Source organism: Sulfitobacter sp. PR48 (assembly GCF_028807335.1).
GTDB lineage: Bacteria > Pseudomonadota > Alphaproteobacteria > Rhodobacterales > Rhodobacteraceae > Sulfitobacter.
This window is the reverse complement of sequence record NZ_JARAMM010000006.1, coordinates 1-229,204: the sequence shown is the minus strand read 5'-3', so window position 1 is coordinate 229,204 and position 229,204 is coordinate 1. Positions and strand designations below refer to the sequence as shown.

Annotated in this window: 205 protein-coding genes (1 of these 205 cut by a window edge); 84 read left to right on the top strand and 121 right to left on the bottom strand. The window is 61.8% G+C overall.

What is annotated here, in order from left to right; all coding sequences use genetic code 11:
* The 5 genes from PVW51_RS10350 to PVW51_RS10330 all read left to right on the top strand — a co-directional run.
* Window positions 1-254 carry the end of an efflux RND transporter periplasmic adaptor subunit gene (locus tag PVW51_RS10350; protein WP_274575014.1) on the top strand. 883 nt of this gene lie to the left of the window's left edge, so only the last 254 of its 1,137 coding nucleotides appear in the window; the start codon falls outside the window, past its left edge; the stop codon is at window positions 252-254.
* A gap of 18 nt (window positions 255-272) precedes the next feature.
* The gene (locus tag PVW51_RS10345; protein ID WP_274574941.1) at window positions 273-3,374 is read left to right on the top strand and encodes an efflux RND transporter permease subunit; all 3,102 of its coding nucleotides are present in this window, start codon (window positions 273-275) and stop codon (window positions 3,372-3,374) included.
* Between the two features lie 226 nt (window positions 3,375-3,600).
* Entirely contained in the window at window positions 3,601-4,506 is a 906-nt protein-coding gene (locus tag PVW51_RS10340; protein ID WP_269367146.1) for a LysR family transcriptional regulator, read from the top strand.
* 160 nt (window positions 4,507-4,666) lie between these two features.
* Window positions 4,667-6,748, top strand: a complete 2,082-nt coding sequence (locus tag PVW51_RS10335) for a hydantoinase/oxoprolinase family protein (protein ID WP_274574939.1) — start codon at window positions 4,667-4,669, stop codon at window positions 6,746-6,748.
* Between the two features lie 3 nt (window positions 6,749-6,751).
* A complete protein-coding gene (locus tag PVW51_RS10330) occupies window positions 6,752-8,461 on the top strand; it encodes a hydantoinase B/oxoprolinase family protein (protein WP_274574938.1) in 1,710 nt (569 codons plus the stop codon).
* A gap of 30 nt (window positions 8,462-8,491) precedes the next feature.
* Here the strand turns inward: PVW51_RS10330 and PVW51_RS10325 are convergent, their stop codons facing one another.
* The 3 genes from PVW51_RS10325 to PVW51_RS10315 all read right to left on the bottom strand — a co-directional run bounded on the left by PVW51_RS10325 (window position 8,492) and on the right by PVW51_RS10315 (window position 12,706).
* A complete protein-coding gene (locus PVW51_RS10325) occupies window positions 8,492-9,061 on the bottom strand; it encodes a peroxidase-related enzyme (protein WP_274574937.1) in 570 nt (189 codons plus the stop codon).
* Window positions 9,062-9,125: 64 nt separating this feature from the next.
* Entirely contained in the window at window positions 9,126-11,441 is a 2,316-nt protein-coding gene (locus tag PVW51_RS10320) for a molybdopterin-dependent oxidoreductase (protein WP_274574936.1), read from the bottom strand.
* Between the two features lie 59 nt (window positions 11,442-11,500).
* Window positions 11,501-12,706, bottom strand: a complete 1,206-nt coding sequence (locus tag PVW51_RS10315; RefSeq protein ID WP_274574935.1) for a mandelate racemase/muconate lactonizing enzyme family protein — start codon at window positions 12,704-12,706, stop codon at window positions 11,501-11,503.
* Window positions 12,707-13,083: 377 nt separating this feature from the next.
* Here PVW51_RS10315 and PVW51_RS10310 point away from each other — a divergent pair, with 377 nt between their 5' ends.
* The 6 genes from PVW51_RS10310 to PVW51_RS10285 all read left to right on the top strand — a co-directional run bounded on the left by PVW51_RS10310 (window position 13,084) and on the right by PVW51_RS10285 (window position 19,644).
* Entirely contained in the window at window positions 13,084-13,851 is a 768-nt protein-coding gene (locus tag PVW51_RS10310; RefSeq protein ID WP_274574934.1) for an IclR family transcriptional regulator, read from the top strand.
* Window positions 13,848-14,645 (top strand): IclR family transcriptional regulator, encoded by a 798-nt coding sequence (locus PVW51_RS10305; protein ID WP_274574933.1) that lies wholly within the window; start codon window positions 13,848-13,850, stop codon window positions 14,643-14,645. Before PVW51_RS10310 ends, PVW51_RS10305 begins: the two co-directional genes overlap by 4 nt.
* Window positions 14,646-14,727: 82 nt before the next feature.
* Complete coding sequence (locus PVW51_RS10300; RefSeq protein ID WP_274574932.1) at window positions 14,728-15,642, top strand: LysR family transcriptional regulator; 915 nt, start codon at window positions 14,728-14,730, stop codon at window positions 15,640-15,642.
* Window positions 15,643-15,800: 158 nt separating this feature from the next.
* Window positions 15,801-16,985 (top strand): CaiB/BaiF CoA transferase family protein, encoded by a 1,185-nt coding sequence (locus PVW51_RS10295; protein ID WP_274574931.1) that lies wholly within the window; start codon window positions 15,801-15,803, stop codon window positions 16,983-16,985.
* 7 nt (window positions 16,986-16,992) lie between these two features.
* A complete protein-coding gene (gene acdA, locus PVW51_RS10290) occupies window positions 16,993-18,225 on the top strand; it encodes a 3-sulfinopropanoyl-CoA desulfinase (RefSeq protein ID WP_274574930.1) in 1,233 nt (410 codons plus the stop codon).
* A gap of 18 nt (window positions 18,226-18,243) precedes the next feature.
* Window positions 18,244-19,644: a tetratricopeptide repeat protein gene (locus PVW51_RS10285; protein WP_274574929.1), complete on the top strand. Its 1,401-nt coding sequence runs from the start codon at window positions 18,244-18,246 to the stop codon at window positions 19,642-19,644.
* Window positions 19,645-19,688: 44 nt separating this feature from the next.
* Here PVW51_RS10285 and PVW51_RS10280 read toward each other — a convergent pair whose 3' ends face one another.
* From PVW51_RS10280 to PVW51_RS10250, 7 genes are all read right to left on the bottom strand, one after another.
* Entirely contained in the window at window positions 19,689-21,044 is a 1,356-nt protein-coding gene (locus tag PVW51_RS10280) for an aminotransferase class III-fold pyridoxal phosphate-dependent enzyme (protein ID WP_274574928.1), read from the bottom strand.
* Window positions 21,045-21,251: 207 nt separating this feature from the next.
* Window positions 21,252-22,286: an extracellular solute-binding protein gene (locus tag PVW51_RS10275; protein ID WP_269367173.1), complete on the bottom strand. Its 1,035-nt coding sequence runs from the start codon at window positions 22,284-22,286 to the stop codon at window positions 21,252-21,254.
* A gap of 28 nt (window positions 22,287-22,314) precedes the next feature.
* Window positions 22,315-23,121, bottom strand: a complete 807-nt coding sequence (locus PVW51_RS10270) for an ABC transporter permease (RefSeq protein WP_274574926.1) — start codon at window positions 23,119-23,121, stop codon at window positions 22,315-22,317.
* Window positions 23,114-24,037 (bottom strand): ABC transporter permease, encoded by a 924-nt coding sequence (locus PVW51_RS10265; protein ID WP_274574925.1) that lies wholly within the window; start codon window positions 24,035-24,037, stop codon window positions 23,114-23,116. Before PVW51_RS10265 ends, PVW51_RS10270 begins: the two co-directional genes overlap by 8 nt.
* Window positions 24,038-24,043: 6 nt before the next feature.
* Window positions 24,044-25,147, bottom strand: coding sequence for an ABC transporter ATP-binding protein (locus tag PVW51_RS10260; RefSeq protein ID WP_274574924.1), 1,104 nt, complete (start codon window positions 25,145-25,147; stop codon window positions 24,044-24,046).
* 71 nt (window positions 25,148-25,218) lie between these two features.
* Window positions 25,219-26,886 carry a hydantoinase B/oxoprolinase family protein gene (locus PVW51_RS10255; protein ID WP_274574923.1) on the bottom strand — a complete coding sequence of 556 codons (1,668 nt, stop codon included), beginning with the start codon at window positions 26,884-26,886 and terminating at the stop codon, window positions 25,219-25,221.
* Window positions 26,887-26,890: 4 nt separating this feature from the next.
* The gene (locus PVW51_RS10250; RefSeq protein WP_274574922.1) at window positions 26,891-28,927 is read right to left on the bottom strand and encodes a hydantoinase/oxoprolinase family protein; all 2,037 of its coding nucleotides are present in this window, start codon (window positions 28,925-28,927) and stop codon (window positions 26,891-26,893) included.
* Window positions 28,928-29,436: 509 nt separating this feature from the next.
* On the opposite strand from PVW51_RS10250, the gene PVW51_RS10245 reads away from it, so the two are divergent.
* The 3 genes from PVW51_RS10245 to PVW51_RS10235 are packed head-to-tail and all read left to right on the top strand — an operon-like array spanning window position 29,437 to window position 32,705.
* Window positions 29,437-30,924, top strand: a complete 1,488-nt coding sequence (locus tag PVW51_RS10245) for an aldehyde dehydrogenase family protein (protein WP_274574921.1) — start codon at window positions 29,437-29,439, stop codon at window positions 30,922-30,924.
* Window positions 30,925-30,936: 12 nt separating this feature from the next.
* Window positions 30,937-32,328: an NAD(P)/FAD-dependent oxidoreductase gene (locus PVW51_RS10240; protein ID WP_274574920.1), complete on the top strand. Its 1,392-nt coding sequence runs from the start codon at window positions 30,937-30,939 to the stop codon at window positions 32,326-32,328.
* An 11-nt stretch (window positions 32,329-32,339) separates the two neighbouring features.
* Window positions 32,340-32,705 (top strand): cupin domain-containing protein, encoded by a 366-nt coding sequence (locus PVW51_RS10235; RefSeq protein ID WP_274574919.1) that lies wholly within the window; start codon window positions 32,340-32,342, stop codon window positions 32,703-32,705.
* A gap of 25 nt (window positions 32,706-32,730) precedes the next feature.
* On the opposite strand, the gene PVW51_RS10230 is transcribed toward PVW51_RS10235, so the two are convergent.
* From PVW51_RS10230 to PVW51_RS10220, 3 genes are read right to left on the bottom strand one after another with little or no spacing between them, the layout of a single operon-like run.
* Complete coding sequence (locus PVW51_RS10230) at window positions 32,731-34,038, bottom strand: TRAP transporter large permease (RefSeq protein WP_274574918.1); 1,308 nt, start codon at window positions 34,036-34,038, stop codon at window positions 32,731-32,733.
* Window positions 34,039-34,050: 12 nt separating this feature from the next.
* Window positions 34,051-34,572, bottom strand: a complete 522-nt coding sequence (locus tag PVW51_RS10225; RefSeq protein ID WP_269367188.1) for a TRAP transporter small permease subunit — start codon at window positions 34,570-34,572, stop codon at window positions 34,051-34,053.
* Window positions 34,573-34,609: 37 nt separating this feature from the next.
* Window positions 34,610-35,734 carry a C4-dicarboxylate TRAP transporter substrate-binding protein gene (locus PVW51_RS10220; protein WP_274574917.1) on the bottom strand — a complete coding sequence of 375 codons (1,125 nt, stop codon included), beginning with the start codon at window positions 35,732-35,734 and terminating at the stop codon, window positions 34,610-34,612.
* A 431-nt stretch (window positions 35,735-36,165) separates the two neighbouring features.
* Here PVW51_RS10220 and PVW51_RS10215 point away from each other — a divergent pair, with 431 nt between their 5' ends.
* Window positions 36,166-37,026, top strand: coding sequence for a LysR substrate-binding domain-containing protein (locus PVW51_RS10215; RefSeq protein ID WP_269367190.1), 861 nt, complete (start codon window positions 36,166-36,168; stop codon window positions 37,024-37,026).
* 111 nt (window positions 37,027-37,137) lie between these two features.
* On the opposite strand, the gene PVW51_RS10210 is transcribed toward PVW51_RS10215, so the two are convergent.
* The 4 genes from PVW51_RS10210 to PVW51_RS10195 form a co-directional block, all read right to left on the bottom strand.
* Window positions 37,138-38,328 carry a cytochrome P450 gene (locus tag PVW51_RS10210; RefSeq protein WP_274574916.1) on the bottom strand — a complete coding sequence of 397 codons (1,191 nt, stop codon included), beginning with the start codon at window positions 38,326-38,328 and terminating at the stop codon, window positions 37,138-37,140.
* A 102-nt stretch (window positions 38,329-38,430) separates the two neighbouring features.
* Window positions 38,431-38,751 (bottom strand): 2Fe-2S iron-sulfur cluster-binding protein, encoded by a 321-nt coding sequence (locus PVW51_RS10205; RefSeq protein WP_274574914.1) that lies wholly within the window; start codon window positions 38,749-38,751, stop codon window positions 38,431-38,433.
* Window positions 38,752-38,833: 82 nt separating this feature from the next.
* Window positions 38,834-39,688 (bottom strand): fumarylacetoacetate hydrolase family protein, encoded by an 855-nt coding sequence (locus PVW51_RS10200; protein WP_274574913.1) that lies wholly within the window; start codon window positions 39,686-39,688, stop codon window positions 38,834-38,836.
* A gap of 195 nt (window positions 39,689-39,883) precedes the next feature.
* A complete protein-coding gene (locus tag PVW51_RS10195; protein WP_274574912.1) occupies window positions 39,884-40,864 on the bottom strand; it encodes a VOC family protein in 981 nt (326 codons plus the stop codon).
* Between the two features lie 182 nt (window positions 40,865-41,046).
* Between PVW51_RS10195 and PVW51_RS10190 the strand changes: the two genes are divergently transcribed.
* Window positions 41,047-41,844, top strand: a complete 798-nt coding sequence (locus PVW51_RS10190) for a helix-turn-helix domain-containing protein (RefSeq protein WP_274575013.1) — start codon at window positions 41,047-41,049, stop codon at window positions 41,842-41,844.
* Here PVW51_RS10190 and PVW51_RS10185 read toward each other — a convergent pair.
* The 11 genes from PVW51_RS10185 to PVW51_RS10135 form a co-directional block, all read right to left on the bottom strand.
* Window positions 41,841-42,452 (bottom strand): nuclear transport factor 2 family protein, encoded by a 612-nt coding sequence (locus PVW51_RS10185; protein WP_274574911.1) that lies wholly within the window; start codon window positions 42,450-42,452, stop codon window positions 41,841-41,843. The genes PVW51_RS10190 and PVW51_RS10185 overlap by 4 nt on opposite strands.
* 65 nt (window positions 42,453-42,517) lie before the next feature.
* Window positions 42,518-43,525 carry a TRAP transporter substrate-binding protein gene (locus tag PVW51_RS10180; RefSeq protein WP_274574910.1) on the bottom strand — a complete coding sequence of 336 codons (1,008 nt, stop codon included), beginning with the start codon at window positions 43,523-43,525 and terminating at the stop codon, window positions 42,518-42,520.
* Between the two features lie 90 nt (window positions 43,526-43,615).
* The gene (locus PVW51_RS10175; RefSeq protein WP_274574909.1) at window positions 43,616-44,917 is read right to left on the bottom strand and encodes a TRAP transporter large permease; all 1,302 of its coding nucleotides are present in this window, start codon (window positions 44,915-44,917) and stop codon (window positions 43,616-43,618) included.
* Window positions 44,918-44,944: 27 nt separating this feature from the next.
* Entirely contained in the window at window positions 44,945-45,478 is a 534-nt protein-coding gene (locus PVW51_RS10170; RefSeq protein ID WP_274574908.1) for a TRAP transporter small permease, read from the bottom strand.
* Window positions 45,479-45,529: 51 nt separating this feature from the next.
* Entirely contained in the window at window positions 45,530-47,143 is a 1,614-nt protein-coding gene (locus tag PVW51_RS10165; RefSeq protein WP_274574907.1) for a bifunctional 3-(3-hydroxy-phenyl)propionate/3-hydroxycinnamic acid hydroxylase, read from the bottom strand.
* A 202-nt stretch (window positions 47,144-47,345) separates the two neighbouring features.
* Window positions 47,346-47,972: a glutathione S-transferase family protein gene (locus PVW51_RS10160; RefSeq protein ID WP_274574906.1), complete on the bottom strand. Its 627-nt coding sequence runs from the start codon at window positions 47,970-47,972 to the stop codon at window positions 47,346-47,348.
* A 9-nt stretch (window positions 47,973-47,981) separates the two neighbouring features.
* Complete coding sequence (locus PVW51_RS10155; protein ID WP_274574905.1) at window positions 47,982-48,860, bottom strand: 3-keto-5-aminohexanoate cleavage protein; 879 nt, start codon at window positions 48,858-48,860, stop codon at window positions 47,982-47,984.
* Window positions 48,861-49,140: 280 nt separating this feature from the next.
* Window positions 49,141-50,169 (bottom strand): TRAP transporter substrate-binding protein, encoded by a 1,029-nt coding sequence (locus tag PVW51_RS10150; protein WP_274574904.1) that lies wholly within the window; start codon window positions 50,167-50,169, stop codon window positions 49,141-49,143.
* A 218-nt stretch (window positions 50,170-50,387) separates the two neighbouring features.
* On the bottom strand, window positions 50,388-51,674 hold the full coding sequence (locus PVW51_RS10145; RefSeq protein WP_274574903.1) for a TRAP transporter large permease: 1,287 nt from the start codon (window positions 51,672-51,674) through the stop codon (window positions 50,388-50,390).
* 11 nt (window positions 51,675-51,685) lie between these two features.
* On the bottom strand, window positions 51,686-52,234 hold the full coding sequence (locus PVW51_RS10140; protein WP_274574902.1) for a TRAP transporter small permease: 549 nt from the start codon (window positions 52,232-52,234) through the stop codon (window positions 51,686-51,688).
* Window positions 52,235-52,343: 109 nt separating this feature from the next.
* A complete protein-coding gene (locus PVW51_RS10135; protein WP_274574900.1) occupies window positions 52,344-53,177 on the bottom strand; it encodes a helix-turn-helix domain-containing protein in 834 nt (277 codons plus the stop codon).
* Between the two features lie 306 nt (window positions 53,178-53,483).
* Here PVW51_RS10135 and PVW51_RS10130 point away from each other — a divergent pair, with 306 nt between their 5' ends.
* The 3 genes from PVW51_RS10130 (at window position 53,484) to PVW51_RS10120 (ending at window position 57,332) form a co-directional block, all read left to right on the top strand.
* Window positions 53,484-54,464: a VOC family protein gene (locus PVW51_RS10130; protein WP_269367206.1), complete on the top strand. Its 981-nt coding sequence runs from the start codon at window positions 53,484-53,486 to the stop codon at window positions 54,462-54,464.
* Window positions 54,465-54,615: 151 nt separating this feature from the next.
* A complete protein-coding gene (locus tag PVW51_RS10125; protein WP_274574899.1) occupies window positions 54,616-56,337 on the top strand; it encodes an FAD-dependent monooxygenase in 1,722 nt (573 codons plus the stop codon).
* Window positions 56,337-57,332, top strand: coding sequence for an NAD(P)H-quinone oxidoreductase (locus PVW51_RS10120; RefSeq protein ID WP_274574898.1), 996 nt, complete (start codon window positions 56,337-56,339; stop codon window positions 57,330-57,332). Before PVW51_RS10125 ends, PVW51_RS10120 begins: the two co-directional genes overlap by 1 nt.
* An 87-nt stretch (window positions 57,333-57,419) precedes the next feature.
* On the opposite strand, the gene PVW51_RS10115 is transcribed toward PVW51_RS10120, so the two are convergent.
* Together PVW51_RS10115 and PVW51_RS10110 are read right to left on the bottom strand one after the other, a co-directional pair.
* Window positions 57,420-58,034 (bottom strand): pyridoxamine 5'-phosphate oxidase family protein, encoded by a 615-nt coding sequence (locus tag PVW51_RS10115; protein ID WP_274574897.1) that lies wholly within the window; start codon window positions 58,032-58,034, stop codon window positions 57,420-57,422.
* Between the two features lie 81 nt (window positions 58,035-58,115).
* Window positions 58,116-59,306, bottom strand: a complete 1,191-nt coding sequence (locus PVW51_RS10110; protein WP_274574896.1) for an MFS transporter — start codon at window positions 59,304-59,306, stop codon at window positions 58,116-58,118.
* 83 nt (window positions 59,307-59,389) lie between these two features.
* Between PVW51_RS10110 and PVW51_RS10105 the strand changes: the two genes are divergently transcribed.
* Window positions 59,390-60,346, top strand: a complete 957-nt coding sequence (locus tag PVW51_RS10105) for a GlxA family transcriptional regulator (RefSeq protein WP_274574895.1) — start codon at window positions 59,390-59,392, stop codon at window positions 60,344-60,346.
* A 56-nt stretch (window positions 60,347-60,402) separates the two neighbouring features.
* On the opposite strand, the gene PVW51_RS10100 is transcribed toward PVW51_RS10105, so the two are convergent.
* The 9 genes from PVW51_RS10100 to PVW51_RS10060 all read right to left on the bottom strand — a co-directional run bounded on the left by PVW51_RS10100 (window position 60,403) and on the right by PVW51_RS10060 (window position 69,362).
* Entirely contained in the window at window positions 60,403-60,789 is a 387-nt protein-coding gene (locus PVW51_RS10100) for a hypothetical protein (protein ID WP_274574894.1), read from the bottom strand.
* A gap of 245 nt (window positions 60,790-61,034) precedes the next feature.
* Window positions 61,035-61,814, bottom strand: a complete 780-nt coding sequence (locus tag PVW51_RS10095) for an SDR family NAD(P)-dependent oxidoreductase (protein ID WP_274574893.1) — start codon at window positions 61,812-61,814, stop codon at window positions 61,035-61,037.
* Window positions 61,811-63,178 carry a TRAP transporter large permease gene (locus PVW51_RS10090; protein WP_274574892.1) on the bottom strand — a complete coding sequence of 456 codons (1,368 nt, stop codon included), beginning with the start codon at window positions 63,176-63,178 and terminating at the stop codon, window positions 61,811-61,813. The genes PVW51_RS10095 and PVW51_RS10090 overlap by 4 nt, the downstream gene beginning before the upstream one ends.
* Window positions 63,166-63,717, bottom strand: coding sequence for a TRAP transporter small permease subunit (locus tag PVW51_RS10085; protein WP_114272962.1), 552 nt, complete (start codon window positions 63,715-63,717; stop codon window positions 63,166-63,168). Before PVW51_RS10085 ends, PVW51_RS10090 begins: the two co-directional genes overlap by 13 nt.
* Before the next feature lie 72 nt (window positions 63,718-63,789).
* Complete coding sequence (locus PVW51_RS10080) at window positions 63,790-64,836, bottom strand: TRAP transporter substrate-binding protein (protein WP_274574891.1); 1,047 nt, start codon at window positions 64,834-64,836, stop codon at window positions 63,790-63,792.
* 41 nt (window positions 64,837-64,877) lie between these two features.
* Entirely contained in the window at window positions 64,878-66,614 is a 1,737-nt protein-coding gene (locus PVW51_RS10075; protein WP_274574890.1) for a thiamine pyrophosphate-binding protein, read from the bottom strand.
* Window positions 66,611-67,585, bottom strand: coding sequence for an alpha-ketoacid dehydrogenase subunit beta (locus tag PVW51_RS10070; protein ID WP_274574888.1), 975 nt, complete (start codon window positions 67,583-67,585; stop codon window positions 66,611-66,613). Before PVW51_RS10070 ends, PVW51_RS10075 begins: the two co-directional genes overlap by 4 nt.
* Window positions 67,585-68,580, bottom strand: coding sequence for a thiamine pyrophosphate-dependent dehydrogenase E1 component subunit alpha (locus PVW51_RS10065; RefSeq protein ID WP_274574886.1), 996 nt, complete (start codon window positions 68,578-68,580; stop codon window positions 67,585-67,587). The genes PVW51_RS10070 and PVW51_RS10065 overlap by 1 nt, the downstream gene beginning before the upstream one ends.
* Window positions 68,577-69,362, bottom strand: a complete 786-nt coding sequence (locus PVW51_RS10060; RefSeq protein WP_274574885.1) for an IclR family transcriptional regulator — start codon at window positions 69,360-69,362, stop codon at window positions 68,577-68,579. Before PVW51_RS10060 ends, PVW51_RS10065 begins: the two co-directional genes overlap by 4 nt.
* Window positions 69,363-69,451: 89 nt before the next feature.
* Here PVW51_RS10060 and PVW51_RS10055 point away from each other — a divergent pair, with 89 nt between their 5' ends.
* The 7 genes from PVW51_RS10055 (at window position 69,452) to PVW51_RS10025 (ending at window position 78,150) form a co-directional block, all read left to right on the top strand.
* A complete protein-coding gene (locus PVW51_RS10055; RefSeq protein WP_274574884.1) occupies window positions 69,452-70,258 on the top strand; it encodes a hypothetical protein in 807 nt (268 codons plus the stop codon).
* Window positions 70,259-70,396: 138 nt separating this feature from the next.
* Window positions 70,397-71,332 (top strand): LysR family transcriptional regulator, encoded by a 936-nt coding sequence (locus PVW51_RS10050; RefSeq protein WP_274574883.1) that lies wholly within the window; start codon window positions 70,397-70,399, stop codon window positions 71,330-71,332.
* 54 nt (window positions 71,333-71,386) lie between these two features.
* On the top strand, window positions 71,387-73,441 hold the full coding sequence (locus PVW51_RS10045) for a hydantoinase/oxoprolinase family protein (protein ID WP_274574881.1): 2,055 nt from the start codon (window positions 71,387-71,389) through the stop codon (window positions 73,439-73,441).
* Window positions 73,438-75,084 carry a hydantoinase B/oxoprolinase family protein gene (locus PVW51_RS10040; RefSeq protein ID WP_274574880.1) on the top strand — a complete coding sequence of 549 codons (1,647 nt, stop codon included), beginning with the start codon at window positions 73,438-73,440 and terminating at the stop codon, window positions 75,082-75,084. Before PVW51_RS10045 ends, PVW51_RS10040 begins: the two co-directional genes overlap by 4 nt.
* A gap of 124 nt (window positions 75,085-75,208) precedes the next feature.
* Complete coding sequence (locus tag PVW51_RS10035; protein WP_274574879.1) at window positions 75,209-75,784, top strand: TRAP transporter small permease subunit; 576 nt, start codon at window positions 75,209-75,211, stop codon at window positions 75,782-75,784.
* Window positions 75,781-77,088: a TRAP transporter large permease gene (locus tag PVW51_RS10030; RefSeq protein WP_274574878.1), complete on the top strand. Its 1,308-nt coding sequence runs from the start codon at window positions 75,781-75,783 to the stop codon at window positions 77,086-77,088. Before PVW51_RS10035 ends, PVW51_RS10030 begins: the two co-directional genes overlap by 4 nt.
* Window positions 77,089-77,115: 27 nt before the next feature.
* Window positions 77,116-78,150 carry a TRAP transporter substrate-binding protein gene (locus PVW51_RS10025; RefSeq protein ID WP_274574877.1) on the top strand — a complete coding sequence of 345 codons (1,035 nt, stop codon included), beginning with the start codon at window positions 77,116-77,118 and terminating at the stop codon, window positions 78,148-78,150.
* A 144-nt stretch (window positions 78,151-78,294) separates the two neighbouring features.
* Here PVW51_RS10025 and PVW51_RS10020 read toward each other — a convergent pair whose 3' ends face one another.
* The gene (locus tag PVW51_RS10020; protein WP_274574876.1) at window positions 78,295-78,636 is read right to left on the bottom strand and encodes a hypothetical protein; all 342 of its coding nucleotides are present in this window, start codon (window positions 78,634-78,636) and stop codon (window positions 78,295-78,297) included.
* Between the two features lie 211 nt (window positions 78,637-78,847).
* On the opposite strand from PVW51_RS10020, the gene PVW51_RS10015 reads away from it, so the two are divergent.
* Window positions 78,848-79,357 carry a hypothetical protein gene (locus PVW51_RS10015; RefSeq protein ID WP_274574875.1) on the top strand — a complete coding sequence of 170 codons (510 nt, stop codon included), beginning with the start codon at window positions 78,848-78,850 and terminating at the stop codon, window positions 79,355-79,357.
* Between the two features lie 13 nt (window positions 79,358-79,370).
* Entirely contained in the window at window positions 79,371-79,802 is a 432-nt protein-coding gene (locus tag PVW51_RS10010) for a hypothetical protein (protein WP_274574874.1), read from the top strand.
* Between the two features lie 15 nt (window positions 79,803-79,817).
* Here the strand turns inward: PVW51_RS10010 and PVW51_RS10005 are convergent, their stop codons facing one another.
* Complete coding sequence (locus tag PVW51_RS10005) at window positions 79,818-80,471, bottom strand: hypothetical protein (protein WP_274574873.1); 654 nt, start codon at window positions 80,469-80,471, stop codon at window positions 79,818-79,820.
* A 169-nt stretch (window positions 80,472-80,640) separates the two neighbouring features.
* Between PVW51_RS10005 and PVW51_RS10000 the strand changes: the two genes are divergently transcribed.
* Genes PVW51_RS10000 through hpaH form a run of 5 tightly spaced genes read left to right on the top strand, consistent with a single transcriptional unit; the run spans window position 80,641 to window position 85,274 of the window.
* Window positions 80,641-81,030 (top strand): 5-carboxymethyl-2-hydroxymuconate Delta-isomerase, encoded by a 390-nt coding sequence (locus PVW51_RS10000; protein WP_274574872.1) that lies wholly within the window; start codon window positions 80,641-80,643, stop codon window positions 81,028-81,030.
* 43 nt (window positions 81,031-81,073) lie between these two features.
* Window positions 81,074-82,582, top strand: coding sequence for a 5-carboxymethyl-2-hydroxymuconate semialdehyde dehydrogenase (gene hpaE / locus PVW51_RS09995; RefSeq protein WP_274574871.1), 1,509 nt, complete (start codon window positions 81,074-81,076; stop codon window positions 82,580-82,582).
* A gap of 48 nt (window positions 82,583-82,630) precedes the next feature.
* Window positions 82,631-83,614, top strand: a complete 984-nt coding sequence (hpaD, locus tag PVW51_RS09990) for a 3,4-dihydroxyphenylacetate 2,3-dioxygenase (RefSeq protein WP_274574870.1) — start codon at window positions 82,631-82,633, stop codon at window positions 83,612-83,614.
* A gap of 8 nt (window positions 83,615-83,622) precedes the next feature.
* Window positions 83,623-84,477, top strand: a complete 855-nt coding sequence (locus tag PVW51_RS09985; RefSeq protein WP_274574869.1) for a fumarylacetoacetate hydrolase family protein — start codon at window positions 83,623-83,625, stop codon at window positions 84,475-84,477.
* Window positions 84,474-85,274: a 2-oxo-hept-4-ene-1,7-dioate hydratase gene (hpaH, locus tag PVW51_RS09980; RefSeq protein WP_274574868.1), complete on the top strand. Its 801-nt coding sequence runs from the start codon at window positions 84,474-84,476 to the stop codon at window positions 85,272-85,274. The genes PVW51_RS09985 and hpaH overlap by 4 nt, the downstream gene beginning before the upstream one ends.
* 62 nt (window positions 85,275-85,336) lie before the next feature.
* On the opposite strand, the gene PVW51_RS09975 is transcribed toward hpaH, so the two are convergent.
* Together PVW51_RS09975 and puuE are read right to left on the bottom strand one after the other, a co-directional pair.
* Window positions 85,337-85,819 (bottom strand): ureidoglycolate lyase, encoded by a 483-nt coding sequence (locus PVW51_RS09975; RefSeq protein WP_274574867.1) that lies wholly within the window; start codon window positions 85,817-85,819, stop codon window positions 85,337-85,339.
* The gene (puuE, locus tag PVW51_RS09970) at window positions 85,816-87,228 is read right to left on the bottom strand and encodes an allantoinase PuuE (protein ID WP_274574866.1); all 1,413 of its coding nucleotides are present in this window, start codon (window positions 87,226-87,228) and stop codon (window positions 85,816-85,818) included. The genes PVW51_RS09975 and puuE overlap by 4 nt, the downstream gene beginning before the upstream one ends.
* A 141-nt stretch (window positions 87,229-87,369) precedes the next feature.
* Between puuE and uraH the strand changes: the two genes are divergently transcribed.
* On the top strand, window positions 87,370-87,723 hold the full coding sequence (uraH, locus tag PVW51_RS09965; RefSeq protein WP_274574865.1) for a hydroxyisourate hydrolase: 354 nt from the start codon (window positions 87,370-87,372) through the stop codon (window positions 87,721-87,723).
* On the opposite strand, the gene PVW51_RS09960 is transcribed toward uraH, so the two are convergent.
* Window positions 87,708-88,640 carry a LysR family transcriptional regulator gene (locus PVW51_RS09960; protein ID WP_274574864.1) on the bottom strand — a complete coding sequence of 311 codons (933 nt, stop codon included), beginning with the start codon at window positions 88,638-88,640 and terminating at the stop codon, window positions 87,708-87,710. The two genes, uraH and PVW51_RS09960, sit on opposite strands and share 16 nt — an antisense overlap.
* A 99-nt stretch (window positions 88,641-88,739) precedes the next feature.
* On the opposite strand from PVW51_RS09960, the gene PVW51_RS09955 reads away from it, so the two are divergent.
* Window positions 88,740-89,978 (top strand): urate hydroxylase PuuD, encoded by a 1,239-nt coding sequence (locus PVW51_RS09955; protein WP_274574862.1) that lies wholly within the window; start codon window positions 88,740-88,742, stop codon window positions 89,976-89,978.
* A 136-nt stretch (window positions 89,979-90,114) separates the two neighbouring features.
* Here PVW51_RS09955 and bhcD read toward each other — a convergent pair whose 3' ends face one another.
* From bhcD to bhcA, 4 genes are all read right to left on the bottom strand, one after another.
* Window positions 90,115-91,080: an iminosuccinate reductase BhcD gene (gene bhcD, locus PVW51_RS09950; protein WP_274574861.1), complete on the bottom strand. Its 966-nt coding sequence runs from the start codon at window positions 91,078-91,080 to the stop codon at window positions 90,115-90,117.
* A gap of 102 nt (window positions 91,081-91,182) precedes the next feature.
* Window positions 91,183-92,346 (bottom strand): 3-hydroxy-D-aspartate aldolase BhcC, encoded by a 1,164-nt coding sequence (gene bhcC / locus PVW51_RS09945; protein WP_274574860.1) that lies wholly within the window; start codon window positions 92,344-92,346, stop codon window positions 91,183-91,185.
* A gap of 13 nt (window positions 92,347-92,359) precedes the next feature.
* Complete coding sequence (gene bhcB, locus PVW51_RS09940; RefSeq protein WP_274574859.1) at window positions 92,360-93,325, bottom strand: beta-hydroxyaspartate dehydratase BhcB; 966 nt, start codon at window positions 93,323-93,325, stop codon at window positions 92,360-92,362.
* The gene (gene bhcA / locus PVW51_RS09935; protein ID WP_274574858.1) at window positions 93,322-94,512 is read right to left on the bottom strand and encodes an L-aspartate--glyoxylate aminotransferase BhcA; all 1,191 of its coding nucleotides are present in this window, start codon (window positions 94,510-94,512) and stop codon (window positions 93,322-93,324) included. Before bhcA ends, bhcB begins: the two co-directional genes overlap by 4 nt.
* A gap of 169 nt (window positions 94,513-94,681) precedes the next feature.
* Between bhcA and bhcR the strand changes: the two genes are divergently transcribed.
* Window positions 94,682-95,560, top strand: a complete 879-nt coding sequence (gene bhcR, locus PVW51_RS09930; protein WP_274575011.1) for an HTH-type transcriptional regulator BhcR — start codon at window positions 94,682-94,684, stop codon at window positions 95,558-95,560.
* A gap of 278 nt (window positions 95,561-95,838) precedes the next feature.
* Here the strand turns inward: bhcR and PVW51_RS09925 are convergent, their stop codons facing one another.
* Entirely contained in the window at window positions 95,839-96,687 is an 849-nt protein-coding gene (locus PVW51_RS09925) for a bifunctional allantoicase/(S)-ureidoglycine aminohydrolase (protein WP_274574857.1), read from the bottom strand.
* Between the two features lie 146 nt (window positions 96,688-96,833).
* Window positions 96,834-97,736, bottom strand: a complete 903-nt coding sequence (locus tag PVW51_RS09920; RefSeq protein ID WP_274574856.1) for a LysR family transcriptional regulator — start codon at window positions 97,734-97,736, stop codon at window positions 96,834-96,836.
* A 122-nt stretch (window positions 97,737-97,858) separates the two neighbouring features.
* Here PVW51_RS09920 and xdhA point away from each other — a divergent pair, with 122 nt between their 5' ends.
* The 5 genes from xdhA to guaD all read left to right on the top strand — a co-directional run bounded on the left by xdhA (window position 97,859) and on the right by guaD (window position 105,584).
* Window positions 97,859-99,316, top strand: a complete 1,458-nt coding sequence (gene xdhA / locus PVW51_RS09915; protein ID WP_274574855.1) for a xanthine dehydrogenase small subunit — start codon at window positions 97,859-97,861, stop codon at window positions 99,314-99,316.
* Between the two features lie 89 nt (window positions 99,317-99,405).
* The gene (gene xdhB / locus PVW51_RS09910; protein WP_274575010.1) at window positions 99,406-101,727 is read left to right on the top strand and encodes a xanthine dehydrogenase molybdopterin binding subunit; all 2,322 of its coding nucleotides are present in this window, start codon (window positions 99,406-99,408) and stop codon (window positions 101,725-101,727) included.
* A 4-nt stretch (window positions 101,728-101,731) separates the two neighbouring features.
* Window positions 101,732-102,547, top strand: coding sequence for a xanthine dehydrogenase accessory protein XdhC (xdhC, locus tag PVW51_RS09905; RefSeq protein WP_274574854.1), 816 nt, complete (start codon window positions 101,732-101,734; stop codon window positions 102,545-102,547).
* 66 nt (window positions 102,548-102,613) lie between these two features.
* The gene (locus PVW51_RS09900; RefSeq protein ID WP_274574853.1) at window positions 102,614-104,218 is read left to right on the top strand and encodes a xanthine/uracil/vitamin C permease; all 1,605 of its coding nucleotides are present in this window, start codon (window positions 102,614-102,616) and stop codon (window positions 104,216-104,218) included.
* 64 nt (window positions 104,219-104,282) lie between these two features.
* On the top strand, window positions 104,283-105,584 hold the full coding sequence (gene guaD / locus PVW51_RS09895) for a guanine deaminase (protein ID WP_274574852.1): 1,302 nt from the start codon (window positions 104,283-104,285) through the stop codon (window positions 105,582-105,584).
* A 104-nt stretch (window positions 105,585-105,688) separates the two neighbouring features.
* Here guaD and PVW51_RS09890 read toward each other — a convergent pair whose 3' ends face one another.
* Together PVW51_RS09890 and PVW51_RS09885 are read right to left on the bottom strand one after the other, a co-directional pair.
* Window positions 105,689-106,369, bottom strand: a complete 681-nt coding sequence (locus tag PVW51_RS09890) for a glutathione S-transferase family protein (protein ID WP_274574851.1) — start codon at window positions 106,367-106,369, stop codon at window positions 105,689-105,691.
* A 3-nt stretch (window positions 106,370-106,372) separates the two neighbouring features.
* Window positions 106,373-106,744, bottom strand: coding sequence for a VOC family protein (locus tag PVW51_RS09885; RefSeq protein ID WP_269364662.1), 372 nt, complete (start codon window positions 106,742-106,744; stop codon window positions 106,373-106,375).
* 109 nt (window positions 106,745-106,853) lie between these two features.
* Here PVW51_RS09885 and PVW51_RS09880 point away from each other — a divergent pair, with 109 nt between their 5' ends.
* A complete protein-coding gene (locus PVW51_RS09880; protein WP_274574850.1) occupies window positions 106,854-107,732 on the top strand; it encodes a LysR family transcriptional regulator in 879 nt (292 codons plus the stop codon).
* A 58-nt stretch (window positions 107,733-107,790) separates the two neighbouring features.
* On the opposite strand, the gene PVW51_RS09875 is transcribed toward PVW51_RS09880, so the two are convergent.
* From PVW51_RS09875 to dctP (PVW51_RS09860), 4 genes are all read right to left on the bottom strand, one after another.
* Window positions 107,791-108,531 carry a GntR family transcriptional regulator gene (locus tag PVW51_RS09875; RefSeq protein ID WP_274574849.1) on the bottom strand — a complete coding sequence of 247 codons (741 nt, stop codon included), beginning with the start codon at window positions 108,529-108,531 and terminating at the stop codon, window positions 107,791-107,793.
* A gap of 61 nt (window positions 108,532-108,592) precedes the next feature.
* A complete protein-coding gene (locus PVW51_RS09870; RefSeq protein ID WP_274574848.1) occupies window positions 108,593-109,768 on the bottom strand; it encodes an FAD-dependent oxidoreductase in 1,176 nt (391 codons plus the stop codon).
* 48 nt (window positions 109,769-109,816) lie between these two features.
* Entirely contained in the window at window positions 109,817-111,778 is a 1,962-nt protein-coding gene (locus PVW51_RS09865) for a TRAP transporter large permease (protein WP_274574847.1), read from the bottom strand.
* Window positions 111,779-111,789: 11 nt separating this feature from the next.
* Complete coding sequence (gene dctP / locus PVW51_RS09860; protein WP_269364654.1) at window positions 111,790-112,803, bottom strand: TRAP transporter substrate-binding protein DctP; 1,014 nt, start codon at window positions 112,801-112,803, stop codon at window positions 111,790-111,792.
* Between the two features lie 387 nt (window positions 112,804-113,190).
* On the opposite strand from dctP (PVW51_RS09860), the gene PVW51_RS09855 reads away from it, so the two are divergent.
* From PVW51_RS09855 to PVW51_RS09840, 4 genes are all read left to right on the top strand, one after another.
* Window positions 113,191-113,946 carry an IclR family transcriptional regulator gene (locus PVW51_RS09855; RefSeq protein ID WP_114277565.1) on the top strand — a complete coding sequence of 252 codons (756 nt, stop codon included), beginning with the start codon at window positions 113,191-113,193 and terminating at the stop codon, window positions 113,944-113,946.
* Between the two features lie 114 nt (window positions 113,947-114,060).
* Window positions 114,061-114,870 (top strand): CoA transferase subunit A, encoded by an 810-nt coding sequence (locus PVW51_RS09850; protein WP_274574844.1) that lies wholly within the window; start codon window positions 114,061-114,063, stop codon window positions 114,868-114,870.
* Window positions 114,867-115,649 (top strand): CoA-transferase, encoded by a 783-nt coding sequence (locus PVW51_RS09845; protein ID WP_274574843.1) that lies wholly within the window; start codon window positions 114,867-114,869, stop codon window positions 115,647-115,649. The genes PVW51_RS09850 and PVW51_RS09845 overlap by 4 nt, the downstream gene beginning before the upstream one ends.
* Window positions 115,646-116,842, top strand: a complete 1,197-nt coding sequence (locus PVW51_RS09840; RefSeq protein ID WP_274574842.1) for a CaiB/BaiF CoA transferase family protein — start codon at window positions 115,646-115,648, stop codon at window positions 116,840-116,842. The genes PVW51_RS09845 and PVW51_RS09840 overlap by 4 nt, the downstream gene beginning before the upstream one ends.
* Before the next feature lie 9 nt (window positions 116,843-116,851).
* On the opposite strand, the gene PVW51_RS09835 is transcribed toward PVW51_RS09840, so the two are convergent.
* The 12 genes from PVW51_RS09835 to PVW51_RS09780 are packed head-to-tail and all read right to left on the bottom strand — an operon-like array spanning window position 116,852 to window position 128,827.
* Window positions 116,852-117,934: an alpha/beta hydrolase gene (locus PVW51_RS09835; RefSeq protein WP_274574841.1), complete on the bottom strand. Its 1,083-nt coding sequence runs from the start codon at window positions 117,932-117,934 to the stop codon at window positions 116,852-116,854.
* Window positions 117,935-117,954: 20 nt separating this feature from the next.
* On the bottom strand, window positions 117,955-118,833 hold the full coding sequence (locus tag PVW51_RS09830; RefSeq protein WP_274574840.1) for an intradiol ring-cleavage dioxygenase: 879 nt from the start codon (window positions 118,831-118,833) through the stop codon (window positions 117,955-117,957).
* Window positions 118,834-118,847: 14 nt separating this feature from the next.
* Window positions 118,848-120,605: an FAD-dependent oxidoreductase gene (locus PVW51_RS09825; protein WP_274574839.1), complete on the bottom strand. Its 1,758-nt coding sequence runs from the start codon at window positions 120,603-120,605 to the stop codon at window positions 118,848-118,850.
* On the bottom strand, window positions 120,605-121,651 hold the full coding sequence (locus tag PVW51_RS09820) for a branched-chain amino acid ABC transporter permease (RefSeq protein WP_274574838.1): 1,047 nt from the start codon (window positions 121,649-121,651) through the stop codon (window positions 120,605-120,607). The genes PVW51_RS09825 and PVW51_RS09820 overlap by 1 nt, the downstream gene beginning before the upstream one ends.
* The gene (locus PVW51_RS09815) at window positions 121,652-122,515 is read right to left on the bottom strand and encodes a branched-chain amino acid ABC transporter permease (RefSeq protein WP_274574837.1); all 864 of its coding nucleotides are present in this window, start codon (window positions 122,513-122,515) and stop codon (window positions 121,652-121,654) included.
* Window positions 122,512-123,222, bottom strand: a complete 711-nt coding sequence (locus PVW51_RS09810) for an ABC transporter ATP-binding protein (protein WP_274574836.1) — start codon at window positions 123,220-123,222, stop codon at window positions 122,512-122,514. The genes PVW51_RS09815 and PVW51_RS09810 overlap by 4 nt, the downstream gene beginning before the upstream one ends.
* A complete protein-coding gene (locus PVW51_RS09805; RefSeq protein WP_274574835.1) occupies window positions 123,219-123,950 on the bottom strand; it encodes an ABC transporter ATP-binding protein in 732 nt (243 codons plus the stop codon). The genes PVW51_RS09810 and PVW51_RS09805 overlap by 4 nt, the downstream gene beginning before the upstream one ends.
* A 1-nt stretch (window position 123,951) precedes the next feature.
* A complete protein-coding gene (locus tag PVW51_RS09800; protein WP_274574834.1) occupies window positions 123,952-125,232 on the bottom strand; it encodes an ABC transporter substrate-binding protein in 1,281 nt (426 codons plus the stop codon).
* 48 nt (window positions 125,233-125,280) lie between these two features.
* Window positions 125,281-126,354, bottom strand: coding sequence for a maleylacetate reductase (locus PVW51_RS09795; RefSeq protein ID WP_274574833.1), 1,074 nt, complete (start codon window positions 126,352-126,354; stop codon window positions 125,281-125,283).
* On the bottom strand, window positions 126,351-126,989 hold the full coding sequence (locus tag PVW51_RS09790) for an alpha/beta hydrolase (protein ID WP_274574832.1): 639 nt from the start codon (window positions 126,987-126,989) through the stop codon (window positions 126,351-126,353). Before PVW51_RS09790 ends, PVW51_RS09795 begins: the two co-directional genes overlap by 4 nt.
* Complete coding sequence (locus PVW51_RS09785) at window positions 126,989-127,945, bottom strand: VOC family protein (protein ID WP_274574831.1); 957 nt, start codon at window positions 127,943-127,945, stop codon at window positions 126,989-126,991. The genes PVW51_RS09790 and PVW51_RS09785 overlap by 1 nt, the downstream gene beginning before the upstream one ends.
* An 18-nt stretch (window positions 127,946-127,963) precedes the next feature.
* Window positions 127,964-128,827: a dioxygenase family protein gene (locus tag PVW51_RS09780; protein WP_274574830.1), complete on the bottom strand. Its 864-nt coding sequence runs from the start codon at window positions 128,825-128,827 to the stop codon at window positions 127,964-127,966.
* A gap of 81 nt (window positions 128,828-128,908) precedes the next feature.
* Between PVW51_RS09780 and PVW51_RS09775 the strand changes: the two genes are divergently transcribed.
* Window positions 128,909-129,859: a LysR family transcriptional regulator gene (locus PVW51_RS09775; RefSeq protein WP_269364624.1), complete on the top strand. Its 951-nt coding sequence runs from the start codon at window positions 128,909-128,911 to the stop codon at window positions 129,857-129,859.
* A gap of 60 nt (window positions 129,860-129,919) precedes the next feature.
* Here PVW51_RS09775 and PVW51_RS09770 read toward each other — a convergent pair whose 3' ends face one another.
* From PVW51_RS09770 to PVW51_RS09755, 4 genes are read right to left on the bottom strand one after another with little or no spacing between them, the layout of a single operon-like run.
* Window positions 129,920-130,954 (bottom strand): extracellular solute-binding protein, encoded by a 1,035-nt coding sequence (locus tag PVW51_RS09770; RefSeq protein ID WP_274574829.1) that lies wholly within the window; start codon window positions 130,952-130,954, stop codon window positions 129,920-129,922.
* Window positions 130,955-130,999: 45 nt separating this feature from the next.
* Window positions 131,000-131,803: an ABC transporter permease gene (locus PVW51_RS09765; protein ID WP_269364621.1), complete on the bottom strand. Its 804-nt coding sequence runs from the start codon at window positions 131,801-131,803 to the stop codon at window positions 131,000-131,002.
* Window positions 131,796-132,719 carry an ABC transporter permease gene (locus PVW51_RS09760; RefSeq protein ID WP_274574828.1) on the bottom strand — a complete coding sequence of 308 codons (924 nt, stop codon included), beginning with the start codon at window positions 132,717-132,719 and terminating at the stop codon, window positions 131,796-131,798. The genes PVW51_RS09765 and PVW51_RS09760 overlap by 8 nt, the downstream gene beginning before the upstream one ends.
* Window positions 132,709-133,785: an ABC transporter ATP-binding protein gene (locus PVW51_RS09755; RefSeq protein WP_274574827.1), complete on the bottom strand. Its 1,077-nt coding sequence runs from the start codon at window positions 133,783-133,785 to the stop codon at window positions 132,709-132,711. Before PVW51_RS09755 ends, PVW51_RS09760 begins: the two co-directional genes overlap by 11 nt.
* A 100-nt stretch (window positions 133,786-133,885) precedes the next feature.
* On the opposite strand from PVW51_RS09755, the gene PVW51_RS09750 reads away from it, so the two are divergent.
* From PVW51_RS09750 to PVW51_RS09740, 3 genes are read left to right on the top strand one after another with little or no spacing between them, the layout of a single operon-like run.
* Window positions 133,886-134,563: a TetR/AcrR family transcriptional regulator gene (locus tag PVW51_RS09750; RefSeq protein ID WP_274574826.1), complete on the top strand. Its 678-nt coding sequence runs from the start codon at window positions 133,886-133,888 to the stop codon at window positions 134,561-134,563.
* A complete protein-coding gene (locus PVW51_RS09745; protein ID WP_274574825.1) occupies window positions 134,560-136,209 on the top strand; it encodes an amidohydrolase in 1,650 nt (549 codons plus the stop codon). Before PVW51_RS09750 ends, PVW51_RS09745 begins: the two co-directional genes overlap by 4 nt.
* Entirely contained in the window at window positions 136,199-136,678 is a 480-nt protein-coding gene (locus tag PVW51_RS09740; protein ID WP_274574824.1) for a DUF3237 family protein, read from the top strand. The genes PVW51_RS09745 and PVW51_RS09740 overlap by 11 nt, the downstream gene beginning before the upstream one ends.
* Before the next feature lie 61 nt (window positions 136,679-136,739).
* On the opposite strand, the gene PVW51_RS09735 is transcribed toward PVW51_RS09740, so the two are convergent.
* The 9 genes from PVW51_RS09735 to PVW51_RS09695 form a co-directional block, all read right to left on the bottom strand.
* Window positions 136,740-137,411, bottom strand: coding sequence for a GntR family transcriptional regulator (locus tag PVW51_RS09735; RefSeq protein WP_269364614.1), 672 nt, complete (start codon window positions 137,409-137,411; stop codon window positions 136,740-136,742).
* A gap of 153 nt (window positions 137,412-137,564) precedes the next feature.
* A complete protein-coding gene (locus PVW51_RS09730; protein ID WP_274574822.1) occupies window positions 137,565-138,326 on the bottom strand; it encodes an SDR family NAD(P)-dependent oxidoreductase in 762 nt (253 codons plus the stop codon).
* Between the two features lie 71 nt (window positions 138,327-138,397).
* Window positions 138,398-139,780: a glutamine synthetase family protein gene (locus PVW51_RS09725; RefSeq protein ID WP_274574821.1), complete on the bottom strand. Its 1,383-nt coding sequence runs from the start codon at window positions 139,778-139,780 to the stop codon at window positions 138,398-138,400.
* Complete coding sequence (locus PVW51_RS09720) at window positions 139,780-141,177, bottom strand: transaminase (RefSeq protein WP_274574820.1); 1,398 nt, start codon at window positions 141,175-141,177, stop codon at window positions 139,780-139,782. The genes PVW51_RS09725 and PVW51_RS09720 overlap by 1 nt, the downstream gene beginning before the upstream one ends.
* A gap of 247 nt (window positions 141,178-141,424) precedes the next feature.
* Entirely contained in the window at window positions 141,425-143,092 is a 1,668-nt protein-coding gene (locus PVW51_RS09715; protein ID WP_274574819.1) for a sulfatase-like hydrolase/transferase, read from the bottom strand.
* A gap of 61 nt (window positions 143,093-143,153) precedes the next feature.
* Window positions 143,154-144,512, bottom strand: a complete 1,359-nt coding sequence (locus tag PVW51_RS09710) for a TRAP transporter large permease (protein WP_274574818.1) — start codon at window positions 144,510-144,512, stop codon at window positions 143,154-143,156.
* Complete coding sequence (locus tag PVW51_RS09705; protein ID WP_274574817.1) at window positions 144,509-145,018, bottom strand: TRAP transporter small permease; 510 nt, start codon at window positions 145,016-145,018, stop codon at window positions 144,509-144,511. Before PVW51_RS09705 ends, PVW51_RS09710 begins: the two co-directional genes overlap by 4 nt.
* 13 nt (window positions 145,019-145,031) lie before the next feature.
* A complete protein-coding gene (locus PVW51_RS09700; protein ID WP_274574816.1) occupies window positions 145,032-146,054 on the bottom strand; it encodes a hypothetical protein in 1,023 nt (340 codons plus the stop codon).
* A gap of 71 nt (window positions 146,055-146,125) precedes the next feature.
* On the bottom strand, window positions 146,126-147,583 hold the full coding sequence (locus tag PVW51_RS09695; RefSeq protein WP_274574815.1) for an amidase family protein: 1,458 nt from the start codon (window positions 147,581-147,583) through the stop codon (window positions 146,126-146,128).
* A gap of 261 nt (window positions 147,584-147,844) precedes the next feature.
* Here PVW51_RS09695 and PVW51_RS09690 point away from each other — a divergent pair, with 261 nt between their 5' ends.
* Complete coding sequence (locus tag PVW51_RS09690) at window positions 147,845-148,558, top strand: TetR/AcrR family transcriptional regulator (protein WP_269364602.1); 714 nt, start codon at window positions 147,845-147,847, stop codon at window positions 148,556-148,558.
* 26 nt (window positions 148,559-148,584) lie between these two features.
* On the opposite strand, the gene PVW51_RS09685 is transcribed toward PVW51_RS09690, so the two are convergent.
* Window positions 148,585-150,252 (bottom strand): amidohydrolase, encoded by a 1,668-nt coding sequence (locus tag PVW51_RS09685; RefSeq protein ID WP_274574814.1) that lies wholly within the window; start codon window positions 150,250-150,252, stop codon window positions 148,585-148,587.
* 309 nt (window positions 150,253-150,561) lie between these two features.
* Here PVW51_RS09685 and PVW51_RS09680 point away from each other — a divergent pair, with 309 nt between their 5' ends.
* Together PVW51_RS09680 and PVW51_RS09675 are read left to right on the top strand one after the other, a co-directional pair.
* Window positions 150,562-151,725 carry an ATP-binding protein gene (locus PVW51_RS09680; RefSeq protein WP_274574813.1) on the top strand — a complete coding sequence of 388 codons (1,164 nt, stop codon included), beginning with the start codon at window positions 150,562-150,564 and terminating at the stop codon, window positions 151,723-151,725.
* 8 nt (window positions 151,726-151,733) lie between these two features.
* A complete protein-coding gene (locus tag PVW51_RS09675; protein ID WP_338019756.1) occupies window positions 151,734-153,209 on the top strand; it encodes a M24 family metallopeptidase in 1,476 nt (491 codons plus the stop codon).
* A gap of 27 nt (window positions 153,210-153,236) precedes the next feature.
* Here PVW51_RS09675 and PVW51_RS09670 read toward each other — a convergent pair whose 3' ends face one another.
* The 8 genes from PVW51_RS09670 to PVW51_RS09635 form a co-directional block, all read right to left on the bottom strand.
* Entirely contained in the window at window positions 153,237-154,997 is a 1,761-nt protein-coding gene (locus tag PVW51_RS09670) for an ABC transporter ATP-binding protein (protein WP_274574811.1), read from the bottom strand.
* On the bottom strand, window positions 154,994-155,836 hold the full coding sequence (locus PVW51_RS09665) for an ABC transporter permease (protein ID WP_274574810.1): 843 nt from the start codon (window positions 155,834-155,836) through the stop codon (window positions 154,994-154,996). The genes PVW51_RS09670 and PVW51_RS09665 overlap by 4 nt, the downstream gene beginning before the upstream one ends.
* The gene (locus PVW51_RS09660; RefSeq protein ID WP_274574809.1) at window positions 155,833-156,837 is read right to left on the bottom strand and encodes an ABC transporter permease; all 1,005 of its coding nucleotides are present in this window, start codon (window positions 156,835-156,837) and stop codon (window positions 155,833-155,835) included. The genes PVW51_RS09665 and PVW51_RS09660 overlap by 4 nt, the downstream gene beginning before the upstream one ends.
* On the bottom strand, window positions 156,834-158,369 hold the full coding sequence (locus PVW51_RS09655) for an ABC transporter substrate-binding protein (protein WP_274574808.1): 1,536 nt from the start codon (window positions 158,367-158,369) through the stop codon (window positions 156,834-156,836). Before PVW51_RS09655 ends, PVW51_RS09660 begins: the two co-directional genes overlap by 4 nt.
* A gap of 26 nt (window positions 158,370-158,395) precedes the next feature.
* Complete coding sequence (locus tag PVW51_RS09650; RefSeq protein ID WP_274574807.1) at window positions 158,396-159,349, bottom strand: arginase family protein; 954 nt, start codon at window positions 159,347-159,349, stop codon at window positions 158,396-158,398.
* A gap of 125 nt (window positions 159,350-159,474) precedes the next feature.
* A complete protein-coding gene (locus PVW51_RS09645) occupies window positions 159,475-161,283 on the bottom strand; it encodes an acyclic terpene utilization AtuA family protein (protein ID WP_274574806.1) in 1,809 nt (602 codons plus the stop codon).
* Window positions 161,284-161,529: 246 nt separating this feature from the next.
* Complete coding sequence (locus tag PVW51_RS09640) at window positions 161,530-162,450, bottom strand: helix-turn-helix domain-containing protein (RefSeq protein WP_274574805.1); 921 nt, start codon at window positions 162,448-162,450, stop codon at window positions 161,530-161,532.
* Between the two features lie 14 nt (window positions 162,451-162,464).
* Entirely contained in the window at window positions 162,465-162,644 is a 180-nt protein-coding gene (locus PVW51_RS09635; RefSeq protein ID WP_274574804.1) for a hypothetical protein, read from the bottom strand.
* A gap of 2 nt (window positions 162,645-162,646) precedes the next feature.
* Between PVW51_RS09635 and PVW51_RS09630 the strand changes: the two genes are divergently transcribed.
* From PVW51_RS09630 to PVW51_RS09570, 13 genes are all read left to right on the top strand, one after another.
* Window positions 162,647-163,660, top strand: a complete 1,014-nt coding sequence (locus tag PVW51_RS09630; RefSeq protein ID WP_274574803.1) for a carbon-nitrogen hydrolase family protein — start codon at window positions 162,647-162,649, stop codon at window positions 163,658-163,660.
* A 178-nt stretch (window positions 163,661-163,838) separates the two neighbouring features.
* Window positions 163,839-165,119 carry an ABC transporter substrate-binding protein gene (locus PVW51_RS09625; RefSeq protein ID WP_274574802.1) on the top strand — a complete coding sequence of 427 codons (1,281 nt, stop codon included), beginning with the start codon at window positions 163,839-163,841 and terminating at the stop codon, window positions 165,117-165,119.
* 8 nt (window positions 165,120-165,127) lie between these two features.
* Window positions 165,128-165,868 carry an ABC transporter ATP-binding protein gene (locus PVW51_RS09620; RefSeq protein ID WP_274574801.1) on the top strand — a complete coding sequence of 247 codons (741 nt, stop codon included), beginning with the start codon at window positions 165,128-165,130 and terminating at the stop codon, window positions 165,866-165,868.
* The gene (locus PVW51_RS09615; protein ID WP_274574800.1) at window positions 165,865-166,596 is read left to right on the top strand and encodes an ABC transporter ATP-binding protein; all 732 of its coding nucleotides are present in this window, start codon (window positions 165,865-165,867) and stop codon (window positions 166,594-166,596) included. The genes PVW51_RS09620 and PVW51_RS09615 overlap by 4 nt, the downstream gene beginning before the upstream one ends.
* Complete coding sequence (locus tag PVW51_RS09610; protein WP_274574799.1) at window positions 166,593-167,501, top strand: branched-chain amino acid ABC transporter permease; 909 nt, start codon at window positions 166,593-166,595, stop codon at window positions 167,499-167,501. Before PVW51_RS09615 ends, PVW51_RS09610 begins: the two co-directional genes overlap by 4 nt.
* On the top strand, window positions 167,498-168,487 hold the full coding sequence (locus PVW51_RS09605; RefSeq protein WP_274574797.1) for a branched-chain amino acid ABC transporter permease: 990 nt from the start codon (window positions 167,498-167,500) through the stop codon (window positions 168,485-168,487). The genes PVW51_RS09610 and PVW51_RS09605 overlap by 4 nt, the downstream gene beginning before the upstream one ends.
* 11 nt (window positions 168,488-168,498) lie before the next feature.
* Window positions 168,499-169,284, top strand: a complete 786-nt coding sequence (locus PVW51_RS09600) for a coniferyl-alcohol dehydrogenase (protein WP_274574795.1) — start codon at window positions 168,499-168,501, stop codon at window positions 169,282-169,284.
* A gap of 103 nt (window positions 169,285-169,387) precedes the next feature.
* Complete coding sequence (locus PVW51_RS09595; RefSeq protein WP_443287827.1) at window positions 169,388-170,797, top strand: FAD-binding oxidoreductase; 1,410 nt, start codon at window positions 169,388-169,390, stop codon at window positions 170,795-170,797.
* Window positions 170,794-171,624 (top strand): sulfurtransferase, encoded by an 831-nt coding sequence (locus tag PVW51_RS09590; protein ID WP_274574791.1) that lies wholly within the window; start codon window positions 170,794-170,796, stop codon window positions 171,622-171,624. Before PVW51_RS09595 ends, PVW51_RS09590 begins: the two co-directional genes overlap by 4 nt.
* A 117-nt stretch (window positions 171,625-171,741) precedes the next feature.
* Window positions 171,742-172,767 (top strand): TRAP transporter substrate-binding protein DctP, encoded by a 1,026-nt coding sequence (dctP, locus tag PVW51_RS09585; RefSeq protein WP_274574790.1) that lies wholly within the window; start codon window positions 171,742-171,744, stop codon window positions 172,765-172,767.
* Window positions 172,764-173,279 carry a TRAP transporter small permease gene (locus PVW51_RS09580; RefSeq protein WP_269364568.1) on the top strand — a complete coding sequence of 172 codons (516 nt, stop codon included), beginning with the start codon at window positions 172,764-172,766 and terminating at the stop codon, window positions 173,277-173,279. The genes dctP (PVW51_RS09585) and PVW51_RS09580 overlap by 4 nt, the downstream gene beginning before the upstream one ends.
* Window positions 173,279-174,577, top strand: a complete 1,299-nt coding sequence (locus tag PVW51_RS09575; protein WP_274574788.1) for a TRAP transporter large permease — start codon at window positions 173,279-173,281, stop codon at window positions 174,575-174,577. The genes PVW51_RS09580 and PVW51_RS09575 overlap by 1 nt, the downstream gene beginning before the upstream one ends.
* 80 nt (window positions 174,578-174,657) lie before the next feature.
* Window positions 174,658-176,121, top strand: coding sequence for an MFS transporter (locus PVW51_RS09570; RefSeq protein ID WP_274574787.1), 1,464 nt, complete (start codon window positions 174,658-174,660; stop codon window positions 176,119-176,121).
* A gap of 216 nt (window positions 176,122-176,337) precedes the next feature.
* Here PVW51_RS09570 and PVW51_RS09565 read toward each other — a convergent pair whose 3' ends face one another.
* The 4 genes from PVW51_RS09565 to PVW51_RS09550 form a co-directional block, all read right to left on the bottom strand.
* Complete coding sequence (locus PVW51_RS09565; RefSeq protein ID WP_274574786.1) at window positions 176,338-176,997, bottom strand: DsbA family protein; 660 nt, start codon at window positions 176,995-176,997, stop codon at window positions 176,338-176,340.
* Between the two features lie 152 nt (window positions 176,998-177,149).
* Window positions 177,150-178,049 carry a nitrilase-related carbon-nitrogen hydrolase gene (locus tag PVW51_RS09560; RefSeq protein ID WP_274574784.1) on the bottom strand — a complete coding sequence of 300 codons (900 nt, stop codon included), beginning with the start codon at window positions 178,047-178,049 and terminating at the stop codon, window positions 177,150-177,152.
* An 83-nt stretch (window positions 178,050-178,132) separates the two neighbouring features.
* Window positions 178,133-179,527, bottom strand: a complete 1,395-nt coding sequence (locus PVW51_RS09555; RefSeq protein ID WP_274574782.1) for an amidase — start codon at window positions 179,525-179,527, stop codon at window positions 178,133-178,135.
* A complete protein-coding gene (locus PVW51_RS09550) occupies window positions 179,520-179,720 on the bottom strand; it encodes a hypothetical protein (RefSeq protein WP_274574781.1) in 201 nt (66 codons plus the stop codon). Before PVW51_RS09550 ends, PVW51_RS09555 begins: the two co-directional genes overlap by 8 nt.
* Before the next feature lie 248 nt (window positions 179,721-179,968).
* Between PVW51_RS09550 and PVW51_RS09545 the strand changes: the two genes are divergently transcribed.
* The 5 genes from PVW51_RS09545 (at window position 179,969) to PVW51_RS09525 (ending at window position 185,289) form a co-directional block, all read left to right on the top strand.
* Window positions 179,969-181,360: a phenylacetate--CoA ligase family protein gene (locus tag PVW51_RS09545; RefSeq protein ID WP_274574780.1), complete on the top strand. Its 1,392-nt coding sequence runs from the start codon at window positions 179,969-179,971 to the stop codon at window positions 181,358-181,360.
* Window positions 181,361-181,365: 5 nt separating this feature from the next.
* Window positions 181,366-182,742, top strand: a complete 1,377-nt coding sequence (locus PVW51_RS09540) for an MmgE/PrpD family protein (protein ID WP_274574778.1) — start codon at window positions 181,366-181,368, stop codon at window positions 182,740-182,742.
* Window positions 182,739-183,557, top strand: a complete 819-nt coding sequence (locus PVW51_RS09535; protein ID WP_274574777.1) for a CoA transferase subunit A — start codon at window positions 182,739-182,741, stop codon at window positions 183,555-183,557. Before PVW51_RS09540 ends, PVW51_RS09535 begins: the two co-directional genes overlap by 4 nt.
* Window positions 183,557-184,291 (top strand): CoA-transferase, encoded by a 735-nt coding sequence (locus PVW51_RS09530; protein ID WP_274574776.1) that lies wholly within the window; start codon window positions 183,557-183,559, stop codon window positions 184,289-184,291. The genes PVW51_RS09535 and PVW51_RS09530 overlap by 1 nt, the downstream gene beginning before the upstream one ends.
* A 71-nt stretch (window positions 184,292-184,362) precedes the next feature.
* Complete coding sequence (locus tag PVW51_RS09525) at window positions 184,363-185,289, top strand: LysR family transcriptional regulator (protein WP_274574775.1); 927 nt, start codon at window positions 184,363-184,365, stop codon at window positions 185,287-185,289.
* Window positions 185,290-185,397: 108 nt separating this feature from the next.
* On the opposite strand, the gene PVW51_RS09520 is transcribed toward PVW51_RS09525, so the two are convergent.
* The 3 genes from PVW51_RS09520 to PVW51_RS09510 form a co-directional block, all read right to left on the bottom strand.
* On the bottom strand, window positions 185,398-187,104 hold the full coding sequence (locus PVW51_RS09520) for a thiamine pyrophosphate-requiring protein (protein WP_274574773.1): 1,707 nt from the start codon (window positions 187,102-187,104) through the stop codon (window positions 185,398-185,400).
* 86 nt (window positions 187,105-187,190) lie between these two features.
* Complete coding sequence (locus PVW51_RS09515) at window positions 187,191-187,943, bottom strand: IclR family transcriptional regulator (protein ID WP_269364546.1); 753 nt, start codon at window positions 187,941-187,943, stop codon at window positions 187,191-187,193.
* On the bottom strand, window positions 187,943-188,920 hold the full coding sequence (locus tag PVW51_RS09510; protein WP_274574768.1) for a LysR family transcriptional regulator: 978 nt from the start codon (window positions 188,918-188,920) through the stop codon (window positions 187,943-187,945). The genes PVW51_RS09515 and PVW51_RS09510 overlap by 1 nt, the downstream gene beginning before the upstream one ends.
* A gap of 129 nt (window positions 188,921-189,049) precedes the next feature.
* Here PVW51_RS09510 and PVW51_RS09505 point away from each other — a divergent pair, with 129 nt between their 5' ends.
* From PVW51_RS09505 to PVW51_RS09485, 5 genes are read left to right on the top strand one after another with little or no spacing between them, the layout of a single operon-like run.
* Window positions 189,050-190,090, top strand: a complete 1,041-nt coding sequence (locus PVW51_RS09505) for a TRAP transporter substrate-binding protein (RefSeq protein ID WP_274574765.1) — start codon at window positions 189,050-189,052, stop codon at window positions 190,088-190,090.
* A gap of 14 nt (window positions 190,091-190,104) precedes the next feature.
* A complete protein-coding gene (locus PVW51_RS09500) occupies window positions 190,105-190,617 on the top strand; it encodes a TRAP transporter small permease (RefSeq protein ID WP_274574763.1) in 513 nt (170 codons plus the stop codon).
* Window positions 190,610-191,968, top strand: coding sequence for a TRAP transporter large permease (locus PVW51_RS09495; protein WP_274574762.1), 1,359 nt, complete (start codon window positions 190,610-190,612; stop codon window positions 191,966-191,968). Before PVW51_RS09500 ends, PVW51_RS09495 begins: the two co-directional genes overlap by 8 nt.
* A 21-nt stretch (window positions 191,969-191,989) precedes the next feature.
* Entirely contained in the window at window positions 191,990-192,886 is an 897-nt protein-coding gene (locus tag PVW51_RS09490) for a ketopantoate reductase family protein (protein ID WP_274574761.1), read from the top strand.
* 48 nt (window positions 192,887-192,934) lie between these two features.
* Window positions 192,935-194,380, top strand: coding sequence for an aldehyde dehydrogenase (locus PVW51_RS09485; protein ID WP_274574760.1), 1,446 nt, complete (start codon window positions 192,935-192,937; stop codon window positions 194,378-194,380).
* 120 nt (window positions 194,381-194,500) lie between these two features.
* On the opposite strand, the gene PVW51_RS09480 is transcribed toward PVW51_RS09485, so the two are convergent.
* From PVW51_RS09480 to PVW51_RS09450, 7 genes are all read right to left on the bottom strand, one after another.
* A complete protein-coding gene (locus tag PVW51_RS09480) occupies window positions 194,501-195,370 on the bottom strand; it encodes a TauD/TfdA dioxygenase family protein (protein ID WP_274574758.1) in 870 nt (289 codons plus the stop codon).
* 99 nt (window positions 195,371-195,469) lie between these two features.
* A complete protein-coding gene (locus tag PVW51_RS09475; RefSeq protein WP_274574757.1) occupies window positions 195,470-196,381 on the bottom strand; it encodes a LysR family transcriptional regulator in 912 nt (303 codons plus the stop codon).
* A 114-nt stretch (window positions 196,382-196,495) separates the two neighbouring features.
* Complete coding sequence (locus tag PVW51_RS09470) at window positions 196,496-197,530, bottom strand: ABC transporter substrate-binding protein (RefSeq protein WP_274574756.1); 1,035 nt, start codon at window positions 197,528-197,530, stop codon at window positions 196,496-196,498.
* 35 nt (window positions 197,531-197,565) lie between these two features.
* Window positions 197,566-198,666 (bottom strand): ABC transporter ATP-binding protein, encoded by a 1,101-nt coding sequence (locus PVW51_RS09465; RefSeq protein WP_274574754.1) that lies wholly within the window; start codon window positions 198,664-198,666, stop codon window positions 197,566-197,568.
* Between the two features lies 1 nt (window position 198,667).
* A complete protein-coding gene (locus tag PVW51_RS09460; RefSeq protein ID WP_274574753.1) occupies window positions 198,668-200,449 on the bottom strand; it encodes an ABC transporter permease in 1,782 nt (593 codons plus the stop codon).
* A gap of 36 nt (window positions 200,450-200,485) precedes the next feature.
* On the bottom strand, window positions 200,486-201,811 hold the full coding sequence (locus tag PVW51_RS09455; protein ID WP_274574752.1) for an LLM class flavin-dependent oxidoreductase: 1,326 nt from the start codon (window positions 201,809-201,811) through the stop codon (window positions 200,486-200,488).
* 28 nt (window positions 201,812-201,839) lie between these two features.
* Window positions 201,840-202,316 carry a flavin reductase family protein gene (locus tag PVW51_RS09450; protein WP_274574751.1) on the bottom strand — a complete coding sequence of 159 codons (477 nt, stop codon included), beginning with the start codon at window positions 202,314-202,316 and terminating at the stop codon, window positions 201,840-201,842.
* Window positions 202,317-202,621: 305 nt separating this feature from the next.
* Between PVW51_RS09450 and nthA the strand changes: the two genes are divergently transcribed.
* From nthA to PVW51_RS09430, 4 genes are read left to right on the top strand one after another with little or no spacing between them, the layout of a single operon-like run.
* The gene (nthA, locus tag PVW51_RS09445) at window positions 202,622-203,233 is read left to right on the top strand and encodes a nitrile hydratase subunit alpha (protein ID WP_274574750.1); all 612 of its coding nucleotides are present in this window, start codon (window positions 202,622-202,624) and stop codon (window positions 203,231-203,233) included.
* Window positions 203,233-203,880, top strand: a complete 648-nt coding sequence (gene nthB, locus PVW51_RS09440; protein WP_274574749.1) for a nitrile hydratase subunit beta — start codon at window positions 203,233-203,235, stop codon at window positions 203,878-203,880. Before nthA ends, nthB begins: the two co-directional genes overlap by 1 nt.
* Window positions 203,870-204,328, top strand: a complete 459-nt coding sequence (locus PVW51_RS09435; protein WP_274574748.1) for a nitrile hydratase accessory protein — start codon at window positions 203,870-203,872, stop codon at window positions 204,326-204,328. The genes nthB and PVW51_RS09435 overlap by 11 nt, the downstream gene beginning before the upstream one ends.
* Before the next feature lie 45 nt (window positions 204,329-204,373).
* The gene (locus tag PVW51_RS09430; protein WP_274574747.1) at window positions 204,374-205,288 is read left to right on the top strand and encodes a LysR family transcriptional regulator; all 915 of its coding nucleotides are present in this window, start codon (window positions 204,374-204,376) and stop codon (window positions 205,286-205,288) included.
* Window positions 205,289-205,308: 20 nt separating this feature from the next.
* On the opposite strand, the gene PVW51_RS09425 is transcribed toward PVW51_RS09430, so the two are convergent.
* From PVW51_RS09425 to PVW51_RS09350, 16 genes are all read right to left on the bottom strand, one after another.
* Window positions 205,309-206,046, bottom strand: coding sequence for a helix-turn-helix transcriptional regulator (locus tag PVW51_RS09425; RefSeq protein ID WP_269364511.1), 738 nt, complete (start codon window positions 206,044-206,046; stop codon window positions 205,309-205,311).
* Window positions 206,047-206,146: 100 nt separating this feature from the next.
* The gene (locus PVW51_RS09420) at window positions 206,147-207,520 is read right to left on the bottom strand and encodes an amidase family protein (RefSeq protein WP_274574746.1); all 1,374 of its coding nucleotides are present in this window, start codon (window positions 207,518-207,520) and stop codon (window positions 206,147-206,149) included.
* A 2-nt stretch (window positions 207,521-207,522) separates the two neighbouring features.
* Complete coding sequence (locus PVW51_RS09415; RefSeq protein ID WP_274574745.1) at window positions 207,523-208,218, bottom strand: ATP-binding cassette domain-containing protein; 696 nt, start codon at window positions 208,216-208,218, stop codon at window positions 207,523-207,525.
* Entirely contained in the window at window positions 208,215-209,951 is a 1,737-nt protein-coding gene (locus PVW51_RS09410) for a branched-chain amino acid ABC transporter ATP-binding protein/permease (RefSeq protein WP_274574744.1), read from the bottom strand. Before PVW51_RS09410 ends, PVW51_RS09415 begins: the two co-directional genes overlap by 4 nt.
* On the bottom strand, window positions 209,938-210,789 hold the full coding sequence (locus tag PVW51_RS09405; RefSeq protein WP_274574743.1) for a branched-chain amino acid ABC transporter permease: 852 nt from the start codon (window positions 210,787-210,789) through the stop codon (window positions 209,938-209,940). Before PVW51_RS09405 ends, PVW51_RS09410 begins: the two co-directional genes overlap by 14 nt.
* 5 nt (window positions 210,790-210,794) lie before the next feature.
* Window positions 210,795-211,955 (bottom strand): substrate-binding domain-containing protein, encoded by a 1,161-nt coding sequence (locus PVW51_RS09400; RefSeq protein ID WP_274574742.1) that lies wholly within the window; start codon window positions 211,953-211,955, stop codon window positions 210,795-210,797.
* Window positions 211,956-212,225: 270 nt separating this feature from the next.
* A complete protein-coding gene (gene gcvA, locus PVW51_RS09395) occupies window positions 212,226-213,128 on the bottom strand; it encodes a transcriptional regulator GcvA (RefSeq protein WP_269364502.1) in 903 nt (300 codons plus the stop codon).
* Window positions 213,129-213,286: 158 nt separating this feature from the next.
* The gene (gene pcaF, locus PVW51_RS09390) at window positions 213,287-214,489 is read right to left on the bottom strand and encodes a 3-oxoadipyl-CoA thiolase (RefSeq protein ID WP_274574741.1); all 1,203 of its coding nucleotides are present in this window, start codon (window positions 214,487-214,489) and stop codon (window positions 213,287-213,289) included.
* Window positions 214,490-214,565: 76 nt separating this feature from the next.
* Window positions 214,566-216,632 (bottom strand): acetate--CoA ligase family protein, encoded by a 2,067-nt coding sequence (locus PVW51_RS09385; RefSeq protein WP_274574740.1) that lies wholly within the window; start codon window positions 216,630-216,632, stop codon window positions 214,566-214,568.
* A 10-nt stretch (window positions 216,633-216,642) separates the two neighbouring features.
* Window positions 216,643-217,443: an enoyl-CoA hydratase/isomerase family protein gene (locus tag PVW51_RS09380; RefSeq protein ID WP_274574739.1), complete on the bottom strand. Its 801-nt coding sequence runs from the start codon at window positions 217,441-217,443 to the stop codon at window positions 216,643-216,645.
* A gap of 33 nt (window positions 217,444-217,476) precedes the next feature.
* Window positions 217,477-218,826 (bottom strand): MmgE/PrpD family protein, encoded by a 1,350-nt coding sequence (locus PVW51_RS09375; RefSeq protein ID WP_274574738.1) that lies wholly within the window; start codon window positions 218,824-218,826, stop codon window positions 217,477-217,479.
* Window positions 218,823-220,055 (bottom strand): CaiB/BaiF CoA transferase family protein, encoded by a 1,233-nt coding sequence (locus PVW51_RS09370; protein WP_269364493.1) that lies wholly within the window; start codon window positions 220,053-220,055, stop codon window positions 218,823-218,825. The genes PVW51_RS09375 and PVW51_RS09370 overlap by 4 nt, the downstream gene beginning before the upstream one ends.
* 72 nt (window positions 220,056-220,127) lie before the next feature.
* Complete coding sequence (locus PVW51_RS09365) at window positions 220,128-221,123, bottom strand: Bug family tripartite tricarboxylate transporter substrate binding protein (protein ID WP_274574737.1); 996 nt, start codon at window positions 221,121-221,123, stop codon at window positions 220,128-220,130.
* A 139-nt stretch (window positions 221,124-221,262) separates the two neighbouring features.
* Window positions 221,263-222,759: a tripartite tricarboxylate transporter permease gene (locus tag PVW51_RS09360; RefSeq protein ID WP_269364488.1), complete on the bottom strand. Its 1,497-nt coding sequence runs from the start codon at window positions 222,757-222,759 to the stop codon at window positions 221,263-221,265.
* 12 nt (window positions 222,760-222,771) lie between these two features.
* Window positions 222,772-223,275 (bottom strand): tripartite tricarboxylate transporter TctB family protein, encoded by a 504-nt coding sequence (locus PVW51_RS09355; protein WP_274574736.1) that lies wholly within the window; start codon window positions 223,273-223,275, stop codon window positions 222,772-222,774.
* A 165-nt stretch (window positions 223,276-223,440) separates the two neighbouring features.
* Window positions 223,441-224,337, bottom strand: a complete 897-nt coding sequence (locus tag PVW51_RS09350; RefSeq protein WP_274574735.1) for a LysR substrate-binding domain-containing protein — start codon at window positions 224,335-224,337, stop codon at window positions 223,441-223,443.
* A gap of 115 nt (window positions 224,338-224,452) precedes the next feature.
* Between PVW51_RS09350 and PVW51_RS09345 the strand changes: the two genes are divergently transcribed.
* Complete coding sequence (locus PVW51_RS09345; RefSeq protein ID WP_274574734.1) at window positions 224,453-225,610, top strand: acyl-CoA dehydrogenase family protein; 1,158 nt, start codon at window positions 224,453-224,455, stop codon at window positions 225,608-225,610.
* Between the two features lie 3 nt (window positions 225,611-225,613).
* On the opposite strand, the gene PVW51_RS09340 is transcribed toward PVW51_RS09345, so the two are convergent.
* Window positions 225,614-227,563, bottom strand: a complete 1,950-nt coding sequence (locus PVW51_RS09340) for a 3-hydroxyacyl-CoA dehydrogenase NAD-binding domain-containing protein (protein ID WP_274574732.1) — start codon at window positions 227,561-227,563, stop codon at window positions 225,614-225,616.
* Between the two features lie 239 nt (window positions 227,564-227,802).
* Here PVW51_RS09340 and PVW51_RS09335 point away from each other — a divergent pair, with 239 nt between their 5' ends.
* Together PVW51_RS09335 and PVW51_RS09330 are read left to right on the top strand one after the other, a co-directional pair.
* Window positions 227,803-228,198: an acyl-CoA thioesterase gene (locus PVW51_RS09335; protein ID WP_274574730.1), complete on the top strand. Its 396-nt coding sequence runs from the start codon at window positions 227,803-227,805 to the stop codon at window positions 228,196-228,198.
* Between the two features lie 3 nt (window positions 228,199-228,201).
* Window positions 228,202-228,978 (top strand): alpha/beta fold hydrolase, encoded by a 777-nt coding sequence (locus tag PVW51_RS09330; RefSeq protein WP_274574729.1) that lies wholly within the window; start codon window positions 228,202-228,204, stop codon window positions 228,976-228,978.
* Window positions 228,979-229,204: the final 226 nt, after the last annotated feature.

Genomic DNA, 229,204 nt, shown 5'->3' with positions numbered 1-229,204 from the left:
ACCGGCGCGGGCAGCCCGTTGCCATGGTCGTGGGGGCAGAAAACGTGGTGGAGGCGCGGCAGCTGACCGTTGTGCAGGACATGGGCGGTGACTGGGTGGTCTCGGACGGGCTGAATGCCGGTGACAGGATCGTGACGGTCGGCCTGCAGATGGCCAGCCCGGGTGCCACCGTCACACCGGAGGAGCCTGCCGCCGCTGCGCCAGCCGCATCCGGGGATGCGCCCGCCGCACCCGCGGCAACACAAACCGAATAATCAAGAGCCGGGAAACCCATGGCACGTTTTTTCATCGACCGACCGATTTTTGCCTGGGTCATCGCGATTTTCATCATGGGCGTGGGCATCCTGTCCATCCTGACCTTGCCGGTTGCGCAATATCCGCAGATCGCGCCGCCAACAGTGTCGGTCAATGCGGCCTATCCGGGCGCCTCTGCCGATACGGTGGCCAATACCGTCACCCAGGTGGTTGAACAGCAGATGACCGGGCTGGACGGGCTGCGATACATCTCGTCCAATTCGACATCTTCCGGCAGCTCCAGCGTGACTCTGACCTTCGAGACCGGGACCGATCCGGATATCGCGCAGGTTCAGGTCCAGAACAAGCTGGCCCAGGCCACCGCACTGCTGCCGGAGGTCGTGCAACGGCAAGGCGTGACGGTGCAGAAGTCCTCCTCCGGCTTCCTGATGGTGATCGGGTTGATTTCCGAAGATGGAAAGCTCGACGCCACCGATCTTGGCGATTATCTGACCACCAACCTGGTCAATGAACTCAGCCGGGTCGAGGGGGTGGGCAGTGTCCAGGTATTTGGTGCCCAATATGCCATGCGCATCTGGCTGGATCCCGCCAAACTGGCGGCATTCGAACTGACCCCCGGCGATGTTGTTGCCGCCGTCTCTGCCGAGAACGCACAAATTTCCGCAGGGGCCTTCGGTTCTCCGCCGTCGGTTGAGGGACAGCAGCTGAACGCGACAATCACGGCGCAATCGCTGTTGCGCACACCCGAGGATTTCCGCCAGATCGTGCTGCGCGCAGAAACCGACGGCGGGCTGGTGCTGGTCAATGACGTGGCACGGGTCGAAATCGGCGCGGAAAGCTATGCCACCATCTCGCGCTACAACCGCAACCCCTCTACCGGCATGGCGCTGAGCCTGGCACCCGGGGCCAATGCGCTTGAAACCGCGAATGCGGTGGAAGCCCGCATGGAGGAACTGGCAGCGTTCTTTCCCGAAGGGGTCACCTATGTCGTACCCTTCGACACCACGCCCTTTGTCACCATCTCCATCGAAGAGGTGATCAAGACGCTGGTGGAAGCCATCGTGCTGGTTTTCCTGGTCATGTACCTGTTCCTTCAGAACTTCCGCGCAACACTGATCCCGACACTGGCCGTCCCGGTGGTGCTGCTGGGCACTTTCGGCGTGATGGCGGTGCTGGGTTTCTCGATCAACACATTGACCATGCTCGCCATGGTGCTGGCCATCGGTTTGCTGGTGGATGACGCGATTGTCGTGGTCGAGAACGTCGAGCGGATCATGGAGCAGGAGGGTCTGAGCCCGGTCGAGGCGACCCGCAAGTCGATGGATCAGATTACCGGCGCGCTGGTGGGCATCGCGGTGGTATTGTCAGCGGTTTTTGTCCCCGTGGCCTTCTTTCCCGGCTCAACCGGTGTGATCTACAAACAGTTTGCGGTGACGATCATTTCGGCCATGTCGCTCTCTGTCGTTGTGGCACTCACGCTGACGCCTGCGCTCTGCGCGACGCTGCTCAAATCCAATGGCCACGGTAAAAAGCGGGGTCCGTTCAAATGGTTCAACAGCGGCTTTGACCGTTTGCGCGGCGGATATACCGGGCTTGTCGGGGGCATCGTCCGGCATCCGTTCCTCAGCGGGATATTCTATCTGGCGATCATTGCGGCGATGGGCGCTCTGTTCCTGCGGACGCCACAGGGCTTTTTGCCGGATGAGGATCAGGGCATTCTCTTTACGCTTGTACAGGCGCCCACCGGGGCAACGGCAGACCGCACGCTCGACGTGATCAAACAGGTCGAGGATTACTATCTCACGCAGGAAACCGAGATGGTTGAATCGGTCTTTGGCGTTGTTGGCTTCAGCTTTGGCGGGCAGGGGCAGAACATGGGCCTTGTTTTTGTCCGGCTCAAGGACTGGGACGAACGCACCACGCCGAACCTCAGCGCGCAGGCCCTTGCAGGGCGCGCATTTGGCGCGTTCAGCCAGATCAGGGATGCGATGGTATTTCCCGTCGTGCCGCCTTCGGTGATCGAATTGGGGAACGTGTCTGGTTTCGATTTCTACCTGCAGGCGCGGGGCGGACAGACCCATGAGCAGCTTCTGGATGCGCGCAACCAATTGCTGGGCATGGCCGCTCAAAGCCCGCTGATCGCCTCGCTGCGCCCAAGCGGGCTGGAAGATGCGGCACAGTTCAATCTGGACATCGACTGGCGGCGTGCCGGGGCAATGGGTGTGACGGCAAGTGACGTCGGGAACCTGCTGACCATCGCCTGGGCGGGACGCTATGTGAACGATTTCATCGACGAAGGCCGCATCAAACGGGTCTATGTGCAGGGCGAAGCCGACGCGCGGGCGCTGCCATCGGACCTGAAGAAATGGCGCGTGCGCAATTCCAGCGGTGGTCTGGTTCCTTTCGCGAATTTCACCGATGCAAGCTGGAGCTTCGGCCCGCAGGGTGTAAGCCGCTACAACGGGGTCCCGGCGATGCAGATGCAGGGATCGCCCGCAGCTGGCGCCAGCACCGGGGAAGGGCTGGCAGAGCTGGAGCGGCTGGCAAGCCAGCTTCCTCCCGGCTTTGCCATCGCGCCCACGGGCCTGTCGCTTGAAGAACAGGAATCCGGAAATCAGGCACCGTTGCTCTATGCGCTTTCGCTGGCGGCGATCTTCCTTGCGCTGGCGGCACTTTACGAAAGTTGGTCTATTCCGTTTGCCGTGATGCTGGCCATGCCAATCGGGGTTCTGGGGGCGCTGACTGGTGCCTGGCTGGGCGGTTTCGAAAACGGCGTGTTCTTTCAGGTCGGCCTGCTGACAGTGATCGGCCTGACCGGCAAGAATGCCATTCTGATCGTGGAATTCGCCCGCGACCTGCGCCAGGAAGGCGAGAGCATCATCGAAGCCGCGCTGGATGCGGCAAGGCAGCGGTTCAGACCGATCATCATGACATCGATGGCCTTCTCACTGGGGGTCTTGCCGCTGGTGCTGAGCAGCGGCGCCGGATCTGGCGGGCGCACGGCGATCGGCAGCGGGGTTCTGGCGGGGACCATCGCGGCAACGATATTCGGTGTGCTTTTCGTGCCGTTCTTCTTTGTGATCATCGCGCGCCTGACCCGCGGCAGGAAAGCCGCGTAGCGCCGGCGGGATCAAGATTTTTCAGCCCGGTGGCATGAAAAACCGCCGGGCTGAAAAATGCGGCAGGCTCACATCGAAACAAGATGTGATCTATTCCCGATAAGCATAGTTATGTAATATATTCCGTTGCCTGCTGCGCGCGCCTTTGGCCTCTCGGCGTTTGCCACCAAAAGCGCATCTGTTCGACCTTGACGAATGATCCAGAAAGGTGATCGAATCTGGGCAAATGATAAAAAGCCGCATCACCCTGAAGCAATTGGAAGCCTTTGTCGGCGTCGTTGACATGGGGTCCTTTCGCAAGGCTGCAGCCATTCTCGGCACGACACAGCCGAATATCTCCAGCCGGATTTCCTCACTGGAGGAAAATCTTGGTGTCATCCTCATGCATCGCGACGCGGGTTCCGTCAGGCTGACCGAAAAAGGCAAGGCACTGCTGGTTTCTGCACGACAGGTGCTATGGAATGCCGAAGCCTTTCTCGAAGCGGCCGAGCGGCGGGATCTTGTGGAGGACCGGCTGCGGCTTGGGGTTACGGAGCTGATCGCCTGTACCTGGCTGCATGCCTTTCTGCGCCGGTTCAGAGAGGTCTATCCCTCGGTCGGGGTCGAACTGGAGGTCGGCCTCTCCTCCGAGATCGAAAAGCAGCTTGCAACGGGTCAGATCGACCTGGCTTTGCAGATCGGGCCCTTCGACTACGATATCGGCAGCGCGCTGCCGCTGCGGACCTACCGCTACGCCTGGATTGCAGCGCCGGAACTGGCCGGAGACAACGCCGGGCACAGGCCGATGACGGCTTTGCTGAAATCTCCTGTTCTTACCCACGGCAGGCACACGCTGGCCACGCGGGAACTGGCAAAATTTGCCGAGGCTGGAAACCTGGCGACGGATCAGATCGTCTATTCCAGCAGCCTCGCCTCTTGCGTCCAGATGGCGATTGACGGCGTGGGCTTTGCCCTCTTGCCCGCCGCATTGGTCCGCGACCAGCTGAAGGCGGGAAACCTGGTCGAAGTCGCGACGGACTGGCTGCCAACCGCGCTTGAGTTTCACGCACGCTTCGATGACAGCCGCGTGCCGAGGTTTGTTTCGGTGGCCGCCGGATATGCGATTGAGACTGCAGATGCCTGGGATGAATAGATCAAGAAAATTTATCACCCTTAGAAGATATAACAATTTGTCTTGATCTGAGGTCTGTGCAACCTCGGGGCAAGTTCACCCCCGCCGCAGCGCCCGAAATGACACGCAGCTGCGCCGGATCAGAGATCATCTTTTTGCCCGATCGTGAAAGAGAGATAGAATGAAGTCAGCAACAAATCGTCTTGGCGTCGACATTGGCGGAACCTTTACCGATGTCGTGTTGGAAATAGGCGGCGTGCCCTACTCTACCAAGGTGCTGACCACATATGCGGCCCCTGAGAATGCGATCATCGACGGCATGCACCAGGTCTGCGCCAAGGCGGGGATTGCACCGGGCGATATCGGGCAGATCATCCATGGCACGACCCTGGCGACCAATGCGCTGATTGAACGGCGCGGTGCAAAGACGGCGCTGATCACGACGGAAGGGTTCCGCGATGTGATCGAAATGCGGACGGAAAGCAGATTTGAGCAATATGACCTGAACCTGACACTTCCCGAACCATTGCTGCCGCGTCAGATGCGTTTCACGGTGTCTGAGCGAGTCAATGCGCGCGGCGAGGTCATGATCCCGCTTGACCGTGCGGCGGTTGAGGCCGTTGCCGACCAGATTGCGGAAGCAAACGTCGAAAGCGTCGCGGTCGGTTTGATCCATTCCTATCTCAACCCCGATCACGAACGCCTGATCCGCGATGTGCTGGCAGAGCGTCTTCCCGATGTGGCGGTGTCGATTTCTTCCGAAGTTTCGCCCCAGATGCGCGAATACGAACGCTTCAACACGGTGGTCGCTAACGCCTTCATCAAACCGTTGATGGCCTCCTATCTCGGTCGGCTCGAAAACCGTCTGCGCGACGAGGGTGTCGATTGCCGCATTTTCCTGATGCATTCGGGGGGTGGCATCATTTCCATTCAGAACGCGGCCGAGTTCCCTGTGCGTTTGGTTGAAAGCGGCCCCGCCGGGGGTGCTGTCTTTGCCGCGCATATCGCGGCGCGCTACGGGCTGGACAAGGTGCTGAGTTTTGACATGGGGGGCACCACCGCCAAAATCTGTCTCATCAAGCACCAGACACCCAAGACCAGCCGGGTGTTCGAGGTTGCGCGGACTTACCGGTTCAAGAAGGGCTCGGGCATGCCGATTTCGATCCCGGTGATCGACATGGTCGAGATCGGCGCGGGCGGCGGATCGCTGGCGCATGTGGATACGATGCGCCAGATCCGCGTCGGGCCGGAAAGCGCCGGGTCCGAACCCGGCCCTGCCTGCTATGGGCGCGGCGGTGAACGCCCCGCGGTGACCGATGCCGATCTGGTTCTGGGCAAGCTCGACCCCGACAATTTCGCGGGCGGGACGATCAGGCTGGATACCGCGAATTCGCATGATGCCCTGAATGCCCACATCGGCAGCAAGCTGGATATGGAAGCGGTGGAGGCTGCCTTTGGCGTCGCCGAAATGGTGGATGAGAACATGGCCAATGCCGCAAGGGTCCATGCGGTGGAGAATGGCGAAGACCTGTCCGAATACACGATGATCGCCTTCGGCGGCGCCGCCCCCCTGCACGCCGGGCGGCTCTGTGAGAAACTGGGTGTGAACCGTCTGATCGTGCCGCCCGGTGCCGGTGTCGGTTCGGCCATCGGCTTTCTGCGCGCGCCTTTCAGCTTTGAGGCCAACCGCTCCGTCTACATGCGGCTGAGCGACTTTGACGAGAGCCTGATCCGTGATCTGCTGACCGAGCTGCGGGACGAGGCCACCGGTTTCGTGCGGACCTGCGATGAGGTCAGCCCGATCCTGGCGGAGTTCAAGGTCTACATGCGGTACGCCGGACAGGGCTGGGAGATTCCCATCGGCCTGACCGAAGCCCAGGCGATGAACCCCGACGCCGCCACATTCCTCGCGCGGTTCGAAGAGGAATATGCCAAACTCTTCGGGCGCACGGTGTCCGGCATGGATATCGAGATCACGGTCTGGTCGGTCAACGCCACGACGCCGCCGGAAAAGGTGGCACCCGTGGAGGCTACCGAAAGCCGCGCTGTTGCGGAAGCCAGCGGCACAAGGCAGCTTTTTGACGCGGGCCTTGGGGCATTTGCCTCGGCGCAGGTGGTGGAGCGGAGCAATCTGAAATCCGGCCATACCGTGCAGGGCCCCGCCGCGCTGACCGAAGACGAAACCACGATCATCATTCCCGACAGCCGCGCTGCCATTCAACGGCCCGACGGCTGTATCGACATTGTCCTGAAAGGAGCCTGAACGATGGCAACCAAACATTCCAATGTCTCGTTCCAGGTGATGTGGAACCGTCTGATCTCGGTGGTCGAGGAACAGGCACAGGCGCTTGTCCGCACGGCCTTTTCCACCAGCGTCCGCGAGGCGGGCGATTTGTCGGCGGGCGTCTATGACACCCATGGCCGGATGCTGGCGCAGGCGGTGACGGGGACGCCGGGGCACGTCAATGCCATGGCAGACGCGGTTGCGCATTTCATCCGGCGGATCGGCCGCCAGAACATGTTTGAGGGCGACGTCTACCTCACCAACGATCCCTGGGAAGGCACCGGCCACCTGCACGACATCACCATGGTCACGCCCTCCTTTCACAAGGGTGTCCTCGTCGGCTTCTTTGCCTGTACCGCCCATATCGTCGACATCGGCGGTCGCGGTTTTGGTGCAGATGCGGCCAGTGTCTATGAGGAGGGTCTCTATCTGCCGATCATGAAGTTCGCCGAACGCGGTGAGGTGGACGAAACCCTGATCCGGATTGTGCGTGGCAACGTGCGCGAACCCGACCAGCTGATCGGCGACATGTACGCGCTGGCGACCTGCAACGGGATCGGCCATCGCCGGCTGATCGAGATGATGACGGAATTCGATCTGGCCGATCTGGAGGGGATCGCGACCTTCATCCTCGACAACTCCCGCCGCGCGACGCTGGAGCGCATTGCCGCCCTGCCCCGCACCTCGGCGGAGGGTGAGATGACCGTTGACGGATTCGATGTGCCGATCACGCTGAAGGTAAAGGTCACGGTGCATGAAGACCGGATCGTGTCTGATTTCACCGGGACAAGCGGGCTGGACAAGAAGGGCATCAACTGCCCGCTGGTCTATACCAAGGCCTATGCCTGCTATGCGCTGAAGGTGGCGATTGCGCCGGAGATTCCGAACAACCACGCCTCCCTGGCCCCCTTCGAGATCGAAGCGCCAGAGAACACCATCGTCAACGCGGTGCATCCCGCGCCTGTCGCGCTGCGGCATATCGTGGGCCACTTCGTACCGGACACGGTGTTCAACGCCTTTGACAAGATCGTGCCCGGCCTTGTCCCGGCGGAGGGCGCGGGCTGTCTGTGCAACTTTCAGGTCTCGCTCCGGCCCCGGTCCGATGGGCCCGCGCCCGCCGATGCGCGGCGGTCCGAGGTGCTGACCTTCAACTCCGGCGGTTCAGGGGCGCGGCCCGAGTTCGACGGGCTGAACGCAACCGCCTTCCCCTCCGGTGTGATGACCATGCCGATCGAGGCGACAGAGCACGCAGGCCCGGTCATCATCTGGCGCAAGGAGTTGCGCCCCGACAGCGGCGGCGCGGGCCGGACGCGCGGCGGGCTGGGTCAGTTCATGGAAGTGGGCGCGATGGAAGGGCATGAATTCGACATTCAGGCCATGTTCGACCGGGGCCAGCATCCGGCACGGGGCAGTCGCGGCGGCCTTGATGGCGCGCCCACCACCATCGCGCTGGACGATGGCACGGAAATGCGCGTGAAGGGCAAGCAGTTTGTTCCCCATGGACGGAAGGTCGTCATGGCCTTCCCCGGTGGGGCCGGCTACGGCGACCCCAAGAGCCGCGACAAGGCTCTGGTCCGGCGCGATCTTGCGCGTGGCTATATCTCTGCCGAGACCGCTGCCCGCGACTACGGGCTGGGCGCAGAAGAGATCAGGGAAATCGAAGCTGCGATACGAAAAGGCGAGGACCTGTGAAAACACACAGGCGCCCCGCCGCCGGGGCGTCTATCTTCCCATGGTGTAGAATTCCGCGTTCGGCCGCATCGACGTGAAATTCGCCATCCGGTTCGACAGGCCGAAGAAGGAGGTCACACCGGCGATGTCCCAGATATCCTCATCGGTGAAACCATGCGCGCGCAGATCTTCGAAATCCTGCGTGCAGATCGCCTGGGCATTGTTCGAGACCTTCATGGCAAAATCCAGCATCGCCATCTGGCGCGGCGTGATGTCGGCCTTGCGGTAGTTGATGGCCACCTGATCGGCAATCAGCGGATCCTTTGCCCGGATGCGCAGGATCGCGCCATGGGCAACCACGCAATACTGACAGCCATTGTCGTTGGAGGTGGCGACGATGATCATCTCGCGGTCCGCCTTGGTCAACCCGCTGTCCTTTTCCATCAACGTGTCATGGTAGGCCATGAAGGCGCGAAACTCTTCCGGGCGGTGTGCGAGGGTCAGGAACACGTTGGGGATGAAGCCTGCTTTCTCCTGCACGCCAAGGATCGTTTCGCGTATGTCCTCGGGCATGTCCTCAAGCGCCGGTGTCGGATAGCGGCTGATGGGTTTGTCTGTCATGTATTGTCCTTTGGGAGAGTGATTTCGGTCATTGCGCGTTCAACCTTCCGGGCCTGCGGGGAAATCATCCGCTGCCCTGGCGGACCAGCGCGTCGATCTCTTGCTGGTAGACCTCGGAGCTGTCGCGGGTGTTCGCCGCCACGACCTCCACATTGACCATGCAGGTTTGCGCCGATGGCCCCTGCCCGAAGGCCGAGGTCGGAATGTCGAGGGTCAGGACATTGGGATTGCCCGACAGGTCGAGCCCGCTCTCCGGATCCCGCGTCAGCCAGGCCCCGACCGGCAGCACCAGAACGCCCTGACGCAGGGTCTCGGTCAGATGGGCCGTTGCGATGCATTGGCCGCGCGCGTTCCACAGCCGCACGGTATCCCCCTCCCCGATCTGACGCGCCCGGGCGTCTGCCGGATGCATGCGCACCTGTTCGCGGCCCTTGCGCTTCTGCTCAAGGCTGGATGGGCCGGTTTCAAGCTGGCTGTGCAGGCGGCCCGGCGGTTGGCTGGAGATGAGGTGAAGCATATCATCTGCCTGTGCCATTCCCAGCCATTCCGCAGGCTCCTGCCAGGCGGGATGGCTGGGAAATCCGGGCAGGTCCAGCTCGGCCAGCTTTTTGCTGCCAAGCACGATCTTCCCGCTTTCCGTTCGCAGGGGGTTCGCCGCCGGGTCGTCCCTGAACGCGGACAGATAGGTGTTGTCCCTTGTCATCGGCACCTGCACCCAGCCCTGTTCCCAGAAGTCATCGAAATCTGGCAGCCGGGTATCGGTGGCGGTGCGGATGTAATCCGCGCTTTGCTGGTAGAGATGGCGGATCCAGCCCATTTCGTCCCGCCCTTCGGTAAAACCCGCCTCGACCCCCAGATGGCGCGCGAGGGCGCTGAATATCTCGTAGTCGGAACGGGCCTCGCCCATCGGCTCGATCACCTTGTGCATTGCGACATAATGTTCAGAGCGCCGTGACCCGGCGATATCGTTGCGCTCAAGCGACGTGGTGGCTGGCAATATGATATCGGCACGGCGCGCCGTCGCCGTCATCATTGGATCCTGCACGATGATGGTTTCGGGGCGCTGCCAGGCCTCTTGCAGGCGGTTGAGGTCCTGATGATGGTGATAGGGGTTGCCCCCCGCCCAATAGACCAGCCGGATGTCCGGATAGCTGTGGGTCTCACCCTGATAGGTGAAGGGCGCCCCCGGTGACAACAGCAGGTCGCTGATGCGGGCCACCGGAATGAAACTGTCGATGGGCTTCGGCCCCTGTGACATACCGGGTGAGACTCCTTCCCCGAACGGGCCGCCAACCCCGTTGAGCGACCCGAAGCCATAGGCGACGCCGCCGCCCTTCAGCCCGATCTGCCCGATCAGCGCGGCAAGCCCCAGCGCCGACCAATAGACATGCTCGCCATGATGCGCCCGCTGCAAGGCCCAGCTCAGCGTCAGGAAACTGCGGGTGGCGGTCAGGCTCCTGGACAGGTCCCGAATGTGCGCGGCGGGAATGCCGGTGATCGCTTCGGCCCATTCCGCGTTCTTCTCGACACCATCCGTCTTTCCCGAAAGGTAATCGAGAAACTGCCCGGCCCCGCTGGTATGGCGATCCAGAAAGTCCTGATCGTGGCGGCCATCGCGCAGGATTTCACCCGCCAGCCCCAGCATCAGGGCCGCATCGGTGTTTGGTCTAATCGGCCACCAATCGGCCTCCATCCAGTCCGGCAGATCGTCCTTGCAAGGCGAGACGTGGACGATCCTGACCCCGGCATCGCGCAGCTTTCTCAGCATCTCGGGCAGCAGATGCGTGGCCAGACCCCCGGCTTCGGATTGGGCTGTGCGGGGGGTGAGAGCGCCGAACACCACCAGAGTCTCTGTGTTGCCGGGCAGCGTATCCATGGTTGTCGCCCGGCCAGAGCAGGCGTCGGCGCTGCCCAGAACATGCCGCAGGATCACCGGACCTGCGGCAATCGAATAGGTATCGACATGGCCGGTATAGCCGCCCACGAGGTTCAGCATCCGCTTGAGCAGGGTCGCCGCATGGTGGAACCGCCCGCAGCTTGTCCAGCCGTAGGAGCCGGCAAAGATCGAGGCGTTTCCGTGATCCTGGCTGACGCGCCCTATTTCCCCGGCCACCAGCGAAAGCGCCTCCTCCCAGCTTACTGGTATGAACCTGTCATTCCCGTTGCGGGCGCGATTGCCCGCAGCCCCGCCGGGTTGCCAGCCCTCGCGCACCATCGGTTGCAGGATGCGACGGTCCGTCTTGGTCCATTCCGTCACCGAAGGAATGATCGGGGACGGGTCCGGATCGCCCTTGAACGGCTCCGTGCCGACAAGGCGGCCGTTTTCGACCAGGCAGGTGAATGCACCCCAGTGAGTGCAATGCGGGATCCGTTGTGCCATCGGGATTTCCTTTGTCGGGGTTCGCGGGCCGGGACCGCGGCGTGGCCCGCGGGTTCTTTTCAGGACAGAGTAATAACGTTTGAATGCTTGCGCATGAAGTCTTCGTTCAGTTCCACGCCGAGCCCCGGCCCGTCCGGTACGGCAAAGTGTCCCTTTACCGGCTGAAGATCCTGCAGACAGATGTTCCGGTTGCCATCCAGCGTCGAATAGATGTGATGCTCGTGGATCTCGAAATTCGGGATAGAGGCCTCCACATGCAGGGCAGCGGCGGTGGAGATCGGCGTGCCGCAAACATGCCCCTGCACCGTCACCTCATAGATATGCGCCATGTCGCAGACTTTCTTGCCTTCGGTGATGCCCCCGACAAGGCAGAAATCCGGCTGCACCATGTCGAAGGCACCATCCTCCAGATATTCCCGGAACTGCCAGCGGGTGAAAATGCGTTCGCCCCCGGTCATGCGGGTCGAGGGCATGCGTTGTTTGAGTACCCGTGCCGGGAGGGCGCTGTTATAGTTCACGGCCTCTTCGACCATGAAGAGATCAAGATGCTCCAGCGCCTCCACCAGCCGCTGGCCGCCGGTGATGGAGGTCAGCGAATGCAGTTCAAGGATAATGTCGATATCCGGGCCGATGGCTTCGCGGATGGCAGTCATCCGGTCGACCGTGCGGTCCACGATCTCTCGTGTCAGCGCGCCTTTCAGGGTAAGCGGCGGCTGGATTTTCTTTTCCGTGTCGATCATCACCGGATCGACCTTGATGGCATCATAGCCTTCATCGACCGCGCGCATTGCCGCTGCGGCATATTCCTCGACCGAGCCGCAGGGGTCCATCCCGTCATTCCAGCCGAACTGGGTCTGGCTGGCATAGGTGCGCAGGTTGTCGTTGACCTTGCCGCCCAGCAGTTTCCAGACCGGCATGTCCAGCGCCTTGCCGATGATGTCCCAGCAGGCGATGTCGATGGCGCTCATTGCGCCATTGACGATCGGGCCGCAGGCACCGCCCCAGAAGGTCTGCCGGGTCAGGGTGTCAAAGATCTTTTCGCGTTCAAACGGGTCCATCCCGATGACGAAGCCTTCGACGAAATCGCGCAGGGCACCGACCCCGCCATGATGCGCGGCCCCATAGGCAAGACCTACCTCGCCGATGCCGGTCAGCCCCACGTCGGTCGTCAGTTTCAGGATGATCGGCCGCCAGCCGGTCTTGGTGTTGTGACGCTCCGAAAGACGGATGGTTGCGCTGTAGATTTCTGCCGATACGATCTTCAAGGCCGTGCTCCAAGTTTGAATGTGTCTGTTGTTGCCACCTTCAGGGCAATCTTACGCCCTGTGTCCGCCCGCCGCATTTCGTCTGCCGAAGCGCGGCGGCTCACGCCCGGGCGGGGAATGACGCGCGACGATATCTCTGGCTGGCAATCGACTGCTGTCACGAAAGTCGGGATCGGGCAGAACCACGGAACCGGCGCGAACCCGGTCAGGGCCACATGAGCCGTCTTCAGCAAGTGTTTCACAATTTCCCAGCTTTTATCGGATAGCGATTTTGTATTTTGTATATCAAACTAGTATCCTCAAAACTGTGCGGTCAATAATAATTTTTGACCTGGGATGCCCGTTCGGCTTTAATGCCCCTCAACTTTCCGAAGAGAATGGGGAACCTGGCGATGGGGTCGAACGCGCTTCTCAAGGCGATGCAGGTGCTTGAGACCTTTCAGAACGACAATGGCGCGCTCACGGTTCAGGATATGGCCGATCTGACCCGGCAAACCAAAAGCTCCGCCCAACGCAGCGTCTATACGCTTGAAAAGCTGGGGTATCTGGAACGCTACGACGACGGTGCCCGCTATGTGCCGGGGCGATCCTGCCTGGGTCCGGCTTATGGGTTTCTGCAGAACAACCGGTTGCTGGAGGCCGCGACACCCTTCCTGCTGGACCTCTCCGAAAAAGTCGGCATGCGGGCGCACCTTTCCGTGCTGGAAGGGACCGATATCATCTACCTGTCCCGTATCCCGTCGCAGGAAGAGCGGCTGACCCTCTCGCCGCTGGGAAAACGCTGGCCTGCAGTCAATGCCAGTTCCGGCCGGGCGATTCTGGCGGCCCTGCCCGCAGAGGAACGGGAGCGCATTATCACGGCATCACGGTTGAAGAAGATCACATCCCAGACGCTTGTCGATCTGCCCTCTATCTCCGAGGCCATTCAGAAAGCGAAGGCTGACGGCTACGCTTACCAGCGCGAGGAGGTTCTGCCCGGCGTCGCCTCTGTCAGTTCGGCTGTTGTCGGAACAAATGGCCAGGTGTACGGCGCGGTCATTCTGAGCGGCCCCGTGGCCAGGTTCCAGGATCCCGAAGATAGGCACAGGTTGGGCGAGGCGGTTGTGCAGGCCACATGTTCAATCGGGGCATGCAACCTGTCATGAGAATGGTCGAAGCTCTGGACAACGCGCAGCGGGACGGCGAAAAGCAGGACCCGAGGTTTCTGACCTCGGTGGCGCGCGGGTTCCGGGTGCTGGAGGCCCTGTCGGCGCACTACGGTGCGATGTCGCTGACCGAACTGTCGCGCAAGACCGACCTGACCGTCCCCACGCTTCAACGCTTGACGGCAACCCTTGTCGAAGCCGGTTACGTTGAAAAGGAGCCGAGTTCCAAACGCTACGGTCTGACGGTCAAGACCGTCGACCTGCTGTTCAGCTACCTTTCCCGCAACCAGTTCGCCGAACGCGCCTGGCCGCATCTCGTGCACCTCAGGGAAACCCTGGGCGTCAGCATTTCGATGTCGATCCCGCTTCAGGATTCGATGATCTATGTCCACCGCCTCGCGGCCTATGCGGGCGATTTCGAAAACACGCTGCCGGGGAAAAAGATCCCGCTGTGCCTGTCCGCCGCTGGCCGCTGTGTCCTGTCGCAGCAGCCCCGGCAGGTCGTGGAACGCTACCTCGCGCAGGTTACCATACCGGCCCTCACCCCCTTCTCTCTGACCGATCCCGAGAAGATCCTGGCCGAAATCGACCTCTGCCGCGTGCGGGGCTATGCCCTTGTCAAACGGGAGACCTCCCCGGGGCTGATGACCATCGCCTGCCCGGCGATGCGGGGTAAAACCGCCATCGCCGGGATTTCGGCGCATGTCCCCCTGGCAGGCAACGATGAGGAGGCATTTGTCGCCAAAGTGTTGCAGCCCGTCGTCTCGGTCTCTCATGCATTGAGCGCCGGATGAAGGCGGGTGGTGCAATCAAATTCTCCGGTTACCTGCCGGAATTCGGAACCTGTATCGTCAATGAAACCGGCAACGTGAGATCATGAACCTGCGCTTCCTCCGGACCGTCGTCGAACTGGCGCAAAGCCCGTCGTTGAACGCCGCCGCCAAAAAACTCAACCTCAGCCATTCGGCGGTGAGCCTGCAGATCAAGGCGCTGGAAGACGAACTCCAGTTCGCCATACTTGATCGGTCCAAGCGCCCGCCCATCCTGACCCCGCAAGGGCTGGCCCTTGTCGAACAAGCGCGCCGGATGGAGGATGTCGTGAGCGACATTCAGGCGCTGGCGGACACCAACCGGTTTTTCGGCAGGGTCTCTGTGGGTGCTGCCCCCTCCACCATCCAGACGCTGGTGGCGCCGACACTCGCCAGGCTCAGCGTCGAACACGCGGACCTTGAGATCGAATTGATCGCCGGGCTGTCCCATGACCTGATCAACATGGTTCTGGACGGGTCGATCCATGTGGCGCTGGTGACCGATCCGGGCGCATCTTATCCAAACCTTGCCACCTTGCCGGTCTGCAGCGAACCGTTTCAGCTGTGGGTGTCGGATCTGGAGACATCGGACGATTACCATACGATCCTGCGCACCCGGCCTTTCATATGGTTCACCCGCAGCACCGCCCTGTCCCGTCGCGCGGAGGCTTACCTGCAAAGGAACAGGATCAATGTCCTGTCCAAAATGGATGTGAACTCCTTTGAAGGTGTCGAAGCGCTGGTCCGTCACAATCTGGGCATTTCGATCCTGCCCAAGCGGGCGCTTGCACCGCCTCCGCGCGGGATAAGGGCCATTGATCTGGAGGGCGGGGAGCTGAACCGCGAAGTCGTTCTGGCGAGCCGAAGGAACTCTCCGCGCAAACAGCTTGTCCAACGGATACATGAGGTGCTGCTGTCACTGATTGAAGGGCAATCGGCGGACGCAGATGGCGGTACGGAAACCAACACACCACTGGTGTAACCTCACCACACAGGGCGATGCTGCGCATCTTGATCCGGGCTCTGGTGCTTGCCAGCTACAATGAAAGTTTTTTCAACATTAGATTAAAGAATTTCAACCTAACGTATGAATATCTAACGGCCCTATGATCAGCGAAAGATGGTCAAAGGAAAAACCTGATGAGCAACGCATCCCTGGGCAATCTCCGGATTCTGGATCTCAGCCGAATTCTCGCCGGACCTTCCTGTACCCAGATGCTTGGCGATCTTGGCGCGGATATCATCAAGATCGAACGCAAGGGTGTTGGTGACGATACCCGCACCTGGGGACCTCCCTTTGTCACCCCGAAGGAAGGCCGCGCGACGGAAAGCGCCTATTATCTTGCCGCCAACCGCAACAAGCGGTCCGTCGAAATAGATTTCAACGACCCGGAGGATCTGGCGCGGCTCCTTGCGCTGATGGAAACCGCCGATGTCGTTGTCGAGAACTTCAAGACCGGGGCGCTGAAGAAATACGGGCTGGATTATTCCCAGCTGGCAGAACGCCTGCCGCGTCTGGTGTGGTGTTCGATCACGGGCTTCGGGCAGACCGGGCCAAATGCCCATCGGCCGGGATACGATCTGCTGGCGCAGGGGTTTGGCGGGTTGATGAGCATCACCGGCGAGGCTGGCGGTGAGCCGATGAAGGTCGGGGTCGGCATCACCGACCTCTGCACCGGCCTGCACGCCTCCGTTGCGATCCTGGCGGCGCTGCGCCACCGCGATGCGACCGGCGAGGGACAATTGATTGATCTGGCTCTGGCGGATGTGCAAATGGCAATGCTGGCCAACCAGGGCACCAATTACCTCACCTCCGGCACCTCGCCCACACGCGCGGGCAACCAGCATCCGAACATCGTACCCTATCAGGTTTTCGAGGTCCGCGACGGCCATGTGATTGTCGCTGTCGGGAATGATGAGCAGTACAAGCGGTTTTGCGGGTTGATCGGGCGGCCGGACCTGGCCGAAGATCCGCGTTTCGTCACCAACCCCCTGCGGATCGAAAACCGCCATGAAATCGTCTCGCTGATTGCCAAGACACTGCTGGATATCACCCGTGACGACCTGCTGAAGGGGATGGAAGAAAAGGGAATCCCCGGTGGGCCGATCAACACGGTCGGGGAAGCGCTTGAAAGCGACCAGGCCCGTGCCCGCGGCATGAAGATCGAAATGGCGCAGGAATACGCCCAGTCCGGTTCGGTCAGCCTGATCGGCAATCCGATCCGAATGTCCAGAACCCCCGTCACCTACAGGTTCGCCCCGCCGAAACTCGGCACGGATACGCCCCTGGCGTTCTGGGCGGATGCGCAACCCAGCAAGATTTGAGGACCAGATGAACACTCACACCGCATTCAGCACCTACAGGCTGCCGGATAATCCCTGGCTGAGCAAAATGCAGGCCCTGTCAAAGGATATTGCCAGCCGCGCTGCCGAATGGGATCAGACCCGCAGCTACTGCTGGCCCGTGGTCAGGGATCTGGCCAAGGCGGGGCTGATGGGGATGTCCATCCCCCAGCGGTTCGGCGGCGGCGGGGCCAGCTTTCTACAGGTTGCGCAGGTGGTCGAGGAAGCCGCGCGCAGCTGCACGCTGACCGCCCGCATCCTTGTGGAAGCCAACATGGGCGGCATCAGCGCCGTCATGGCCTATGGCACCGACCAGCAGCGCGAGTTCTGCGCGCCGATCGTGCTGGCCGGGGACAAGCCGGCGATCTGCATCACGGAGCCGGATGCCGGAAGCGCCGCAAGCGAGATGCAGACCCGCGCCGACAGGAAGGGGGACCGCTGGGTCCTGAACGGCTGCAAGCACTGGATCACCGGCGGCGGTGTCTCAAAACTCCATCTGATCTTTGCCCGATGCTTCGACGAAGGAGGCGCGGAGCTGGGGATCGGCGGATTCCTGGTCCATGTGGACCCGGAGCAGAGTATCGACCCAAAGGGTTTCGAGGTTACCCGCCGCGAACGCACCATGGGGCTTTGCGGGATGCCCGAAGCCGAATTGCGGTTCTCTGATCTTGAGGTTTCCGAGGAGATGCGGCTCAGCACGCCTTCCGGGTTTGGCCGGGGATTTGCCGACCTCATGACCGCCTACAACAGCCAGCGCGTGGGCGCCGGCACCATCGCGATGGGCGTCGCGGCTGGCGCGCTGGACCATGCAAAACGCTATCTGGGCGAGCGCAAGCAGTTTGGCCGCCCACTGGCCGAATTCCAGGGTCTGCAATGGATGATTGCCGATATGGATGCGCAGGTTCACGCTTCCCGTCTGATGTTGTTCGAAGCGGCGCAATCGGCGGAATGGGACGGCAACCGCTTTCCCGACATGATGATGGCCGCCCGTGCGAAGGCATTTGCATCCGAAAACGCGATCAAGGTCGTGAGCGATGCGTTGCAGATGTTCGGCGCACGCGGATACGGTGATCAGGAACCGCTTGAAAGAATGTACCGGGACGTGCGCATGTTCACCATCGGCGGCGGTACGGCGCAGATCCTCAAGACACAGGTGGCAGGTGCTGTGCTGGGGATCAAGACTCCGCAAAGCCGCAGTGGCTATGCGCAGAACAAATTCTGACGCGGGGAGGACAACAGAATGTCGATGAAACAATACTCTGACCCCTACGGCCTCGCATTCACGGCGAGCGCTCCCGACAGCGTGGAGACGATTTCCAGGTTCACCACGTCCTACATGGGGTTCCGCCGGGAGACGGGCGCCATCCTGAAGGATTTGACAGAGAGCGACCCGGATATGCCCATGGCGCGCTGTGCCAAAGGTTATCTTGCAAAGCTGATGGGCAGTTCCAACCACTCGGCCCGCGCGGTCTCGATCTCGGAAGATCTGGATGCGCATCTCGAAAAGGTGGGCGCGAACGACCGCGAGAAACTGCATGCTGCCGCCCTGGCAGCCTGGTGCCGTGGAGACCTGGACAAGACAACTTCGATCTGGGAGAAAATTCTTCTGGATCATCCGATGGATGGTCTGGCGCTTCGGCTGGCGCATTTCACGCATTTCTATTCGGGAGACGGCCGGAAAATGCGCGACTCCATGGCGCGGCACCTGCCGCTCTGGCCGAAGGACCACCCGAACTACGGCTTCCTGCTGGGCATGTATGCCTTCGGGCTGGAGGAATCCGGCCAGTTCGAAAAGGCGGAACGTTACGGACGGGCCGCTGTCGAACGGAACCCGAAAGACGCCTGGTCCGTCCACTCCATTGCCCATGTGATGGAAATGACCGAGCGCCAGGAAGAAGGCATCGCATGGATTGCCGGGCTCGAAAGCGACTGGTCGACGGTCAACAACTTCCGCTTTCATCTCTACTGGCACAAGTGCCTGTTCCATCTGGAACGGGGCGAATTCGATCAGGTCCTGAAACTCTATGACGAACAGATTTCCTCGGATATTGAATCGGATTTCTACCTCGACATCTGCAATTGCTCCTCGCTGCTCTGGCGGCTTGAGATGTTCGGCGTCAATGTGGGCGACCGTTGGCGCGCCCTGACGGACGTGGCGCGCAAGCACCTGCATGACCGCGATCTGATCTTTGTGTCGCTGCACTATCTCATGGCATTGGTCGCCAACGGGGACCGCAAGGCGGCGGATCAGATGATCGAGAGCATGCGCGAATGGGCCCAGCTGGATGAAACACAGGCACGGATCTGCGCCACCGTTGGCCTGGCCGTGGCCAAAGGGCTGCAACTGTCGCGTGACGGCAAATATGCCGAGGCGGTCGCGGCAATCAAACCCGTGCGCTACGATCTGGACCTTGTGGGTGGCAGCAAGGCACAACGGGACGTCTTCATCATGATCATGCTGGATGCGGCCAAGGCCAGCAACGACGCGCTGGTCGCGCGCGCCCTGTTTTCGGAACGCCTGGGCGAAAAAGTGCATTCCAGCTGGACCTGGAAGAACTACAGCACGATCCTGGAATCCAGCGGCAAGTCCGAAGAAGCGGCATTTGCCGCCGGCAAGGCGCAGGAGATCCGCGTAAGCTGAGCTGACGCTCCGGCCCCCCGTGCCGCTTCGCGATGAAAGTGCATTCAGCCCGCGCTGGCCACAGCCTCTTCGAAGGTGTCGACCATCTCATCCACATGACCCGTCTCAAGAACAAAGGGCGGCGAGATGATGAAAGTGTCGGCAAGGTTTCGAATGATCACACCCTTTTCCCTGCAGTGGTCCGAAATTCGGCCGCCGACTTTCCGGGAGATGTCAAAGGGCCGCCTCGTCTCCGGATTGGCAAGCTCCACCCCGATCATGAGACCCTGACCGCGCACATCGCCGATCATGTCGTGGCGGCTTTGAACCTCTTTCAGGCGTTTCAGGAAATAGGCCCCGACCCGGCCCGCGTTCTCGGGCAGGTTTTCGTCTTCCACGATCCTGAGGCTGGCCAGCGCCGCGGCACAGGCCAGCGGATGCCCGGCGTATGTATTGCCGTGCGCAAAGGCCTTCGGGCTGAATTGCGCCGTGTCCCCCGTGTCAAAGGCTTCGGCCACTTTCGCATTCATCATCGTGGCGCCCAGGGGAATGTAGCCGCTGTTGATGCCTTTGGCGAAAGTCATGATGTCGGGTTTGACGCCCCAGTGGCGGCTGCCCATCATCGTACCCAGTCGGCCAAACCCGGTGACAACCTCGTCCGCGATGAGCAGGATGTCATACTTGTCGCAGATCTCGCGCAGGCGCGGCCAGTAGTTGGCGGGCGGCACGATCACCCCGCCGGCACCCTGTACCGGCTCGGCGATGAAGGCGGCGACGGTGCCCGGACCCTGATACTGAATCTCGCGTTCCAGCATATCGGCACAGATCCGACCCAGTTCTTCGTGATCTTGCGTGTAGGGGTTGCCATAAAGATGAGGTGTTTCGACCTGTATGAAACCGGGCAGAAGCGGTTCGAAATATTCGCGATTTGACGTGATGCCGTTCGCGGACAGGGCACCAAGCGTGACACCGTGATAGCCGCGCTTGAGAGAGATGATCTTGGTCTTCGCAGCCTCGCCGCGCAGACGCCAGTACTGGCGCACCAGTTTGAACGCGGCTTCCACAGCTTCGGAGCCGCCCGAGGAAAAGAAGGCACGCACCATCCCCTCCGGCCTGGTCAACTGGCACAGACGTTCCGCAAGTTCGACTGACGGCATGTTCGTCGTGCCGCCAAAGATCGTGTAATAGCTGATGCGGTCGAGCTGGGCCTTGATGGCTTCCTTGATCTCCTCCCGCCCGTGGCCGACATTGACGTTCCACAAGCCGGCCTGGCCGTCGATGTAGCGTTTGCCGGTGGAATCGGTGATGTACACGCCCTCGCCGCTTTCGACGACGACCGGCGGATTCTCGGTCAGGTGACCGATGTTCGCGAAAGGATACAGGATGCTGTCTGCCAGCCTGCTGTTGCTCCGGGTTGCCATTTCAAACCTCCTGGTGGGCCTGCGAAACAGGCCGATATTCTGCGGCAGGAACCGTCAGCCAGCCCGCATTGCCGGGTCGGCTGAACGCGCCTTGCCTGCCCGGACGGGGATCGCCGGGAAATTAACGTAAGATATACGATGCCGACCGCGTGATACGGCAGGGTCGGGGCGCGCCCATGTCCGACGACGCGCCTCGTTCCGGTCCGCCTACTTCAGCAGCTCGGTCCAGATCTTGGTATAAAGTGCCTGAACATCGGCCGGGCAGGTCTGCATGAATGAACCGGCATCGAGATGCTCCTCGGGAATGACGATTTCCGGCGCATCCTGCATGTCTTCGGGCATAAAGGCTGCGGACCCTTCGATGCCATTGGCATAGCGCGCAAAGGCCGAAATCAGCGCGGCATTCTCGGGCGCCATGATGAAGTTCTGGAACAGCTTGGCGTTCTCGACGTTCTGGGCCTCTTTCAGGACGGCGACATTGTCCATCCACAGGGGGTAGCCCTCCTTCGGATAGCCATAGACGATATCCGGGTTCTGCAGGCGCGCGCGCATGGTCGCACCGCTCCACCCGGTGCCGCCGGACACATCGCCTTTGACGACCTGCTCGATGGAATCATATTCGATCGAGATCCACTTCGGCTTGGCGGCCTGCAGGGTGTCGCGGACCTTCTTGAGCACTTCCAGGTCGCCGGTGCAGGGCTCGCCGCCTGCATAGGACACTGCCATATGCATGACGTCGGACAGCTCTGGGATGACCGTGACCTTGTCGATCAGTTCCTGCGGCGGATCGAGGAAGATGGCGGAAGTGTTCGGATCGCCCGAATAGACGGATGTGTTCACGAAAACGCCGGTCGATCCCCATTGCCATGGGACAGAGTAATGTCGGCCCGGATCGAAGGGCACGTCGATCCAGCGCTCCGCCACATGCTCGAAATTCTCCATCTGGTCAGGGCGCGTCTCAAGCAGCAGATCTTCTTCGATCCAGATGTTCAGGACGCTGGAGGAGGTGACCACCATGTCCAGCCCGTGACCGCCCTGGCGGACCTTTGCCAGCGCCGTGTCGTTTGAATCGAAATCCGTGAGCGTGACCTTGACGTCATATTGCTCTTCGAATTTCTCGATCAGTTCGGGATTGGTGTAATTGCCCCAGTTGAAGATGTTGAGGGTGCCTTCGGCCTGCGCCGCGCCGCTGAAGGCGATCAGCGCGAGGCCCGTTGCGGTTGTTCCGGATTTCCAGTTCATTTTATAGTTCCCTGTTGTTGTTGTCGTGTTAGTTCCGTTTCCTGCTGACGATGAAGAAGAGGGTGACGATACCGACAGAGATCAGCAGGAAGACCGTCGATATCGCATTCATTTCAGGCGTCACGTTGCGCCTGAGCTGGCCAAGCATGTACGTCGGGAGCGTGTCCTGACCGGCCGATTTCACGAATTCGGTAATGACCACGTCATCCAGCGAGATGACAAAGGCGAGCATCAGTCCCGCGAGGATGCCGGGCCAGAGCAGCGGCAGCGTGATCCAGCGGAACGCCTGCCACTTCGTGGCGTACAGGTCCGCCGCCGCCGTTTCGAGCGAGAGATCCGTCATCTCCAGCCGTGCCCGGATCGGAAGATAGGCAAAGGGAATGCAAAAGGCGGCATGGGCGGCGACCAGATAACCAAGGCCGGTGTAGCCGGTGGCAAGCTTGATGCGCGAAAAGAAGATCAGCAGCGCGACGGAGACCACGATTTCGGGCACCATCAGCGGCATGTTGAGGAAGGCATATTTGGCGTTCAGCCCGCGATAGGGCCGGGTGCGGGTGGTGGCCAGCGCCGCCATGGTGGCCGCGGCGGTGGCGATAAAGGCCGCGCAGGTCGCGATCCGAAGAGAACGCCATGCGGCGTCCAGCACCTGTTCGTTGTTCCAGGCAATAGTGAACCAGCGCAGCGAGAAACCTTCCCAGATGGCCACCGACGCCCCGGCATTGAATGCATAGACGACAAGCGCGCCGATGGGCAGGTAGAGCAGGAAGAAGCAGATCAGCGCGACAATCGGAAAGCCGGACTGATGCCTGACGTCGAAAGACCCTTTGTCAGCCATGGTTCTGCCCTCCACTGCGGGTGGCGACGCGGACATAGACCATCAGCGCCAGCAGGACGATGGCCAGCATTGTCATGGAGAGTGCCGCACCCAGCGGCCAGTTCCGCCCCTGCCCGAATTGCAGTTCGATCAGGTTGCCCAGCATCAGGTTGCGCCCGCCGCCCAGCACGCGCGGCGTCACATAAGCGCCCAGGGTGGGGATGAAGACCAGGATCGATCCGGCGATGATACCCGGCCTGGTCAGCGGCACGATGACATGCCGCAGCACGTGCCAGCGGGTGGCGTAAAGGTCATAGCCTGCTTCGACGAGGCGGAAGTCGATCTTTTCCATGCTGGCGTAAAGCGGCAGCACCATCAGCGGGAAATAGACATAGGCCATGCCCAGCAGAATCGCGAAATCGGTGAACATCATCTGGATGGGCTCACCGATCACGCCGATCTTGATCAGCAGGTTGTTCACGATGCCTTCGTTACGGATCAGTTCCTGGATGGCGAAGGTCCGGATCAGCAGGTTGGTCCAGAAGGGAATCGTGATCAGGAACAGCCATATCTCCCGTGTGCGGGCGGAACGTGTGGCGATGAAATAGGCGGTCGGAAAGCCAAGCAGCAGGGCGATCAGCGTGGTCAGGAACGACAGCCGCAGCGACCGCCAGAAGATCGACAGATGTGCATCCGCAAAGGACAGCGTGTTGTCGAAGATGTCACGCTTGAGAAAGACGGAAAGCCAGGCGTCGGGCGAGAATTCCCAGATCACGTCGCCATAGGAACCGGGGGCGAGAAAGGAATAGACGAACACGATGGCAAGTGGCCCGATGGAGGCCAGCGCGATGATGACAAGCGCGGGTGCGGACAGAAGCCACCTGCCCCGGATCTCGCGGGTCTCGGCCTGTCGGGCGATGTCAGCGGCGGTTGCCATGATGCCTCAATCCTTCAGTATCTGTGCCGCGCCATCGTCGATCCTGATGCCGACGACCGTGCCGTTTTGTGGTGTGGCAGCCGCGCTGCGGCTGTTCTGGCGGCGCAGGATGAACTGCCTGCCCCCGTCGAGCCTGATGTGAAAATGCGTGTCGGTTCCGAAATAGACAGTGTTCTCCAACGTGCCGGCCAGATGGGCCTCCGGCCCCGCTTCGACGATCTGCGCATGTTCGGGGCGCACGACGATGCTGACCTGCCCCGAGGGCCGGAAGCCTTCGGCCACAAGCGCGGGAATGCGCTTGCCGCCCGGCAGCGCCACCTCCGCCATGCCATCGGACGAGGACAGCACATCGGCCTGCATGAAGTTGGTCTCGCCGATGAAGTCCGCCACAAAACGCTCTGCCGGGCGGTCATAGATCTCGCGCGGGGAACCGATCTGCAGGATCCGGCCCGCCGACATGACCGCAATGCGGTCCGCCATGGTCAGCGCCTCTTCCTGATCGTGGGTGACAAAGATGAAGGTGATGCCGGTCTCATGCTGCAGGCGCTTCAGTTCGATCTGCATTTCCTTGCGCAGCTTGAAATCGAGCGCGGAAAGCGGTTCGTCCAGCAGCAACACCTTGGGCTGCGGGGCCAGCGCGCGGGCCAGCGCCACACGCTGCTGCTGGCCGCCTGAAAGCTGAGCGGTCTTGCGATCCTTCAACGCCTCAAGCTGCACCAGCTTCAGCATCCTGTCGACGCTGTCACGAATCTCCGTCCTGGAGCGTTTCAACATGGCGAGGCCGAAGGCGATGTTCTCGCTCACCGTCATATGCGGGAACAGGGCGTAGTTCTGGAACACCGTGTTGACGGGTCGCTTGAACGGCGGCAGGGCGGCGATGTTCTGACCGTGCAGCCTGATGTCGCCCCCGCTCGGATAGCTGAAGCCGGCGATCAGCCGCAAAAGCGTGGTCTTGCCGCAACCCGACGGCCCCAGCAGGGTGAAGAACTCGTTCTCCCTGATCGCCACCTCGACATCGTCGAGCGCGGTGAAGGCACTGGCACCCGCCCCGTAGACCATGCTTACGTTGCGTACCTCAATGGCAAATTCGTCACTGGCTGAATGGGGCATCGTTCATTCCTCTCCTGATCCGAGGATGTCGTCCGGCTGGTCCGGAAACGGTGATTTCCGGACCAACTGGCTCATGACAGACCGTAGACTTCGGCGGCGTCTTCCGTGGTCAGCAGGCCCTGCGCGATCTCGCGTTTCAGCACCTCACGATCCCGCTTTTTCGGATCGCCATAGCCGCCGCCACCGGCGGTCTCGATGATCAGCCTGTCGCCCTTCAGCAGTTCGGTATTGCCTTTCGATGGCAGGCTGAGACGTTTGCCATCCCGTTCGACCGTGAACCGCGAATGCTGACCACTTTCGCCGTCGAACAGGCCCCAGGGCGCGACCTTGAACCGGTCGGAATAGGAATTGAACGTCACATCGTCCGCGAGAATGCGATAGACCCGCCGGGCACCAAGGCCCCCGCGCCGCTCCCCTGCCCCGGCAGAGCCGCGCCGCAGCGAATATTCCTCGACCCGCATGAAAGGGTAATCGGTTTCCAGCGATTCAACCGGCACGTTGGAGCAATTGCCGACATAGCCGTCCACCACATCAGCGCCGTCCGCGCCCGCTGAAGCGCCCCAGCCGCCGCCGACGACCTCCATGTAGACGCGGTAGCCTTCGGGCGACATATGGCCCATGCCGATGGCGTTGGTCGTGTCGTGGCCCGAGGCGAGAACCTGGTTCGGCACCACCTCGGACATGGCCAGCATGATGACGTTATAGACCCGGTGACAGGCGTTGTTCCGGGCGCGCACGGCACGCGGTTCGCTGGGGTTCAGGAAGCTGCCGTAAGGCACATTGATCGCACGGATCGGGCGATAAAGCCCGTCATTGACCGGGATGCGACCACCACCCAGCAAGATGCCGATGGCGCCGTAGGCCGCCGAAATGGTCGCCGCCAGGGGCGAGTTGATGATGCCCTTGGTCTGTGGCGCGCTGCCCTCGAAATCAAGCTCCAGCGCATCGCCGTCCACCTTGATCTTTACCGCCACGCGCAGCGGATCGGGGGTAAAGCCGTTGTCGTCGACAAAATCCTCGGCCTGGTAAATGCCATCGGGAATCGCGCTGATCGCCTCGCGGGCCAGACGCTCGGAATAATCCTGCAGTTCCGCCGCGCCGGCCAGAACCGTCTCTTCGCCGAACCGTTCAAGCATCTCGATGAACCGTCCCTCGCCGGTCCGGTTGGCGGCGAACTGGGCATAGATATCGCCCATCACCTCGTTCGGCGGGCGCACGTTGATGCGGATGAACTGCTCCAGCAGACCATCGCCCATGTCGCGATGCACGTTGAAGCGCGACAGCGGAATCCGCAGCCCCTCGGAATAGACGTCATTGGCCGAAGCATTGGGCCCCGCGGCACCGCCACCGGTGTCGATATGGTGACCCAGCGAGGCACTGAAAGCGACCAGCTTGTCGCGGTAGAACACAGGCGTGAACAGGATGATGTCGTTCAGGTGCTGCGCACCGCTGTAGGGGTCGTTGGTCATCAACCCTTCATCTGGCTGGATCGTGGACAGATCGAACTTGTTCGCAAAAGCCTCGAAGACCTTGCCGAAGGAGTTCATGTGGATCGGGCAGAACTGCGCCTGCGCGATGATCCGGCCATTGCGGTCCAGGAAAGAGGTCGAACAATCCCGCGCCTCGCGGATGATCGTCGAATAGGCGGAGCGGACCAGCTTTTCGCCCATTTCCTGCGCGATGCCGTGCAGCCCGTTGCTGATGATGTTGAAGGTGGCTTGCGTGAGTTTCTCGGACATCTGATTACGCCTCGCTTGTCAGGATAAGGGCGCCGGTGCGGTCGACCGTCGCGGTCCAGCCGGGCGGCACCAGCGTTGTCGCCGTCGGCTCTTCGATGACGGCAGCACCCGTGATCTCGGTGCCCGGCACCAGATCGCCGCGCCAGTAGTAGCTGCAGGGGACCGGCGCGCCGGCAAAGGTGATTTCCCCGGTGTCCGCAGGCTGCGCATCGGCGGTCGGATCAAGGGGTCGGGTGAGCGAGGACATCACGTCGCTTTCGGTTGCGACAGAGGCTGTCAGCCGGAAGGTCACGATCTCCACCTCACCCATGGAAGCGACGGCGCCATAGCGTGTCTCATGTGTCGATTTGAAGAGGCCCAGGACATAGTCCTTGCCCTCCCGCTCCAGCCGGTCGGGATCGACATCGGACAGCAGCTCGTAGCCCTGCCCCTTGAAGCGCATCTCAAGTTCGTATGCGAAGGCGATGTCCTGGGGCTTGCCACCAAACTCGGCGAATTCGGCCTCCGCCTGCTTGCGGATGCGGTCGAAGGCGGCGCGCACGTCATCCGCGACGCTGTCGGTGACGCGCATCAGGTTGGTTTCGCGGTAGATTCGCTTGAGGTCGGCGACCAGAAGCCCAAGGGCTGAAAACAGCCCCGGATAGGGCGGCACAACGACACGTTGCGCCTTGAGCTCTGTCGCGGCGAGCGCCCCGATCATCGGCCCCATGCCGCCATAGGCATAGATCGCATAGCCCTTGGGGTCATGCCCGCGCTGCACCGACACAAGGCGGATGCCCTGGCTGACATTGGCGACACTGATGTCGATCATCGCCTGCGCCATCGCATCGGCGGTCTCGTTATTGCTTGCGCCAAGGGCGGCAAGCGCCTCGGTTGCGCGTTCGGGCTGAAGCGTCATACGCCCGCCCAGGAAGCGCTGCGGGCGGATCCAGCCCAGTTGCACCAGCGCATCGGTCAGCGCGGGGTCGGTGCCGCCGTGGCCATAACATGCGGGCCCCGGACGCGCCCCGGCAGAGCGCGGCCCGACCTGCAGCATGCCGCCCCCGTCGACCCAGCCCAGGCTGCCGCCACCTGCGCCGATGTTCGCGATGTCGATGCTCGGCAGGCCTACGGGCAGGCCATCCACCTCGGTTTCCGAGGTGATCTCGGGTGCGCCGTTGGCAATCAGGCAGATATCGGCACTGGTGCCACCTACGTCCAGCGTGATGACATTGTCATCGCCAATGGCCTCGGCCATGCGCACCGCGCCGATGACACCGGCCGCCGGGCCGGAATTCAGCATCTCGACCCCACGTCCGTGTGAGCCGCTGCTGGGCAGCACACCGCCCGAAGATTGCATGATGAACAGGTTGCATCCGGGCGAACCGGCGTGGAGGTGCTGCTCAAGCCGTTCCAGATAGCGCCCGACCAGTGGCACCAGATAGGCCGCCATGGTGGTGGTCGAGGCGCGTTCGTATTCGCGGAAGGTCGGCAACACGTCGGAGGACAGCACAACCGGCAGATCCGGGGCGCGCTCGGCGATGATCTCGCGCACGCGCTGTTCGTGCTGCGGGTTGCGGTAGGCGTGCAGCAGGCAGATGGCCAGCGCCTCCGGCTGCTCCTTTTCCAGCAGCAGATCCAGCGTCTCGATCAGGGCCGCCTCATCCAGCGGGGTGACGATATCGCCCTTGGCATCCACCCGCTCGCGGGCCTCAAAGCTCAGGTTCAGCGGCACCAGCGGCTCGGGCTTGTGACAGGCAATGGCATAGACGTTCGGGCGCAGCTGCCGTTGAAGCTGCAGCAGATCCTTGAAGCCTTCGGTGGTCAGCAGTGCGGTGCGGCACCCCTTGCGTTCGATGACCGCATTGGTCGCCACGGTCGAGCCGTGAAACAGGCGGTCGAGCCCTGAAAGGTCACCTTCCAGCGCCGAGTTCAGCCCGTCCAGCACGCCGATGGAGGCGTCATGCGGCGTGGAGGGAACCTTGTGGCTGTGTACAACGCCACCTTCGATCCAGATAAGGTCTGTGAAGGTGCCACCAACCTCGATTGCCATTTTTACCATGTTTTCCGTCCTGTTTACCGCATCCGGCAGAATGTAGTTTTCCTTTGGCGCGACACGCTGCGTCGCGCCCTGCGTGCTGGGCACGCCGGTGATTGTTCTTTGATCGGCATGTTCCGCCCCGTTCAGGCGACCGCACAAAGCGCCACCTGTCCGGTCGGACGGCAGGTTGACCTAGAAAGTCCCCTGCCCGATCCCTGTGTTGAAATGATTATTGGTTAACTGAATTGATGCAAGATAATAATATTAACCAAATGTGTGAACTGATTTGACGAATTTTGAGTGCCGCATTACTGAAGGTTCATTACAGCAACCGGCACGACGGGCGACCGCCTGACACGGTAAATTTGTCAAAATAACTCTCATAGTTCGCGAAGTTTATTGATTTGCGTCAGCCAAATTCATGACGCTACCCTTCTCGCAACACGCCTGACGGGCGCAGACGCACAGACTCGGCAATGACCCGACCTGCCGCAGGCAGGTCACATCAGGGTCGTCAGACGGAGAAGATGATGCACAGAACCAGACTTTATATCGACGGCACCTTCACAGCCCCCGGGGATAACCGGCATTTCCCGGCGGTCGACCCCGCCACGGAAGAGACCTTTGCCGAGATTGCTGCGGGTCAGGCCACGGACATCGACCGCGCGGTGCGTGCGGCACGCCGTGCCTTCGATTCCGGCGCATGGCCCGGGATGGATGGAAAACAACGCGCCGGTGTGCTGCGCCGGATCGCGGAGGGCATTCGCACACGGTTGTCCGAGATTGCCCTGCTGGAGGTTCGCGACAACGGCAAGCCGCTGCCCGAAGCGGAATGGGACATCGGCGATGCGGCCTTTTGTTTCGACTATTACGCGGAGCTGGCCGAACAACAGGCGATCCAGCCGCCAGAGACGGTCGATCTGGGCGATCCGCGTTTCGAAGGCAAGATCCACCGCGAACCGTTGGGGGTGATCGGTGCCATCACGCCGTGGAACTTCCCGCTGCTCATGGCGGTCTGGAAGGTCGCGCCCGCCCTCGCCGCAGGGTGCACCATCGTTCTGAAACCATCCGAAATTTGCTCGCTGTCCTGCGAGGTGCTGGCCCAGGTGATCGACGCTGCCGGGGTGCCGCCGGGGGTCTTCAACCTCGTGACCGGCACCGGACCGGACGCGGGGCAGCCGCTGGCCGATCATCCGCTGGTGGACAAGCTGGCCTTTACCGGGTCGGTCGCCACGGGCCGCAAGGTCATGCAGGCTGCCAGCGCCGGGATACGCACCGTCTCATTGGAACTGGGGGGCAAATCGCCCTTCATCATCTTTGACGACTGCGACATCGACAAGGCCGTCGAATGGATCATGTTCGGCATCTTCTGGAACAAGGGAGAGGTCTGTTCGGCCACCTCGCGGGTTCTGGTCCAGCGCGGGATTTTCGACCGGCTGCTGGACCGGCTGCGCACCGCAGCGGAGGCGATCAGGATCGGGCCGGGGGATCAGCCGGGCGTCAAGCTGGGGCCGCTGGTGTCCAGGGGGCAATATGACAAGGTGCGTGCCGCCATTGATGCAGGTCGGTACTCCGGTGCGCGCCTGGTCACGGGGGGAGACCGTCCGGCAGGCTTTGATCACGGCTATTACCTGACGCCGACCATCTTTGCCGATGTGCCAACCGATGCGGATATCTGGCGCGAAGAAGTGTTCGGCCCGGTCGTCTGCGTCAATCCCTTCGACACGGAAGAACAGGCGCTCGCATTGGCCAACGACAGTGCCTACGGGCTGGCCGGGGCGGTCATGTCGGACGACCTTGACCGCTGCAACCGCGTCGCGGCAAGGCTGCGTGCGGGGATCGTCTGGATCAACTGCTCGCAACCGACGTTCACGCAGGTGCCCTGGGGCGGCTACAAGACATCGGGCATCGGCCGCGAGTTGGGCCGCGCCGGGTTCGATGCCTGTTTCGAGACCAAGCAGATCACCCGCTTTGACCACAAGGAACATTGGGGCTGGTACCTCGATGTGCCGGATTGAGGCGGTGGGCCAATGACCAAAGCACTTGAAAGCCTCGCCGCCGCGACCCGCACGCCCTATTGGGCAGAGACGGCGGGGCCGCAACCGGATTGCCCGCCGCTGGAAACGGACACGCGCTGTGACCTTGCCATTGTCGGGGGCGGATTCACCGGCCTCTGGACAGCGCTGGAGGCGCGCCGCCGCATGCCGGATGCGCGGATCCTGCTGGTCGATGCCGGGCGCTGCGGCAACGCCGCTTCGGGACGCAACGGCGGGTTCTGCGCACCGTCAATCTCGCACGGCATCGGCAACGCGATGCAACGCTGGCCGAAAGAGGCCGAGGCACTGATCCGCCTTGGCATGTCCAACCTTGACGATCTCGAAGCGGATATTGCGACCTACGGCATGGAGGTTGAGTTTGAACGCTCGGGCAAGCTGACCGTCGCCGCAACCCCCTGGCAGGTCGAAGGGTTGAAGGCGCAGCAGGCCCTTCGCCGCCGCTTTGGCAGCGAGTCCCATTTCCTCGAAGGGGATGCCCTGCAGGAACGGCTGGACTCACCCGTCTATCACGCCGGTCTTTTCGAGCCGAATTATGCCCTGCTGAACCCCGGCAAGATGGTGGCGGAGCTGCGGCGCATCGCGCTGGCCGGGGGGGTCGATATCCACGAGGCCACCCCGGTGACCGGCGTGGCAAAGCGGCAGGACGGGGTTGAGCTGATCGCACCGGGCGGACGTATCGCAGCGCGGCAGGTGGTTCTGGCGACCAATGCCGCGCCGCCGCTCCTGCGCCGGTTGCGCAGCGCATTGATCCCGATTTTCGACTATACCATCGTGACCCGACCGCTGCATGATTCAGAGCTGGCCGCCATAGGCTGGACTGATCGCTACGGGATTGCCGACAGCGGGAACCAGTTCCACTACTTCCGCAAGACGGCAGACAACCGCATCCTCTGGGGTGGTTTCGATGCGATCTATCACTTCGGGTCGCGCCGCGACGATGCCTTTCTGACCGAGAGCGGCAGCTTGGCCCGCCTTGCCGAAAACTTCGCCCGCGCCCTGCCCCCACTGGCGGATGTGCAGCTGACCCATGCCTGGGGCGGGATCATCGACACCTCTGCGCGCACCACGTTCTTTGCCGGAACCGCGCAAGGCAGGCGCGTGGCCTATGCGATGGGCTTCACCGGACAGGGTGTGTCTGCCAGCCGGTTCGCGGCCCTGACGATGCTCGACCTGCTGCAGGGGCGCGAGACCGAAAGGACGGCCTTGCAAATGCTGCGCCGCAGGCCTTTTCCCTTCCCGCCCGAACCCTTCCGCTGGCTTGGTATCCGCCTGGCGCAGCACGGTCTGGCGCGCGAGGATGCCACCGGGCGGCGGTCCGCCTTCAACAGGACGCTCGACAGGTTCGGCGTCGGCTTTGACTCCTGAAAGGAAACCGCATGGCCCGGGCTCCCCGCCACGTTCTCGACTTCAACGATCCTTCTGTCACGGCGGTGGAAAGCACCGTCTCTGACCCCGCCATCGTCGACCAGCCCTACGGCGCCCGCAGCTGGCGTCATTTCCAGCGCCCCGAAAGCGGGGCCCTGGCGGGCATCTGGGAGGCCGAGGCGCATCTGGAACGCGTTGACTGCGACTATGATGAGCTGTGCCATTTGCTGGAAGGCAGGGTGCGCCTGACCGATGCGGAGGGCGTCTCCCAAGAGTTTGGCCCGGGCGACAGTTTCGTCGTTGCTGCCGGATTCCGTGGCACCTGGGAAAACCTGACACCCGTGCGCAAGGTCTTTTTCATCCTGCAACCAAGGTGAGACCACAGGCAGGCCGCCCCTGCCGTCAGCCCATGAGCGACGGCAGGTAGAGGCTGATGATCGGGAATGAAATCAGCAGCGCCAGCGTGATCAGGTCGACCGCGATGAACCAGCTTACCCCGCGGAAGATCGAAACCAGCGACACCCGTTCACCAAGCGCGCCCTTGACGATATAGACGTTCAGGCCGACCGGGGGCGTAACCAGTCCGATTTCCAGCAGCTTGACCAGGATGATGCCGAAGTAGATCGGCTCGATCCCGGCTTCGCGGGCCACGGGCAGGATGATCGGCATGGTCAAAAGCAGGATGCCGATGGAATCGAGAAAACAGCCCAGGATCAGGTAGAGCACGGCGACCATGGCGATCACGATCAGTTCGGTTGATCCGAGCGAGAGCAGCGATTCCGCGATGAAACTCGGCACGCCGCTCAGGGTCATGAACTTGCCCAGCAGGGTTGTTCCGATCACCACCATGAAGATGCCCGCCGTGCTGGTCAGCGTCGCCAGACCGCTGCGGTAAAGCGACTGCCAGCTCAGCGCCCCGCGCGCGGCACCCAGCGCGATGGCCAGCGCCGCACCGATGGCCCCGGCCTCGGTCGGGCTGAACAGGCCGATGAAAATTCCCACCAGAACCCCGACGATGATGGCTGGCAGCGCCCAGATCTCCCTTGCCGCGTCAAGGAAATCACGCCGGGTGAAGGTTTCGGAAACGGCGGGGGCCAGACGCGGGTTGAACGAACAGCGGATGACAATCATTCCGATGAACATGGTTGCCGACAAGAGACCGGGCAGGAAGCCCGCCATGAAGAGTTTGGCGATGGAGACCTCGGCGAGATAGCCGTAAAGCACCATCAGGATGCTCGGCGGGATCAGCGAGCCAAGCGTACCAGAGGCCGCGATGACGCCGGTGGCAAGGCCGGGGTCGTATTTGTAGCGCAGCATTTCCGGTGTGGCGATCCGGGCAAAGGCGGAGGACGTGGCCACGCTGGACCCCGAGGCCGCCGACAGCATTGCGCAGGCTCCGACGCTTGCCACAGCCAGCCCGCCGGGAAGCCAGGCCAGCAGGATGCGCATCGCCCGGAAAAGGCCCGCGGAAATCCCCGTCTCTGACGCGACGAACCCCATCAGCAGGAACATGGGGATCGCCGTCAGATTCCAGTCGCCGACAAAGTTGAAGGGCACCGCCGTCAGCATCCCCCAGGCCGCGCGCGCGTTCAGCAGCACGCCGATCCCCACGAAGGACACGAGACCCAGCGCGACCCCGATCTGCACGCGCAGCAGCAGCAGGATCAGGCCCGCGCCCAGCCCCAGAAATCCGATTGTCAAATTTTCCATTGCTGTCCCAGTTCAGGTCTCGGCGTCTTCGGGTGTGTCCGGCGACGGGTTGAAATCGGGGTCCGTCGCTGCCTGCCACGCGTTCGCGACAACCATCAGCAGCGCCGCGGCAAATCCGATGGGCAGGGCCAGCTTTGCCGGCCAGATGGTTACAAAGACCGCTCCCATCATCATTTCGTTCATGTTGAAAGACCGCAGCGCGTCCGTGCCGGTCTGCCAGGCCAGAAAACCAAAGAAGGTTGCCGTGATCAGGTAGCCGGCCACGAGCACACAGCGCTTCAGCATTTCCGGCAGCATTCGGTAAACCAGATCCACCGCGATAGGCTCTTTCTTCAGCTCCACGAAGGCCAGCGGCAGAAACACCACCAGCACCATGTGATAGACCGAGATGATCTCAAGATTGCCGGGGATCGGGCGACCGGCCAGATTGCTGGCCAGCACGTCGATCACCGTCTGAAGCATCATGAGAAACAGGCTCATGATCGCAAGGGCGGCCAGAACGATGGCGAGACGTCTTATCCAGCGTAAAAACATCCGCTTCTCCTCTCTGGCCGCCCCTTGTTCCCGCTGCTCAGTTCACGCCGTAGCTGGCCACATCGACCTTGCCATAGATCTCGTCCTTGAAGACCTTTTGCAGGGCGGCGGTATCGCTGCGGTCCACATCTGCCAAAAGACCCTCCCATTTTTCATAGACCGCGTTGAAACGCGCGATCAGGTCTTCGGCGCCTTCGACATTCAGCCTGCCCGCCACTTCTGCCGCCATCGGTGCCACCTGCTCGGCTACAAAGCTGTCCAGCGAGGCCTGCAGATCTTCGCCCGGTTCGTGGACAGTCACACCGTGATCCCCGGCTTCGGCAAGCGCCTCGTCCACGGATTGCTCAAACGCGGTGGTCATGGTGACCAGGTTGTCGGAGATGCTGTCGACCAGCAGCTGCCGGTTCGCTTCCGACAGGCCCGACCAGGCCGGTTGGTTCATCGCGTATTGCCACCCGGCGAAATACTGCCCCAGGTCCAGCAGCGTCACCTCCTTGGCCACATCCCAAAGCGAGCGTGACTTGAGATCGTTGGGTGAATTGGCAGCACAGTCGAGCTGACCTTTTTCCAGCCCCGTGAACATTTCCGACGATGGCACGTTCACCGCAGCCGCATCCACCGAGGCCGCCCAGGCCGCATGAATTGGGCTGGGCATCCTGATCTTCTTGCCTGCGATGTCATCCAGCGTGACCACGGGAGAGGTGCACATCAGCGCATAGGAGGGCGAGGCATAGCTGCCTAGAAAGACGACACCCTGCTGGCGGAACATCTCCTGCATCTGGGCATCGTTGAGGTAGAAGTCCGCGACAGCCGCCGTCAGGACCATGCTGTCGTTGAACGAAATTCCCAGCGCCGCCAGAACGTTGTCCGCCGGAAGGTCAGAGGGCGTATAGGTGCCCGCGTGATAGGTCATGTCGACGATCCCGTCGCGCAGGCCGGACAGGTGGGCACCCGGCGGAAGCACGGAATCGCCTGTATAGACTTTCAAGCTCAGTTCCCCGCCCGATTTTTCCTCAAGCGTCCGGGCCAGGGCCTGATAGCCGTCCGTCACCAGCGGGTAGGTGTCCGGGAACCAGATGCTCGCGGTGATCTCCTGCGCCGAGGCCGACAGGGCCGTGACGCTGCACAGCCCGGCAAAAAGGGCTCCTGCAAAGTGTTTCATATCTCTTTCCTTTCCCTGTTGTTCGCGCATTGCGCATGTCAGACCGGTCGTGTTGTCCCGACCGTGCGGTTCTTTTTCGTTGCCCCACCGGACGTGGTCCGGCCGGACTTGGTTGCCTTGCACCGGGCCGCCCGACGACAGGACCGTCCCGGCCCTAACCGGTCGCCAGCCCTGCCAAAGGCCACTGCGTCAATAAAGTCTGGATCTGCATCTGGCCTTCTCTGGGTGCGCGGCACCCGGACCGATTGATGCACGATCATTCCCTAGGCGTGACGTTTCCGCGGAACGCTGCTTTTGGATTTGCCTGTCCGGCTCTCCCCCGAGCCAGCGATTGGTCTTGACTTGCAAAAAAGATTATTCATTAGTCATATTCACGCAAGATAAAAAAATTGCTGAAATATGTTAGTTCAATTGTCGGTTTCGGGGTGATTATGCTTAATTTGACAGCACTGAACACGTTTCACGAGGTCGCCCGCAACGGGGGTATCGCCGGAGCGGCTTCGCAACTCAATGTCACCGACGGTGCCATCCGTTACCAGATCAGACGGCTGGAAGAGGATCTGGGCGAACTTCTGATCGTGCGCAGCAAACGGACGCTCACGCTGACCTCGGCGGGTCTGTCATTGTTCGAACGGCTGAACCATGCCTTTCAGGACATGGAACGGGCCTGCCAGTCCCTGACATCCACCTCCGGCATGGACGGCGAGTTGAACATCGCCTGCGCCCCTGCCTTTGCGGGCTCGCGGCTTCCTTCGGTGATAAAGGCATATTGCCAGCAGTATCCGCTGATGACTGTGCGGGTCTTTCCCGTCGGCATGGCCGACGACAGCATGGATGTGGTCATTTCCTATGGGGAACGCCCAATGCCCGGCATGCGCGAGGCGATCCTGCGGGACGAGATGTACTTTCCGGTTTGTCGGCCAGAGCTGAAATATGAGTGGAATATCAACAGTCCCGACGACCTGGTCCATTGTATTGCGCTCCACGCCGATCAGGGGGCGGACTGGATGCGGCTGCTTTCCATGGCGTCACCCAAGACATTGCAGTTCGCCCAGCAGATCTATTTTCCCAACGCCGGTGTTTCGTTACAGGCAGCGCGGCGGGGCTGTGGTGTCGCGGTGGGCACCTCGATCCTCTGCGCCGACGATCTGCGCAGCGGCACGCTGGTGAAGCTGCTGGACATCGAGGTCCCTGCGCCAAACCCCTATTTCGTGATCCAGCCCGGGCAGTCCGAAAAAGAAAGTGCCGAGCGATTTGTCGAAACCCTTTGGGCCGAGGTCGAAAAAGCCTAGGGCGGCGACATCCTCGCCCTGGCCCGCCTTGGAAGACCGGGCAGTTCAACGGTTGCCTGTAATAGCGCTCGGGCAAATCAAGACGATTGCTGAAGCAACCGTCTTTCCCAGCTAAAGCGGGACGAATTTCATCGGCAGACTTCGGAACCCGCGCAGGACATTGTTCAGTTCGAACTCGGGTTCGCCTACTTCGATGCGCGCAACCTTTTCGACCATGACCTGCAGGATCGACCGCATTTCCAACCGGGCAAGCTGCGCACCCATACACATGTGAATGCCGTGGCCAAAGCCGACGTGGTCAGACACCTTGCGTTCCACATCAAACCTGTCGGGCTCCGTCCAGCGCCGCTCGTCGCGGTTGGCAGAGGCATAGAGGATCAGCACGCGTTCGCCCTTCGGAATAGTTACCCCGTCGACGTCGTAGTCTTCTTTGGCATAACGGGTAAAACCACGGATCGGACTTTCCAGCCGCACGGCCTCGTTGATGGCGTTCGGGATCAGCGCGGGATTGGCGCGCAGCTTTTCCCATTGATCCGGCGCATTGCCCAGTTGATGCATCAGATGCCCGGTTGCAAAGATCGTCGTATCGAGACTGGGTGCGATATAATCGCGCGTGAACATCGGCACGAGCGAAGGGTCTATCGAACCTTCGTCCACCGCTTCGAACAGGCGTGCCACCCAGCTTCCCGGACGCACTGTATCGCGTCTGACATCATCGGCGCAAAAGGCCCGCAACTCCATTATGGTTGGAAAGGCATCCTCGGCGCGGGCATTGTCACCGCCCAGGGCGTCAAAGGTCGCCGCAGCCCATTTGAGCATGTTCTGGCGGCCGAATTCCGGCAGGCCCAGCAGTTCAGACACGATCGTCAAAGGCAGGATCTGTGCCAGATCGGTCATGCCGTCAAATTCCTTGCGCTGAACGAGGGTGTCGATCATCTGCTGCGCGGTTTCCTGGATGCGTGGTTTGACCTCTGCAAGGCCGGTCGGCATCACGGGTTGGGAAATGACCTTTCGCAAGGGCCGGTGTTCTGGCGCATCCGTCATCAGGATATTGGGTGTTGTGATGGCATTCAGGCGCGGGTTGGCCGCCACGCCTTTGCTTGAGATCAGAATCTCGTTGGCAGCCAAGGCGGCGACAGCATCGTCAAACCGGCCAATCGCCCAGAGATCGTTTTCCGGAAGCCAGACGGCCGGTGCCGTGTCGCGGATCTTTTGGTAAACCGGGTAAGGATCGCGGATGACATCATCGGCATAGAGGTCGGTGTCGACGCTCGGACGGGTCGCCTGGATCATTTCTGTCATTCGGTTTTCCTCCTCCATACTGAAGCCTATAACAACGCTTGTCCGTGAATCCTCTGGCATGCCGGGGTTGTCCGTCACGCGGACGCGCAGGCGCGCATTCTTTCAGATCTCGACAGGCACCGTGAAATGCGCGCCGTCCATTTCGGGCGTCACCGTGATCTGGCAGCTCAGCCGGCTGGTCTCGCTGCGTTCAGTCGCTGCGAAATCCAGCATGTCATCCTCGGCATCAGAATGGGCGTCCAGCGTGCGGAAGGTCTCCGGGTCCACAAACACGTGACAGGTGGCACAGGCCATGGCGCCGCCGCAGTCGGCCAGGATGTCTTCGATACCGGCGTCCCGGGCGGCCTGCATGACCGAAATGCCACTCGGTGCCTCAACGGTTTTCTTGTCGCCGCTTGGCAGGGTGAAGTGCAGTTTTGGCATGGTTTTCCTTTGCTTCGCGCGCGCCTGCGACGCCGGAATCAAGGCCCGCGGCGCTGGCGCGTCATGTCTGGTGTCGCCTGGATCAGCGGCTCTCGTCGCGGATGGGGTTGGACAGGGTCCCGATGCCGGAAATCTCGACTTCGATCCGGTCGCCGTCTTTCATGAACAGCTTGGGCTCGCGGAACAGGCCAACACCGCTGGGTGTGCCCGTGGCGATCACATCGCCCGGCAGCAGTTCGGTCACGATGGACAGATAGGCGATCAGTTCGGGGATATTGAACGCCAGATCCGAAATCGGCGTCGATTGCATAACTTCGCCATTCAGACGTGTTTCCATGGTCTGCGCCGCAGGATCCTTCATCTCGTCCGAGGTCACGATCCAAGGCCCCATCGCGCCGCTGTCGACAAAGTTCTTGCCCGCCCAGAACTGCGTTGTGTGGCGCTGGTAATCGCGGATCGAACCGTCGTTGAAACAGCTGTAGCCGCCCACATGGTCCATTGCCTCCGCTTCGGAAATGTTGCGCCCCGCCTTGCCGATGATCACCGCAAGCTCGCCTTCAAAATCGAACCAATCCGATGCCTGCGGGCGGATCATCGGCACCTCGTGGCCGACAACCGAAGACGGGTAGCGCGTAAAGATCGACGGCTTGGCCGGTTTGTCGCGCCCGGTTTCCTTGATGTGGGTCATGTAGTTCAACCCGATGCAGATGATCTTGTCCGGGTTCGGCAGGGGAGACAGCAGCGTGACCGAGGCCATGTCCAGCACTTCGCCGGTTTTGGCGGCGGCCTCAAGTTGATCCAGCGCACCGGCCGTCATCACTGCCCGCAGGTCGGGGAAGGTGCCGCGCAGCGCCTTGCCTGCGTCGTGCAGCTTGCCGTCCTGTACAATGCCATATGATGCGGTTCCGTCCGCGGTGACATAAGAGGAAATTCGCATCTGTTCGCTCCGTTGATTGGATGTTGGTCGGGTTTTAACCCGGGCGGCAGACTTGGGCCGCAGCACTTTGGGTCATGTCCGCTCTGCGGACATCGCTGATCTGAAACAGCCAAAATGATCTTGCCGATGTGAGGGGGCGTGTCCATGTCCCGACATGCGCCCGGCCCGGGCTTGGTCAGCGGGCAGAATGCGCACTCATTCCGGCCGGGCGACCGATTCCAGCCAGGCACAGTTGGGCACGGGGTCCGCCGCGCGCATCCCGCGACGGGCCGCGTCCAGCCGCATGTCGCGCATGCGTTCGCGGGCCGGGTCACCTTCGGGCAGATGGACCCGTTCGTGACCCCAATAGCTCGGCCCGTCGGTGGTTTCATGGGCCTGCCATGTCCCGAGCTCGATCACACGAGCGCCCCAGCCGTATTCGACAAAAAAGCCGGAGGGTGTGGTGGCGTAAAAGCTCATCATGTGATCGTTGGAATGCCGCCCCAGCGTATAGGCCAGGCGCCCCTCTTCCTGTTGCGCAAGGTCATAGCCCTGCCCCACATCGTCCAGCGATTGCAGTTCGACCATGAAATGATGCAGCCCCTTCCGCCCCGATCCCACCATGGCAAAGCTGTGGTGCCGCCCGTTGATGTGGAAGAAATACAGTGGAAAGGGCGTCAGCCCGTAGTCGGTCACGCTGAACCCCAGAAGGTCGCGGTAGAATGGCAAAAGGGCGGTGGCATCCTCGACATGCAATACCGCATGACCCATGCCCAGCGTGCCCGTCTTGAACCCTGAAATGGGCCGCGCAGGGACAAAGGGATCGCTGGCAATCTGCGGTTTCCAGAACACCTCGATGTGATTGCCATCGGGATCGTTGAAGGAGATCAGCTGGCTGACCAGTCGCTGATCAGCCAAAGCCGCAGTTTCCACCCGAACCGCAACACCCGCGTTTTCAAGCCGGCTGGCCAGACGGTCCAGATCCTCGGGGTGGTCCACTTCCCAGCCCATGAAATCAAGGCCTTCTTGCCCGTCATCGGTGACCAGAAGCCGTTGCTTGCGATCGTCCATGCGAAAGGCACGCGCATTGCCGCCGCGATCCACCTGCTGCATGCCCAGAAGTTTGGTGGCAAAACTGCTCCAGTCCTCGGTCTTCGAAGATCGGATGCCGATGTATCCAAGCGCGCTGAGGGTCAAGGGACGGGTTCCTTTCGGGCATAATCATGTGCTTCGGGTCATGGTAAACCAACCACGGGCATCTGCACCGGTGGCCCCGTGTTTGTCCGCTGGGCGGACAGATCGGATGGCGTTGTCTGCCAGAGGCCGCCGTTTATTGACATGGCCGGTGCCGGTGCAATGATCATCCAAGGCGTGGCGGGATCATCGGGAGAAAGCACATTTCAAATTTTGGATCTGTCCGGTCGCTTGAGCGGGGATTGCTCATCCTTCAGACATTGAACCGGCGCAACGGCCTGAAAGCGGCAGAGGTTGCAGCCGCCACATCCATTCCGCGCCCCACGGTGTACAGGCTGCTGGAAACCCTGGAGGGCCTGGGTTTTGTCAGCCGCGATCATTCGTCAGAGAAATGGCGCCCGACCCTGCAGGCAAAATCGCTGAGTTCGGGGTTCCGCCATGAGGATTGGGTCACGCAAGCCGCCGTGCCCGAGATGGTGCGGCTGGGGCGGGAGATCCTCTGGCCGCTCGATCTGGTGACCTTTAACGATCACCAGATGGAAATCCGGGAGTCGACCCATAACATCAGCCCCTATTCCATTGATCACGGCATGGTCGGGGTGCAATTGCCGGTGCTGGATACCGCGGGCGGACGGGCCTATCTGGCCTTTTCGCGCGAAGAGGAACGCGCGCAAACCCTGGCGGGTCTTCGGGCCAAGCTGGGCCTGCAAAATCCGGTGATGTTGCAAGACGGGCCATTGATGCATGTGCTGGACAGGTGCCGTACATTGGGTGTGGGTTATCGCAAGGAAGGCTACAGGCTGAGCACCCAAAGCATCTCCGCCCCGATCTATAGCGGACCGCGGGTTCTGGCCTGTCTGACCGTGATCTGGACCAGCAGCGCGCTGAGTTTTGAAAAGGCGCTGGATCAGTACCGCGACAAGCTTCTGGCGACCGCCAGGGGGATCACAGATGCGCTTGAACAGCTTGAAGTGCCGGACTAATCCGCACAGCCGCCTTTCAATACCCAGTGCTGCGCATTCCGGATCAACGCCGCCGCTTCGGGTGTGCCGTCGCAGATGATGCCGTCCTGCAACGGCCGGCCCGCTGACAGCAGACGGTAACCCAGATAGCGATAGGGTTCGGGTACTTTGGAAAAATCGGTACGCTTCATGAAATCGTTGAATGCGGCACCGGGGACCACCGGATCAAACCGGTCTTTCTCATAGATCGCGACGCGTGCGTGAATGCGCCATCCATCGGCCGTGCGCACCAGCCGATCCAAAAACCGCGCATGGCTGGTATAGTCCACTTGGGTCTGCGCAACGGCGAACCGCCCGAGGATCTGGACATTGGTTTCAGCCACCGCCCGGTTCCCCTGGACCTGAACGACGGGCAGCGCGATCAGGTGTTTGACCCGTGGCGCGGCAGGCAGATGCATTTTTTGCGAGGCTTCGACAAAATCCGCGAACCAGCCCCGAAACCATGTGACAAAGATCGTGCCGCCCGGGGTGAAGGTTGCTTTCAGATCGTCCCAGCGCCCCTGATCGCGGCAGAGACCCCACTTCTGGATCAGCTGGGCAATCTCGGTGATGTCCTTTGTCTCATCCATTGCACGACGCCATGTTTAAGAGAACAATCCGGCGCCAACGGCATTGTCGGCGCCGGAACAGGGTATCAATTCGCGGCAGAGGCCTTGTCGATGGCAGCAACGAACGCGTCATAGAGGGCCTGACCATTCTCATGGCCGGCAATCCATTCGGTTGTGGAAACGGACAGCGCGTCTTTCCATTGCTGCGTCAGGGCTTCATCCGGTTCGATCTCCGTGATGTCGTTTGCGGCCAGGACCCGTTCGCGGGCTTCGCCGACGTATTGGTCGAAGGATTTGCCAAATTCTTCCGAGAACACCTTGCCCGAATACTGGTCGATGGCGGCCTTGGCCTTGTCCGGAAGGCTGTCGAACTTGGCCTGGTTCATCACGATCAGCATTGGCGTCGCCCCCAGGGGCATGTCCAGATAATAGCTTACCGTCTCACCCACGCGGAACGTCTCGATCGCGCCGTATTGGGTGAATGTCCCCGCGATCAGGCCACGGCTGATCGCCTCTGCCAGCCCCGGTCCGGTGATCCCGCCCACGGGCACCGCGCCCAGTGCGTTGATTGCGCCCAGCATGGTCGGCCCGGGCGCGCGAAAGTTCAGGCCCTTCATGTCGGCAGGCGTGCGCACTTCAACCGTGCTGGCCACGGCATTGGGAAAGGAGGTCATGACCCCGATCAGCTTGAACTTTTCATAGTCGCCGGTAAGCAGCCCCTGTTCGTACACCGACCACATCGCTTCAGAACCGACAGTGCCATTTGGCACCAGAAACGGCAGCTCGCCGATGGTGCCCTGGTCAAAGCGTCCGGGCGTATAGCCGGGGATCACCCAGGCGATGTCTGCCACGCCGTCTTCCACCAGCTTGAGCTGCTGCGCGGGGTTGCGCCCCAATGTGCCGCCTGGAAACATCTGGATATCCAGCGTGCCTTCCGAAGCGGCATTCACCTTTTCCGCCCATGGCGTCAGGATGTTCTTGGTGACATGCGCGACCGGCGGCTCAAAGCTGGAAAACCGCAGGATCTCGGCGGTGGCGGTGGTGCCGAATGCGAAGGTTGTAACAGTCGCGATCAGGAAATCTCTTAGTTTCATGGTATCCTCCCTTTTATGAACTCACTGTGGCGCTGAAGGATCATTTGCTCGACTGTCCAGCCAAAGCTGTCCGCTTGGCGGACAGGATGATTACCCCATGATGCCGGGCAGCCAAAGCGTGAGCGCGGGAAACAGCACCAGAATGGTCAGGCGCAGCAGATCAGCGACAAGAAACGGCACGATGCCGCGGTAGATCGTGGTTATTCTGACATCGCGGTACATCACGTTCAGCAGCATTACGTTGATACCGATGGGCGGGGTGATCATGCCGATACCGATCACCACCACGTTGATGATGCCCCACCAGACCAGATCGTAGCCCAGCCCCTGGATCACCGGGATAACGAATGGCAGCGTGATGACCATCGCCGCGACCTCGTCAAAGAACGCACCGAGGAAAATGTAGAGCAGCAATATGCCGAAGATCACCATCAAAGGCTGGACCGGCGCCTCCGAGATTACCCCGACAAGAAACGACGCGCCCCCGGTGACCGAGATGAAATAGGAAAAGATCGTTGCCCCGAAGACCATGATGTAGATCATCGCGGTGGACCCGCTGGCCTCGGCCATCACACGCAGGAACGTGGCACGGTCCAGCCTGCGGCGCAGCAGCGCAAAGAGGAAAGCGATGACAACACCGATGGCCGCGGCTTCGTTCACGGTAAAGATGCCGGAATAGATGCCGCCCAGCACAACAACTGCCAACAGGATCACACCCCAGGCGCGCCCAATCGCAGCCAGGCGATCCTTGAACGGCAGCTTGTCCGATCGCGGTGCGCTTTCGGGCCTGCGCATCACGGTCACCTGAACGGCAATGGCATAAAACAGAACCGCCAGCAGCGCCGGGATGATCGCGGCGGTGAACAATTGCAGCACCGATTGCTCGGTCAGCACCGAATAGAGGATCATCATCGCAGAGGGCGGCACGATAATACCCAGCGTGCCCCCCGCAGCGACGGCCCCCGAGGCGAGCGACGGATCATAACCGCGTGTCAGCATCTCGGGCATGGCAACCCGCCCGAAGGTGGCTGTTGTCGCCACCCCCGACCCGCAGATCGCGCCAAAGCCTGCGCTGGCCACCACGGTTGTTGTTGCCAACCCGCCCCGGCGGTGGCCGAACAGCGCATTGGCCATGTCATAGACATCAGAGGCCAGCCCGCCTGCCGCCGCAAGGCTGCCCATCAGCATGAACAGCGGGATCACCGCCAGATCCAGCGATCCCATGGCCGACGCCGGTTCGCTGGCCAGCAGCGAAATCGCAGGCCCCCAGCCCGCGACCTGGGCAAAGCCCACAACGCCGACAAGTGCCATGGAGATGCCAATCGGCACATGGAGCAGTATCAGCCCCATCATCGCGGCGCAGCCAATCACGGCAATAACAAGAGGATCCATATTCGTTTCCTTAAGGTCTTTGTCCGGTCAGAGCTGGGAAGAAAGGTCGTCACGCAAAGCCGCGCCGCTGTTGGTGCCGTCAAACAGGGATGCAAGGTCGATGATCAGCACCATCGCCTGCACGAAGGCCGCCAGCCAAAGCATCACCGTCGCGACGGCCCACCATGGCCAGACCTGCCAGCCCAGCACCCATGTGCGGTCGCCGTTGATCTTGAGCGAGCCGACATAATCGAGGAATTGCCAGGCCATCAGGGCGATCAGAACAAAGGTCAGGGCACTTGAAAACACTTCGAGCAAAGCCTTCGTGCGCTGCCCCGCCACCGCGCCGAAAACTTCGACACGGATGTTCTGCTTCATCGCCAGGTTGGCGGGGATACAGGCCGAGATGACCACCGCCATGACAACCGAACTGACATCGTTCACGCCCTGAAGCGGGGCCTTGAACAACCAGCGCATCAGCACATCCGAGGTTGTCATCAACGCCAGCACCAGCAGGCCGGTGAAACCGACCAGGGCCAGCACGCGGGCCAGCGCCTTTGACCTTTTCCAGATGATCTGCATTGGGTCTCCTCCTCCCTCGCAATGTCTGTGTCGGCACATGGCCGCTGTTCTTCAGGCCGTCATGTCGGCGGCCTGCACTGTCGTATCTGTGCGTGTCAGCTGCGCGGTGTATCGTTCCAGCGCACCCTTGAGCGCCTCGGGAAAGAATGCCGCGGCGCAATACCGGTCGGGCCGGACCAGCATGATCTGGTCGCGGTGGGTCAGAAACGGGCGGACCGCCTGAGGATCGACAGGGCACAGGGCCGCCGGATCTCCGCCGCCCAATGTGTCCAGTGTGATCGTGGTCAACGGCAGTCCCAGCAGCCTGTCCTGCTTCAGCGCCGCCAGCGCCCTTGTGCCAGCCGCGCATTGCGCGATCAGGCAAAAGCCGGGCCCGGTGACATCGTCCAGCAACTGAATCTTATTGCCTTGCCGCACCTCGGGCTGGGGGATCATCTCGCCCACCAGCGAACCCTCGAACAGGGGGGTATCCAGATCCAGAAACAAACCTTCAAGATACCGTGGCTTGGGTTTAAACCGCATGTGCACCAGCCAGTCTTTCACAGCCGGAAAGGGCTCAAGCGCCTGCATCATCAGGTCGCGGAACATGATCTGGTCGCGCCCGGCCGGCATCACGATGCTGCCCATCGCCACGGCCAGCTGAATCATGTCCCAGGCGGGCTTGCGCCGCTCGGCCTCGTAGCTTTGCAGAATCTTTGCGCTGGCACCGCCGCGCAGGATCGCGGCCAGTTTCCAGGCCACATTGTGCGCGTCACGCAGGCCTGCGTTCATGCCCTGACCGGCAAAGGGCGGTGTCAGATGCGCCGCATCCCCCATCAGCAGAATGCGCCCCGCTTGGAACTGCTCGGCCATGCGGGCATGGAAAGTGTAAACGGTCTTGCGCAGAATATCTTCGGTCCTGAAAGGCCGGTAGGGGGCCATCAGCCCTTCAAGGAACCCGTCCTGCAACACTTGCTCTCGGGTCTCTCCGGGTTGCAGCATGAATTCGTAGCGCCGCCCGCCATGGGGTGCAGGGACACTGACCGTCGGGCGCGAACCGCTGCAAAAGAACTTTGAGTACAAAGTGGTGTCGGGATCGTTCACCGTATCCACGACGATCCAGTCTTCCTCATAGGTGTTGCCTGACATCGCGATGCCCAATCGCTCGCGGATCGGGCTGCGCCCGCCGTCACAGGCCAGCACCCATTGGGTGCGGATCTGATGGCTGTTCCCCTTGGCGTCGCGCAGGGTCACTACCGCGTGGTCAGCGGCGGTGTGCACATCTGTCACCTCGGCGCCGAAATGCAATGTGCCAGGGGCCGTTTGCGCCGTTACATCGCGCAGTGCCGCTTCAAGCTCGGGCTGGAAAAAGAACTGTCGCTTGGCAAAACCGAGATTGCGCGGCCCTTTGCCTGTCTCGGCAAAGCAATTGCCCAGGTCGTCATAGTACCGCGAGCCGTCGCCTTCCATCGTGTCCTTGAGATAGGTCTTGTCCAGGCCGAAAACCTGCATGGTGCGCGCGCCCTCATCATCAATGACGATGGCGCGCGGCAGGTTCATCGGGCCTGCGGTTTTTTCGAGAACAACACAGTCGACCCCATAGACGGAAAGCAGGTTGGCCGCTGTCAGGCCCGTCGGGCCCGCGCCAACGATGACGACCGGAATATCTTTGGGGTAGGCGGGCATCGGCGGGCCTTTCGGTGTCTTACTTGCTTCACAATCTGTCTTGTTGTGACGTGCGGGTACGTGCGGCGTCCATGACTTGCCCCAGGCTGTTCACAGGGCGGACAGCCCCGGGTCCGCGCAGGATTTGCGCGCCAGCTTTGCCCTGCCACGCAAAAAGCCGCCCTGAGACGGCTGAGCGGTCTTGATCATGTTCATCGGCATTTCAACCTTGCGGGCGTCTCAAAATAGGTGCCGCCGCAAGACAGGCGGGGCGTGCCCTGATCCGGGCCAGACACCTTTCAAGATTGGCAGGCAGGTCATATCCACCGTCCTGTTCCGCCCAGTCGAGCACGTAGAAAAGGGCAGCGTCCGCTGCGCTGAAGTCACCAAGCAGAAAGGCCGAATGTCCAAGCGCGTTGGACAGAAACCCAAGACCCTTGGCAACTTCCGCACGGCCATGCGCCCTTAGCGTCGCCTGCCCTGCCGGATCGGAAAGAAATTTCTGCGGCATCTTGTCAAAGGTGAAACCGCGCATGTGGACAGATCCGACGATGTAATCCAGCATCTCCGAGATCCTCGCGCGTTTGATCGCGCTCTCAGGGGCCAGGCCCGCTTCGGGAAAGCTGTCGGCAAGCCACATGGCGATTGCAGGAAATTCCGTCAGAACCGATCCGTCCGGAAGCCCAAGGGCTGGAACCTTGCCCTTGGTGTTCTGGGCCAGATATTCCGCACGCCGCTGATCGCCGGCACGCAGGTCGATGATCCTTGTCTCGAATGCGGCGCCGACCTCGTGCAGCAAGAGCAGGATACCGTTGGAACAGCTTTGCGGTGAATGATAGAATGTCAGCATAAACAGTCCCTATAGACCCAATAGACCCAGGCGCGCCCGGACCTGTTTTGGTGTTTCCAGTTCAAAGCCCAGTTCGCGCACGATCCTTGCTGCTTTCTCTACCATCGCGCGGTTGGATGGTGCCTTCACACCTTTCTCCAGCCAGACGGCATCTTCCATACCGATACGTATGTTTCCACCCATCAGGGCCGACTGCGCCACCATGGGAAAGGCCATCGCGCCGGTGCCGAACCCCGTCCAGATCGCATTGCCCGGCAAAAGACCGCGCGCGTACAAAAGCGTTTCCGGCAGCGGCACGAAGCCGAACTTGACCCCCATCACGATGGAACACAGCGGCGGTTTCTCGAAAAACTGCTCGGCCATCAGCGTGTTCAGGATCGCCACATCACCGCTGTCGAACAGCTCGATCTCGGGCCGCACGCCGGCCTGCTGGATCAGTGTGCCCATGCGCCGGATCGACGACAGGGTGTTGATCACCACCTCCTCGCCGAAAACCATGGTGTTCAGGTCCAGTGTGGCGATGTCCGGTTTGATGGCCAGAACATGCTGCACCCTGTCATCGGGCAAAAGCAGATTGGTCTTGGGCCCGGCGATGGCGGGGTTTTCGGTCGACGGATCGTAGCGCCCGCCATTGCCGGTGGTCAGGTTAATGATCAATTCGTCATTCTTGTCACGAATGCGGTCAACGACTTCCCGGTAAAGAGCCGTCTCCATGGAAGGCAGTTCAGTCTCGGGGTCGCGCACGTGAATATGCACGATGGCGGCCCCCGCCTCTGCGGATGCCAGCGCATCTCGTGCAATTTCCGCGGGCGTGATGGGCAGATTTGCGTTCTGCGCTCGCGATGAAAAGTTACCCAGCAAAGCTGATGTCAGGAAGAGAGATGCCAATCGCGTGCCTCCGAAAAAACAGGTATCGTGATTGTCTGGCAACAAATGGGTCTAGGACAGCAAAAGCCCGAGACTGTTCGTCTGACGGACGGTGGATGGCGCGAAGGCGCTATCCGCCGTGCGGCCTGCTCAACTGTTGTTGCGCCCTGGCGTTGAAACTTCCGCTTGCTGGACAGCCCATTTCTGGCGGTCATCTTCGCGCTGGCAACCGGGCCGACCAGCAGCACGCCTGTAAGGGGCGGCAGTTTCGACCGCCGCCCCTTTTGCCTGACCAATGGTTTCAGTTCTGAACGTCTTTCAATGCCGCGACATAGGCATCGTAGAGTGCCTGACCATTCGGATGATCGGCAATCCAGCCATCAGTCACCGTCTGAAGCTGCGCGTCCCACTTGGCCTGCTCCGCATCCGACAGTTGCGTGAACACGCGGCTGTCGTCCTGCATCGCGGCTGTCCGGAACTTTTCGATCCACGCATCGAATGCTTCGCCAAACAGCTTTGCAAAGGCGGGGCCCGAGTGCTTGTCGATGGCGGCGCGCGCCGCTTCGGGCAGACTGTCATATTTTTCCCGATTGATCATGACCATGATCGGTGAAGACCCAAGGTTTACATCCAGATGAAACTTTGCGGCCTCCGCGATGCCGAAAATCGTCAGTGCGACCCATTCATTGATCGAACCGTCAATCAGCCCGCGCGAAAGGCCTTCGGCGATCTGCGGTGCAGTGATCCCGCCAATCGGTGTCGCACCAAGCGCCGTAATGCTGGCCAGCAAGGTCGGACCCGCACCGCGCAGTTTCAAATCCCTGACCTCTTCCAGGGTTTCGATTTTCCGGGTCGTGGACAACAGGCCCGGCGCGGTCGAGAACATGCCAAGAATCTTTACCGGCTCCATCCCTTCGCCCTGCCACAGACCGTCTTCGACCATCTTCGTCGCGGCGAGGGAGCCATGCAGCGCGTCCGGCACCAGGTTCGGCAGCTCCAGTAGTGTCGCTTCGTTCATCGCACCAGGTGTATAGCCTGGTACGACATAGGCGATATCCGCAGTGCCACCACGCACCATGTCCAGATGCGTTGCAGGGTCACGGCCCAGTGTTCCGGCCGGGAACATCTGGATCGTCAGCGTTCCTTCGGAATCCGCAACAACCCGGTCGGCCCAGACCGACAGAATATCGGCATAGATGAACGATTGCGCGGGTACGCTGGTGGTGAACCGCAGATTTTCCTGCGCCGATGCCCCCTGCCCCGCAAGAGATATCAAAAAGGCCGCGCCGCATCCAAGCAGCGTCTTTGTCATCTTCAGTTTCTTGAGCATATTGTCCTCCCTATGCCGGAAACAACTCCGTCGCGGCCCCATCAAAGGAACCGCCCTGCGGAAGGCCGACATCAAATCTGATCCGGCCCCATTTCCAGGTTTCAGGCTATGGGCCGCACGGGTCCAAACAACGTCAAAAGCCAAACTGTTCGCCTGCTGATAATGGGGTGTTGCCGGGCAGGTGACCTTGCGTCCGCAACCAAGGCGCGCCACTTCGGTCACATCACGCTGGGCAACCACAATGTAACCTGCGGAAACAGCACCAGAACCGCGATCCGCAGACAATCGGCAAGAAAGAAGGCGAGGATACCGCGATAGATCGCAGCCAGCGGGATGTCAGCGCGCATGGAATTCAACAACATCACGTTGATCCCGATGGGCGGTGTCAGCATGCCCACGCCGATCAGCGCCACGTTCAGGATGCCCCACCAGATGGGATCGTAGCCCAGCGACAGTATGATCGGCAGCACGAATGGCAGGGTAACCACCACTGCCGCCACTTCGTCAAAGAACGCCCCCAGCACCAGATACATCAGCACCAGCAGAAAAATCACCCCCAACGGTGGCAGGCCAAGCCCGTTGATGATGCCCATGATTTCCGCGCTGACCCCGCTCAGGCTGACAAAGTAGGAAAAGATCATCGCGCCGAAAACGATGACATAGATCATCACGGTCGCCACGCTTGCTTCTGACAGCACGGCGACAAAGGTGTCACGGTTCAGGGTGCCACGGCCCAATGCGAACAGCAGGGCAAAGACCACTCCAACTGCCGCCGCTTCGTTCACCGTGAAGACCCCGGAATAGATGCCGCCCAGAACGATCACCGCCAGGGTGATCGCGCCCCAGGACCGCCCGATGGCGCGCAACCTGTCGCGCAATGGCAGGCGGGCCGACCCCGGCATGGCGTCCGGATTGCGCCGCGCCACGATTGCTATGGCGACCAGATAAAGCGAGACCGACAGGATCGCGGGAATGATCGCCGCGGTGAACAGTTTCAGTACCGATTCCTCGGTCAGCACGCCGTAAAGGATCATGATGCTGGACGGCGGCACGATGATGCCAAGTGTGCCGCCCGCCGCGACAGTCCCCGCCGAGATGCCCTTGCCATAACCGCGGTCGATCATCTCAGGCAAGGCGACCCGGCCAAAAGTGGCGGTGGTGGCGACAGATGATCCGCAGACCGCCCCGAAGCCTGCGCTCGCGACGATGGTGGTCGCCGCCAATCCGCCAGGTCGGTGCCCGACCAGCGCCTCTGCCGTGGCGAAGATGTCCTTCGCCAGCCCGCCAATCGCTGCAAGACTGCCCATCAGCATGAACAGAGGGACGACCGCAAGATCGAGGTTGGCCATGGTCGCGGCTGGTTCCGATGCCAGCAACTGGATCGCCGGCCCCCATCCCGCAATTGACGCAAAACCGGCCACCCCGACAAGCGCCATCGACACGCCGATGGGCACATGCAGCGCAATCAGGGCAAACATGCCGAGGACACCGAAAAGGGCGATCATTGTCGGATCCATCAACGGTGTTCCTCGCCGGGCAATGTCGAGACCTTGGGCGACGGGCGCAGGCCCGCGTCAGTGCCCCTGATCAGATCCAGCACGTCATGCACGACGTTGGAAAGCTGGATGACGGTGGCATAGACAAGAAAAACGGTCGCGGCCGCCCACCATGGCCAGACCGTCCAGGCCAGCACCCATGTCCTGCGATTGCTGTCATGCAGGCCTTGGGTGAAGGGTACAAATTGCCATGCCATCGCCGCGATGAAGATCAGCACGACCAGGCTGGACAGCAGCCGCAGCCAGCGGTTCGGCCGGACTCCCAGGACGCCACCCAGAACCTCGACCGAGATGTTCTTGCGCTCGGCGAGGTTGGCGGGAATGCAGCTGGCGATCACCACCGCCATGACCACGGCAGAGACATCATTGACGCCCTGGATCGGCGCCGAAAAGAAGGATCGCAACAGCGCATCCAGTGTCGTCATGCTGGCCAGCACGACAAGCCCGGCAAATCCGATCAGGGCAAGCCAGCGGGCCCCCCGGCGCATCAATTCATCAAATCTGTGCAAAGAACCCCACCCCAAGGCATTGTCTCGTCCGCGAACCTTACGGGGAACTGCAGGCAGACATGAGGTTGATTTGCCGGGTGTTCGCCTGGCGAACGTTGTGGCCGGATCTTCAGCCGGCCGCGTGTAGCCCGGCTATTTCTTCCGATGACAGTTTATCGACCAGATCGCGCGAGATCGCATCCGCCGTGCGCAGCAACTTGCCGCGATACAGTTCCAGGCTCCGCTCGAAGGACATGGATCTGGTGGACCAGATCAGGGTCAGACATGCCAGGATCCGGTCCTCATACCAGATCGGGGCAGAGATGCTGGCGGTCTCGGGGGTGAAATCACCCTTGCGATAGCCGACCCCCAATTCGCGTGTCCGCGCCAGGATCACCGGCAAGGCACCATCCTTCATGACGAAAGGTTCCTGCATGCCGGTCACCTCTGTCACATGGCTCAGCAGAGCGCGTCGCTGGTCTTCGGGCATGAAGGCAAGCATCGCACGCCCGCTTGCGGTCTCCAGCAGAGGCATCTGCCGTCCGACCATGCCGTGGTTGACGGAATAGGGGCTGATCTGATGCGTGGATTCCCGAACCTCCATCTGGTGATTGCGAAAGGCTGCCAGATCGACAGGCCACAAGACATCGCGCCCCAGTTCGACCATATGCGGCACGGCGATCTGGCAGACCCAGTCTTCGTCCCGGTATCCGGACGACAGCGATTTGACATGAAGCGTAGGCCGCCACCGGTTCGAGAAATGGTCCTTCGAGACCAGCCCCATCTCTTCCAGGGTCTTGAGCAGCCGATAGACCGAAGGACGCGGAATATCCGTGACCGTAGCGATGTCCGCCGGTCGCGCACCATTCAGCTGGTTGAGCGCCTGCAGGACGGAGATGCCCCGCTGTAGTGCCCTGATGGACGATTCCGAAATCGGCTCTCTCCTCTTTTCCGACCTTTGCAAATGGCCAGGTTGCGGACCTGTCGCAGCAGCGAGAGTACCCAAAGGGTCAATGCAACTGTTGCATTGCAAGTTTGCGGTCCCGCCGTGAGAATCGTGACCCATCCAGATCTAGCATTGATATTTTTGAATACAAAACTTCGAACGGCTCCTTATTCAAAGCCGGTTCGTTGATGTTGTTCAGCAGCCGAACACTCTCCAGTTTGCGGGCGACCCCCTGAAGCGGCCTGGCTAGACAGGTTGCAACCAACCCGCAAAGACCTGCCCGAACCTTTCGGCCAGGGTGTCGTGACTGGAAAAGGATTGCACATGTCCATCGCATCGCTTGGTTATATCGGTGTCAACTCAAGCAAATTGGATGACTGGGATGGCTTTGCCACCCAGCTGCTTGGGATGCAGAAAGTTGACCAGGGCGGTGACATGCGCCTGTTCCGCATGGACGACCGCAAGCAACGTCTCATCGTGACCGGTGAGGGTGAAGAAAACCTTGCTTTCATGGGGTGGGAAACCAATTCACCTGCCGATCTGGATGCGCTTGCCTCACGGCTGGAAAACGCGGGCGTCGCGGTCACATGGCACGGGCCCAACCTTGCCGATGCGCGCCACGTCGCGCGGCTGATCTCTTTTCACGACCCTGACGGCAACCGGCTGGAAGCCTTCTGCGGCCCCGAAATCGCCAGCGACGGGTTTCTGTCCGGGCGTCCGATCTCTGGCTTCAAGACAGGCTCGCTGGGCATGGGTCACGTGGTGCTGCATGTCGCCAACGTGCAGGGCATCCTGCACTTTTACCGTGACATACTGGGCTTCAATGTCACGGACTACGGACAGACCCCCTATCCGCTTTACTTCTTTCACGTGAACGGGCGGCACCACAGCTTTGCCATGGTCGGATCGGGCCGTAAGGGCATCCATCATTTCATGGTCGAGCTGCTGTCGCTCGATGATGTCGGTCAGGGGTATGACATCGCTCAGGGCCGCGACGAAGGCGTTGCCTATTCGCTGGGCCGCCATTCCAACGATCACATGTTGAGCTTTTACACCAAAACGCCGTCGCAGTTCTTTGTCGAATACGGCTGGGGTGCGCAGGTCATAGATCCGCAGACCTGGGAGCCGTTCGAGACGCACGAAGGCCCCTCCACCTGGGGCCACGAACGCCTGCACCTGCCCGAAGACGACCCGGTGCGCATCAAGATGCGCGAGATGCGCCACGCAACCGCGCAAAACGGATTTCGCGCTGCCGACCCGAAACCGAATTGCGCCTGGCTCGACAGCATCGTTCACAATGAATAATGCGCCGCCGCGCGGCATAGCTGTGATTGCAGAAACCTGACCCTTGAAGATTTCCCCCTTGGTTCTTCCGGGTGGCACCATCGCCACCGGCACGCTTTCAAGCCCGGTGGCCGACGAAACCTAAACGACAGTTCGCGACAAGGAATACCAGATGAGCAAGTCACACACCGATATCGCGATCATCGGCGGCGGTCCTGTAGGGCTGTGTGCGGCAAACCTGCTGGGCCAGCTTGGCATCAGGACGGTCCTGTTCGAACAGAACGCGACAACTTCCTTCCACCCGCGTGGCCACGTCGTGAACACGCGGACCATGGAGATCTTTCGCAGCTGCGGGCTGGCCGAAGACGTCGATGCGGTCGCCCTGCCACTGGAACGACACGCCGGCATCGGCTTCGTTACCAGCCTTGCGGGTGACACGATCGGCGTCATCGAAACCCGTGGCGATCCCGAATGGGCAAGGATCGAGGCCAGCCAAAGCCCGGTCTTCAAACGCTCCTGCCCGCAGGACAAACTGGAACCGGTTCTGCGCGAACATGCGCAGCGCCGCGACAGCGTTGCACTGCATTTCAGCCACAAGGTAACGGGCGTCACACAGGATGCCACTGGCGTGACCCTGACTTGGGAAAACGGCGAGGGCGCAACCGGCGCGACACGGGCGGCCTATGTGATTGCCGCCGACGGGCCGCGCAGCCCAACGCGAGAGGCGGTTGGCATCGGCATGGACGGCAAATCCATCGGCCAGCAAATTGGCCTCTACTTCCATGCCGACCTTTGGAAATATGTCGTTGACCGGCCTTACCTGCTGTACTGGATATTCAACGCGCAGACATCGGGTGTGCTCATCTCTCTCGATGGGCGCTACCGCTGGACCTATAATTTCGGCTATCACACCCATGAATCACGCGGTGATTTCACCAGGGAAAGGTGCCTGAACATTTTGCGTGCCGTGATCGGTGACTCTGACGTCGAGATCGACATCAAGAGCATCATGCCCTGGCGCATGCAGGCGCGCATCGCGGACACATTTTCCGCCGGGCGGGTGTTCATTGCGGGCGATGCCGCCCATCCGCTGCCCCCTACCGGCGGCCAGGGCATGAACACCGGCATTGCAGACATTCACAACCTGATCTGGAAACTGAACCTCGTGCTGGATGGCGCTGCCCCCGCATCTCTGCTGGCGACCTACACCGAAGAACGCCGCCCCATAGCCAGCTTCAACGTCGCGCAGAGCGAACGCAATGCCATGGCCATGGCAAAGCGCGGCCTGTCGGGGATGTTGGCGAATGACAGCGAACTTCTGTCCAGCCTCGAAGGTGCGCAAGGCGCTGCCAACCGCGCCAAACTGGCCGAGGGCATCCCGGAACAGCGCGAACACTTCGATTATCCCGGGCAGACCTTTGGTTTCTCTTACGAGTCCAATCTGATCACATCGGATGGCACACCGTCTCCGCCGTTTTCGGTCAGGAGTTACACGCCCGCCGCCCGCCCCGGAAACCGCGCGCCACATCTGCCTGTCACGCTGGATGGCAAGGCCGCCTCGCTGCTTGATCTCTTTTCCCTGGACCGTTTCACCCTGTTGTACGCCGGCGACGGGCAATTCTGGGCCGATGCCGTCACTGCGGCGGACCTGCCCGTGCCGCTGCGCAGCTTTGGATTCGGGGATGGAGGGTATGTCCAGACCGATACAGGGGCCTGGCTCGAACTCTATGGCCTGACCAGAACCGGGGCCGTTCTGATCCGACCGGATGGTCACGTGGCATGGCGCTCTGCCAGGGCCGGTGACCCGGCAGAGCTGATTGCAGCCTGCCTGACGGCGGCAGGCACCACGGCCAAGGCCATTTCACCAACGACAAATCTCAAAGGGTCGACATGATGCACATACCGAAGACACAGACAGCCATCGTCATCTCTGGTCCCGGCGGACCTGATGTTCTGGTTCCCAGGGAGCTACCTGTTGAAACGCCCGGCGCCGGAGATATCCTGATCCGCGTGACCGCCGCGGGCATCAACCGCCACGACATTCACCAGCGCGCCAGCGGCAAGCACAGCGACGGGCGTGCAGTGCCCGGGCTGGAGGTCTGCGGCACGGTCGCGGCCCTGGGCTCCGGGGTCACCGGCATGACGCAGGGGGACAGGGTCATGGCGCTGGTGCCGGGAGGCGGCTACGGCCAATATGTCATTGCGCCTGCCCCGCTAGTCATGCCCGCTCCCGACGGGTTTTCAGATATCGAAGCGGCCGCAATCCCCGAAGCAGTCTTCACCACATGGTGGAATTTCTTTCACCTGATGTCGCTGCAAAAGGATCAATTCGCCTTGTTTCACGGCGGCACCAGCGGCGTCGGCCATATCGCCCTGCAAGCCATGTCGGCGTTGGGGTACAATGTCATCGCGACGGCCGGCAGCGCGCAAAAGGTCGCCGCCTGCGGCGACTTCGGTGCCATGGCTGCGTTTTCCTATGATGACCCGGAGCTTGCCACCAAGGTGATGGAGGCCACCGGCGGTGCCGGCATATCGACCTTGCTTGACGTGTCCGCCGGGGCGCATCTTGCGCAGGATCTGGCGATGATGGCCCCTGACGGCACGATTGCCCATCTGTCGGGTGGCGGGGGCAGCACACTTGATCTGCCGGTGCGCGATCTGATGGCAAAGCGCATCCGCATTACCGGCTCGCTGCTGCGGCCACTGCCGCTTGACCGCAAGTCACAGGTGGCCGATGCGATCCGCCGTGACGTCTGGCCGCTGCTGGGCACCCGCGTCCGTCCGTCGATTGCGCAGGTCTTCCCCCTGACCGATGCCGCCGCCGCACATGCGATGATGGAAACCGGCAGTCACATCGGTAAGATCATGCTGCGCCTCACGCCTGACTGAGACTCCCCAGGTCTGGTGGCGGGTGATCGTCAGCTGACACAGCCACCGTAGCGCCCGATGGATGCTGCGGATGCTTCATATCCGCATCTACCAAAGTGACCTTTTGTAAGCCGCGTCAAGCACCGTGTCGAATTCCTCCGCAGTTGCAGATAGTTCCGCATGGTCCTTCAATATCTCGCCCAGCGTCGGCATGTCCGACCGTGCGGGCCAACTGTCCGGTGCCCAGAGCCTGGACCGGATAAAGGCCTTGGCGCAATGCATATAGACCTGCCGGACCTTGACCACCATCACCGCCAGGGCGGGCCGGTTGTTGACATGTAACTCGGCGCAAAGCCCAGGATCGAGGGTCAGCCGCGCCTCCCCGTTGATGCGCAGAGTCTCGTTCATGCCGGGGATCACAAAGATCATCCCGACGGCAGGGTTCTCGATGATGTTTTCCCAGGTATCGAGCCGGTTGTTGCCGGGCCGGTCCGGGAGGGCCAGGGTTGTGTCATCCAGCACTTTGACAAACCCTGGCATATCGCCTTTGGGGGATACATCCGCAGCCCCTTTGCCATCTTGCGATCCGACAAAGACAAAGGGGGAGCGTGCAATAAACCGTCGGGCATGTTCGTCGATCAGACGCAGCTCTTTTCGAACGGCAACGTCGTGAACGTCATCGAATGCCGCTCTGAGCTGGTCTTTGGAGGTGATGTAATCCATTGTTCTCTTCCCTTGGCGTTGAGGCCGCCCGAGCCGGGCAAATGAAACCTCGCACCTATCTGTCAATCCGGTCAACCTGCCCTAGACTGTCGCGGGTTCCGCCTTGCCCAGCATCAGCACCGCAATCGCGGGCAGCACGATCAGCATGGAGACAATGGCGACCACGGCCCAGCCAAAACCGGTTACGACCAATCCGGCGGCGAAAGCGCAGATTGTCGAAACAAGCGCGATCAGCGTGTCGTTTAACCCCTGCACGGCGGCTTTCTCTCCGTCTGTCACGGCGGTTGCCAACATGCTGGTTGCCCCGATGAAGCCAAAGTTCCAGCCGACACCAAGCAGGATCAAAGAGCCGTAGAAATGGGCAGAGGACAGGCCCGCTGCAGCACCGACCGCGGCGATTGCCAGGATCACCAGACCGGCCACCGCAATACGCTCCTTGCCGAACCACTTGATCAGAAACCCGGTCACAAAGCTTGGTGCGAACATCGCAACGACGTGCCAGCGGATAACATCGCCTGCGACCGCTTCGGTAAATCCGCATCCCAGCATCGCCAGCGGTGTCGGGATCATCATGAAAATCATCACGCCCTGTGAAATGGCCGCGATGCCGATTGCCCGCCGCACCGGCCCGCGCCGCAGCACGGCGAGAGAGGCAAAGCGCTTGGCCCCCGCGACGCGGCTTGCAGCTGGCGCCCTTGGTATCCGGACAAGAGCGAGCGGGACCATGCCGACCAGAATGACAACGGCCAGCGCCACATAGGCACCTGCCAGGGGAATGGGTGCCAGGGCGTCTTTGGCCATGATGAAGACCTGCGGTCCGCCTATCGCGGCCACCAGGCCAGAGGTCAGCATCAGCGATATCGCAACCGGTTGCCACTCGGGGCTGACCACCTCGGCGGCGGCAAAGCGAAAATACTGAAACGAAGACAGCGCCGCGCCAAGAATGAAATGGGCCAGGCACAACAGAACGAAGTTGCCGCTGACCAGTGCCGATGCGCCAAGCGCCGTGCCGGCAAGGGCCAGGACCCCGCCCGCCGCAAAGCCGATCCTGCGGCCAAACCGCCCCATCAGCAGTGAAAAGGGTGCTGCCGCCAGCATCCCGGCCAGGGTCTGGACAGATGCGGGCAGTGTGACAAGCGCCGCATTGGGGGACAGGTGCAATCCCGTCAGGCCGCCCAGAATAAGCAGCATCGGCATTGCAAATCCCAGAATCGTATTGGCCATCAGAAGGCCGATAAAGTTTCCGTTTCGGGCAAATCGTGCAACGGGCATCTGCATATTCCTGTTCGGCTGGCTTGACTCAGTCAGCTATAGGAGAGATCACATATGTCTTAAATGACAATCAGGTGTCGAAAATGGACAAACATCGCAACGCCCGGAACATTGATGTCCTGCTGTTTGACGACATAAACCTGCTGGACGCGGCAGGGCCGGTGCAGGCGTTCGAGGCCGCGAATACGGATAATCGCATCAGATACCAGACCCGCTATGTCTCGCTGGACGGGGCACCGGTGCGTGCAGGCTGCGGGTTGCGGCTCGTTGCCGATGCCCGGCTTTCCGCCGCAGCCGGGGGTGCGGACCTGCTGATCCCCGGCGGTGCCGGGGTGGATGCACTGACCACCAACACCGGCCTGCTTGAAATCATCCGAAAACGGGCCGGGACAGAAGGCCGCCTGATTTCTGTCTGTTCCGGGGCATTGGTCCTGGCCGCGGCGGGCGTGTTGGACGGGCTGAAGGCAACGACCCATTGGTCGCGTGAGGAAGACACCCGGAACTACCCCGGAGTTTTCTGGGACCTGGACCGTATCAACATCACCCAGGGCAAGGTTTTTACCTCTGCCGGCGTGACCACCGGCATTGACCTTGCGCTGTCGATCATTCAGGCCGATTGCGGGCCAAAGGTTGCGCTTTCGGTCGCGCGCGAACTTGTTGTCCAGTTGCGCCGCACCGGCGGGCAAAGCCAATATGCCTTTCATCTCGCCGGACAGTTCGCAAAGGGCGAAACCCTGACCGAACTCATTGAAAAGGTTGTTGCGGCCCCGCATCTGGACTGGTCGCTTGATGCCCTGGCCGATGCTGCGGGCATGAACGCGCGCACGTTGACCCGCCGCTTCAAGCGCGACACAGGCGAAACACCGGCGCAATTTGTGGAGAAGGTGCGCGTCGATCACGCCCGCGGCCTGCTCTCGGGAAAGCTGCCGCTCAAGCAAGTGGCGGTCGACTGCGGATTTGGTGACCTGCAACGTCTGAGACGGGCGTTTCAGCGGCAGTTTGGTGTTCAGTTGAGCGACTATCGCAATATGTTCACCTGACCCTGCGCTGATGTCAGAATTGTTCCTGATCTCAAGGCAGTAGGCGCAGGGCTGCGTTACCTCGCCAAAAGGGGCAGATACCCGACGTAACACAGATATACCCCGGCCAGGATAAAGCCGACCGTACTTGCGGTAAGGACCCTGCCGGTTGTCTTGGGAGTCTGCAGTGTCATCTCCGGCACGGCGATCAGCGCCGCCCCTTTTGCAGCGGCAGCGATGCCGATAATGCTGACGACAATCTCGGCAAGCCCCGACCATCGGAAATGATTATTCAGCACGATCAGCCCGACAATGAAATGCACGGCCCCGGACAGGTTCAACAGGATCGGGTCGGCCTGTGCGTTCCCCATGACCATCCGCTGATAGAAGTTGCGGGAGACCGCGAAACCCAGACCGGTCAGCAGCAGATATGGCCCGGCTATTCTTGCGATAAGTTCTGTCATCGGGTCCTCTCCTTCCATCGCGGGCCCGACGGCATGGGCCACGAACAATGCAAAGGCTATGGCGCAGCCGCCGGTTTCGTCAACCAACCCGCACCGAGGTCGCCCTGCGCCATTACTTTCGCAAGGCCGGACGTTTTGCCCGCCAATACAGGGTCACCCATGTCGAGAACCCATCCAGCAGGCTGGCCCGGGCGGCCATGCAAGTACCAACGGAAAGCAGATAGCCATGGCTCGGCGCGCATCTGTTATGCCGTCAGTCCGCCGTCCACACGCAGTTCCACCCCCGTGATATAGGCGGCTTCCTCCGATGCCAGAAACAATGCCGCCCGCGCGACGTCCCAGGCGGTCCCCTGACGGCCCATCGGCACCATCGCAGCCCGGTTTGCCGCCAGCGTGGCCGGGTCAGTTTCACCATCGACAAAGGCCGTGACATGCGGCGTGTCGATGACGCCCGGCAACAGAACATTGGACCTTATCTGATAGGGCGCATTCTCCCGCGCGACGGACCGTGCCAAGCGCACCAGCCCCATCTTGGACACTTCGTAAGAGACATAGGAATAGGGCGCGGAATAGACCGCAGCCAGTGACGAGACAAAGACGATTGCCCCGCTTTTCTGCGCCCGCATTGCGGGCAGGACCGCGCGCACCATCCGCATCGCACCGGTCAGGTTGATGTCGAACACGCGCGCCCAGGCTTCATCATCGGTATCCAGAACGCCACCCGCCTGGCTGATCCCGACGTTGTAGTCCAGAATGTCGATACCGCCCCACAGCGCCTGCATCCGCGCCATCACCTGCGCCCCGGCTTCAGGGTCCGTCACATCGGCGGCCAGCACTTCGGCTGTGCCGCCCTCTGACCGGATCAGTGCGGCGGTAGCCTCGGCGGCATCTTGGTTGCGGTCCACGCACAGCAGACTGGCCCCCTCGCGCGCAAAGAGCGCTGCGGTGGCCTTGCCATTGCCCCAGCCTTCCCCGACCGAACCGGCCCCGATGATGGCTGCGCGTTTTCCTGCAAGCCGGTTCATTTCGTCAAGACCTGCGCGGGCAGCCACAGCGCAATCTCGGGCTGCCAGATCAGGATGAACAGCACCGCGATCTGCAGCAGCACAAAGGGAATGATGCCGCGATAGATATCGCCCATCGACACCAGATCACCCGCCGCCCCCTTCATGTAGAACAGGGCAAAGCCGAAGGGCGGCGTCAGGAATGAGGTCTGCAGATTGACCGCAACCAGGATGGTGAACCAATAGACCAGATCCGCCTTGGCGATATGATCACCAAGATCCATCAGGTCGACGATGGGTGCAAAGATCGGCAGCAGGATCAGCGTGATCTCGATCCAGTCAAAGAAGAACCCCATGACAAAGACGATCGCCATCATCATGAACAGCAGCGTCCAGTCCCCGAGGTTGAGCGACCGTGCCAGTTCGATGATGAAATCATCCCCGCCGATCTTGCGAAAGACATAGGCAAAGGCCGTTGCGGCGGCAAAGATGAAGAACAGCAGTGCGATGGTCCGCAGCGACCCGTCCACCGCCTCGCCCAGAACCTTCATGTTCAGCCGGCCCCGGACCAGACCCAGCACCAGCGCCGCAAAGGCGCCCACGCCAGAGGCTTCGGTCGGGCTGGCGAAGCCGCCGATGATCGACCCCAAAACCGCGATGATCAGCAAAAGCGGAAAGGAAACCGACACCAGCGCCTCGCGCCACAACCCCTTGCTGTCTGCCGCGCTGAGCTTCGCGGCGGGGGGCGTTTCCCCTGGCCGCAGGAAAGACCGTGCAACGATATAGACCAGATAGACAGCGGCCAGGAACAGCCCCGGCAGGAAGGCCGCGACAAATACCTTGGCCAGGTTGAGAGACAAAAGATCGGACATGAACACCAGCATGACCGAGGGCGGGATCAGGATGCCCAGCGTGCCCGCGCTGGCGATGGTCCCCGTTGCCAGTGGTGCGGCATATCCCGCGCGCATCATCGTCGGCAGCGCCATCACCGTCAGCATCACGACCGAGGCCCCGATGATCCCGGTGGCGGCGGCCAGGATCGTGCCCATCAGCACCACCGCCAGCGACAGCCCGCCCGGCACCCGCGCCAGCAGCTTTTGCAGGGTCAGCAGCAGGTCCTCGGCGATCCGGGTTTTCTCCATCATGACGCCCATGAAGATGAACATCGGCGCCGCCACCAGCACCGCATTGTCGATCACGCCGCCATAGATCCGCGTGGGGATCAGTGAGATATGAACAAACCGCATTTCGCCCAGGGCCAGCGCGATAAAGGCGAAGATCAGCGTGATCCCGGACAGAACGATCGGCACCGGCAAGGCGGAAAAGAGCCCGACAATCAGGCTCAGGAACATGATCGCAGGCAGGAATTCGGTCAGCGCTTCCATAGATCACGTCCGGTAAAAGGATCAGAGATCAGATCGGGCCGCCTGAGCACGGCCAGGATGCGCAGCGCCACGGCGGTACAGCCCGCAATGGTCAGCAGGGCAGAGACTGGCACCAGCGATTTCACGATCCAGCGATGCGGCAAGCCGCGCCCGCCATTGGCCCCTTCCCCGCGTTCAAACGCGCGTTCGGCGAATTCGTAGCCATACCAGACGATGAAGGCGAAGAACGGGATCACCAGCAGCACCACGACCCAGAATTCCATCCAGAGGCGGAACCTCTCACCCATCTTGTCGGCCAGAACGTCGATCCGCACGATGGCATTGCGGGTATAGGCGTAGCCAAAGGCAAATGTGGCCACCAGCCCATGCATATGCCACTCCAGTTCCTGCAAAATGACGGAACCTGTGGCAAAGAGCTTGCGGCCGATCACATCGTACATGATGACAAAGACCAGCGCGATCATCACCACACCTGCCAGACGCGCCGCCCATTCGCAGACCCGCGTCAGCCCGTCGGCCAGTTTCAATGCAGCCTGCATCTGTCCCTCGCTCGAAAATTCAGGAAAACCAGGGGCACGCCCGCCGCGCCCCCGGCAGCGATGGTTGGACCATCACTTCAGATAGCCGATTTCCTTCCACTGGGAATAACTGTCCCGGAACTGGTAAATGCTCTCCCATGCGCGTTTGAAATCCGCGTCCTGGGCCGATTTCTCCGCCGCGACCTCGTTCCATGCGCTCTCGAAGGCGCCAAGCATCTCATCGGACCATTGGTGGATGTTCACACCATGCTCTTCCTCCAGCTCGCGCAGCGCCTCAAGCTGTACCGCCTCACCCTCGGCCATGGTGCTCAGCACCTGTGCCTCGCAGGCGGTGTTGATGACAGCACGTTCCTGGTCGGTCAGGTCGTTCCATGTGTCCAGGTTCATGATCACGCTGAGAAAGCTGGTCTGCTGGTGCCAGCCCGGCAGATAGTAATGGTCCGCGTGTTCGTACATGCCGATCATGTTGTCGAGGAAGGGAAAGCCCAGTTCGGCGGAATCGATGGCGCCCGTGTTCAGCGCCGACATCGTGTCAGCCAGCCCCAGCGATTGCGCTTCGACACCCAGTTTACCCATGACACTGGCACCCAGACCAAAGAAACGCATCTTCTTGCCCTTCAGGTCTTCGACGCTGTTGATCTCCTCGCGGAACCAGCCTGAGGCTTCGGGCACCAGCGTGCCGCAGTGGATCGTCTTGATGTTATAGGTGTCCTCGGTGATCTCCGACCACATTTCCTTGCCGCCGCCATAATACCACCAGGCCGCGTATTCCTTTACATCCGGGCCAAAGGGAAAGGTCGTGAACAGCGGCGCGGAGGGCACCACGCCCTCGGCAAAGCCGATGGAGTACCACGCGCTTTCGACCGCACCGGTCGAAACCGCATCCCAGACCTCGCCGGTGGAAACGATCTCACCGGGGTTTTTCACATCGAAGTGAATCCCGCCCGCGGTCAACAGGTCGACCTTTTCCGCGATGTCCCAACCCGGTTTGCCCAGCAGCGGCAACGTCTGCGGGAAAATTGCCTGCATTTCGATGTCCCGGGCGATGGCCGCCCCCGACATCAGGCTTCCGGTCATCAACGTGGCCGTGCAGGTGCCTATAACTGTCTTGGTCTTCATGGTTCTCCTCCCAATTTCTTCCAGTTATGTCCCGCGTGAGGTCAGGCCACGCGGTCGCCTTTCTTGACTTGTACGGTACGGTTATCGACGGCGGGCAACATGCGCGACGGATCGCGTGTCACCATCACGTCGATCACGCTGGGCCGGTCCTTTTCGGCAAATGCCGCCTTCAGCGCGCCTTCCAACTGGCCCGGTTCCTCCACCCGGACCCCGTGGCAGCCCATCGCGCGGGCCACCTCGGCATAATTGGTCTCGGCCAGGTCGGAACTCTGATAATTCCCCTCGCCGTACATCAGGTGCTGCAACGCCTTCACATATCCCGAGGCTGCGTTGTTCACGACAATGATATTGACGCCAAGACCCATCCGGCGAGCGGTCTCAAGCTCTCCCAAAACCATGTTGAAACCGCCATCGCCGGTCAAACCGACAACCACCGCCTCCGGGTCGGCCAGCTGTGCGCCCATGGCACCCGGCAGACCATAGCCGATCGAGGCAAAGCCACGGTCCGGCACAAAGCTGCGCCGCGCCTTTTTCGAGTTGAACAGCAGCCCGCCCCAATGTGCGGCAAAGCCGCCATCGGCGATCAGGTAGCCATCCGCAGGCAGGTGGTTGTTCAATTCGGTCACAAGCCGCGCCATGTGAACCGGGCTTTCATCGGAATAAAGCCGGTCGGCGGCGACCTCGTCATGCCAAGTCTGCATCTTTGCGGGGATCTCTGCCAGATAGGCCGCGCGCATCTCGCGCTGGCTTTGCGCCCGTGTTGCAAGTGCCGCCGTCAGATCGTCCAGCCCCTCGCGCGCGTCACCCCAGAGTTTCATCGTCGGGTCATAGGTGCGGCCCATCTCTTCGGCGACGTTGTCGAGATGGATCACAATCTGCCCCTTCGCGGGAATCGTGAAACGCTTGGTCGCGATTTCACCCAGCTTGCAGCCCGCGACGATGATGCAATCGCTTTGCTCGATCAGCGCATTGGCGATCCGGTCATAGCGCCCGAACAGCCCCGCCGACAGCGGCGAGGTGCAGGCGATGGCCCCCTTCCCGCTCATGGTGTGGGCAACGGGTATGCCATTGGCCTCGGCAAATCGTGTCACCGCGGCGGTCGCCCGGCTGATGTGAATGCCCCCACCGCAGAGCAGGATCGGGCGCGCCGACGCCGCGATCATGTTGGCGGCCTTTTCCAGGCTCTCGCGCTCAGGACGGCAACGGATGGCGGGTGCTGCCTCGTGGGCCGCATCGACATCGAAGTCACCCTCGTCGAACCCCCACAGGCCATGGGCAATATCCTCGGGCACATCGACAACGACAGGGCCGGGTCGCCCGGAAGTGGCCAGTGCAAAGGCCCGGCGCATGATCTCGGGGATACGCTGTATCGTTTCGATCCGCAGCAGCGCCTTGCAGGCGGGCCGCAGGATCGACACCTGATCGGTTTCCTGCGTCATGTTCTTGCCCGCGTGATCGCGCTGCGCATCGCCAATGATCGCCACCATCGGCGAGCCGGCATTCAGCGCCTCGACCAGCCCGGTCACCAGGTTGGTGGCGCCCGGCCCCAGCGTCGCATCGACCAGCCCGACCCGGCCCGACACCTTGGCATAGGCATCCGCCGCAAAAACGGCACAGCGTTCGTCATTGATCAGGTTGTGGTTCAGCCCCAGCCGCCGCGCCGCATCATAAAACGGCAGCAGTTGGAAACCACCCATGCCGAACATCGGCCCGGCCCCATGCGCCAAGAGCATCCGCACCAGCGCCTCGCCGCCGGTCATTTCGTTGGATTGGGTCATGCCGTTTCGAACTCCATCGTCTTGTTCGCGGCGGCGGCAATCATGTCCGCCGTCACCCGCATCTGATCTTCAAGATTGGGGGCATAGGCGATCAGCCCCCGTGGACTGCCCAGCCGCACGGGTGGCGCTTTCAGCACCATGGTCTGCGCCACGGTTGCCACAACCTCGGCCCCGAACCCCGCAACGCAGACCGCCTCATGCGCCACCACCAGACGGCCGGTTTTTTTCACGCTGGCCAGCACCGCCCGCTTGTCCCAGGGCCAGAGGCTGACAAGGTCGATGACCTCCGCATTGATCCCGTCCTCCGCGAGCCTGTCTGCGGCCTGGACACAAAGGTTGGCTGTGTTCGACCAGGAGACCAGAGTGACATCCGTGCCCGCGCGCCGGATGCCGGCCTTGCCGAACCGGCCCGGCAGGCTTGTATCCACCTCGCCTTCGGTGGCCCAGATGTCCTTGTGCTCCAGATAGACAACCGGATCGTCGCAGGCGATGGCCGCTTTCATCATCGCGTAATTGTCCTGCGGTGTGGCCGGGCAGCAGACCACCAGACCGGGAATATGCACATACCAGGATTCCAGCGACTGGCTGTGTTGTGCCGCCGAGGACCGCCACATGCCCATGGGTTTGCGAATGACCATGGGCGCGCGGCTTTGCCCGCCGAACATGAACCGCGCCTTGGCTATCTGGTTCACCAGTTCGTCCGTGGCGCAAAGCGCAAAATCCGCAAACCGCATCTCGACAATGGGCCTTGTGCCCGCCATCGCGGCACCAAAGGCCGCACCCATGATCGCAGCTTCGGAAATCGGCGCATCACTGATCCGCCTGGGGCCGAATTCCTCCACCAACCCGGTATATTGCTTGAACACCCCGCCCCGGCCCAGGTCCTCGCCCACACACCAGACCGTCGGATCTGCCCGCATGGCTTCGGCCACGGCCAGTTTCGCGGCATCGGCGTAGGTCATGCGCGCCATCAGAACGCCTCCTCGGTGGGGGAACCGATGTCCTGCACATCGGCAAAAACGCTCGCGGCAGCCGGCCAGGGCGCATCCCGCGCGGCGTCCAGCGCGGCGTCCATCTCTTCTTCCGCCGCCTGCCGCACCTGGTCCAGATCACCCTCTGCCGCCCCCGCCTGAACCAGTTCACCGCGCAGTTTCGCGATTGGGCAACGGGTCGCGCGCATTTCATCCGCCTCCCCTTCGGGCCGATAGGTTGCGGGATCGAAATAGGTGTGGCCCGACAGGCGATAGGTCCTGGCATGCAGGAATTCCGGCTTGCCGGTCTGACGGATCCGCGCCGTGATCTCGGCTGCGGTCGCAGCCAGCGAGGTCACATCATTGCCATCCGCCTCCGTCGTGGGCAGACCCAATGCGCGGGCACGGTCGGCCACGTTCCCCGAGGTCATGTCTGACGTCAGCGTAGAGGCGGAATAGCGGTTGTCCTCGCAGACAAAGAGGATCGGCAGATCAAACACCCCTGCCCAGTTCAACCCTTCCAGGAAGGGGCCACGGTTTGCCGCGCCGTCACCAAAGAAACAGACAACAATCTGGTCGCCGCCCAGCAGCTTGATCCCATGCGCGGCCCCGGCGGCGATGGTGATATTGGCCCCCACCACACCATTGGCCCCCAGCATGCGCACCCCGAAATCGGCGATATGCATCGACCCGCCCTTGCCACCGCAACAACCGCCCTCCCGGCCCAGCAGCTCTTTCATCATCGCCTGGGCATCGGCCCCCTTTGCCAGCGTGTGACCATGGCCCCGGTGGGTGGAGAGAATGTAATCATCGCGCCTCAGCGGCTCGATCACCGCTGTCGCCACCGCCTCCTGTCCGATGGACAGATGGATCGCACCCAGCACCAACGCCTCATCCACCGCTGCCCGCCGGGCGACTTCCTCGAAGGCGCGGATGCGTTCCATGGTGGCAAGGCGCGCAAGTCCCTTTTCACGATCAAAGTTGGTCAGGGTCACAGCAAGTTCTCCCGCTCAAGCTCGCTGAATTTTGCCGACAAGGTCGCCACTTCCTCCCTGAGCAATGGCAGCAGTTCGCCCTCGATCCGGTCCATCTTCATCCGTTCGTTGATCGCCCCGATCCCTATTGCCGCAACGATCCGTCCGGTGCCGGTCTGGATCGGCAGGGCCACGGCGCTCATCCCCGGGACCGGAATGGAGGGGTTGAAAGCAAAGCCCCGTTGCAGGAAATCAGCTGCCAGTTCCTCTGCCTTTTCTGGGGTGTAATTGTAATCTGCCATCCAGGCCTGATTGCTGCGCGCCGCGGCCATGCGCTTGGACTTCTCCGTGACCGCATAGATCGCCTGCCCGGTGGCCCCGACACCCAGCGGCAGCCGGTCGCCCGCGTCAAGGGTCAGCGTGCGGATCGGAAATTCGCCCAGCTCGCGGCAGACACAGATCGAAACCGCGCCCTCCGGTGCAGAGAGGAACACCGTGTCCTTTGTCCCTTCCGCAACCCGGCGCATGCTGCGCCTTGCCAATGCGGCAAGGTCGGAGCGGTTGGCGACCCGCGCCAATGCGGCCAGGGCATGGCCCAGGTGATACTTCCGGCTGCCCGGATCCTGATAGACGTAATGCACCTCCATCAAAGAGGCGAGCACCCGGTGGGTCGTGGTTCTGGTGAAATCGGTGCAGGCCTGAATCTCGGTGAAACTCGCGCCCAGCGGCATCCGCGCAAGGGCCGCAAGAACGTTCTGAGCACGCGCAATGGAGCCGACCGGCGTCTCTGCACTCAAGACCATTCCCCCCTTCTACTTCCGTTTATCGGAATAATTGTTTTGATTGGTGGAACAGATTGCCTTGCGCTGTCAAACAAATTATCGCTTTTGCCATGACAACGGATGTTCGCCTCTTTGACTCGATCACCGACGCAGGCCCTGAAGCGGCGGGCGCGGTGGCGGTGTCAGGCTCGCATGGCGGGCTGTTTGCGGCTGCCGTTGCCTCCCTGTCGGGGCTGCGCGCCGTCATCCTCAACGACGCGGGCCGCGGCATGAACGAAGCCGGGATCGCAGGCGTCCGGGCGCTGGCCGATGTGGGCATGGCGGCCTGCACCGTCGATTGCATGAGCGCGGAAATCGGATCGGCACGCGATGCGGCAAGCCATGGGGTCATCTCCTTTGCCAACGCCATTGCAGAGGCTCTTGGCATCGCGCCCGGCATGACGGCGGGCGATGCCCTCGACCTCCTCGCGGCTGCACCGCAACCTGATCGCCTGATGGCAAAGGTCCCCGAGACCCGCCAGGACAGAACCCTTGGCGGGATACAGGTGCTTTGCGTCGATTCGGCCTCGTTGATCACCCCGCAGGATGCGGGGCGGATCATCATCACCGGCTCGCATGGCGGGCTGATCGGTGGCGATCCTGCCCGCGCCTGCAAGGCCGACGCCCGCTATGTCGCCTTTTCGGATGCGGGGCGCGGCAAGAACGATGTCGGCATCGGCCGTCTTCCCGCATTGGACGCCCGCATGATCGCCGCCGCCACCCTGGACTGCATGAGTTGCGAGATCGGCAACGCCGTCTCCATGCTGGAGAGCGGCATCATCTCTGCCGTGAACCAGACCGCCACCCACTGCGGAATCCGGCCAGGAATGCGACACAAGGATGCGCTTCAGGCTTTGCTGCGGTCCGAAAGCGGCTAACCCCATCTGCGCGGTGACAGGCCGCCGTGTCCGATCAGGCCCGGCGGCGCATGCCACCAACCCCAAGGCACTTCTTGCGCTTTGCCTCGGGGATCGGTCACACTCGCAGCATAGGGACAGGCGCAAAGAGACACCGATATGACCCGGCTCAACATCGAACAGCTCCGCACCTTCCTTGAGGTCGTGCGCCTTGGCGGCATGCGCAAGGCGGCGCAGAGCCTGAACCTCACCCAGCCAGCGGTCAGCGCCCGGGTGAAATCGCTTGAAGATACGCTTGCCGTGGCCCTGTTCGACCGCCGCGAAGGTGGTCTGACCCTGACCAAGCGGGGCGACATGCTGGTGCAATATGCCGAACAATTCGAGATCCTGTCAGAACAGGTGACCGCCAATGTCATGGACCCCGACGGGATCGAGCGGCAGCTGCGGCTTGGCGTTGCCGAAACGGTCGCCCAGTCCTGGCTGCCCGATTTCGTCGCGGACCTGCACCACCAGTTCAACAAGGTCGAGATCGAAATCGACGTGGATGTGTCGACCAATCTGCGCGAACGTCTGCTCGACCGCGAGATCGACATCGCCATCCTGCTCGGCCCGGTGTCGGAGGCTTCTGTCAGCAACATCGCCCTGCCGGGCTTCGACCTTGCCTGGTATGTGTCCGCGCAGGCGGAATGGACACCGCAGGATCAGGCGGGGCTGATCGCGCAAAACCCGGTGATCACCTATGCCCGCAACACCCGGCCCTACCGCGAGATGCGGCGGGAGCTCTACGAAAGGGTCGGGCCGGGCACGCAGATATTCTCCTCTTCTTCCCTGTCGGCCTGTTTCCGGCTTGTCGAAGCGGGTCTGGGCGTGGCGGCCCTGCCCGAGATCCTCGGGCGTGAATGGGTTGCGCGCGGCCAGCTGCGCTGCTTCGATCCGGGGTGGTGTCCCTCGCCGCTTCAATTCACCGCGTCCTACCTCGGGGATCCCAAAAGCCATGTGGTCATGACCGCAGCGCGGCTGGCCCGGACGACGGCCCGGCGCCACGCCGATCAAAATAATCTATCACAAGTGCCAAAATCATTCGATTTGATTTGATTGCAAATGCCTGCGACGCTGATCCGGCAATAACCGCCGAGAGCCAGACCGAACATGTCGCAGAACCGCATCACCGTTGCCGTCGATATCGGCGGAACCTTCACCGACCTGGAATTGCGGGACGACACCACGGGCCAGTCCCACAGCCTGAAGTCCCCGACCACGCCCGATGATCCGGCCCGCGGTCTGGCCGATGCCTTGCTGCTGGCCGCGGAACGGTTCGGCTTTGCCCTGTCGGACATCGGCCTGATCCTGCACGGCACCACGATTGCTACCAATGCGGTGCTGACCCGCGATCTGCCCGATGGCGCGCTGATCACCACCGAAGGTTTTGAGGATGTGCTGGAAATCGGGCGCCACGCGCGGCGCGACATCTATGCCCTGCGTGGAGCCGACCGCAGCGTGCTGATCCCCCGCAGGCGCAGGTTCGGGGCCCCCGGCCGGATCGGCGCTGCCGGAGAGGTGGTGCGGCCACTCGACGCCGCCGCACTCGACAGGGTGATCAGCCGCGTTGCCGACAGCGGTGTAGAGGCCACGGCGATCTGCCTGCTGAACGCCTTTGCCAACCCCGCACAAGAAATCGCGATCCGCAAGGCATTGCTGGCGCGTTGCCCCGGGATGGCGGTTTCCTGCAGCCACGAAGTCTCTCCCGAGATACGCGAGTTCGAACGCACCGCGACCACGGTCCTTAACGCGCAACTGGTTCCGGTGATCCACCGCTATGTCACCGCCGTGCGCAAACGCCTGTCAGACGCGGGCGTGACCGCGCCGGTCTATCTGATCCAGTCGAACGGCGGTGCCATCAGCCTGGATGCCGCCGTGCAGGCCCCGGTCAAATTGCTGCTTTCCGGCCCTTCGGGCGGCGTGCTGGCGGCGCAGAAACTGGCGCGGTCGCTGAACACGCCGGATGTCGTGGGTGTCGACATGGGCGGCACGAGCTATGATGTTGCGGTCATATCCGGCGGTCAGCGCACGGTTGTGACCCAGGGAGAGATTGACGGCCTGCCCGTCCGTGTTCCGATGGTCGAGATGCATACGATCGGCGCGGGCGGCGGGTCCATCGCCTTTGTCGATGCCTCGGGCCGTCTGCAGGTCGGGCCGCGCAGCGCGGGCGCCGTGCCGGGGCCGGTCTGTTACGGGCGTGGCGGGCAGGAGCCGACCGTCACCGACATCAACCTGATCCTGGGGCGGCTCGACCCTTCGACCTTCCTCGGAGGCCGCTTTGCGCTGGACCTCGACGGCGCGCGCGCTGCCCTGCGCGACCGGATGGAAGTGCCGCTGAACCTTGATACCGATCATGCGGCATCCGGTATCCTCAGTGTGGTCAATGCCAAACTGGCCGCCTCCATCAAGTTCTCCCTGTTTGCCAAGGGGCTTGACCCGCGCGATTTCGCATTGATGAGCTTTGGCGGCGCGGGCGGTGTCCACGCCATCGAGGTGGCCGAGGAACTGGGAATCACACAGGTGATTTTCCCCCGCGATCCATCGACCTTTTCGGCGCATGGCATTCTGTCCTCTGACATTCAGCACGACCTGTCCCGCACCGAGATTCTGCCGCTTGCGCCCGCAAGCCTGGCGGCGCTCGCGGCGATGGCGGAGGACCTGTGCGCACGCGGCACGGCATTGCTTGACGCGGATGCAATCGCGCCTGAACGGCGGGTGCTGCGGCTCACTGCCGACCTGCGGTATCGCGGGCAGGCTTTTGAGCTGATGACGGACATGCCCGATGGCCCCTGCACGGAACAGACACTTGCGACCCTGCGCGAAAGGTTCGAGGAACAGCATCGCCAGCGCTTCTCCTTTGATGATCCGGACGAGGCGGTCGAGCTTGTGACGATGCGGCTGGTTGCCATCGGCAGGCTGGGCGACGAAGGCCGGACCGCGGCGCGCCACAGCCCGTCGGAAGATCGCGCGACCGGCACCCGCCCCGTCCATGTGAACGGCGCCTGGGCCAAGGTTCCGGTGCACCGCCAATTGTCGCTGGCACCGGGTGAGGTCATCGACGGCCCCGCCATCATCGAACAGGAATACACCACCCTTTTGATCCCCGGTCACTGGTCCCTGACAATGACCGAAACGGGTGACATGACCGCAAGGAAACAGCCATGAGCCGCCCCGATCCCGTCCTGCTCGAAATCGTCTCTGCCGCGCTTGTGTCGGTGGCAGAGGAAATGTCGGTCACCGTCTGGCGCACATCACGCTCGACCACGGTGCGCGAACTGCTGGATTATTCCACTGCTGTCTTCGATGGCCAGGGCCGCAATGTCGCACAGGCGGCGCGGATGCCCGTGCACCTCAATTCGATGGAGCTTTGCCTGCAACATATCGCGGCGCATCACATCCCGCTCGATGACTGGCGCGATGGCGATGTGATCGTGACCAACGATCCCTATTGCGGTGGCCAGCACCTGCCGGATTTCATCGCCTTCAAGCCGGTGTTCCGCGACGGCGAGCGGATCGCGATCACCTGCGTGCTGATCCATCACGTTGATGTCGGCGGCGGTGCTGCGGGTGGCTATAACGCGCAGGCGGTGGAAGTCTTTCAGGAAGGTCTGCGCCTGCCGCCGGTGCGGATCGTCCGCGATGGCAGGATGCAGGAAGACCTCTTTGCCACCATCCTGCAGAATGTCCGCGAACCGGAAACCTTTCGCGGCGATTTTCTGAGCCAGATCGCGGCGCTGGATGTGGGCGCGCGCGCCATGCTGCGGCTCGCGGACCGCTATGGCGTGCAGGCCCTGACCGAGATCGGGGCCGCGCTGCTGGACCATGCGGAACACGAGATGCGCGCGGCGCTGCGGGCCCTGCCCGACGGCACCTACGAGGCCGAGGATTTTGTCGACGGCGACGGGCTGGAAGAGGGCAACAAGCGCATCGCGGTCACCCTGACCATTGCGGGCGACACCATCGCGCTGGATTTTGCAGGCACGGCGGATCAGGCCCGCGGGCCGATCAACGCGACCCTGGCGACTACAACTTCTGCCGTCTATTACGCCGTCATCGCGGCCTGCGGCGTGACCGGAACGGTGAACGCGGGTTGCTACCGCCCGATCACGGTGACGGCCCCAGAAGGCAGCCTTGTGAACGCGGCCTTCCCCGCACCGGTGTCGATGCGGATGCTGCCCGGCCACAAGATCGCAACCGCCGTGCTGCGGGCCTTTGCCCAGGTGCTGCCCGACCGGATCCCGGCCTCCTACTACGGCACCACATTCAACCACGCGGTCAATATCCGCCACGCGGACGGGCGCCGTCAGGTCTATTTCGACAGCGAACTCGGCGGCTGGGGCGCGCATCCCGAGCGTGACGGGCCGAATGGTCTGGCGGCCGGGTTCCACAATGGCCAGAACACACCGGTAGAGATGATCGAGGCGCTCTTTCCCATGCGGTTTACCCGCTATGGACTGGTGCCGGATTCGGGCGGTGCAGGTCGCATGCGCGGCGGTCTGGGGATCGAGCGGGAATGGGAATTCCTGGCCGAGAGCGGGCTGCTCAACGCCTCTTTCGACGCTTTCACCTCGCTGCCCTATGGGCTGGACGGCGGTGCGCCGGGGCGTGGCGGAACCCTGAGCGTCACCCGCGACGGCATCACCACCCCCCTTGCCGCCAAGACAATCGGCCATGCCCTGCGTCCCGGCGATATCGTGCGGATGGAGACCCCGGGCGGCGGCGGCCACGGCGACCCTGCCCTGCGCGACAGCACGGCTCAGGCCGCCGACCTGGCTGACGGATATGTCACGAAGGGGGTTTCCGAATGACCCGGAAGATGCCCGCGATAAACGCGCCTGTCACCAATTGTGCGGACCGGCAGAGGCGCGATGGCGCGACACACTGGACTTGCCTCCAAGGGTGTGATCGGCTGATTTGCATGGAACAATCACTATGACAGAGCCGCTGCCGCAACGTCTTTCGCGATGGCTGGCATGGGTGGCGGGGGCCGTCATCCTGTTCGGCTGCGCCGTCCCCATCACCATCGACGTGGCCATGCGGTATTTCTTCAACCAGAGCGCGGTCGACAGTTTCGAGATCTCCTCCTACGGGCTGGCGATCTGCATCGGCCTCGGCATGGCTTTCACGGTCACGACCAAGGCGCATATCAGGGTCGATTTCCTGGCCGCTCGCCTGCCCTTCCCGCTGCGCGCGGCCTGCGATTTGCTGGCGGCCTTTGCGCTGGCGCTGGTCGCGGCGGCGCTGGCGTGGTTCGCCTGGGGCACGCTGGAACAATCCTGGTCAATGGGCGCGCGGTCCATGTCGCAGATGCGCGTGCCGCTGGTGCTGCCGCAGGGGCTTTGGTGGATCGGCCTGTTCTGGTTTGCCTGTATGGCGGTCCTGGCGCCGGTGCAGGCGGTGCTGCGCCTGATCCGCGGTGACCGGGCCGGGTTCGACGCTGTGGTCGGGTCAGCCGATCTGGACGCAGAGATCGCAGAAGCTGTGCATGCATCGGATGGCGCGCCATGATCCTCACCGCGTTTCTCTTGCTTGTCGTCATGCTGGTGCTGTCGCTGCCGGTGGCCGTTGTGCTGGCGATGACCGGCTACATCCTGTCGGAAAACTACGCCTTCTTTCCGATGACCGGCGCGGCGGGTGAGCTGGCCTGGAATTCCTCTGCCGATTTCATCCTGATCGCGGCCCCCATGTTCATCATGATGGGAGAGCTCATGCACCGCTCAGGCGTGTCGGGCCGCCTGTTCGATGCGCTGACACCCTGGTTCTCGCGCCTGCCGGGACGGTTGATGCACACCAACATCGCGGCAAGCGCGGTATTTGCCGCGACATCCGGGTCCTCCATCGCGACAGCGGCGACAATCGGCACGGTGGCCATCCCCAACATGGATGCCGGCGGCTACAACCGGCCCCTGTTCCTGGGGTCTATCGCTGCGGGCGGCACCCTGGGCATCCTGATCCCGCCGTCGATCAACATGATCATCTATGCGGTGCTGACAGATACCTCGGTCGCCGACCTTTATGCCGCAGGGTTCATCCCCGGCTTTGTCCTGGCGATGCTCTTTTCCGGGATCGTCCTGGCGCTGGTCCTGTGGCGACCGCATTGGGGCGGTCACCGGCTGGAGGGCGGTTCGCTCTGGCCTGCGCGGCTGCGCGGCCTGCCGCAACTGGTGCCACCCCTGGCGCTGTTCGCCATCGTCGTCGGCAGCATCTATGCCGGTGTCGCCACACCCACGGAAGCGGCGGCACTTGGCCTGATCGCCACCGTGGGGCTGGTCGCGCTGAACGGCAGGCTGAGCGTGCCGGTCCTTCTGGCCGCTTTTGAGGGCACTGTGCGCACCACCTGCATGATCATGCTGATCGTCATCGCCGCCTTCTTTCTCAACTTCGTCATGGTCAGCATCGGATTGGTGCAGGCGATCACCGACGCGGTGCTGAACCTGGGCTGGCCGCCGCTTGGCATGCTGCTCGCCATCATCTGTTTCTACCTGCTGCTGGGCTGCTTCATGGAGACGCTTTCCATGATGATCGCGACCACGCCCATCATCGTTCCCGTTGTGGTGGGGCTGGGTTATTCACCGGTCTGGTGGGGCGTCGTCTTTGTTATCCTGATCGAAGCGGCGCTGATCACCCCTCCGGTCGGCATGAACCTTTATGTGGTGCAGGCCGTGCGCAAGGGCGCAGGCGATTTCAGCGATCTGTTCAAGGGGTCAGCCCCCTTCCTGGCCGCCATGCTCGCGATGATCGGCCTGCTCCTTCTGTTTCCGCAGTTCGCGCTCTGGCTGCCCACCATCGTCAATCCAAAACCGGGCGGTTAACGCCCTTCCAAACCAAGGGAGACTATCATGAAAACACTGATTGCGACCACTCTGGCGGGCCTCATGGCACTGCCCGCACTTGCGCAGGACATGCCCGAGACCGAGTTCAATGTCGTCGGCTCCATCGGCGGGCTGTCGATGTACACCGACAAGGAACTGCCGTTCTGGACGGAACAGGTGCCCGCCGACACCGGCGGCAAGATCACCGCGAATGTGAAACCTTTCACCGAGCTGGGCTTCAAGGGCGGTGAGATCTTCCGCCTGGTCAGCAACGGCACATTGCAGATGGCCACAACCGTGCTGGCCTACAACTCCGGCGAAGTGCCGATGAATGAATCGGTCGACCTTGTTGGCGTGATCGGCAGTGTCGAGGAACTGGCGGCGGCTGTCGAAAGCTGGCGGTCATCCTATGCCGAATTCCTGGAGACAGAGCACAACATCAAGCTGCTGGGCTTCGGCACCTATCAGGCGCAGGTGATTTATTGCCGCGATGAATTCACCTCGCTTGCCGATCTGAAAGGCCGCAAGGTGCGCGCATCGGGTGCCTCGCAACAGGCATTTGTCAATCACCTGGGCGGCTCGCCCCTGTCCATCGCCTTTGCCGAGGTGCAACCGGCACTGGCCAGCGGCGTCGTCGATTGCGCCATCACCGGGGCGCTGTCGGGCTACAAGGCAAAGTGGAATGAATCGGCGCGGTTCATTTCTCCGATGCCGGTCAATTTCGGGCTGGCGGCACAGCTGGCAAACCTCGACTGGTGGAATGGCCTTGACGCCAGCGTGCAGGATTATCTGACCACCAGCCTGCGCGGCCTGGAAACTTCCATCTTCGAACTGGCCGCGACGGAGACTGCGACCGGTCTGGCCTGCAATACCTCCGGCCCCTGTTCCGAAGGGGACACTGCCGGGATGACGCTGGTGCCGATGACCGAGGCTGACGATGCGCTGCGCGCGGAAGCCGTCAAGGCGGCCATCCTGCCCGAGTTCGCGGACCGTTGCGGTGCCGATTGCGTCGCGACCTGGAACGAGACCATCGGCCAGACGCTGGGCATGACCATCGAATGAAGTAAACCGGGGCGGCAGTTTGCCTGCTGCCCCGATACCTTCCGGTCACAAATCGTCCCTGACGCCCCGCCTTAAACTTGAATTGCCGATACCCTGCCGCGCTTCGCGCTTCGCGCTCTCGGGACATCGGCGATACGGCGTGTATCAGGTTAAAGGCGGGACGCCGAAGTCAGACACGAAAGGTGTTTCCTCGTGCGACTGCAGGAAGGCGATGGTGCCATCCTCGAAATAGGCCTGGGCCACGCCCGGCCCTTTCGCCACCAGCCGGAACACATGGCGCTTGCCGTCTCTGAACGTCTCGTAGCGCGTCCAATAGGTGTCGCCTTCGAAGCCATAGACACCCTTGTCCGTCTCCCCGTTCACAAAGCGGGCGATGCAGGTGCCGCCAACCTCATAGTCTATGCAGGCCGCGACCTGCCGCGTTTCGGGGTCCAGCGCAAATACGCTGTGGCCTTCCAGGAATTGCTTTACTTCATCGGCCTTCATCTGGCGTATCTCCTTTGGTTCCGCTGACCCTAAGAGCGCGCGCAAGGTCTGAACAGCCCGAAGTGCGCGCGCATCCGACCCTGGTTGCAACGCTGTTCTTTATTGCGACCGCAACAGGCGATAGAGTGTCCCTGATCTGGTTCACGTCGGTCCGCAGCTCTATGCTGCAGCCGTTTCATACCGATCCCGATGATCGTGGAGGCCAAGAGACATGCAAACCCCCAGGATGACACTTGTTGTCGCAACCACTGCTGCACTGACCTCCACCCCCGTCACGGCCCAGACCCTGGCAGAAATACTTGCACCGCGCCCGGATACCTACGCCTGCTGGCAGCGCAGCTATTCGGCGGATCATCTTGCCGAACACCCCCTGCAAAAGGTCACCGAGGTCTTCTTTCACCTCAGCTATTACGAAATGGAGCATCACGAGGCGGGCAAGGGCAATTATTCCTTCTCGGTCGATTTCACCACCCCTGAGCGCAAGGGCGGGGCCGGCGGGCTGTGTCATCAGGATGATCAGGGCCAGGTGATCTGCGGCGGCGATTGCGACAGTGGCGCCGTGACGATCCGCAACGCCCGGACCGAAGGATCGCTGTTGCTGGAGCTGACATCGGGCGGCATGACCTTGACAGATTGCGGCGACGATACACCTTTTTACCTCCCGGCCGAGCCGGATGATACGCTTTTTCTGGTCCATCCTGCGCATTGCCCCGCAGATTAACAGGCACCGGCAAGTGACAGCAAAACCCCCAAGCCGCCTGTGGCAGGTGTTTTCCGGCCCCGAAGCATTGGAAGCCTTGCCGGACGACGGTCACCGCTCTCCCTGGAGCTTTCCGGCGCAGGTGCGCATTCCGATGGAGCATTGGGAGGCGATCTTGGGTTTTGCGCGCCGTCTTGATCCGGCGGGCGCGGAGTTGCTGGCGCATGCCTCCTTCCTTGACGGAACCAGGCTCGCGCCCTGCGCAGAAGCGGATTTTCTGGCGTTTCTTGAAACCTTGGCAAAAGCCGTTCTTGAGGCCGCCCCGCTGACACCGGATGAGAGCGACCCGGCCCTGATACCTGAACCGATGCCAAACACGTCACACGCGCAGATGCTGAGCGATATTGTCCGCCTTGCCAATCGCACGCGGAAACATGGGATGACTTTTGACAGCTGGGTCGATTGACCTGCCGGGCGCGCCTTACGGTGCGTCGATGGTGAGTGAAATATCGCGCGCAACCCCATCCGGCGCGGCAAGCAGCAGATAGAAATCACCACCAATCGCGATCAGCTGCGCTGTAAACTTCTGTTCCGCGCCCGGCGCGACATCTGTGCGCAGATACCCTTTGAGGATCAGCCCCTCTTCGGGTGGTTCCTGATTGCGCACCGGCTTGTCAACAAAGACGGCGGCCAGCTGCCACAGATCGACATCAACATGGCTGTAGACCTGCAATGCACCCTCGCCTGAACGGGCGGTGCCGCTGATCTGTATCTTTCTGCCATAGTACAGAGTGTTGTCGGTCCGGGCCAGTTTCAGGCGAAACCGACCCGTGAGTTCCTCGATCGAGACTGAGCCGCTGACACTGGATGACCCGCCGCTGGAAAAGCGGGTGGCAAGGTGTGATCTGACGCCTTGCGCACGGCCATTGTCGCCGGGGACAGCCTCAACAAAACCGCTTTCCAGATATTTCTCTTTAAAGGCAAGGGCCTGGCACCATTGCCGATCATGAGGGCTCAGCCGGTCATTGTTGTTGAAATCCGTGCAATCCGGACGCGGCGCGGCAGCGCCGGCGGAACAGGCCAGCAGGCCGGTCAAAAGTGCAGAGGCAAAGAATGACGTCATCTCACGTATCATAGGCGCTTCGTCACCTTGCTCCAAGCTCCTGTCTGGCGTGTCAGATCGGGCAGCATCGCTTTCCGGAACTTCCAGATCGAACAGCCCATATCGCGTGCTGATTGTTAACGCGTTATCTGTTGACAGGAACTTATTTATTTAACATGTTATATTTAATTCGGGAGGAATCATGCCGCATCTCACCATCGACTATTCTCCATCTCTTGAAGCGCGCGCGGACATTCCTGCCCTTTGCGCTGCGCTGCATAAGGTCATGGTGCGTTCGAACGTCTTCCCGACTGCCGGAATCCGTATCCGTGCCCACAAGGCGGATCATTTCATCGTCGCAGATGGACATGGGGAAAATGACTTTCTGGCCATGACGCTCAGCGTCGGGGCCGGGCGTGGCACGGACCAGCTGAAGGCTGCAGGCGATGCATTGTTCTCTGTCGCGCAAGAGGTCCTGAAAAATCCGCTGGCTTCCCCCCATTTTGCGCTTTCGCTCGAAATCAGGATCATCGACCCGGATCTCAGCTGGAAAGACACGCCAATTCACGCCCGCCTTACCGGCCATTCCTGAGGATGTCTTTGACGTCCGGCCGCCCAGATACACGAGGACTTCCATGACCGTTCTAGACAACAATCTGAAAATGCTCGACGGCTTCCTGGCCCGCTTTCGCGACACCGGCATCCTGAACCGCATTGCCGGGCAGGATGTTGCGGGCAGCGGCGGTGTTTTTCAAACAACCTCTCCGGTCGACAAAAGCGTGATTTGCGACGTGGCACATGGCACCGCGGAAGACATCGACGCGGCGGCAAGTGCCGCACATGACGCTTTCCCGGGTTGGCGCGACCTGCCAGCGCTTGAGCGCAGGAAAATCCTGATCCGGGTGGCCGAAGGCATCGAGGCACGGGCCGAGGAAATCGCACTCTGCGAATGCTGGGACACCGGTCAGGCCTATCGCTTCATGTCCAAGGCGGCGCTGCGCGGTGCCGAGAATTTCCGCTATTTTGCCGATCAGGTGGTGCAGGCCCGTGATGGCCAGCACCTGAAATCACCGACGTTGATGAACATTACCACCCGCCTGCCCATCGGCCCTGTGGGCGTGATCACGCCCTGGAACACGCCCTTCATGCTGTCCACATGGAAGATCGCCCCCGCGCTGGCCGCCGGCTGCACCGTGGTGCACAAACCTGCCGAAGCCTCGCCATTGACCGCGCGACTGCTGGTCGAGATTGCAGAGGAAGCAGGCCTGCCGCCGGGCGTGTTGAACACCGTCAACGGCTTTGGCGAGGGCGCGGGCAAGGCGCTGTGCGAACATCAGAAAATCAAGGCCATCGCCTTTGTCGGGGAAAGCCGCACCGGCAGCCTGATCACCAAACAGGGCGCCGACACGCTGAAACGCAACCATCTGGAACTCGGCGGCAAGAACCCCGTCATCGTCTTTGACGACGCCGATCTGGAACGTGCGCTGGATGCGGTGATTTTCATGATCTACTCGATCAACGGCGAACGCTGCACCTCTTCCTCGCGCCTGTTGATCCAGGACAGCATCCGCGAAGAATTCGAAGCCAGGCTGGTCGCGCGCGTGAACAACATCAAGGTCGGCCATCCGCTGGATCCGGCAACCGAGATCGGTCCGCTGGTCACCGAGGAACATTACAACAAGGTCACCCGCTATTTCGACATCGCCGTTGAGGACGGTGCAACCGTCGCTGCCGGTGGCGTCAAACTGGGTGACGAAGGCTATTTCGTGCGCCCGACCCTGTTCATCGGTGCGAACAACCAGATGCGCATCGCACAGGAGGAAATCTTTGGCCCGGTGCTCACCTCGATCCCCTTTTCGACCGAAGAGGAAGCCTTGCAGATTGCGAATGACATCCCCTACGGGCTCACCGGCTATGTCTGGACCAACGACCTGACCCGCGCGCTGCGCTTTACCGACAAGCTGGAAGCAGGCATGATCTGGGTCAATTCCGAAAACGTCCGTCACCTGCCGACCCCTTTCGGCGGGGTCAAGGCCAGCGGCATCGGTCGTGACGGCGGCGACTGGTCATTCGAGTTCTATATGGAACAGAAACACATCGGTTTTGCCACCGGCCAGCACAAGATCGCCCGCCTGGGTATCTGACGCCGCTTTGGACAATTGCGCGACAGTCTCGTGCAGCAGGAGAAATTCATGCCCATTCCCACCCCCAACCTTTACCCCGAGTTCAACATCATCCGGTTGAGCCATGTGTGCCTGAACGTGTCTGATCTGGCTGCTTCAAAAAAGTTCTACGCCGAGATCCTGGGCCTTCAGGTCACCGACGAAAGCGACAGCCACGTCTATCTGCGTGCGATGGAAGAGCGCGGGCATCACTGCGTGATCCTGCAGAAATCGGACCTGCCCGGCACGGTCGAAGTGATGGGTTTCAAGACTTTCGACGAGGCTGATCTGGACAAGGCCGAAGCCTATTTCAAAGGCAAGGGCCGCCCGACATCCTGGGTCGAGCGCCCTTATCAGGGCCGCACCCTGCTGACCTCCGACAACATGGGCATCCCGCTTGAGTTTTATCACAAGATGGACCGGCTGGCGCCGATCCACCAGAAATACGCGCTCTATCGGGGGGTGAAACCCCTGCGCATCGACCATTTCAACTGTTTCAGTCATGACGTCGATGCCTCCGTCGCCTTCTATTCCGACTTCGGCTTCCGGGTGACGGAATACACCGAGGACGAAGACAGCAAGAAGCTCTGGGCAGCCTGGATGCACCGCAAGGGCGGCGTGCATGACATGGCGTTCACCAATGGCACCGGTCCGCGCATGCACCATCTCGCCTTCTGGGTGCCAACCCCGCTGAACATCATTGATCTGCTCGATCTGATGGCAACTTCGGGCTATGTCGGCAATATCGAACGCGGACCGGGCCGTCATGGTATTTCCAATGCCTTCTTCCTCTATATTCTTGACCCCGATGGCCACCGGATCGAAATCTATTGCTCGGATTACCAGACGGTTGACCCGGATCTTGAGCCGATCAAGTGGGACCTCAAGGATCCGCAACGCCAGACGCTTTGGGGCGCACCCGCGCCGGAAAGCTGGTTCAGGCACGGAACCAGCTTTGTCGGGGTCGAGACCGCAGAGTCGGCGATCAAAGCCAGCCCGATCATCGCGCCATGAGTGACCCCATGAAATTTGCAACTTTCACATCCGGCGGCGAGACCTTTTACGGTGCGGTCACCGAAACGGGCATGATTGCCCTGAACGACGCATTCCCCGAATGGCCAACGCTGTTTGACGCGGTGCAGGCCGATGGTCTGGCCACGCTGGCACAGGCCGCCGAGGGCAAACCCGTCACGCACACAGGTGTGCAATATGAGATGGTCCTGCCCAACGCCCGCCGCATCCTTTGCGTCGGCGTGAACTTTCCCGACCGCAACGCCGAATACAAGGACGGCAGCGAACAGCCGAAGTACATGTCGCTGTTTCCACGTTTTGCCAGTGGCTTTACCGGCCACGACCGCCCGCTGATCCGCCCGCCCGAAAGCCACCAGCTCGACTACGAGGGCGAGGTTGCCATTGTCATCGGCAAGGGCGGGCGGCGCATCCCTCAGGCCAACGCTTACGACCACATTGCCGCGCTGACGCTGTGCAACGAAGGCACCATCCGCGATTGGGTGCGCCACGCCAAGTTCAACGTGACGCAGGGCAAGAACTGGGACAAGTCGGGCGCGATCGGCCCGTGGCTGGTGCCCTTCACCGAGGCCGCCCAGCTGGACGAGGCGCGCATCATTACGCGCGTGAACGGCGAGGTCCGGCAGGACGACGTGCTGTCGCGCATGATGCATCCGGTCCGCCGCGAGATCGAATATATCTCGACCTTCATGACGCTGGAACCGGGCGACATCATTGTCACCGGCACGCCCACCGGGTCCGGCGCACGGCTGGACCCGCCGCAATACCTGAAACCCGGCGACGTGGTCGAGGTTGAAGTGAACGGCATCGGCACCCTGCGCAACACTGTCGAGGATGAAGCGCTATGACCCCCCAGGATCACGCCCGCGCCGCCGCCGAGCTGCTGGCGGCAGAGGAAAGCGGCGACCAGATCGGCCTGCTCAGTCTGCGCCATCCGGAGATCGGGATGGATGACGCCTATGCCGTGCAGAATGCGATTTGTACGGCCAAGCTGGCCCGGGGCCGCAGGGTGATCGGCTGGAAGATCGGCCTGACCTCCAAGGCGATGCAATATGCGCTGGGGATCGACATCCCCGACAGCGGAATCCTGTTCGACGATATGGCCTTCGATCACGGCGCCACCGTGCCGACGGGCCGGTTCATCCAGCCGCGTATCGAGGCCGAGATTGCCTTTGTCCTGAAATCCGCCATTGGCGGCGCAGATGTGACCCGCGCCGATGTGATCGCGGCCACTGACTATGTCGCCCCGTCTATCGAAATTCTGGACACCCGGATTGTGCGTGTCGATGCCGAGACGGGCAAATCCCGCAGCGTCTTTGACACCATCAGCGACAATGCGGCCAACGCGGGTATCGTGCTGGGTCCGCAACGCCACGCGGTTGATGCCTTTGACCTGCGCTGGGTCGGTGCGATCACCACGCGCGACGGCGCGGTCGAAGAAACCGGCCTGGGGGCCGGCGTGCTGAACGATCCGGTGGAAAGCGTGGTCTGGCTGGCCCGCCGCATGGCGCAATACGGGCAGAGTATCGAACCCGGTCAGGTGGTCCTGTCAGGCAGTTTCATCCGCCCCGTCGAATGCCCGCCGGGCAGCGTGATCACCGCCGATTTCGGTGATTTCGGGGATGTAGCAATCTCTTTCGGCTGAAGAAACTCCGGGCCTGCGCTGCGCAACTGTTGAGACGCGGCAGCGGCAGGCGGAGTCGGCTGTTATTCGATCAGGTAGTCCTCTTTGAACCAGTGTTCTTCCAGGTTCGCGCCCTCACCGATACGGTCAACGACGGCAAAAAGACCAGGCTCCGAAAGCGGGGTCAGGACGCCATGCCATGTCCCCCGGTGAAAATTGATGGCCTGGCCGGGTGCCGTCAGAAACGCCCTTGGGTCCACCGGAGTGCCATTGTCGTCCCGGCAGACCACGACGAGAAAGGGATCGGCTGTCATCGGCACGAAGGCCTGGCTGCCTTCCGGGTGCCGTTCGACCATCTTCAATTTAAGCGGCAGGGTTTCCATTTCGCCCTTGAAAATGCTGATCCCCGCGCGCCCGTCAGAAAAGTCGAGTCGCGCCCGGTCGTGGTATCGGCCACATTTGCCCTGATTGATAAGTTTGTCGGCTGTGCCGGAAGCGTCCAGAAGGTCACCATAGGGTTCAAAGGACTTGGCCGTCAGTTTTTCCAGCTTGAGGTGAATGGTCATGATCCGAATTTCTCCAAAAGCCGCAGTTCCGCGATGCGTTCAACCTGTCGGCAGGCTTCGGCAAATTCCGTATCCCGGTCGTTGCCGATGCGTCGTTTGAAAGCCGCCCCGATGCTGGCCTTGGTATTGTCCTTGACCGCGATGATGAAGGGAAAGCCGAATTTGGCGGTGTAGGTTTCGTTCAGTTCGGTGAAGTCGGCGCGCTCCTGATCCGTGAGCTTGTCCAGACCCGCGCCCGCCTGTTCGGCGGTGCTTTCACGGGTCAGCCGCCCTGCTGCTGCAAGTTTCCCGGCCAGATCAGGGTGCGCGGTAAGCACGCTCAGACGCTGCTGCTCTGACGCGCCCCGAAACACGCCGGAAAGGGCCTGATGCACACCCTGCGCCGTGTCATGGGTCAGTCCCAGTTCACCGTCAAAGGCAGCTTCGGCGATCCATGAAGAATGCTCGAATATCCCCCCGAATTCCAAGACAAAGGTGGCGCGGTCCATCTCTGACGGTCTGTTGAAAGTCACAGGCGGGTTCTGCCTGATCCAATGCTGCGCGATTTGATGGCGTGTCGCGAACCAGACGTCCTCATGTGACTTCATGTATTCAATCACTCGGCGCAGGGCTGCGGCGCGGCCGGGCCGTCCGATCAACCGGCAGTGCAGGCCGATGGACAGCATCTTTGGCGCACCGCCCTCGCCTTCCTCGTAGAGGAAGTCAAAGCTGTCCTTCAGATAGGATTCAAACTGATCCCCGTTGGTGAAACCGGCCTGAATGGCAAACCGCATGTCGTTGCAGTCCATCGTATAGGGGACAATCAGCTGGTGCCGGCCCGCGAAGGTCATCCAGTAGGGCAGATCGTCGGCATAGCTGTCGGCAACATAGTCGAACTGCCCCGTTTCAGCGGCCAGACGCACCGTGTTGTTTGAACACCGCCCGGTGTACCAACCCCGCGGCGCTTCGCCCACGGCAAGTGTATGCACCCGGATCGCTTCGGCAATCTGCGCGCGCTCTTCTTCTTCCGGCATGTCCTTGTACTCGACCCATTTTAGACCGTGGCTGGCAATCTCCCAATCCGCGGCCTTCATGGCGGCAACCTGTTCCGGGGCGCGCGCAAGGGCGGTTGCCACGCCGTAGACCGTGACCGGTACATCCCTGAGCATCCGGTGAAGACGCCAGAAACCGGCGCGCGATCCATATTCATAGATCGATTCCATGTTCCAATGCCGCTGCCCCGGCCACGGTTGTGCGCCTGTAATCTCAGAAAGAAAGGCCTCCGACGCGGGATCCCCATGCAGGATGTTGTTCTCGCCGCCTTCTTCATAGTTCAGGACAATCTGAACAGCGATTTTTGCGCCATTTGGCCAATTTGCAGCTGGCGGTGTGGCACCATATCCGGTCATGTCGCGCGGGTATCGGGTCATTCTCTTCCTCCTGGTTGGACCGCTTGTAATTCAAAACAATAACAAGGATTTTCAAAAAAATCAGGAAGGAGCCTCAACCAGCTCCGGGTTTGTGAATCATGACGCCAGTTGACAGACTGTGCGAAACCAAAGGAGCATGCCATGTCCGGCTATTTGACCACCCACGTCCTCGACACAGCCAGGGGCTGCCCGGCCGAAGGGCTGAAGATCGAATTGTTCCGCATTGATGGAGAGCGCCGCACGAAGCTGAAGTCGGTGGTGACAAACGATGACGGGCGCACGGATTCGCAGATCCTGCCAGCCGAGGCGTTTGAAGTGGGCGTTTATGAACTGGTTTTTCATGCCGGTGCATATCTTGACCGTACAGGAGCGCCCCCGGAACAACCCAGATTTCTTGATGTCATTCCCCTTCGGTTCGGGATGTCGCAGGCACAGCATTACCATGTGCCGCTGCTGCTTTCCCCCTTCGGCTATTCAACCTATCGCGGAAGCTGATCCGGCAGCCTGGTGTCCTTGATGACGTCGGCGATCCGATCCGAGACGAAATCCATGAACAGCCGGGATTTCGGGTCCTGATGCCTGCGGTGCGTGAAAAGGCAGGCCATCTGGATGGGTTCCGGTGGGGTCTCCTCTCCGACGACGACAAGCGCACCGGATTCGAGATGCCGGGCCACTTCGAAAACGGGTTTCAGGGCGATGCCGTGACCCGCCAGCGCCCAATCCACCAGAACGTCACCGTCGTCGCATTCATAGCGTCCGGCGACGCGGAAACGCTTTGGCCCTGACGCGGTGATCAGCGGCCATTGGAATTCCGTCGCACCGGGAAAGCGCAGGTTGAGGCACTCGTGCTTGTCCCTGACAATCTCATGGCCGGAACGCGGATGCCCACGCTGCGCGATATAGGCCGGGGATGCACAAAGCACTCTTTGTACATCTGCAATTTTCTTGATCTTGAGATTGCTGTCCTCGGGCTGGCCGAGGAAATAGGCAAGATCCAACCCTTCGGTGGTGAGGTCGACCTTTCGGTCCGACAACCGCAGCCGCACGCTGACATCGGGATATTCCGCCAGAAATGCCGGCATCTGCGGCGCAATCAGCCGTCTGCCGACACCCAGGGGTGCAGCCACATAGAGCGACCCGCGCGGGCTGTCCGTGATCGCGGTGACTTCCGCCTCTGCCGCTTCGATGGATTCCAAGATCTCGCAGGCACCGCGATAAAAGGCCTGGCCCTGCTCGGTCACGCTCAGGTTCCTTGTGGTCCGTTGAAACAGCCTGACGCCAAGGTGGTCTTCCAACTGAGATATCCGTGACGAGGTGACCGCAGGCGAAACCCGCAGATCGCGACCGGCAGCCGACATGCTGCCAAGCTCGTAGACCCGGACAAAAGTGCGGATGTTCTCAAAATAGGACATTGTTCTGCTTTTTTTGATACAGCTTGGGCATTCACAGCAATACCAGAACAATTCTTTCTCGCCTAGTCTGTTGTCAGTTTCGATTCCAGGGAGGTGGAAATGTACGACTTCGCAATCATGTGGGACTGGTTCGCTTTTTCGATGCGATGGCTGCACGTCATCACGGCGATGGCCTGGATCGGCGCGTCGTTCTATTTCATCGCCCTCGACCTGATGCTCAAACCCGCAGAGGACATGCCCGAGGGTGCCTATGGCGAAGAGTGGGAAGTCCATGGCGGCGGTTTTTACCATACCACGAAATACCTGGTCGCGCCTGCGCGGATGCCGGAGCACCTGACCTGGCATAAATGGCAAAGCTATACGACCTGGCTCTCCGGTGCGGGGCTTTTGATGATCATCTACTGGGTGGGCGGAGAGCTGTTCCTGCTCGACCCGACCAAGGCCGACCTCGCCCTCTGGCAAGGTATCCTGATCTCGGGTGGTTCCCTGACCCTCGGCTGGCTGGCCTATGATTTCATGTGCAAATCGAAGCTGAGTGAAAAGCCGACAATCCTCATGCTGCTTTTGTTTGTGATCCTCGTGGTGATGTCCTGGGGCTATAACCAGATTTTCACGGGCCGCGCCGCCCTGCTGCATCTGGGCGCTTTCACCGCGACCATCATGACCGCCAATGTTTTCTTCCAGATCATGCCAAATCAGCGCATCGTGGTCGAAGACCTCAAGGCAGGGCGCACCCCTGATGCCAAATACGGCAAGATTGCCAAGGTGCGGTCGACGCACAACAATTACCTCACGCTGCCGGTCGTGTTCCTGATGCTCAGCAACCATTATCCGCTGGCCTTCGGGACCCAGTATGCATGGATCATCGCCAGCCTGATCTTTCTCACAGGCGTGACAATCCGGCATTACTTCAACACGATGCACAAGACCGGAACGGGCCCCCATTGGACCTGGGCTGTCACGGTCATTCTGATGATCGTCATCGCCTGGCTGTCGTCCGTCCGGCCCACCATAACGGTGGAGGACGCAGAAGCGCGTGATCTGACATCCTACGAGCAGAGGTTCGTGGCGGCCGAAGGGTTCGATGACGCTTACGACATCGTTCTGGGCAATTGTTCGATGTGCCACGCACGCGAGCCGTTCTGGGACGGGATCAGATGGGCGCCGAAAGGCGTGTTCCTTGAAACCCAGGGCGACGTGGCGCGGCATGCAGATCAGATCTACCTTCACGCCGGTGTCAGCCACGCCATGCCACCGCCAAATGCCATCGCGACAATGACCCCGGAAAACCGGGAAAAGATCATCGCATGGGTGCGCAACGCGCGCGCTGAGAAATAATCAGATACTGCAATGCTGCCAAGTCAGCCCGGGTGTCGGGACATGGCAGATTGCCCTTCGTCTCAATGACTGCAGGTCCGGCGCGGATGGCCAGCGCAATGGGCTGACCGTTCGACACCGTTGAAACCACCTGTCCTTAAAAATCAACCTCGATGGCGACACCCTTTTTCACGGCAAGCTCCACAACGCTTGCCGCCACGGCAAGATCCTGCAAGCCCACGCCGGTGCCATCAAACAGGGTGATCTCGCTCTCCGAGGTCCGCCCCTTGTGGGTGCCGTTTATGACAGCACCGATCTGGTGAACGTCGCTTTCCCGGATCAGGCCCTGGGCAACCGCATGTTGCGCCTCGCCGATGCTGATGGATTGCGCGATCTCATCGGTGAACACGGTGGATCTGGCAAGCAGCGCCGCCTCGACCTCCTGTTTTCCTTTGGTGTCCGTCCCCATGCAGGCGATATGCGTGCCTTCGGATATGTGATCGGCCATGATGCTGGGCGCAAATGTCGATGTGATCGAGATCACCACATCCGCCTCTGCCATGCCTTCAAGCGGGACCGCCTCGAAAGGCAGGCCAGCCTCTTGTGCGATCTTTTCGATGTTGGGCAGCATTTCAGGGTGATAGTTCCAGCCGATCACCTTCTCGAACTGTCGTTGTTCAAGGGCGGCGCGCAGCTGGAACGTGGCCTGATGGCCGGCACCCACCATGCCCATGACCTTCGCGTCCTTGCGTGCCAGATGTTTGATCGACACGGAGGAAGCCGCCGCCGTGCGCAGGGCCGTCAACAGGTTGCCGCCGACCATCGCCCTGACCTTGCCGGTGTCCGGGTCGAACAGGAAAACCGTCGATTGGTGGTTGATCAGGCCGTGCTTTTCAAGGTTGTTGGGCCAGTAACCGCCCGCCTTCAGACCCAGGGCCATGCCCGCTTTGTCAAAGCCGCCCTTGAAGCCGTAAAGCGCATCCTCATGGCCGATGGCCTCGCGGATCACCGGGAAATTATAGGCGTCTTTCGCGGCCATGGCGGCAAATACACCCTCGACCGCATCAAATGCAGCATCACGGGTCATCAGGTCGGCAATTTCGCGTTCAGGAACGATCAACATCGGTTTCTCCATTGGAATTCATGTACATGCGCGCGCCGCGACAAAGATCGGGCGCGCGCTAATTTTGGTCTCCGGCAGCGCGTTGCCGCCGGAAGAGAGGGATCAATAGGCTTTGCCGCGCGCCGATACCGGCCAGACGGTTTCAACCTTGCCGCCGCGCACGCCGACATACCAGTCGTGCACATTGCAGGTCGGGTCGCAGTGCCCCGGCACCAGTTTCAGCTTGTCATTGACCTTGAGCGCGCCGTTGGGATCACCAACAACGCCATGTTCGTCGGAACATTTCAGGTATTCCACATCGTCGCGGCCATAGACGAACGGCAGGCCGCTGTCGACGGATTGCGCCTTCAGCCCGGCATCCACAATCGCCTTGTCCGCCTTTGCATGGCTCATCACGGTGGTCAGGATGAACAATGCGTTTTCCCATTCGCCCTTGTCGATGCGGTTGCCGTCCTTGTCGAGGATCCGCCCGTAATCGGCATCCATGAAGGCGTAGGAGCCGCATTGCAGCTCGTTGTAAACATTCGATGCGCTTTCAAAGTAGTAGGACCCGGTGCCGCCGCCGCCAACGATATCACATTCCAGACCGTTGCTCTTGAGGCCATTCACCGCATCTGCCACCTGTACGATTGCCGCGTCCAGTTTTTCTTTGCGGTCAGTGTAAAGATCGAGGTGCTGCATCGCGCCCTGGTAGGCCTGGATGCCGGCAAATTTCAATCCCTCCGCCGCGTCGATCAATTTGGCGATGTGTACCACGTCCTGCGTGGTGCTGACACCACAGCGGCCCGCGCCGCAATCGATTTCAACCAGGGCCTCGATCTGGGTGCCATGTCTGACGGCCGCATCCGACAATGCCTTCACATTATCCGGATCGTCCACGCAGACCAGAATGCGCGCGCCCGATTTCGGCAATTGCGCCAGGCGGTCGATCTTGGCCGGATCGGTGACCTGGTTCGACACCATCACATCCTTGATGCCGCCACGTACGAAGACTTCGGCCTCCGACACTTTCTGGCAGCACACACCGACCGCATGGCCGAGGTCCTGCTGCAGTTTCAGCACGTCGACGGATTTGTGCATCTTGCCATGGGCGCGGTGGCGCATGCCGTGATCGCGCGCGTAATCGCCCATTTTCCTGATGTTACGCTCAAGCGCGTCAAGATCCAGGATCAGACAGGGTGTCTGAATCTCCGCCTCGTCCATGCCGGGCAAGGCCGGAATGTCATAGCCGACTTCGTATTCGTCCAGTTTAACATGCGTGTTCATAACTTGGGGTCCTTCACTTGAGCCAGGGCAGCAGGTCGAGGTCAACATTGCCGCCGGTGATGATGATGCCGACACGTTTGCCGGCAAATCTTTCCTTGTTCTTCAAAATCGTCGCCAGCGGCACGGAAGAGCTGGCCTCCATCACAACGCGCAGATGTTTCCAGCTCAGCTTCATCGCAGCGATGATTTCCTCTTCGGAGGCAGTCAGAATATCGGTGACGTGGTTGGAAACGAAATGCCAGGTCAGGTCCTTCAGCGGCACCAGCAACCCGTCCGCGATGGTCTGGGGGGCATCGTCCGCGATGATGTGACCCGCCTTGAAGCTGCGGTAGGCGTCGTCAGCCTGTTCCGGCTCTGCCGCGATGATCTGCGTTTCGGGAGCGAGGTTGGACAGGGTCAGGCAGGTGCCCGAGATCATGCCGCCGCCACCAATCGGCGCCACCATCATGTCAAGCCCGTCGGTCTGTTCAAGGAACTCCTTCGCACAGGTCCCCTGCCCCGCAATCACACGCGGATCATTGTAGGGATGCACGAAATCACCGCCGGTTTCTGCCTGCACCCTGGCGAATGTTTCCTCGCGCGAGGAGGTGGATGGCGCGCATTCGGTGATCCTGCCGCCATAGCGCGCGACCGTGTCCTTTTTGGCCTGCGGTGCCGTGCGCGGCATGACGACGTTGCAGGGGATTCCCCGCCGCATCGCCGCATAGCTCAGGCAGGAGGCATGGTTCCCCGAGGAATGGGTGGCCACGCCCAGGCGGGCCTGCTCATCGCTCAGCCCGAAGACGGCGTTGGACGCGCCACGCACCTTGAACGCGCCGGGTTCCTGAAAGTTCTCGCATTTGAAGAACAGTTCCGCACCCGTCAGCTCGTTCAGATAGGCCGAAGTGCGCACCGGAGTGCGCCGGATGTGCGGTTTGATCCGCTCATGCGCGTCCTCCATGTCCTTGAGCGTCGGGATATACATCGTGTTGTCCTTCATGCTGCCGCTTTCCTGGCCGATGCCTGACCGTGGCGATAGAACGCCTGCGCCGCGGCGACGCCGGAGCCCAGTTTGATGTCCAGACCCAGGTCCACCATCACCATCTCGGCGGTGGCCAGACCCGACAGCATCATCGCATCTGTCAGACTGCCCAGATGGCCAATGCGGAACACCTTGCCTGCAACCTCACCCAACCCGACGCCGAAAGCCATGCCATAGGTCTTGGCGGCGACAGTCACGATATCGGTGGCGTTGAACCCTTCCGGGGTGCGGATGGCGGAAACCGTGTCGGAATAGAATTCCGGCGATGTGGCACACAGCTCCAGCCCCCAGGCATCAACCGCCTTGCGCACGCCTTCGGCAATCCGGTGGTGGCGGGCAAAGACGTTCTCCAGCCCTTCATCCAGCAGCATGTCCAGCGACAGTTTCAGACCGTTCATCAGGCCAACCGGCGGCGTATAAGGGAAGGCGTTGTTGTCGTATCCCTTTTGCATGTCCTTGATGTCAAAGAAGGTGCGCGGCAGCGTGGCCTTGTCGCTTGCCCTGATCGCCTTGTCCGAAAAACCCAGGATCGCAAGACCCGCAGGCAGCATGAAGCCTTTCTGGCTGCCGGTCACGGCAACATCGACGCCCCATTCGTCAAAGCGGAAATCCATCGACGCGATGGAACTGACCCCGTCCACGAACAACAATGCCGGGTGCCCCGCCGCATCCATCGCCTTGCGGATTGCACCGATGTCGGATTTCACACCGGTTGCGGTTTCGTTATGCGTCGCCAGCACAACCTTGATGTCGTGGTTCTTGTCCGCTTTCAGGATCGCCTCATATGTCCCGGCAGGAATGCCCTGCCCCCAAGGTGTTTCAACCACCTGAACATCCAGCCCGTGTCGCTGGCACATGTCGATCCAGCGATGGCTGAACATCCCGTTGCGTGCGGCAAGCACCTTGTCACCCGCGTTCAGGCAATTGCTGAGCGCGGTTTCCCAGCCGCCGGTTCCGGTCGAGGGGAAGATGAAGATCTTCGCGCTGTCCGACTTCAGAACCTTGCGGACGCCTTCGAGGCAGGGATGCAGGATCTTGCCGAAGACCGGCGAACGGTGGTCGATCGTCGGCATGTAGCAGGCCTGACGGAGGGCTTCGGGCATGTTTGTCGGGCCCGGAATGAAAACAGGGTTCTGGAAGCTCATGATGGTCTCCTTTTCTGAGATTAACGCCAAATTAGCAAAGGCCGGGCATCTATGATATTTTTTTGAAATCGTTTTTCATTTTCTTGCGATGTCGAATAATTATTCATTGTCAGTGACTTGCATTTTTCATAATGTGAAGGTGTTTTTCAGATATTTGGGAATGCAGTTTATGGTTTTGCAAAAGAACGACAGCCAGGGCGCGCGGAAAACCCGTGGCCGCCCGCGCGACTGGGATGACAAGACGGAACAGAACACCATCAAATCGCTGGATCGCGCGATGGAGGTCTTTGAATTCCTGAGCGAGGCCCAGGGCAAGACGCTGTCCGGGCTGGCCACCGAACTTGGGCAGTCGCCCGCCACTGTTTACCGCATTCTTGTCACTCTGGAAGGTCGCGGCCTGGTCGAATTCGATCAGGCCGACCAGGTCTGGCACATCGGCCCCCGCGCCTTCGTGATCGGCGCCCGGTTTCTCAAACGCACCAGCCTGGTCGAACGCGCCCGCCCCTTCCTGCGGCAGCTGATGAACGAAACCGGAGAGACCGCGAACCTCGGGATCGAACAGAACCGCCATGTCCTGTTTGTCAGCCAGGTCGAGACCAATGCCAGCATCCGTGCATTCTTTCCGCCCGGCACCCTGTCGCGGCTGCACGCTTCTGGCATCGGCAAGGCGCTGATGGCACAGATGGACGCGACACGTATCGACAACATATTATCGAGCGGACCGCTGGAACGGTTCACGGAAAACACATTGACGGACCGCGACAGCCTGTTGGCGGATCTGGCCGAAACCCGGGCGCGGGGTTTTGCGATTGATGGTGAAGAACGCAATCTTGGCATGCGCTGCATCGCCGCGCCGGTGTTCGACATGAACAGCGAAGCAGTTGCCGGCATTTCGGTTTCCGGCCCGACCTCGCGGATCGGGCTGGAAACCATCGAAAATTTGGGCGTTGCGGTTGCCGCTGCGGCCCGTGATCTGACGGCGGCCATTGGCGGAGAGCCGAACCAGCGCCCAGGCTCTGGACCCATTGATCTTACACGCTCAGTTTGACAGATTTTTTCGCAGACTAGGAAAATCTGCGCAAGAATAGTGGTTCTATTTCAAGCAGATGTGACGCAGGCTGCGGGAAAATCCGTCAAACCCGAAGGGCGGCGATTTCACTTCATTTCAATGTCTCGGGTCGCTTGCAAATAGAACCTACCACTGCCCGGCAGTGCATTTGCAAGGCAAATGTCACGAGAGGGGATTGGGTGCACGCCCCAAACCATTGAAATTTCGTGAAATCGCCGCTGAGCATGTAAGATCAATGGGTCCAGAGCCTAGGTTGATCAGCCGCGTGCCTGTGGCACCCCTGTCGCCGGGCGCAGCGCCATCTGGCGGTTCACATCCTTGTACAGCAGGTAGCGGAACCGCCCCGGCCCCCCCGCGTAACAGGCCTGCGGGCAAAACGCGCGCAGCCACATGTAATCGCCCGCCTCCACTTCGACCCAGTCACTGTTCAGCCGATAGGCGGCCTTGCCTTCCAGCACGTAAAGCCCGTGTTCCATGACATGGGTCTCCAGAAAGGGGATCACCCCACCGGGTTCAAAGGTCACGATGGTGACATGCATGTCATGGCGCATGTCGGCAGGATCGACAAACCGTGTCGTTGCCCATCGGCCATCGGTATCGGGCATGACGGTTGGTGTGATGTCCTGTTCATTGGCAATGACGACATCGGGCATATCCAGCCCTTCAACCGCTTCATAGGCCTTCCTGATCCAGTGGAACCGCAGCATGTCGTCACCCCGGTTGTGCAGGGTCCAGCCACATTCAGGCGGCAGATAGGCATAGCCGCCGGGTGCAAGGCTGTGTGTCTTTCCATCAACGGTAAGTGTTGCGACGCCCTCGACCACGAACAACACGCCCTCGGCGCAGGGGTCGCTTTCTGCCTTGTCCGATCCGCCGCCGGGTGAAACCTCCATGATATATTGCGAAAAGGTCTCGGCGAAGCCGCTGAGCGGGCGCGACAGCACCCAGAGCCGGGTCTTGTCCCAGAACGGCAGGAAACTGGTCACGATATCGCGCATCGTTCCCCGGGGAATGACCGCATAGGCATCGGTAAAAATCGCGCGATCCGTGAGGAGCTGATCCTGACCGGGATGACCGCCCTTTGGGGCATAATAGCTGGCCGTCATGACGACTCCTTGGCTGATCTACATTCAGATCGAGTCTAGATGACGCGCCGCAGAAAACCATTGCACCGGTGCCGACAGATGTATTCGGTTTTTTTTGATAATGCGCGAGAATGCCTTGGAAAACCGAAACCCCCTGCTTCGTCTTTTCAAACCGCCGAGAGATGTTCCCGGCACCGCTTGATCAAGTAATCTATGAAAAGGCGCACTTTGCTGTCCTGCAACCGTCGGTGCGGATAGAGGCATCCGAACATGGCAGGCTCCGGCGGCGTGTCGGGCAGGATTTCAACAAGATCGCCGCGCTTCAGATGTTCGCGGACTTCGAACAAGGGCTTGTTGACGATCCCGCGCCCGGCAAGCGCCCAATCGGTCAGGACGTCGCCGTCATCTGAATCGTAACTGCCGGACACATCCATTCTCATGGGTCCTTCCGCTGTCGCCAGGGTCCAGAACCATTCAGGCGATCTGGGGTAGCGCAGCAGCAGGCAATTGTGGTTGCGAAGGTCCTGGGGAGTTTGCGGCACACCACGCCGCTCAAGGTAGGCAGGCGCGGCACACAAAAGGCGCGGCGTGTCCAGGATCTTGCGCAGCTTCAAGTTCGAATCCGGCGGGCGGCCGATAAAGAAGGCCACGTCCAAACCATCTTCCAACAGGTCCACCTTCCGGTCCGACAACCGCAGGCGGACCGACACTTCCGGATATTCATCCACGAAATCGGGGATCAGGGGGGCGATCAGGCGTTTACCGACACCCAGCGGTGCCGTCACCTGAATGGTGCCATGCGGATTCTGCGAAAAGTCAGAGACAGCAGCCTCGGCGTCTTCCAGCGATTGCACGACCTGTCGGGCGTGATCGTAAAAGGCATGGCCCACTTCGGTGGGCGACAGCTTGCGCGTCGTGCGGTTGAACAGCCGCACATCCAGACGGCGTTCCAGCTCCTTGATCCGGTTGCTGGCCACGGCAGGCGTGAGGCGCAGGTCACGCCCGCCTGCGGTGATACTGCCCAGTTCCACAACCCTGACAAAGACCTTCAGACTTTCGAGATAGGGCATGACCTTCTCCGATTATATACGATTCGTTGAAAGAGCATACGCGACTCCGCCGTATTTCAGATGCCAAAAATGAAGGATACTGACGGCGCCCGCAGAGTCACAGCTGCGCCATGGGAGGATTCATGACCACCAGATCAAACATACGCTTTGTCCTCAATGACCGCGACATCACGCTCGACAGCGTCGGTGCAAGCGATACCTTGCTGGATTTCCTGCGCATCGACCGCCGCCTGACCGGCACCAAGGAAGGCTGCGCCGAGGGGGATTGCGGGGCTTGCACCGTCCTGGTCGGTCGCCTTCAGGATGGCGTCTTGCGTTATGAGCCGGTCAACGCCTGTATCCGGTTGCTTGCCTCGCTGGATGCCTGTCACGTCGTATCCGTTGAACATCTCTCGGGCCCGGACGGTAGATTGCACCCGGTCCAGCTAGCGATGGTCGAACATCATGGCAGCCAGTGCGGTTTTTGCACGCCGGGCTTCGTCATGTCGCTCTATGCGCTCTGGATGGGGAACCCGGACCCGTCAGAAACCGAAATCGAAACAGCCCTGCAAGGCAATCTGTGCCGCTGCACCGGTTACGAGCCCATCATCAAGGCCGCCAGGGCCGTGACGGTGCACGGCAGCCCGGCCGACGATGCGCTGACCCTTGAACGCGACGCAATGACCGCAAGGCTGTCGCACTTGCGTGACGGTATGCGCGTCGACACTTCCAAGGACGGCAGCCGCTGTATCCTGCCTGCCTCCGTCGACGACCTGGCGGATGTCCTGCAGGAAATGCCGAATGCCACGATCATTGCCGGGGCCACGGATGTGGGCCTCTGGGTCACGAAGTTCCTGCGCGATATTTCTCCGGTGGTCTTTCTGGGCCATCTTGATGCGCTCAAAAAGGTCGAGCGGCGCGACGACACGATCCATATCGGCGCCGGCGTCAGCTATACGGACAGCCGGGCCGTGATGGTCGCGGATTATCCGCATCTTGGCTCGTTCTGGGATCGCATCGCCGGCTGGCAGATCCGCAGCATGGGCACCATCGGCGGCAATATCGCCAATGGGTCGCCCATCGGGGACACGCCGCCGGTCCTGATCGCCCTTGGCGCAACCATCACTTTGCGCAAAGGCGCGGCGCGCCGCAGCCTTCCGATCGAGGCGTTCTTTATCGACTATGGCAAGCAGGACAGGGGCGAGGGAGAGTTTCTGGAAAGCATTTCCGTGCCCCGCCCCAAGGCGGATGCGCGCCATGCGGCCTACAAGATTTCCAAACGCCGGGACGAGGATATTTCATCCGTCTGCGCGGCGTTCAACGTCACTGTCGAGGACGGCGTGATCACTTCCGCCCGCATCGCTTTCGGCGGCATGGCGGCAACGCCGAAACGGGCCACGCACGCCGAAACCGCGCTGGTCGGTGCCGAATGGAGCGAGGCCGCGCTGCTCAAGGCCGCCGCAGCGCTTGGGGATGACTTTGCACCCCTCACGGATTGGCGCGCCTCGGCGGAATACCGGCTGCTGGTGTCCAAAAACCTGTTCCGCAAATTCTGGCGCGATCAGCAGGACAGCGACGTAGCCGTTCAACTGACCGCGTGAGGGAGGATCCGAAGATGAGCACCAAGGACACAATTGAATCCGTCATTGACACGGACAAACGCAAGGACCCGCCTGTCGCGCAGCATCTGATGCGCGGCGATCAGGGTCGCGTCACCATCCGCGGCGGGGTCCATACCGACCTGCGCCATGAAAGCGCGATCAAACATGTCACCGGGCGCGCGGATTATTGCGATGACATTCCCGAACCGGTCGGCACGCTGCATGCCTATCTGGGCCTGTCCACCCGCGCCCATGCGGTGATCCGCGCGCTGGACCTGACAGCGGTCCGTGCGGCCCCCGGTGTCGTCGGTGTCCTGACGGCAAAGGATATTCCCGGCGTCAACGACGTCTCCCCCACGGGGCGTCATGACGAGCCGATCTTTGCCACCGAAAAGGTCGAATTCTGGGGTCAGCCGATGTTCGCCGTCATCGCAGACACGCGTGATGCCGCCCGGCGCGCGGCCCGGCTTGCCCAGGTCGATTACGAGGATCTGCCCCATGTGCTTGATCCCGAAGCGGCACGGCAAGCGGGCATGGAGTATGTCACACCGCCACTCACGCTCAAGCGGGGCGCGGCCCGCGATGCCATGGCCAGGGCGGCGCATCGCATCAAGGGCAAGTTCCGCATCGGCGGTCAGGATCACATGTATCTGGAAGGGCATATCGCCTTTGCCATCCCGGGCGAGGACGAGGATGTGACAGTCCATTCATCCACCCAGCATCCGACAGAGGCGCAACATATGGTCGCCCATGTCCTTGGCGTGCCCTCCAACGCCGTGACGATCAATGTGCGCCGGATGGGCGGCGGGTTTGGCGGCAAGGAAACCCAGATGAACCTGTTCTGCGCCGTCGCGGCGGTGGCAGCAAAGAAGTGGAACCGTGCGGTCAAGATCCGGCCCGACCGGGACGACGACATGTCAGCGACCGGCAAGCGGCACGATTTTGTCGTCGACTACGAGGTCGGCTTTGACGATGCGGGCAGGATCGAGGCGGTCGCGGGCGATTTCGCGGCACGCTGCGGGTTTTCTTCGGACCTCTCGGGGCCGGTGACGGACCGGGCGCTGTTTCATGCGGACAACGCCTATTATTACCCCAACGTTTTGCTGAGTTCGCACCCGTTGAAGACCAACACAGTCTCCAACACCGCGTTTCGTGGCTTTGGCGGCCCGCAGGGTGTCATCGTCGCAGAGCGGATCATGGAAGAGATCGCCTATCATCGTGGCGTCGACAGCCTGGAAATCCGCAAGCGCAATTTTTACGGCGAGAAGGGGCGAGATGTGACGCCCTATCATCAGACGGTCGAAGACAATATCGCACCGCAGATCGTGCGGGAGCTTGAGGAAAGCGCCGATTATCAGGCGCGCCGCAAGGCCGTGCTTGACTGGAACGCCAGAGGAGACACGATCCGGAAAGGCATCGCGCTCACCCCGGTGAAGTTCGGCATTTCATTCACGGCGACCTGGTACAATCAGGCCGGGGCGCTGTTGCATGTGTATTCGGACGGATCAATCCACCTGAACCATGGTGGCACCGAGATGGGTCAGGGGCTGAACACCAAGATTGCGCAGGTCGTCGCAGATGCGTTTCAGGTGGACTTCGACCGGATCAAGATCACCAGAACCACGACGGAAAAGGTGCCGAACACCTCTGCAACCGCGGCCTCCTCGGGATCAGACCTCAATGGTATGGCCGCGCAGGATGCCGCAGACCAGATCAAGGCGCGGCTGGTCGCATTTGCCGCCGAACGCTGGCAAACAGAGGCCGGCAACGTGCGTTTCATTGCCAACGCGGTGCAGATCGGCGAGGAGACGATCCCCTTCGCCGATTTCATCCGCATGGCCTATATGGCGCGGGTGCATCTGTCGGCTGCGGGCTTCTACAAGACGCCTAAAATCCATTGGGACCGCGACACAGGCACCGGGCGCCCGTTCTATTATTATGCCTATGGCGCTGCCTGTTCGGAAGTGACGGTTGACACGCTGACGGGGGAATACCGCGTCGAGCGGACGGATATCCTGCATGATGTCGGCAGATCCCTGAACCCGGTCATCGACAAAGGCCAGGTCGAAGGCGCATTTATCCAGGGCATGGGTTGGCTGACCACCGAGGAATTATGGTGGGATGACAAGGGGCAGCTACGCACCCATGCGCCCTCGACCTACAAGATCCCCTTGGCTTCCGACCGTCCGCGCGTTTTCAACGTCGAACTGGCAGCTTGGTCCGAGAACCGCGAGAACACGATCAAACGGTCCAAGGCCGTGGGCGAGCCGCCCTTCATGCTGGGCATATCGGTGTTCGAGGCCCTGTCACATGCGGTCGCAAGCGTGGCAGATTACAAGACCTGTCCGCGCCTTGACGCGCCCGCGACGCCCGAGCGTGTGCTGATGGCGATTGAGCGGTTGCGGGGCTGAACCAATGCGCCTGTCTCAGTTCCTTGACACCAATACGGACATTGTCCGGGTTTCCCTGTGCCGCGTGCGCGGGTCGTCCCCGCGCGAAGCCGGGGCAGAGATGTTCGTGACGCCCAACGGGCTGCACGGGACTATCGGTGGCGGACAGCTCGAATACATGGCCATTGATCAGGCCCGGAAAATGCTGGGCGGCGGACGCGATTTTGACCGGATGGACGTGCCGCTTGGGCCGGAGATCGGGCAATGCTGCGGCGGGCGCGTCGAACTTGCCCTGCGGCGGATGACCCAGGCCGATCGTGCGCAGGCCCTGGCCGCCGATGCGGAACGACAGGCGGCGCGGTCGGATGTCTATGTCCTGGGTGCAGGCCATATCGGGCGCGCGCTTGCCCGGTTTTTCCAGTTCCTGCCCGTGCGCTGCATCCTCATCGACAGCCGCCCGGAGGAGCTGGCGCTTGTGGATGCAAAGGTTGAAACGCGCCTCACGCCCATGGCGGAGGCCGAGATCCGGGCCGCCCCGCCCGGCAGCGCCTTCATCGTTCTCACCCATGACCACGCGCTCGACTTTCTCTTGACCTCCGAAGCACTGGACCGGCGCGATGCTGCTTACGTCGGCCTGATCGGCTCTGCGACCAAACGGATGAAATTCGCGCGCTTTCACCAAAGCCACGCCGCGCAGAGCGATTGCACCGGGCTGATTTGCCCGATCGGAGACGCCAGCTGCCCTGACAAGCGCCCCGAGGTGATTGCGGCCTCGGTCACGGCGCAGGTCATGAGCGTGCTGACCACCGCCCAGAGCGAAGACGTCAAACTGACAATCTGAAAGAAGCCCGCGCGGCACAGCCAATTGCGCCGACGGGGCCAGACACTTTACGGGAGGAGACCCAAAATGTCGGACACCACTTACACCTACAAGCTATTCAACAGGAGCGATTTCAACGCTTTCTGGGCGCTATTCACTGATAACCTCGTCAATCTGCTGATCCTGTCGGGTGTCTGTCAGTTTGTCTTTCAGATGCCAGCCGACATCGTATTCGGTCGGATTGTCCCCGGCGCGGCCGTCGCCATCCTTGCGGGCGTCGTGGTCTATGCGCTGCTGGCCAAACGGGTCGCCAATCGGCAGGGCAAGGACGTGACCGCGCTGCCCTACGGCATCTCGACCCCGGTGATGTTTGTCTATCTCTTCGGGGTGATCGGCCCGATATTCTGGGCAACAAACGATCCGCTTCTGGCCTGGCAGGTCGGCATCGGTGCCGGCTTCATGGGCGGTATTGTCGCGGCATTCGGGGCCATCATCGGCCCGTTTCTCAAGCGGATCACACCCCGGGCCGGCATGTTGGGCACCCTCTGCGGTATCGCGCTGGTCTTTATCGGCTCCGTCCCACTGGCAGAGATTTTCGAACATCCGCTGATCGGTTTCACGTCGCTGCTGTTCATCCTCTGGGGTCTGATTGGCCGCTTCCGGCTGCCCGGGAATGTGCCTGCCGGCCTGGTTGCCATTGCCGTTGGTACAATCATTGCAATCTTTCTGGGGCAATCGTCGTTCAGCACCGAGGGCGTTGGTTTCTACCCGCCGGTCCCCTATTTCAGCGATATGATTGCAGGCATTCAATATCTGTTTGCCAATCCTGAACTGTTCCTCGTCCTGATCCCCGTCCAGATCTACAACTTTATCGAAACCATGAATAACGTGGAATCGGCAGAGGCTGCGGGCGACACCTATCCCGTCGCCCTGTGCCAGGTGACCGATGGGGCTGGCACGATGATCGGCGCGCTCTTCGGTTCGCCCTTCCCGACCACGGTCTATATCGGCCACCCGGCCTACAAGCGCATGGATGCGCGGGCGGGCTACATCATCGGCGTGGCATTTGTCATTGCCGCGGCGGCATTCCTTGGCTTTCTGTCGTTCCTGGCAGGGCTGATCCCAATCGCGGCGGCTGCCCCGGTGCTGGTCTTTGTCTCCGTCAGCCTGATCACCAACACGGCATTTGCCGTCAGACCCGCCCATATGGCGGCGGTGGCCTTTGCGATCCTGCCGCATATCTCGGAGTTCCTGATGGTCAAATGGGGGTCGTTGATGAATGCCCTGCGCACATCAGGCGTCGAAGGTCTGCCCCCGCTTGGCGACAATGCGCTCACCGCAGCCCTGCTCAGGGAAGGCGCGCATTACGAGGGGCATCTGGCCCTGTCACAGGGGGCCATCATCACCGGCCTTGTCTGGGGGGCAATCGTTGCTGACGTCATCGACGGGCGGCACCGCCATGCGGGCGGGTTCGCCATCGTTGCTGCCATCATGTCATCGGTCGGGATCATCCACAGCTATACGCTCCAGTTTCCGCAATTCGATGGCATCACCACCGGCTACCTGATCATTGGTGCCTTCCTGATCTTTTATCCGATGGTGGCACCCCGTGAAGATCTGGAACGCCGGATCATCGTACCGGACGAGCCGGACTTTCTGGACGACAACACTCCGGCCTTCGAACGGGCCTGAACAAAACGGGCGCGGCGGCCATCTGGCGCCGCGCCCCGGCCCCTCTCTCAAAGGAAATGATTCCATGACCGACATTTTGCTGCGCGGACGGCTTCTGACGTTTCACCAGGAACCGAAAGATGCCGATGACAGTGAGGCTTACAGCTATGTTGAAGATGGCGCGATCCTTGTGCGCGACGGCAGGATTGTCGCGTCGGGAGAGTACCGTGACAGCGCTGCACGCGCGCCTGATGCCAGGGTCGTGGATCACCGCCCACACCTTCTGATGGCCGGATTTATCGACGCACATATCCACTTTCCGCAGGTTCAGATCGTGGCCAGCTGGGGCAGCCAGCTGCTTGATTGGCTGAACGGCTATACCTTCCCGGCAGAGGCGGATTATGCCAATGCGCAACATGCAACCGCGATGGCGGGCCAGTTCTGCGATTTGCTGACCGATCACGGCACCACAACTGCCGTTGCCTTCTGTTCCGTCCACAAGGCGTCAGCCGAGGCATTGTTTTCCGCAGCTGCAGACAGGAACATGCGGATCATCGCGGGCAAGACCATGATGGATCGAAATGCGCCCGGATCTGTTCTGGACACGCCCCAGTCAAGCTATGACGACAGCAAGGAGCTGATCGCCAACTGGCATGGCAAGGGCCGCGCCTCCTATGCAATCACCCCACGCTTCGCGATCACCTCAACCCCGCAGCAGATGGAGATGGCGGGCGCGCTGGCAGGGGAACATCCCGACTGCTACGTCCAGACCCACCTGTCCGAGAACCACGCAGAAATAGCCTTTACCGCAGAACTTTATCCCGAGGCGCGCGATTATCTCGATGTTTACGAAACCCACGGTCTCATGGGCAAAAAGACCTTGCTGGGCCACGCGATCCACCTGAAGGAACGTGAAATCGCCGCCATTGCCGAGGCCGGGGCGCATCCGGTTTTCTGCCCCACCTCAAATCTGTTCCTAGGCAGCGGTCTTTTCGACGATGCCGGATTGCGCGCCCATGGCATTTCAAACGGTATCGCAACGGACATCGGGGCGGGCACCAGCTATTCGATGCTTCAGACCCTGAATGAAGGCTACAAGATCCTGCAACTGCGGCACCAGAAGCTGCATGCATTGCGTGCATTCCACTGGATCACCCGCGGCAATGCCGAGGTGCTGGGCATGTCCGACAAGATCGGAACACTCGATGCCGGAACAGAGGCGGACATCGTTGTCCTGAATGCCCGGGCAACGCCTGCCATGGCACTGCGCATGGGCCGGGCGGAAACGCTGTCCGAAGAATTGTTTGTGTTGCAGATGATGGGCGATGATCGCGCCATCGTGCAGACCTATGTTGCCGGTCATCCTCAGAAAGGGATTGTCCGATGATGACCGTCACGGGATTGGAATGGCGAAGGCATGACCGACAGGACTTGCCTTCGCGCAGGGCTCGCCGCGTTTGATTGCGTCAGAAAAACATCCCGGGGTCGCGTTCAAAGCTGCGCCATTACACGTCCGGCATGGCTTTGCTTTCCAGCGATAAATCGCCCGAGTTCGGCTTCATAGTCGCGGGGCACGGCTGCGGATACAGACGGGCGGGCGCGCACTGTTTCCCACCAGGTTGCCAGGGTGCCGGGCAGCCTGTCGCCCAGGGTCACTTCCGACAGCATGTCGAGCACGGGAAAGTAGCGAAACAGCGTTGCAAAGACCGCGTCGACCAGACCGAAATCAGAGCCTGCAAAGTAATCCTTCGGTGCAAAGCGTGCATTGACGATGTCCAGACGCTCTGTCAGGTCAGCCATTGAACGTCTGACCGCCGTGGCGTCGGCATCGCGGTAGATGATGCGGGCGACAATATTCAGCATGCCATCCGCATAAGACATCCACGCCTCATGCCGCGCCCGTGCAAGCGGGTCACCGGGCAGCAGACCGCCGCGCGAACTGCCGTCCAGGAACGCGGCAATCACGCCGGACTCGAACAACCAGTCGTCGGGACCGGCCCGGAAGACCGGCACCTGACCAAAAGGCGAAATCTCCTGCAGCCAGTCCGGCTTGTTGTCCAGGTCGATGTCCAGACGGTCAAAGGCGATATCTTTTTCAAGCATCGTGATGACGACCCGCTGAACGTAGGGGCACAATCTGTGCCCCACGATCTTGTAGCGTTGTTCGGGCATCGCTCAGCCCGCCATATGGTGGATGTTGAGCTTGTTGCCGTCAGGATCGCGGAAATAGGCCGCATAGAACCCCTCCGCACGATACCCCGGCTTGCCTTCATCGCTTCCCCCCAGTTCCAGCGCCTTGGCATGGATCGCATCGACCTGAGCGCTGTCCTTTGCCACAAGGGCGACCATCACGCCATTGCCGACAGAATAGGGCTTTCCGTTTTCGGGGACATGGATCGAGAACGCGGGGCCGCCGTCTGCGTTGGCCCAGACGATGAAATCGTCGAATGCCATGATTTGTTTTGCCGCCAGTTCGGCCAGCAACGGATCATAAAACGCGGTCGCGCGTGCCAGATCAGCAGTACCAAGGGACGTATATCCAATCATTTTGAACCTCCATATGTCTCGTCTATTGGAAGCCTCACAGATAGAATGTTGCAAATTTTCATTCGATAGCCATGATTGCCATCAAGCATTGCAAATTTGAAATGAACCTATGGACTGGAACGCGATCAAGGTTTTCCGCGCTGTTTGCGAGACCGGCTCCCTTGTCAGGGCGGCAGAGCATATCGGTGTCAGCCATGCGACGGTGTTCCGGCATATGTCTGCCCTGGAAGACCAGATCGGCACCCGTCTGTTCGACCGCGTCAAGGGCCGCTATGTGCTGACCGATGCAGGTGCCGAAATGCTGGAGATCAGCGGTGGCATCTCCCGGTCTTTCGAAGAGATCGACAGGCGGATCGCGGGTCGGGATGAAAGCGCCGAAGGCACTGTCCGTCTGACGGCGCCGCGCAGCTTTTCCGACACGGTGCTTGTGCGGTATCTGGCCGAATTTGCGCAAGCGCATCCCAAGATTCTGATCGAACTGCTGGTCTCCAATCAGGAAATGAACATGTCCAACCGCAGCGCGGACGTTGCCCTGCGTGTGGCCCATGCGCCGCCGGATCATCTCTGGGGGCGGCGGATCTTGAATATTGATTGGGCCGTTTACGCGGCACCTTCCTATCTGGAGGCGCATGGCCCTCTTGAGGACGAGACAGATCTGACGCGGCACAGGTTGGTGGCGCCCGCGGGCATGCTGGCCCATCATCAGGCCTATGCGGGCATCCTGTCCGGTGGACAGCCCTTGACGACAATTCGCTGCGACGATCTCACCACCATTGCCAGCCTTGCGGCAGGCGGCCACGGCGTGGCGCTTTTGCCCGACGACATGCGGCGGCCTGATCTGACGCGGTGCTTTACCTATACATCAGCGCCGCCAAACTGCCTTTGGATACTGACACATCCTGACCTGCGGGCGGTGCGACGGATCTCCCTGCTGATGGGGTTTCTCTCCAATTCCTTCCGGCACGACCCGGTCTGGAAGCGGTCATAGAAAACCGGGATCACCGGATGTGTCGCGGCGGGAGAACCGGCCCATGACGTGCCGGTGATTATTTCTGCGGATGCGCCTCTTTCAGGCTTTGCATGAACCGCTTCTTGCCGTTCTGAATATGATCCCGCAGGATTTCGCAGGCATCGTCGATGCGGTCCTGCGCAACCATCTCGATGATCTGCCGGTGGCCATTGCACGAGCGTTCCAGAATCTGCTCATCTTGCTTGAGCAGATGGCGCAGCGCCGCAAACCGCCAGCGGAAGAGGTTGAATGCCCGCCCGATATAACGGTTGCCCGCATGGGCCACAAAGACATCGTGAAATTCGGTATCGAGTGCCGCAAAAAGATCCCGCTGCCCGGCAGATACAACCTTTTCGATCCTCCCCGTCACCTCGCGCAGATCGGCAAGCAGTGGTTCTTTGGCCAGCCGTGCAGCCTCGCGCAGGGCGACGGTCTCAATATGGATACGAAAGGCGGTGATTTCTTCGGTCTCTTCGTCATCCATGGTGAACACACGCACCCCGCGATAGGGTTCGGCACTCAGAAGGCGTTCGGTCTCAAGAATACGGAAGACTTCGCGCAGCGGCGTGCGGCTGACGTTGAACTCTTGCGCCAGCTGCGCTTCGTTCAACGGCTCGCCAATTGCGAAATGACCTTCGATGATGGCTTCGCGAAGGCGGTCCGCAACCAGATGCACGGTTGGCTTGCGCTTGATATCCAAAACCCGTCGTCCGCTGTCGTCCACGCTGGCCTTTTCCTTCCGCCTGTTCGCTTTTTCGTATGCAATGCCCAAGCTCATGGCAAGCATCCTGTGGTCAGGCCGCCCGCCGTCACAATGGATATAACGCCACCGGACCGCATCAGAAGCGGCTTACCAATTGTTCGGAGAAGGAGAACATCTGCCGCAGCATATCCGGGTTTTGGGCCGCGCGGCGCATGTAACCGAGCCATTCGTCGCGCTGATGTCCGGGGCCCATGTGAAAGACAATCTGCTTGTTCAGCGATGCCCGCGGCGATGCGATTTCAAGGAACTTGCGCCGACGGTCATCCGAATATTCGGTCAGGATGGCGCTGTCGCGACCCTCGGTAATCACCTGCCCCAGAGCCTCGACCAGCGCCATGCTGTCCAGAACACCGCTGGTCAGCCCCAGCCCGCCGGTCGGATTGGTGATATGCGCCGCGTCCCCGGCAAGTAGGATCCGCCCCTCCCGCATCGTATCGGCGCAGCGCTGGTGCATCCGGTAGGGCGAATGCTGTTTCAGCGTCCAGGCCCCGTCACCCGGCAGCAGCGTCTTGAACTTGTCGGCAATCCGCTCGCCCACTGTCTCGACCGGAAGCGCTTCGCTTTCCATATAGGTGCAGCGCCACAGCCCTTCCGGGTCGATCTTGACGATCACCGCACCGTTGTCGTGATCCACCTGGAATGTCGTCGCCGTGTAGCCCTCGGCTTCGAAATCAAAGTAGATGTTTGTTGCGACAAACCGCTCGGGCCAGGTGATGCCGAAAAAGTTGGTCTTCAGCACGCGCTCACGCACCAGGCTCGACGCACCGTCGCAGCCGACCAGCCAATTGCCCTCGACAACTTCTTCGTCGGCGCCGTCATCCAGCGTCACCCGCACCCCGGCCTGATCCTGAACGATGTCTTTCACTTTGGCCGAGAAACGGACGCTGACATTCGGCAACTCCGCCAGTTTTTCCAGAACGACCAGGGCGATCTTGTCCTGTCCCAGGTGAAGGCTCATCGGATAATCCGAAACCTCCTTCAAGCAGTCCATGCTCATGTGCAGCATCTCGCCGGTGTCATGGACCAGCCAGTCCACCGCGGTTTTGACAATGCCGAGAGTCTTGCAGGTCTCAAGGATGCCCAGATTGTCGAAATGCTCAAGGATCGGGGCCGGATATGCCAGGGCGCGGGGGCTGTCGCTGGGTCGGCTTTCCCCTTCGAGCACGGTCACGTCGATGCCCTTCTGACCCAGGCCTAGCGTTGTCAAAAGACCGACGGGCCCGCCGCCAACGATGATTACAGACTCTTTCATTCCAGACCTTTCGATTTTCCTGGTCGTGATGCGGGCGGCACCGCATCCTCACATCAGAGAGGGAAGCCAGAGCGCCAGCGCCGGGAAGGCGATCAGCAGCACGAGCTTGAGAATATCAGCCGCCACGAAGGGCAGGACCCCGCCATAGATCTGCCGGATCGTGATCTCGGGTGCGACGCTCTTGAGAGCAAAGAGGTTCAGGCCGAAGGGCGGCGTGATGACCCCCAGTTCCACGATCACCACCATGACCACACCCCACCAGATGACATCGTATCCAAGCGACGACACGATGGAGGCGGTGACCGATGCCGTCACCATCATCACGGCAATCGAATCCATGATCGTTCCGATCACCAGAAAGGCGAGGCAGATCAAAGATACGACGACCCAGCCCGGCACCGGCAGGCCGCCAATGGAGCGCGCGGCAAGTTCCGGCAGGCCGGTGGCCGAAAAGAAGAAGGTCGAGGCAAAACCACCGATCATCAGCATGTAGATCATCGAGGTGGTTGATGTCACCTCGGCCACGATCTCGGGCGTGTCGCGCAACCGGTAGGATTTGCGCAGCACCAGCACGAGGGCCGCAAAGACAGCGCCGACGGCGGCGGCTTCGCTTGCCGTGAAGATACCGGCGAACATGCCGCCAAAAATGACCACGAACATGATGACAGCCGGCTGCGCCCGCCATCCGCAGCGCAGGATCTCGCGGGCGTCCCAGCTGGCCTCGCTAGGCGCGCTGTTGGGCGAAATGGCAAGGAACAGAAAAACGGCGATGATATAGAGCATGATCGTGATCAGGGCGGGCACGAAGATTGCCGCATACATCAGCCCGATCGACTGCTCGGTCATCATCGCATAGATGACCACGACGGTGGAGGGCGGCACAAGCTGGCCAAGCGTGCCACCGGCGGCGATAACACCGCTCGACAAAAGGGGCGAATAGCCACGGCTCTTCATTTCCGGGAAAGCGGCCTTGCCAATGGTGGCGACGGTGGCGACCGAGGATCCGGTCAGCGCGCCAAAGCCCGCGCATCCCCCGATGGTGCCCAGGGCGAGCCCGCCGCGGAACGGCGCTGAAAGCGCGGAGGCGAAGTTGTAGATGTCGGCCGCCATGCCGGACCGGACAGCAAGACCGCCCATGATCAGAAAGAACGGCACCACGGCGATGTCATAGCTCGACAGCAGGGTCATGGTTTCACTGCCAAGCGTGGCAACGGCACCTTTGACGCCAAAGATCAGTGCGACCCCCAGGATCGAACAAAGCGTCAGCGTGGCGGCAACCGGGACAAAGGTAAAGATCAGCACCCAGATCAGGGCAACGATGGCCAGCATCGAGGCAACCATGTTGCCCATGAAATAGGCCCCAAAGCTCAACGCGATCCAGGTGAAGAAGGCCAGGATCAGCACGCCGGGCACAAAGACCAGTGCAATCGCAACCGGCCAGCGCGCATGTGTTTCAAGCGCGAGGCGCAGGGCGACAACCAGCTGGGTCGGGATGGTCAGCAGAAACAACAGGGCAACAGCAGCATAGAAGGGACCGACCGGAACTTCATTCAGGATCGTGTAGGTTCCCCTGTTCAAGGTCGATTGCGCCTGCAGCGTCACGCCCCAGAAGATCAGGACGAGCGCACCCAGATACAGCACCGCACCGATCCCGCGCAGGTAGCGCACTGCCCGGGGCGACAGGATCCCCGCCATCATGTCCACTTCCAGCGTCGCGCGCTGTGACAGGCCAGCCGCCAGCACAGCGGCGATGGAAACGGGAAAGACCGTGGAAAAGATCTCGTTGATGCCGGTGAGCGGAGAGCTGAAGATTGCCCGCATCACGATCACATCAAGTGTCTGGATCAGCGCTGTGACCAGGATGGCGACAACCCCGACCAGTGCGATCAGCCGGTTGAACCCGGCCAATCTGGTATCAATGCGGGCCAGCAGCCCGTCGATCTGGCGACCATGATGTTCCGATCCGTACAGTTCGACATGACGGTCGCGCACATTGGTCGGAATTGTCATGGTCGCCTCGCTCACTTCGCGGCTGCCTTGTAGCTTGCCATGAAGGCGTCATAGGTTTCCTGCACGCCGTCACCCTTCTTGAGCCATTCCTCGACAACCGGGGCAATTGCATCCTTCCAGATCTTGTATTGCTCGGGCGACAGCTTGTGCCAGGTCAGCCGACCGTCAGCCACCATTTCGTCCGAGAACTTTTTCTGGATACCGGTCTGTCCAATCGCCAGCATCTCGGTCAGCGCCATGCCGGAATGCTTGTCGACGATGGCTCTCATCTCCGGAGACAGGCCCTCGTATTTTTCCTTGTTCATGATGATCGCAAAGGGTGTCATGCCAAAGGTGATGTCTTCGATCCCATGCTTGAGATAGTCGGACCACTTGTAGGTATACTGGGTGATCTCATTGCCGGAAGAGGCCTCAACCACACCGCGTGAAATCGCCTGGTAGCCTTCGGAGAAGGGGATCGAGACCGCCGCTGCACCGAGCTTGTCCATCGCCATCACCATGTTGGCGTCCTGGGCGCGAACCTTCATGCCTTTGAGCTGTTCGACATCCGAGATTGGTTCACGGCTGAAGAAACGTGTCGGCAGAACCGTGTAAAGTGCCAGGATCTTGACCTCATCCAGAGAGGGGTCGAGCAGGCCTTTCTCATAGGTTTCCGCCAGCGCGATCGAGGCGGCCTTCATGTCGGTCACATCCGTCGAGGGCAGCGTGGTCACCAGCGTCCGTTTCAGCGGAATACCCGAGATCGGAAGCCCTGCGACCCCCATGTCTGCAACGCCCTGAACAACGCGTTCCCAAGTGTTTGTCGCATCCGCAAACGGCGGCGGAAAATTGGTGATGGTCAGTTCGCCAGCCGCCTCTTCATTGATGGCGTCCACCCATTTTTTGTAGGTGAGCTGATAAAGCGGGCTGTCGTTCGGCTGTCCCGATGCAAAGCGCAGGGCTTCCTCGGACTGCGCTCCGCCGGCCATCGCCAGGGAAATAGTCGCAACCAGAACCGACGATATGATACGTCCAGAATATTTCATGTTTTCTCCTCCAGCGGTCACAGGACCGTCCCGTAACCCGATGCCCGCGCGTGCGGTGCATGCGGCCGACGTCCAGCCAAACCTGAGGCCGGACCGCGACCTGCGACCCTCGTCATTGAGCGTGATTGCCGGTGACGCAGACCGCGACAAACCTGAGCGCCTCCTATTCACTCAAGTCTTGTATGCAAAATGCAATACTCCAAACCACTCTGTCAAACGAATTATATGGTTTAAAAACAACATACTATGTCATAATCGCGCAGGTCGTATCAAATTAGAATACTCTGTTCCATATTGCAGAACACTTTCAACTGCCTCGGCGAACAATCGGGGCCACCCTGGGCGAGGGTCATTGCGTTTTCCTGTCAGCCGATGGATGTTTCAGAAATGGACAAGGCATTCACAAAAGGCATTCGGTTGATCGAGGCGCTGGCAAACAGTGACCGCCCGCGTGGCGTCACGGATCTTGCCGTTGAACTGGAACTGACCAAGAGCAACGTTCACCGCCTGCTGGCGACGCTCCAGGCGAATGGCTTTGTTCAGCAGGTGCCGCATCAAAGCACATATGAGCTGACCATCAAGATCTGGGAGCTGGGATTGCGCGTGCTGCGCCGCGTGGATCTGGTCAGCGCCGCCCGCCCCGCCATGCAACGACTGGCCGAGCTGACGCATGAAACCGTGCATCTCTCCATTCTGCAGGGTCAGGACGTGGTCTATATCGACAAGATCGAAACCAACCATCATGTCCGCGCCCATACCCGCATCGGCGCACGCGCGCCGGCCTATACGATGGCCACGGGAAAGGCGATGCTTGCGCAGATGCCAGACGCCTATCTGGATGTGCTCGGCCCCGAACTGACCGCTTTCACAGCAACGACGCGGACCCGATTGAAAGATCTGCGCGCCGACCTGGACAAGATCAGGCGCCAGGGATACGCAATTGTGCCGCAGGGGGAATGGCGCGACGGCATCGCCGCCTGCGCCTGCGCGATTCTGGGACCCAACGGCAGGCTGGCCGGTGCCATCGGCATCTCTGGCCCCGATGTCAGACTGAAAACGCGACATCTGCGCGAGTATTCGCAACATGTCGTTTCCGCAGCAAAAGACGCTTCCGCCAGCCTGGGATACTTCGGCGACAGCTGACCGCCTCCGGTCTGCATGTGCGACCAGATTGACACATCTGCGCCTTCTTGTAACTTTGGAACAGTGGTTCATAATATGGAACACACAGGTTTCTCATCACGAAGAGGTACACCCATGTCGACCGACGTGCACAGACTGGCCGCGCAAATCGCATCGGGAAGCACCGTTGCGGTTCCTGTAGATTATGCCGGCGTCTCCATGGCGATGACCCGCGCGCTGATCGAAATCGGCACAGCGGACCTGACGCTGATCTGCGTGCCCACCGGCGGGATGCAGGCGGATATGCTGATCGGGGCCGGGCAGGTCCGCGCGGTCGAGACAAGCGCCGTGAGCCTCGGTGAAGCCGGGGGCGCGCCACGTTTCAATGCCGCCGTCAGGGAAGGCAGCATCGCCCTGCGCGATGCCACCTGCCCCGCGATACATGCGGGCCTTATGGCCGCACAGAAGGGCGTTCCTTTCATGCCGATGCGCGGGCTGATCGGCAGCGACCTGCTGCGCAACCGGCCCGACTGGACCGTGATCGACAACCCGACATCCGAAACACCCGATCCCATCGTGCTGATCCCCGCGATCCACCCCGATACCGCGATCTTCCACGCCCCGATGGCCGACCGCGAGGGCAATGTCTGGATCGGCCGGCGTCGTGAACTCGCGTCAATGGCCTATGCCGCGCGCCAGACCCTGGTCACCGTCGAACGGATCGTGGACAAGCGCCTGCTTGATGACGAAACGCTGGCCGCCGGGACCTTGCCGGGGCTTTACGTCACCGATATCGCCATAGCTGAAAAAGGTGCCTGGCCCTATGGGTTGTGGGGCGAATACCCCACCGATCAGGAGGAGATCGCGCGCTACGCCAAAGCCGCTCGCAGCGATGACGGCTTTGCCGACTATATCGGCGCCAACAAGGCGAAGGTGATGGCATGAGCCACGACATGTCCCCCGCCACCCCGCGCGAGATCCTGATCTGCACAGTCGCCGGTCTGCTTGACGGGTGCCGCTGCGTCGCCGTCGGCGCGGCCTCACCCGTACCCGCTGCCGGTGCCATGCTGGCGCGCGCCCTGCGCGACACCGCAGGCGAACCGCCGCTCAGGATCTCTGTCCTCGGATCCGAGGCCCATAACTTCTTTACCAATGGCTCTGCCGAACTCTTTGATGCCGCAGGACAGGGCCGGATCGACGCGTTCTTTCTGGGCGGTGGCCAGATCGACCGGCACGGCAATATCAATCTGGTCGGAGTTGGCGATTATCCACGCAGCGCGCCGCGCTGGCCCGGCAGTTTCGGATCGGGCTATCTCTATTATGTGGTGCCCCGTGTGATCCTTTATCGCGAGGAACACAGCCCGCGCGTCTTCGTCGACAAGGTCGACTTCATCTCGACCCCCGGCACCAGCGACCCCGGTGTCTATCGCCCCGGCGGACCTTATGCGCTGCTGACCGGCAAGGCGCTGTTCGACTTCGACAAGGACAAGCGCGGCTTCCGTCTGGCGTCGCTTCACCCCGACCATACGCTGGAAGAGGTGACAGCGGCGACGGGCTTTGCCTTCGACCACGACCCCGATCCGGCCACGACCCCCGGCCCCGACGCGGCAACGCTGCAGCTGCTGCGCAGCCGCGTGATGGACGAACTTTCCGAAACCTATCCTGCATTCGCCGCCGAACTGCGCGCGCGCATCCAGACCACCGACAGAAAGGCCACCGCGTGACCAAAGCTCAGACGTCCCCGTCCGGCGCCCTTGCCGGTCTTCGCGTGATTGATGCCAGCCGTGTGCTGGGCGGCCCCTATGCCGGACAGATCCTGGCCGACCATGGCGCGGATGTCATCAAGGTCGAACCGCCCTCGGGCGATGAAACGCGGGGCTGGGGCCCCCCCTTCAAGGATGATGCGGCAAGCTATTTCATCGGCGTCAACCGCAACAAGCGCGGCATGGCCATCGACCTGCGCCAGGAAGCCGGTCAGGCCTTGCTGGGCAAGCTGCTTGAGACCGCAGACGTCTTCATCGAAAATTTCAAGACCGGCACTCTGGATCGTTGGGGCCTGTCGGAAGAGGAAATCGAGCGCCGGTTTCCGCGCCTTGTCCATTGCCGCGTGTCCGGCTTCGGCGCGGACGGCCCGCTGGGCGGCATGCCAGGCTACGACGCCGCAATTCAGGCCTCTGCCGGGATCATGAGCGTCAACGGAGAGCTGGGTGGTCAGCCGCTGCGTGTGGGCCTGCCCGTCGTCGACATGACCACCGGCCTCAATGCCGTGATCGGCATCCTGATGGCCATCAACGAACGCCACAGCAGCGGCAAGGGTCAGTTCGTTGAAACAACGCTTTACGACTGCGGGTTCTCGCTGCTGCATCCACATCTGCCCAACCATTACCTGTCGGGCAAGGTGCCCGGACGTTCGGGCAACGCCCATCCCAACATCACGCCCTACGACACTTTCGCCACCGGAACGGATCCGATCTTCCTGGCTGTCGGGAACAACCGCCAGTTCGCCACGCTTTGCCAGATGATCGGGCGCGAAGCCCTGACCGGAGACGCCCGTTTTGCCGACAACAGCGCGCGCAACCAGAACCGCGATGCGCTGAAGGCTGAACTTGAGGCCGCCATGGCCAAACATGATTGCGCCCAACTGGCGGATGATCTGCTCAAGGCCGGGGTGCCCTGCGGCATGGTGCGTTCGATTGATCAGGTAATCGCCGATCCACATACACGGCATCGCGAGATGGTGGTGGACATCGAGGATTATCGCGGCACCGGCAGTCCGATCAAACTGTCCCGCAGCCCCGCGCGCTACGACCGCAAGCCGCCTGCCTTTGCCCAACATGGTGCAGAGGTGATGGATGAGCTGGGTCTGGACGCCGAGAGCTTTGGTGACGCGCTGATCAAACCCGACAAGACAGACTGAAGATCTCAGTCACGAAAGGCCGTTGTCGGTCAGCCAGCCCGCAATCAGGGCCGCGATCCCGCTGCTGTTGCGTTCAAGCATCATGGCATGGCCGTTGCCGTGAACCCCATGCTGCTCCAACCGCATATGCGCCACATCGGCCCCGGCCTGCGCCAGGAAATCGACCATGCCGTGATTGTCCATCGACATCCAGGAGGCCTCCGCCGTGACAACCACGATCGGAAAACCGCAAAGGTTGGGCAGGCGGCGGATGGGTTCTGCCTGTAGGTGGCAGGGAACGGCGCCTTCGAAGGGGGCGGACCGCACCTCGGTCACGATATCTTCGGGCCGCGTGGCAGGCGGATCAAACGTCATGGGGGCAGCAGTAATCCCCCAGAAAAGCCGCCCGCCGCCCCGTTCGGCAAAGGGCGGGCCCAGCGGCTCGACCGCGACAATCCCCGCCACAAGGTCCGGGCGCGCGTCCGCCATCAGCCAGCCGGTCGGCCCGCCTGCGCTATGTGTCAGCAGGATCGCAGGCCCGATCAGGTCCAGCAGTTCCGCCCCGGCGGCCTGACAATCCCGGTGGCTCTGTTCCATATCGGCGGCCATGGGGCCCGCACCGGCGAAAAAGACATCGAATGCCGGATCCCCCAACTGCCCGCTGCCGGGCCATTTGTCATGCAGTGCGGCGGTTGCATATTGATCGGGATAGGCTTCGGGCCGCGTGAACAGTTTCTCGATCATGCCCGCGACCGGAGGCGGACCCATCTCGCCCTGCACCGCGGGATGATGCGGCGACCGTCCATGCCCTGGGCGGTCCACCACGTAAACGGCATAACCGCGCCGGACGAACCAGTGCATCCAGCCCTCGCTGCCGTCAGCCGTTCCGAGAAAATCGGTCCCCTGCCCGCCACCGCCGTGGATCATCACCAACGGCAGCGGATGGCGCAGGTCCGCCGGTATCCAGTATTCCACATACATCTGACCGCGCAGGGCCTTGCCCGCCGGCAGATCGACGGTCTGCGCCCCGGTCCAGAAGAACCCATGCGCCGCAAGCTGCAGGTCCTCGGTTGAGCGCGCATGAAGCTCAGCGGGCCGAAACGATCGGGTCATCACAGGTCCTTACGCCGGGGTCAGGTGCGGGACAGGACGAAATCATGCACGACTTCGAAATACGGCGTGTCGAATCCGGCTTTCGTGATCCGGTCAGGCGCCTCGATCAGCGCGAACTTGGCCATCAGGCTGTCCTTCACTCCAAAGACCGCATCGGTTTCGATATAGGGATCGTCCGGGTCAAAGATATGAGTGGTCAAGGTCTCGAACCCCTCGGCCTCGATGATGTAGTGCAGATGCGCCGGGCGATAGGGGTGGCGGCCAAGCGCTCCCAGCATCTTGCCGACGGGGCCGTCGTCCGGGATCGGATAGTACTTCGGCTTCACGCCCCGGAACCAGTAAGCGCCCTTGTCATTTGTCCGGAACACGCCGCGCAGGTTGAAATCAGGCTGGATGCCCTTTTGCTGCACGTCATAGAAGCCTTCGTCGTTCGCCTGCCAGACGTCGATCCTGGCATTTGCAATCGGCGCGCCCTCAAGGTCCAGGATCCGGCCCCGCACCAGCATCGGCTCGCCCTTCTGATCCAGGCAGATGTTCGCACCCAGCTCCCGCTCGGGCGCGCCATCCACGTGGAACGGCCCGAGCACCGTGGATTCCGATGCGCCCGATGGTTTGCGGTTGTTGATCGCATCGACCAGCATCGACACGCCAAGCACATCCGACAGCAGGATGAATTCCTGCCGCCACTCGTCGCACATATGACCGGTTTCGGTGAGGAACATGATCGCCTTCAGCCATTCATCCTGCGTCGGCTCGATCTCTTTCGCCGCCTCATGCAGCTTGCGGATGATGACGTTCATGACCTGCGCCAGCCGTTCGTTCCCGGCCTCGGCATTGCGGCTTGTCACAACCTCGACCGAGCTCTCTTCGGTGAAATAGGCGTTGCTGTCCTTCGGCATCTGCTGCCTCCCTATCATCGGTTCAGAATAGAAGTGAGCACCCGCCGCAGATCCTGCGCGGCATCGCCGCTCAGGGTCTCGCTGCGCCAGGCCACATGATGATCCGGACGGACCAGAACACAGCCGTTGTCGCGGATTTCGCGGGCGCGGGCCCAGTCGCCCGTGTGGTCCTCGTAATCGCGGCGCGGCCCGATGACATGAACATCAAGCGGGAGCCCCAGTTTATCGGCGATTTGCCCTGCGGCCTCCGCCCAGTCATCCCCGCCGATCCCGGTCAGAAGGGTGAACCGTCCGTGTCCGCAAATGTCGAGTGTCGAGAGCTTGCGGCCATCGCGGGCGAACAGCCAGACATGGGGCAACCGCGCGCCGGGCCATGTGGTGGGCTGGTAGTGCAGCTCAGGATCGCGCTCGAATGCAGGCTCGGGCTGGCCATCCGTGACCACGGCGCTGGAGGCATACCGCTGGTTCATCTCAACGCCGTGACAATCGAACTCGTAGGATTTCAGTTCAATGGCCTTGCGCAGGGCGGCCCGCTGCGCTTCGGCGGCGTCGGAGGCATCGGCGCGCGCGGAGATGTTCCGCTGAATCTTCTCCGGATCTACCCCGCCATCCATGCCGAGCGCTTCGAAAATCGGCCCGAATTCGCCAATCGACTTGTTGGCGCGGGTGACGATCTGGCGTGCAACCGGCGCGCGTTCTTCCGAATAGCTCTCAAGCAACCCCGGCCCCGCCTGCCCCTTGAGGACCGCAGCCAGCTTCCAGGCAAGGTTGAAACCATCCTGAATGGAGGTATTCGATCCCAGACCGTTCGAGGGCGGATGCCGGTGTGCGGCATCGCCCATGATAAAGACCCGGTCCTTCTGCATATGCGTGGCGAACATGTCGTTCACCGTCCAGACATTCGCGCTCAGCAGTTCGATCTCAAGCTCGGGATCGCCGACAAGCTGCCGCGCAACACCCTGCGCGAATTCGGGCGTCACATCGGGTGCGGGTTCGTTGATATCATAGCCCCAGACAATCAGCCATTCGTTCCAGGGACGGACCATGCGGACCAGTCCCATGCCGATGCCGCCCACATCCGCACCCGGCTGCATCACCCAGTAAAGAACCGAGGGGCGGTGCGCGACAAGGTGCGAAAGGTCGGCGCGGAACAGGATGTTCATCGACCCGCCGACACCCATCTTGCCTTCGAACGGCAGGCCCAGATGCTCGGCCACGGCGGAATTGCCGCCATCGGCACCGACCAGGTATTTCGATCTGATCCTGATCTCCCGCCCCGTCAGCCGGTCGCGGCAGGTCGTGGTGACCCCGTCGGCATCCTGTTCATGCGATAGATACTCGGTGCTCATCCGCGTCTCGGAGCCACGGGAACAGGCGGTCTTGAACAGGATCGGCTCCATGAAGGTCTGGGGCAGGTCGTTCATCCGGCAGGGCGAGGACAGCAGATGCTCGGCCATGCTTTCGGGATGGGTGCCCCAGCTGCGCATCCGGCCCAGTTCCTCCCCGGCGAGGCTTTCGCAAAAGACATTGTTGCCCATCAGCTCTTGCGAAGTTGCGTGGAGATAGGCCTCTTCCTCGACGCTTTGGCCCAGATCGCGCAGCACCTCCATCGTGCGCTGGTTGGTGATATGTGCCCGCGGCGTATTGGCCAGCCAGCGGTAGCGGTTGATCATCATGTTCGAAATCCCGTAGCTCGACAGCAGCGCACCTGTAGCGCCGCCCGCAGGCCCGGTTCCGACAATCAGGACATCCGTCTTGTATTCGGTTTCCATCAGTCTTCCCTTTCTTTCAATTTCAAACGGCGTTGGATCGGGAACAGCGCAAAACCCGTCCGTCCGGAGATCAGCCCCCACAATCCGCGCGGGGCAAACAACATGACAAGGATGCCCAGAAAGCCCAGCACCATCAGGTACCAGGTGCCGAGATCCGCAAGCAGTGACTGAAGCAGGAAAAAGATGATCACGCCGATGATCGGCCCCTCTATCGTTCCGATGCCACCGATCACCACAATGAAGATAACATAGGCCGTCCAGTCGATCACCGAAAAGGCGCTGTCCGGTGACACCCTTCCGTTCTGCATGAAGATCATCCCGCCCGCGATCCCAGCACCCACCGCCGAAATCACGTAGACCGCCAGCTTGATCCGCCTTGCGTCCAACCCCACCGAGGCCGCCGCCTGGGGGTTATCGCGCATCGCCGCCAGCGCCAGCCCCGTCCTGCGCCGCATCAGCCAGTAGATGCCGCCGATGGTCGCCACGACGAGGCCAAGCGCCAGCCAATATGACACGACGTCCATCGCCGCCGCCGCGCGCAGGCCGGTCACCTCTTCGACCCACTCCGTGCCCCACATGTTCCGGCGTGCCTCGCGGGGGAGCGATGTGCCCGTGCCGCCGCCAACCGCTTTCCATTGCGCAAAGCTCAGCCGGGCGACCTCGGCCACCACCCATGTCCCGATGGCGAAATAGGCGTCGTTCAGGCGAAAGACAAAAACGGCAGAGACAAGCGCGAGCACCAGCGCCGCCAGGGCCGAAACCGCCAGCCCCGCGACGGGATTGATCCCCCAAAGGATTGCGGCCGCGAAGACGCCATAGGCACCGGCCCCGACGAACATCTGCTGCCCGACGCTGACCAGGCCGCCGTATCCGGCAAGCAGGTTCCAGAACTGCGCCAGCGTCAGCATGGTAAAGACGAAAAACAGGTCCTGCATCAGGCTGCGCGATCCGAAGAAAGGCAGCGCGGCAAAGACGATGACAATCACCAGCACAACAAGTGCTACGACCCAGCTTGATCCGTGACCGGTTTGTACACGATACCGCATTCAGCGCTCCCCTGCCGGAAACAGGCCACGCGGACGCACCAGAAGGATGAACAGAAAGGCCAGATGGCCCGACAGGATCTGCCATTCGGGGTTGATCGCAGCGCCCATGGTCTGGGCAACACCGATGACGATGCCGCCGATCAGCGTCCCCCACAAACTTCCCATCCCGCCGATGATCACGGCCTCGAAGGCATAGATCAGCCGCGCCGGGCCGATGGTCGGATCGAAATTGGCCCGCATGCCCAGATAGAGCGCGGCAATGGCCGCCACGACCATGCCCAGACCTGTGGCAACGGCAAAGATATTGCCGGGCCGGATGCCCATCAGACTTGCCGTGTCGGGATCGTCGCTGGTGGCGCGGAAGGCCCGGCCAAGTGCGGTGCGGTAGAAGATCAGTTGCAGCGCCAGGGTCACGAGTATGGCGGTCGCAAAGGTCAGCGCCGGCATGACCCCGATGGTGATTGGCCCGACCGAGAAAGACGCGATCTCAAGCGATCCTGCCGGTATCCGGCGGCTGTCGGCGTTGAACCCCTCAAGCAGCGCATTCTGGATCACCACCGACAGGCCGAATGTGACCAGAAGCGGCGGCAGCACGTTCGCGCCGACGGTGCGGTTCAGGACCATCTGCTGCAACAACCACCCCACCCCGAACATCAGAGGGGCCGCCAGCAAAAGTGCGACGAACGGGCTGAGGTTAAGCGCCGTGACCAGCACGAGGATCAGGTAGGCCGCCATCACGATCAGATCGCCATGCGCCAGGTTCACCACCCGCATGATCCCGAAGACAAGACTCAGCCCCGCTGCGAAAAGTGCATAAAGGCCGCCCAGCAGGATGCCCTGAACCAATGTATCCACCCAGATCATGCCTGCACCCCGAAATAGGCGTCATGCATGGCGGCGCGGTCGATCTCGCCCGAGCGGCCCTCCAGCGTGACGCGCCCCTCCATCAGGCAATAGACCCGGTCCGCGATGCCAAGCGCCTGTTCGATATTCTGTTCCACAATGATCAGGCTCGCGCCGCGTTCGAGGATCGAGGGCACCGCCGCATAGATGTCGCGGATTACCACAGGCGCGAGGCCAAGGCTGATCTCGTCGCACAACAGCACCTTGGGGTTCGACATCAGCGCCCGCCCGATGGCGACCATCTGCTGCTGCCCGCCCGACAGGGCGAGCGCGGGGTTGGCGCGTCTTTCTTTCAGGACCGGGAACAGGCCAAAGACCTCCTCCAGCGTCCAGGGACCGGCGCGATCGCTGCGCCAGCCCCCGATCCGCAGGTTCTCCTCGACAGTGAGCGAGGGAAACAGCCTGCGCCCCTCCGGGACCAGCGTGATGCCTGCGCCGTTCACGCGGTCTGCCGAAAGATGGCCGATGGGCGCGCCATTCAGGCGGATCATCCCGGGCGCCTGCCGCACCGACCCGGCGATTGACCGCATCAGCGTCGATTTTCCGGCACCATTCGCCCCGATGACGGCCAGGGTCTCGCCCTCGGCCAGGGCCATATCCACACCGTAAAGTGCCTGAAAATCGCCGTAGAAGGCGGTCAGGCCGGATGTTTCGAGAAGCGTGCTCATGCTTCGATCCCCAGATAGATTTCCTGAACCTCGCGGCTGGCCATGACCGTGTCGGGGGGGCCATCCTGAATGACGCGCCCGAAATCCAGAACGATCAGCCGCTCGACCACCGAATTGAGCGCATGCAGCACATGTTCGATCCACACGATGGTGGTGCCGCCCGCATGCAGCTCCTTGATCGTTGCGACAAGCGAGGTGCATTCCGCCTCGGTCAACCCGCCCGCGATCTCGTCCAGCAGCAGAAGGTCCGGGCCCGTGGCCAGGGCCCGGGCCAGTTCAAGCCGCTTGCGTTGAAGCAGGTTCAAAGAGCCTGAAACCTGATTGGCGCGATCCAGCAGACCGGTCCGTTCCAAAATCGAAACGCAGTCTTCCGCCGCCTCGCTTTCGCTGATGCCGCGGCCCTGAGAGGCCGCGACAAGCAGGGTTTCGAACACCGTCAATTGCGAGAACGTCTGCGGAATCTGGAACGCCCGTCCCATGCCCATGCGACAGCGCTGGGTCAGGCTGGTCCCGGTGACGTCCCGGCCGTTCAGCCTGATCTGTCCCTGATCCGGCGCAAGATTGCCCGCAATCAGGTTGAGCAGGGTCGATTTGCCGGCCCCGTTCGGCCCGATGATGCCCAGGGCCTGCCCTCGCGGCAAATCAAGCGTGACCGCATCGGCCACCAGGAGGGAGCCGAAACGTTTGGTCACGCCCTCAAGCGACAAAAGGGGGCCGTTGTCCGCCATGTCAGCTCAGCGCTTCCATGCTGCCCTGCGTGGGAATGTCCGGCGCCGTCTGGTTGTCGACGACCAGAAGCTCGAAGCTGCCATCTTCCTGCCGCCGCCATTGCCCGCCAACCAGCGGGGTCTTGCAGACATTGGTCGCCGCAAAGGGCGGAAGGCCTTCGCCGTTGAAGGCGATCCGGCCCACGATGGTCTCAAGGTCCGTCGCGGCAATGGTCTCGGCGACACCGTCCGGATCAGTCGGATCATCCGCGCGTTCGATGACGTTCGCCGCCATTTCGAAAAGCGAATGGATATAGCCGATGGGCTGAGTCCAGGGCCGCCCCGTCGTCTCGGTAAAATCCGCCGCAAGTGCCGCGCAGCTCTGACCGGTCAGGGACGAGGTGAAGGGATGGTTCCTGGACCACCAGACCTCGGAGCTGAGGTTATGCCCCGACTCTCCCAATGTCTCGACCGATTGCGGGAACAGGATCGCCTTCGCCACCGTGATCGCCTTGGGGGAAAAGCCCTGCTGCGCTGCCTGGTTGCGGAAGGTCGTGAAATCCGGCGGGATCACCACGCCGGTGACAATGTCGCAATTCGCCTGTTTGAATGCGTTGATCTGAGCCGAGAAATCGTCCGTCAGGTTCTGGTAGCGACCGGGATCGACCGTCTCGTAGCCATCCTGGGCAAAGCCGGGTGCGACGCCGTTCTGGGGGTCGCCCCAAGCGTTGCCATCCGCATCGTTGGGGAACAGGCCCGCGACCTTCTTGTTGGTGTCCAGCTGATCCCACATGTTGGTGAAGACCGCGATGACATCTTCAAGCCCCCAGAAATAATGGAAGGCATAGTCGAAAGGCCGCCAGCTTGCCGGGTCTCCGGGATTGCCCTGCTGCCCGATGAACCAGGGCTGCCAGGGTGCCATGGTCGAAATGCAGGGGATGAATTCATTCTCGCATACCGTCGTCACCGGGTTCGTCGTTTCGGGCGTCGAGGCCACCAGCATGAGGTGCACGCCATCCTCGATGACAAGCTCCTGCGCCGCGTCTGCAGCGCGGTTCGGATTGGACTGGCTGTCCTTCACCACGACCTCGACGTCCATGCCCTTCTCCGCCGCCACGCGCTTGAACATCTCCAGCGCAAAGGTGTCGGATTCCGCAAAGCCGGCCAGCGGCCCCGATTGCGGCGAGACATAGCCGATCTTGATGCGGGTCCCCTGTGCCAGTGCGGGCATGGCAAGCCCGCCCGCGCTGACGGCAAAACCCGCCGCCGCGCCTGTCTTGAGCAGTTTTCTGCGATTGATCATCTTTCTTCCTCCCTAAGTGCCTGACATTTTCGCGTCAGGCGGTTCCGTTTATTCTCCCTCGGGCCGCGCACCCTCCCAGGCAGCCTGAAGCAGGTTTCTGATGTCGCGGCGGTCGAAGGGCCGCGGATTGGGGTAAGGCGCGCGGGTCGCAATCTCGGCGGCGCGGTCCAGATCGGCCTCGCTCAGCCCAAGGTCGCGCAACCGCAGCGGTGCCCCCGCCCGCTTCGCGAAATCCCACAGGCCACCGCCGACCGATCCGCCGAAAATTTCGGCGACCGGGGCCAGAAGCTCAGCAGTGGCGGCGGCATTGAACCCTGTCGTATGCGGCAAGAGGATCGCATGGGTTTCCGCATGTGGCATGCCGAAGGACCCGCCGATGACATGCGCCAGCTTGTGATGCAGCGCCATCGACACATAGCCAAGCGCGGTGGAGCAAAGCCAGGCACCGTAGAGCACATCCGTCCGCGCCGCCCGGTTCTGCGGGTCCTCGGTGACCCTGTGCAGGCTGCGCTTGAAGACCCGCATCGCCTCCACCGCCATCTGGCTGAGGATCGGGTTACGGTCTTCGGCATAGAGCGCCTCGATCCCGTGCGAGATCGCGTTGAGCGAGGAGGTCACAGTCATCCCGACCGGCAATGTCAGCGTGGTATCGACATCGTAGATCACGGTTTCGGGCCTGATCGAAGCGTCGCGGCGGGTGGTCTTTTCGCCATCCACCGTCTCACCCAGAATGTCCGTCATCTCGGACCCCGCATAGGTGGTCGGGATCGCGACATGGTCCGCGCCGGTCCTTGTGGCAATCGCCTTGCCCAGCCCGACGGTCGATCCGCCGCCATAAGAGACGACGCAATCCGCGCCTGCCGTCTTGAAGGCCTCCATCGCCGCCTCGGTCACTTCGATCGGCGTATGCATGGTGGCCTCGGTGAACGTCCCGGCGGAGAGGCCGCCAAGTTCCCCGGCCAGCGTCCCCGCGGCCTCGGCCTGTGGCGGGGTGGACAGCACCAGCGCGCGGGACCGGCCAAGCGCCTCGATCTCCTCACCAACGCGCGACAATGTGCCCGAGCCGAAGACGACCCGCGTGCGGATGCCGGGGAAGGTGAAACCTTGCATCAGATCGCTCATGACGCCGCCTCCAGTGCCCTCTGTCCCGCAATCGCCGCTTCGAGCATCTCCGAAAGCGTCTCTATCTCGACATCGCTCACCTCGTGGCCACGGCCGGGAAAGATATCCATCCGCAGCCGTGCGCCGCATTCCGACAGCTCGCCGACAAGTTTGCGATGCGCCCAGAGCGGGATCCAGGGATCGTCGTCGCCATTTGTGGTATAGACCGGCAGCCCGGCCAGATCCGCGCGGACAAGGTCATCCTGCACCGCGCCCACCCGGCAGGCCGTCAGCAGCGCGGCCGAGGTGACCTTGCCGCCCCGCATCAGCCATTCCGCCGCCATGCAGGCGCCCTGCGAAAAACCGATAAGGACAAGCGGCAGGCCGTCCTGCCGTGCCGCGTCGATGCAATTGCCGATGGCATCCAGCGCCGCGTCGAGCTGGCGTGTGGTGCCCTCTTCCAGTGGGTCAACGGCCTTGGCGTCGTACCAGGCCTCCCCCTCGGACTTGGGCAGGACATAGTGAACATCCGCCACCTCCAGCCGGGACAGGATCATGTCGATCATGTCCTGCTGGGTTTGCCCGCGTCCGTGCACGACGACACAAACGGCCTTGGCTGTCTGTGCCGTCGCACCCTGATGGAGCGTTTCTGCCATCACGCGAATTCCGCCTCTTCGAGACCTTCCATCAGCTCTTCCTTCTTGCCCTCGAACCAGGGCGGGAAGACAAGCGTTTGACCGATGGCATCGGCAGGCTCATCACGCGCCCAGCCTTCGGGCACCGTCCAGGCAAGCTCGAACAATGCGCCGCCGGGGCTGCGCACATAGCAGGATTTGAAGTACATCCGGTCCTTCTGCTCCGAGATGTCGGTAAAGCCGAGGCCCTCGATATGGGCACGCAGCTTCATCTGGCTTTCCTCATCGCCGGTGTTCAGCGCCATGTGGTGGATGGTGCCGCCGGCAAGCGTCCAGGTGCCCTGTTTTTCGTTGGGCTCGTGCAGGACTTCGACCCGCTGGATGATGCCATTGTCGTCCGGCACCCGGAAAACGAGGCCCTCGTCGCTGTCCGCCTCCTTTTCGAGCGGCAGGGCAATGGTCATGAAATCGTCCATCGCGGTGCGGTCCGTCACGGCCACGGCCCCGCCGTAGATCCCCTTGATCCCGTGTTCCCTTCCGATGCCCTGATCGTCATTGGTGATCGGGCCGCGCGGATCGTCGGGGCTTTCGACCAGCTCATGCGGGATGCCGCAGGGATGGGCAAACACCACCCGGTCCGCGCCGAAACGCGAAATCCTGGTGGCCTCGATGCCGCGCTCGTTCAGGCGGTTCACCCAGAAATCGGCCGCACCCATCGGGATGGACTGCATCACGATCTTGGCCTGGTTTGTCCCGCGTTTGCCGTAGACGCCCGGTTTCTTGAATGGAAAGGTGGTGATGATGGTCGAGGCATCGCCATTCTTCGACCCATAGTAGAGGTGATAGACCGGCAGCACCCCGTCAAAGAGCACCGTGCGCTTGACCGAATGCAGACCCAGGGTCTTGGTGTAGAAATCGAAATCCTCCTGAGCGCCATGTGTCGATAGCGTAAGGTGGTGATATCCGCTGATTTTCATTGTTTCCTCCTGATTGCTTCAGCTCTGAGTGTCTTGGGACCGGTTCGAGGCCAGGACGAAGCGGAACTCCGTTCGCAGGCCGCCATCGCCGGTTTCGGTAAATTCGGCCAGCAGCTCGGGTCGCACGGCAAGGAGCGGGTCGTCCGCGATGCAGGGATCGGTGCGGTCGAAAATATGGGTGGTCAGGGTGCGGTGCCCGGGGGCGCTGATCCGGAAATGGATATGGGCGGGCCGGTCAAGACCAAGATTCAGCAGTTTCATCAGCGCGCCAACGGGCCCGTCATCGGGCACGCGGTAGCCTGCGGGCCGCACCGTGCGGATCGAGACCCGACCCGAGCCTGGCACCCGATAGCGACCGCGCAGGTTGAATTCGGGCTGCGCGTCAGGGTCCTGGTTCTCGTAGATCCCATCGCCATTCGCCTGCCAGACTTCGACCACCGCCCCTTCGATCGGACAGCCGTCGAGGTTCTGCACATGCGCCACAACCTCCAGCGGCACGCCGCGTCCGTCGAGCGAGATCGACTCGCCATCCTTGCGAAATGCCACATCCGGGCGATAGAACGGGCCGGTCAGTGTCGGCGGAGTAAGGCCTTCGGCCTTCGGGGCCAGTTGCGCCTCCACCTGGCTCGTGACACCCAGCACGTCGAACAGCAGAACCCATTCATGGCGCGTATCGTGACAGGCTTCACCCACGTCCGTCAGAAACGCAATGATTTGCTGCAGTTCCATACGTGTGGGCTGAAGTTTGGCAATGATGTCGCAGATGGCGTCGACCACAAGGCGCACGGCCTGCGCGGCCCGTGGGTCTTCGGCATTCTTCAGGCGTTGCGCAAAATCCTGCGCGACATACGAGCGCCCTGAAATCGACTCTGCGACCATCATTCAAACTCCTCCCGACTCAACGGTATTGCGAGAAATTTGCCTTGTGGATTATTATTTTCACTTCCATCATAACAAACTGGTATGAAGATCGAAGAACGCCATCTCGCTCAGCTGGCCGCCGTGGTCGACCTTGGCAGTGTCACCCGCGCGGCCGAGATGCTGGGCGTCAGCCAGCCCGCCATCTCCCGCGTGTTGACCTCGCTTGAGAAGCGGCTTGGGGAACCTCTGTTCGAGCCGGGTCGCCGCCCGCTTCGACCCACGCTGCTCGGCGAAACCCTTGCGCTCCACGGCCGTCAGATCCTTGAAGCCTCGCGTCAGGCGACCGAGGCCCTGCGCAGCCTGCGCAGCGGCAGTTCAGGGACCGTCAAGGTCGGCGGGGTGCCCTTTTTCATGGATGCCTACATCAGCCGCATGATCGGCACGTTCCATGTTCAGGAACCCGGCATCCGGGTGGACCAATCCTATGGAAACCTGCCGGAGCTGCAGAAGCGCCTGTTGTCGCATCAGCTGGATTTCGCGATCTGCCCGCTCGGTGTGGTCGAGGCGGCGCCCGAGATGGAGTTTACCGAGATCCTGCCTGCCCGGAACGTCCTGGCCTGTCGCCGCGGACATCCGCTGCACCGGCGCGGCCGGATTTCGACACGGGACCTGGTAGACTTCCCCTGGGTCGCGCCGCTGCCCGGCTCCCCGCTTTTGGCGGATCTGCATGCGATCCTGCTGGCGGTCGGCATGAATGACATATCTGTGCGCTATTCCGGCGGATCGCTGATGTCCGTCTACAACTATCTCGAAGAGACCGACGCGCTGACGGTCCTGCCGCATTCGGTCGTCTTCGCGCATCGCAAGGCCCACGACATTTCAGTGCTGCCTGTCAAAATTCCGCAACCTGCCCGCAGTCTGGGCATTCTTCGCGCGAAGAATGCCCAGTGGACGCCCGCCGCACAAAAGCTTTTCGAACATGTGACCCACGATTTCCGGCACCTCAGCACCATGATCGCGCGGCACGAAAACGCAATTGTCTGGGGCAACTGAGGGCCCTGCCCCGAGACCTGAATGGACCGGCGATTGTGTTTCGCCGATCCCGGGTGAAAATCACCGTGTCAGTTCTGTCCAGATCCGGGTGTAGAGGTCTTGTGCCTCGGGCGGGCAGAGGGTCTGCTCGATCGCGGCACCTTGCAGGGCCTCGGGCACATTGAGTTCGGGCGCATTGACCAGTTCGGGGTCCATGAATTCTTCGGACCCCACAATGCCGTTGCTGTACATCGTGTAGTTCGAGATCATCGCGGCATTCTCTGGCGCCATGATGAAGTTCATGAACAGCTTGGCGTTCTCGACATTGGCGGCATCGGACGGGATGGCAACGTTGTCCATCCATTTCATATAGCCGCTTTCAGGCCAGCCATAAGCGAAGCCTTCGTTCAGACCCCGCACACGGGCGGCGGCACCGTTCCAGAAGATTGTGGCGTTGAGGTCCTCATTGATGAACTTCTCGAAGGACGGATAATCGACCGAGGCCCAGTTTTCCTTGGCCTTGAGCAGCAGGTCGCGCGCCTTGCTCAGGCTGTCGCGGTCGGTGGTGCAGGTTTCCGCGCCGATGTAGCGCAATGTCATGTCGATCGTGTCGTTCATCGACGGCACCAGGTTGATGCTGCCCTTCAGCTCTTCCGGCGGGTCAAGGAAGATCGCGGCGGTGTTGATGTCGCCGTCATAGACCTTCTTGTTGACCATGACGCCGGTGGTGCCCCAGACCCAGGGCACCGTATACTTGCGGTCGGGGTCGGTGGGGATGGATTTCCACTGCTCCGCGATGTGTTTGAAGTTTTCCATTTCGGTCGGGTTGCTTTCCATCAGCAGCCCCTGATCGACGTAAGCCGGGATGAAGTAGCCGCTGACGATGATCACGTCCATGCCGTGACCGCCGGCCTGGATACGGGCGATGGCCTCTTCATTGGCGACAAAATCGGTCAGCGTGACCTCGACGTCGTATTCTTGCGAGAATTTTTCCAGCAGGTCGGGCGGGGTGTAGAGCCCGAAGTTGTAGAGGTTCAGCTTGCCTTCGGCCGTGGCGGATTGCGCGCACAGTGCCAGTCCTGCGGCAAGTGCAGCGCGGGTGGGGGTGAGTTTCATGGAAAAGTCTCCGATGTTGGATTGGGGTTGGCGGTTTCTTGTTGATTATTCCTTGGTGCGGGTGACGACCCACGATGCGGCGACGATGGAGATGCTGGCAAAAAGCAGCAGCGCCGAGATCGCGTAGATTTCCGATGTCAGATTGCGGCGCAGTTCGCCCATCAGGTAGGTGGGCAGGGTTTCCTGACCCGGCGCCTTGACGAAGCTGCTGACCACGACGTTGTCGAGCGAGATCACGAAAGCCAGCATGAAACCGGCGAGAATGCCCGGCAGCAGCAGCGGCAGCGTGACCCGCCGGAAGGTGTAGAACCGGCTGGCGTAGAGATCCATCGACGCGGTTTCCAGCGTCAGGTCCATGCCCGACAACCGCGCGCGGATCGGCAGAAAGGCAAAGGGGATGCAGAATGTCGTATGTGCCGCGATCATATAGCCGAGGCCCTGGTAACCTGTCGCCTGCTTGAGTTGCGCCAGCACGATCATGAGGGCGATGGCAAAGACGATTTCGGGCACCAGCAGGGGCTGATTGAGAATGACAAAGATGCTGCCCTGCCCCTTGACGGGCCGGCCACGGGTCACCGCCAGCGCGGCCATGGTGGCAAGGGCGGTCGCAATGCTGGAAGCGGTGGCTGCCACGATCAGGGAATTGAGCGCAGCATTGCGAAAGGCCGCGTTTTCCGTCGCCGCCGCGAACCAGCGCAGCGATGCGCCCTCCCACTGGCCCGCCGTATCGCCGCCGTTGAAGGCGTTCACCACCAGGATCAGCACGGGCACATAGAGCGCCAGAAAGGTGACGCCTGCAATGAGCGCGGCTCCGGGAACATGGGTGACGTCGAAGCGTTTCTCAGCCATTGGCCTGATCCCCTTTTGCAGCGCGGCGGGCGTACCAGATCAATGCGCCCAGTACGACAAGTGTGAGCGTGATCGACAGCGCGGCGCCCAGCGGCCAGTTGCGGCCCTGTCCGAATTGCAGATCAATCAGGTTGCCCCACATCATCGCGCGTCCTCCGCCCATCAGACGCGGCGTGACATAGGCGCCGAGCGCGGGAATGAAGACCAGGATCGACCCCGCAATGATGCCCGGCCACATCAACGGCAGCACCACCCGGCGCAGGCAATATAGCCGCGAGGCGTAAAGATCGTAAGCTGCCTCGGACAGGCGGAAGTCGAACTTCTCGATCGCGGCATAGACAGGCAGTACCATCAGCGGCAGGTAGACATAGGTCATCCCGACCAGCACGGCCCCGTTGGTGAACATCATCTGCAACGGTTCGTCGATGATGCCGGTCGCCAGCAAAATCCGGTTGAGCGTGCCATCGGCGCGGATCACCTCCTGGATCGCGATGGTGCGGACAAGCAGGTTCGTCCAGAACGGCACCGTGATGAGGAACATCCAGAAGCCGCGCGAGGATTGCGGGCGTGTCGCGATGAACCATGCGGTGGGGATGCCAAAGACGAAGGTAAGCGCGGTGGTGGCCAAGGCCAGCGCGATGGACCGGCCCAGGATCGACAGATGCGCAGTCGCCGGGATCAGGCTGTCGTCAAAGAAGTCGCGTTCGAAAAACACCGCGCGCCATCCGTCGAGCGAGAATCCCGGTTCGACACCGGCGTACTGGCCCGCTTGCATGAAGGAATAGGCGACCATGACGGCCAGCGGCGCGATGGACAGCAGCGTGATCACCGTCAGCGCGGGCAGCGCAAGTGACCAGCGCCGCCGGGTCTCATCCCGGATCAGGGCGCTTTCGCTGGCGGAAGCGTCATGCGGCATCTGCGGTTTCCTCCGGCAGGACACGCAGCGCGTCGATGGGCAGGGAAACCGTCAGGCTCTGGCCTTCGGTCAGGGGCGTTGCGGCGTGGGATGTGTTTGGCGCGCGCAGGCTGAGGGTGCCGCCGTTTTGCAGGCGCAGGCTGACATGGGTATCGGTTCCGGAGAACACCAGCGCCTCGATGCGGCCATCGAGGGTGATGGCCTTTTCGGCCGTGGCTCCAACCACAACCTGTTCGGGGCGGATCATGATCGTGACCGGCCCCCCGCCCTTCGTGTCGCGCGGCAGCGGCGCGGGCGGGCAACCTGCCAGGATCAGCTTGTCATCCACAATGGTGCCGGGCAGGAAATTTGCCTCGCCGATGAATTCGGCGACAAACCGGTTTGCCGGATGGTCATAGAGCGCGCGGGGGCTGGCCACCTGTTGCAGCGTCCCGCCTTCCATCACGGCGATGCGGTCCGACATGGTCAGCGCCTCGTCCTGGTCGTGGGTGACAAAGATGAAGGTCAGTCCCAGCTCGCGCTGCAGGCGCTTGAGCTCGACCTGCATCTGCTTGCGCAGCTTGAGATCAAGTGCGGAAAGCGGTTCATCCAGCAGCAGGATGCGGGGCCGCGGGGCCAGTGCCCGCGCAAGCGCCACGCGCTGTTGCTGACCGCCCGACATCTGGCTGCTCTTGCGGTCGCGCAGATGCGCCATCTGCACGATTTCGAGTATCTCATCCACCCGCGGGGCGATCTCTGCCGGATTGGTGCCCCGCGCTTCCAGCCCGAAGGCGACGTTCTGCGCCACGGTCATATGCGGAAACAGCGCATAGCTTTGAAACACGGTGTTCACGGGGCGGTGGTTCGGCGGAATCATCGCTATGTCCTTGCCGTCCAGCACCAGCTGCCCGCCACTGGGTTGCTCAAAGCCGGCAATCAGCCGCAACAGGGTAGTCTTGCCGCAACCGGACGGGCCGAGAAGCGTGAAAAACTCCCCCTCCTCGATGGTGATGTCGATGGATTTCAGCGCGTGAAAGGCACGCGCGCCTGAGCCGAATTTCTTTGAAAGCGAACGTATGTCGAGCATGTGCAGCATCCTTGCGAATTGCCCGAAAGTTATTGACATAAATTTTTTAGTCAATAAAAATTTTTATGAAGACAAATGTTAATGCCGTGAAGAGAGCCAGATGCCCACAGATTCAGAACCCGGATTGCGTGATCGCAAGAAAGCCCGGCGCCGCGATGATATCATCGCGGCGGCAATCGAGCTGTTCGGGAAGAAGGGCGTCGACGCGACCACAATCGCGGACATCGCCGAAGCCTGCGACGTGTCGGCACCCACGATATTCAACTACTTCGGATCAAAAGACGGCATCCTTGTCGCCCTCGTCGAGGAAGGCACCCAGCGCAAACGCGAGCGCGGATCACGCCGGCCGCGTCTGGAGGGGGTTCCGCTGGCCACCATCGTGCTGGACCTGTTCTCTGAGGTCTCGCAGGAAACCCTGGATATCGCTTCGCGGCGGGTCTGGCGCTATGCCGAAGCCGCGGTGATCCGGCGACCCGAGACGAATCTGTCGGAGCGGTTTCGCGATACCTCCCACCTGTTGATCGAATCCATTGTGGAGCGGTTGAAGATCTACGAATTGCACACACGGACGGGTACGCCGATGGACATCAACTACCTTTCGAGCGTGCTCTATGACCTGTGGATGCCCTGCTATCTGAACCTGATCACCGACCCGCAGATGACACTGGCGGATCACGACGCAATGCTGTTGCAGCGGATCACACCCTTTCTGACCTATGTCTTCGACGACAACACCCTGACCGCCACGCGCCTCAGCCGGACGGAACAACGCACATGACCCCCACCCTCGTATTTACCAATGCCAGCGTTCTGACGATGGACCCTGACGCGCCGCGCGCAACCGCGGTGGCGATAAGCGGTGACCGGATCACCGCCGTTGGCACCGACGCTGAGATCGCGGCCATGGCAGGGCCGGAGACACGCAGGATCGACGCACAGGGCCGGACGCTGCTGCCCGGTTTCGTGGAATCGCATGTGCATCTTTTCATGGGCGGCTACAATGAAACTGTGATCCGCGCAGACCGGGTCAGCGGATTCGAGGCATTGCGCGCAAAGGTTGAGGCTTATTCGGCGGCCCATCCCGACCTGGCCCTGCTGCTGGGACAAGGGGCCGATTATGCCATCCTCGGTGCAGGCCGACAGCTGGACCGGCAGGTATTGGATGAGATTTGTCCCGACCGCCCGCTGGCCATCATGGCCTATGACTTCCACACCGCCTGGGCCAATACCGCAGCGCTTGAGGCGGCGGGCCTGCTCGACGGGCGCGACCTGCCGCGCGGCAATGCGGTGGTGATGGGCGCGGACGGCAAGGCCACGGGCGAGCTGCACGAGAAGCTGGCGATCCTGCCGGTGCTGGAGCTGCGCAATCTGGGCGGACGTGAATCGCTGGGCATGTCAGGGATCGAACCGCCGGTGCCGCCGACACAAAAAGAGCGGGCAGAAGACCGCGAGACCCTGAAGGTCGGCCTGCGCCATGCGGCGCGCCACGGCATCACGTCGATGCACAACATGGACGGCAACCGCTACATGCTGGAGGTCCTGCGCGAGATCGAGGACGAGGGTGCGCTGATCGCGCGGCTGCGGGTGCCGTTCCACCTGACGGCGGAAATGGATCTGTCGGAACTGGACCGCGCCAGCGCCATGACGCGGGATTTCACGGGTGACACCCTGTGTTCAGGCTTCGTTAAGATCTTCCTCGACGGGGTGATTGCGAGCGGTACGGCAGCGATGCTTGACCCCTATGCCAATCGCCCGGACCATCGGGGCGACATGCTGTTCACCCGCGAGGATTTTATCGCGGCGGCGGTAGAGATTGATAAACGTGGCATGCAGATCGCCATCCATGCCATCGGGGACGCAGCCGTGCGGCTGGCGCTGGACGGCTATGAAGCGGCGGCCAAGGCCAACGGTCCGCGTGACCGGCGTCACCGGATCGAACATGTGGAGATGCTGCACCCTGACGATCTGGGGCGCTTTGCCGAGCTGGGTGTCATCGCCTCGATGCAGCCGCCGCACGCCCCGCTGCGCGAGGATGAGACAACCGTGGGGATCGGTCCGGACCGGGCGGGCATGGCCTATGCCTGGCGGACCATCGCCGACACGGGTGCGGTCGTCGCTTTTTCCTCGGACTGGCCGATTGTGCCGATTTCTCCGCTGGCAGGCATTCAGGCGGCGATGACGCGGCAGAACTGGGTCGCAGGATTGCCGGACCAGCGGCTGACCCTGCACGAGGTCTTGGCGGCATACACCTGCAATGGCGCGTATGTGGGTTTCGCGGAAGGGCTGACCGGAACAATCCGGACCGGCATGAAGGCGGACCTTGCCCTGCTGTCAGCCGATATCGAGAACACCGCCATCGACCGCATCGGCGCACTGGAAGTCGACCTGACACTGTTTGACGGGAGGGTTACCCATGAACGCTGATTGCCCCGACATCACGACGCTGGGTGCCCCCTTGTCGCCCGGAAAACCCCGCCTGACACGGATCTGTTCGATCCGGGCCGGGATTGGACCGGCAACCGAATTCGAGACCACCCGCGGCACCGGCCGTGCATTATTCCCGATTATCGGGGGAGAAGCTGTTGGCGCAGGCTGGCGCGGCGCGATCCTGCCTGGCGGTGCCGATTTCGCCCGCCGCCTTCCCGACGGGACCTATGAGATTGAAGCACGCTATTTCCTTGAGCTTGAGGATGGAACAATCCTGATGGTGCATAATGCGGGGCGCATGGTGCCGCAGGCGGACGGCAGCTTTCAAGGACGTACCCGGGCGGAGCTGGAGGTGCCTGAAGGCCCCTACGCGGCATTGGGTGACATGGTGCTGTTTGGAACTGCCTATGCCCCTGCCGGCGATGATGGAAACGTCTTCATCGAACTCTGGCATGCCGAGAGCTGAGGCGGGGATCACATCCGCCCTACCCACGATAACGAACGGTGCCCCGCGATGTCCCGTCAGTTTATTCCGGGTCGTGGATCTTTTCATCCGGCCTGTCATCCAGCGTCTGCTTCAGCAGATGAACGCCATCGGCGATGTCCGCCCGGATGGCCAGACCCAGCGCTTCGGCGTCGTTGCGCCGGATCGCCTCAAGGGTCATCTGGTGCTTGTCCACGATGTCGGATTTCTCTTCCATCTTGAAGACGCTGCGCATGAAAGGGCCGAACTGCATCCACACGCTTTCCAGCAGCGGCACCAGCACTTCTGACGCGCCTGCTCTGTAGAGGGTAAAGTGGAACTGGTAGTTTTCCTGCATATACACCCCGGCGTCGCCAGTGGTGTAGCTGTGGTTCATACGCTGGTCGCAGGCTTCCATTTCCGCGATTTTTTCCGCTGTCATGAACGGCAGGGCGCGCATCGCGCACAGCGGTTCCAGCTGCTGTCGGGCCTGCATCAATTCGTCAAACCGACGGCGGGTCAGCGCCGGAACGCAAAAGCGGCCATTGCGCTGAACCTCAAGGGCGCGTTCCCCGACCAGCCGTGTGATGGCACCGCGCACAGGCATAAGCCCCACGTCCATCGTCTGGCTGATGTCGCGTGCATTCACATTCGTACCCGGCGCAAACTGCCCCGAAATCAGCTGCTCTCGCAGGGTCTGATAGATCTGTTGGTGCAGGGTCGAAATATCGCGCATTCAGGTCTACCATTGCTTTCGTGATCCGGACGGCTGCGGCGGCATGACGGGTCCCGCGCAACCAAGATGTCCGACATAGGTCGGTTGGTGCCTCAAGCCTAGCCAGTCAAGATGTCTTTGCCAATTCGGTCAGGCCCGGAGCCCCCTTGGCATTCATCCGATCTGAACCTTGCTCTCTTGCAGGATGTTGCCGCCGTCCACGACCAGCATTGATCCGTTCACATAGCTTGCTTCTTCAGCGGCCAGAAAGGCAGCAGCCGCCGCGATTTCGTCAGGGCGTCCGGCGCGGCCCAACGGCGTATGGCGTGCGGCGACCCGCTCTTCTTCGGTCGAGGCGCCGGTGTCGACCCAGCCGGGGGCCACCGCATTGACCGTGACGCCAAAGCGCCCAACCTCCAGTGCCAGCGCATGGGTCATGCCGACCATGCCGGCCTTGGCTGCGGAATAGGCCGCCTCGCCTTCGTTCGAGACAAGCGGCCCGGTCACGGAAGCGATGTTCACGATCCGCCCGATGCCCCGTTCGGTCATGTCGCCAAGAAAGGCCTTGGTCACAAGGAATGCGGTCTTGAGGGTCACATCAATGCCGACATCCCAATCGGCTTCCGTGAGGGACAGAAAGCTGCGCTGAAGCGCAGGGGCGGCAAGTGACCCCATGCCCGCATTGTTGACCAGCACATCGACGCTGCCGACCTCGGCCCGCAGGCGCGCGACCTCGTCCGCTTTGGTCAGGTCGGCAACATGCGATGTGATCTGGAACCCCTCGGCGCGCAACTCTTCTGCGCGGTCGTGAATCCGCGCGCTGGCACCGGCAATTGCGACCGAGAGCCCGCGTTTTGCAAGCGTTCTGGCAATTGCCACACCGATGCCGTCACGCGCGCCGGCGCCGGTGACCAATGCTGTCTTGAGTAGGGTCATGTTGTTTCGCCTGTCCAGGTCCATCTCCCATCGCGGACAGTAATCTGCGATGGGAAACCGGTGTTTGCGCGTCAGATCGTGTTGCTGAAATAGTCGAATTCTTCTGCCGTGACCTCGGCGATGAACCGGTCGTATTCCGATTGCCGCAGCGCCAGAAACACATGTGCCATCTTCTCTCCCAGGGCTTGTCTGAGGAAAGCGGAGCCTGACGCGCATGCAATCGCGGAGGCCCAATCCGCAGGCAGCCCATAGGCGCTGTCTGCGTCATAAGATGTCGCTTCGGCCTCTGGCTGCAATGTGTCGCGGATCCCCTCGTACATTCCGGCCAGCACGCCCGCCGCCACGAGATAGGGGTTGGCATCGACACCGGGTGTGCGGTGTTCGATGTGGCGGTTGGCAGCGTTCCCTGCGGGGACCCTGATGGCGACGCTGCGGTTGTTGCGGCCCCATGTGGCAGCCGTAGGCGCATAGCTGTTGCGCCCGAACCGGCGCCATGAGTTGATGTTGGGCGCATAAAGCAGCATGGACTCGGCCAGCGTCTTTTGCAGCCCCGCCACAGCATTCAGCAACAGCGGCGCAAGGTCCCCGCCAGTGTCCGCCATCAGGTTCTTGCCCGCCTCATCCGTCAGGCTGGTGTGCAGATGCATCCCCGAGCCGGAACGCCCGCCAAAGGGCTTTGCCATGAAGTTTGCACGCATCCCGTGACGGATCGCGAGGCCGCGCACCAGTCGTTTCAGCATCACCAGATCATCCGCCGCGCGCAGCCCGCTGTCGCGGTGGCGCAGGGTCAGCTCATACTGTCCGGGTGCGTATTCGGAGATCATGGTTTCGACCGGCAGGCCCTGCGTTTCGGCATGGGCATAAAGCTGGGCGATAAAGGTCTGCATGTTGTCGAGCGGGTCCAGACTGTAGACCTGATTGGTCTGGTTCAGGTCGCCCGTGATCGGCATCCGCGCGGCCTGCGGGCGGCCATTGGCATCGCGGGTGGCGTCCAGCAGGTAGAACTCCAGTTCAAAGGCCATGACGGGGTTCATGCCGATCTGGTTGAACGCCTCGATCTGATGCGACAGCGCATGACGTGGATCGGCGCCCATGCGCGTGCCGTCCAACTCGTAGAGGCTGACGCGGACTTCGCCGCGTTTTGGCGAGGTCCAGGGCAGTTCAACCAGCGATCCGGCAATTGGCCAAGCAATGCGGTCCGCATCGCCGTCGTCCCAGACCAGACCGGTTTCGTCCACATCCTCGCCCGTCACGTCGAGGCCGAGGATCGAGCCCGGAAGGTGACGGCCGGATTTGTACAGGCCCAGCAGTTCGTGACGGCGGATGATCTTGCCCCGCGCGATCCCGTTGGGGTCGATCAGCACAAGGTCAAAGGCGGAGATGTCCGGGTGTGTGGCAAGAAAGGCTTCGGCCTCTTCGATAGAGGCGGCTTCACTCGGTCTGGTGTCGGTCATCATATGCCCTCCTGCGCAACGAGACGGGTCAGCACGTTCTCATAGGCGCTCAGCAGCCCCTCGACCTGTTCGTCGGTCGTGGTTGGCGCGACCAGCACCATGTTATGGAACGGTGTCACCAGATAGCCCTGGTTCAGCACGCCGATGTGCAGGGCATGTTGAATGTCATCAATCGCCGCCGCGCGCGCCTCTGCCGCGTTGCGTACCGGGTTAGCCGAGAACACAATTTCAAGCCGCGCACCAACGCGGCTGACATGCCACGGCAGCCCTGCGGCGCGGATCGCGTCCGTGAAACCTTGTTCAAGCCGGTCGGCGTGGCGGTTCATGGTGGCGTAAGCCTCTGCTGTCATCACTTCCGACAGGCAGGCGCGCAGACAGGCGATTTGCAGTGTGCTGCCCGACAGGGTCGTGCCGATGCCGGAATGGCCGATGCCGGTCATCCTGGCGCGGATGTCAGACATGGCTTTGGCGACGTCCTGCGACATGCCCCAGATCGCGACCGGCACGCCGCCGCCCACGGGTTTGCCGACGACAAAGATGTCCGGGTCGAGCCCATGCACCGCAGTATAGCCGCCAAGGCCGGTGGAAATCGTGTGCGTTTCGTCGATATGCAGCAATGTGCCAGCCGCGCGGGTCAGATCGCGCAGCGCTGTCAGATAGCCCTCGTCGGGCAGGATCATGCCACAGTTCGTCATCACCGGTTCGGCCAGAACAACGGCGATATCACCCGCCTCAAGCGCGGTCTTCAGCGCGTCAATGTCGTTGAACGGGATGCTGACGGTCGTCGTGGTGACATCGACAACCTGACCCAACAGGTTCTTACGGGCGACCGTTAGGCCGTCCTCAAGGTCGACCAGCGTTTCGTCGACGGCACCGTGATAGCAGCCATCGAAGACCAGGATTTTGTTGCGCCCCGTCACCGCCCGCGCGACCCGGATGGCAAAGCGGTTGGCATCGCTTGCGGTGGTGGCAATCTGGAAGACGAAGGGGCCGAAACGGTCAGTGAGCAGCTTGCCGACCTCTGCCACCTCACCCGAGGGCAGCATGGTGGTCAGGCCGCGTTCACCCGACTTTGACAGGGCCTCGACAATGGACCGGGGCGCATGGCCGAACATTGCGCCGGTGTCGCCAAGGCAGAAATCGACAAGCGTGTTGCCGTCAATGTCGGTCAGGGTGCTGCCGGAGGCACCGGCGACTGCAAAGGGAAAGGGCATTGGCCAATCGCGCATCCAATGCTGCGGCACCTGATCGTAAAAACCCGGCGCCGGGTTGGCGAACATGGCTTGGCTGCGCGGCCGAAGCTGTTCGTAAATCGAGGCTTCACGCGCGACCAGATCGCGGGCCGTGGCACACACCTTGGCAAGATCAACGGGATGGGCGGTTTCTTGGTAACTCATGATGGTCCTCAGGGCGTTAAAGTTATCACTTTAGTGCTTGGGAAGATCCGTGCTGTCAACATATTTGATCAAATTACGCCAAAATTTGGCGTCTTTTGATGGTTTTTGAGAGGCGCAAGAGCATAAAGTTATAACAATATACGAAATTGAGGTTCGTTCGCCCGGCCCGGCGGAGGTTCAGCTTACGCGCCGCGCCTGAGTTTACGCACCTGCCACGGCGGTGCCGCTTGGCTTGCCGCTGGCCGGACTACATCCCTCTTTTGTCGGGAGCTTTGCGGCCAATGTATTTCGCGGCGGAATCGCCGGGGGCCTGACGCGCATCCGCAATGCCGATGAGCACGCCCAGGGATCGCGGCGCGTTGCGCATATTGATGAAAGTGCCGTTTGACAACGTCGTGCGTGCCGACGGACGGCGCGCCCATGTGTTCAGCTTGATATACATCTCTGCGATGGTTGCCGCGTGTTCTGCGCGGCCACCCAGATCGCACAACTCGTCCGGATCGGCCTGCAGGTCGAACAGCATCGGGCGGTGGCCGCTTTCAAAGTGGATCATCTTCCAGCGGTGATCCGCGACCATGAACATGCGCGACTGATCGGGGTGCAGGTCCAGCCGTGCGGCCAGCGGCGTGGCCGAATAGTCGTATTCGCAGATGCAACAGTCGCGGTCCGGTGCCGCGCCGCCGCGCAGCAGGGGCAGCAGAGAATGCCCTTCCAGAATGTGATCCAGCGCCGACGCATCGCCCCCCGCCACGTCGACAAAGGTGGGGGCCAGGTCGATACATTCCACCAGCGCGTCGCTGGTGGTGCCACGGGTCGCGTCGGCCGCGTCAGACGGATCATAGATGATCATCGGCACCTTGACCGAGGCATCGTGAAAGAACGTCTTTTCCCCCAGCCAGTGATCGCCCAGAAAATCCCCGTGGTCCGAGGTGATGACGATCATCGTGTCGTCCATCCGCCCCGTCTTTTCCAGCCAGTCGAACAGCACGCCCATCTGATCGTCGCATTGCTTGATCAGCCCCATATAGGCGGTCAACACTTTGTCGCGGATGTCGTCGCGGGCGAAGGCGCGGCCCACGGGGGCATTCTGGAAGCCCTTGAACACGGGATGGTCCGTCTCGCGCTCGGCATCGCTGCGCACCGGCGGCAGGAAGTGTTCGGGGCCATACATGCTGGCATAGGGTTCGGGGACGATATAGGGCCAATGCGGTTTGATATAGCTCAGGTGGCAGCACCAGGGCTGATCACCCTGGGCCTTGATGAACTCAATCCCGCGACGGGTGAGATAGGGGGTTTCGCTGTCTTCTTCGCGAATGTTGGCGGGGCGGTCGGAGTTTTCCAGAAACCAGCCGGACAGCACGTTGCCCTCGTCGTCGATCCCCGAGTTGGCATAGTCGTGCCAGGGGTTGTCGCTCTCGTACCCCTTGTCGCGCAGATACTCGTTGTACTTCAGCGCCCCGCCCGGATCATAAAAACCGTCCGGCCCCTCGGGGCGCATACCGTCGTCGCGCTCCCAGATGTCAAAGCCACATTCGGCCACACGCGCGCCGATCACGCTGTCCGGCGCCAGCCCCAGCCGCTGCATGCCCTCGGCGTCGGCGGCCATATGGGTCTTGCCCACCAGCCAGCAGCCCATGCCAAGATCGCGCAGGTGGTCGCCCATGGTGCGCTCGCCCACCTTCAGCGGCACGTTGTTCCAGGACGCGCCGTGGCTGTGCACATAGCGCCCCGTATAGGTCGACATGCGCGACGGGCCACACAGCGGCGACTGGATGCGGGCGTTGTCGAACCGCACGCCGCGCGCGGCAATCCTGTCGATGTTGGGCGTTTCCAGATGCGGATGGCCATAGCAGCCGAGGTAATCCCAGCGCAGCTGGTCGAACATGATGAACAGGATGTTCTTTGGCTTGGCCATCTGGCGCCCCCCTAAAATGCGCGCCGCGTGCGGTGACGTGCAGGTTTGTAACACATCGATACTAGCGCCCCATGAGCGAAGGCACCAAGGTGGCGATGGACGGGAAGGCCAGCACCAGCCCGAGCAGCACCAGCATCGCCCCGACAAAGGGCATCACGCCGCGGAAGATGGTCCAGACACTGATCCCCGTAGTCGCCGCCTTGACGACAAAGACGTTGATCCCGACCGGCGGCGTGATCAGCCCCAGCTCGATTGCGATGACAGCGACGATGCCGAACCAGACCATGTCCACGCCCATCGGCTTGAGGATCGCGGCGACCACCGGAACCGTCAGCGTCAGCATGGCGATACTGTCGAACACGCAGCCCATCGCCAGATAGGCCAGGACAATGCACAGGACGACCTGAAAGGGGCTGAGGTCATAGAAGGCCAGCACATCCGTCATTGCGCGCGTGAATCCGGCGATGTTCACGAAATTCGAAAAGATCAATGCGCCGATCGCCACGATAAAGATCATGCCGGTGGTAATCCCGGTCTCGACCAGGCTTTCCCACAGGCTGCGCCATGTCAGCCGTTTGCGAAACATCGCAAAGAGCGCGGCAAAGATGACTCCAACCCCGGCGGCTTCGGTGGCGGTGAAGATGCCCATGTATATGCCGCCGATGATCACGACAAAGATTACCACGATGCCCCAGACCTTGAGCACCAGCCGAAACCGTTCGGCCATCGGGACGCGCTCCGCGCTTGGGCCGGCGGTCGGGTCGATCATCGTGGTCATGCCGATGGTGAAGAAAAACATCACTGTCAGCAGCAGGCCCGGCAGGATACCCGCCATGAAAAGATCGGCAATGTCCGTTTCCGCAAGGATGCCATAAAGCACCATCGGCACCGAAGGCGGAATCAGAATGCCCAATGTGCCACCCGCCGCAATCGACCCGGTGGACAGGGAATCCCGATAGCCGAAGCGGCGCATGGAAGGCATCGCGACCTTCGAGATCGTCGCAGCGGTGGCGATGGAGGAGCCACAGACAGCGGCGAAGCCAGCGCAGGCAGCCACGGTGCCCATCGCCATCCCGCCCCGGCGGTGGCCGAGAAAGGCATTTGCAGCCTCGTAGAGATCCTGGCTCAACTGGCTGCGGTGGATAAAGGCGCCCATCAGAACAAAAAGCGGAATCACCGTCATCCCGTAGTTGGTCGAGACATCGAACATCTGCTGTCCTGCCATGGAAAAGGCCGCATTGAAGGCGCGGGCGTTGACCTCCAGCCCGCCATCCCCCCACCAGATCAGCGCCTGGCCGACCATGTCAGCGCGGGCAATGGCAAAGCCGACCACGCCCACCAAGATCAGCGAAAAGCCCAGCGGTACGCCGACAAAAGCCAGCGCCAGCAATACCACAAAACCAATCAATGACAGGATCATTCTACCGCCTCCTCGGGTTTGGCTTTCGCCGGTGGTTTCCCGCCAATGGCCTGTACCACCAGCACGGCCGACACTGCGGCCGCGAGCCAGGCAAGAACCGTCATGGCATAGGCGACCTGTGCCAAGGGTATGCCCAACGAGCCCGAAAGCTCCGCGCCGCCCGCGAGATGATCGGCCTGCACACCCATGCGCCAGGCAAGAAAGGCCAGCATCAGCGTGATGACAAACAACATGATCACCCGGTGCAGGCGCCGCGCGCGACCACCCATGCGGTCGGTCAGCAGTGAGATGGTCAGGTGCCCCTCCGCGCGCGTGGTCAGGGGCAATGCCGCGAAAACCGACAGCGCCATAAGGTATTGAACGATCTCATAGCCGCCCGGCAGCGGGGCGCTGAAAAAGTAGCGCCCCACCACATCGGCGGCCGTGATCAGCGCCATGGCCAGAAGGAAGGTCGCCATGATCACTTCCAGAATGCGTTCTACCCAGGTCCAGGCCCTTGCGAACATCGCCCTGTTTCCCTCAGTTGCCGGCAGCGATCAGGGCAACCTGCTCGCGGTAATAGGCAAGTGCCGCTGCGCCATCGATCCCGGCCGCATCCGCCGCATCGGTCCAGTCCTGATAGATCGGAGCCCAGGCGTCGGCCAGGGCCGCGACCAACTCGTCAGAGGCCTGATGGACCTTGCCGCCCGAGGCGATGAAGGCTGCGCGGTCCGCTTCGCCCTCGGCCTCCGAGATGATCATGCGGCGGGCAAGCGCCTCGCCCGACAGGCCGCGAATGATCGCCTGGTCTTCGGGCGCGATCGTATCCCAGATGTCGCTGCCGATGTAGAATGCAAAGGACCCGGAATACAGGCCATTGGGCAGTTCGGTGGCGGATTTGGTGAATTGCGTGACGTTGAAGGCGGCAAGGCCGGAAAAATCGAGACAGCAGTATGCGTCGACCACACCGCCGGAAATCACCTCGTACATGCGCACCGCGGGGCCCGGCGACACCACGGCACCCAATGCCGACAACGACCGCGACGCCAGGCCGGGAAGCGCCCAGAATTTCACCCCCTGGAAGTCCGAGATATCGTCGAACTCCGTGTCATTCATCGAATAGAAGCTCCCCGGCGAGAGGGTCAGAAGGCCCAGCAATTCGACGCCTTCCAGGGTTTCCACCTGCGACAGGTGGTTTTCATAGGTGCGCCAGGAGGCAATCGAACCGGCCATAGCGCTGGCGTTCACCGAAGGCAGCAGGGAAATCTGCAAGAGCGGGTTCGAACCTTCCAGAAAGCCCGTCATGATGAACCCCCCGTCCGCGATGCCCTGCTGCACCATGGTCAGCAGTTCCGGCGGCGGCGCGAGCGAGGCCTCCGGCACGTGGAACGTCACCCGGCCTTCGGTCTCGGCCTCGATATCGCTGAGCCAGGGCTGAATGATATCGGTATAGAGCCCGTCGGTCGGCCCGAGAAAGTTGTTGAACACAATGGTTGTGTCGGCCTGTGCCGCGAGCGGTGTCATCATCATCGCTGCTGCCAGGAGTCCTGGGAACTTAGTCATCTCGTCTTCCTTTCGTTGTGTCTTGCGCCGCGGCGCTTTCCGGGTGAAGCGAACAGAGGAAACCGCCCAGATCAGGCGAAACCTGGTGGCGGGACAAAGCCGCCGAAAATCTCGTCGCACAGCGCAGTGAAGCGCATCGTCGTGCGGTCTGCGTATTCCGCGCCGATGGCCTGTACGCCGGCGGGCATGCCGCGCACCGGATCGGGCAAGGGGCGCACAGTTGCGGGCAGATGCCCCAGTGTCGCGATGCCGGGCCAATAGAGGTTTTCCATATAGGGCCGCGTCTCGCCGCCCACGTCGAGCACACGTGACATTTGCGGCACCGGGCCGTGCCCGTCCTCGGTCTGATGCGGAAAGGCGACGGTCATGCTGACCGGGCAGAGAAGGATGTCGAAATCCGCAAACCAGGCGCGCCAGGCCTCTCGCACCCTTTCTTGCCGTTCGACCAGACCAGCGAAGTCGGCCAGACTGGACCGGGTTGCCCGGGCCACCCGTTCGGGCAGGCTGCCGTCCGGGTGGCCTGCGGCTGCGGCGGCATAGGCATCAAGCTCGGCCCGGGGCACGCCGGAGCCGATCGTGGCAAAGAGCAGTGCAATATAGAGATCGTCATTGCCGATCAGCGGCGCGGGCATTGCATCGAGGTGCGTGACCTGAACGCCCTGCTCCGCCAAAGCATCGGCATAAGCGGTGATCGCGGCGGCATAGGCGGGATCGACCGGATTGTCGCCGGTCCAGACGGCAACGCGATAGTCGGACAGCGTCTCGTGTCGCGGTTTGGGAAGGTTCAGGACCCAGCCACTGTCCGGCATTCCCCCGGCAAGCAGGTCAAGCCCCAGTTCAAGATCCGCGCCGGAGCGCCCCATTGGACCGCAGACCGACAGCGGAGAATCCGCCAAAGCGCCCGGCGGTGGCACATGGCCGCGTGCGGGGACGATGCCATAGGTGGGCTTGTGCCCCCAGACCCGGCAGAAATGCGCGGGAATGCGGATCGAACCGCCGATGTCGCTGCCCAGCTCCAGCGCCGTGTACCCCGCCGCCAGCGCCGCAGCCGCGCCGCCCGAGGACCCGCCGACCGTGCGCGACGTGTCCCAGGGGTTGCGGCAGACCCCGTGCAGGGGATTGTAGCTTTGATGATCGGAGGCGGCGACCGGCACATTTGTCTTTCCCCAGATTACCGCACCGGCTCCGCGCAGGCTTTGCACCGTCACGGCATCCCCGGTCGAGACGTAATCCTTCAGTTCCGGCATCCCGGCGGTGGCGTGAAAACCTTCGACTTCGTAGGTTTCCTTGATGGTCATCGGCAACCCGGCAAGCGGGCTGGAGGCGTCGGAGGCATCCGCCGCCCTAGCTGCCTCGCGTGCGGCCTCTGCCCGGATCTCGACCACCGCATTCACTTCGCCATCAAGACGGGCGCGGCGGTCCAGACAATGTTCAAGCAGTTCAAGCGCGCCGATCTTGCGGGCCTTCAACGCCGCGACGGTCTCGACGGCGGTCCACTGATGTGGGGCTTTTTGTAGGAATGCAGTCATGGATGGGCCTTGCCTGTGAACGATTGAATAGGTTTCGGGAGGGCATGTCGGCGTGATGTTCCGGCACTTTCGACTTTCAACATCATGCTCAAATCCGCCTCCTCTTGCGGGAATGTCACCAGTGGTGATATTAAGATCAAGCGATCTGTTTTTGTCAAGCGTCATCGCTGAACCCGTCGCATTGCGGGCCAGCAAAGCTTGTGAAACGGGGCCGTCGCATGTTAAAAAAGGAGCGCCTTTGATGTCGGGGAAGAAGCAGCCGTGAACAAACCAGCGACACCCGCAGCGCCCAAAGAATTGCGCAAAAAGGGTTATCATCACAAAGACTTACGCAATGCGTTGCTGGAGACGGCCCTGACACTTATTGATCAGCGGGACGGGCCCCATTTTTCGCTGCGCGAGCTGGAGCGCGCGCTTGGCGTCTCGCATGCCTCGGCCTATCGCCACTTCGCGGACAAGGCCGCATTGCTCGATGCGCTGACTGCAGAAGGATTCGCCAGGCTGGCCGCCTGCCAGAACGAAGAGCTGGAAAAAGCGCAGGGCGACCCGATGGAAAAGCTCAAGGCGCTTGGCGTCGCATACATTCGCTTTGCCCTGAACAACAAGGGGTTCTTCTCGTTGATGTTTTCCGAACGCGGCGACGAGGATCTGGAACGCAGCAGCCGAATTCAGCACAATCAGCAGGCCCTGACGACCCTGCTGGACTGCATCGTCGATTGCCAGTCCGCCGGGTTGATCGCCGATGGCGATCCAAAGCGCATCGCAGGTTATGTCATTCTGGCCACGCATGGCCTTGCGGTATACCGGACGCAGGGCCACGACCCCCTGGGCAGCGGCAACGACGATGCCTTCTTTCCGGGCATCGACGCGGTAAACGAAATGACGATCACGCCCCTGCTGATCAACCGCCCGAGCGCGGAGGAGATTGCCGCACGCTGGTTCGCGCCCCTTGATCCTGCATCATCAGAAAGCTGATCGCGGCGGCGGCGTGTAGCGAAAGCTTACGCCGTCGCCTGAAAGGTGACCTTCCCGCCGCATATCGTCGTGATGGGGGTGATTTGCGGAATGTCATCGGTCGGAACAGCCTCAATATCAGCCGACAGCACAACGATATCCGCAAGCATGCCAACCTGAAGCCTGCCTTTGATATCCTCGGCGTGTTCGGCATAGGCGCCTTCAACCGTGTAACTGTGAAGCGCTTCGTGAAGCGTAAACCGCTGATCCGGCAGATGCGGTAAATATGGTTCACGCGTCATGGCGGCGTGCACCCCGCGCATCACGTTCAGATCGGCAACCGGCCAATCGGACGCAAAGACAACATGCGCCCCTGATTCCTTGAAGGTGCGGAAGGCGTAGAAATACGGCAGACGTTCCCGCCCAACCACTGTGAGCGTAGGCTCCAACGGCGTGCCCATCATACCCGGCGGATGGGGCGGCTGAACCGAGGCGATGGCACCCAGACCTGCAATGCGCGGCAGGTCAGCGGGATCGATGACCTCGATATGTTCCAGACGATGCCGGCTGTCCCTGGTCCCGTTGGCGTCGGCCGCCGCTTCATAGCCGTTCAGGACGGACCGGACTGCACCGCTTCCGATGGCATGGACGGCAATTTGCAACCCGCGCCTGTCGGCCTCGATGGCGACCTCGTTGAACTGTTCCTGAGTGAACAATGGTTCGCCCTGAAAGTCCGGCTGATCGCCATATCCGTCCAGCATATAGGCTGTGTGACCGTCCAGAACCCCGTCATAGAACATTTTCACCAGCCCGCTGGACAGCCATTCGGTGTCATGGCGCGCGGTCATGGTCGATGCCTTTTCAAGGTCGTCCAGTTTCATGAAATTCTTGTAATGGAACGGCACCTTCACCCGGCACAACAGATCGCCATCGCGCTGGATTTCCTCAAGGATCTCGAAGGTATAAAAGTTGCCATCCATATTGTGGATAGATGTGATCCCATGCTGAGCGCACCATTTCAGCGCGTCCTTCACCATTCTGACATCGGATGCGAATTCATCCTTGGTCGGCTTCGGGTCAGGTTCACCGCCGGTGGTCATGCCTAGCATGCCGCGATCCAGACCACCGAACCTGAGAAGCGGATTGTAGGCCTCGGCCTCATTAAGCTCGCCATTTGCAAGGCCGTCATCGCCCATCACAACAGCATTGCCCGGGCTGACCTCAAGACCATGCAGCAACCCGGCCTTTTCAAGGGCAAGCGTATTGCCCCACATCGTGTGATTGTCGAAGGAGACGAACGCAAGCGGCCGATCCGGCAGAATACGGTCCAGATGATGCCGGTCCAGCCGGGTCCCCTCCCCCAGCATCGTATAGCTCGCCATCTTGCCGGTCAGCAGCCTGGCATCCGGATTTGCCGCAGCATAAGCTCTGACCGCTTCAGCCACGTTTTCGAAGCCGAACAGACCTGTCAGATCAAGATATGACAGCTGCGATGCCCCGCCGAAAAGATGTATATGGGATTCGATAAACCCGGGAAGAACCGTACCCCCGCGCGCAGAGATGACTTTGGTCTCCGGCCCGATCAGGATTTCAATTTCGGTGTTGGACCCGACCGCAATGATCTTGCCGTCCGAAACGGCAACAGCCTCTGCTCTGGGGTGATCCCGATCCATGGTCAGGACACGCCCCTCCAGAACAACTAAATCAGCTTTCATCCCTGGACCTTCCGCCAAATATGTTTCTCTGTGATCGCGGGTTTGCGATATTCTTGATCTGGGAAATATCACCGCTGGTGACATATGGGCAATATACATCGGTCCCGTCAATCGGTCGATTTCCTGGAAGCGTATGCTTCAGGCGGCATCGCACGGGTAAAGCGAGGTTGGCGCGACAAGACAGATACATCAACGCCTGAACGACGCCCTGCCTGACCGGGGTCAAAAATGCACTTCCTCTGCGAGATAGCGATAACCGCACCAGAAATAACCTTGCAAATCTTCCACCATATGGAGTAATTGCAAGGTATGTATACACGTCAGACCCATCAAATTGTGCAATCCGCGCTGGAGAACCAAGCCGCTGTTGTCCTCCTTGGCCCCCGGCAGGTCGGGAAAACCACGCTTGCTCTCGACATCGCATCGGAGCAACCATCAGTCTACCTCGATCTTGAACGTGAGGCAGACAGGCAAATCCTGACCGAACCGGATCTCTATCTGGATGAGCAGGCAGGAAAACTCGTCATCCTCGACGAGGTGCAGCAGATGCCCGGCCTCTTCAAGAGCCTGCGTGGCCAGATCGACCAGCGCAGGCGGGCCGGTTTCCGGACGGGACAGTTCCTGCTTCTGGGATCAGCCTCCAATGTCCTGTTGCAACAATCGGCAGAATCCCTCGCCGGACGTGTCCGGTATATCGAGATGCCGCCTTTGCAGCTTCCCGAGGTCGGGGCCGATCAGTTGAATACGCTCTGGCTGCGTGGCGGCTTTCCTGACAGTTTCCTGGCCCCTAGCGATCAGGCCAGCATGGACTGGCGTCTGGATTTCCTGCGCACATACCTGGAACGTGACATCCCGGCCCTCGGGCCGCGTATTCCGGCGGCAACCTTGCGGCGCTTCTGGACCATGCTGGCGCATGTGCAAGGCGGCCTGCTGAATGCTGCCGCCCTTGCTGAGGGGCTTGGTGTTTCCGGCCAGACCGTTGGCCGTTACCTCGACCTGCTCGTTGATCTCATGCTGGTGCGGCGTCTGCAGCCCTGGCATGAAAATGTCGGAAAGCGCCTGGTGAAATCGCCGAAGGTCTATGTGCGGGACAGCGGGATCGTGCATGCCCTGCTGGGTATTGGTACGACCGAAGGCTTGCTCGGGCATCCTGTCGTCGGCGGCAGCTGGGAGGGGTTCTGCATCGAAGCGCTTCTGGCCGCAGCACCTGCCGGCACTGAACCCTTCTTCTATCGCACCTCTGCCGGCGCCGAGCTTGATCTGGTGCTGCGACTGCCGGATGGCGACATCTGGGCCATAGAGATCAAACGCACCACGGCACCGAAGGTCTCGCGCGGTTTCCACACGGGCGCGGAAGATATCAGGGCCAGCCGAAAGCTGCTGATCTACGCAGGCGAACGCGACGTCCCCCTGGCAGGCGACAGCCGGGCAATCTCTCTCGCACAGGGAATCGGACTGCTCAAAGCACTCTAACGCCGCATATGAAATGCGCGGAATTTCAGCCTGCCACCGCTGTTCCCGACACCAAGGTTGGTGATGTCACCTCTGGCACATGCAGCGCCAGGGCGAGATCTGCGGAACGACACCATCAGGTTGCGCTAACGCGTGCTCTGCGGGTCCGCGTCCGGTCAAACTTTTGTTTTCCGTTGCCATGCATCGGGTTGGAAGACCTTGCGGGCCGGGGCCATCAAATCTCTGCGCCTCTCGGTAGTTCTGCCGATAGGCCCTCCACCGGGTGGCGGTTAATCTGGGGCGAACCATCCGGACGGTGCCTCGGGCTCATGATACCTCAGCATTTCGAAAAGTGTGAAATTGACCGCCGCGGGCAACGCCTGATCGAGGAAATGGCGCGACGCAGACTCGACTTCATCCTGCTCATGGATCCCTGCAACTACTATTACGTCACCGGTTTCCCGATCGGCGTTTTGAAAGGGACCTTCGGGGCGCTCATCTCTGCTGATGGCAATGTCTTCTGGATCGGGCGGAAAACCGACATGAGCAACGTCAAGGCGTTGATCGAAGCAGATTGGTCCGGCGACCGGCATGAGATCGGCGCAGAGATTGCCGATGATCAGGACCCCTATGCCGCCGTGGGAGAGGCGATTGCAACCATTGCGCCGCACGGCACGCGGATCGGCTTCGAACTGGCCAAAGCGGTCATCCCGCCACGGGGCATGACGCAGATCGCCGCCGCGCTGCCCGGGCGCGAGGTCGTCAATGCCGCCGGCCTGATCGAGCCGATGCGCGCCGTGAAGTCGGAGGCCGAACTGACCTATATGCGCCGGTCCGGACAGATCGCGGCAGAGGCCACGCGCGCAGCCCTTGACGGCCTTCTGCCGGGCGCGAGCGAAGCGGACCTGGCCGCCAATCTGATCGGCCACGCCATCCGCGCCGGAGCAGAGCCCTTTTCGCTGGAGCCTTTCGTCTGTTCGGGCCCGCGCTCTGCCCTGGCACATAGCACCTGGACGATGGCCCCCTTGCAGTCCGGCACGATTATCAACACGGAACTGGCCCCACCGGTTGCCCGCTATAGCGCGCCGCTGTTCAGGGTGTCTGTCATCGGGCCGCCCGGCGATGACATCTGCCGGCTGCATGACGCCTCCCGCGCGGGGCTTCTCGCCGGGCTCGAAAGCATCGGGCCCGGCATGACCTGCCATGACGCCGACGCCGTTGTGCGCGCGACCATCGACCGGCTCGGTTACGCCGGGATGTTTCCGGTGCGCGCGGCCTATGGGGTCGGCATCAACTTTGCACCGGATTGGAGTGAGGAAAACGTGGCCAGCATCCGCCCGGGCAACCAGACACCGCTGGAGCCGGGCATGTGTTTTCACCTCGTGCCCGCGCTCTACCAGCCGGGGGTGGGTTGCGCCTGCTGCAGCATGACGATCTGCATCACCTCCGACGGGGTGGAAACCTTGACCCCGTTCGAGCCGGAGCTTGTTGTGCTGCACCCCTGACAAGGCGGCGCTTAACGGTAGCCCGGCTCAGGCGACTTCCAGCACCCGATCCAGAAGCGATCTTGTATAGGTATGCTGCGGCGCGCCAATGACATCTGCCGCTGCGCCCTCTTCCACAATGCGGCCTTCGTTCAGCACGATCACCCGGTCCGCGATTGTACGGACGACTCCCAGGTCGTGGGTGACAAACAGGAGCGAAAGGTCACCGCGCATCAGATCATGCAACAGTTCCAGGATCGAGGCCTGAACCGACACATCCAGCGCCGAAGTGACCTCGTCGCAGATCAGCAGGCTGGGTTTGCAGACCAGGGCGCGGGCGATGGCCACCCGCTGACGTTCCCCTCCCGAAAGCTCTGAGGGGAAGCGGTCAGCCAGCTGCGGTGGCATCGCCACCTGCTCCAGCGCGTCCCGCACTGCATCCCGAACCGATCCGTTTCGCCGCCCACCCGCAATCCGCAGCGCTGCTGCGATACTGTCGCCAACCGTGCGCCGGGGGTGAAGCGACCCGTAAGGGTTCTGGAACACATATTGCATGTCGCGGTGCATCCAGCCCGGCCGCTGGCGGATGGTCGGTGGCACCGGCGTTCCGTTGAACCGGACCTCGCCATCGAAGCTGCCGTGAAGCCCGATCAGGCAACGCGACAGGGTTGATTTGCCACTACCGGATTCGCCCACCAGTGCCGTGCATGTACCGGGCTCGACCCGGAAAGAAATGTCGTGGAGCACCTGATTGCCGGAATACCCGGCGGAAAGCCCGGACACTTCCAGTACAGGTTTGGCAGCCGCCGGGGGGCGGTCGTGCAGCACCTCTGTCTCCACAGGACCCGGGGTGGCATCGCCGCGGATGCAGCGCAGCCGGCCTTCGCCATGCGGCACGAGAGACGGAAGCGCTTTGCGGCAAGCGGGCTGCACCAGGTCGCAGCGATCTGCAAAGAGGCAACCGGGGATTGCCGGCCGCTCGGCCAGCACCGGCACACGCCCCGGTATCCCGTGCAGGGCCTTGCGTCGCCGCGTGGTTGGCATGGCTTGCAGCAATGCGCGGGAATAGGGATGCGCCGGAGCCTCAAAGAAACGGTCACGCGGGGCGGTTTCGACCACCTGTCCCGCATAGAGCACCATCACATCGTCGGCCACCGCCGAGATCACGCCAAGGTCATGGGAGATATAAAGGCTGCTCATGTTCAGATCGCGATTGAGCTGCGCGACGAGGTCCAGAACACTGGCCCGTGTCGAGACGTCAAGAGCGGTTGTAGGTTCATCGAGGACAAGCAGGCGTGGATGCGACACGATGGAAACCGTGAGACCAACCCGCTGCAACTGACCACCCGAGAGTTCGCCGGGGTAGCGTGCAAGAAAGCCCGCGTCGGTCGGCAGGCCCACACGTTCCAGTGTTTCACAGACGCGCTGACGCGCATCAGAGGCCGATAGCCGGTCCTGCCCGGTGCGCAGCCTTTCGGTCATCTGCCGCAGGATCGGGATCGCCGGGTTCAGGGCGCTGGATGCGTCCTGTGGGACATAAGCGACGACCGGCCCGCGCGCCCGGCGGCGTGCTTCGCCCCCCAGCGCCAGCAGATCGGTCCCTTCGACGTTGAAACTGCCACTGGCGATGCGCAGGCCCGGCGCGGCGTAACCCAAAAGCGCCTTGCCGATGGTGCTTTTGCCGGAGCCGCTTTCGCCCACCAGCCCCAGCACCTTGCCGGGTACGATGGAAAAACCGATTTCTTCGACGATGGGAAGGCCTTTGCGGGTCTCTACCCGGAGGTCTCGCAGATTTACGGTTTCACTCATTCGGTCCCTCCGGTCCGGCCGATCGCGCGGGTCACCCCTTCGGCAAAGAGATTGCAGCCAATGGAAAACAGCGCAATCAGCACGATGGGGGCCAGAACGGCGAAGGGCTGCACCGACAGGGCGTTGCGGTTCTCGTTCACCATCAGGCCCCAATCGGCGGCCGGCGGCTGAATGCCGTAGCCGAGAAAACTCAGACCAGCCAGAAGCGAGATCGACCACATCATCCGCAGACCGAACTCCACCAGCAGCGGCGAGGTCGTGTTGGGCAGCACCTCGGCCCAGAGCACACGCCAGGCACGCATGCCGACGGACCGCGCCCATTGCACGTATTCCTGCCGCACCACATCCATTGCGACTCCGCGCATCACCCGCGCCACGCTGGGTGCCTGCGAGACGCCGACCACAATAGTCAGCAGCCCCTTGCTGGGGCCCAGCATGGTGACAAAGAGCAGGGCGAAAACGATGCTCGGAAATGCGAGTTTCAGCTCGACCACCCGCATCAGGACGGTTTCCGTCCAGCCCTTGAAGAAGGCGGCGGAGAGCCCCATCGCCGTGCCAAGCGCAAGGCCCAGCAAGGTGGCGCAAAAAGCCATCCAGACCAGATCCTGGCCACCATGCATGACGCGCGACAGCACGTCGCGTCCCAGATTGTCGGTGCCGAGCGGTGCGCCATCGGTCGGTAGGCCGTAGGGGGTGCCAACAAATTCCGAATGTGTATGCGGCGATACCAATGGCCCGATGAAGGCGATTGCAGCAACAAGCAAGATCAGCGCAAAGCCCACCTGTGCCAGCCGGTTGCTTGCGATCTGAACCATGTAACCGTGACGAGACATGTTCATCGCACGCCACCCCGGCCCGGCGGTGTCAGGGCCATGGTGATCAGGTCTGTCACGATATTGGTGGCGAAGAAGATCAGCGCAATGGTCAGCGTGATCGCCTGCACCACCTTGATGTCCCGCGCGCCGACCGCATCGGCCAGTGCCGTGCCAAGACCGGGAAAGGCAAAGACATATTCGATCACCACCACGCCCCCGAACGAGATGGCAAAGATCGTCCCGGCCGCCTGCACCGCCGGGACCAGCGCGTTGGGCACCGCCTGGCGCCACAGCACATTGCGCCGGGGCATACCCTTGAGCCGTGCGAATTCAACATAATCGCTGGCCAGAACGTCGATCATCGTCGCGCGGACCAGACGGTAAAAATAGGAGGCTTGCAGCAGCGCCAGCGTCAGGACCGGCAGAGCGATCTTGGGCAGCTGCATCCAGATCGAAACTCCCGGGCTCAGCAGGGCGACACCGGGAAAAACATGAAACACCTGCACGCTGAGCAGCAGGACCAGCAGCAGGGCCAGCACGAATTCGGGCATGGCGTTCAGTGCGATGCCGAAGAACAGGATCACCCGGTCCGATACCCGGTCTGCATTCACGGCGGTATAGACGCCCAGCACCAGCGACAGGGGGATCGAGATCAGGAAGGACAGCAGGACAACCACAACCGTATTGGACAGCCGCGTCTGCAGAATATCGAAGACCGGCTGGCGCGACACGAAGGACACACCGAAATCGCCCTGCAAAAGATTGCCGGCCCAGATCAGATATTGCCGCCAGACCGGGGCGTCGAGGTTGAGCGCGCTGCGCAGCCGGTCCACCTGTTCCGGCGTGGAATCCCGACCCAGCACCATCTGTGCAATGTCGCCCGGAAGGGCCTGTGTCGCTGCAAAGACAAGCACCGACATGATGCACAGCAATAGCACACTGCTGGCAAGGCGCCTGGCAATCATGCGCAGGGTGGCACCTGCGCGGTTCGAACCGCGCAGGAGGTTTCTTTTCTGGTGACTCATGCCTTCGACACAAGCCTCAGGTGATAGAACGGTGAGCCGCTGACGTAGGTTTCGACACCCTGCACATGGGCCCCGGTCGCGTTCAGCGTGTTCGAGAACCCCCAGATGATGTTGCCGCCGCGTTCATATTCGATCCGGCGCATTTCCTGGATCAAGTTGCAGCGTTCGGCCTCGTCCGATGTCGCGGTTGCCTGTTCGAACAGGTCGATGAACTCTTCGTCATGCCAATGGGTGTTGTTGGAGGATCCGCCCGGCATGAGGCTGCGCGCGGCGACGGGAAGGTAGGTATCTGACAGGAAATCCACACCGAAGGTCCAGTTGCCGTAGTTCGCGATATAGGAGGCTTCGTCCATCACATTGGCGCGGATGTTGATACCGGCCGCACGGGCCTGTTCGGACAGGATTTGCGCACATTCAACCATGCCGCTGGTGCCCGAGGTCGTCGCGATCTCGACATCCAGGTCGGATTGGCCTGCCTCTGCAAGAAGCTCTATCGCTCGCTCGATGTTTGGCGTCCGCTGCGGCACATCCGTATCGCCGCAGGGTGCAATTGTGCGGCCCTGCATGTCGTTGCCGACTTCACCGTATCCTGACAAGGCAATTGCCACCATCTGCTCTCGGTTTGCGATCAGACGGATCGCCTCGCGCACGCGGGGATCGTCGAAGGGCGCGACATCGGTACGCATATAGATCGGGATCGACAGGCTGCTGGGATTGTTGACCAGCGTCAGGGCCGGATCGGCCTCGATGATGCGCGCCTCGCTGATCGGCACGTTGTAGACCATATCAACCTGGCCACCACGCAGCGCGTTCATTGATGCGGTAGCGTCCGCCACATTGACGACCACCAACTGTTCGACCTTGGCAGGGCCACGGAAATAATCATCGAACCGGGCAAATTCGGATTCGCGCCCCGGCGTGAATGACGTGAGCTTGAAGGGCCCGGTTCCGACTGCCGTTTCAGGGTCGAAACCGCGCGGCACCATGCGCAGATAGCGGTTGGCCCAGATGTCCCGGAACGGCCCGTAGGGTTTTTTCAGCCGGAAGACCACGGTCAGATCGTCCAGGGCTTCGACATTTTCAGCATCGATGAAGCTGATCAGCGATGCGCCCCGGGTCGGGTTGTCCGGGTCCAGCATCCGTTTGACGGAATAGACGACATCTTCGGCGGTAAAGGGTTCGCCCGCATGGGTGGTCACACCGGACACGATCTTGACCGTCCATTCGGTGGCATCCGCATTGGGCGTGAAGCTCTCGGCCAGGACGTTCACGACCGTCGCATCAGGCGCATAGTCGCACAATCCGTCAAAAAGGTTGGTGAAGCGGATGATGTCGGTGATCTGGGCACGCGTGCGGTGCGGGTCGAGGGAATCGCTGGTGCTGCCATTTGCTGCGACGCGCAGCGTGTTGGCATCCTGCGCAAAGGCAGGCAGGGACAGGCCGGCACCCAGCGCCGTACCCATCGCGAATGTCCCGATCCCGCCAAGTACCCTGCGGCGGCTGGGGCCGGTTCCGTTTTTTGCGTAAGTCATGGTTTTTCCCTTGTTGGCATTATCGTTCATGCAATCTTGCTGATGCTTCTGGCGGCCGCCTCTGCCGCCTTCACCATCAGCGGCGCGATCACCGAAGGGCCGCGCGGATCGACATCGGGGTCAAAGGCGGTGAAGCAGCAGGCAAGGATCCGGAACCTCTTTGCGATCATGTCCAGACCCGTCGCCACCTGCCCATCCGTCAGACCGCCATCGGCGCAATGCCTGCTTGACCGCAGGACGCTCGGGTCCATGCAATCGTTGTCGATGTGGACATAGACCTGACTGCACCGGGTGCTGAGCACGTCCAGCGCGTGACCCAGCGCTGCCTCAAAGCCCAGTTTCTGAATGACGGGAGGGTCGATGATGGTGCCCATCGCACGCGCGCCACCTGTACGACCGCCTTCGGCATATTTCTCGTGAATGCCGACCGAGATGATGCGCTCTTCGGGGATCTCACGAAAACCGGGCACCCGCTGCCGGTAACGCGGCCAGCAATGGCCCGCAATGGTCGAGGTCAGCATGCCTTCGATAAACCCGTTGGAGGAGGTATCGGGCGTTTCCGCATCGGCATGGGCATCGAACCAGATCATGCCGATCGGCCCTTCGGCGACGCCGACGCCACCGACCATGCCGAAACAGGCCGAACAGGTGCCTGCTGTCACGATGGGTATTCTGCCCTGGCTTATGGCGTCGCTCACCACAGCGGCAAGGCGGATGTTCTGCACCAGAATCCGGCCCATCTGATCGCCCACGGGGATCGTGCGAAAGTCACCGCCATTCTCCGCGTCATTGGCGCGCTCCGCGTTTTCGATCATGTGGCAATCGACGTCGGAAAATACGGCGCGCAGGGCGGCAGGCGCATGTTCGTCCTGCATCAAAACTTCGGGCCCCACCGCCATCGCGTTCCCCGGAACACGGCCACGGTCGCCGCAGTGATACGGAAGTCCGATCAACGAAACAGGTGTTTGATTGGCCGTCACCTCAAATCCTCCGTCGGTATCTGATAAAACGCTAGCAGCAGGGAATTTGGGCCCCTATCGACAGAAATGCCGATATACCCAGTCGGCATGACTCCAAAACGGGACACGCCCAATTTACCGTGTTTTCACGGGGCATTACCTTGCATTGCCGCGGCAAGGGCGGTGGGCACAAGAACCGGGAAATCAGCCAGCTGGTGCGCCAGCCCCCGGCCCATCGCGTCAAAGCGAAGCGAGGCCACCGCGCCGCCGTCCAGCGCCTCGTCGATCAGGAAGTTGAAGGCATGAAGGCCTGGCAGCTCGTATTTCCGGACTTTCGGGTTGGATGGGTCCGCGAGGATATGAGCGAACCATGTGGCGACGGCCTCTTCTGTCAGGCCGGCGTTGATATGGGGCACAAAATCAGGATCGCGGGCGATCACACCGATATTGACCTTGTCCCCCTTGTCGCCAGAGCGCATCCACGCCAGCGCGCTCAACGGCACCTCAACCGTATCGGCAGTATCACCGGCCTTTGGCAGCGGCGCATTCGGTGCAAGCATCTCCCGCCGGAACGGTGCCGACGGCAGAACCGGGGGCAGGCTCACGGTCTCACCCGCTGCCGTGATCCGGGCTGGAACCCTTGCCGCGTCCATCAGAAAGGCGCTCATACGCATCTTGCGGCTGACAACCGGTGCGCCAAGCCGGTTGGATGTGCCCGGTGCCATGGAGGACAGCGATGCCCCGGCGACGCGGGTCAAAAGCTCCGCGCCGGCCCGGTCGGCATGGTCCATAACCACCCGGAACACCGCCTCGCGGGTGTCCATATCCTTAGGCCGCTGCGCCCCGTAGCTTGCCCCGGCGCCGATCACCTCGGAGGCCGCAGCGGTCCAGTTCCCCAGATTGCGATCCCGCAACAGCGTTTGACAGCGCGACAGAATGGCCTCGCCCGTTTTCTGCGCCATTTCAGCCGCGCTGCGCCCTGTTGTGACACCCGAAAAGACGCCCTGCCAACCGTCATCGCTCAGGGCGAATACCTTGTATTTACCCGATGGCGGATGGCCCCTCGCGCCCCAGACCCGGACCTGATCCTCGGCCAGCACCTCCAGCTGAACATTGCTGAAATCGCAGGTCACTTCCGGCATGGCATAGGCCTGAGGATCGCTGATCTCGTAGAGGATCTGCTCGGCCAGGCTGCCGGTCGATATCTGCCCCCCTGTCCCCGCAACCTTGCTGAACACCGCCGTGCCATCGGCGAGACAATCTGCGATGGGAAAGCTCATGTCCGCCCAGTCGACCTCGCGCCAATCGCTGAAAATACCGCCGGAGGGCTGCGCCCCGCATTCCAGCAGGTGCCCGATCAGGACACCCCCTGCGAGGCGGTCGTACTCCTCCATCTTCCAGCCGAATTCGTGGATCAATGGCCCCACGATCAGGGCCGAGTCGACGACGCGCCCGGTCACCACGATATCGGCACCCGTCGCCAGCGCCTGCGCAACCGGCCAGGCACCGAGGTAGGCATTGGCGCTGATCAGATCATGCGGGACCGGTTTGCCGGTGAACATGTCATCGAAGGAGTCCTTGCCATCCGCAATCAGCGGCAGGACGTTGTCACCATCGACAACCGCGATCTTCGGCGACAAACCTAGGCTCTCAGCCATCGCTTTGAGCGCCTCGGCACAGGCGTGAGGTTGCAGGCCGCCCGCATTGGTGACAAGGCGAATTCCCTTGTCCAGCATCTGCTTGAATTCACGCTCAAGCTCCGGCCCGATCAGGTCGATACCGAACCCGCGCCCCGGCTCCGCCATATCGCGGGCCTTCATCTTCGAGACTGCAACTTCGGTCATGAAATCGATCACGATGTAATCGACCTCTCCCTTGCGCACCATCTGTGGCAAGGACAGCGTCATGTCGATCGAACACCCCGCACCGATCCTGATTGAACGATTTGTGGTCATGTGCGCTCCTCCACCGGAACCTTCTGCCCCGGACAATTCTGTCAGAGGGCCAGCGCTGCGCGGCTTCTTCGCTGCACGCAGCCGTCATTCCGGTTTCCTTCTAGTGCGGCACAGGAACGCTCCACCTATATCAACACGGTATAACCGCGGCAGGGAGTTCGGAGGCGCGGCGACGGTGACCGACAGCCAATGTCACAAATCCGAATCGCTGTTTTCCATGAAAGGGGGCCAAGAAGCCCCGGCCTGTCAGCTCAGGTTCCGCCAGTTTCTGGCGCTGGTGCCGTAGCGCTGCCGGAAAGTCCGGCTGAAATGGGAAAGATCTCCGAAACCACATGACAGGGCAACGTCTGTGATCGACCTTTTCGCCTGTGCCGGGTCCCGCAGGATCTGCGCCACCTGTTTCAGCCGTTGCTCCGCCACCCATTGAGACGGCGAAACCCCGTCGAGCTGGAACAGGCGTTGCAGGGTGCGCAGGCTCATCCCCTCGGCCGCCGCCACATGCGCAAAATCGAGATCGGGATCGCGCAGCTGATCCCTGAGGCACCGCTTCACCCGTTCCAGGCGGCTTGTCTGGGCGTCGCCCTGCGTTTCGGTGCGTTGCCGGATTGCGGTTGCCAGCATCTGTGCCGTGACCGTTTCCATGCCCGCAAGATCCGCATCTGTCAGGCTGCCGCCCTGTTCCGTCATCTGTCGTATGAAGCCCGCCGCGATCAACCCTGCCTTGGCCTTGCCGTCGAACCGTCTGGCTGTCTCCTGGCTGAGACATGGCAAATGATCCGCCAGCCTGTGCCGGGGCAGGCGCAGGATGACCTGCCGGAACGGGCTGTCGAACGCGAGGCGATATGGCCGGTCCGTCATGTAGCAACCGAAGTCACCCGGATCGAGCCGCGCCTGCCTTCCATCCTGTTCGATAAAACCGTGCCCCTCGATCTGGAACGCGAAAAGCATGTCGTCATGAGGATCGCGACGCAGATTGGCTTGCGTCCGTTCCGTGATCTGAGTGGTGGAATGAACGGTGGAAAGCCGGTTGGACCCGGGCACCGCCGCGCTGACATGGCCAAAGAAATCCTCGTCGCTGGAAGAGCTTTCAAGCCGGACAAACCGCGACCAGAGTTGCGAGCGCCACGTCTCCCAGACGCGCCGGGATTCTGTCGAATTGCCGCGCAAGATCTCCCTCCCCGTCAGAATTCATGCAGCATGATCTGCCTGTGGCGTCCAAAGTCAAACGATTTGTCGCCGCACGCAAAGTCGCGATCCACAAGTTGTGCAGAGATGTCCGGCAAGGCCTCAACCAGCAAAAGAGCGCCAGAAGTGACGGCCCGCCGCACGTCGGCGGACGATGCCAACAAGGAAGGATACATTGATGAAACCGTTCAAGGCCGCCTGTGTGCAGGCCGCTCCTGTCTTTCTGAATCTCGACGCTTCGATCGAGAAGGCCGGGGACCTTACCGCAGAAGCGGCCCGCGCCGGGGCCAAACTGATTGCCTTCCCCGAGACATGGCTGCCGGGCTACCCCTGGTGGATCTGGACCGGTGCACCCGCCGAGGGTGTCGGATTCCTGCCCGAGTACCATGAAAACAGCATGGCGGCAGGTTCGCCCCAGATGAAACGTCTGCAGCAGATCTGCCATGACAATGCGATCACCATGGTCATGGGCTATTCCGAACGCGCGGGCGGCAGCCGCTACATGAGCCAGGTCATCATCGGCGAGGATGGGACCATTCTGCTCAATCGCCGCAAGCTCAAACCGACCCATGTGGAACGCACGATCTTTGGCGAAGGCGATGGATCGGACCTGATGGTGGTCGACAGCGAGATTGGCCGCCTCGGCGCGCTGAACTGCTGGGAACACGTGCAGCCGCTGGTCAAGATGTCGATGTATGCCCAGCACGAGGAAGTCCATGTTGCCGGATGGCCCAGCTTCTGCGTTTACCGTGACCTTGCCTATGCGCTCGGACCGGAAGTGAACAACGCCGCCTCGCAGGTCTATGCGGTGGAAGGGTCCTGCTATGTTCTGGCCGCCTGCGCCATCGTCAGCCAGGAGATGATCGACCGGGTCGCCGGGGACAGCGCCGAAAAGGCGCATCTGCTGAACCCGCGCACCTCGAAGCCCGGCGGCGGCTTTGCCCAGATCTTCGGCCCGGACGGTCGCCCGCTCTGCGAGCCGCTGGCGGAAGACGAGGAGGGCATTCTCTACGCCGATCTCGATCCGGCCATGCTGGCTATTGCAAAGGGGGCCGCTGATCCGGCGGGCCATTACGCGCGGCCCGATGTGCTGAAGCTGGTGGTCAACCGCGAGAAACGCAACGTGATGGAAGAACGGAACGGAACCGGTGCTTTCACGCCGGTCCCTTACGAGGATGCGGCAGAGGTCTAGGCCCCCGCGTTGGCCAGGCCCTGTCAGTCTCCTGTTTCGCGCCGTTCTCCCCGGGCGATGCGACGGCTGACAGGGCCCAACTGACGCCCGCCGATCCAGTGGTGGCGCGGGCGTCAGCCATACCCGGACACCGGGAAAATCTATGCCCATCAAAGGGTAAACCAACAGGGAAACGATCATGACACATATCAAATTGAACCGACGTCAGTTCTCCGGCCTTCTGGCCTCGACCACGCTTGTCCTGTCCGCCCGTGGGGCGCTGGCGCAGGATGCCGATACCATTCGCATCGGCTTTGTCAGCCCCCGCACAGGGCCGCTGGCGGGCTTCGGCAAGACCGACGGTTACGTGCTGGAACAGGTCCGCGCGGCCCTGACCGATGGCATCGAGGTCGCGGGCAAGAGCTATGCCGTCGAGATCCTCGACCGTGACACCCAGTCCGACCCGGCCCGCGCCGCGCAGTTGGCCAAGGAGCTGATCAACGAGGGCGTCGACCTGATGCTGGCCGTCTCCACCCCCGAGGTGATCAACCCGGTCTCGGACGCCTGCGAGGCGGCGGGCGTGCCGTGCCTGTCCACCGTCATGCCCTGGGAGGCCTGGTATTTCGGCCGTGGCGCCAAGCCGGGAGAGCCCTCCCCTTTCAAATGGACCTATCACTTCGGCTTTGGCGTGGGCGAGATTTTCAAGACCTATACCTCGACCTGGCCGCAGATCGAGACCAACAAGAAAGTCGGGGTGATGTATCCCAACGACGCCGACGGCAATGCCGTGCGCGCGGTCCTGGCACCGCAACTGGCCGAGGCAGGTTATACCATCGTCGACCCCGGCGCATATGAGACCGGCACCACCGATTATTCGACCCAGATCGCGCTGTTCAAATCCGAGGGCGTCGAGATCATCAACTCCTTCCCGATCCCGCCCGATTTCGCCGCCTTCTGGCGCCAGGCGGCCCAACAGGGGTTGGCGCGCCAGATCAAGATCATGCAGACCGCCAAGACCGGCCTTTTCCCCTCCGAGATGGAGGCGATGGGCTCGCTGGGTGAAGGCATGGCCTCGGCTGCCTATTGGCACCGCGACTTCCCCTATGCCTCGCCCGTCACCGGCCAGACAGGTCACGAACTGGCCGACGGTTGGGAAGCCCAGAGCGGTGAACAATGGACCCAGCAGCTTGGCGCAACGCTGTCGCTTCTGGATGCGGGCATTCTCGCGCTGAAGGCCGCGAGCGATCCGAAGTCCAAGGAAGCCCTGCGCGATGCCATCGCCACGCTGAACGTGGAAACCATCGGCGGTCAGGTCGATTTCACCTCCGGCCCGGTGCCCAACGTGGCCCATGGCCCGATCCTCGGCTCGCAATGGGTGAAGGCAAAGGAAGGTCCGTTCGATCTGGATTATGTTCTGGTCAACAACGCGACCGATCCGAATGTCCCGATCACTTCCCAGCTCGCGCCCTATAACGAATGAGCGGGGCGGTGGCACAGGCCGGACAGGAAGCCCGGCTCACAGGCACAGGCATCCACAAGTCCTTTGGGGCGCTGCCCGTGCTGAACGGAATCGATTTCTCGCTGACCTCGAATGAGGCGGTGGGCATCATCGGGCCGAACGGTGCGGGCAAGTCCACCCTGCTGGGCGTCCTGGCCGGTGCCACCCGTCTCACGAAGGGCACGATCCAGCTCAACGGCGATGACGTGAGCGCCCTGCCCGCGCGCGACCGGGCGGCCATGGGGCTGGTGCGCACGCATCAGATCCCCAAGCCGTTCTCGGGGATCACCATTTTTGAGAACGTCCTGGTCGCCGCGACCCATGCCGGATCGCGGCGCAAGGGTGAGGCCTATGACCTGGCGCTGGACGCGCTGGATGTCTGCGGCATGTTGCCAGTGGCCAACCGACCGGCGGAAAGCGTCGGTCTGCTCGATCGCAAGCGGCTGGAGCTGGCCCGCGCCCTGGCCACCTCACCGCGCCTGCTGCTGCTGGACGAAATCGGCGGCGGGCTGACAGATGCCGAAGCCTCCGAGCTGGTGGACACGATCCGCTCCCTGCGCGCGCGCGGCATCGGCATTGTCTGGATCGAACATATCGTGCGCATCCTTTTGCAGGTGGCCGAACGGCTGGTCTGCATGGACGCGGGCCGCATCATCGCCGAGGGAGCCCCGGACAAGGTCATGTCCGACGCGCAGGTCGTCTCGGCCTATCTCGGGGGGGCCCCGGCATGAGCATTCTGCGCGTCACCGACTTGGATGTGCGCTATGGCCAGTTCCGCGCCGTGCGCGATGTGAGCTTCAACGTCGAACAGGGAGAGATCCTTGCCATCGTTGGCGCCAATGGCGCAGGCAAAACGACGCTCCTGCGGGCCCTGGCCGGGGCGAACCCGGTCAAGGCCGGAACCGTCCACCTGAGCGGCACAGACATCACCCATATGCCCAGCCATCTGCGCGTGGCCTCCGGGTTGGCGCTGGTGCCCGAGGGGCGCAAGTTGTTCCTCGACATGACGGTGGAAGAAAACCTCAAGCTGGGCCGCACCGTGGGCCGGATGGGCGACTGGACGGTCGAACGCATCTTTGAAACCTTCCCCAACCTCGTCAAACGCCGTCATGCCGCAACCGGCACCATGTCGGGGGGCGAGCAGCAGGCGACGGCCATCGGGCGGGCACTGATGTCGAACCCCGATGTGCTGATCCTCGACGAGGTCAGCCTTGGGCTGTCGCCGCTGGTGGTCGATCAGGTCTATGCTTCGCTCGAAGGGCTGATGACGACGGGCACGACAATCATTCTCGTTGAGCAGGACCTCTCGCGCGCCATGGCCGTGGCGGACCGGGTGGTCTGCATGCTCGAAGGGCATGTGGTGCTCGACAGTCCGATGGGTGCGACCACCCGCGAGGCGATCACGGCGGCCTATTTCGGCACCGAAGCCCAGGCCGGGCCGCAGGGGGAACACGCATGACCAATATCCTGATCCAGGCCGTCCTGCTTGGCGGCTATTACGCCCTCATCGCCTGCGGGCTGGCCTTCATGTTCCAGGTCATGCGGGTCATCAACCTTGCCCATGGTTCGCTGGCCGTTGTCAGCGCCTATGCGGTCTGGAGCCTGTCGGACAGCTTCGACATGTCGCCCTTCATCACTTTGCTGGCGGTTGTACCGGTTATGGGCGTGGCAGGCTGGTTGCTGCAACGGCTGGTGCTGGAACGTGCAGTGCGTGGGGGTGAACTGTTGCCGGTGCTGTCCACCTTTGGCCTCGCCATCGTGCTGGACAACCTGCTGTTCCAGCAGTTCGGCGCTGACACGCGGTCGCTCTCGCCCTTCGTCGGCGACCTCAGCTGGGAGGCTTTCGAACTGCCCGGGGGCATCTATGTGGGCAAGCTGCCGGTCGATATCCTGATCGCGGTGATCGTGATCATCGGCGGGCTGGACCTGCTGCTGAAGCGCACCGCCCTTGGCCGGCAGATCCGTGCCACCGCGACCGACCCTGACACCGCGGGGCTGGTCGGGGTGGACGCGCGGCGCGCCGCCGGGATCGCTGCGGCACTCGCCACCATGACCGTCGCCGTCTCCGGCGCAGCACTTGGCCTGCGCGGCACATTCGACGCCTATGCCGGCGCGCCGCAGCTGTTGTTCGCCTTCGAGGCGACAATCATTGGTGGCGCAAGGTCGCTTTGGGGCGTGCTTGCCGGAGCCATCGTTCTGGCCGTGGCGCAATCTGTCGGCGCACAGATCCACCCGCAGGGCTTTTTGCTGGGCGGCCATGTGGCGTTTCTTATCGTCCTGTTCATCCGCCTTGCGCTGAAGGGCAAGGCGCCGCTGCGACTGGCAGAGATTGCGCGGCTTACCCGGAAAGGAGCAGCACAATGACCATCCACCGCTGGACCTGGCAGTCCAAGCTGGCCTTTGCCCTGGCCACCGGGGTGATCCTGATCCTCGCGCTGGTCCCGACCTTTGCCACAGACAGCGTGATCGAGCGGCTGACGGTGCTGTTCATCTATGTGATCCTCGCCGCGATGTGGAATGCGCTGGCGGGTTATGGCGGGCTGGTCTCCATCGGTAACCAGCTGTTCTTCGGCCTTGGTGCCTACATGACGATCCGGCTGGCCGATGCGGGGATCAACCCCTTTGCCGCCATGCTGCTGGGTGCCGGGATCATTGCCGGATTGTCCTGGGTGCTGTCGCTTTTCATGCTGCACCTTCGCGCCGGCGAGTTCGCCATCGGCATGTGGGTGCTGGCCTCCATCGCGCATCTTTGCGTCAACCTCGACCCGCTGATCCAGGGTGAAACCGGCACCTCGCTGATTTCACTGAACGCCTATGCCATCGCGGACCGGCGGATGATGATCTTCTGGGCGGCGCTGATCGGCATGGTGGGGCTGCTGGCGCTGCTGTTCGCGGTGCTGCGCACGCCCTCGGGGCTGGCAATGCAAGCGATCCGCGACAATGAGGAGGCGGCGGATTCCATCGGCGTCAACCCGATGCGCACCAAGCGGCTGTTCTTCGTGCTGGCGGGCTTCGGCACCGCCGTCGCCGGGGCGCTCTGGCTGGCGCAGGTCTCGGCCTTCCAGCCCAAGACCTACTTCAGCGTGCAATGGACGGCCTATATGATCTTCATGGTGCTGGTCGGCGGGCTGGGCCGGTTCGAGGGCGCGATCCTCGGCGCGCTGATCTTCTTTGCGGCGGAAACCTGGTTCGCCGATACCGGCGTCTGGTATCTGATCGGCCTTGGCGCGGCGGCGCTGCTGTTCTCGTTGCTGCTGCCCAAGGGGCTCTGGGGCTGGATCGCCACTAGGACAGGCGTCAGCCTGATGCCGCTGGGCTACCGGGTTCAGATGGAAACCCCTTCAAAATAGGGAAAGCGTTCATGCTGTTTGGAAAGACCATCGTGGTCACCGGCGTGGCCAGCGGCATCGGGTGCCGCACCGCCGAGCTGGCGGGCCAGATGGGTGCAAATGTGATCGGTATCGACCGCAGCAAGCCAAAGCAAGGCTTCGGTCAGTTCCTGAAGGGCGACATCTCGACCGCTGAGGGCGTGGCTTCCATCGCGGGCGCCCTGCCCGACCGGCTGGATGCGCTGTGCAATGTCGCGGGCGTCTCGGGCAAGAGCGGCGCGGCAGACACGCTGGCGATCAACTTCTTCGGTTTGCGCGCCCTGAGCGAGGCATTGGCAACAAAGCTGCGCGAAGGCGGGTCGGTGGTGAATGTCGCTTCCATCGCGGGCTACGGCTGGCGGGAGAATGGCGCGCGGGCAGCGGCCATTGCCCGCACGACCGGTTTTCCCGACGCGGCGGAGATCGTGGCGCAGCATGACATCCCGAACGACGCGGGCTATCCGGTGTCCAAGGAAATCCTGCTGGTCTGGACCATGCTGGCCGCGCATCAGGAGCAGTTCCGGGGCCGGGGCATCCGGGTGAACGCGGTCTCGCCCGGCCCGGTCGAAACGCCGATCCTGCAACAGTTCCGCGATGTGCTGGGCGACGCACGGGTGAAATCCGACGTCGAGGCCGTGGGCCGCGCAGGCACCCCCGACGACATTGCACCGGCCATCCTGTTCCTGTGCTCCGACGCCGCTCGTTGGATCAACGGCACAAACATCGCAACCGACGGCGGGCTTGAGGCTGCCGTGACGGTGCAGGCGCATTTTTCCTGACGCTGATGGTCGGCTCCCGAGGCACCAGCTGGCCGTTATCTCCCATTGGCATATGCGGGCTGCCGGGTTGCCTGTTTATCCTGTCCTTCCGACAGCCCCTCGAATGCGGAAGGAAACAGCTTTGACCCTCGCAGCAGACCTCCCCCGGTTGCTCAGCGCCATGCTGGGAGACCGATTCTCGCAAAGCATGGCTGAGCGGGAAGCACATGCCGGGACAGAAGCGCATCACCAGCCGATGCCTCCCGAGGCCGTCGCGCGACCCGTCTCGACCGAGGAAGTATCACAGATCGTCAATCTTTGTGCCTTCTACGGCACGCCCATCGTGGCCTATGGCAACGGGTCATCGCTTGAGGGGAACGCATCGGCAGCCGAAGGCGGGTTGTGCATTGACATGTCGCTGATGAACCGCGTTCTCGACGTGCGGCCTGCCGATCTCGATTGCACCGTAGAGGCGGGGGTGACGCGTGAGGCGCTGAATGAACACCTGCGCGAGACCGGCCTGTTCTTTCCCGTGGACCCGGGCGCCAATGCCACCCTGGGCGGAATGACGGCCACACGGGCGTCGGGCACCACCGCTGTCAGGTATGGCACCATGGCGGACAACGTGATCAGCCTCACCGTCGTCATGCCGGATGGTGAAATCCTGCGGACGGCTCGCCGGGCGCGCAAGTCTTCTGCCGGCTACGACCTGACGCATCTTTTCACCGGCTCCGAAGGGACGCTCGGCATCATCACCGAGGTCACACTGCGCCTGCATGGACGGCCCGAAGCGGTGCGTTCTGCCGTCTGCACCTTTCCCGACCCGCTGTCGGCAAGCGAGGCGGCCTCCGTGGCGATCCAGATCGGCCTGCCGCTCGCGCGGATCGAATATCTGGATGCGGGCTGCATCCGTGCGGTGAACGCCTTTTCCAATCTCGAAGAAGCGGAGGCCGACACGCTGTTCCTCGAATTCCACGGGTCGGAAGCCGGCGTGGGTGAACAGGTCGAGATGTTCCAGCAGATCGCAGAAGATCACGGCGGGTCGGACTTCCGCTGGGCCGCAAAGGAAGAAGACCGTTCGCGCCTCTGGGCCGCGCGGCATTCGGCTTATACCGCCACGGTGCGGCAGCGCCCGGGTGCGCGGGGCTGGGCCAGCGATGTCTGCGTGCCGATCTCGGCCCTGCCCGGCTGCATCGAACATGCCAAGGCGCTTCTGGCCGATTGTCCGGTCCCGGCCTCGATCATGGGGCATGTGGGCGACGGAAATTTCCACGTGGTCTTTTCACTCGACCCCGAGTCCGCCGAGGAGCAGGAGGCCGTGGCACGCATCAATGACGCCATGGTGGAACGTGCCCTGGAATGCGACGGCACCTGCACCGGCGAACATGGCGTGGGCCTTGGCAAACGCAAGTACATGGAACGTGAACACGGCCCCGCGTTGAAACTGATGCGCCGGATCAAAGCCGCGCTCGACCCTGATGACCTCATGAACCCGCAGAAGATTTTCCCACCCGAAAGGAATGGTAACGCATGACCTACGACCCTCTTGTCAGCCCGAACTGGCTTGCCGAAAATCTGGCGCAGGCGGTGGTGCTGGACGCGACCTATTTCCTGCCGCCCGACCCTGAACGCAGCCGCGCCGAATACATTGAGGCGCATATCCCCGGCGCGCAATTGTTCGAAATTGACGAAATCGCCAGCACGACAAACGGGCTGCCGCATATGCTGCCCGATCCCGATACTTTCGCCGGTGGCATGGCCCGGCTGGGGATCGACGGCAGCACCCCGGTGGTGGTCTATGACCGGAGCGCCAACCATTTCAGCGCACCGCGTGTCTGGATGACGCTCAGGCTCTACGGCATTTCGCAGGTCTATGTCCTGAACGGCGGGCTGCAAGCCTGGACCGAGGCGGGTCATGCAGTGGCCAATGGGGAGGAAGAACCGCGCCCTGTCGCGCCGCGCAATTGGACCCTGGACGCCGCAAGCGTGATCGACGGTCAAAGCCTGCGCGACGAAATCGAGCAGCAGGGTCCGGTCATCCTCGATGCCCGGTCGCAGGACCGGTTCGACGGGCGCGCGCCGGAACCGCGGGCGGGTTTGCAAAGCGGTCATATGCGCGGCGCGACCTGCGTGCCTTTCACCAGCCTTACCCAGCCAGACGGCAGTTTCGCGACGCCGGCGCAGCTGCACGACATATTCGGCGACACGCCGGAAACGACACCAATAGTCAGTTGCGGGTCCGGCATGACGGCCTGTGTTCTCGCCCTTGGCCTGGTCCGGATCGGCCGGCCGGCACAGCTTTACGACGGATCCTGGTCAGAGTGGGGACAAGGCCACCTGGGCGAGATCCTGCAAGCGTGAACATCCCGGGTCCTATGCAGACAAAGTATAACGTCCCGGCGATGGAAAGCATCATTATCCTTCCCACAACAGACCGGGAAACACCCCGGCAAGACATCCAACAGTAGGAACAACACCATGACCAGCATTTTCAAGAAAGTCCTCGGCAGCACCGCCATCGCAATCGCCGTGCTTGCGCCGGTATCGGCCCTGGCCGAGGCCGTTCAGCTCAAGTTCGCGACCATTGAACCCCCGACCACGCCGGTTTCGCAGATGTTCCAGCAATGGATCGACGAAGTGAACGCCGCCTCAAACGGCGCGCTGGAAATCGAGCTTTTCCCCGGCGGCGCGCTTGGCCGCGATCCGCGCGCCCAGCTTGAACTGGTTCAGAACGGCGTGACCGACATCGCCTTCGGCTTTCCGTTCCTGACGCCGAACAAATTTCCCAACGACCTGGTAACAACCTTGCCGCTGGTGATCCGCAACGCGAGCGAGGGCACCTATGCCCACTGGAAACTGTACGAACGCGAGATGCTGAGCGGCTGGGACGATGTTGTGCCGCTGCTGCTGTGCACGCCAGCGCCCACCAACGTGATGTCGGTGGAAGACGTGCCGACCATCGCGTCGCTCGAAGGGCTGCGCGGGTCCGCCACCAATCCGCTGGCACAGGACATCCTGAAGGCACTGGGCGCGGTCCCGGTCTCGGGCTTCAACTTCGCCACCGCCGCCGAGGCGATGTCGCGCGGCCAGCTTGACTTCGACCTGGTTGGCTTCACCCCCGCCAGCATTTTCAAGCAAAGCGAGGTCGCAATCTCGGCGCTTGAGATCCCGCTGGGGGCAAGCCCCTGCGCCGTGTTCATGAACCGCGAAGCCTATGACGGCCTGCCCGAGGAGGCCCGCGCGGTTCTGGATGCGCATCGCGGCCTGCATTTCGGACAGATGTGGGCCGAGACAGTGGAGCGGGTCGAGGCCGCGAAGCGCGACGAATTCGCTGCAACCGAAGGCAAATCCGTCTACACCCCGTCGGAGGCGGATCTCGCGAAAGCGGAAGAGGTCACCGGCCCGCTGGTTCAGGCCTGGATCGAGGCAAACGCCGATGGCTCGGCCCTTGTCGAGGCGCTGAAAGCTGAAGTCCAGACCTTCCGCAAGACAGGTTGGAAATGATCAGGCTCCTCGAACGGGGCCTGCATCACGCGGCGAGGCTGGTCGCCTATGTCTCCGGGGGCCTGGTCCTCGTCGCGGCTGTTGTCACCCTGTATGAAGTCTTCATGCGGTCGGTGATCAACCGGCCGTTCTTCGGCGCGAACGACCTGGTCCTCTATGTGCTGACGATCGGCGTGATCGGCTTTTTCCCACTGATGGTGGACAGCGGCCATCACATCAAGATTGACAGTTTCGGCAAATTTCTGGGGCCGCGCTGGTTCAGGCGGTTCGAGTGGTTCGGGAATATCGTGACCCTCTTCGTGCTGGCAGCATTCGTCTGGCAATTCTGGCGGCAGGGCATGCGCATGGCCGGCTACAACGATGTCACCCAGATCCTGCAACTGCCGCTGGCACCGATGTGGTTTGCCGCATCCGCGATCCTGGGCCTGGCGACGGCGATACAGCTGCTGATCGTTCTGACCGGAAACATTGACCGCGTGGCGGTCCACGAAACGCTGAAGCAGGAAACCTGATGGAACCGGTCATCCTTGTCATGCTTTCCCTCGTCGCGATCTTCGCGCTGATAATACTTCATGTTCCCGTCGGTATTGCGATGACGGTCGTCGGCGTGGTCAGCTTTGGCCTGCTTGCGAACTTCAAGGCAGCCTTTTCACTGCTGGCCTCGGAACCTGCGTCGATCTTCGGCACGGTGGACATCGCGGTTATCCCGCTGTTTCTGCTGATGGGCAGTTTCGCCAACGCCGGGGGGCTGGCCGACGATATCTACCGCCTGGCCTCGGCCCTTGTGGGGCGCTGGCGTGGCGGCGTGGCCATGGCAACGGTGATCGGCTGCGGGCTTTTCGGGTCCATCGCGGGGAGTTCGGTGGCCACCACGGCAACTTTCGGCAAGCTTGCCCTGCCACAGATGCGTGACCGGGGCTACGAACCCGGCCTTGCCGCCGGCACTGTGGCTGCGGGCGGGACACTGGGTGCCATGGTGCCGCCTTCGATCATCCTTGTGGTCTATGGCGTGATTGCCGAACAATTTATCCTCGACCTCTTCGTTGCGGTAATCATCCCCGCCATCCTCGCCGTGCTGGGATACCTGGCTGCGATCTGGATCTATGGGCGGCGCAATCCCGATGCGATGCCGACGCCGATGCCAGCACCGCGCAGCGAACTGCGGGAAGCTGCGCGCAACTGCATACCTGCGCTGATCCTTTTCGGCACGGTTTCGGGCGGCATCTATGGCGGTGTCTTCACCGTGACCGAAGCCGCCTCTGTCGGGGCGCTGCTGACCTTTGTCATTTCGCTGCTGCGGTCGAAGGTCACGATGGAGGTCTTTCTGGGCGCGCTCCGCGAATCCGCGGCCAACACGGCGATGATCTATATCTCGATCATCGGTGCCTCCATCATGACCTATTTCGTCGGCCTCACCCAGGTCTCTGACGACCTGGCGCGACAGCTGGCGCAGATGGATTTTCCGCCGCTGGCCGTGATCGGATTGCTGGTGCTGCTGTACCTCATCCTTGGCGCGATCTTTGACGAGATGGCAGCGATGCTGATCACCCTGCCTTTCGTCCTGCCCGTGGTCACGGGGCTGGGTTACGATCCGGTCTGGTGGGGCGTGATCATGCTGGTGCTGATCAACCTTGGAATGATGACACCGCCCATCGGCATGAACGTCTTCCTGCTCAACCGGCTGGCACCCGACATCGGTCTGGTCAATATCTACCGGGGCGTGATGCCCTTCATTCTGGCCGACCTTTTCCGGCTGGCATTGCTGATCCTTGTGCCCCCGCTCTCGCTGTTTCTCGTGGGAAGGCTGTGATCGCAGGACAGTCTTTCTGACAGCCCGGCCCGTCCCTTCCGAAAGGGGCGGGCTTAACGGCTGCTATCGACGATGAGCATATGCAAGCTGCCATCGGTGGACGGTATGAAGCGGATGCCGAGATGCCATCGGCGGATAACAAGGAAAGAGCAGCACGCGTGGGCCCTTATCGCTATATCGTTCTCGCCGCGCTGCCCATTGCCATCGCGGGGCTGGAACAATCCATCATGGCCACGTCCGCCACGACCATCGCCCAGATGGCGGGTGCAGAAACGGGGTTGGTCTGGATTCTGGCGGCCTTCTTCATTCCGGCATCGGTTGCGACCATCGTCCTGGGTCAGCTCGGCGATTCCTTTGGCCCGATGCGGATGCTGGTCTATTCCCTGCTGATCTTCGCCGCGGGCAGCCTGCTTGCCGCACAGGCACCGAGTTATCCCGTCTTGCTGGTCGCGCGGTTTGTCCAGGGCGTGGGCGGCGGCGGGTTGCTGGCTTTGCCGCAGGCTTTCCTCGCGCAACGCATTCCACCGCGCGACCGGGCGGCCTTTCAGGGCTATCTTGTGGCCGTCGCCTTCTTTGCCAACACCTTCGGACCGGTGGTCGGCAGCCTCTTGATCGCTGCCTTCGGCTGGCAATCGGTTTTCTACGCGCTCATTCCCATGGCTTTGACGGCTGCCGCCATCCTGTGGCAAGCGCGGCGGAGAAGTCGTCCTGCCCGACCCCCCGTTGAGCTGAACTTTGACTGGAGGGGCACGCTCTTTCTCATCATCGCGGTCTGTTGCGTCATCCTCGCCTCGCAAACGCTGGCCGAACCTGATCGCATTGGCCTTGCACTGGTCTGGATCGGGGGCTTCGTCCTTTCGCTTGCCGTCATGATCCTGTGGATGCGCGCCAGGGAGGATGCACTGGTGCCGCTGGAGCTGGTGCGCATTCCTATGGTCTGGAAATGCGGGTTGGTCGCGTTTCTCTATGGGGCGCTGTTCACGGGGGTGGTCAGCCTTTTCCCGATCCTGTTTCGCGACTACTACGGTCTGGACCTGCGGCAGATCGGGCTGGTGATGATGCCCTTTCTCGGCGCGGTCGGGGTGGGTTCGATCCTGACCGGCCTGCTGGTGCGCAAAACGGGGCGAGTGATGATCTTCCCTGCCATCGGCCTCGCGGTCTTTGCATGTTCCATGATCGGGCTGGCCCTGTTCATGGACCGGCTTGGCGCATGGCAGACGGCCATCGCACTTGGGACCGCCGGCATGTGGATGGGAACGACGCTGAACGTGGTCAACATCAGCGTACAGGCCAATACGCCGCCTGACATGATGGGCCGGGCAACCGCCTTTGTGCAGCTCAGCCGTACCGTCGGGGCCAGCCTGGGTGTCGGACTGGGCACATTGGTCTACTTTCGCAGCCTCAACACCTTCGCGGCAGAATGCACAGGGCATTGCGACGGCTCTGTCCGCTATGCCTTTGCCCTGCTTCTGTGCTTTTTCGCATTGCTGTCGATGAGCGCCGCGCTGGTTGCCCACCGCGCGCGACGGTTCCGCCTGACCTGATCCTCGCGACCACCAGCCCCTTCATGCGTGGCAACAAAAGCAGAGCCAGTACCGTCGCGAGAGCACAGAGCAGCGTTCCGTGAGCCCCCGCAGCACGGCTGGTTTAACTGCGCGTTCGGGTTCTGATTGCGTGGTCATCCTCGTTCACCCCTTGATAGGCCTCCGGCACAAGCGGTCGGCGGCCGTTGCAACGCTGGACACCTGAGGCGTCACTGGTTACGCGGCAGCGCCAAATGCGCGCAGAACGGCATCGCCGCCTGCATAAAGCGTTTGGCTGTCCACGGTGCGGGTCCCGCCGCCGTCGGTGACGACAAGCTGCGGGATACCCCGAAGGCCCAGCATTTCCATCATCTTCCGACCTTCAAGAATGCGGCTGTCTGTTTCGGCGGCAAGGTGCTGGTCCTCCGTGAGCCTGTCCAGTAGATCACCCTCATTGATCTGCAAGCCTGCAGCCTGCGCAACGCTGTGGGCAACACCCGCGACGATTTCTGGACGCGAAGTATCGCGCCCCTCTACATAGCGCGCGGTCTGCGCCTCGTGCAGGAACCGCGGTTCCAGCGCGGGGTCGATCAGACCCAGCGCGACAAGCGCACGCGTCAGGGGCAGCGAACTGAACAGGCCGCCGGGCGCGCGCATCACGCCCTGATGATAGGCACTGGTAAAGGGCTGACCCGTCAGTTCCTGGATGCGATCGTCATTTGCCCGCGCATGATCTGCGATGGTCGCCACCGGGCGAAGTTCGGTGAACAACCCCGTCGGCATTAACCGCAGACTGTCGCCATGGCGCTCTGCGATCCGTTCCAATGCCGGTGCGGCGGCATAGCACCAACCGCAGAGCGGATCGAAGAGGTAGGTGAACCGATATGTCCTGTTCACAAGTCGTCCTTTCGTGTTGTGACAACCATCTGGTGTTTCCTGCGGCGAAATTACAGGTCAGCATGGTGTCTTCCTGCTGCACGATCTGAACATCTGGATGCTGCAACGCGCCATCGCCGCGTGGTTCTTTGGTGAAACAATCGACCCCCGGCCTAATCTGCCGCCACCGGGGCCAGCGGATCGGGATCGAAATAATCGAGCCGCAGGCGGGACAGGTCGATTTCGGCAATCAGCAAACCGTCCGTGTCATGCGGCAGCGGCGGCACGGCATCCTGACCCTCGGGGTCGAATATATGCGTCGCACCACCGCCCAGCGAAATCTTCTCCGCCCGTTCGGGTGTGTCGGTGAATTCGGCAAAGATATCCGCGCCGATCACCAGCGTGGGAGCCAGCACGTACATTCCGCCTTCGGCGGCATAGGCGCTTGTAGTGCCCATGATGGTCTTGGCATTCATGATCACTACCTTTGGGACCAGCCCCAATGCCGGCCATGCGGCCACATGAATTTCCTCGCTTTGCGAATACATCAGGTGGCGCAGCATGGGGCGCTTGTGCTCGGCACAGTTGAGCGCGCCGATGGTACCCACCGCGGTCTTTACCACCTTGAGGTTCGTATCCGGATCGCCCGAAGCAAAGAACCCGCCTTCGAGGCTTGGCGGTTTCAGCTTGCGGCGTGTCATCACCGTCTTGCCCTCGGCGTCGATGATCCATTGCGAGATGTAGATCCTGCCCGCCGCGTCGCGTTCGGACAGGCCCAGCGCAACCTCGATCCCGTGCGCGCGCGCGGCGGCTGCAATCGCCTGATGCTCCGCTCCGTTCAGCATGGCCGAATTCTCGATATAGCGCGCGCGGCAGCTGGCCTGCCAGGCTTCGTCCCCCAGCCACAGGAAAATGGGATATCCCGGCAGCCACAATTCAGGGAAAGCAATCAGCCGGGCGCCCTGCTCCGCTGCCTCGGCGATCAGCCGGATGGTTTTCTGCGTCGTCCCGGCCAGGTCGAACCAGACCGGTTCGCTTTGCACGGCGGCAACCTTGATGATCCGCTCGCTCATATTTGAAACCCTTTCAATTCAAGACCCCGATCGGCCCATGGTTCCTGGCGAAGCCAAACCGCCCGTTTCCATGGCCATTTTTTTCAGTCACCAAACTGCGGCCAATCCGGCAAGTCGCCCCTGTCCGCCAGATGTCGCTCCATCGCCCGGCCAACGGCAAGCAGCAGCGCGTCCCGCCCATGGCCGCCCCAAAGCTGCGCGCCCACAGGCAGATCACCGTCCATGCCCGTCCGCAGGACCAGCCCCGGAACGCCGATCACATTGATCTGCATGTTGAACCCCGCGTGGGCCCATGTGGCAAAGCTGACTTTCGGACGATCCGGCGCGCGCGGCGCGGCGCCAAGCACGGGATGGGTCAGGATCACGTCCACTTTCGCGAACAGGGCCGAAAATTCCGCAATGAACCGCTGCCGCAGGCGGGAAGCCAGCAGGTAGTCGTCTCCGGAAATCAATGCGCCGATCATCAGTTTCAACCGCGCATCGCGCCCGTATTTCTCCGGTTGTTGTGCCAGCCTTTCGCGGTGGTAATGCCAGCTTTCGCAGGTGGCCATCAGCGTGCCAACCGCATCTATCGCATCCAGGTCGGGCAGATCCACCTCTACCGCCTCTGCGCCACTTGCGACCAGCGCAGCCTCTGCAGTGTCGAGCGCCGCAATCTGACCCTCCGGCAAAAGATGATCGTAGCGCCGCAGCCTGAGATAGCGCAGCCCCTTCGGGCAATCGCGGCTGGCCACATCGAAGGAACCTGTCGGCGTCGCCATCAGCGCGGTTTCCGCAGGATCCGCGCCGACGATGCAGTCCAGCAGCAAGGCAAGATCCTGCACTGTGCGCGCCATCGGCCCGAGCGAATCCATCGTTTCCGACAGGGGCATTGTGCCCGTGCGGCTGACCAGCCCGCGCGAGGGTTTCAGCCCCGCAATGCCATTGAAGGCCGCAGGCACCCGGATCGAGCCACCGGTATCGGTGCCCAGGGCCCCCAGCACTTCGCCCGCCGCGACGGATGTTCCCGCACCCGAGGACGACCCGCCCGTGCTATGTGCGAGGTTCCAGGGATTGCGCGGTTGCGGGGCCAGCGCCGTATCGGGGTCATGCAGCCCGATGGCGAATTCGTTGGTGGCCAGCTTGCCCATGAACACGGCCCCAGCCGCGCGCAGCCGCGCCACGGCAAAGGCATCCTTTTGCGCGGTCCGGTCCGCGTAAAGGCGCGAGTGCCCGGTTGCGGGCAGGCCTGCCACGTCAATCACATCCTTCACCCCGACGGGTATTCCGGTCAGCGGTGTCGCACGCCCGTCCGCCCGCGCGGCATCAGCCTCGGCGGCGGCTTTCAATGCGCCTTGCCTGTCCAGGGTGATGAAGCTGTGCAGCTTGGGTTCAACACGCTGACATAAATCGAGCCGGTCCTGTACCAGTTCAACGGCGCTGATCCTGCCTGCTTCCAGCGCAGCGGTGGCTGCAGCAATCGTGTCGAACTCAGCCATCGGACCGCACCGCCTCATCAAGCGGATCAGGGAATGTACCCTCATCCCTCGCCGCCAGTTTCCGAAGCGCTTCGATCTTGCCGTCGATCGCCCGCAGGCCCGGGGTAAGATCCGCCAGGTCCTGCTCGGTCAGCAGGGTGACACCTGAACGGATGAGAAGGGTTCGGTAATCGGGCGTCTGACTTTCGGACATGGATCCTCACGTTTTTGGTCTGATCACTGGCAAGCCCCGCAGGCAGGCATGACGCCTGAAACGAGCCAGCCGTTCTGCCACCCTCCTTAACGCGAGCTGCCGGGAACCCACCTATATCAAGACAGTATAACGCGGGTCCTCTGATCGGAATCTACACAGAACGCAACGAAGCAAACTGATTTCAATAGATGCACCCGGGCATTGATCCCGCTGCCTGCGGTTTGCTGCTGATGGAAGGGAGAGCCGTCATGACCATACAAAAACTGCTTGCCACAAGGGACGATGCCATCGTCCACGAAGACGCTCCGGCCTATCTCGCGGCGCTCGACGCGATCCGCCTTGCGCGCATTCCCGCCCAGATCGACCATTGCATCGGCAACGAATTCTACGGCCCCAAGCTGCGCGATGCCGGGATCAACCGTGGCGCAGACATCAAGACGATGGACGATTTCCGGCGTCTGCCCGCCTTCATGACCAAGGCCGATCACCGCGCCTCGCAGCAGGCCAGCCTGGAAAAATACGGCCATTCCTTTGGCCTTCACACCTGCGTACCGAAAGAATCCATCATCCATGTGGCCGGCACCTCGGGCACGACCGGGATGCCGACCTTCTACCTCTTTACCCGCCGCGACCTCGATATGACCTATGAGATGGTCGGTCGGATGCTAAAGAAGGCAGGCGTGCGTCCCGGCGATACCGTGCTGCACCTCTTTGGCCTCAGCATGTGGCTGGGCGGCACGACCTTCATGCAATCGCTCGAAGCTTACGGCGCGCATCCGATCCCGCTGGGGGCCGAGGCGGGCGTCAGCCGCGCACTGCAATATCTTGCCGCCTGCCCCCCGCGCGTCATCGCCGGCACGCCATCTTTCCTCAGCTATCTGATTGACCGCGCCCCCGAAGAACTGGGTAAGCCGGCCAGCGCATTCGGCGTCGACATCGTCTTTTGCGGCGGGGAACCCGGCCCCGCGATTCCGCCGGTGCGCAAGAAGCTGCAAGAGGGCTATGGAGCGAAGGTCTTTGACACCATGCTTGGCGGATGGGGCAACGCGGCGCTGGAATGTGGCGGAGAGCATCACAACGGGCTTCACTTTCTGGCCGATGAATACTGCTTCCGGTACGATCTGGTCGATCCGGCCACGCGCGAACCCATCGAGCTGAAGGACGGCGCGACCGGCGAGGGCATCCATTCCGGCCTTTACTACGAGGCCGGGCCGGGCCTGCGCTATGCCACCGGCGACATGCTGACGCTGCATGTGGGCACCTGCCCGCATTGCGGCGAGTTCGGCACGCGCTATTCGGTGCAGGGCCGCGCCGATGACCTATTGAACGTGCGTGGGGTCAAGATTTTTCCCTCTGCGATCAAGGAGGTGGTCGAAAGCCTGCGGCCCCGCACCAATGGCCAGCTTGAGATCGTGCTCGATGCGCCGCCGCCGCGCGTGGTGCCGCCGGTGGCCGTCACGGTCGAGGCCGGAGAGGCCGTCGCGGCAGAGGACTTCGACAGCCTCGCCTCCGAGATCGAGGACCAGATCAAGGCCAGGCTGCGCATCCCGGCCAAGGTCTCCATGGTGCCCGAAGGGACGATCCCGCGCTCGTCGCACAAGACGAAACTGGTGCGCGTGCGAGACGCGGGTGAAGGGTGAGCGGAATGGACAGCGCATCCCCGGCTTCAAAGGGCGTGACTGCGGCGCTTGCCGCCTCGGTTGTCGCCCTGCGGCTGGAAGACGTGCCGGAACCCGCCCGGCGCGCCGCCAGCCTCGCGCTGCTCGACTGGTACGCGGTGACCATGGCAGGGGCGGGCATCGAACCCGTGCCAATGCTGACCGGTGACGCCCAGGCCGAGGCAACCGCCCCCCGTGCCCGATTGGTCGGGCAATGCGGTGCCGTGTCGCCCTCGCTGGCTGCACTTGTCAACGGCACGGCGGGGCATGTGCTGGATTACGATGATGTGCACAACGCGGTGCCGGGCCATGTGACCATCAATATCGCCCCCGCCCTTCTGGCGCTTGGCGAGGACATCGGGGCCACCGGCGCCGAGGTGCTGACCGCCTTCATTGCCGGGTTCGAAATGATGTGCAAACTCGGACTGGGTTTCGCCGGGTCTCTGTTCCAGCAGGGCTGGCAGGGCACGACGCTTGGCGCGATTGCGGCGGCGGCCGCCTGTTCCCGCCTGCTGCGGCTGGATGAAACGCAGACCCAGATGGCCATGGCGCTCGCCGTGGCGCAGGCGGGCGGCGTACATGGCAATTACGGTTCCATGACCAAGAGCCTGAACGTCGGGCTGGCCGCGCAGGCCGGGCTGCGGGCGGCGGTCTGGGCCTCAAAAGGCATCACCGGCCGGACAGAGATCATCGAGCGCGGCAAAGGCTTCATCGAGACCTTTGGCGGGCGTTTCGATACCGCGGCGGCGCATGTCCCGGCAGCGGGCGGCTGGCATCTCTATCGCAATCTGTTCAAGGTCCATGCATCCTGTTTCCTGACCCATGCTGCCCTGATGGCCTGGGACGAACTGAACTCAAGGCAGGCTCTGCCCCTCCCCGCCATCGCCGAGGTCCGTGTCCGGATCGAGGCGGAGCGCCACCGCATCGTGTTGACCGATCCGCCCAAGGACGGGCTGGAGGCCAAGTTCAACCTGCCCTTCTGCCTTGCGATGGCGATGCATGGGGTCGACACCTCTGATCCGTTCAACTTCGATGTGAAGACCACCGCGCGCGCGGACCTGCAGGCCACCGCTGCCCGCGTCGTCGTGGACATCGACCCGGACCTCTGGTTCGAGGCCGCCGAGGTGACCGTCACCCTGACCGACGGACAGGTGTTCAAGGCCTATGGCGATGCGGGCAAGCCGGTGGCGGATATGGATGCCCTGTCCCGCTCTGTCGAAAACAAGGCACTGCGCCTCTTCGGGCTGCCAAAGGCCGAAGGTAACGCATTGATCCGCCGGTTCCGCGATCTGATCGACTTGCCCGAGATCACCGATCTGCACCCGGACGAATGCCTTCTACCCAAGCGGAGCGTCAGCCAATGACCCGATCAGACACAAATGTCACCATGCTGGCAGAACAGATCAGAGACGGCGCGCGGCTGGCGCTCCCCAGCGAAAACTCCGGCGTTCCGGTGGCCGTCGTGCGTGCCCTGATCGCGCGCGGCGCGCGCGATCTGCGCCTTGTCGGGGGGCCGACCGGCGGCTTTGCCATCGACCTGCTTGTCGGTGCCGACTGCGTTGCATCGGTCGAGGCCGCCGGGGTCAGCCTAGGCCCGCGCGGACTGGCGCCACGGTTCTGCGCCGCCGTCGAGGCGGGCGAGATCGAGATGATCGACAGCACCTGCCCCGCCACACATGCAGGATTTATTGCCGGGGAAAAACGTCTTCCTTTCATGGCAGTACGCGGTGTCTTCGGATCCGACATGCTGAAGAACCGCAGCGATTGGACCGTCATCGACAATCCCTTTCCCCCGCATGACCCGGTCGTGGTTGTCCCGGCCATCCTGCCGGATGTGACCGCCTTGCACGCGCCGATGGCAGATGAGGCGGGCAATGTCTGGGTCGGCAACCGGCGTGAGCTCAAGACCATGGCCCGCGCCGCAAAACAGGTTCTTGTGACGGTGGAAAGGATCCACCCCGGCAATCTGGTCAAGGACGGCGCCATGGCCCCCGGGCTGCTGACCGCGCCCTATATTGACCTGATCGCGCTGGCCCCGCGCGGCGCGGCACCAACCGCCCTGCCGCCGGACTACGGGCCCGATGATGCCATGCTCGACAGCTACGCCAGCGCCGCGAAGACCCGCGAAGGTTTCGATGGCTGGCTGGCCGACTTCCTCGGACACGATGGGGCAGCATGATGCGTGAATACACCAGAGAAGAATTTCTGATCGCCACAATGTCGGGGCTTTTCGGCGACGGGCGCTTCATGGTCTCCGGCGTCAATTCACCGATCCCCGCCGCTGCGGGGCTTTTGCACGAACATCAGAAACCGGGATTTTTCGTGTCGATCCATGGCGACCCGGACCGCACGCCCTTTGTCGACGGCGGCGTGGAACCTTTCGACATGGCCGCGCAGGGGCGGCTCGACACTTTTGTCTTTGGCGGTGTCCAGGTCGACGGACAGGCGAACATCAATCTTGTCTCGATCGGTGACGCGAAACGCCCCAAGAAACGCTTTACCGGGTCGTTCGGCGCGGCGGGCCTTTATTACCTGATCCCGAACATCGTCCTGTTCTTCCCGTCGCATTCCAGACGCAGCCTGGTGCAAAAGGTCGATTTCCGCTCCGCCTCGCCCGAGGCACCCGAAGGTGCCTTTCGCCAGGGCGGGCCAAGATGGCTGCTGACCGACCTCTGCCTGTTCCGGTTCGATCCAGTAACTGGTGGGTTCGAACTCGCCTCCGTCCACCCCGGCCAGACGGTTGCGGCCATCAGGGACGCGACGGGGTTCGATTTTGTCCTGCCCAAGGACGTGCCGACCACAGCAGAACCGGATGCGGCAACACTGGCGCGCATTCGCGGCGACGTCCGCGACGGGCTGTCGGTGGCTTACGCACAATTCGCGAAGGACTGCATCAAGGAACCAGGCTCCTGACACTCTGGAAACAGGTGCGGCAGTCATAGTATGTATCAAGGCAGGCTTTCTTCGCCGAAAGGACCATCACCTTGGGCATTGACCGGAACCAGCTTCAGTACTTCATGGATGTCGCCGCCTTTCGGAGCATCAACAAGGCTTCGGAACACCGCAACATCGCCCAGCCGGCGCTGAGCCGCCGGATGAGCCAATTGGAATACGACCTTGGCTGCGATCTGTTCATCCGGTCGACAAAGGGCGTGGACCTGACTCCAGCCGGCAAAACACTGCTGAAGCGGGCCGCGTCGATCATCCGGCAGCTGGACGACCTGCGCGATCTCCCGCAGGAGGAGGAAGCCGACGGCCGCAACCTGCGCATCGGCATGCCCCCCGGCGTGAGCCTGATGCTGCTGGACGATGTCGTGCGCAGTGTCTACCGCGAGATCGACGATATCATCCTGACCATCGAGGAAGAAAATTCCTGGTTGCTGCTTGAGCAATTGAGCAAGGGCGAGTTGGACATTGCCGTGGTGTCCCGGCGCAGGCCGCAAAAGGGCCTGACCTTCGAGCCCTATTTTGTGGAGCCGCTCTATTTCGCCATTCACAGCTCGAAACTGGATGCCGTGGGCGAGCAAGCGCCGCCTTTCGCCTTGCCCGATGCGGATGAGGCGTTTTTTTCGACTGCCAAGATGGCGATGACCTCACTGGGCCGTCCCGCCCACATCGACATGAAGCTGGCCTCCATCGGCAGCATCAAAAGGCTGGTGGACAAGGGGCGGGCCTGCACCCTGGGGCCCTATTCGGCCTTCACATCCGAATTGGCCGCCGGGACATGGGCATTCGAGAAGGTGGGGCAGCCACTGCTGTATCGCGATCTTGTCTGGCGCAGCGGAGAGCACGACAGCGACCTGGTGTCACGCGCCCGCGTGATTTTGCAGGCTGTCATCAAGCGCTGCGCAGAGGATGGGCCGCCCGGCGCGGTCACGATCCTGTCCGAAAGCAAGACGGCGCGACGCTGACCTGTATCGTGACATGTTGGGCAGAGGCGGTTTTCTCGCGCGGGATCAAGGCCGCAGGTCGCCGTGCATCACCCGCCGACACGGCCTGTCAACGCACGGCATGGGACCTCAGGACTTCCCGACCGCAACCTCGATCAAGGCAAGCCCTTTTTTGGCGTCAATATGGGCAAGCGCGTCTGAAAGGGCCTCTCGGAAACCAGCGACATCGCGCGCATGACGTGCGAAGGCGCGGGAGGCTTCGGCCACCTTCACGAAATTCGGGCTGGGCGAGAGATCGGTCAACGGCATGGCATTGGCGCGGGATGCGTGGCCGTCGGGGTAGATGTCCAGCACCGATTGACGCACGGCACCCCATTCGCTGTTGTTCAGCACGATGACCAGCATCGAGATCCCCAGCGCTTCGGCGATCTGGTGGCAGGCGACAGGGTTGGCAAACATGTAGGACCCGTCACCCATGGAGGCCACCACCGTCTTGTCAGGTCGGGCAAGGGCAAAGCCCATGGCCGCCGGGAACCCCCAGCCAAGCCCGCCTGCATGGGGGCCGTCGAACCAGCTTTGATGGCGTTCCAGCTTCATCGAAGGCAGCTGACAACCAAGTTCGGAGAAGACGGCGGCGTCACGTTCGCGCAAGTGAAGAGACAATTCATGACTGACCCAGCGCTTGGTAAGGGAAGCCGCATTTTCACCCGCCAGGGCCGCATCGAAACGTGCCGCACGGTCGGCGGCATTCCTTTGTGCGATGTCCTTGCCGCGCTTTTCCGCGGCATCTGAGCCCTCTAGCCTGCTCAATGCGGCTTCCAGCGCCAGGATGGCCGGTGCCACCTCGCTGCTGATGCCGATGTCGCAGCGGAAATTGCGCACGCCGGAACGGTCCTGCAGCGGCCGCGGACCGATCTGGATCACGGTCGCATCCTCCTGCGGCTCGACCTCGGCCGGGGACCAGGGTGCCAGCGCATCCAGGCACAGGACGACATCTGCATTCTCCAGCCAGGGGCGCGGATCGGGGCCGGTGGCCATTGGATGCGTCATCGACATCGCCAGTTCAACCGCCCAGTACTGGCAGACCGGAATGCTCCATTGCTCCGCCAGCCGCGCCAGCGCGTCAAATGCCTCGGCGCTCCCTGCGCCGTGTTGCGCGAAGATCACCGGGTTCTTTGCCGCGGCAATCAACCGGGCGATTTCTTCCACAGTGGCGGCATCGACACCGACGGCCGGCGCGCGCATCTGTGGACGGCGCAGCGCGCCTTCGGCGGGCACGGTCTCACACAGCACTTCGCGGGGCAGACTGACATAAACCGGCCCTTTGGGTGTGGATGTCGCGATGCCATGGGCACGGTCGGTCACGTCAAAGACCTGTTCCGGGAAGCGCAGCTCGTAATCCCATTTGGTCGCCTCGCGCACCAGACTGGCCTGGTCGAGCATTTCCTGCCCCCAGCCGATCGGCACCGACCGGGCGCCCAGACGCCCCTTTTCCAGGGTTGGCGTACGACCGGAAAACACGAGCATCGGAATGTTGTCACAGGCAGCGTTGATCGCGCCCATCGCCACATTGGCAAGACCGACATTGGTGTGGACCATGACCGCCTGCGGCTTGCCCGTGGCCAGGGTATAGCCATGCGCCATCCCGATGGCGGCGCTTTCGAAAGGTACGGTAACCGTGCGCGGCAGAGACATGCCCTCTGCCTCCGCTTCGGACAACCCCTCGATTACAGGAGGAAAATCGGTTCCTGAATTGGCAAATACACAGTCGACACCAAGCGCGCTGAACCGCGACAGCAGCGCTGCTCCGGCAGTCATTCGTTTCGATTCCGTCATCTGCTCCTCGCCATTCCATCTCATATAGTGAGATTAAAATCTCATAAATATTCGGCAGTTCAGGAAGCTTTGTCAACCGCGACTTTTCAGCGGCCCGGAATCGCCTCTGCAACGTCCCGCGCCGCATCCGTCAGACTTGCCGCGATCCAGGATTCGTGATGGCCTGAAAAACGGCTCGCCATGCCGAAGGCAGACAGGGTAAGCCGCAGGGCACCATCCGCGTCAAAGACCGGCACCGCGACCGCACCGATGTCGGGCTCGCTTTCGCCTCGATTGCAGGCAAAGCCGTTTTCCAAAGCCCCTGCGATGTCACCGCGCAGGACCTGCAAATTCTGCTCCGTCAGCTTTTCGGTCGCTGCCAGTTCACTCAGTCGCGCCTCGCGCTCAACGACATCCATATGCGCCAGCCACACCTTGCCCTGCGCCGATTGGTGCAGCTCAAGCAGGCGACCCACCTGAATGTTGACAGAAATCGGACGCGGGGCAATGGCCGTGGCAATGCACACGACCCCGTCGCGCGACAATGCACCGACCATGACGGATTCGTTCAGCATGCCGCAGATCCGGGCGATCACCGGCTGCACCAGCCGGGCCAGCGGATTGGTGCGTTCTGCGACACGCCCCAATTGCGCGATGTGGTGACCCAAACCGTAAACGCCGCGCCTAATCTGTACCAGCGCACCCACCTCTTCCAGCGTATTGAGAAACCGGTGCGCCGTGCTGTGGCTCATCTCAAGCGCGCTTGCCACCTCGGCGGAGGTGACCTGTGGCTGCTGCTCGGACAACAGATCCAGAATTTCGAACGCCTTGATCAAGGATCCGTTCAGCGGTGTGGCCATTATGTCTGCTCCGGTCTGGTGCGCAGGGATTCTGCGCTGCGGCGGGGTTCGGTTTTCAGGGCACCTTCGCCGATATCCGGATTTTGGAACAGGTCCGTAATTTGCTTGCGCAGCCAGATGCAGCCGGGGTCCTGCATCGTGTTCATGTGCCAGACCAGCTGCACCTTCTGCCTGCCCCGTGGCAGTATCATATCCAGAAGGGTCGCCTGCCCCGCTGCGCTCATTCTACGGCCAAGGTAAGCGGGGACGATTGCGAAGGCACCCAGCGTGACCAGCAATTCCGGCAGCGCACCAAAATTGCGGATACGCATGCAGACATTCTCCGCCATGCCCAGTTCGCTCAGCACCTTTTCGACGTCGTCGGCATAGGTAAGGCTTGGCACGGCCATCACAAGCCGCTCGCGGCTCAGGTCCACGGCCGCAGTGCGCTGTGGTGACAGGCCGGGCGGGCCGATCACGCGGTAATCCTCATCGAACAGGTGGCACTGGCGCAATTGGGGTTCCTGCAACTCAAGCAGGCCGATGGCCAGTTCCGATTCACGGGCCGCAAGCGTTCGGTACAGGTTCTGAAACGGAGAGGAGACATTCTCCAGCCGCACCTGCGGTGCCAGTTCGAAAACCCGTTGTGCCAGGGGACCAAGAAAGACCTGTTCACCAAGACCGGAAAGGGACAGCCGGAACGTGCGTCTGCTGTTGGCCGGATCGAATGTCGTCGCGTCATTCAGGACAGAGGCGATGCCCGAGAGATGCTCGCGAATTTCCGGCACGATACGTTCGGTGAAGGGGGTCGGCTCCATCCCCCGCCCGCCACGAACGAACAACGGGTCCTCCAGCATCTGCCGCAACCGCGCCAGCGCGTTCGACGTCGCAGGCTGGCTGAGGCCCATGTTCGACCCTGCCGCCGAGACCGATTGTGTGTCGTGCAGCTGAAGCAGCAGCTCCAGCAGGTTCAGATTAATATGCCGTGAGTTTATCATATTTCTGAATACCGAATATCCAAACTATCATTTGGAAATTATGCGATATCCCGGTCATCGTCCAGTCGGCTTTGCCGAGGAGTTGCCCCCTGCCGGGCAAGGAGAGCCACTTAATTTGGGGAGAAAACCATGAACCGTCGTATTTTCATTGGCGCGCTGACAGCCGCCGTATCAACATTCGCCTTGTCCATCGCCGCCATGGCGCAGGACTTCACCTTCCGTCTGCACCATTTCCTTGGCCAGCAGGCCCCGGCACAAACCAAGATGCTGGAGCCATGGGCCAAGGCGGTCGAAGAGAATTCAGGCGGACGCGTCAAGATCGAGATTTTCCCGTCCATGACCCTTGGCGGTCGCCCACCGGAGCTGATCCAGCAGGTGCGCGATGGCATCGTCGATCTGGTCTGGACCGTGAACGGCTATACGCCGGGCCTGTTCCCCCGCACCGAAGTGATGGAACTGCCGACCGTCTACAAGAACGATCCCCGGGCCGCGAACCTCGCGCTTTATGACATGTTCCAAGACGACCTTGCCGAAGATTACAAGGGCGTCGAAGTGATGTTCCTGCATGTGCACGCCGGTCAGGCGCTGCATACCGGTGATCTGGACGTGACCAGCCTTGAGGACCTCAAGGGGGCCAAGCTGCGCATCCCGACACGGACAGGCGGCTGGGTGATCGAGGCGCTTGGCGCGACACCGGTGGCGATGCCGGTGCCTGAACTGCCGCCCGCGTTGCAAAAGGGCGTTGTTGACGGTGCGCTGATCCCCTGGGAGATCATTCCGCCCCTCAAGATCCAGGACCAGACCAAATACCAGATCGAACTCAACGAACGGGAGCGGTTTGGCAATACGACCTTCCAGGTCTCGATGAACCAAGCCCGTTGGGACGATCTGCCGGAAGACATCCAGCAGGCCTTCCGCGACGCATCGGATCGCGACTGGTGGGGTCAGGTGGGTGACATCTGGCGCGCCTCCGACGACTTCGGCATCAAGGTCGCCACGGATGCGGGCAACACACACCGTATCCTGTCCGAAGAAGCCACGCAGCCCTTCCTTGACGCCATGCAGCCTGTCGTGGCCCGCTGGGTCGAAGAGGTCTCTGGCAAGGGCATCGACGGCGCCGCGCTGGTCGAAAAGGCGCGCGCGCTGGTCGCCAAGAACACGGCGAACTGACCTTGGCCGAGGTGATGCAAAATCCGGACCGCCCCGAAGGCAACGGGGCGGTTGCAACTGCGGTGACCGCCTGGGCGCTGCTGGGCGGCGCGCTGTTGCTGGCGGTGGTCTTGATGAACGTCGCTTCGGTGCTGGGCACGCTGGTCGGCTGGCCGGTGCCCGGTGATTTCGAGATGACCGAGATGGGCGTTGCCATCGCGGCCTTCTCCTTTTTGCCCTATTGCCAGCTGACACGCTCGAACGTGACCGCCGACATCTTTACCCAACGGGCCGGGCCGCGCTTGCTGGCCATTCTGAGCCTGCTCGGGTCACTGATTGCGCTGCTGTTTGCGCTGCTGATGCTGTGGCGGATGTACGACGGCATGCTCGACCAGAAGACCTATGACTACGAGACATCGATCCTGCAGATCCCGGTCTGGCTGGCCTATGTCCCCATCCTCGCGTCCCTCGCCCTGCTCGCGGTCGCCGCGCTGACAACGCTGGCGCAGGACGTCCGGCATCTGTCGAACGGAGGCCTGCATGACTGATCCCCTGACACTGGGCATCGCGGCGCTTGTCGTCCTTGTTGCGCTGATCGCCATCCGCATTCCCATCGCTTACGCGATGATCCTCGTGGGTGGCGTGGGCATCGCGCTGGTGAACGGCATCGCGCCGGTGTTCAACCAGCTCAAGACGCTGGCCTATGGTCAGTTCTCTGTCTACGACCTGTCGGTTGTGCCCATGTTCGTCCTGATGGGTGCTCTGGCCTCCAAGGCGGGGCTCAGCCAGGCGCTGTTCCGGGGGGCCAACGCATGGCTCGGCTGGATGCGCGGCGGCACGGCCATGGCGGCCATCGCTGGCTGTGCGGGCTTTGGCGCGGTCTGCGGATCCTCGCTGGCGACCGCCTCGACCATGGGCCGCGTTGCGCTGCCCGAACTTGAGAAATACCGCTACTCCGGCGCGCTTGCCACCGGGACATTGGCGGCAGGCGGGGTGCTGGGCATCCTGATCCCGCCCTCCGTGGTGCTGATCATCTACGCGATCATCGTGGAGGCGAACATCGTCACCATGTTCGCCGCCGCCCTGCTGCCCGGCCTGCTGGCGGTGGTTCTGTTCATCCTGACCATCGCGATCTACGTCTGGATCAAGCCCGAGGCCGGCCCAGCCCATGGTGGCGTCGGCGGGGCAGAGTTCCGCGCCGCGACCGTGGGCATGATCCCGGTGCTGGGCATTTTCGGCGTCGTGCTGGGGGGTATCTATGCCGGGCTGTACAACCCGACACCCGCCGCCGCCATCGGGGTGGCGCTGGTCTGGCTCTATGGCGCGATCACCCGCGAAATCCGCCTGCCCGACATGATCGGCGCGCTTCGGGAAACCGCCTCGACCACCGGCATGATCTACCTGATCCTGCTGGGCGCGGAGCTGATGAAGATATTCATGTCCCGCATCGGTCTTCCGCAGGCCACTGCCGAATGGATCATCCAGTCCGGCATGGAACCGATGATGGTCATGGTCCTGCTGCTGGTCGCGCTGATCCTGCTGGGCTGCCTGATGGACAGCCTGTCGATGATCCTGCTCGTCATCCCCTTCTTCTGGCCGGTTCTGGTCGAGTTGAACGGTGGCATTTACATGGGGGTCGAAGGATCAGGTTTTGGCATGAGCACCGAGGACCTGAAAATCTGGTTCGGTATCCTCGCCCTGATCGTCGTGGAACTGGGTCTGATCACGCCGCCTGTGGGGATGAACGTCTTTGTCATCTCGGCCCTGGCCAAGAACACACCCATGTCCGAGACCTTCAAAGGTGTGCTGCCCTTCTTTGGCGCCGAGATCCTGCGCGTGATCGTGCTGCTGGCCTTTCCGGGGCTGGTGCTTTGGCTGCCGCAGTTACTCGGCAGCTAGTTTAGTTGAATGGAGAACAGGATGAAAATCGCAATACTCGGCGCGGGTGCCCTTGGATCGGTGATCGGAGCAGAGCTTCATACGGCCGGACACGAAGTCGCTCTGCTGGATCTGAACGAGGCACATCTGAACGCGATCAACGCGGACGGGCTGCGCGTCGATTGGGACGACCGGACCGAGCACCTGCCAATCCCCGCGATGCGGCCCGATCAGGCCCCGCAGGTCGACCTGGTGATCCTGTTGACCAAGACGATGCATACGGATGGGGCATTGCAGGGCATCGCGTCCTTGATTGACGGCGGGGCCTGCGTGCTGACGCTGCAAAACGGGCTTGGCAACGTGGAACGTGTGCAGGTGCGGGTGCCGGACGATCAGATCCTGTTCGGCTGCACCATGACGCCGGGCGACCTGCGCGGCCCGGGTCACGTGGCCAGCCACGGCATGGCCTACACGCCGTTTGACGCACTGACCCCGGACGGACCTGCGGCACAGCTCGCGGAAAAGCTGAACGGAGACCAGCTCAGCTGGACCAGCGCTGCCGCCGCACAGGTCTGGCAAAAGGCCGCCTTCAACTGTGCAATGAACGCCACCGCCGTTCTGGGCGCGGGCACCGTTGGCGCGATTGCCGAACATGTCGGCGCCGGGCTGGCGCGGGACATTGCCGCCGAGGTGCTGGCCGTGGGCAGGGCCGAGGGCGTTGCCGGCGACATCGACGCGGTAGGAAAGCAGATCGACTTCGCCCTGCGCGAACACAAGGGTCACAAACCGTCGATGCTGCAGGACGTCGAGGCGGGCCGTCGGACAGAGATTGAATCGCTCAACGGCTATGTCGAACAGGCCGCCGCCCGGCACGGGATCGATGCGCCGATGAACCGGTTGCTCGCCGCGCTCGTGCGCATGCGTGAGAGCCAGAAATGACACTCGGGCCATGTGCCCAACCATGAACCATCCCAGGAGGAGAAAACGATGACAGTAGCATTTGTAGTCAACAACAAGGACGCGGATGCGTCCGACAAGGGTACTTTCGACAGGATTGACCCGGTCACCGGCGATGTCGCATCCACCGCTGCCGCCGCAAAGGCCGCCGACGCCGCCGCTGTCGCCAGTGCGGCAGGTGCTGCCTTTCCTGCCTGGTCCGCCACCGGCCCCGGCGAGCGCCGCGCGCTGTTGAACAAGGCGGCGGATATCATGGATGCCAAGTCCGACGCGTTCATCGCGACCATGATCGCCGAAACCGGCGCGACCGGCCCCTGGGCGGGCTTCAACGTGATGCTGGCGGCGGGCGTCGTCCGCGAAGCCGCCGCAATGACCACCCAGATCGGCGGCGAGGTCATCCCCTCGAACAAGCCCGGCACGCTGGCCATGGGTGTCGCAACGCCCAAGGGCGTCTGCCTTGGGATCGCGCCATGGAATGCGCCGGTGATCCTTGGCACCCGCGCGGTGGCGATGCCGCTGGCCTGTGGCAACACGGTGATCCTGAAAGGCTCCGAAGCCTGCCCCAAGACGCACCGCATGATCGTGGACTGCTTTGTCGAGGCTGGTTTCCCTGAAGGTGTCGTCAACTATATCTCCAACGCGCCCGCCGACGCCGCCGAAGTGGTCAAGGCGCTGATCGAAGCGCCGCAGGTCAAGCATGTGAACTTCACCGGCTCCTCTGCCGTGGGCCGCATCATTGGCCGCCTGGCCGGCGAAAACCTCAAGCCCTCGCTGCTGGAACTGGGCGGCAAGGCACCGCTGGTGGTGCTGTCCGACGCCGATATCGACGGCGCGGTAAATGCCGCGATCTTTGGCGCCTTCATGAATCAGGGCCAGATCTGCATGTCGACCGAACGCATCATCGTTGATGAAGAAATCGCCGACACCTTCGCGCAAAAGCTGGCCGACCGTGCGTCCAAACTGCCCTATGGCGATCCACGCGGGCAGGTCGTGCTGGGGTCTCTGGTGAACCCTGAGGCGGGCGAAAAGATGGATGCGTTGATCGCCGATGCCACGTCAAAGGGCGCAAAGCTGGTGGCAGGCGGTCAGCGCGACGGCGCGATCCACTCCGCTACCCTGCTGGACGGTGTGACGTCCGACATGCGCATCTATGGCGAGGAAAGCTTTGGCCCGGTGAAATCGATCATCCGCGTCAAGGGCGACGCAGAGGCGATCCGCGTGGCCAATGACACCGAATACGGCCTGTCCGCAGCGGTCTTCAGCCAGGATATCCAGCGCGCGCTGTCTGCGGCCAAGCAGATCAAAAGCGGCATCTGCCACATCAACGGACCCACAGTTGGGGATGAGCCGCAGATGCCCTTCGGCGGCGTCAACGACTCCGGCTATGGCCGGTTCGGCGGCAAGGCAGCGATTGCGGAATTCACCGACCTGCGCTGGATCACCATCGAAGACCCGAACCAGCACTATCCGTTCTGAACGCGGTAAATACTTTGGCCAGCGCTGCCCCGGCAGCGCTGGCCGCTTTACTTCATATTGACCTTATTGCTGAGCCCACCTGTCCGCCGACTTGTCGACGACCACGCGTGGATGGGATAATCATCGGATCGTGGTGCGGTACATGCGCCGCCGCATGCTGGACGGAAAATCGGCAATCGCGCAATGCAGGCAGGAATAATTGTCCCACATGACCAGGTCCCCGACCTTCCAATTGTGCCGATACACCGCCTCCTCGCGCGTCACATGCGCGAGCAGTTCATCGACAAGCGCCATCGCTTCGGCGTGTTCCATCCCGTCGACACCCACAATGGCCCCCTCGCTCACGTAAAGACAATCGCGGCCCGTGACCGGGTGGGTCTTCACCAAAGGGTGCTTGATGTCGGGAATTGAGGTGGCGCTACGTGTTTTCCGGGCCGCAGACTTGTCGTCCGCCTGCTCAGCGGCTTTGGCAGCACGCCATTCGGCATGAAAGTCGTGGCTGAAGGTCGCCGACCGCCCGTTGACCAGCTTTTTCAGGTCCGCAGGCAGGGTGTCATAGGCATGTGCGGTACTGGCGAAAATCGTGTCCCCCAGGGCGCGACCGTCCTTGACCGGAACCTCGCGGGCATGCAGCAATGAGCCGCGCGGCGGATTATCCGTGTACCACATATCAGTGTGCCAGCACCGGCCCGCATCGCCGACACCGATCGGCTTGCCATCCTCGATCACGTTCGAAACCACCAGAATGTCAGGCTCCTCCGGCAGGTTGAACTGCACCATCGGAAAGCGCACCAGCTCGCTGAACCGCTTGCTGAAGCGGATCAGATCCTGTGGCGAGATGTCCTGTCCGGGAATGACGATCACGCCGTATTCTTCATACAGCCGTTGCACCTCGGCGAAATCAGCCTCAGGCACCTCTTGTCCCAGGTCCAGACCAAGAACTTTCGGACCGAGCGGCTTGCCGTTGGGCTCCAGGGTAATGTTTGTCATGGGGTTTCCTCCTTCATTGGGCTGAGCCTATCGTGGGAGGGAAGCGGGCCGATAATACCATCGCGGCATAGTGGCGCGAAAGCTGTCAGGGCCCCGGGCCTAGTCTGAAGGCAAGGTCAGAAACCCATGGGTGTCCTGTTGTGCCGCATCCGCGACGGCATCCTGAATGACACGGATACTGCGCGCGATGACGGGTGAATCGCTCTCGTTACGACGCCAGACAACATATCGCTTGAGTGGCATTTCAGGTACGGCGGTAAAATTCCATTCTGCCCTGTCAAGCTCGCCGATAAGGGCCGAATAGGGCCCGATGGTACATGCCAGCCCCCGGGCGACCAAAAGCTTGATGCTGGAGATCGTAGCCATGAACATATCGACTTCCGTCGGACGTCCGAGCCTTGTCAAAGCATCATAAGCCGTCTCAAGGAAATCCTGATCCAGATCCGGCAGCGCGAAGGGCAAGGCAACCTTGGCAGGTGCCTCTGGCGCGCCGGGGCCGGCAACAAAAAACAGCGTTTCGGCATAGCAAAACGCAGAGTCCAGCGGTGCTGCGAAATCGCGTTCCGTGACGATGGCGATGTCGATCTCCCGCTCAAGAAGCCGGTCCAGCAGGTCCTGCGTCCCGCCCTCCCTGACCTGCAGGAGCACGCCTTGCGACCCGCCGTAGATCCCGCGGGTGATCCGGTCGAGCAGCATCAGGCTGACACCGGGTGGCATGCCCAGCGACAGGGTGCCGGATGTGGGCTCTCCGCTGTTTCTGAGGACCGCGCCGATGCGGTCGAAATCCCCGATCAGCTTGGCCGCATGTTCGAGCAGGCGCCCGCCCGCTTCGGTCAGGGATATGCCCGCGTTGGATCTGTTGAACAATTTGACCCCAAGGTCGTGTTCCAGCTGCCGCATGCGGCGGCTCAGCGCCGGCTGCGCGATGTTGCGGTGTTCGGCCGCCTTGTTGATGCTGCGAAAGGTTGCGACATCGACGAAGTAACGCAGCTGCCTGTCGTCTATGGGCATATGTGAACCTTCTTGTTGCTGTGACGCGACGGATCGCAGCCTCGCAGAATGATGATGGGGCCACCCGATCACGCCGACCGGATGACCCCAATTTTCAGGACGGATGATCCGGCTTTACTGGCTGAACACTTCCTGGAACATCGTCAGGTAGCCGCCATAGTTTTCCTGAAGCGTCTTCCAGTCGATGGCATGCAGTGTCAATCCTTCCGGCGTACCGTCGACGCCCGGGGCACCCGGCATTGTTCCCTGCAGGCCGGACTGCGCGATTGCTGCCTGTGCCTCGGGGGTGAACATCCAGGCCACGAACAGCTTGGCTGCATTGATGTTCTTGGCCCCTTCAAAGATGCCCACGTTCCGGGGGATGGAAATGCCGCCCTCCGCCGGGAACACCATTTCAATCGGCGCACCCTTGGCCTTGGCTTCCACATAGTAGTGGAAGGGAATGTCCAGTCCGATGTCGGACTGGCCGTTGACCACGGCAAGGGTTGCCGCCGACGCACGCTCGGTGACGAAAGGCTCCTGGGCCGCCAGCCCTTCGAACCACGCGCGGTCCACAACCCCGTCACGAATGGCCGCTGCAAAGGCCTGGCCGGTGCCGCTGATGATGCGGAAAGAGGTCATCGAGATGCGGCCTTTCCACTTCGGGTCCAGAATGTCCGCGTAGCTCTTGGGCGCATCCTCTGCAGTGACATTCGACGTATTGTAGAACATGCCGCCGATGGTCATGCCCCAGTCCAGCCATTGGTCCTCATTCCCGACATAGATTTCTGGCAGCGCGGCGGCGGTCTCGGGACGGAACGAGATCAGCCGACCGGCCTTGCCGACTTCGGGGGTATCGGCTGGCGTCGAGGCGACGACGTCACCCAAGGGGCCGCCGGCGGCATATTCACTATCGACTCGCGCCAGCAGCTTAGAACCGAAGAGGTCCACACCCTTGATGCGGATCTCAGGGAACCGTGTTTCAAATGCCTCGATGACCGGCTCAAGGCCGCGTGTCGTCGGATTGTAGATGATGACCTCGGATTCACCCGCATCGACGGCCTGCTGGTAGAATCCGTCAAGATAGGCGTCGGTGTCCTGCGCGGAGGCGGGCAATGCCGACAGTCCAAAGGCAAAGGTAAGCGCGATTGCGCGGCTCAAGATTTTCATTGTTTGTTTCCTCTCCTGTTTGTTTTTGATGTGGTTCAATTGTCCCGAAGCAACGGGCAGTTTTCCGGGATCCTGATCCAGACGTCCTGGCTGGTCCGAAAGTTCGTATCGGCGTTGTCGCGTATCCAAAGCGTCTTTCCGGATACCTCGGCCTGGTATTCCATGACCGAACCGAGCTTGGCGCGGTCCGTGATCCGGCCCGACACCGCATTGGCGGGGGCGGCACCACCCGCCTTATCGAAAATCTCAAGCTGATCGCCCCGTGCGGCGATCAGCACCGGTTCCGATTGTGTCACGGCCAGATTGGTGGCGACCGCCACCGTCTCGCCATTGGGCAGGGTGACGCTCACACTGCCCGCGCTCTGCCCGGTAACGGTGCCTTTCAGAAAACACTCGTAGCCGACAAATTCAGCAACATAACGATTGTCGGGCCGGTCGAGCACATCTTCGGGGATGCCCGATTGCATGATCATGCCGTTCTGCATGACGGCGATCACATCAGCCAGGGCCGCGGCCTCTTCCTGATCATGGGTGACCAGGATTGATGTCATGCCCAGGCGGTCGTGAAGGGCGCGCAATTCGCGGCGCAACTGATGCCGCAGCACCGCATCAAGGTTCGACAGCGGCTCATCGAGCAGCAGCAGTTGCGGATCCCCGGCAAGCGCGCGGGCCAGTGCGACCCGCTGCTGTTGACCACCGGAAAGCTGGTTTGGCCGACGCTCCAGGTAGGACTCCAGGCCGACCAGCCGCGCCAGCCGCTCGACGTCGCCGCCCCGGTCCCCGGCACGGATGCCGCGCTGGCGCAACGGATAGGCGATGTTTTCCCGCACCGACATATGCGGCCAGAGCGCGTAGTGCTGGAACACCATGCCAAGCCCCCGGCGGTTGGCCGGCACCATCTTGCGCGCGCCTGCATCGAATACCGTGACATCCCCGATCGTGATCGTGCCGCGGTCCGGTTCCTCCAGCCCTGCGATGCTGCGCAGCAAGGTGGTCTTGCCGCAGCCGCTGGGACCCAGCAGACACAGGAAGGTGCCCGGTTCGATCCGAAAGCTGATGTCGTGCAGAACGGTCTGTGTCCCATAGGACTTTTCGATACCGGAGAACGACAGCCCGGTTGCGGTTCTTGTGTCCATGTCAAACATCCGTCTTTTCCATTGCAAGGGGTCGGGCCGCTTTGCCGGACCAGTGAAATCCTGACGCCGCGGTGCGCAGCAAAATCATCAGCCCGATCAGGGCCGCCATGAAGGCAATGAGCAGGCCGATGAACAGCACGTAGAGCGCTGCGGCTTCAGCCACGTCGCCGTTGTTGAACATGCTGTAGGACAGCGTTGCGACCATCTGGGTGTTGGTGGTCTGAAGCATCATCACCACGTCCAGCGCACCCGAAATCGCAAGGCTGATCAGCAACCACGCCCCCAGCAGGCTGGGCGTGCACAGGCGTGCGGTGATCTCAGCAGCCGCGCGCCAGGGGCCCGCACCCGAGACCCGCGCCGCCTCGTCCAGGCTGGTGCTGACCTGCACGATGATCCCCTCGCAGGCGCGGGCCGCAATCGGCACATGCGCGATGACAAGCGCGATCAGCATCAGGAATGGCGTGCCGTAGAGGCTGCGGACCAGTGGCGTGGAAAGATAGGCCCAGACGAAGGCAATACTCAGGACGATACCGGGGGCGGTGGCGGGCAGCCACGACAGTATCTTCAACAGAGCGACGGTCGGTCGGGACTTGGACCGCTGCATCACGTAGATCATCACGAAGGAAAGCGTCACGACAAGGAAACCGCCGCCGACCGATATCAGAAGCGAGCTGACCAGCGCATCAAGCGTGTCACGGTCCTTGATCACCGCAACGTAGTTTGCCGTCGTCAGCTTGGTGTAGAGGCCGAAGTACGGTTGCAACGAACCGATCAGGATCTGCAGGAAGGGCAACACGAAGGCCACCGCGAAGAACGCAACGATGATCGCATCGAAGAGCACCGCAAGTTTGCCGATCTCGGCTGTGTCGGCCCCCCTCGCCTTGCCGCCCACGGACGCGAAATCGCGCCCGCCCAGCAGCCGGGACTGCAACAGGATCAACAGCGCGATAACGACAACCACGACGAGCGACAGCGCATTGGCCGCCCCCCACTTCGGCGTGACGTCGGTGTTGATGAAGTCGTTGATCAGGGTCGAGAGGGTAGTAATGCCTGCCGGGCTGCCCAGAACCGCAGGAAAATCGAATACCTGTATGCCTTCGACGAAAAGCAACATGCCGATGGCCAGCAGCGAAGGGGCAAGCAGCGGCAGCGAAATGCTGAAAAACGCGCGCAGGCGGGTTTGGCCACACATGACCGCCGCGTCTTCAAGACTGCGGTCAAGCAGCCGCACCGGCCCGGACAGCAGAAGGTAAGCCACCGCAGTAACCTTCATACTGCTCACCAGCACCAGCCCCGGCCAGCTGTAGACGGTCAGCCAGGCGGGATTGGCAATATCGAAGTACCTGAGGATATTGGCGGCAAAGCCGCTGCCGGGATTGCCCATCATGCCCCAGGCGAAGGCATAAAAGAGCCGCGGCGTGCAGGCAATCAGCACCATTGCGGGCAGCACCAGCCAGCCGAACCGCAGTTTGAACCGCGAGGTGATGATGGCAAAGAAGAGCCCTCCGGCGATGGAGATCACCATCACGAGGCCGGAGAACAGGAAGGAAGACAATGTGCTGCGCAACGCGCGCGGATCGTTCAGAACGGTACGAAACCCATCCAGCGTCCATTCCCCGCCACCATAGGGCGTGGTCAGGAAAGCGCCGATCACCAGCATCACGAAGGGCCAGACAAAAAGGTAAGCAAGCACAAGCACAGCGAGACCGGTGATGACTTTGCGCGGCGTCAAAAGATGCGCCATACGCCAGGACTGCCCCCCTTGATGGATATTCTCACTCATCGTCGACCCTCCCGTCGGTGTGGTATGGGTCACGCGTCATTCCGGACACTTGAGGCCAAGGTTTTCGCGCAGGGTCGTGCCCTCGTACTCTTCCCGGAAAAGCCCGCGCCGCTGGAGTTCCGGCACCACGAGGCGCGCAAAGTTGGCGATCCCGCCCGTCATTGCCGACGGCATGACGTTGAAGCCATCGGCAGCCTTGTCGGCAAACCATTCTTCCATCAGGTCGGCGACCTGCGTGGGGCTGCCCACGACGTTCAGGTGGCCCTTGGACACCGACGCCCGGATGTATGTCTCCCGAAGGGTCAGATTCTCGTCGCGGGCCATGTCGATGAACAGTTTCTGGCGGCTCTGGATGATCTTGGCGCTGGCTTCCGGGATTTCCGGCAGGGGGCCATCCACCGGATAGCCGGTCACATCGTAGCCCAGGAAGCTGGACAGATGCGTCAGCCCCACCACCGGGTCGATCAGCGCCTCCAGTTCCGCCACCTTGGCCTTGGCCTCTTCCTCCGTTTCGGCCACCGTCACGCCCATGCCGGGCATGATCTTCAGATCGTCCGGGCTGCGCCCGTGGGTTTCGGCCAGCGTCTTGATCTCGCTATAGAAATCCTGCGCCTTTTTCTTGTCGGGCTGGGCGGTAAAGACAATCTCGGCGGTGCGGGCGGCCAATGCCTTGCCCGGCCCCGACGATCCCGCCTGCACGATCACCGGATGCCCCTGCGGCGAACGCGGCACGTTGAGCGGCCCCTTGACCGTGAAATGTTTGCCGTGATGGTCAAGCCTGTGCAGCTTGGAAGGGTCAAAGAACTCTCCCGTGGCCTTGTTGCGCAGGAACGCACCCTCGTCCCAGGACCGCCACAGGCCCGTGACCACCTCGACGAATTCCTCGGCGCGGTCATAGCGTTCTTCCGCGCTCGGCGTTTCGGTGTAGCCGAAGTTCTCGCTTGAATCGGTATTGGCCGTGGTCACGACGTTCCAGCCCGACCGCCCGCCGTTGAGCACGTCGAGCGATCCGAAAAGCCGGGCAACGCGGTAGGGATCGTAATAGGTCGTCGAGGCCGTCGCGACCAGCCCCACATGGCTGGTATGCTGGCTGAGCGCCGACAGCAACGTCAGCGGCTCGAACTGTGCGACAACCCTGTTGGCAGTGTGCGACAGCGCTTCAAGTGGCCAGCCGCCGTGAATGCCATCCCCGTCCGCAAGGAAAAGAAGATCGAATTTCGCCGCCTCCAGTTCCCGCGCAAGCTCGGCGTAATAGGCTGCATTCATGTGCATATCCGCCACCGTTTCAGGCAGGCGCCATGCGGCGACATGCTGACCCGTTGGCAAAAGGAAAAGACCGAGTTTGATCTGGCGTTTGGACATGGGTGTTTCCGCTCGTGATTGGAGTGCTTCAGATGGCTTGGGTAAGTTCGCGGTACCCGCCCCGGAAATAGACCAATGGATCACCGCCTTCGGACTCGGCAGACAGGACATTGCCAATGATGATGATGTGGTCGCCGCCGGCGTGGATGGTATCGACCTCGCATTCGATGATCGCCAGCGCATCTTCGACACAAGGCACGCCGCGTGCCGTCTGGCCGGTCAATTGTTCCAGCTTTTCGGGGTTTTTCGTCGCAAAGACCTGAGAGACAGCCTGCTGCGTGTGCTTCAGGTAATTGATGCAGAACATCCCGCTTTCGCGAATGGCGGCAAGCGTTGCGGACTTCTGGTCAAGGCAGATCAGATATTGCGGCGGATCCAGCGACAGCGAGGTCACGCTTGTGATGGTCAGGCCAGAGGCCCCTTCCGCTCCGCCCGCAGCCGACACGATCGCGACCCCGGAGGCCCAATGGCTTGCAATCTTTTTGAACTGTTGTTGGTCCAGCACGTCGTTCCCCTCTTCAGAGCGTCATAGTTGCGTAGTGTCCTGTTCGGGATAGCACCGGCCGTGATGCTTGGGCGGAATACCAGAGATGACTTTTTGGACTGGGCTTCGTTGCCAGAACCGGCGTCATTTTCCATGATGCAGCGCCGGTCGCGCTATGCGGATTCGGCATGAGTGCGGATTCCGGCTTTGCGCTATGCTCGATAAGCGGTTGCGCAAATTTTTTTGGCTCCGGCTCGCTGAATTCGGCAGACCCTGCAGGGACGCGCGAAAGACCGGACTGTCCCAAAGCCAAATCCGGAGAAGACATGTCAGACCAGAACCACACCGATCCCCCATCCGATTTCGCGCTGCGTGTCCGCGCATTGGAGACCCTGCTTTCTGAAAGGGGGCTTGTTGATCCCGCCGCGCTGGACGAGCTGATCGACATTGCCGAGGCCCGGATCGGCCCGCGGACCGGTGCAAAGATCGTTGCCCGTGCCTGGGCGGACCCCGATTACAAACGCCGCCTGCTGGAGAACGCCCAGGAGGTGACCGAAGAGCTGGTCGACATCACCGGTGCCAATGTCATCGTGCTGGAGAACACGCCGGATGTGCACAACGTCATCGTCTGCACGCTCTGCTCGTGCTACCCCTTCCGGCTGCTCGGCATGTCGCCGGGCTGGTACAAATCCTACGCCTATCGGTCACGCGTGGTCCGCGAGCCGCGCAAGGTGTTGGCCGAATTCGGTTTGACCCTGCCCACAAGCACCGAGGTCCGGGTCTGGGATTCCAATGCCGAACTGCGCTATCTCGTGCTTCCCATGCGGCCCGAAGGCACCGAAGGGATGGCGGTGGCGGACCTTGAAAAGCTGGTGACGCGCAATTCCATGATCGGGACCGGGCGCCCGCTGACCCCCGTTGAAGCGGAGGCAACCTGATGGACGGCATACATGATATGGGCGGCTTTCACGGCTTCGGGCGCGTCGACACGACCAATGAAACCACCTTCGCCAATGATGCGCAGAGACGTATTTTCGCCATCAACATGCTGTCGGTCATGCAGGGCGTCTACAACATCGACAAGACCCGCTATTACATGGAAAACGTGGACCCATCCGATTACCTGAATACTCCCTATTGGGAGCGCTGGCTGGGCATGGTCGAACGGCTGTACCGCGAAGCGGGCATCACCGCTGATTCGGATCAGTCAGAGATACCCGGGGCGCGCCGGATTCCCGGCGACAAGTTATGGGATGGTTTCCGCAGCTTGCGGATCCCGGAACCGCCCCCGCTTCCTGCCCCGATCTACAGCGTTGGCGAAAGTGTCCGAATGCGCCGCGACAGTGTCCCGACACATACCCGCCTGCCACGTTTCCTGCGCGGTCGCGTGGGCCGGATCGAAGACTACAAAGGCATCTTTCGCTTTGCCGACGCCTATGCCTCGGACCGTCCGGAAAACCAGCATGTCTATTCCGTCCGTTTCACCGGTGACGAAATCTGGGGCAGCGGCTGCGAGGAAAACACATCCGTTCAGATCGAAATCTACGAACCCTACATATCGGAGCGCGTGGCCCATGAAAACTGAAGCCGGTGATGAAAGCGTGTATTCCAAAGCACTCGATACCCAGACGTTCAACGATCCTGCGCAGGCGTCTCTCTTCGCGCTGACGGTCGACGCCAGCCGTCACAACCTCTTCAGCTGGAGCGAATGGGGTGAACGCTTCTCCACCAATCTGGCGGCGGGACCGCAGAACCAGACGCTGGACGATTATTTCAACATCTGGATGGATACCTTGCAGTCACTGCTTGCCGAAAAATCGGACATCGGGGATGCGCAGGTCGCGGAAATGGCAGAGCACTGGCGCCGGTCGTACCTCGCCACACCTCATGGCGATCCCATCGAGCTTTGCCTGACGCTGCCCCCACAGGATCATGTGCATCACGATCATCACCACCATCACCATCACCATCACCATGCGCAGGGAACCCCGGCGGCTGAACCTGTTTTCGTTGATCGCGCGTGCCAGGTCTGATGCAACCCCCAGGCACTTCCATGCCGGTTCCGCGGAACTGACAGGATGAACATCAAGCAGCTGAAGTACTTTCTGCTGGTCGCCGACATGGGGGGCTTCACCAATGCTGCGCGGGCCATGGGCCTCGGGCAATCCGCCATCAGCAAACAGATCAAGCTCCTTGAAACGGAAGTGGGCGCGCAGCTTTTTCTCAGGCACGGGCGCGGCATCGTGCTGACGCCGGCCGGGCGGCAACTTCTGGACCATGCACGCGACATCACCGAACGGATCGAGGTCGCCCGCGCCGACATGTCCGAACTCAGCAAGTCGGTCGCGGGCGAGATCACCTGTGGCCTTCCCGCCAGCCTGGGGTCGACGCTGACCACCCCGCTGCTCAAGCGCTTCCTGGATTCCTATCCGCTGGTCCGGCTCAGCCTCGTCGAAGGCCTCAGCGGTCATCTTTACGAATGGTTGCTTCGGGGTGACCTCGATCTTGCCGCGCTCTACATGCCCAGCGTAAACAACAGCCTGTTCTCCGAATTCATCCTGTCCGACCAGATTTACCTCGTGTGGGCAAACGATGGCATCCCTGCCCCGGAAACGATCCCCTTCGATGAGGCCCTGGGCAAGCCTTTGATCCTGTCCTCTGCCGCCCATGCATTGCGCAAGCGGGTCGAACACATCGCCAGTCAGCGCAACCTGAAGGTCAATATCCGGTGCCAGGTGGACTCGATTGCGGCAATCCGCAACCTCGTTCTGCAAGGTTACGGCTATGCCCTGATGCCGGTCAGCCTGATTCAATCCGAACTCGAACAAGGCATGGTCAGCTGTTCACGTCTGGTCGACCCCACGCTCAATCGCGACCTGTTGCTGGCGATGTCGCCATACACCCGCAACACACCACTTACCCGCACCCTGCGCCGCGAGATCAGGCAATTGGTCTCCGACACAACATCAGGCGTTCTGCCGACCGGGCATTGATTTCCTGCGGAACGTGCCCGTCAGTGCCGGTGGCGATGCGAGATGAACGCAGCCAGCTCACTGCGGTTGGCGCAACCCAGCTTTTCAAAACAGCGCGCCATATGCGTCCGCACCGTTGAAAAGCTGATGCCGAGAATGCGTTGGATATCCGCGTCCGTACATCCGCGCGCAACCAGTTTCGCAAGCTCGCGTTCGCGCGCGGTCAGGATATCGAGGGCACCCTCGTTCGACTGTTCCAGTTCCATGGTCTTGACGAGATAGCGGCTCATCGAGTCGATCATCAGCAAGTCGCGACGGCTGAAGGCAGGGCTTTTCGGGCCGCGAAACAAGCGAAAATCGCAAAGCACATCGCTTCCCGTCCGCAGAAACACGTTGACCCCGTGGTACATCTCATCGGGGCGCAGAAATTCGTTGTAAAAGGCCAACCGTTCGAAATCCTGCAAAGGCACCACGTCCTGGATTCGCGTTGCAGTCCTCTGGTTCCGCATCATTGGCGTGATCGGGTCGTCGTGCTGCAGCACGTCGATGTAATGCTGGCTGTGCTGCGGGTTGAGGTTAATCAGCAGGGGTTTGTGATACTTTCCGGTTTTTGCATCCCAACGGTAGGATGCCAAGCGTTCCGCATGAGTCAGATCGAACAAAGCACGGGCAACGATCTCGCGCGGAGACCGGTCCGTATTGCTCTGGCCGAGATCAAAAATCGCTCCGGCGAAAGTGTCCAGTTCGGCGGAGGTCAGAACACATGAAGAGTCGTTCATCTGCAGTCCTCTGGATTGCCATCGGCAGAGTCTAGCGCGCTCTCCGGCTGCAATGCAAGAGAATCAAGAAATGCCCGCCTGATTCGCAAACCTGCAGGACCTATGCCGGCACGGCGCGTGTTTCACGCAGCTTCTCCTCAATCGCGGTGCCCCATGCCAGAACGGAAAGATCCGCACCGGCAGACCCTTCAATCATCAGTCCGACCGGCAGGCCGTCCCGGTCGACGCCCGCAGGAAGTGACAGGGACGGCACCCCGATAAGCGTTGCAAGTGTGGTGTTATGGACCACCGTAAAAAACGTGGGCCGCTCGATGCCTTTCACCTGCATCATCTCGGCCTCTTCCCAGCGTGGCGGCTGGACCACCGCTGTCGGCATCACCATGGCATCAATGTCGAACCGGTCGTAACACGCCTGCACGCGACGTTGCAGGTCGGATCGCCCCTTGTGGCGGAAGGCTTCGTAACGCCGGACCAGTTCATCGTCGTCTTGCAGCATCGAATGGAAGGCTTCGCGCACAGCCGGGTCACCCAGGCGCGGAACAAACTCGGCCAGTTCGCACCCCAGTTTATCCGGGCAAAGCCTGCGCCAGGTTTCTGCCGCCTCGGTCAGGGCAACGGGAAAGCCAAGTTCGGCCTCCATCGCACCCAGCCCCAGTTCGGGCAAGTCGATCAAATCGATGATCGCCCCCGCCGCGAGATCAAACAGCGCCGCGCGGAAGGCTTCCTCGACCGGTGCGCAGAAACCGGGCAGCGCATCAGCAGGCAGCCCGAGCCGCAGCGGACGGTCGGGCAAATCCGGAAGCGGCACCTGCGATCTGGACAACACGGCGTCAACTTCGCATATGTCCGCAACGGTTGCGGCAAGAACGCCGACCGTGTCCCGCGTCTGCGACAAGGGCAGAACGCCGCCACCGGGATAGCGACCCGTCGAGGGGCGGAACCCGGCAACGCCGCAGAAACTGGCGGGTATCCGAACCGATCCGCCCGTATCCGTCCCAAGTGCTGCGGGCACGATACCCCGGGCCACTGCCGCACCGGACCCGCCGGACGAACCTCCGGCTGTCCTGTTGCTGTCAAAGGGGTTGAAGACGCGGCCAAAGCACCCGTTGTCACTGGTGATGCCGAAAGCCAGTTCGTGCATGTTCAGCTTGCAGGCAACAATCGCCCCTGCCTCTCGCAAGGCGGTCACGGCGGGGGCATCCGAACCGGGGCGGTACTCCTTCAGTGCAGGCGAGCCGCCGGTCGTGGCAAACCCCGCCACATCTATATTGTCCTTCACGCCAATCGGAATGCCCGCCAACGGTCCGGTCGAACCGGCATCGGAGAAATCACAGGCAATGACCGCATTATGGCCCGGGGCGAGCGCGCGGGCCTCAAGCCGTTGCATCAGACCGGACAGCCCTTCGGTTACAATCACCTGACGCGTTTGGGTCAGGGTCATCGGACCATCCGTGCTCTGTTCACCGTTGTTCATGCTCATACCTTCAGCTTCTCTAGAATTTCCGCGCGCATTTCCGGGCCGTTGCGCGTCTGGTGAACGATTTCGCCGTGGTCGATCACAATGACCCGGTCCGCGGCCTGCTCGATCAGGGAAAGGTTCTGCTCCACGACAACAAGGCCGCGCCCCGCCTCTGCGGCTGCCCGAATTTCTTCGGCCATATGGGCGATGTTCTCCGGCTGCACCCCTTCGGTCGGCTCGTCGAGGCACAGCAGGCTTCCGCCCTCGGCCATCACCCGGCAGAAAGCGAGGATCTTGCGCTCACCGCCCGACAGAGTCCCGGCAACCTGCCCAAGGCGTTCTTCGATCCGGGGAAAGCGGCGGAACAGACCCTGGTATCGGTCAAGACTGTGGTCCTTGTGGTGCAGGGTCAGGTTTTCGCGCAGGGTCAGCGGCGCAAAGGTCACCGAATCCTGCGGCGCATAGCTCAGCCCGATGTGCTGGCGGGCGTGCGGTTCCAGCGGCGCGATGTCCTGACCGTTCATCGCGATGGTCCCCGACTGCGGTGGCAGGGCGCCCGAGATCAGACGCATGAGGGTCGTCTTGCCGACCCCGTTTCGGCCCGAGATACACAGCACCTCGCCCGCCGCGACGGTCAGGGAAATGTCCCGCAGAACGGTCAGGTCGCCATAACCTGCGCTGATCCTGTCCAGCTTCAGAAGCGGTTCGCTCATTTCGATCCTCCGGCATAGACGGCCTGCACTTCGGTGTTGGCGCGGATCTGATCCAGCGTGCCCTCGGCCAGCAGCTCACCCTGATGCAGGACATAGATGTGATCCGACAATGTCTCGACGACGCTGAAATCATGCTCCACGATCAGTGCCGAGATGCCGAACTTTTCCCGCATCCGGGCAATCGCACCGGTCATGTCCGTGGTCTCCAGCTTGGAGAGGCCTGCACAGGGTTCATCCAGCAGGACAAGCGTCGGCTTGTTCATGATCGACATTGCGAATTCCAGCATCTGGCGATGACCCAGCGAAAGCTCTCCGGCGGTCTTTTGTTCGTCGCGCAGGAACGGAAACAGGGTGAACAGCTCGTCCATGACGGGGTTCCTGCGGCGAAAGCTTGAGGGACGCAGGGCATCGCGGGCCGAAAGGTTCTGCGCCCAGATCGCGATATTCAGATGATCGGCCACGCTGAGATCGTGGAAGATCATCGGAACCTGCAATTTCCGCGCGATCCCGAGCCGGGCGACCTGATGCGGCAGCATCCCGGTCACATCCCGCCCGTTCCAGTGGATCGCCCCCCTGGACACTGGCAACAGGCCGGACAGGGCGTTGAACGATGATGTCTTGCCCGCCCCGTTCGGGCCGATCACACAATGCAGGCCCGGGTCTTTCATATCGAACGACAGTCCCCGCAGGATGTGAACCGACCCCATGGTCACCTCAACATCAGAGAAACCGAGGTCCGGTTGCGACGGCGCATCGGACAGCGGGATTATCACGTCACGCGCGGGGGTCTCGCGCTTGCGCGACAGTTTATCGAGAAGCGGCCTGGCCAATCCGCCCAGGCCCTGGGGCATCAAGAGCACAACACCGATAAAGATCGCGGCCAGCAGCACCTCCCAAAGGGCGAAACCATCGCGCAGCTCGGAGGACAGGAACCCGATCAGCACCGCACCGACCACTGGCCCAAGGACGGTCTGACGGCCACCGACGGCGGTCCAGATCAACAGCTCGCCTGACAGCACATAGCCCAGCGTCTGTGGCGACACGATGCCCTGCTGGCTGGCATAAAGCGCTCCGGCCAGTGCCGCGAGTGCCGCGGAACCGGCAAAGGCCAGCGCCTTCAACCCCGCCACATTGTACCCAAGGAACGAAAGCCGCGCCTCGTTCTGCGCCACGGCGCTCCACAGCGTGCCGATGGGCGCGCGCAGCACCCATGTGGTGCCAAGCGTCGTGACCAGAAGCGTGCCAAGGATGACCCAATAAAGGTTGCCCCAGGGGTCGGTGCCCGGCAGCGGCGGGATACCTGTCAGCCCGTTGAAGCCGCCCGTCAGGTCGCTGGCGGTCAGGGCGATCTGATAGGTCAGCATCGACAGGGCCAGCGTGATCAGCGAAAAGAACGGCCCGCTGCCGGTTTGGCGACGGAAGACGACCAGCGCCACCAGCCCGGCAAGCAGCGCAGGCAGCAGGATGGCCAGCACAAGGCAGGGCAGCAACAGCGCCCAGTTGCCCTCGGCCCAGATCAGCGCACCGCCGCCCAGATAGGCGCCAAGACCAAAGAACATCGCCTGACCCAGCGGCAGGATGCCGACCCGGCCCCAGCACAGCGCGATCCCCTGCCCTACGATGCCGTAGAGAATGAACAGACCCAGTTGATAGGCCGTGAAGTCGCCGAAGCTGAACGGCACCAGCGCCAGAAGGGCAAAGACAGGAAGGAAGAAAGCATCAGCGGCGCGCATAGAGCCCTCCCGGTTTCAGCCAGAGAAACAGAATGGAGATCACCAGCACGGTGACATAACCGCCGGTCCCGCCAAGGATCGTCGATGCGGCGGTTTCCGCACCACCGATGACGCCGGAGCCGATGAAGACACCCTGCAGGCTGCCAAGCCCCCCGACCACGAGCACGAAGAAGGACGACAGCAGATAGTCCACGCCCATATAGGGGTCGATCCGGATCAGCGGTGCCATCAGACAGCCCGCCAACCCGGCGGACGCTGCCCCCAGCACAAAAGCCCGTCGCGCCAGTTTCGCCGTTTCGATGCCAACAGCCGAGGCCAGCATCGGATTGGCAACCATCGCTCTGACGCGGGTGCCCGCATGCGAGCGCCGATACCACAGGAACAGCCCGACAAACCCCAGCACCACCGCCACCATGAGCCATATCCGGTAGGTCGGATAATCCGCGCCCAAGATCGTTATGCTGCCCCCGACAGGCTCGATCACCGACTTGTACTCAAGCCCGAAACAGATCTTGATCGCCTCCCGCAGAAGGATCGAAATGCCCCATGTCGCCAGAAGCGTGTCAAAGGGACGCCGGTAGAGATGACGGATGATCGAAATCTCCATCAGCCAGCCGATGGCCCCCGCCGCAATTGCCGCGACGGGCAGGGCAAGCAGCAGGGGCAGGCCGACGGACTGGACCGCCCAGGCGGTATAGGCACCGATGGCGACAAGCTCGCCATGCGCCATGTTCAGCACGCCAAGCAGCCCGAAAATGATCGCCAGCCCCAGCACCAGCAGCGCAAGGCTGATGATGCCGTAGCTGACGTTCAACGAGAAGACGATCGCTTCCTGCATCGTATTCAGCCGTTGGTGCAGGCGTTGCCGGGTGCGACTTTTTCAAATCGCTGGACGATCTCGAAAACCGCGCCTTTCGCCGTGGCCAGATAGATGTCGGATGCCGCAAACCCCTCGGACAAGGTGGTCGTGCCGCGCGGGCCGGTGTAGCTGACGCCATTGGCCGCTGCCGCGACAGCATCGGTCTCCGTCGATCCCGCCGCCTCGAACATCGCACGCAGGGCCATGGCGCCTTCGTAGCACCCCTCACCCAACGTATTGAGCACGGGCGCATCCGCGCCAAAGCGGTCGTAATACGTCTTGCGGAACGCCAGCGCCGCCGGGGTGTCGAGCGCGTCGAAGTAGCCCGCGGTCGAATACATGCGGTTGCTGTTCGCCTCGCCGATCCCGGCCAGCGTGTTCTCTTCGATCAGCGTGCCCAGACGGATCGCCTGCTTGTCCAGCCCGAAGCTTGCAAAGGCACGGTTAAAGGTCACCGAGGCACCGCCTACCAGCGTGATCAGCACCGCATCCGCGCCGCTTTCCCGAATACGCGTCAGCGAAGTGTCAAAGTTGTCGACGGTAAAGGGATGGTATTCCTCGCCGACGATCTCGCCGCCGGTTTCCGCGATATAGGTCTTGGCCGCCGCATTGGTGCCGCGCGGCCAGACATAATCGTTGCCGATCAGGTACCACTTTTTCAGCCCATGTTCCTTGGCGAGATAGGGGATGACCGGCGCCAGTTGCTGATCTGGCGTTTCGCCAAGCGAATAGGTGTTCGTGTGGCAATAGCCGCCTTCGTTCACCGGCGTGTAGACATAGGTCAGCTGGCCACGCAGCATCGCCGCGACAGCCTCGCGCGAGGCGCTGTCGTGCTGGCCGATCAGGGCTTCGACCCCATCGCGCCGCCACAGCCGCTGGGCCGCCTGAACCGTGTCCGACGGCGCACCGCCCGCGTCCCCAAAAAGCGCCTCGACCTGGCGGCCCAGAATGCCGCCCGATGCGTTGATTTCCTCGATTGCCATCGTGGTGGTGGTTTCGCTGGACGGGCCAAAGATACCGGCCGGCCCCGACTTGGGGATGAGGAAACCCAGTTTCAGGGGCTTGCCCTGTGCCCAGGTCGGCGATGCAATCTGGCTTGCGGCCAATGCGCCAATGGTTGTTTTCAGAAAGTTGCGGCGATCCATGTTGGTGACTCCTTGATATTTATCCGGGATGGTTATTTTTCGGACAATCAAGGCGTATTCAAACGCGTTCGGCAATCGGCAGTATTGTCGATGGCGAGGTCATCAGGCTTTGCCCCGATGACGTCACATCATGCATCCCGGCCTCAACCCGGCCTCGGCAATGGTGCCCGCACCATCATTGCCCGGCATCACATGCGCGGTATCAGCGATAGCCGGGCCGCGAGAATGGGATGAGACTTTTGCCTGGACGCGACCAGACAAAACCGCTGGTTATTCGGAACTTGATTTTCCTTCCTGATCAATCCGTTCCCGGATCCAGTTCAGGAATTTCATCAATGTCTGCGACGGTGTCGTGTTGCGCGGCCAGGTCAGGAAATATCCCTCTCCGCTGTAGCATGTGTCAGCGAATGGCGCGACAAGACTGCCGTTCTGCAACTGGCGCTGTACGAACAGTTTCACCGCAATCGCAACACCACCATCCAGCGACGCGGCCTCGTAGGCCAGGGCCGAACTTTCAAACCGTATGCCCGGTTCCGGATCCACATTGGCCCCCACACGTTTGATCCAGGCGCCCCAATCCGTCGGGCGCGCCATCGAATGCAGCAGGCGCGCGCGCGCCAGATCGTCAGGTGTTTCGAGCCGGTTCTCGCGCTGGTAGTCAGGGGAACAGATCGGAATCAGTTCCACATCAAGCAGCTTTTCGGAATGTAACCCGTCCCAGACCCCCTTGCCTGCGCGAATGGCGGCGTCCAGATTCTGGGTTTCGAAATCAACCGGCGCAATTGACGAACTCAGCCGTACTTCGATCTTGGGAAAGAGATCGTGAAAATGCGTCAGCCTCGGAATCAGCCACCGTTGCGAAAACGTGGTATAGGACTGGATCGCCAGGATATCGCGACGTCCCCGGCGCGACACCCGGCGCGAGGCGTTGGCGATGTCCTGAAAGGCACCGGTCACCCCCTCGTACAATTGACGCCCCTCATCGGTCAGTTCCACGCCCCGGTGCATCCGGCGGAAAAGCGTCACGCCCAGATAATCCTCAAGTGTCTTGACCTGTCGGCTGACCGCGACCTGACTGACGTTCAACTCGTCGGCAGCAAGCGTCAGGCTGCACAGCCGTGCGGCGACCTCGAAGGTGCGCAAGGGGTTCAGTGGCGGGATAGAACTGGACATCTATAGATCAAATTCCTGATAGCACCGACCCACGGATGCTGCCTGTGAACAGCTTGCACCAACGAAACCGGCAAGACGTGCAGCCACCCAAGATCAACACCTTAACAGCAGCATTCACCAAATCCAATAAACAAGGCATCCTTGCGCTGCCTTCAGGATCAGACCGCCTCCAGCGCGATTGCGATACCCTGACCGACACCGATGCACATGGTCGCCAAGGCCAGTTTGCCCCCGTTGTTTTTCAACTCCAGCGCAGCGCTTCCTGCGATACGTGCTCCGGACATCCCCAGCGGATGCCCCAGCGCAATCGCCCCGCCGTTGGGGTTTACCCGCGGATCGTCATCCGCAACTCCCAGCGCCCTCAAGGTCGCAAGTCCTTGCGAGGCAAAGGCTTCATTCAGCTCGATCACGTCGAACCGGGAAACGTTCAGGCCCAGCCGCGCCATCAGCTTTTGCGACGCAGGCGCAGGTCCGAACCCCATGATACGGGGTGGCACGCCAGCGGTGGCGCCGCCAAGGATACGTGCGACAGGCGTCAGCCCGTGCGCCTTGACGGCTGCGGCGTTTGCAAGGATCAGCGCCGCAGCGCCGTCATTCACGCCAGATGCATTGCCCGCCGTCACCGACCCGCCCGAGCGGAACGGCGCGCGCAGCTTGGCAAGCCCCTCGATTGTCGTGTCCGGGCGCAGGTGCTCGTCCTGGTCGACCACTTTCGGGTCGCCCTTGCGCTGAGGTATCAATACCGGCGTGATCTCTTGTGCCAGACGAAGGTTCTGTTGCGCCACGCCTGCCTTTTGCTGCGACCGCAGGGCAAACTGATCCTGATCCTCGCGCGAGATGTCGAAATCCTCGGCCACGTTCTCGGCTGTTTCCGGCATTGAATCGACGCCATACTGCGCCTTCATCACCGGGTTGACAAAGCGCCAGCCGATGGTGGTGTCGTGAATTTCAGCCGAACGGGAAAAGGCGCTTTCGGCCTTGGGCAAGACGAAGGGTGCGCGCGACATGCTTTCCACCCCGCCCGCAATCATCAGTTCAGCTTCACCCGCCCTGATCGCCCGGGCCGCCGTGATGACCGCATCCATGCCGGAACCGCACAGACGGTTCATGGTGGTGCCGGGCACCGTATCGGGCAGGCCGGCCAGCAACGCCGACATCCGGGCGACGTTGCGGTTGTCCTCGCCCGCCTGGTTGGCGCAGCCAAAGATCACTTCGTCGACCGCCGCCCAATCCAGATCATGACGCGCCATCAGGGCACGCAGGGGCACCGCCCCCAGATCGTCAGCGCGGACAGAAGCCAGCGCGCCGCCAAAACGGCCAATCGGTGTACGAACATAGTCACAGATAAATACGTCGGTCATGATGCCCCCCTAATGTCTGCCATATGCACCGCACCCAGGGCACATTGGCAGACCATTTCAATAGATGAATAACGCGTCAGCGCAGCACGACCAGGCTGTCACCCGCACGCGCGCCCTTCCCTTCAGGCAGAACGAAGACAGGATTGATCTCGGCCTCATCCAGACGTCCGTCAAGCGTCTCTGCCATCGCCGAGAACGACATCATCGTCTCGACCAGAGCATCGACATCCGCAACCGGATTGCCCCGGAAACCTTTCAGAAGCGCGCCTGCCTTGATCTCGTCAATCATGCTGCGGGCGCTGGCGCGGTCCAGAGGAAGCAGGCGGATCGCCACATCCTTGTAAAGCTCTGTTGTCACACCGCCTGCGCCCAGCAGCGCATAGGCCCCAAGCTGCGGATCGCGGTTGAACCCCAGGATCATTTCGACGCCGCCCTGGATCATCTCCTGCACCAGAAAGCCGTCGATCTTGGCGTCTGTCGCTGCGCGCACCCGCGCAAGCATCGTTTCACAGGCGGCACCAACGTCAGCAGGTGCTATGTTCAGCGCAACGCCACCCATCTCTGACTTGTGCAGAATTTCGCTGGACAGGATCTTGATGACCACGGGGCCGTCAAACTGCGCGGCGGCCACTGCTGCTTCCTCGGGTGTCTCTGCTGTCACTTCGCGCGTGACCGGCACGCCGAAGCGGGCGAACAGCTTCTTGGCCTCGGCCTCGTTCAGCGACCCGGCAGCGATGTCGGAACAATCCACATCGCGCAGGTTGGAGGTGGCCACGCTCACCGTGCCACTGTTGGGCAACAACCCCTTCAACGCCGACGCACAACTTTCCGGGGCTGCAAAAGCAGGAATGCCGCTGCTGTTGAGGTGGCGCACGATGTTGGGCGCATCCGGGCTGACATAGGCCAGGATCGGCTTTTCGGTCAGGGCCATGGATTCAAGCACCGGCTGCGCAACCAGATCCGGCTGGGCAATCGACGACGAGCCGGCGACCACGACAATTGCATCAAACGACGGACTTTCCGCCAGGATTTTCAGGATCGAGCGGAACAGATCCGGCCGCAGACCAGCCAGCGTTACGTCAATCGGATTGCGATCCAGTTCGGCTTCTTTCAGCTCAAGCGCCAAGAGCTTTTCGCTGGTTTCCTTGTCCGGCTTGGGCATTTCCAATCCCATCAGGCCCACGTTGTCGGCAACCACAGTCGCAGCACCGCCGGTCGATGTGACAATTGCAACGCGCGGGCCTTTCATGCGGCGGCCCTGGGCCAATGCGGCAGGAATATCCAGCAGATCCGCGAAGGTCTGCGCCCGGATCACGCCAAGCTGCGCAAACAGGGCATCGTAGACCTCGTCAGCGCCCGCCAGTGCACCGGTGTGCGACACGGCAGATTGCGCACCGGATTCCGAACGCCCCACCTTGTAGGCGACAATGCTTTTGCCAGCAGCGATGACCCTGGCCGCTGCTTCGCGGAATTTCGACACATTGCGGATTGTCTCAAGATACAACGCCACGACCTGCGTCGCGTCATCCTCGGCCAATGCCCCCAGAAAGTCCGAGACCTCCAGATCAGCCTCGTTGCCGGTAGCGACCAGTTTTGAAAACCCGATACCGCGCGCCACGGCACGGCTTAGAAGCGAGCCCAGAATGCCACCCGATTGAGACAACAACGCCACCGATCCTTCGGGGAAGTTGTCGGATTCCATCGCCCCGCTTGCCGTCAGTGGAATCTTGTCGGTGATGTTCACAAGTCCGATGGTATTCGGCCCGAGCAAACGCATCGCGCCCGCGGCTTCGCGCAGCTGTTCCTGGCGCGCGCGCCCCTCTTCCCCCGCCTCGCCGAAGCCCGACGCCAGCACCACCGCAGCCTTGGTGCCCTTGGCCGACAGATCACGCACCGCGTCAATCACGCGGTTTGCCCCCACCAGCACCAGCCCCAGATCGGGTGCCTGCGGCAGGTCACCTGCGCTGCCATAGCATGTCAGGCCCGCAATTTCGTCATAACGTGGATTGATCGGGTAGATATCGCCGTCAAATCCCTGCTCTTGCAAATAGGCAATAGGACGCCCTGTCAGCTTGGCCGGATCATTTGACGCGCCGACGACGGCGACGCTTTTGGGATTCAGGATGGCTTGGATGGTTGTCATCTGTCTGATCTCACTTCGAAACTTTGTTAAGGAAATCTTCGACGGATTTCCGATGTTCGGCGGTGGTGTAGCAAACCGCCTGAGCCTCGCGGCCGAGCGCAAAAATCTCTTCGTCGCTGCGTTCGAACGTTTTGTCGATGATCTCCTTGGTCAGGGCGATGGCGGTGGCGGAACCGATGGTCAGTTCCTTGGCCCAGGTGTGTGCCTGTTCCAGCAAATCCTCGGGCGCGGCGATCCTGTCGATCATCCCAATCGACAGCGCCTCGTCCGGTTCGACAATCTTGGCCGAAAAGATCAGTTCCTTGGCCTTGGCCAGACCGACACGGCGGGGCAGGAAATACATGCCGCCGCCATCCGACACGAGCCCGCGTTTGACAAAGCTCATCGACATCTTGGCACCTTGCGCCGCGATGATGAAATCGCAGGACAAGGCCATGTCCAGCCCCAGGCCAAAGGCCGCCCCGTTCACCGCGGCAATCACCGGCTTTGAGACACCGTGAATGGCCGCGACGCCCTTGTGCGTGCTTTTTTGACGCTTCCAGCCGTTAAAAGCGACCTCGCCGCTCGGTGCATCCAGACGTGCGCGCATCCCCGCGATGTCGCCACCCGAGCAGAAACCCTTGCCGGCACCTGTCAGGATGATGGCCCGCACCGTGGCATCGGCATCTGCTTCGGCAAAGGCAGCTATCAGTTCGGCACGCATCACGTCGTTGATGGCATTGCGCACATCGGGGCGGTTCAGGGTAATCGTTGCGACCCCATCGCGATGCGAGACTGCGATAAACTCGGGCGCTTTCACTGCAGTATTCATGTCGGCTTCCTATTCTGTCTGATGTTCTTTCCGTCAGGCGACGGCGGTTTTTGCGGGCAGGTCCATTGGCAGGGTTTCACCCTGCAAAATGACATCTCGAAGATGATCCAGATCACCGGGCGGCAGGACCGGCCCGGCAAGTTCAACGTATTTGGCAACAAGTTCGTCCAACCGGATGGGCTGTTCCGGGTCGCCCCGCCGGGTTGGCTGAAACTGGCTGAAACTGCGCCCGTCCGTCAGGGTCAGGTGCAGACGGGCCATGCGGCGACGCGGATATTCCGCCGCCAGATCCTCGGCGCGTTCAACCGTGATACGTGGCATGATCGCGCGGATTTCGGGGTTGGCCAGCGCGTCCGGCTCAAAGGCCGCCAGCCGGACCTGCCCCAGCACCAACTGCGCCGCCAGGCAATATTGCAGCGAGAACCGCGCCTCCTGCGCGATCTGAGGATCGGGGCGGTCGCAGATATCCTTGGTGGGGCCATAGCCCTCAACATGAATGCTGGCGATGTCACCCGCCCCGAACCCGTGTTGTTTTTGCAGGCTGCCCAATGCGTCAAGCGCGGCAAAGATATGGCCGCAGCACCCGTGGATCTTGACCGTCATCCGGGTGATCGGAGTCCAGTCGCCCGCCCCCTCAAAGGCCGCTTCCCAGTTGCCGGTGCCGATGCTGGTGGCCGCGGCATAGCCCTTGGCGCCATCCAGGCTGTCAGGCGCCCCGGTGGCACCTGCCGCGGCGGCATAGGCGGCCAGCAGTCCGGCATCGGCGGCATGTCCGGGGTGCATGGCCTTGACCATGCTTTGCCCTTGCAGGTTCTGCTGGTGACCCCCGGCGAAACTTGACGCGATGGCAATCGCATTGGCAATGCCCGCGCTGTCACAGTTCAACAGCATTGCGCCCGCAACCGCCGCGCCCATTGTTCCAACCGTGCCGGTGATGTGCCACTTCTCGTAGTGGCTGGGTTGCAGCGCCATCGCCAGACGGCAGCCCACTTCGTATCCCGCAATCACTGCCCGGTCGAATTCTTCGCGTGTCGCCCCGATCTCCTGCGCCACGGCCAGCGCGGCCGCAATGGTCGGCGAACCGGGGTGATAGCCGCCATCGCGAAAGATGTCGTCAAATTCGACGGTATGGCTGGCCGTCGCGTTGATGAAGGCCGCCGCGCGCGCGCTGACCCGGGCACCGGTCACATAGCACACCGCATTGCCTGCACCCGCCCCAAGCAACCCTGCCGCCAGCAACGTGGCAGGTGGGCGAACCGTGCCCGGCAATGTCGTCGCAAACCAGTCCAGCGTCGCATGTCGCACTGCGCCAAGCACTTCATCGTTCAGCGGAGAGGTTTGCCACCCTGCCGCCAGTCGGGCCAGTTTCTCAAGCGGGGTCATTGCTCATGCTCTTTCATATGCCGCTCCGCCACCGCTGCCTGGCTGGCGATCCCGGCGGCACAAAGGGCTTCGATCTCGGCCTCCTTCAGACCGAGTTCGCGCAAGATGGCTGTGGTTTGAGCACCAACCGGCTGCGGTGGCTGCGTCACACCTGAAGGGCTGTCGGACATGCGGAAGGCAGAGGTTGCGACGCGCAGCCCGTCAACAGGCCCCTGCGGATCTGCCAGCCGCTGAAACTGTCCGCGTGCCGCGACCTGGGGGTCGCAAAGTGCCTCTTCCATACGACGTATGCGGGCCGCCGGAATGCGCCGCTCGTTCAGGAAGGTCTCCCAATAGGCGGCGGGCATGCTTTTGATGATGGTGGACAAAGCGTCGTATTCGCGCTCGAAATCTTCCAGCCGCTCGATGTTGTTCTTTTTCACCAGATCCTCGCGGCCAAGCGCGATCCAAAGCCGCCTTTGCTGCGTCAGGTTCGAGGCCGCGATCATAATTTCGGTGTCGGATGTATGATACATCCCCAATGTCGCGAAAGAGAACTTGTTGCCCTTGGCGGTGGGATGCTTGTGCGACCACAGGAAATCCGTGGCATGCGATGTCAGCAAGGTCAGCGCCACATCCAGCATCGACACGTCGATAAACTGGCCGCGACCGGTGCTTGTGCGCTGAAACAGGGCTGCGGTGATGGCAAAGGCCGCTGTCAGCCCAGTCGCATAATCAACAGCCGGCGCGCCGCATTTCAGCGGGCGGTTGTCGCCGTGTCCGGTCAGGTCCATGATGCCGGAAAATGCCTGTATGACGTTGTCATAGCCGGTCTGTTCCCGGCGCGGGCCCATGGCCCCAAAAGCCGAGATCGAACAGTAAATCAGATTGGGATTGAGTTGCGAAAGCTCTTCATATCCCAACCCGAGACTGTCGAATGCGCCCGGCCGGTAGTTTTCAACAAAAACATCCGCAGTGGCGATCAGAGACCGCAGGGCATCACGCCCCGCTTCGGTCTTCAGATCCAGCGCAAGTGCGCTCTTGCCCGCGCCCTGCGCCAGAAAGGCGGTGCCCATCCCCGCCCTGACAAGGTCACGATCAGACCCCTGAAAACGCGCCTGATCCGGGTCGCTTGGCGATTCAACCTTGATCACCTCGGCCCCCAGCAGTGCCAGCTGGTAGCTGGCAAAGGGCCCTGCGAGCACATGGGTCGTGTCAACCACCCGCAATCCTGTAAATGCACCGTTCATCTGACCCATCGCACCTTTGGAAAATTCTGCATGTGCCGCCCGCCAGGCCACTGCCCGACGGGCGACGCCGTATCAGTTGTTGAGCAACCCGGCGGCAGTCAGCTGCGCTTCGGCCACTGCGGTCAGATTCTTGACAAAAGCTGCGTATTCCTCCGGACCGTAGTCGCTGTCTTCGACACCTGATGCACGGGCGTAGGTCTGGTAGCTGTCGGTGGCCATCGCCTTGTGAATTGCATCCGCAATCTGCTGCTGCAGTTCCAGCGGCATACCTTTCGGGCCAAAGACGCCGCGCACCTGGATCCAGCTTGTATCGACGTCAAAACCCTGCTCGCCAAAGGTTTGCATGTCGGGCAGCGTCTTCAGACGTTTCTCTCCCAGAACACCCAGTCCTTTCAGACGGTCGGCCTCGAAGAAGGTCAGGGCCGGGCCAAGGTTCGAAACGCCCACATCCACATGCCCGCCCAGAACGGCAGCAATGATGTCGGGGGTGGATTCAAACGCAACCCAGTTGAATTTCACGCCTGCGGATTCTTCCAGCATGGTCATCCCGATATTCTGCATCGAGCCCACCGGGCCGAAGCCGCCAATATTGACCTCGCCGCCGTTTTCCTTGGCCAGCGCCACCAGGTCCTTCAGGTCGTTCAATTGTGAATCCTTGGCAACGAAGAACATGATCGGATCTTCTTGAGCCAGGGCGATCCATTCGAAATCTTCCGAGGTGAACGTGCCACGCAGGTTGGTCAGCATGCCGGTGAAATGCGTTACCGTGTTCACACCCAATGTCAGCCCGTCGGGCTTGGCGGCCCTGACCTTGGCCATTTGCGAGGCCCCGCCCCCACCGGGGGTGTTAACCACGACGATTGTCTGGTTGATCAGCGGCTCCAGTTCCTTGGCGAGGGTACGGGCGAAAACATCCACACCGCCCCCGGGCTTTGTGTGAAGAACGACGTTCACCGGGCCTTCGGGTTGCCATCCGTCCTGGGCCTTTACTTCCCCTGACAGGCCAATGGCGAAGGCGGCAGCACCGACAAGGCCGATGGCTGCGGATTTGAAATTGAAGACTGACATGCTTGGTTCCTCCCTGAACTTTACTAGCGTGGCTTTTTCGAGCCGTGTCTTTAGTTTCGAATGTTTGATCCCCGGTGTGAACTGAGGGTTGGTCAGGCGATCCGTACCTTTTTCTTGGGCAAATCGCCTGGGTTCTACATCAAGCCTTCTCGGCTCTTGCGCGTCTGGCGCGCAGCGCTGCAATTCCGGGTACGGCAAAGGCCAGCAGAGCGATCAGCAGCAGGATGACGGTCATCGGTGACGTATAGAAAATGTCCCACTCGCCTTGGTTCGAAATCAGCGCACGGCGGAAGTTGGTCTCCATCATTTCGCCCAGCACCATCGCCAGAATGATCGGTGCCAGCGGCACGCCCAGCTTGCGCAGAACATATCCCATGATCCCGCAGGCGGTCATGACGTGAACCGGGAACATGGTGGTTTCGGACGAATAAGCGCCGACGTAACAGATGCCCGCCACGATGGCCGCAATCGCCGGACGCGGAATATTGGCCACTTTCGCCCAGATCCGCGCACCCGCCAGGCCGATAAAGATCATGACCGGCACACCAATCCACAGCGATGCAAACACCGTATAGGGAATCTCGGGGGTGCGGGTGAACAGCAACGGGCCGGGCTGAATGCCCTGGACCATCAGTGCACCGATCATCACGGCGGTGGTGGCCGAACCGGGAATGCCCAGGGCAAGCAGCGGTGCCATGGCCCCCGCAACGGCCGAGTTATTCGCAGCCTCGGAAGCGGCGACACCTTCGAGCGATCCCTTGCCGAACAGCTCCGGCTTTTTCGAAAAGCGTTTGGTTACCGCATAGGACACGAAAGATGCGATGGACGCCCCGGCCCCCGGAATGACCCCGATCACATACCCCAGAAGAGAGCTGCGCACGATCACAACCTTCAGCCCCTTTACGGCCTTGTAGGGGATGGACGCCAACCCGCCGACTGCCGCGCTCTTGATCTTGGCGGATGCACCTTCTTCGATCATGAACAGCACTTCGGACAGCGCGTAGAGCCCCAGCAGAACCGGCACCAAGGGCAGGCCCTCGAACAATTCGTAGTTCCCGCCGGTAAAGCGCGGCACGCCGATTTGCACATCCAGACCGATTGTCGCCATCGCAAGACCGATGCCCATGGCAACCATACCCTTGATCGGCGACCCGTCCGACAGACCGGCAACCAGACTGAGGCCCACCAGAGCAAGACCAAAGTATTCTCCCGGTCCGAAGTTCAGCGCGAATTCCGACAACGGCACCGCAGTTAGGATCAGCAGACCGGTCGAAACGAAGATGCCAACGCCGGACGAGATGATCGAGACGGTCAGCGCCTCGCCAGCGCGTCCCTGTTGGGTCAAGGGATAGCCGTCCCAGGCCGTTGCAACTGCGGCTGCGGTCCCGGGCGAGTTGATCAGCACGGCGGTAATCGCACCGCCATATTCTGCCGCCGCATAGAGCGCGACAAGGCCGACGATGGAAACCACCGGATCGACGCCATAGGTAAACGGGATCAGCAAGGCCACCCCAAGGCTTGGCCCGAGGCCGGGGATGGCCCCGATCAGGTAGCCCACAAGCGCTCCGAAAACGAGCGCGCCCCAAACCATCGGATCACCAAAAGCGGAAAAGCCAAGTGCGAGATTAGCCAGCATATTCATCACTCCTCAGGGCAGGTTGACGTGCAGCGCAAGCACGAAGACCACATAAATGAAAGCGGCCAGCGCAATCGGCACACCGATCAGATGGAGCACGCGCCGTTCGCCGCAAGCGAGCATGGTCAGCAGGCCGAACAGCAACACGCAGGGCAGCGCACCCAACTGTTCAAAGTAAACGGATTGAAGGATCAGAAGACCAATGGTCAGCGCCACAGACACCGGACGGCGCACCGAGACCCAGTTGACCGGCACACGGTCAAGCAGACGGTAAATTGCGCTGATCGCCATGGCGACAATGGCAACCAGCGTCGCCAGCGCCAACAACCGCGGGAAACCGCCCGCGCCGATATCGATATCGTTCAGCGGCGGTGGCAGCGCCAGCGACGACCGGAGATAAACCCAGAAGATGCCGAACAACACCACAGAACCTATCAAGTCGATAACCGGTGATGCACCACGCAGAAGGCCCAGCTGAAACCGCCAGCCTTTGTCGTTCTTCAAAATATCGTCCATGTATTCCTCCCTTCGCAGCCCCGAACTTTCGTTCAGATCTGCGTCTCCTCCGGCAGCATACAGACCGCAAAGCGGACGATAGTTGAACTGAGCATTGGTTAGCCGACAGCACCCATTCAGTTAGTCAAGATTTCATAGATATGAATCAATGACTTAAGCGGAAATTCAGGCCCCCCGCTTGAAGAACTCCGGCATTTCACCCGCTTCCTTCAGCAACCAATCAATGAATCGGCGGGTTTTTGTGCTGACCGACAATGTCGTGGGCCACACGACATGAAAGGCCTGTCCCGTCAGAACCGGCTGGTTCAGCGGCGCAACCAACCTCCCTGCGGCCAGTTCTCCGGCAAGAAGATCCACCTGACCAATCGCCAGTCCAAAGCCCTGTGCGGCGGCACTATACGTCAAAAGCGAGCTGTCAAATTCGATCCCCGATGCCTGATCAAGCGCCACATCGCAGGCCCGCGCCCAATCGTCCCATGCCCGCCGCCGATAATGCGAATGCAGCAGATCACCCCCCGCCACCGCCTGTGGTTCAACGAATGGCCCCATCCGCGTGGCATAGGCCGGTGCGCAAACCACATCCACCCGCTCGTCGAACAGCTTGCGTGAGCGGGCATCGCGCAAGGGGCTTGTTCCCAGCTGGATTGCCACGTCAAGCTGCGTGCCGCGAAAGTCCAACGGTGCCACCTGCGTATCCATGCGCACCCGCAGACCCGGATATTGATCCGTAAAACGGGACAAACGCGGCAACAGCCAGTAATGCGCGACGCTGGGATAGATCCGCAACTGGATCGTATTCGCGGTTTCTATGTTCAGCAAACGGGCCGTTGCCGTTTCCAGCCCCTCGAAATGCATGGCAATCTCTTGCCCGTAAGCGCGCCCAATATCTGTCAGTTTCGCCGACCGACCATCGCGGTCGAAAAGCGGGACGCCAAGGTAATCCTCCAACAATGCAATCTGGCGACTGATCGCTACCTGCGTCACCCCCAGTTCCTGGGCCGCTGCGGTAAATGTGCGGTGCCGTGATGCCACCGCAAAGGCACGCATCGGATTCAAAGGCAACCGCGACAATCCTCGTTCCATAACCTCAGATTTGCCTCATGTGATAAATAGCAAGTTCAACAGACTTTTTATCAGGGTACTTTGCAAGCCGAACAGGCACAAGGAAGGTTGCAACATGCATTTTGACCTCACGGAAGATCAACAGATGTTCCGGGACAATGTTGCCCGGTTTGCACGTAGCGAACTGGCGCCGGAGGCGGCCAGACGCGCCCGCGCGTCCGGTTATCCCTGGGAAATTGCAAAGCGCATGGCGGAGCTTGACCTGATGGGCATCCCCCTGCCCGAAACCGATGGCGGCATCGGCGGCACGCTTGTGGATGCGCTGATTGCCTTGCAGACCGTTGCCGAGGCCTGCCCGCGCAGCGGCGACGTGATACAAGCCGGCAACTTCGGTCCCATGCGTACCCTTGCCGAATACGGCACCGCAGATCAGAAGGCCCGCTATCTGGTGCCGATCCTCCAGGGCCGTGCCGTGATGTCCCTGGCGATGACCGAACCCCAGGCGGGTTCCGCCGCGACCGAGATGACAACCTCCGCCACACCAGATGGCAACGGATACCTGATCAACGGCACCAAGATCTTCGGCACGCACAGCAGTGAAGCCGAAGTCTTTCTCGTTTATGTCCGCTTTGGTCCGGGTCTGGATGGCATCGGGTCCGTGCTGATCGAAAAGGGAACACCGGGTTTCGTCGTGGGACAACCCTCGACCTTCATGAACGGTGAAGACTGGTCACAGCTTTATTTCGACAACGTCCGGATTTCGGCCGAAAACCTGGTGCTGGGCCCCGGCGGCTTTCGCAAGCAGATGGCGGGTTTCAACATCGAACGGCTGGGCAACGCCGCCCGCGCCGTGGCAGTCGGGCGGCATGCCTTCAAACTTGCCCGCGATCACGCCGCAGAGCGCAAACAATTCGGTCGTGCGCTCTGCGAGTTTCAGGGCCTGCAATGGAAGTTCGCAGAGATGTCGCTCAAACTGGAATCCGCGCAGCTTTTGCTGATGCGCGCCGCCGTCAATGCGCGAGACGGCCTGCCGGATGCCCGGGACACGGCCTTGGCCAAACTGGCATGTAACGAAGCGGGATATTTCGCTGCCAATGAGGCGCTTCAGATCATGGGCGGCGCTGGCTTTTCGGAGGAAAGTACGGCGCAATATTGCCTGCGCCGTACCCGGGGATGGATGATCGCCGGCGGCTCTGTCGAAATCCTCAAGAACCGCATTGCCGAGGGCATCTTTGAGCGCCGCTTTCCGCAGAACCCGCAGAAATCTGCCTAGCGTTCAACCACGGGCCATAAACATCGGCCCACCCTTGTGACGCGGAAAGCCGTAGCCCAGCACCATCACAACGTCGATATCCGCCGCGCTTTCTGCAATCCCCTCGTTCAGGATCGCCCGTCCCTCGGCCTGCATGACGCTCAGGATCCGCTGCATGATCTCTTCTGGCGTAAAGTCGCGGCGGGTCCGGCCCGCACGCGCGCTTTCTGCGAGGATGATTTTCTCCACTTCGGGGTCGGGCACCGCTGCGCCGCTGGCGTAATTATACCAGCCTTTACCGGCCTTGCGCCCCAACCGCCCCGCTTCGCAAAGGTTATCTGCGATCCGGGCATAGCGTTCATCGGCGGGCCTTGTCGCCGCACGGGCCTTGCGCTGCGCCCAGGCAATATCGAGCCCGCTCATGTCCTGGACCTTGTAGAGCCCCATCGCAAAGCCAAAGCCCTCCATCGCGGCGTCAATCTGCTGTGGCAGCGCGCCTTCTTCCAGCATGAATTCGCAATCACGCCGATAGGCCGCCATGATCCGGTTACCGATGAACCCGTCGCAAACCCTGGCCACCACCGGCACTTTGCGCAGGCGTTTGGCCAAGGCCGCGCCGGTCGCAAGGGCGCGTGCGCCGGTGGCGTCGCCCCGTACAACTTCCAGCAGTTTCATCACGTGAGCCGGTGAGAAGAAATGCAGCCCAAGAATGCGCGATGGGTCACGGGTTGTTTCGGCCAGCCGGTTCACATCCAGATAGGATGTGTTGGTCGCCAGCACCGCGTCGTCGGGCATCACGGCGTCCAGCTTGTTAAATACTTCACGCTTCACGTCCAGATCCTCGAACACCGCTTCGATCACCAGCGGGCAACCGGCCAGCGCGGCGTAATCCTGCCCGGTGCCAAGTGCCGCCAGCGCCGCATCCGCCTTGTCCTGCGAGATCACGCCGCGTTTGAGACTGCCCGCGATGGTATCCGCAACACGCGCACCCGCCGTTTCGGCCGCTGACGCATCCCGTTCGACCAGATGCACCTGTGATCCGGCCAGCAACAGCGCCGTGGCAATCCCAGCCCCCATCGTGCCGCCACCGATGACACCGACCCGCGACAGGTCCGCCGGTTCGGCCAGCGCGGTTTTCAGGCCTTGGCCCGCACCGCGTTCCGCAAAGAAGATGTGACGCAGCGCGGCTGCCTCCTCTGAGGCGGCAAGACGCAGGAAACGCCCGCGTTCTGCCGACAGGGCTTCGACCACGCCCAGGCTCTGAGCATCCCGCAGGGCACCCAATGCCTCAAGCGGCGCCACAGCACCGCGTGACCGTTTGCGCAACTCTGCTTCCCTGGCCGCCCAGTCGACCGCCGGTCCTGCAACGAGCGGGCGCGCGCGTGTCGCTTGCGGCACACCCTGCCCCGCCAATTCAAGCGCAAGGCTCTCTGCCTCTTTCACCACATCCTCGGCACACAGCCGATCGACCAGCCCCATGGTTTTTGCCGCCTGCGCCGCCACCGGCTTACCAGTTGTCACCAGTTGAACCGCATCACCCATCGACACCAAACGCGGCAGCCGTACCGTCCCGCCTGACCCGGGAATGATCCCCAGCGACACTTCGGGCAGCCCGAGCTTTGCAGATGTCGATGCAACCCGCCCGTGACAGGCCATCGCCAACTCCAGCCCGCCGCCAAGGGCCGTCCCATGCACCGCCGCGACCCAAGGCACCGCCGCGTTTTCAATCAGGGCCAGAACATCCGGCAGAAACGGCTCCTGCGGTGTCTGACCCAACTCGCGGATATCCGCGCCCGCAACAAAACTGCGCCCGGCGCATGACAGAACAACGGCCCGCACATCTTTTTGCCGGGCAATGTCGGAACAGGCGGCTGCCAGTCCGGCCCGCACCTGCTGCGACAGGGCATTTACCGGTGGGTTGTCTATAACCACATGCGCCACCGCGCCATGGATCTCACAGGTTACAACCGACATTGTTCAGACCTCCTCCCATTGGCGACGCCCCTTCGGACGTCTCTTGCGGGCAGGTATAGACAGATTGATGTTGGGCGTGATCAAACAATTCGTTGGGTTCAGGCCAGCCTTCCTAAGGTTAGGCTGGTCCTGCCAACAGCCTGATTGCACCGCCAGTGATTCCAGAAAGGGAGCCCCTGAATGACACAATCCATCTGCACAGAGATCGCCACAGGCACCAACCTCGGAAGCCTGACCTGATGGGCCGCGAAGATCCGCCGCCGCAGGGCAACCCGACCATTCGCACAGTCGCAATGCCGGCAGATACCAACCCTGCCGGAGATATCTTTGGCGGCTGGCTGATGAGCCAGATGGACCTTGCCGCCGGAAATGTCGCCGCCCTGACCTCGGGCGGGCGCAGCGCGACAATTGCAGTGGACGCGATGATATTTCATCGCCCGGTCAAGGTCGGGGACGAGGTGTCGCTTTATGCTTCCCTGATCAAGGTCGGGCGCACGTCGATGGTGATCCATGTGGACGCATGGCGGCGCCCGCGACAGTCGGACAAAAGCGAAATGGTGACCGAAGCCAACTTTACCTTCGTGGCCCTGGATGATGAAGGCCGCGCCGTGCCGGTAACTTCGGAAAGCCCCTGATCCATGCCGCTCGCCTGTTCCGCCGATCCCGACATGGGGCTTCCCCCGCTGCTGATGGTACATGGTCTGCTTGTCAGCCGCCGCCTGTGGGAACCGAACAAAAGCCTGGCGCTGAGCTTTCGCCGGATCCGTGTCGATCTGCCCGCGCATGGCGACAGCGGCAGCCCCAGGTCTGCCGCGGAGGCCCAACCAGAATATCTGGTGCGCCAGTTGGACGCCTTGCGGCAGGGGCTGGGTATAGAACGGTGGCACCTTTGCGGTCAGAGTTTTGGTGCCGGGCTTGTGTTACGCTATGCGCTTGACCTGCCGCAGCACAGTGGCGCGCTGGTGTTCACCAACGCCAATGCCGCGCTCAGGCATGACTGGCCGGATGAGCTGAAAGAAGCGAATGCCAAACGCATCAACGCGCTGAAAGCCAATGGCGCCGACGCGCTGCGCGGCCTGCCCTATCATCCGGTCCACGCGCGCCGCTTCCCCGCCGACCTGCGCGCCGCGCTGACCAGGGATGCAGATGGCACCGATCCTGACGGTTTGGCCCTTCTGCTGGGCGAAGGGTTGCCGCGACTGTCCGTCCAGCACCGCCTGCAAGAACTGCGGGTGCCTGCCATGCTGATCAACGGCGTGAAAGAGAGCAAGTTTCAACCCATTCGGAACTGGCTGTCGCGCATGCATCCCTCCATCGGCATCACCGATCTGGAAGGCGGGCATTCAGTCAACGTCGATTGTAGCGCCGCATTTGACAGCGCCGTGTGTGATTTCCTCGGCAAGGTGCCGCTGTGAAGCAGAACTTTTTGTCAGCCTACCCAAAGCAAAAGACAGGCTTCGGATCAAAAGTGGCAACCAGTTGAAATCATGATTCTTTCGCAGATATCTGATGCCATCAAACGCCTCCGCGCTCTTTGCAATGCCTTACCGCCGCTGTCACTGTACCCTAATTAATCAGATTCTGCGGATTGGAAGCGTTTTCGGCAGATTCTGTACCCTTAATTGCAATATATCCACAGGG

What these genes read in the sequence shown, in the direction of transcription:
- PVW51_RS10015 (WP_274574875.1), top strand. Translation starts at nt 78,848, where the DNA reads ATGCAAACCCCCAGGATGACACTTGTTGTCGCAACCACTGCTGCACTG.
- puuE (WP_274574866.1), bottom strand. Translation starts at nt 87,228, where the DNA reads ATGACCCGATACCCGCGCGACATGACCGGATATGGTGCCACACCGCCA.
- PVW51_RS09885 (WP_269364662.1), bottom strand. Translation starts at nt 106,744, where the DNA reads ATGATTGGATATACGTCCCTTGGTACTGCTGATCTGGCACGCGCGACC.
- PVW51_RS09925 (WP_274574857.1), bottom strand. Translation starts at nt 96,687, where the DNA reads ATGACGGCCAGCTATTATGCCCCAAAGGGCGGTCATCCCGGTCAGGAT.
- PVW51_RS09715 (WP_274574819.1), bottom strand. Translation starts at nt 143,092, where the DNA reads ATGGCCAAGCCAAAGAACATCCTGTTCATCATGTTCGACCAGCTGCGC.
- PVW51_RS09815 (WP_274574837.1), bottom strand. Translation starts at nt 122,515, where the DNA reads ATGATCTGGGTGGATACATTGGTTCAGGGCATCCTGCTGGGCGGCCTT.
- PVW51_RS09955 (WP_274574862.1), top strand. Translation starts at nt 88,740, where the DNA reads ATGTACGACTTCGCAATCATGTGGGACTGGTTCGCTTTTTCGATGCGA.
- PVW51_RS10130 (WP_269367206.1), top strand. Translation starts at nt 53,484, where the DNA reads ATGTCCATCGCATCGCTTGGTTATATCGGTGTCAACTCAAGCAAATTG.
- PVW51_RS09685 (WP_274574814.1), bottom strand. Translation starts at nt 150,252, where the DNA reads ATGAAAGCTGATTTAGTTGTTCTGGAGGGGCGTGTCCTGACCATGGAT.
- PVW51_RS09870 (WP_274574848.1), bottom strand. Translation starts at nt 109,768, where the DNA reads ATGAAAGAGTCTGTAATCATCGTTGGCGGCGGGCCCGTCGGTCTTTTG.
- PVW51_RS10210 (WP_274574916.1), bottom strand. Translation starts at nt 38,328, where the DNA reads ATGACAGAAATGATCCAGGCGACCCGTCCGAGCGTCGACACCGACCTC.
- PVW51_RS09515 (WP_269364546.1), bottom strand. Translation starts at nt 187,943, where the DNA reads ATGGCCACACCGCTGAACGGATCCTTGATCAAGGCGTTCGAAATTCTG.
- PVW51_RS09710 (WP_274574818.1), bottom strand. Translation starts at nt 144,512, where the DNA reads ATGATCCTGTCATTGATTGGTTTTGTGGTATTGCTGGCGCTGGCTTTT.
- PVW51_RS09400 (WP_274574742.1), bottom strand. Translation starts at nt 211,955, where the DNA reads ATGGATCGCCGCAACTTTCTGAAAACAACCATTGGCGCATTGGCCGCA.
- PVW51_RS09355 (WP_274574736.1), bottom strand. Translation starts at nt 223,275, where the DNA reads ATGGACGATATTTTGAAGAACGACAAAGGCTGGCGGTTTCAGCTGGGC.
- PVW51_RS10300 (WP_274574932.1), top strand. Translation starts at nt 14,728, where the DNA reads ATGAACCTGCGCTTCCTCCGGACCGTCGTCGAACTGGCGCAAAGCCCG.
- PVW51_RS09580 (WP_269364568.1), top strand. Translation starts at nt 172,764, where the DNA reads ATGATCAGGCTCCTCGAACGGGGCCTGCATCACGCGGCGAGGCTGGTC.
- PVW51_RS09635 (WP_274574804.1), bottom strand. Translation starts at nt 162,644, where the DNA reads ATGTATCCTTCCTTGTTGGCATCGTCCGCCGACGTGCGGCGGGCCGTC.
- PVW51_RS09865 (WP_274574847.1), bottom strand. Translation starts at nt 111,778, where the DNA reads ATGACAATTCCGACCAATGTGCGCGACCGTCATGTCGAACTGTACGGA.
- dctP (WP_274574790.1), top strand. Translation starts at nt 171,742, where the DNA reads ATGACCAGCATTTTCAAGAAAGTCCTCGGCAGCACCGCCATCGCAATC.
- PVW51_RS09680 (WP_274574813.1), top strand. Translation starts at nt 150,562, where the DNA reads ATGTATACACGTCAGACCCATCAAATTGTGCAATCCGCGCTGGAGAAC.
- PVW51_RS09340 (WP_274574732.1), bottom strand. Translation starts at nt 227,563, where the DNA reads ATGTCGGTTGTAACCTGTGAGATCCATGGCGCGGTGGCGCATGTGGTT.
- PVW51_RS09345 (WP_274574734.1), top strand. Translation starts at nt 224,453, where the DNA reads ATGCATTTTGACCTCACGGAAGATCAACAGATGTTCCGGGACAATGTT.
- PVW51_RS10040 (WP_274574880.1), top strand. Translation starts at nt 73,438, where the DNA reads ATGAGCCGCCCCGATCCCGTCCTGCTCGAAATCGTCTCTGCCGCGCTT.
- PVW51_RS09590 (WP_274574791.1), top strand. Translation starts at nt 170,794, where the DNA reads ATGACCTACGACCCTCTTGTCAGCCCGAACTGGCTTGCCGAAAATCTG.
- hpaD (WP_274574870.1), top strand. Translation starts at nt 82,631, where the DNA reads ATGCCCATTCCCACCCCCAACCTTTACCCCGAGTTCAACATCATCCGG.
- PVW51_RS09600 (WP_274574795.1), top strand. Translation starts at nt 168,499, where the DNA reads ATGCTGTTTGGAAAGACCATCGTGGTCACCGGCGTGGCCAGCGGCATC.
- PVW51_RS10320 (WP_274574936.1), bottom strand. Translation starts at nt 11,441, where the DNA reads ATGGCACAACGGATCCCGCATTGCACTCACTGGGGTGCATTCACCTGC.
- PVW51_RS10095 (WP_274574893.1), bottom strand. Translation starts at nt 61,814, where the DNA reads ATGAACCGGCTTGCAGGAAAACGCGCAGCCATCATCGGGGCCGGTTCG.
- PVW51_RS09575 (WP_274574788.1), top strand. Translation starts at nt 173,279, where the DNA reads ATGGAACCGGTCATCCTTGTCATGCTTTCCCTCGTCGCGATCTTCGCG.
- PVW51_RS09380 (WP_274574739.1), bottom strand. Translation starts at nt 217,443, where the DNA reads ATGAATACTGCAGTGAAAGCGCCCGAGTTTATCGCAGTCTCGCATCGC.
- PVW51_RS09805 (WP_274574835.1), bottom strand. Translation starts at nt 123,950, where the DNA reads ATGGCGGACAACGGCCCCCTTTTGTCGCTTGAGGGCGTGACCAAACGT.
- PVW51_RS09705 (WP_274574817.1), bottom strand. Translation starts at nt 145,018, where the DNA reads ATGTTCGCAAGGGCCTGGACCTGGGTAGAACGCATTCTGGAAGTGATC.
- PVW51_RS09615 (WP_274574800.1), top strand. Translation starts at nt 165,865, where the DNA reads ATGAGCATTCTGCGCGTCACCGACTTGGATGTGCGCTATGGCCAGTTC.
- PVW51_RS09495 (WP_274574762.1), top strand. Translation starts at nt 190,610, where the DNA reads ATGACTGATCCCCTGACACTGGGCATCGCGGCGCTTGTCGTCCTTGTT.
- PVW51_RS10200 (WP_274574913.1), bottom strand. Translation starts at nt 39,688, where the DNA reads ATGCGAATTTCCTCTTATGTCACCGCGGACGGAACCGCATCATATGGC.
- PVW51_RS09795 (WP_274574833.1), bottom strand. Translation starts at nt 126,354, where the DNA reads ATGAGCGATCTGATGCAAGGTTTCACCTTCCCCGGCATCCGCACGCGG.
- nthB (WP_274574749.1), top strand. Translation starts at nt 203,233, where the DNA reads ATGGACGGCATACATGATATGGGCGGCTTTCACGGCTTCGGGCGCGTC.
- nthA (WP_274574750.1), top strand. Translation starts at nt 202,622, where the DNA reads ATGTCAGACCAGAACCACACCGATCCCCCATCCGATTTCGCGCTGCGT.
- PVW51_RS10270 (WP_274574926.1), bottom strand. Translation starts at nt 23,121, where the DNA reads ATGGCTGACAAAGGGTCTTTCGACGTCAGGCATCAGTCCGGCTTTCCG.
- xdhA (WP_274574855.1), top strand. Translation starts at nt 97,859, where the DNA reads ATGACCACCAGATCAAACATACGCTTTGTCCTCAATGACCGCGACATC.
- PVW51_RS09510 (WP_274574768.1), bottom strand. Translation starts at nt 188,920, where the DNA reads ATGATAAACTCACGGCATATTAATCTGAACCTGCTGGAGCTGCTGCTT.
- PVW51_RS09825 (WP_274574839.1), bottom strand. Translation starts at nt 120,605, where the DNA reads ATGGAAACCGAATACAAGACGGATGTCCTGATTGTCGGAACCGGGCCT.
- PVW51_RS09550 (WP_274574781.1), bottom strand. Translation starts at nt 179,720, where the DNA reads ATGTCCGAAAGTCAGACGCCCGATTACCGAACCCTTCTCATCCGTTCA.
- PVW51_RS09500 (WP_274574763.1), top strand. Translation starts at nt 190,105, where the DNA reads ATGCAAAATCCGGACCGCCCCGAAGGCAACGGGGCGGTTGCAACTGCG.
- PVW51_RS09755 (WP_274574827.1), bottom strand. Translation starts at nt 133,785, where the DNA reads ATGCTCGACATACGTTCGCTTTCAAAGAAATTCGGCTCAGGCGCGCGT.
- pcaF (WP_274574741.1), bottom strand. Translation starts at nt 214,489, where the DNA reads ATGACCGACGTATTTATCTGTGACTATGTTCGTACACCGATTGGCCGT.
- PVW51_RS09670 (WP_274574811.1), bottom strand. Translation starts at nt 154,997, where the DNA reads ATGAGTGAAACCGTAAATCTGCGAGACCTCCGGGTAGAGACCCGCAAA.
- PVW51_RS10275 (WP_269367173.1), bottom strand. Translation starts at nt 22,286, where the DNA reads ATGAACTGGAAATCCGGAACAACCGCAACGGGCCTCGCGCTGATCGCC.
- PVW51_RS09410 (WP_274574744.1), bottom strand. Translation starts at nt 209,951, where the DNA reads ATGCGCGCCGCTGATGCTTTCTTCCTTCCTGTCTTTGCCCTTCTGGCG.
- PVW51_RS10240 (WP_274574920.1), top strand. Translation starts at nt 30,937, where the DNA reads ATGACCAAAGCACTTGAAAGCCTCGCCGCCGCGACCCGCACGCCCTAT.
- PVW51_RS10125 (WP_274574899.1), top strand. Translation starts at nt 54,616, where the DNA reads ATGAGCAAGTCACACACCGATATCGCGATCATCGGCGGCGGTCCTGTA.
- PVW51_RS09720 (WP_274574820.1), bottom strand. Translation starts at nt 141,177, where the DNA reads ATGAGTTACCAAGAAACCGCCCATCCCGTTGATCTTGCCAAGGTGTGT.
- bhcA (WP_274574858.1), bottom strand. Translation starts at nt 94,512, where the DNA reads ATGAGCTTCCAGAACCCTGTTTTCATTCCGGGCCCGACAAACATGCCC.
- PVW51_RS10295 (WP_274574931.1), top strand. Translation starts at nt 15,801, where the DNA reads ATGAGCAACGCATCCCTGGGCAATCTCCGGATTCTGGATCTCAGCCGA.
- PVW51_RS09785 (WP_274574831.1), bottom strand. Translation starts at nt 127,945, where the DNA reads ATGAAAATCAGCGGATATCACCACCTTACGCTATCGACACATGGCGCT.
- gcvA (WP_269364502.1), bottom strand. Translation starts at nt 213,128, where the DNA reads ATGTCCAGTTCTATCCCGCCACTGAACCCCTTGCGCACCTTCGAGGTC.
- PVW51_RS10110 (WP_274574896.1), bottom strand. Translation starts at nt 59,306, where the DNA reads ATGCCCGTTGCACGATTTGCCCGAAACGGAAACTTTATCGGCCTTCTG.
- PVW51_RS10205 (WP_274574914.1), bottom strand. Translation starts at nt 38,751, where the DNA reads ATGCCAAAACTGCACTTCACCCTGCCAAGCGGCGACAAGAAAACCGTT.
- PVW51_RS09465 (WP_274574754.1), bottom strand. Translation starts at nt 198,666, where the DNA reads ATGGACACAAGAACCGCAACCGGGCTGTCGTTCTCCGGTATCGAAAAG.
- PVW51_RS09535 (WP_274574777.1), top strand. Translation starts at nt 182,739, where the DNA reads ATGACCCGATCAGACACAAATGTCACCATGCTGGCAGAACAGATCAGA.
- PVW51_RS09645 (WP_274574806.1), bottom strand. Translation starts at nt 161,283, where the DNA reads ATGACCACAAATCGTTCAATCAGGATCGGTGCGGGGTGTTCGATCGAC.
- PVW51_RS09475 (WP_274574757.1), bottom strand. Translation starts at nt 196,381, where the DNA reads ATGCCCATAGACGACAGGCAGCTGCGTTACTTCGTCGATGTCGCAACC.
- PVW51_RS09555 (WP_274574782.1), bottom strand. Translation starts at nt 179,527, where the DNA reads ATGGCTGAGTTCGACACGATTGCTGCAGCCACCGCTGCGCTGGAAGCA.
- PVW51_RS09530 (WP_274574776.1), top strand. Translation starts at nt 183,557, where the DNA reads ATGCGTGAATACACCAGAGAAGAATTTCTGATCGCCACAATGTCGGGG.
- PVW51_RS09655 (WP_274574808.1), bottom strand. Translation starts at nt 158,369, where the DNA reads ATGACTTACGCAAAAAACGGAACCGGCCCCAGCCGCCGCAGGGTACTT.
- PVW51_RS10085 (WP_114272962.1), bottom strand. Translation starts at nt 63,717, where the DNA reads ATGCAGGCTGCATTGAAACTGGCCGACGGGCTGACGCGGGTCTGCGAA.
- PVW51_RS09425 (WP_269364511.1), bottom strand. Translation starts at nt 206,046, where the DNA reads ATGAACGACTCTTCATGTGTTCTGACCTCCGCCGAACTGGACACTTTC.
- PVW51_RS10000 (WP_274574872.1), top strand. Translation starts at nt 80,641, where the DNA reads ATGCCGCATCTCACCATCGACTATTCTCCATCTCTTGAAGCGCGCGCG.
- PVW51_RS10120 (WP_274574898.1), top strand. Translation starts at nt 56,337, where the DNA reads ATGCACATACCGAAGACACAGACAGCCATCGTCATCTCTGGTCCCGGC.
- PVW51_RS09975 (WP_274574867.1), bottom strand. Translation starts at nt 85,819, where the DNA reads ATGACCATTCACCTCAAGCTGGAAAAACTGACGGCCAAGTCCTTTGAA.
- PVW51_RS10055 (WP_274574884.1), top strand. Translation starts at nt 69,452, where the DNA reads ATGACAACGGATGTTCGCCTCTTTGACTCGATCACCGACGCAGGCCCT.
- PVW51_RS09855 (WP_114277565.1), top strand. Translation starts at nt 113,191, where the DNA reads ATGGACAAGGCATTCACAAAAGGCATTCGGTTGATCGAGGCGCTGGCA.
- PVW51_RS09490 (WP_274574761.1), top strand. Translation starts at nt 191,990, where the DNA reads ATGAAAATCGCAATACTCGGCGCGGGTGCCCTTGGATCGGTGATCGGA.
- PVW51_RS10020 (WP_274574876.1), bottom strand. Translation starts at nt 78,636, where the DNA reads ATGAAGGCCGATGAAGTAAAGCAATTCCTGGAAGGCCACAGCGTATTT.
- PVW51_RS10175 (WP_274574909.1), bottom strand. Translation starts at nt 44,917, where the DNA reads ATGGATCCTCTTGTTATTGCCGTGATTGGCTGCGCCGCGATGATGGGG.
- PVW51_RS09630 (WP_274574803.1), top strand. Translation starts at nt 162,647, where the DNA reads ATGAAACCGTTCAAGGCCGCCTGTGTGCAGGCCGCTCCTGTCTTTCTG.
- PVW51_RS10115 (WP_274574897.1), bottom strand. Translation starts at nt 58,034, where the DNA reads ATGGATTACATCACCTCCAAAGACCAGCTCAGAGCGGCATTCGATGAC.
- PVW51_RS09740 (WP_274574824.1), top strand. Translation starts at nt 136,199, where the DNA reads ATGAACGCTGATTGCCCCGACATCACGACGCTGGGTGCCCCCTTGTCG.
- PVW51_RS09485 (WP_274574760.1), top strand. Translation starts at nt 192,935, where the DNA reads ATGACAGTAGCATTTGTAGTCAACAACAAGGACGCGGATGCGTCCGAC.
- PVW51_RS09660 (WP_274574809.1), bottom strand. Translation starts at nt 156,837, where the DNA reads ATGAGTCACCAGAAAAGAAACCTCCTGCGCGGTTCGAACCGCGCAGGT.
- PVW51_RS10075 (WP_274574890.1), bottom strand. Translation starts at nt 66,614, where the DNA reads ATGACCCAATCCAACGAAATGACCGGCGGCGAGGCGCTGGTGCGGATG.
- PVW51_RS10340 (WP_269367146.1), top strand. Translation starts at nt 3,601, where the DNA reads ATGATAAAAAGCCGCATCACCCTGAAGCAATTGGAAGCCTTTGTCGGC.
- PVW51_RS09520 (WP_274574773.1), bottom strand. Translation starts at nt 187,104, where the DNA reads ATGACGGAATCGAAACGAATGACTGCCGGAGCAGCGCTGCTGTCGCGG.
- bhcD (WP_274574861.1), bottom strand. Translation starts at nt 91,080, where the DNA reads ATGTTGATCGTTCCTGAACGCGAAATTGCCGACCTGATGACCCGTGAT.
- PVW51_RS10025 (WP_274574877.1), top strand. Translation starts at nt 77,116, where the DNA reads ATGAAAACACTGATTGCGACCACTCTGGCGGGCCTCATGGCACTGCCC.
- bhcC (WP_274574860.1), bottom strand. Translation starts at nt 92,346, where the DNA reads ATGAACACGCATGTTAAACTGGACGAATACGAAGTCGGCTATGACATT.
- hpaH (WP_274574868.1), top strand. Translation starts at nt 84,474, where the DNA reads ATGACCCCCCAGGATCACGCCCGCGCCGCCGCCGAGCTGCTGGCGGCA.
- PVW51_RS09540 (WP_274574778.1), top strand. Translation starts at nt 181,366, where the DNA reads ATGGACAGCGCATCCCCGGCTTCAAAGGGCGTGACTGCGGCGCTTGCC.
- PVW51_RS09700 (WP_274574816.1), bottom strand. Translation starts at nt 146,054, where the DNA reads ATGACTAAGTTCCCAGGACTCCTGGCAGCAGCGATGATGATGACACCG.
- PVW51_RS10045 (WP_274574881.1), top strand. Translation starts at nt 71,387, where the DNA reads ATGTCGCAGAACCGCATCACCGTTGCCGTCGATATCGGCGGAACCTTC.
- PVW51_RS09760 (WP_274574828.1), bottom strand. Translation starts at nt 132,719, where the DNA reads ATGCCGCATGACGCTTCCGCCAGCGAAAGCGCCCTGATCCGGGATGAG.
- PVW51_RS09570 (WP_274574787.1), top strand. Translation starts at nt 174,658, where the DNA reads ATGCAAGCTGCCATCGGTGGACGGTATGAAGCGGATGCCGAGATGCCA.
- PVW51_RS10050 (WP_274574883.1), top strand. Translation starts at nt 70,397, where the DNA reads ATGACCCGGCTCAACATCGAACAGCTCCGCACCTTCCTTGAGGTCGTG.
- PVW51_RS10345 (WP_274574941.1), top strand. Translation starts at nt 273, where the DNA reads ATGGCACGTTTTTTCATCGACCGACCGATTTTTGCCTGGGTCATCGCG.
- PVW51_RS10035 (WP_274574879.1), top strand. Translation starts at nt 75,209, where the DNA reads ATGACAGAGCCGCTGCCGCAACGTCTTTCGCGATGGCTGGCATGGGTG.
- guaD (WP_274574852.1), top strand. Translation starts at nt 104,283, where the DNA reads ATGACCGACATTTTGCTGCGCGGACGGCTTCTGACGTTTCACCAGGAA.
- PVW51_RS09820 (WP_274574838.1), bottom strand. Translation starts at nt 121,651, where the DNA reads ATGCGGTATCGTGTACAAACCGGTCACGGATCAAGCTGGGTCGTAGCA.
- PVW51_RS10285 (WP_274574929.1), top strand. Translation starts at nt 18,244, where the DNA reads ATGTCGATGAAACAATACTCTGACCCCTACGGCCTCGCATTCACGGCG.
- bhcB (WP_274574859.1), bottom strand. Translation starts at nt 93,325, where the DNA reads ATGAAGGACAACACGATGTATATCCCGACGCTCAAGGACATGGAGGAC.
- PVW51_RS09560 (WP_274574784.1), bottom strand. Translation starts at nt 178,049, where the DNA reads ATGAGCGAGCGGATCATCAAGGTTGCCGCCGTGCAAAGCGAACCGGTC.
- PVW51_RS09675 (WP_338019756.1), top strand. Translation starts at nt 151,734, where the DNA reads ATGAAATGCGCGGAATTTCAGCCTGCCACCGCTGTTCCCGACACCAAG.
- PVW51_RS10080 (WP_274574891.1), bottom strand. Translation starts at nt 64,836, where the DNA reads ATGAAGACCAAGACAGTTATAGGCACCTGCACGGCCACGTTGATGACC.
- PVW51_RS10260 (WP_274574924.1), bottom strand. Translation starts at nt 25,147, where the DNA reads ATGCCCCATTCAGCCAGTGACGAATTTGCCATTGAGGTACGCAACGTA.
- PVW51_RS09830 (WP_274574840.1), bottom strand. Translation starts at nt 118,833, where the DNA reads ATGCCGAAGGACAGCAACGCCTATTTCACCGAAGAGAGCTCGGTCGAG.
- PVW51_RS09775 (WP_269364624.1), top strand. Translation starts at nt 128,909, where the DNA reads ATGAAGATCGAAGAACGCCATCTCGCTCAGCTGGCCGCCGTGGTCGAC.
- PVW51_RS10060 (WP_274574885.1), bottom strand. Translation starts at nt 69,362, where the DNA reads ATGGTCTTGAGTGCAGAGACGCCGGTCGGCTCCATTGCGCGTGCTCAG.
- PVW51_RS09890 (WP_274574851.1), bottom strand. Translation starts at nt 106,369, where the DNA reads ATGCCCGAACAACGCTACAAGATCGTGGGGCACAGATTGTGCCCCTAC.
- PVW51_RS10005 (WP_274574873.1), bottom strand. Translation starts at nt 80,471, where the DNA reads ATGATACGTGAGATGACGTCATTCTTTGCCTCTGCACTTTTGACCGGC.
- PVW51_RS10165 (WP_274574907.1), bottom strand. Translation starts at nt 47,143, where the DNA reads ATGCCCGCCTACCCCAAAGATATTCCGGTCGTCATCGTTGGCGCGGGC.
- PVW51_RS09470 (WP_274574756.1), bottom strand. Translation starts at nt 197,530, where the DNA reads ATGAAAATCTTGAGCCGCGCAATCGCGCTTACCTTTGCCTTTGGACTG.
- PVW51_RS09735 (WP_269364614.1), bottom strand. Translation starts at nt 137,411, where the DNA reads ATGCGCGATATTTCGACCCTGCACCAACAGATCTATCAGACCCTGCGA.
- PVW51_RS10230 (WP_274574918.1), bottom strand. Translation starts at nt 34,038, where the DNA reads ATGGAAAATTTGACAATCGGATTTCTGGGGCTGGGCGCGGGCCTGATC.
- PVW51_RS10160 (WP_274574906.1), bottom strand. Translation starts at nt 47,972, where the DNA reads ATGCTGACATTCTATCATTCACCGCAAAGCTGTTCCAACGGTATCCTG.
- PVW51_RS10325 (WP_274574937.1), bottom strand. Translation starts at nt 9,061, where the DNA reads ATGACAGACAAACCCATCAGCCGCTATCCGACACCGGCGCTTGAGGAC.
- PVW51_RS09900 (WP_274574853.1), top strand. Translation starts at nt 102,614, where the DNA reads ATGTCGGACACCACTTACACCTACAAGCTATTCAACAGGAGCGATTTC.
- PVW51_RS09365 (WP_274574737.1), bottom strand. Translation starts at nt 221,123, where the DNA reads ATGTCAGTCTTCAATTTCAAATCCGCAGCCATCGGCCTTGTCGGTGCT.
- PVW51_RS09845 (WP_274574843.1), top strand. Translation starts at nt 114,867, where the DNA reads ATGAGCCACGACATGTCCCCCGCCACCCCGCGCGAGATCCTGATCTGC.
- dctP (WP_269364654.1), bottom strand. Translation starts at nt 112,803, where the DNA reads ATGAAATATTCTGGACGTATCATATCGTCGGTTCTGGTTGCGACTATT.
- PVW51_RS09665 (WP_274574810.1), bottom strand. Translation starts at nt 155,836, where the DNA reads ATGAACATGTCTCGTCACGGTTACATGGTTCAGATCGCAAGCAACCGG.
- PVW51_RS10105 (WP_274574895.1), top strand. Translation starts at nt 59,390, where the DNA reads ATGGACAAACATCGCAACGCCCGGAACATTGATGTCCTGCTGTTTGAC.
- PVW51_RS10310 (WP_274574934.1), top strand. Translation starts at nt 13,084, where the DNA reads ATGGGGAACCTGGCGATGGGGTCGAACGCGCTTCTCAAGGCGATGCAG.
- PVW51_RS10220 (WP_274574917.1), bottom strand. Translation starts at nt 35,734, where the DNA reads ATGAAACACTTTGCAGGAGCCCTTTTTGCCGGGCTGTGCAGCGTCACG.
- PVW51_RS10090 (WP_274574892.1), bottom strand. Translation starts at nt 63,178, where the DNA reads ATGGAAGCGCTGACCGAATTCCTGCCTGCGATCATGTTCCTGAGCCTG.
- PVW51_RS10180 (WP_274574910.1), bottom strand. Translation starts at nt 43,525, where the DNA reads ATGAAACTAAGAGATTTCCTGATCGCGACTGTTACAACCTTCGCATTC.
- PVW51_RS09810 (WP_274574836.1), bottom strand. Translation starts at nt 123,222, where the DNA reads ATGAGCACGCTTCTCGAAACATCCGGCCTGACCGCCTTCTACGGCGAT.
- PVW51_RS09545 (WP_274574780.1), top strand. Translation starts at nt 179,969, where the DNA reads ATGACCATACAAAAACTGCTTGCCACAAGGGACGATGCCATCGTCCAC.
- PVW51_RS09960 (WP_274574864.1), bottom strand. Translation starts at nt 88,640, where the DNA reads ATGTCCTATTTTGAGAACATCCGCACTTTTGTCCGGGTCTACGAGCTT.
- acdA (WP_274574930.1), top strand. Translation starts at nt 16,993, where the DNA reads ATGAACACTCACACCGCATTCAGCACCTACAGGCTGCCGGATAATCCC.
- PVW51_RS09405 (WP_274574743.1), bottom strand. Translation starts at nt 210,789, where the DNA reads ATGCAGGAAGCGATCGTCTTCTCGTTGAACGTCAGCTACGGCATCATC.
- PVW51_RS10150 (WP_274574904.1), bottom strand. Translation starts at nt 50,169, where the DNA reads ATGCTCAAGAAACTGAAGATGACAAAGACGCTGCTTGGATGCGGCGCG.
- PVW51_RS09750 (WP_274574826.1), top strand. Translation starts at nt 133,886, where the DNA reads ATGCCCACAGATTCAGAACCCGGATTGCGTGATCGCAAGAAAGCCCGG.
- PVW51_RS09375 (WP_274574738.1), bottom strand. Translation starts at nt 218,826, where the DNA reads ATGACCCCGCTTGAGAAACTGGCCCGACTGGCGGCAGGGTGGCAAACC.
- PVW51_RS09800 (WP_274574834.1), bottom strand. Translation starts at nt 125,232, where the DNA reads ATGATCAATCGCAGAAAACTGCTCAAGACAGGCGCGGCGGCGGGTTTT.
- PVW51_RS09455 (WP_274574752.1), bottom strand. Translation starts at nt 201,811, where the DNA reads ATGTCCAAACGCCAGATCAAACTCGGTCTTTTCCTTTTGCCAACGGGT.
- PVW51_RS10070 (WP_274574888.1), bottom strand. Translation starts at nt 67,585, where the DNA reads ATGGCGCGCATGACCTACGCCGATGCCGCGAAACTGGCCGTGGCCGAA.
- PVW51_RS10145 (WP_274574903.1), bottom strand. Translation starts at nt 51,674, where the DNA reads ATGATCGCCCTTTTCGGTGTCCTCGGCATGTTTGCCCTGATTGCGCTG.
- xdhB (WP_274575010.1), top strand. Translation starts at nt 99,406, where the DNA reads ATGCGCGGCGATCAGGGTCGCGTCACCATCCGCGGCGGGGTCCATACC.
- PVW51_RS10185 (WP_274574911.1), bottom strand. Translation starts at nt 42,452, where the DNA reads ATGGATGAGACAAAGGACATCACCGAGATTGCCCAGCTGATCCAGAAG.
- PVW51_RS10235 (WP_274574919.1), top strand. Translation starts at nt 32,340, where the DNA reads ATGGCCCGGGCTCCCCGCCACGTTCTCGACTTCAACGATCCTTCTGTC.
- PVW51_RS09985 (WP_274574869.1), top strand. Translation starts at nt 83,623, where the DNA reads ATGAAATTTGCAACTTTCACATCCGGCGGCGAGACCTTTTACGGTGCG.
- PVW51_RS09780 (WP_274574830.1), bottom strand. Translation starts at nt 128,827, where the DNA reads ATGATGGTCGCAGAGTCGATTTCAGGGCGCTCGTATGTCGCGCAGGAT.
- PVW51_RS09480 (WP_274574758.1), bottom strand. Translation starts at nt 195,370, where the DNA reads ATGACAAACATTACCCTGGAGCCCAACGGCAAGCCGCTCGGTCCGAAA.
- PVW51_RS10265 (WP_274574925.1), bottom strand. Translation starts at nt 24,037, where the DNA reads ATGGCAACCGCCGCTGACATCGCCCGACAGGCCGAGACCCGCGAGATC.
- PVW51_RS09625 (WP_274574802.1), top strand. Translation starts at nt 163,839, where the DNA reads ATGACACATATCAAATTGAACCGACGTCAGTTCTCCGGCCTTCTGGCC.
- PVW51_RS09335 (WP_274574730.1), top strand. Translation starts at nt 227,803, where the DNA reads ATGGGCCGCGAAGATCCGCCGCCGCAGGGCAACCCGACCATTCGCACA.
- PVW51_RS09745 (WP_274574825.1), top strand. Translation starts at nt 134,560, where the DNA reads ATGACCCCCACCCTCGTATTTACCAATGCCAGCGTTCTGACGATGGAC.
- PVW51_RS09360 (WP_269364488.1), bottom strand. Translation starts at nt 222,759, where the DNA reads ATGCTGGCTAATCTCGCACTTGGCTTTTCCGCTTTTGGTGATCCGATG.
- PVW51_RS10280 (WP_274574928.1), bottom strand. Translation starts at nt 21,044, where the DNA reads ATGGCAACCCGGAGCAACAGCAGGCTGGCAGACAGCATCCTGTATCCT.
- PVW51_RS10100 (WP_274574894.1), bottom strand. Translation starts at nt 60,789, where the DNA reads ATGACAGAACTTATCGCAAGAATAGCCGGGCCATATCTGCTGCTGACC.
- PVW51_RS10245 (WP_274574921.1), top strand. Translation starts at nt 29,437, where the DNA reads ATGCACAGAACCAGACTTTATATCGACGGCACCTTCACAGCCCCCGGG.
- PVW51_RS09770 (WP_274574829.1), bottom strand. Translation starts at nt 130,954, where the DNA reads ATGAAACTCACCCCCACCCGCGCTGCACTTGCCGCAGGACTGGCACTG.
- PVW51_RS10030 (WP_274574878.1), top strand. Translation starts at nt 75,781, where the DNA reads ATGATCCTCACCGCGTTTCTCTTGCTTGTCGTCATGCTGGTGCTGTCG.
- PVW51_RS09415 (WP_274574745.1), bottom strand. Translation starts at nt 208,218, where the DNA reads ATGAGCGAACCGCTTCTGAAGCTGGACAGGATCAGCGCAGGTTATGGC.
- PVW51_RS09605 (WP_274574797.1), top strand. Translation starts at nt 167,498, where the DNA reads ATGACCATCCACCGCTGGACCTGGCAGTCCAAGCTGGCCTTTGCCCTG.
- PVW51_RS09730 (WP_274574822.1), bottom strand. Translation starts at nt 138,326, where the DNA reads ATGACCCTACTCAAGACAGCATTGGTCACCGGCGCCGGCGCGCGTGAC.
- PVW51_RS09695 (WP_274574815.1), bottom strand. Translation starts at nt 147,583, where the DNA reads ATGACTGCATTCCTACAAAAAGCCCCACATCAGTGGACCGCCGTCGAG.
- PVW51_RS10255 (WP_274574923.1), bottom strand. Translation starts at nt 26,886, where the DNA reads ATGTCCGAGAAACTCACGCAAGCCACCTTCAACATCATCAGCAACGGG.
- PVW51_RS09725 (WP_274574821.1), bottom strand. Translation starts at nt 139,780, where the DNA reads ATGACCGACACCAGACCGAGTGAAGCCGCCTCTATCGAAGAGGCCGAA.
- PVW51_RS09790 (WP_274574832.1), bottom strand. Translation starts at nt 126,989, where the DNA reads ATGGCAGAAACGCTCCATCAGGGTGCGACGGCACAGACAGCCAAGGCC.
- PVW51_RS09920 (WP_274574856.1), bottom strand. Translation starts at nt 97,736, where the DNA reads ATGCCCTATCTCGAAAGTCTGAAGGTCTTTGTCAGGGTTGTGGAACTG.
- PVW51_RS09430 (WP_274574747.1), top strand. Translation starts at nt 204,374, where the DNA reads ATGAACATCAAGCAGCTGAAGTACTTTCTGCTGGTCGCCGACATGGGG.
- hpaE (WP_274574871.1), top strand. Translation starts at nt 81,074, where the DNA reads ATGACCGTTCTAGACAACAATCTGAAAATGCTCGACGGCTTCCTGGCC.
- PVW51_RS10330 (WP_274574938.1), top strand. Translation starts at nt 6,752, where the DNA reads ATGGCAACCAAACATTCCAATGTCTCGTTCCAGGTGATGTGGAACCGT.
- PVW51_RS09765 (WP_269364621.1), bottom strand. Translation starts at nt 131,803, where the DNA reads ATGGCTGAGAAACGCTTCGACGTCACCCATGTTCCCGGAGCCGCGCTC.
- PVW51_RS10305 (WP_274574933.1), top strand. Translation starts at nt 13,848, where the DNA reads ATGAGAATGGTCGAAGCTCTGGACAACGCGCAGCGGGACGGCGAAAAG.
- PVW51_RS10215 (WP_269367190.1), top strand. Translation starts at nt 36,166, where the DNA reads ATGCTTAATTTGACAGCACTGAACACGTTTCACGAGGTCGCCCGCAAC.
- PVW51_RS10170 (WP_274574908.1), bottom strand. Translation starts at nt 45,478, where the DNA reads ATGCAGATCATCTGGAAAAGGTCAAAGGCGCTGGCCCGCGTGCTGGCC.
- PVW51_RS10335 (WP_274574939.1), top strand. Translation starts at nt 4,667, where the DNA reads ATGAAGTCAGCAACAAATCGTCTTGGCGTCGACATTGGCGGAACCTTT.
- PVW51_RS09850 (WP_274574844.1), top strand. Translation starts at nt 114,061, where the DNA reads ATGTCGACCGACGTGCACAGACTGGCCGCGCAAATCGCATCGGGAAGC.
- PVW51_RS09370 (WP_269364493.1), bottom strand. Translation starts at nt 220,055, where the DNA reads ATGAACGGTGCATTTACAGGATTGCGGGTGGTTGACACGACCCATGTG.
- PVW51_RS09875 (WP_274574849.1), bottom strand. Translation starts at nt 108,531, where the DNA reads ATGAGCTTGGGCATTGCATACGAAAAAGCGAACAGGCGGAAGGAAAAG.
- uraH (WP_274574865.1), top strand. Translation starts at nt 87,370, where the DNA reads ATGTCCGGCTATTTGACCACCCACGTCCTCGACACAGCCAGGGGCTGC.
- PVW51_RS09460 (WP_274574753.1), bottom strand. Translation starts at nt 200,449, where the DNA reads ATGAGTGAGAATATCCATCAAGGGGGGCAGTCCTGGCGTATGGCGCAT.
- PVW51_RS09330 (WP_274574729.1), top strand. Translation starts at nt 228,202, where the DNA reads ATGCCGCTCGCCTGTTCCGCCGATCCCGACATGGGGCTTCCCCCGCTG.
- PVW51_RS09420 (WP_274574746.1), bottom strand. Translation starts at nt 207,520, where the DNA reads ATGAACAACGGTGAACAGAGCACGGATGGTCCGATGACCCTGACCCAA.
- PVW51_RS09435 (WP_274574748.1), top strand. Translation starts at nt 203,870, where the DNA reads ATGAAAACTGAAGCCGGTGATGAAAGCGTGTATTCCAAAGCACTCGAT.
- PVW51_RS10250 (WP_274574922.1), bottom strand. Translation starts at nt 28,927, where the DNA reads ATGGTAAAAATGGCAATCGAGGTTGGTGGCACCTTCACAGACCTTATC.
- xdhC (WP_274574854.1), top strand. Translation starts at nt 101,732, where the DNA reads ATGCGCCTGTCTCAGTTCCTTGACACCAATACGGACATTGTCCGGGTT.
- PVW51_RS09595 (WP_443287827.1), top strand. Translation starts at nt 169,388, where the DNA reads ATGCGGAAGGAAACAGCTTTGACCCTCGCAGCAGACCTCCCCCGGTTG.
- PVW51_RS09880 (WP_274574850.1), top strand. Translation starts at nt 106,854, where the DNA reads ATGGACTGGAACGCGATCAAGGTTTTCCGCGCTGTTTGCGAGACCGGC.
- PVW51_RS10225 (WP_269367188.1), bottom strand. Translation starts at nt 34,572, where the DNA reads ATGTTTTTACGCTGGATAAGACGTCTCGCCATCGTTCTGGCCGCCCTT.
- PVW51_RS09505 (WP_274574765.1), top strand. Translation starts at nt 189,050, where the DNA reads ATGAACCGTCGTATTTTCATTGGCGCGCTGACAGCCGCCGTATCAACA.
- PVW51_RS09610 (WP_274574799.1), top strand. Translation starts at nt 166,593, where the DNA reads ATGACCAATATCCTGATCCAGGCCGTCCTGCTTGGCGGCTATTACGCC.
- PVW51_RS09835 (WP_274574841.1), bottom strand. Translation starts at nt 117,934, where the DNA reads ATGACCCGATCGTTTCGGCCCGCTGAGCTTCATGCGCGCTCAACCGAG.
- PVW51_RS09385 (WP_274574740.1), bottom strand. Translation starts at nt 216,632, where the DNA reads ATGACAACCATCCAAGCCATCCTGAATCCCAAAAGCGTCGCCGTCGTC.
- bhcR (WP_274575011.1), top strand. Translation starts at nt 94,682, where the DNA reads ATGGTTTTGCAAAAGAACGACAGCCAGGGCGCGCGGAAAACCCGTGGC.